The organism is Wenzhouxiangella sediminis (assembly GCF_003410055.1).
GTDB lineage: Bacteria > Pseudomonadota > Gammaproteobacteria > Xanthomonadales > Wenzhouxiangellaceae > Wenzhouxiangella > Wenzhouxiangella sediminis.
The window spans coordinates 1-217,785 of record NZ_QUZK01000014.1 but is presented as its reverse complement, the minus strand read 5'-3'; the positions used below and the strand labels follow the sequence as shown (position 1 = coordinate 217,785).

General features: G+C 65.4%; 170 protein-coding genes and 1 pseudogene. 91 read left to right on the top strand and 80 right to left on the bottom strand.

Annotated elements, in window-relative coordinates; genetic code table 11:
- Positions 1-269 precede the first annotated feature (269 nt).
- Both bfr and DZC52_RS03385 read right to left on the bottom strand, forming a co-directional pair.
- Positions 270-755 (bottom strand): bacterioferritin, encoded by a 486-nt coding sequence (bfr, locus tag DZC52_RS03390; protein WP_116649709.1) that lies wholly within the window; start codon positions 753-755, stop codon positions 270-272.
- A gap of 59 nt (positions 756-814) precedes the next feature.
- Complete coding sequence (locus DZC52_RS03385; protein ID WP_116649708.1) at positions 815-1,045, bottom strand: (2Fe-2S)-binding protein; 231 nt, start codon at positions 1,043-1,045, stop codon at positions 815-817.
- Between the two features lie 127 nt (positions 1,046-1,172).
- On the opposite strand from DZC52_RS03385, the gene DZC52_RS03380 reads away from it, so the two are divergent.
- Positions 1,173-2,297, top strand: coding sequence for an EAL domain-containing protein (locus tag DZC52_RS03380; RefSeq protein WP_116649707.1), 1,125 nt, complete (start codon positions 1,173-1,175; stop codon positions 2,295-2,297).
- Here DZC52_RS03380 and DZC52_RS03375 read toward each other — a convergent pair.
- Genes DZC52_RS03375 through DZC52_RS03325 form a run of 11 tightly spaced genes read right to left on the bottom strand, consistent with a single transcriptional unit; the run spans position 2,264 to position 10,309 of the window.
- A complete protein-coding gene (locus DZC52_RS03375; RefSeq protein WP_116649706.1) occupies positions 2,264-3,280 on the bottom strand; it encodes a lipid A deacylase LpxR family protein in 1,017 nt (338 codons plus the stop codon). The genes DZC52_RS03380 and DZC52_RS03375 overlap by 34 nt on opposite strands.
- Positions 3,264-4,268, bottom strand: coding sequence for a tetratricopeptide repeat protein (locus DZC52_RS03370; protein WP_116649705.1), 1,005 nt, complete (start codon positions 4,266-4,268; stop codon positions 3,264-3,266). Before DZC52_RS03370 ends, DZC52_RS03375 begins: the two co-directional genes overlap by 17 nt.
- Positions 4,265-4,708, bottom strand: a complete 444-nt coding sequence (locus DZC52_RS03365; RefSeq protein WP_116649704.1) for a cytochrome c-type biogenesis protein — start codon at positions 4,706-4,708, stop codon at positions 4,265-4,267. The genes DZC52_RS03370 and DZC52_RS03365 overlap by 4 nt, the downstream gene beginning before the upstream one ends.
- Positions 4,705-5,244 (bottom strand): DsbE family thiol:disulfide interchange protein, encoded by a 540-nt coding sequence (locus DZC52_RS03360; protein WP_116649703.1) that lies wholly within the window; start codon positions 5,242-5,244, stop codon positions 4,705-4,707. Before DZC52_RS03360 ends, DZC52_RS03365 begins: the two co-directional genes overlap by 4 nt.
- The gene (locus DZC52_RS03355; RefSeq protein ID WP_116649702.1) at positions 5,241-7,202 is read right to left on the bottom strand and encodes a heme lyase CcmF/NrfE family subunit; all 1,962 of its coding nucleotides are present in this window, start codon (positions 7,200-7,202) and stop codon (positions 5,241-5,243) included. The genes DZC52_RS03360 and DZC52_RS03355 overlap by 4 nt, the downstream gene beginning before the upstream one ends.
- On the bottom strand, positions 7,199-7,648 hold the full coding sequence (ccmE, locus tag DZC52_RS03350; protein ID WP_116649701.1) for a cytochrome c maturation protein CcmE: 450 nt from the start codon (positions 7,646-7,648) through the stop codon (positions 7,199-7,201). Before ccmE ends, DZC52_RS03355 begins: the two co-directional genes overlap by 4 nt.
- Positions 7,632-7,802 carry a heme exporter protein CcmD gene (gene ccmD, locus DZC52_RS03345; protein WP_116649700.1) on the bottom strand — a complete coding sequence of 57 codons (171 nt, stop codon included), beginning with the start codon at positions 7,800-7,802 and terminating at the stop codon, positions 7,632-7,634. Before ccmD ends, ccmE begins: the two co-directional genes overlap by 17 nt.
- Complete coding sequence (locus DZC52_RS03340; RefSeq protein WP_116649699.1) at positions 7,799-8,569, bottom strand: heme ABC transporter permease; 771 nt, start codon at positions 8,567-8,569, stop codon at positions 7,799-7,801. Before DZC52_RS03340 ends, ccmD begins: the two co-directional genes overlap by 4 nt.
- Complete coding sequence (gene ccmB, locus DZC52_RS03335; protein WP_245960749.1) at positions 8,566-9,222, bottom strand: heme exporter protein CcmB; 657 nt, start codon at positions 9,220-9,222, stop codon at positions 8,566-8,568. The genes DZC52_RS03340 and ccmB overlap by 4 nt, the downstream gene beginning before the upstream one ends.
- Positions 9,223-9,233: 11 nt before the next feature.
- Complete coding sequence (gene ccmA, locus DZC52_RS03330) at positions 9,234-9,836, bottom strand: heme ABC exporter ATP-binding protein CcmA (protein ID WP_116649697.1); 603 nt, start codon at positions 9,834-9,836, stop codon at positions 9,234-9,236.
- On the bottom strand, positions 9,836-10,309 hold the full coding sequence (locus DZC52_RS03325) for a DUF3293 domain-containing protein (protein ID WP_181918747.1): 474 nt from the start codon (positions 10,307-10,309) through the stop codon (positions 9,836-9,838). The genes ccmA and DZC52_RS03325 overlap by 1 nt, the downstream gene beginning before the upstream one ends.
- Before the next feature lie 120 nt (positions 10,310-10,429).
- Between DZC52_RS03325 and gor the strand changes: the two genes are divergently transcribed.
- From gor to DZC52_RS03305, 4 genes are all read left to right on the top strand, one after another.
- Complete coding sequence (gor, locus tag DZC52_RS03320) at positions 10,430-11,785, top strand: glutathione-disulfide reductase (RefSeq protein ID WP_116649695.1); 1,356 nt, start codon at positions 10,430-10,432, stop codon at positions 11,783-11,785.
- A 29-nt stretch (positions 11,786-11,814) separates the two neighbouring features.
- Positions 11,815-15,888, top strand: coding sequence for a S8 family serine peptidase (locus DZC52_RS15830; protein WP_116649694.1), 4,074 nt, complete (start codon positions 11,815-11,817; stop codon positions 15,886-15,888).
- Positions 15,889-15,971: 83 nt separating this feature from the next.
- On the top strand, positions 15,972-16,715 hold the full coding sequence (locus DZC52_RS03310; RefSeq protein ID WP_116649693.1) for a glycosyltransferase family 2 protein: 744 nt from the start codon (positions 15,972-15,974) through the stop codon (positions 16,713-16,715).
- Positions 16,712-18,361: a hypothetical protein gene (locus tag DZC52_RS03305; protein ID WP_116649692.1), complete on the top strand. Its 1,650-nt coding sequence runs from the start codon at positions 16,712-16,714 to the stop codon at positions 18,359-18,361. Before DZC52_RS03310 ends, DZC52_RS03305 begins: the two co-directional genes overlap by 4 nt.
- On the opposite strand, the gene DZC52_RS03300 is transcribed toward DZC52_RS03305, so the two are convergent.
- Positions 18,324-19,031 (bottom strand): TVP38/TMEM64 family protein, encoded by a 708-nt coding sequence (locus tag DZC52_RS03300; protein ID WP_181918746.1) that lies wholly within the window; start codon positions 19,029-19,031, stop codon positions 18,324-18,326. The two genes, DZC52_RS03305 and DZC52_RS03300, sit on opposite strands and share 38 nt — an antisense overlap.
- Positions 19,032-19,036: 5 nt before the next feature.
- Positions 19,037-20,299 (bottom strand): kynureninase, encoded by a 1,263-nt coding sequence (gene kynU / locus DZC52_RS03295; protein WP_116649690.1) that lies wholly within the window; start codon positions 20,297-20,299, stop codon positions 19,037-19,039.
- A gap of 156 nt (positions 20,300-20,455) precedes the next feature.
- On the opposite strand from kynU, the gene queA reads away from it, so the two are divergent.
- The 12 genes from queA to DZC52_RS03235 all read left to right on the top strand — a co-directional run bounded on the left by queA (position 20,456) and on the right by DZC52_RS03235 (position 60,264).
- Entirely contained in the window at positions 20,456-21,475 is a 1,020-nt protein-coding gene (gene queA / locus DZC52_RS03290) for a tRNA preQ1(34) S-adenosylmethionine ribosyltransferase-isomerase QueA (RefSeq protein ID WP_116649718.1), read from the top strand.
- A 70-nt stretch (positions 21,476-21,545) separates the two neighbouring features.
- The gene (tgt, locus tag DZC52_RS03285; RefSeq protein WP_116649689.1) at positions 21,546-22,652 is read left to right on the top strand and encodes a tRNA guanosine(34) transglycosylase Tgt; all 1,107 of its coding nucleotides are present in this window, start codon (positions 21,546-21,548) and stop codon (positions 22,650-22,652) included.
- Positions 22,653-22,795: 143 nt separating this feature from the next.
- Complete coding sequence (locus DZC52_RS03280) at positions 22,796-37,852, top strand: beta-propeller fold lactonase family protein (protein WP_116649688.1); 15,057 nt, start codon at positions 22,796-22,798, stop codon at positions 37,850-37,852.
- A complete protein-coding gene (locus tag DZC52_RS03275) occupies positions 37,852-38,841 on the top strand; it encodes a peptidylprolyl isomerase (protein ID WP_116649687.1) in 990 nt (329 codons plus the stop codon). Before DZC52_RS03280 ends, DZC52_RS03275 begins: the two co-directional genes overlap by 1 nt.
- A 25-nt stretch (positions 38,842-38,866) precedes the next feature.
- A complete protein-coding gene (locus tag DZC52_RS03270) occupies positions 38,867-40,618 on the top strand; it encodes a hypothetical protein (RefSeq protein ID WP_147307591.1) in 1,752 nt (583 codons plus the stop codon).
- Between the two features lie 10 nt (positions 40,619-40,628).
- Complete coding sequence (locus DZC52_RS03265) at positions 40,629-48,971, top strand: SBBP repeat-containing protein (RefSeq protein ID WP_181918745.1); 8,343 nt, start codon at positions 40,629-40,631, stop codon at positions 48,969-48,971.
- Between the two features lie 2 nt (positions 48,972-48,973).
- Entirely contained in the window at positions 48,974-53,881 is a 4,908-nt protein-coding gene (locus tag DZC52_RS03260; RefSeq protein ID WP_116649684.1) for a beta-propeller fold lactonase family protein, read from the top strand.
- Positions 53,882-53,914: 33 nt separating this feature from the next.
- Entirely contained in the window at positions 53,915-54,385 is a 471-nt protein-coding gene (gene yajC, locus DZC52_RS03255) for a preprotein translocase subunit YajC (protein ID WP_425451382.1), read from the top strand.
- A 53-nt stretch (positions 54,386-54,438) separates the two neighbouring features.
- Positions 54,439-56,298: a protein translocase subunit SecD gene (gene secD / locus DZC52_RS03250; RefSeq protein ID WP_116649682.1), complete on the top strand. Its 1,860-nt coding sequence runs from the start codon at positions 54,439-54,441 to the stop codon at positions 56,296-56,298.
- A gap of 16 nt (positions 56,299-56,314) precedes the next feature.
- Positions 56,315-57,286 (top strand): protein translocase subunit SecF, encoded by a 972-nt coding sequence (gene secF, locus DZC52_RS03245; RefSeq protein WP_116649681.1) that lies wholly within the window; start codon positions 56,315-56,317, stop codon positions 57,284-57,286.
- Position 57,287: 1 nt separating this feature from the next.
- Positions 57,288-57,746: a hypothetical protein gene (locus tag DZC52_RS03240; RefSeq protein ID WP_116649680.1), complete on the top strand. Its 459-nt coding sequence runs from the start codon at positions 57,288-57,290 to the stop codon at positions 57,744-57,746.
- Positions 57,747-57,825: 79 nt separating this feature from the next.
- On the top strand, positions 57,826-60,264 hold the full coding sequence (locus tag DZC52_RS03235) for a serine/threonine-protein kinase (protein WP_116649679.1): 2,439 nt from the start codon (positions 57,826-57,828) through the stop codon (positions 60,262-60,264).
- A gap of 9 nt (positions 60,265-60,273) precedes the next feature.
- Here DZC52_RS03235 and DZC52_RS03230 read toward each other — a convergent pair whose 3' ends face one another.
- On the bottom strand, positions 60,274-60,861 hold the full coding sequence (locus DZC52_RS03230; RefSeq protein WP_116649678.1) for an ECF-type sigma factor: 588 nt from the start codon (positions 60,859-60,861) through the stop codon (positions 60,274-60,276).
- Between the two features lie 131 nt (positions 60,862-60,992).
- Between DZC52_RS03230 and DZC52_RS03225 the strand changes: the two genes are divergently transcribed.
- Entirely contained in the window at positions 60,993-61,529 is a 537-nt protein-coding gene (locus DZC52_RS03225) for a hypothetical protein (RefSeq protein ID WP_116649677.1), read from the top strand.
- A gap of 72 nt (positions 61,530-61,601) precedes the next feature.
- Here the strand turns inward: DZC52_RS03225 and hutI are convergent, their stop codons facing one another.
- From hutI to DZC52_RS03205, 4 genes are all read right to left on the bottom strand, one after another.
- A complete protein-coding gene (gene hutI, locus DZC52_RS03220; protein WP_116649676.1) occupies positions 61,602-62,822 on the bottom strand; it encodes an imidazolonepropionase in 1,221 nt (406 codons plus the stop codon).
- A 220-nt stretch (positions 62,823-63,042) separates the two neighbouring features.
- Complete coding sequence (gene hutH / locus DZC52_RS03215; protein ID WP_116649675.1) at positions 63,043-64,548, bottom strand: histidine ammonia-lyase; 1,506 nt, start codon at positions 64,546-64,548, stop codon at positions 63,043-63,045.
- Between the two features lie 43 nt (positions 64,549-64,591).
- Complete coding sequence (hutU, locus tag DZC52_RS03210) at positions 64,592-66,256, bottom strand: urocanate hydratase (protein WP_116649674.1); 1,665 nt, start codon at positions 66,254-66,256, stop codon at positions 64,592-64,594.
- A gap of 76 nt (positions 66,257-66,332) precedes the next feature.
- Positions 66,333-66,635, bottom strand: a complete 303-nt coding sequence (locus DZC52_RS03205; protein WP_116649673.1) for a hypothetical protein — start codon at positions 66,633-66,635, stop codon at positions 66,333-66,335.
- A gap of 213 nt (positions 66,636-66,848) precedes the next feature.
- Here DZC52_RS03205 and DZC52_RS03200 point away from each other — a divergent pair, with 213 nt between their 5' ends.
- Genes DZC52_RS03200 through DZC52_RS03190 form a run of 3 tightly spaced genes read left to right on the top strand, consistent with a single transcriptional unit; the run spans position 66,849 to position 70,045 of the window.
- The gene (locus tag DZC52_RS03200; protein ID WP_181918744.1) at positions 66,849-68,123 is read left to right on the top strand and encodes an alpha/beta hydrolase; all 1,275 of its coding nucleotides are present in this window, start codon (positions 66,849-66,851) and stop codon (positions 68,121-68,123) included.
- Between the two features lie 42 nt (positions 68,124-68,165).
- The gene (locus DZC52_RS03195) at positions 68,166-68,678 is read left to right on the top strand and encodes a disulfide bond formation protein B (RefSeq protein ID WP_425451381.1); all 513 of its coding nucleotides are present in this window, start codon (positions 68,166-68,168) and stop codon (positions 68,676-68,678) included.
- Positions 68,675-70,045 carry a class II 3-deoxy-7-phosphoheptulonate synthase gene (locus tag DZC52_RS03190; protein ID WP_116649670.1) on the top strand — a complete coding sequence of 457 codons (1,371 nt, stop codon included), beginning with the start codon at positions 68,675-68,677 and terminating at the stop codon, positions 70,043-70,045. The genes DZC52_RS03195 and DZC52_RS03190 overlap by 4 nt, the downstream gene beginning before the upstream one ends.
- A gap of 72 nt (positions 70,046-70,117) precedes the next feature.
- On the opposite strand, the gene DZC52_RS03185 is transcribed toward DZC52_RS03190, so the two are convergent.
- On the bottom strand, positions 70,118-70,558 hold the full coding sequence (locus tag DZC52_RS03185) for a DUF4399 domain-containing protein (protein ID WP_116649669.1): 441 nt from the start codon (positions 70,556-70,558) through the stop codon (positions 70,118-70,120).
- A 20-nt stretch (positions 70,559-70,578) separates the two neighbouring features.
- Positions 70,579-71,556 carry a malate dehydrogenase gene (locus DZC52_RS03180; protein WP_116649668.1) on the bottom strand — a complete coding sequence of 326 codons (978 nt, stop codon included), beginning with the start codon at positions 71,554-71,556 and terminating at the stop codon, positions 70,579-70,581.
- A 159-nt stretch (positions 71,557-71,715) separates the two neighbouring features.
- On the opposite strand from DZC52_RS03180, the gene DZC52_RS03175 reads away from it, so the two are divergent.
- Together DZC52_RS03175 and DZC52_RS03170 are read left to right on the top strand one after the other, a co-directional pair.
- Positions 71,716-72,282 (top strand): hypothetical protein, encoded by a 567-nt coding sequence (locus DZC52_RS03175; RefSeq protein ID WP_116649667.1) that lies wholly within the window; start codon positions 71,716-71,718, stop codon positions 72,280-72,282.
- On the top strand, positions 72,279-73,151 hold the full coding sequence (locus tag DZC52_RS03170; protein ID WP_116649666.1) for an acyl-CoA thioesterase: 873 nt from the start codon (positions 72,279-72,281) through the stop codon (positions 73,149-73,151). Before DZC52_RS03175 ends, DZC52_RS03170 begins: the two co-directional genes overlap by 4 nt.
- Here the strand turns inward: DZC52_RS03170 and DZC52_RS03165 are convergent, their stop codons facing one another.
- From DZC52_RS03165 to DZC52_RS03155, 3 genes are all read right to left on the bottom strand, one after another.
- A complete protein-coding gene (locus tag DZC52_RS03165) occupies positions 73,152-73,436 on the bottom strand; it encodes a hypothetical protein (RefSeq protein WP_147307588.1) in 285 nt (94 codons plus the stop codon).
- A gap of 87 nt (positions 73,437-73,523) precedes the next feature.
- Positions 73,524-74,567, bottom strand: coding sequence for a succinylglutamate desuccinylase/aspartoacylase family protein (locus DZC52_RS03160; protein WP_116649664.1), 1,044 nt, complete (start codon positions 74,565-74,567; stop codon positions 73,524-73,526).
- Positions 74,564-75,847 (bottom strand): MgtC/SapB family protein, encoded by a 1,284-nt coding sequence (locus DZC52_RS03155; protein ID WP_116649663.1) that lies wholly within the window; start codon positions 75,845-75,847, stop codon positions 74,564-74,566. The genes DZC52_RS03160 and DZC52_RS03155 overlap by 4 nt, the downstream gene beginning before the upstream one ends.
- Before the next feature lie 186 nt (positions 75,848-76,033).
- Here DZC52_RS03155 and typA point away from each other — a divergent pair, with 186 nt between their 5' ends.
- The 5 genes from typA (at position 76,034) to DZC52_RS03130 (ending at position 84,617) form a co-directional block, all read left to right on the top strand.
- Positions 76,034-77,845, top strand: a complete 1,812-nt coding sequence (typA, locus tag DZC52_RS03150; protein WP_116649662.1) for a translational GTPase TypA — start codon at positions 76,034-76,036, stop codon at positions 77,843-77,845.
- A gap of 95 nt (positions 77,846-77,940) precedes the next feature.
- Positions 77,941-79,884, top strand: coding sequence for a CASTOR/POLLUX-related putative ion channel (locus DZC52_RS03145; protein WP_116649661.1), 1,944 nt, complete (start codon positions 77,941-77,943; stop codon positions 79,882-79,884).
- 66 nt (positions 79,885-79,950) lie between these two features.
- On the top strand, positions 79,951-81,159 hold the full coding sequence (locus DZC52_RS03140) for an acyl-CoA dehydrogenase family protein (protein ID WP_116649660.1): 1,209 nt from the start codon (positions 79,951-79,953) through the stop codon (positions 81,157-81,159).
- 106 nt (positions 81,160-81,265) lie between these two features.
- Positions 81,266-83,941, top strand: a complete 2,676-nt coding sequence (locus DZC52_RS03135; protein ID WP_147307587.1) for a serine/threonine-protein kinase — start codon at positions 81,266-81,268, stop codon at positions 83,939-83,941.
- A 73-nt stretch (positions 83,942-84,014) separates the two neighbouring features.
- Positions 84,015-84,617, top strand: coding sequence for an ECF-type sigma factor (locus tag DZC52_RS03130; protein WP_181918743.1), 603 nt, complete (start codon positions 84,015-84,017; stop codon positions 84,615-84,617).
- Between the two features lie 6 nt (positions 84,618-84,623).
- Here DZC52_RS03130 and DZC52_RS03125 read toward each other — a convergent pair whose 3' ends face one another.
- Both DZC52_RS03125 and DZC52_RS03120 read right to left on the bottom strand, forming a co-directional pair.
- Positions 84,624-85,112 (bottom strand): hypothetical protein, encoded by a 489-nt coding sequence (locus DZC52_RS03125; RefSeq protein WP_147307586.1) that lies wholly within the window; start codon positions 85,110-85,112, stop codon positions 84,624-84,626.
- Positions 85,113-85,250: 138 nt separating this feature from the next.
- Positions 85,251-87,557 (bottom strand): right-handed parallel beta-helix repeat-containing protein, encoded by a 2,307-nt coding sequence (locus DZC52_RS03120; protein WP_116649656.1) that lies wholly within the window; start codon positions 87,555-87,557, stop codon positions 85,251-85,253.
- A 129-nt stretch (positions 87,558-87,686) separates the two neighbouring features.
- Between DZC52_RS03120 and DZC52_RS03115 the strand changes: the two genes are divergently transcribed.
- From DZC52_RS03115 to prpC, 5 genes are all read left to right on the top strand, one after another.
- Positions 87,687-88,757: a phosphotransferase family protein gene (locus tag DZC52_RS03115; RefSeq protein WP_116649655.1), complete on the top strand. Its 1,071-nt coding sequence runs from the start codon at positions 87,687-87,689 to the stop codon at positions 88,755-88,757.
- A gap of 85 nt (positions 88,758-88,842) precedes the next feature.
- Positions 88,843-89,415 carry a PH domain-containing protein gene (locus tag DZC52_RS03110; RefSeq protein WP_116649654.1) on the top strand — a complete coding sequence of 191 codons (573 nt, stop codon included), beginning with the start codon at positions 88,843-88,845 and terminating at the stop codon, positions 89,413-89,415.
- Positions 89,402-90,925 carry a PH domain-containing protein gene (locus DZC52_RS03105; RefSeq protein ID WP_181918742.1) on the top strand — a complete coding sequence of 508 codons (1,524 nt, stop codon included), beginning with the start codon at positions 89,402-89,404 and terminating at the stop codon, positions 90,923-90,925. The genes DZC52_RS03110 and DZC52_RS03105 overlap by 14 nt, the downstream gene beginning before the upstream one ends.
- 93 nt (positions 90,926-91,018) lie before the next feature.
- Complete coding sequence (prpB, locus tag DZC52_RS03100; protein ID WP_116649652.1) at positions 91,019-91,903, top strand: methylisocitrate lyase; 885 nt, start codon at positions 91,019-91,021, stop codon at positions 91,901-91,903.
- The gene (gene prpC / locus DZC52_RS03095; protein ID WP_116649651.1) at positions 91,900-93,024 is read left to right on the top strand and encodes a bifunctional 2-methylcitrate synthase/citrate synthase; all 1,125 of its coding nucleotides are present in this window, start codon (positions 91,900-91,902) and stop codon (positions 93,022-93,024) included. The genes prpB and prpC overlap by 4 nt, the downstream gene beginning before the upstream one ends.
- Positions 93,025-93,139: 115 nt before the next feature.
- On the opposite strand, the gene DZC52_RS03090 is transcribed toward prpC, so the two are convergent.
- The 3 genes from DZC52_RS03090 to DZC52_RS03080 are packed head-to-tail and all read right to left on the bottom strand — an operon-like array spanning position 93,140 to position 95,039.
- Positions 93,140-93,748: a DUF502 domain-containing protein gene (locus DZC52_RS03090; RefSeq protein ID WP_116649650.1), complete on the bottom strand. Its 609-nt coding sequence runs from the start codon at positions 93,746-93,748 to the stop codon at positions 93,140-93,142.
- Complete coding sequence (locus DZC52_RS03085) at positions 93,738-93,947, bottom strand: hypothetical protein (protein ID WP_116649649.1); 210 nt, start codon at positions 93,945-93,947, stop codon at positions 93,738-93,740. The genes DZC52_RS03090 and DZC52_RS03085 overlap by 11 nt, the downstream gene beginning before the upstream one ends.
- A gap of 27 nt (positions 93,948-93,974) precedes the next feature.
- Entirely contained in the window at positions 93,975-95,039 is a 1,065-nt protein-coding gene (locus DZC52_RS03080) for a M14 family metallopeptidase (RefSeq protein ID WP_116649648.1), read from the bottom strand.
- Between the two features lie 160 nt (positions 95,040-95,199).
- On the opposite strand from DZC52_RS03080, the gene DZC52_RS03075 reads away from it, so the two are divergent.
- The 4 genes from DZC52_RS03075 (at position 95,200) to DZC52_RS03060 (ending at position 100,113) form a co-directional block, all read left to right on the top strand.
- On the top strand, positions 95,200-96,120 hold the full coding sequence (locus DZC52_RS03075; RefSeq protein ID WP_116649647.1) for an ABC transporter ATP-binding protein: 921 nt from the start codon (positions 95,200-95,202) through the stop codon (positions 96,118-96,120).
- The gene (locus DZC52_RS03070) at positions 96,117-96,857 is read left to right on the top strand and encodes an ABC transporter permease subunit (RefSeq protein ID WP_181918741.1); all 741 of its coding nucleotides are present in this window, start codon (positions 96,117-96,119) and stop codon (positions 96,855-96,857) included. Before DZC52_RS03075 ends, DZC52_RS03070 begins: the two co-directional genes overlap by 4 nt.
- A gap of 266 nt (positions 96,858-97,123) precedes the next feature.
- Positions 97,124-99,019, top strand: coding sequence for a GldG family protein (locus tag DZC52_RS03065; RefSeq protein WP_116649646.1), 1,896 nt, complete (start codon positions 97,124-97,126; stop codon positions 99,017-99,019).
- Positions 99,016-100,113 carry a DUF4340 domain-containing protein gene (locus DZC52_RS03060; protein WP_116649645.1) on the top strand — a complete coding sequence of 366 codons (1,098 nt, stop codon included), beginning with the start codon at positions 99,016-99,018 and terminating at the stop codon, positions 100,111-100,113. Before DZC52_RS03065 ends, DZC52_RS03060 begins: the two co-directional genes overlap by 4 nt.
- A 23-nt stretch (positions 100,114-100,136) precedes the next feature.
- Here the strand turns inward: DZC52_RS03060 and DZC52_RS03055 are convergent, their stop codons facing one another.
- The gene (locus DZC52_RS03055) at positions 100,137-101,060 is read right to left on the bottom strand and encodes a LysR substrate-binding domain-containing protein (RefSeq protein ID WP_116649644.1); all 924 of its coding nucleotides are present in this window, start codon (positions 101,058-101,060) and stop codon (positions 100,137-100,139) included.
- Between the two features lie 149 nt (positions 101,061-101,209).
- Here DZC52_RS03055 and DZC52_RS03050 point away from each other — a divergent pair, with 149 nt between their 5' ends.
- The 3 genes from DZC52_RS03050 (at position 101,210) to DZC52_RS03040 (ending at position 103,004) form a co-directional block, all read left to right on the top strand.
- The gene (locus tag DZC52_RS03050) at positions 101,210-101,749 is read left to right on the top strand and encodes a peroxiredoxin (RefSeq protein WP_116649643.1); all 540 of its coding nucleotides are present in this window, start codon (positions 101,210-101,212) and stop codon (positions 101,747-101,749) included.
- A 161-nt stretch (positions 101,750-101,910) separates the two neighbouring features.
- Positions 101,911-102,471: an alkylhydroperoxidase, AhpD family gene (gene ahpD / locus DZC52_RS03045; protein WP_116649642.1), complete on the top strand. Its 561-nt coding sequence runs from the start codon at positions 101,911-101,913 to the stop codon at positions 102,469-102,471.
- A gap of 128 nt (positions 102,472-102,599) precedes the next feature.
- Positions 102,600-103,004, top strand: coding sequence for an acyl-CoA thioesterase (locus DZC52_RS03040; RefSeq protein WP_116649641.1), 405 nt, complete (start codon positions 102,600-102,602; stop codon positions 103,002-103,004).
- Between the two features lie 5 nt (positions 103,005-103,009).
- Here the strand turns inward: DZC52_RS03040 and DZC52_RS03035 are convergent, their stop codons facing one another.
- Positions 103,010-104,119 carry a RuBisCO large subunit C-terminal-like domain-containing protein gene (locus tag DZC52_RS03035; protein ID WP_116649640.1) on the bottom strand — a complete coding sequence of 370 codons (1,110 nt, stop codon included), beginning with the start codon at positions 104,117-104,119 and terminating at the stop codon, positions 103,010-103,012.
- 70 nt (positions 104,120-104,189) lie between these two features.
- On the opposite strand from DZC52_RS03035, the gene DZC52_RS03030 reads away from it, so the two are divergent.
- The 7 genes from DZC52_RS03030 (at position 104,190) to DZC52_RS03000 (ending at position 108,210) form a co-directional block, all read left to right on the top strand.
- Entirely contained in the window at positions 104,190-105,200 is a 1,011-nt protein-coding gene (locus DZC52_RS03030; RefSeq protein ID WP_116649639.1) for a tryptophan--tRNA ligase, read from the top strand.
- Positions 105,197-105,883 (top strand): fumarylacetoacetate hydrolase family protein, encoded by a 687-nt coding sequence (locus tag DZC52_RS03025; protein ID WP_116649638.1) that lies wholly within the window; start codon positions 105,197-105,199, stop codon positions 105,881-105,883. Before DZC52_RS03030 ends, DZC52_RS03025 begins: the two co-directional genes overlap by 4 nt.
- A gap of 24 nt (positions 105,884-105,907) precedes the next feature.
- On the top strand, positions 105,908-106,279 hold the full coding sequence (locus DZC52_RS03020; RefSeq protein WP_116649637.1) for a fluoride efflux transporter FluC: 372 nt from the start codon (positions 105,908-105,910) through the stop codon (positions 106,277-106,279).
- A complete protein-coding gene (locus tag DZC52_RS03015; protein WP_116649636.1) occupies positions 106,276-106,716 on the top strand; it encodes a fluoride efflux transporter FluC in 441 nt (146 codons plus the stop codon). The genes DZC52_RS03020 and DZC52_RS03015 overlap by 4 nt, the downstream gene beginning before the upstream one ends.
- Positions 106,710-106,991 carry a hypothetical protein gene (locus tag DZC52_RS03010; protein WP_116649635.1) on the top strand — a complete coding sequence of 94 codons (282 nt, stop codon included), beginning with the start codon at positions 106,710-106,712 and terminating at the stop codon, positions 106,989-106,991. The genes DZC52_RS03015 and DZC52_RS03010 overlap by 7 nt, the downstream gene beginning before the upstream one ends.
- Before the next feature lie 62 nt (positions 106,992-107,053).
- Complete coding sequence (locus tag DZC52_RS03005) at positions 107,054-107,623, top strand: hypothetical protein (protein ID WP_116649634.1); 570 nt, start codon at positions 107,054-107,056, stop codon at positions 107,621-107,623.
- A complete protein-coding gene (locus tag DZC52_RS03000; protein ID WP_116649633.1) occupies positions 107,620-108,210 on the top strand; it encodes a hypothetical protein in 591 nt (196 codons plus the stop codon). Before DZC52_RS03005 ends, DZC52_RS03000 begins: the two co-directional genes overlap by 4 nt.
- 63 nt (positions 108,211-108,273) lie before the next feature.
- On the opposite strand, the gene rimK is transcribed toward DZC52_RS03000, so the two are convergent.
- From rimK to pdhA, 5 genes are all read right to left on the bottom strand, one after another.
- Positions 108,274-109,179 carry a 30S ribosomal protein S6--L-glutamate ligase gene (rimK, locus tag DZC52_RS02995; protein WP_116649632.1) on the bottom strand — a complete coding sequence of 302 codons (906 nt, stop codon included), beginning with the start codon at positions 109,177-109,179 and terminating at the stop codon, positions 108,274-108,276.
- Positions 109,180-109,206: 27 nt separating this feature from the next.
- The gene (locus DZC52_RS02990; RefSeq protein WP_220338252.1) at positions 109,207-109,656 is read right to left on the bottom strand and encodes an ATP-dependent zinc protease family protein; all 450 of its coding nucleotides are present in this window, start codon (positions 109,654-109,656) and stop codon (positions 109,207-109,209) included.
- Positions 109,657-109,779: 123 nt separating this feature from the next.
- Entirely contained in the window at positions 109,780-111,126 is a 1,347-nt protein-coding gene (locus DZC52_RS02985; RefSeq protein WP_116649630.1) for a dihydrolipoamide acetyltransferase family protein, read from the bottom strand.
- On the bottom strand, positions 111,123-112,103 hold the full coding sequence (locus DZC52_RS02980) for an alpha-ketoacid dehydrogenase subunit beta (protein WP_116649629.1): 981 nt from the start codon (positions 112,101-112,103) through the stop codon (positions 111,123-111,125). The genes DZC52_RS02985 and DZC52_RS02980 overlap by 4 nt, the downstream gene beginning before the upstream one ends.
- Positions 112,103-113,203, bottom strand: coding sequence for a pyruvate dehydrogenase (acetyl-transferring) E1 component subunit alpha (gene pdhA, locus DZC52_RS02975; RefSeq protein ID WP_116649628.1), 1,101 nt, complete (start codon positions 113,201-113,203; stop codon positions 112,103-112,105). The genes DZC52_RS02980 and pdhA overlap by 1 nt, the downstream gene beginning before the upstream one ends.
- A 239-nt stretch (positions 113,204-113,442) precedes the next feature.
- Between pdhA and DZC52_RS02970 the strand changes: the two genes are divergently transcribed.
- The 3 genes from DZC52_RS02970 (at position 113,443) to DZC52_RS02960 (ending at position 118,430) form a co-directional block, all read left to right on the top strand.
- Positions 113,443-116,292: a penicillin acylase family protein gene (locus DZC52_RS02970; RefSeq protein WP_181918740.1), complete on the top strand. Its 2,850-nt coding sequence runs from the start codon at positions 113,443-113,445 to the stop codon at positions 116,290-116,292.
- A gap of 129 nt (positions 116,293-116,421) precedes the next feature.
- Positions 116,422-116,877, top strand: coding sequence for a hypothetical protein (locus tag DZC52_RS02965; RefSeq protein WP_116649626.1), 456 nt, complete (start codon positions 116,422-116,424; stop codon positions 116,875-116,877).
- An 83-nt stretch (positions 116,878-116,960) separates the two neighbouring features.
- A complete protein-coding gene (locus tag DZC52_RS02960; RefSeq protein ID WP_220338251.1) occupies positions 116,961-118,430 on the top strand; it encodes a WS/DGAT/MGAT family O-acyltransferase in 1,470 nt (489 codons plus the stop codon).
- Here DZC52_RS02960 and DZC52_RS02955 read toward each other — a convergent pair.
- A complete protein-coding gene (locus DZC52_RS02955; RefSeq protein ID WP_220338250.1) occupies positions 118,427-119,218 on the bottom strand; it encodes a tetratricopeptide repeat protein in 792 nt (263 codons plus the stop codon). The two genes, DZC52_RS02960 and DZC52_RS02955, sit on opposite strands and share 4 nt — an antisense overlap.
- Before the next feature lie 79 nt (positions 119,219-119,297).
- Here DZC52_RS02955 and DZC52_RS02950 point away from each other — a divergent pair, with 79 nt between their 5' ends.
- Positions 119,298-119,906 (top strand): phasin family protein, encoded by a 609-nt coding sequence (locus tag DZC52_RS02950; protein ID WP_116649624.1) that lies wholly within the window; start codon positions 119,298-119,300, stop codon positions 119,904-119,906.
- 135 nt (positions 119,907-120,041) lie between these two features.
- On the opposite strand, the gene DZC52_RS02945 is transcribed toward DZC52_RS02950, so the two are convergent.
- Together DZC52_RS02945 and DZC52_RS02940 are read right to left on the bottom strand one after the other, a co-directional pair.
- On the bottom strand, positions 120,042-120,665 hold the full coding sequence (locus DZC52_RS02945) for a TetR/AcrR family transcriptional regulator (protein ID WP_116649623.1): 624 nt from the start codon (positions 120,663-120,665) through the stop codon (positions 120,042-120,044).
- A gap of 25 nt (positions 120,666-120,690) precedes the next feature.
- A complete protein-coding gene (locus DZC52_RS02940; protein ID WP_116649622.1) occupies positions 120,691-120,948 on the bottom strand; it encodes an acyl-CoA-binding protein in 258 nt (85 codons plus the stop codon).
- Between the two features lie 143 nt (positions 120,949-121,091).
- On the opposite strand from DZC52_RS02940, the gene DZC52_RS02935 reads away from it, so the two are divergent.
- Positions 121,092-123,080, top strand: coding sequence for an SDR family oxidoreductase (locus DZC52_RS02935; protein WP_116649621.1), 1,989 nt, complete (start codon positions 121,092-121,094; stop codon positions 123,078-123,080).
- 777 nt (positions 123,081-123,857) lie between these two features.
- Here the strand turns inward: DZC52_RS02935 and DZC52_RS02930 are convergent.
- Genes DZC52_RS02930 through DZC52_RS02920 form a run of 3 tightly spaced genes read right to left on the bottom strand, consistent with a single transcriptional unit; the run spans position 123,858 to position 126,055 of the window.
- A complete protein-coding gene (locus DZC52_RS02930; protein ID WP_181918739.1) occupies positions 123,858-124,745 on the bottom strand; it encodes a carbon-nitrogen hydrolase in 888 nt (295 codons plus the stop codon).
- Positions 124,742-125,728: an agmatine deiminase family protein gene (locus DZC52_RS02925; RefSeq protein WP_116649619.1), complete on the bottom strand. Its 987-nt coding sequence runs from the start codon at positions 125,726-125,728 to the stop codon at positions 124,742-124,744. The genes DZC52_RS02930 and DZC52_RS02925 overlap by 4 nt, the downstream gene beginning before the upstream one ends.
- 3 nt (positions 125,729-125,731) lie before the next feature.
- On the bottom strand, positions 125,732-126,055 hold the full coding sequence (locus tag DZC52_RS02920) for a hypothetical protein (RefSeq protein ID WP_116649618.1): 324 nt from the start codon (positions 126,053-126,055) through the stop codon (positions 125,732-125,734).
- A gap of 102 nt (positions 126,056-126,157) precedes the next feature.
- On the opposite strand from DZC52_RS02920, the gene DZC52_RS02915 reads away from it, so the two are divergent.
- Positions 126,158-126,826, top strand: a complete 669-nt coding sequence (locus DZC52_RS02915) for an SDR family oxidoreductase (RefSeq protein WP_116649617.1) — start codon at positions 126,158-126,160, stop codon at positions 126,824-126,826.
- 217 nt (positions 126,827-127,043) lie between these two features.
- Here DZC52_RS02915 and rsgA read toward each other — a convergent pair whose 3' ends face one another.
- Positions 127,044-127,916, bottom strand: coding sequence for a ribosome small subunit-dependent GTPase A (gene rsgA, locus DZC52_RS02910; protein WP_116649616.1), 873 nt, complete (start codon positions 127,914-127,916; stop codon positions 127,044-127,046).
- A 56-nt stretch (positions 127,917-127,972) separates the two neighbouring features.
- On the opposite strand from rsgA, the gene orn reads away from it, so the two are divergent.
- The gene (gene orn, locus DZC52_RS02905; RefSeq protein WP_116649615.1) at positions 127,973-128,521 is read left to right on the top strand and encodes an oligoribonuclease; all 549 of its coding nucleotides are present in this window, start codon (positions 127,973-127,975) and stop codon (positions 128,519-128,521) included.
- A gap of 149 nt (positions 128,522-128,670) precedes the next feature.
- Here the strand turns inward: orn and ppsA are convergent, their stop codons facing one another.
- The gene (ppsA, locus tag DZC52_RS02900) at positions 128,671-131,034 is read right to left on the bottom strand and encodes a phosphoenolpyruvate synthase (protein WP_116649614.1); all 2,364 of its coding nucleotides are present in this window, start codon (positions 131,032-131,034) and stop codon (positions 128,671-128,673) included.
- 59 nt (positions 131,035-131,093) lie between these two features.
- Between ppsA and ppsR the strand changes: the two genes are divergently transcribed.
- From ppsR to lysS, 9 genes are all read left to right on the top strand, one after another.
- Complete coding sequence (ppsR, locus tag DZC52_RS02895) at positions 131,094-131,912, top strand: posphoenolpyruvate synthetase regulatory kinase/phosphorylase PpsR (RefSeq protein ID WP_116649613.1); 819 nt, start codon at positions 131,094-131,096, stop codon at positions 131,910-131,912.
- A 123-nt stretch (positions 131,913-132,035) separates the two neighbouring features.
- Complete coding sequence (locus DZC52_RS02890) at positions 132,036-132,530, top strand: DUF1249 domain-containing protein (RefSeq protein WP_116649612.1); 495 nt, start codon at positions 132,036-132,038, stop codon at positions 132,528-132,530.
- Positions 132,531-132,691: 161 nt separating this feature from the next.
- Positions 132,692-133,816, top strand: a complete 1,125-nt coding sequence (carA, locus tag DZC52_RS02885; protein WP_116649611.1) for a glutamine-hydrolyzing carbamoyl-phosphate synthase small subunit — start codon at positions 132,692-132,694, stop codon at positions 133,814-133,816.
- Positions 133,809-137,030 (top strand): carbamoyl-phosphate synthase large subunit, encoded by a 3,222-nt coding sequence (gene carB, locus DZC52_RS02880; protein ID WP_116649610.1) that lies wholly within the window; start codon positions 133,809-133,811, stop codon positions 137,028-137,030. The genes carA and carB overlap by 8 nt, the downstream gene beginning before the upstream one ends.
- Before the next feature lie 9 nt (positions 137,031-137,039).
- Entirely contained in the window at positions 137,040-137,522 is a 483-nt protein-coding gene (gene greA, locus DZC52_RS02875; protein ID WP_116649609.1) for a transcription elongation factor GreA, read from the top strand.
- Positions 137,491-138,414 (top strand): hypothetical protein, encoded by a 924-nt coding sequence (locus DZC52_RS02870; RefSeq protein WP_147307584.1) that lies wholly within the window; start codon positions 137,491-137,493, stop codon positions 138,412-138,414. Before greA ends, DZC52_RS02870 begins: the two co-directional genes overlap by 32 nt.
- Positions 138,411-140,126 (top strand): single-stranded-DNA-specific exonuclease RecJ, encoded by a 1,716-nt coding sequence (gene recJ / locus DZC52_RS02865; protein WP_245960748.1) that lies wholly within the window; start codon positions 138,411-138,413, stop codon positions 140,124-140,126. Before DZC52_RS02870 ends, recJ begins: the two co-directional genes overlap by 4 nt.
- Before the next feature lie 208 nt (positions 140,127-140,334).
- A protein-coding gene (prfB, locus tag DZC52_RS02860; protein WP_116649606.1) for a peptide chain release factor 2 occupies positions 140,335-141,433 on the top strand; the annotation gives its coding sequence in 2 pieces (ribosomal slippage) (positions 140,335-140,406 and positions 140,408-141,433; 1,098 coding nt in all).
- Between the two features lie 163 nt (positions 141,434-141,596).
- Entirely contained in the window at positions 141,597-143,132 is a 1,536-nt protein-coding gene (gene lysS, locus DZC52_RS02855; protein WP_116649605.1) for a lysine--tRNA ligase, read from the top strand.
- Positions 143,133-143,138: 6 nt separating this feature from the next.
- Here the strand turns inward: lysS and DZC52_RS02850 are convergent, their stop codons facing one another.
- Positions 143,139-144,989 carry a hypothetical protein gene (locus DZC52_RS02850; protein WP_116649604.1) on the bottom strand — a complete coding sequence of 617 codons (1,851 nt, stop codon included), beginning with the start codon at positions 144,987-144,989 and terminating at the stop codon, positions 143,139-143,141.
- A 103-nt stretch (positions 144,990-145,092) separates the two neighbouring features.
- Positions 145,093-146,541 (bottom strand): B-box zinc finger protein, encoded by a 1,449-nt coding sequence (locus DZC52_RS02845; RefSeq protein WP_116649603.1) that lies wholly within the window; start codon positions 146,539-146,541, stop codon positions 145,093-145,095.
- Between the two features lie 133 nt (positions 146,542-146,674).
- Between DZC52_RS02845 and DZC52_RS02840 the strand changes: the two genes are divergently transcribed.
- The gene (locus DZC52_RS02840) at positions 146,675-147,268 is read left to right on the top strand and encodes a lipocalin family protein (protein WP_116649602.1); all 594 of its coding nucleotides are present in this window, start codon (positions 146,675-146,677) and stop codon (positions 147,266-147,268) included.
- Positions 147,265-148,242, top strand: a complete 978-nt coding sequence (locus DZC52_RS02835) for an NAD(P)/FAD-dependent oxidoreductase (RefSeq protein ID WP_116649601.1) — start codon at positions 147,265-147,267, stop codon at positions 148,240-148,242. The genes DZC52_RS02840 and DZC52_RS02835 overlap by 4 nt, the downstream gene beginning before the upstream one ends.
- A gap of 13 nt (positions 148,243-148,255) precedes the next feature.
- Here the strand turns inward: DZC52_RS02835 and DZC52_RS02830 are convergent, their stop codons facing one another.
- Positions 148,256-149,083 (bottom strand): UDP-2,3-diacylglucosamine diphosphatase, encoded by an 828-nt coding sequence (locus DZC52_RS02830; protein ID WP_116649600.1) that lies wholly within the window; start codon positions 149,081-149,083, stop codon positions 148,256-148,258.
- Positions 149,034-149,612 carry a peptidylprolyl isomerase gene (locus DZC52_RS02825; protein WP_116649715.1) on the bottom strand — a complete coding sequence of 193 codons (579 nt, stop codon included), beginning with the start codon at positions 149,610-149,612 and terminating at the stop codon, positions 149,034-149,036. The genes DZC52_RS02830 and DZC52_RS02825 overlap by 50 nt, the downstream gene beginning before the upstream one ends.
- An 80-nt stretch (positions 149,613-149,692) precedes the next feature.
- On the opposite strand from DZC52_RS02825, the gene mtnA reads away from it, so the two are divergent.
- Entirely contained in the window at positions 149,693-150,739 is a 1,047-nt protein-coding gene (gene mtnA / locus DZC52_RS02820) for an S-methyl-5-thioribose-1-phosphate isomerase (RefSeq protein ID WP_245960746.1), read from the top strand.
- 149 nt (positions 150,740-150,888) lie between these two features.
- A complete protein-coding gene (gene gyrA / locus DZC52_RS02815; protein ID WP_116649599.1) occupies positions 150,889-153,453 on the top strand; it encodes a DNA gyrase subunit A in 2,565 nt (854 codons plus the stop codon).
- A gap of 36 nt (positions 153,454-153,489) precedes the next feature.
- Here the strand turns inward: gyrA and DZC52_RS02810 are convergent, their stop codons facing one another.
- Together DZC52_RS02810 and DZC52_RS02805 are read right to left on the bottom strand one after the other, a co-directional pair.
- Entirely contained in the window at positions 153,490-155,943 is a 2,454-nt protein-coding gene (locus DZC52_RS02810) for a M14 family zinc carboxypeptidase (RefSeq protein WP_181918738.1), read from the bottom strand.
- Between the two features lie 97 nt (positions 155,944-156,040).
- Entirely contained in the window at positions 156,041-158,947 is a 2,907-nt protein-coding gene (locus DZC52_RS02805) for a S8 family serine peptidase (protein ID WP_116649597.1), read from the bottom strand.
- A 267-nt stretch (positions 158,948-159,214) separates the two neighbouring features.
- Here DZC52_RS02805 and DZC52_RS02800 point away from each other — a divergent pair, with 267 nt between their 5' ends.
- Together DZC52_RS02800 and DZC52_RS02795 are read left to right on the top strand one after the other, a co-directional pair.
- Entirely contained in the window at positions 159,215-162,517 is a 3,303-nt protein-coding gene (locus DZC52_RS02800; RefSeq protein ID WP_116649596.1) for a S41 family peptidase, read from the top strand.
- Positions 162,518-162,674: 157 nt separating this feature from the next.
- Positions 162,675-164,312, top strand: coding sequence for an ArnT family glycosyltransferase (locus tag DZC52_RS02795; protein ID WP_116649595.1), 1,638 nt, complete (start codon positions 162,675-162,677; stop codon positions 164,310-164,312).
- 279 nt (positions 164,313-164,591) lie between these two features.
- On the opposite strand, the gene gcvP is transcribed toward DZC52_RS02795, so the two are convergent.
- Genes gcvP through DZC52_RS02775 form a run of 4 tightly spaced genes read right to left on the bottom strand, consistent with a single transcriptional unit; the run spans position 164,592 to position 169,748 of the window.
- Positions 164,592-167,504, bottom strand: a complete 2,913-nt coding sequence (gene gcvP / locus DZC52_RS02790) for an aminomethyl-transferring glycine dehydrogenase (RefSeq protein ID WP_116649594.1) — start codon at positions 167,502-167,504, stop codon at positions 164,592-164,594.
- Positions 167,501-168,415 carry a heme o synthase gene (gene cyoE, locus DZC52_RS02785; protein WP_116649593.1) on the bottom strand — a complete coding sequence of 305 codons (915 nt, stop codon included), beginning with the start codon at positions 168,413-168,415 and terminating at the stop codon, positions 167,501-167,503. Before cyoE ends, gcvP begins: the two co-directional genes overlap by 4 nt.
- A gap of 41 nt (positions 168,416-168,456) precedes the next feature.
- On the bottom strand, positions 168,457-169,035 hold the full coding sequence (locus tag DZC52_RS02780) for an SCO family protein (RefSeq protein ID WP_116649592.1): 579 nt from the start codon (positions 169,033-169,035) through the stop codon (positions 168,457-168,459).
- The gene (locus DZC52_RS02775) at positions 169,032-169,748 is read right to left on the bottom strand and encodes an SURF1 family protein (RefSeq protein WP_116649591.1); all 717 of its coding nucleotides are present in this window, start codon (positions 169,746-169,748) and stop codon (positions 169,032-169,034) included. Before DZC52_RS02775 ends, DZC52_RS02780 begins: the two co-directional genes overlap by 4 nt.
- 48 nt (positions 169,749-169,796) lie before the next feature.
- Between DZC52_RS02775 and DZC52_RS02770 the strand changes: the two genes are divergently transcribed.
- Positions 169,797-170,027: a twin transmembrane helix small protein gene (locus tag DZC52_RS02770; protein WP_116649590.1), complete on the top strand. Its 231-nt coding sequence runs from the start codon at positions 169,797-169,799 to the stop codon at positions 170,025-170,027.
- A 9-nt stretch (positions 170,028-170,036) separates the two neighbouring features.
- Here DZC52_RS02770 and DZC52_RS02765 read toward each other — a convergent pair whose 3' ends face one another.
- The 10 genes from DZC52_RS02765 to DZC52_RS02720 all read right to left on the bottom strand — a co-directional run bounded on the left by DZC52_RS02765 (position 170,037) and on the right by DZC52_RS02720 (position 182,819).
- Complete coding sequence (locus DZC52_RS02765) at positions 170,037-170,531, bottom strand: peroxiredoxin (protein WP_116649589.1); 495 nt, start codon at positions 170,529-170,531, stop codon at positions 170,037-170,039.
- A gap of 14 nt (positions 170,532-170,545) precedes the next feature.
- Positions 170,546-170,911: a response regulator gene (locus tag DZC52_RS02760; RefSeq protein ID WP_116649588.1), complete on the bottom strand. Its 366-nt coding sequence runs from the start codon at positions 170,909-170,911 to the stop codon at positions 170,546-170,548.
- Between the two features lie 92 nt (positions 170,912-171,003).
- A complete protein-coding gene (locus DZC52_RS02755) occupies positions 171,004-172,011 on the bottom strand; it encodes a YhdH/YhfP family quinone oxidoreductase (RefSeq protein WP_245960745.1) in 1,008 nt (335 codons plus the stop codon).
- A 123-nt stretch (positions 172,012-172,134) separates the two neighbouring features.
- Positions 172,135-173,562 (bottom strand): dihydrolipoyl dehydrogenase, encoded by a 1,428-nt coding sequence (lpdA, locus tag DZC52_RS02750; RefSeq protein ID WP_116649587.1) that lies wholly within the window; start codon positions 173,560-173,562, stop codon positions 172,135-172,137.
- 200 nt (positions 173,563-173,762) lie between these two features.
- Positions 173,763-174,980, bottom strand: coding sequence for a 2-oxoglutarate dehydrogenase complex dihydrolipoyllysine-residue succinyltransferase (odhB, locus tag DZC52_RS02745; RefSeq protein WP_116649586.1), 1,218 nt, complete (start codon positions 174,978-174,980; stop codon positions 173,763-173,765).
- Positions 174,981-174,987: 7 nt separating this feature from the next.
- Positions 174,988-177,798: a 2-oxoglutarate dehydrogenase E1 component gene (locus DZC52_RS02740; RefSeq protein WP_116649585.1), complete on the bottom strand. Its 2,811-nt coding sequence runs from the start codon at positions 177,796-177,798 to the stop codon at positions 174,988-174,990.
- Between the two features lie 127 nt (positions 177,799-177,925).
- Positions 177,926-179,305 carry an adenylosuccinate lyase gene (gene purB, locus DZC52_RS02735; RefSeq protein ID WP_116649584.1) on the bottom strand — a complete coding sequence of 460 codons (1,380 nt, stop codon included), beginning with the start codon at positions 179,303-179,305 and terminating at the stop codon, positions 177,926-177,928.
- A gap of 85 nt (positions 179,306-179,390) precedes the next feature.
- Positions 179,391-180,563, bottom strand: a complete 1,173-nt coding sequence (locus tag DZC52_RS02730; protein ID WP_116649583.1) for an E22 family MetX-like putative esterase — start codon at positions 180,561-180,563, stop codon at positions 179,391-179,393.
- Positions 180,564-180,651: 88 nt separating this feature from the next.
- Positions 180,652-181,779, bottom strand: a complete 1,128-nt coding sequence (locus DZC52_RS02725) for an NAD(P)/FAD-dependent oxidoreductase (protein WP_116649582.1) — start codon at positions 181,777-181,779, stop codon at positions 180,652-180,654.
- 140 nt (positions 181,780-181,919) lie between these two features.
- A complete protein-coding gene (locus tag DZC52_RS02720; RefSeq protein WP_116649581.1) occupies positions 181,920-182,819 on the bottom strand; it encodes an acyltransferase in 900 nt (299 codons plus the stop codon).
- A 102-nt stretch (positions 182,820-182,921) separates the two neighbouring features.
- On the opposite strand from DZC52_RS02720, the gene DZC52_RS02715 reads away from it, so the two are divergent.
- The 7 genes from DZC52_RS02715 (at position 182,922) to DZC52_RS02685 (ending at position 188,672) form a co-directional block, all read left to right on the top strand.
- The gene (locus tag DZC52_RS02715) at positions 182,922-184,298 is read left to right on the top strand and encodes a class II fumarate hydratase (RefSeq protein ID WP_116649580.1); all 1,377 of its coding nucleotides are present in this window, start codon (positions 182,922-182,924) and stop codon (positions 184,296-184,298) included.
- Positions 184,299-184,300: 2 nt separating this feature from the next.
- Entirely contained in the window at positions 184,301-184,771 is a 471-nt protein-coding gene (gene greB, locus DZC52_RS02710) for a transcription elongation factor GreB (RefSeq protein ID WP_116649712.1), read from the top strand.
- Between the two features lie 432 nt (positions 184,772-185,203).
- Positions 185,204-185,683, top strand: coding sequence for an Hsp20 family protein (locus DZC52_RS02705; protein WP_116649579.1), 480 nt, complete (start codon positions 185,204-185,206; stop codon positions 185,681-185,683).
- Between the two features lie 77 nt (positions 185,684-185,760).
- The gene (locus DZC52_RS02700) at positions 185,761-186,525 is read left to right on the top strand and encodes a lysophospholipid acyltransferase family protein (RefSeq protein WP_116649578.1); all 765 of its coding nucleotides are present in this window, start codon (positions 185,761-185,763) and stop codon (positions 186,523-186,525) included.
- Positions 186,525-187,214, top strand: a complete 690-nt coding sequence (locus DZC52_RS02695) for a rhomboid family intramembrane serine protease (protein WP_116649577.1) — start codon at positions 186,525-186,527, stop codon at positions 187,212-187,214. Before DZC52_RS02700 ends, DZC52_RS02695 begins: the two co-directional genes overlap by 1 nt.
- Before the next feature lie 19 nt (positions 187,215-187,233).
- Positions 187,234-187,803 (top strand): SRPBCC family protein, encoded by a 570-nt coding sequence (locus DZC52_RS02690; RefSeq protein WP_116649576.1) that lies wholly within the window; start codon positions 187,234-187,236, stop codon positions 187,801-187,803.
- Entirely contained in the window at positions 187,800-188,672 is an 873-nt protein-coding gene (locus DZC52_RS02685) for a DUF2520 domain-containing protein (protein ID WP_116649575.1), read from the top strand. The genes DZC52_RS02690 and DZC52_RS02685 overlap by 4 nt, the downstream gene beginning before the upstream one ends.
- On the opposite strand, the gene aat is transcribed toward DZC52_RS02685, so the two are convergent.
- From aat to trxB, 3 genes are read right to left on the bottom strand one after another with little or no spacing between them, the layout of a single operon-like run.
- Positions 188,659-189,384, bottom strand: coding sequence for a leucyl/phenylalanyl-tRNA--protein transferase (gene aat, locus DZC52_RS02680; RefSeq protein ID WP_116649574.1), 726 nt, complete (start codon positions 189,382-189,384; stop codon positions 188,659-188,661). The genes DZC52_RS02685 and aat overlap by 14 nt on opposite strands.
- Positions 189,384-190,532: a GNAT family N-acetyltransferase gene (locus DZC52_RS02675; protein ID WP_116649573.1), complete on the bottom strand. Its 1,149-nt coding sequence runs from the start codon at positions 190,530-190,532 to the stop codon at positions 189,384-189,386. Before DZC52_RS02675 ends, aat begins: the two co-directional genes overlap by 1 nt.
- The gene (gene trxB, locus DZC52_RS02670) at positions 190,513-191,469 is read right to left on the bottom strand and encodes a thioredoxin-disulfide reductase (RefSeq protein ID WP_116649572.1); all 957 of its coding nucleotides are present in this window, start codon (positions 191,467-191,469) and stop codon (positions 190,513-190,515) included. The genes DZC52_RS02675 and trxB overlap by 20 nt, the downstream gene beginning before the upstream one ends.
- Before the next feature lie 127 nt (positions 191,470-191,596).
- Here trxB and ald point away from each other — a divergent pair, with 127 nt between their 5' ends.
- The 3 genes from ald (at position 191,597) to lolA (ending at position 195,676) form a co-directional block, all read left to right on the top strand.
- Positions 191,597-192,658 carry an alanine dehydrogenase gene (gene ald / locus DZC52_RS02665; protein ID WP_116649571.1) on the top strand — a complete coding sequence of 354 codons (1,062 nt, stop codon included), beginning with the start codon at positions 191,597-191,599 and terminating at the stop codon, positions 192,656-192,658.
- Positions 192,659-192,747: 89 nt separating this feature from the next.
- A complete protein-coding gene (locus DZC52_RS02660) occupies positions 192,748-195,006 on the top strand; it encodes a DNA translocase FtsK (protein ID WP_116649711.1) in 2,259 nt (752 codons plus the stop codon).
- A 58-nt stretch (positions 195,007-195,064) separates the two neighbouring features.
- A complete protein-coding gene (lolA, locus tag DZC52_RS02655; RefSeq protein ID WP_116649570.1) occupies positions 195,065-195,676 on the top strand; it encodes an outer membrane lipoprotein periplasmic chaperone LolA in 612 nt (203 codons plus the stop codon).
- A gap of 31 nt (positions 195,677-195,707) precedes the next feature.
- Here the strand turns inward: lolA and xseB are convergent, their stop codons facing one another.
- From xseB to gluQRS, 4 genes are read right to left on the bottom strand one after another with little or no spacing between them, the layout of a single operon-like run.
- Positions 195,708-195,983 (bottom strand): exodeoxyribonuclease VII small subunit, encoded by a 276-nt coding sequence (gene xseB / locus DZC52_RS02650; protein ID WP_116649569.1) that lies wholly within the window; start codon positions 195,981-195,983, stop codon positions 195,708-195,710.
- Positions 195,980-197,293 carry a tRNA lysidine(34) synthetase TilS gene (tilS, locus tag DZC52_RS02645; RefSeq protein ID WP_116649568.1) on the bottom strand — a complete coding sequence of 438 codons (1,314 nt, stop codon included), beginning with the start codon at positions 197,291-197,293 and terminating at the stop codon, positions 195,980-195,982. The genes xseB and tilS overlap by 4 nt, the downstream gene beginning before the upstream one ends.
- Before the next feature lie 16 nt (positions 197,294-197,309).
- Positions 197,310-198,269 carry an acetyl-CoA carboxylase carboxyltransferase subunit alpha gene (locus tag DZC52_RS02640; RefSeq protein ID WP_116649567.1) on the bottom strand — a complete coding sequence of 320 codons (960 nt, stop codon included), beginning with the start codon at positions 198,267-198,269 and terminating at the stop codon, positions 197,310-197,312.
- A 47-nt stretch (positions 198,270-198,316) separates the two neighbouring features.
- On the bottom strand, positions 198,317-199,216 hold the full coding sequence (gene gluQRS, locus DZC52_RS02635) for a tRNA glutamyl-Q(34) synthetase GluQRS (protein ID WP_116649566.1): 900 nt from the start codon (positions 199,214-199,216) through the stop codon (positions 198,317-198,319).
- A gap of 73 nt (positions 199,217-199,289) precedes the next feature.
- Between gluQRS and htpX the strand changes: the two genes are divergently transcribed.
- Complete coding sequence (gene htpX, locus DZC52_RS02630; RefSeq protein WP_116649565.1) at positions 199,290-200,171, top strand: protease HtpX; 882 nt, start codon at positions 199,290-199,292, stop codon at positions 200,169-200,171.
- A 17-nt stretch (positions 200,172-200,188) separates the two neighbouring features.
- On the opposite strand, the gene DZC52_RS02625 is transcribed toward htpX, so the two are convergent.
- Together DZC52_RS02625 and epmB are read right to left on the bottom strand one after the other, a co-directional pair.
- A complete protein-coding gene (locus DZC52_RS02625) occupies positions 200,189-202,246 on the bottom strand; it encodes an EAL domain-containing response regulator (RefSeq protein ID WP_116649564.1) in 2,058 nt (685 codons plus the stop codon).
- Positions 202,247-202,300: 54 nt separating this feature from the next.
- Entirely contained in the window at positions 202,301-203,308 is a 1,008-nt protein-coding gene (gene epmB / locus DZC52_RS02620) for an EF-P beta-lysylation protein EpmB (protein ID WP_116649563.1), read from the bottom strand.
- 78 nt (positions 203,309-203,386) lie between these two features.
- Between epmB and efp the strand changes: the two genes are divergently transcribed.
- The 5 genes from efp to DZC52_RS02595 are packed head-to-tail and all read left to right on the top strand — an operon-like array spanning position 203,387 to position 207,544.
- Positions 203,387-203,956 (top strand): elongation factor P, encoded by a 570-nt coding sequence (gene efp / locus DZC52_RS02615; RefSeq protein ID WP_116649562.1) that lies wholly within the window; start codon positions 203,387-203,389, stop codon positions 203,954-203,956.
- A gap of 4 nt (positions 203,957-203,960) precedes the next feature.
- Entirely contained in the window at positions 203,961-205,307 is a 1,347-nt protein-coding gene (locus tag DZC52_RS02610; protein WP_116649561.1) for a TRZ/ATZ family hydrolase, read from the top strand.
- Entirely contained in the window at positions 205,304-206,020 is a 717-nt protein-coding gene (gene ubiG, locus DZC52_RS02605) for a bifunctional 2-polyprenyl-6-hydroxyphenol methylase/3-demethylubiquinol 3-O-methyltransferase UbiG (RefSeq protein ID WP_116649560.1), read from the top strand. The genes DZC52_RS02610 and ubiG overlap by 4 nt, the downstream gene beginning before the upstream one ends.
- A 4-nt stretch (positions 206,021-206,024) precedes the next feature.
- Complete coding sequence (locus DZC52_RS02600) at positions 206,025-206,711, top strand: HAD family hydrolase (protein ID WP_116649559.1); 687 nt, start codon at positions 206,025-206,027, stop codon at positions 206,709-206,711.
- Positions 206,711-207,544 carry a squalene/phytoene synthase family protein gene (locus tag DZC52_RS02595; protein WP_181918737.1) on the top strand — a complete coding sequence of 278 codons (834 nt, stop codon included), beginning with the start codon at positions 206,711-206,713 and terminating at the stop codon, positions 207,542-207,544. The genes DZC52_RS02600 and DZC52_RS02595 overlap by 1 nt, the downstream gene beginning before the upstream one ends.
- Before the next feature lie 21 nt (positions 207,545-207,565).
- Here DZC52_RS02595 and DZC52_RS02590 read toward each other — a convergent pair whose 3' ends face one another.
- A complete protein-coding gene (locus DZC52_RS02590) occupies positions 207,566-207,853 on the bottom strand; it encodes an FmdB family zinc ribbon protein (protein ID WP_116649557.1) in 288 nt (95 codons plus the stop codon).
- Positions 207,854-207,966: 113 nt separating this feature from the next.
- On the opposite strand from DZC52_RS02590, the gene DZC52_RS02585 reads away from it, so the two are divergent.
- Both DZC52_RS02585 and DZC52_RS02580 read left to right on the top strand, forming a co-directional pair.
- Positions 207,967-208,650, top strand: coding sequence for an SDR family NAD(P)-dependent oxidoreductase (locus DZC52_RS02585; protein WP_116649556.1), 684 nt, complete (start codon positions 207,967-207,969; stop codon positions 208,648-208,650).
- 29 nt (positions 208,651-208,679) lie between these two features.
- Entirely contained in the window at positions 208,680-209,024 is a 345-nt protein-coding gene (locus DZC52_RS02580; RefSeq protein ID WP_116649555.1) for a histidine triad nucleotide-binding protein, read from the top strand.
- Positions 209,025-209,057: 33 nt separating this feature from the next.
- Here DZC52_RS02580 and DZC52_RS02575 read toward each other — a convergent pair whose 3' ends face one another.
- Together DZC52_RS02575 and DZC52_RS02570 are read right to left on the bottom strand one after the other, a co-directional pair.
- Complete coding sequence (locus DZC52_RS02575; RefSeq protein ID WP_116649554.1) at positions 209,058-210,386, bottom strand: MFS transporter; 1,329 nt, start codon at positions 210,384-210,386, stop codon at positions 209,058-209,060.
- Positions 210,383-211,285 (bottom strand): CsiV family protein, encoded by a 903-nt coding sequence (locus DZC52_RS02570; RefSeq protein ID WP_116649553.1) that lies wholly within the window; start codon positions 211,283-211,285, stop codon positions 210,383-210,385. The genes DZC52_RS02575 and DZC52_RS02570 overlap by 4 nt, the downstream gene beginning before the upstream one ends.
- Before the next feature lie 90 nt (positions 211,286-211,375).
- Between DZC52_RS02570 and DZC52_RS02565 the strand changes: the two genes are divergently transcribed.
- On the top strand, positions 211,376-213,391 hold the full coding sequence (locus tag DZC52_RS02565; RefSeq protein WP_181918736.1) for a S9 family peptidase: 2,016 nt from the start codon (positions 211,376-211,378) through the stop codon (positions 213,389-213,391).
- A 56-nt stretch (positions 213,392-213,447) separates the two neighbouring features.
- Here DZC52_RS02565 and DZC52_RS02560 read toward each other — a convergent pair whose 3' ends face one another.
- Positions 213,448-213,954 (bottom strand): glycine zipper 2TM domain-containing protein, encoded by a 507-nt coding sequence (locus tag DZC52_RS02560; RefSeq protein WP_116649551.1) that lies wholly within the window; start codon positions 213,952-213,954, stop codon positions 213,448-213,450.
- Between the two features lie 176 nt (positions 213,955-214,130).
- On the opposite strand from DZC52_RS02560, the gene fusA reads away from it, so the two are divergent.
- Positions 214,131-216,173 (top strand): elongation factor G, encoded by a 2,043-nt coding sequence (fusA, locus tag DZC52_RS02555; RefSeq protein WP_116649710.1) that lies wholly within the window; start codon positions 214,131-214,133, stop codon positions 216,171-216,173.
- Here the strand turns inward: fusA and coaE are convergent.
- A complete protein-coding gene (gene coaE, locus DZC52_RS02550; RefSeq protein WP_116649550.1) occupies positions 216,136-216,756 on the bottom strand; it encodes a dephospho-CoA kinase in 621 nt (206 codons plus the stop codon). The genes fusA and coaE overlap by 38 nt on opposite strands.
- A 138-nt stretch (positions 216,757-216,894) precedes the next feature.
- Between coaE and DZC52_RS02545 the strand changes: the two genes are divergently transcribed.
- Positions 216,895-217,533, top strand: coding sequence for a response regulator (locus DZC52_RS02545; RefSeq protein ID WP_116649549.1), 639 nt, complete (start codon positions 216,895-216,897; stop codon positions 217,531-217,533).
- A 47-nt stretch (positions 217,534-217,580) separates the two neighbouring features.
- Here DZC52_RS02545 and DZC52_RS15445 read toward each other — a convergent pair.
- Positions 217,581-217,785, bottom strand: a pseudogene (locus tag DZC52_RS15445) (hypothetical protein); the annotation flags it as partial.

The window sequence follows — 217,785 nt, the reverse complement described above, 5'->3', positions numbered from 1 at the left end:
GCTGGTTAGCTGGTTAGCTGGTTAGCTGGTTAGCTGGTTAGCTGGTTAGCTGGTTAGCTGGTTCGGCATCTGGGGCGATTGGTGGGCGACTGCGCCGCGAAAGCAAAGTTGCGCAGAGCCCAGCCTCTTACGGTTCCTTCGTGACGTAGCCGTCCCGCAAATCCAAGAGAAGTCGAACTAGCCAACCAGCTAACCAGCTAACCAGCCGACGCAACCGTCGAGCCACTCCCATAGCAGGGTTGGCTCGTCCGGTTGACGCCCGCAACGGATCAGTCGCCGGCTTCCGCCTCGCCCATCTGGGTCTGGAGGTAGTTCTTCTCGCCGATGCGGTCGATCAGTTCGAGCTGGGTCTCGAGGAAGTCGGCATGACCTTCCTCGTCGCGGATCAGATCCTCGAACAGGTCGCGCGTGGCGTAGTCGCCGGCGGTTTCGCATTCCTTGACGGCGGCCTTGTACATCTCGAGCGCTTCGTACTCGAGCTTGAGGTCGTTCTGGAGGCACTCGACCGGGTTCTCGCCGATCAGGAGGTGGTCGAGATCCTGGAGGTTGGGCAGGCCGCTCAGAAAGAGGATTCGCTTGATGATTCGATCGGCGTGCTTCATCTCGTCGATCGACTCTTCGTATTCCATCTCGGCCAGCTTGTTGAGCCCCCAGTCCTCGTACATTCGGGAGTGCAGGAAATACTGGTTGATGGCGGTCAATTCCGCCTTCAGCGCCTGGTTGAGAATCTCGATGATCTTCTTGTCGCCTTTCATTTTCTGCCTCACCGGTTGGACTCCCCATAGGATAACGTCCCGGGCCGGTGCTGGCCAGATCAGGCGGTGTTGAGCAGGGGGAAATCGTTGGAGGGGTCGACTACGGGAAGGCTCGGTCTCACGGGCCTCGCGAGCGAAGCCTCGATGACGGCCTCGGCATGGTCGCGGCAGCGTCCGCAGCTGCCCGAGCAGCCGGTCAGGGCCTGGATCTCGTCGAGGGTGTGATAGCCCTCCGCCACCAGGTTCCGGATGGTGCGCTCGGTGACCGCATTGCAGACGCAAACGTACATGGCTTGATGATTTCATGAATGCGAATCATTGTCAATAGCAAAGTGCTCGAGGCCCCTCGATCGGCCATGGTTGCGCTGACCGGGCAATGCGCCGATACTGCATGGCAGAAACCGCGCGGGGGGTTGAATGACTCAGCGCTTCTATCTCGAAAGTTCCGGCAAGGATTCGAACCTGCCGCGGCACGTTCACCTGGATGAATTTCCCGCGACCGTCGGTCGCCATCCCGAATGCGTCATCCAGCTCTCGGTCGAGCGGCTGTCGCGCATGCACGCTCGTTTCGAGCTCGACGGCGACGTGCTCCTGATTCGTGACCTGGGGTCGACCAACGGCACCTTCGTGAACCATGCGCGAGTAAGCGCGCCGACGCGACTGCAGGTTGGCGACGTGCTCCACCTGGCCGATCACGAGTTCCGCCTGATGGCCGATGCCGGTGCCGGGGAGTCGGGAGGCTCCGGGACGGGAGAGGAAACGGTGGTCGGGATGGCCGCACTGCCTCGTGATTTCCCCCTGCACATGCCGGCGTTCTTCGAGTTGCTGGAGAATCGGCAAGTCACCGGCTACGGCCAGCCCATCGTCACCGCTGGCGGGGAACTGCACGCCCTGGAACTACTGGGGCGAAGCGAGAATCCCGACCTTGACGAGGGCCCCGGCCAGCTGTTCGCCCTGGCGGCCGCCCTCGATACCGAAGTGCGGCTCAGCCGGATGTTGCGCCGGCGAGCTTTCGCGCAGGCCAGCGAGGCGGGACTGACCCTGCCGTTGTTCTTCAACAATCATCCGACGGAGTGCGAGGACATGGTTGCGCTGCTCGACGAGCTGCATGAACTGAGATCGCACCACCCGGACCTCAATCTCGTCTTCGAAGTGCACGAAACGGCCGTGACCGACCTGGGGGCCATGGCGGAGGTCAAGGAAGAACTGGCCAGGATGGGCATCGCGCTGGCCTACGATGACTTCGGGGCCGGACAGGCCCGGTTGCTGGAACTGGCGGAAGTGCCGCCCGACTACCTCAAGTTCGACATGGGCCTGATCCGCGACATGAGCACGAGCGACTCACCCCGGTATCGATTGCTGGCGGAGCTCAACCGCATGATCGCAGGCATGGGCATCAAGACCCTGATCGAGGGCGTCGAGGACCCCGTGACCGCCGACCTGTGTCGAGAGATCGGCATCGATTACATGCAGGGATTCCTGTTCGGCCGGCCGCGTCCCCTGGCGGACTACCACCAAAGCGAGAACGAAAGCGCGCCGTAGGTCTGGCCTTCGTTTTGCCCGACGAACTCGCGCGTGCGCCACACGTGGGTGTAGGCGAACCGGAAGGGGCCTCGCGTATAGACGAATCCGCCGAAGACCTCGCCGACGTGTCGCTTGCGGCTGACGCCTTCCACGCCCCCGAAGGTGTTCCCCTCGATGAACATGTCCCTGAACACACGACGACCCTCCACGCCGCCGTAGAGGTACCAGGCCGGACCCCGGGTTGGCATGAAGTACCCCGCTCCGGAAATGGCCGGAGTGATTCGCGGCGGGCCGTAGCCGCGTGGCAGGTTGTGTCCGATGCGGAAGAAACCGCCGGCCGACAAATGCGTATGCGCGTTTCCGATCATCGACCCGGCCGTCCAGGTCGCGTCGAAGCCCGGGGCGTCGTCTTCACCCAGCTCGATGAATCGCCGAAACCGGTCATAGCCCAGCTGCAGGGTCGGTTCGTTGCGAATCTGACTGTCCCATCCGACCGGTTCGGGTGAACCCATGGCCGAGTGCACGGCTTTCTGGATCTCTTCGCCGAAGGCCAGCGGGCCCACGATGCCCAGACCGACATGGACGCGATCGGCGCCGCGTTCGCTTGCGGTGCCCGTGGCGAACTGGACATTCAGCCAGGCCGCGTAGGGCCGATCGTCGGGTGGATATTGCGGTTGCTCGATGCTTCGGGGGGTATAGAGATTGTGGCTGATCGAAAGCCGGTAAGGCAGTACGTCGGCGTCGTCGACTCCCGGGAAGCGACGAGCGACATCAGCCAGCCAGGAAGGCGGTGTGCGTACCTGTCCCACACGCGAGAGCCGGATGCCGTTGGTGTAGTAGCGATCCTCGTTGGCGAAGATGTCGTTTTCGTATTCGACAATCCAGATCGCATGCTGGTCGAGGTTGTCGTTCTCGCCGTCTACGGCATCATCCTGCGCCCCGGCAGCGATCGAAATTCCCAGCGCAAGCAGGGCCGCCAACCGGTTAGAGGACCTGGTCAATGGTCACCTCCGCATTCATGTTCGTGGCATTGACGGGCAGTATGTCGGTCCGACCCTCGAAGTCGCCGCTTTGTGGTGTGGCATCGCCGCTGAAGGAAACACGGGCCACGACCACGATCGAGTCCGCCGAAGACAGGCCGCTGCCCGCCATCATCGCGTCGCCGTCGTCGATGGTCAGTTCCACCGGCAGTTGATTCGCCCGCAGCCTTCGCACGGCCAGCGGGGGGCCGCCCGCCGCTCGGCGGACGGCGACGAACACGGTTTCGCCACCTTCGAGGCGGGTAGCAAGGCTCTCCGCAATGCCAACCGAAAGCGACAGGGTGGGGCCGCTGGTCTCCTGCGGGCCGCTGTTCGTGGTCTGTCGGGATCCGCCGGCGCGCGCCGTGGCCAGATATTGCTCGACGGTGTCGCGGACGTTGCTGTCCGGTGGCAGCACGGCCAGCAGGCGCTCGAATCGCTCGACGGCGGTCGGGAAAGCGTCGCGCTGGAAGGCGTCCAGACCCAGTAGCCACAGAGCCTTCTGGTTTCCCCCGTCGGCCGCCTCCGACAGCAAGCGACGTGCCTCGTCGGGCAACTGCCGCTCACCCGATGCGTATAGCAGGGTCTCCCCGAGTTCCGCCTTCAGGAACCCTGCTTCGGGATCGATGTAGAGCGCACGACGGAAGGCATGTTCGGCCGATCCGAATTCCTCCAGGCTCTTGTAGGCCAGGCCGAGGCGTGCCCAGTGTTCGGCGTTGTCCGGCTCGCGCATCGCCCGCTCGGCCAGGTCGGTCACCGCCGAGCGGATCTGGCCGGTTTCACCCGTGTCCGGGTCGATACCGTTCGGAGTGCCCACGAAAAAGTAGATTGCGAGCGTCGCCGCCGGCACGAACAGGATGGTGGCCAGCAGAACCGCCTGGTTCCGGCCTCGGAGCAGCGGGACGACGACGAAGGCGAGTGCGAGCAGCACCGCGCCGGCGGCGCTGAGAAGAAAGACGGGATTGCTCAAAGTGCGCTTCTCCGTTTTCGGATGACGATGACTGCCGCGACCAGGCCGATGATCAGCAGGACGATCGGCCCGCCCCATAGCAGCAGCGTGTGGGCGGCGACGGGCGGGCGGTAAAGCACGTAGTTACCGTAGCGCTCGACCATGAAGTTGCGGATTTCCTGGTCGCTGCGGTTGCCCTGCAGCATGCGAAAGACTTCGTCGCGCAGGTCCTGCGCCAGCGGCGCATCGGAATCGGCCAGCGACTGGTTCTGGCAGACCGTGCAGCGCAGCTCCTCGGCCAGGGCCTTGAAGCGCTGCCGCTGCAACTCGCTCTCGAACTCGTAAGGTTCGATCGCCGAGGCAACGGCCCCGGCCGCAAGCCACAAAGCCAGCAGTGGCGCCAGCGCAACCCGCAGCCAACCCTGAAACCTGAACCCTGAACCCTGAACCCTTGTTTTCATGATTCCGCCTCCGCCTTCAATTCCATGGCGCGCCGCATCAGGTCCTGGAACACGTTGGCATCGATCGGACCGATGTGCTTGTGGCGGATCACGCCCTCGTGGTCGACCAGGAAGGTTTCCGGAGCCCCGTAGACCCCCAGGTCGATGGCAACCTTGCCCTCGAAGTCGACCAGGTGGCGGTCCCAGGCGTCACCGAACTGGTCAATCCAGGCCAGCGCGTCCTCGCGCTCGTCCTTCCAGTTGAAGCCGACCAGGGCGATCGGCGCCTCGTTGCCGAGACGCTCGACGAAGGGATGCTCGACGCGGCAGGCCCAGCACCAGCTGCCCCAGACATTGAGGATGAACGGTTCGCCCAGCAGGTCGGCCCGGCTGGTGGTGCTTTCAGGATCATAAAGGCCGGGCAGGCTGAAGTCGGGCATCGGTTTGCCGATCAGCGGCGACTGCACGAGCTTGCGGTTCTCGCTGGTCTGCAGGCCGGCGATCAGCAAGGCAAGCAGGGCCAGGAAGACGCCGAGTGGAATCAGCATGCGGATCATGCCGGGGCCTCCGCACCTGAAGCCAAGCTCGCATCGGCTCGCTGCCTGCGCTGCTGGCGATAGCGCCGGTCGGACGCGGCGATCAGGCCGCCGAGACCGATCAGCACGGCGCCGCCCCAGATCCAGCGCACGAAGGGTTTGATGTGCAACCGCACGCTCCAGGCGCCGCTGGCGCCGAGTTCTTCGCCCATCGCGATGTAGAGATCCCGGAACACGCCGGGCTTGAGCGCGACCTGCGTCATGGTCTGACCACCCCGGTGATAGAGCCGCTTTTGCGGATTCATCCGGGCGATTTCGCGCTCGCCCTTGTGGATGCTGAAACGGGCCTCGTCGGCGCGCCAGTTGGGGCCCTTCACCTGGGCCACTTCGTGCAGCGTGAAGCGGTAGCCCGCCGCCTCGACGGTTTCGCCCGGTGCGATGCGGATATCGCGCTCGAAAGTGTGGGCTTCCACCATGGCCGCGCCGATCAGAAAGACGCCGACGCCGGCATGGGCCAGGGTCATGCCCCACTGGTGACGAGCCAGTCCGGATCGGCTCGCGCGAGCCGTGCGAACGGCGTAGGCAAGCGCGCCGCCGATCAGCCAGAAACCGCCGATCCAGCCGCTGACCGCGCGCAGGCTCCAGGTGCCCAGCCAGGCGCAAACGAGCAGTGCGGCCACGATGGAGATCGCCGCCGTGACCGCCAGGGGCTGCAGGATGCGCATGAAACCGTCGCGCTTCCAGCGCGTGAACGGGCCGAGCGGAAGCAGCAGGACGACCGGTGTCATCAGCAGGATGAACATGGCCCCGAAATACGGCGGGCCGACGGAGATCTGGCCCCAGCCCATGAAATCGATGATCAGCGGATAGAGGGTGCCGAGCAGGACCATGGCGGCCGAAACGGTGAAGAACACGTTGTTGAGCAGCAAGGCCGACTCACGACTGATCCAGTCGAAGCCCTCGCCGGTCATGATGCGCGGTGCGCGCAGGGCATAGAGCGTCAGCGCCCCGCCGGTGACCACCGCCATGAAGGCTAGGATGAACAGGCCGCGCTCGGGGTCGTTGGCAAAGGCGTGCACCGAGGTCAACACGCCGGAGCGCACCAGGAAGGTACCGAGCAGCGACATCGAGAACGCGGCGATCGACAGCAGCACAGTCCAGGCCGGGAAAGCCCCGCGTTTCTCGGTGACGGCCTGGGAATGGATCAGCGCGGTGCCGATCAGCCAGGGAATGAAGGAGGCGTTCTCGACCGGATCCCAGAACCACCAGCCGCCCCAGCCGAGTTCGTAGTAGGCCCACCACGAACCCAGCGCGATGCCGAAGGTCAGGAAGGCCCAGGCCGCCAGGGTCCAGGGCCGCGACCAGCGTACCCAGTCGCGCTCGACCCGGCCGCCGATCAGCCCGGCAATGGCGAAGGCGAAGGCCACCGCGAAGCCGACATAGCCCATGTAGAGCAGCGGCGGGTGGAAGATCATGCCCACGTCCTGGAGGAGGGGGTTGAGGTCGCGGCCGTCGATGGGGCCGGGCAGGATGCGTTCGAATGGGTTGGACGTGAACAGGATGAACAGCAGGAAGCCGACGGAGACCATGCCCATCACCGACAGGACGCGCGCGGTGAAGATGCGCGGCACCGAGCGGGAAAAGGCGGCCACGGCCAGCATCCAGCCCCCGAGCAGCAGCATCCACAGCAGCAGCGAGCCCTCGTGGCTGCCCCACACGGCAGTCAGGCGGTAGTACCAGGGCAACAGCAGGTTGGAATGCATGGCCACGTAGGTGACCGTGAAATCATGCTGGAGGAAGGCCCAGGCGAGGGCGGCGAAAGCGCCGGCGAGGAACACGAACTGGCCGATCGCCAGGGACGGCGCAAGCTTCATCAGCGCCTCGTTGTTGCGCTGGGCGCCGATCATCGGCAGTACCGACAACAGGGCGGCCAGCACCAGCGCCAGGATTAGCGAGATCTGTCCGAGTTCGGCACTCATTGCTTCGAAGCCTCCGGGGGATGGCCGGCCGCCTCGAGCGACTTCATCACTTCCGGCGGCATGTAGGTTTCGTCGTGTCGGGCCAGGACCTCGTGAGCGTGAAAATGACCGCCTTCATCGAGGTAGCCGTGCGCGATCACGCCCTGGCCTTCGCGAAACAGGTCGGGCAGGATCCCTTCGAAGCTGACCGGCACATCGTGCCGTCCGTCGGTCACGGTGAACCGCACCTCCAGGCTGTCGGGGTCGCGCTGGACCGAGCCCGCTGCGACCAGGCCGCCGAGGCGAATCTGCTTGTCCTGCGGTGCCGTGGCGGCGTGAACGTCGGTCGGGCTCACGAAGTAGAGCATGTTGTCGTTGAGCGCGGTGATCGCCACGGCGGTGGCGGCGCCCACGCCGAGCACGATCAGCGCGACGACGGCCAGTCTTTTCTTACGCGTCGGGGTCATCGTAGTTTCCGGTTTGCATTGCCAGTTCCTCTCGCAGTTCGGCGATGATTCGCCGTCTGCGAACCCTGGGCTGGATGAATTGCCAGGCCATGATCGCGGCGAACAGCCCGTAGCTGCTCCAGACGTAGAAGGCGTAATCGAGTTGCGGAATCATGCGTTGTCTCCGGTTGCTCCTTCACCGATGAGTTGTCGGATCCAGTTCTTGCGCCTGTCCTGGTCGATCAGGTCGTTGCGGGCGCGGTCGAGCAGCGCGGCGCCGAACATCAGTTTTACGCCGACGGTCATCCAGATCAGCGGCGACATCATGCTCGGGTGCATGCGGGATTCCCCGAGCAGTCGAATCGTCGCGCCCTGGTGCAGGGTCGTCCACCACTCCACCGAGAAGTGGATGAGCGGAATGTTGACCAGGCCCACGAGCACGAGGATACAGGCCACGCGTGCACCTTTTCGTCGATCCTCGAAGGCAGCGTAGAGGCCCATGATGCCGAGATAGATGAACAGCAGGACGAGCATCGAGGTCAGGCGCGCGTCCCAGGCCCACCAGGTGCCCCACATCGGCTTGCCCCACAGCGAGCCGGTGGCCAGGCACAGTGCCGTGAAAGCGGCGCCGACCGGTGCGGCGGCCATCGTCATGATCTCCACGGTCCGGATGCGCCAGACCAGTGCGATGACCGCCAGGATCGACATGATCACGTAGCCGGCCATGGCCTGCCAGGCGGCCGGCACGTGGATGAACAGGATCCGGTAGCTGTCGCCCTGCTGGTAGTCGGGCGGGACGACGTAGAGCGCCTGGTAGAGCCCGATTGCGGCGCAGACCAGGAAGCCGGCCCACAGCCAGGGTGACAGGACCCGGCAGAGCTTGTGAAAGGTCGGCGGCGAGCCGAGCCGGTGGAAGCCGACTTTCAGGCGATGAAAGATCATTCGATATTCAACCTCAATGCAGCGGTGGTGGCCAGCGGGACCAGCGTCACGGCAAGGATCAGCAGCGCGGTGAGCAGGCCCATGTGCGCGCTCGCCGAAAGACCTTCCGCAGCCGCGGCCACACCGCCCGTCGCGAAGATCAGGACCGGGACCACCATCGGGAACACCAGAATGGACAACAGCACGCTGCCGCGGTTCGTTCCCAGGGTCAATGCGCTGGCCAGACCGCCGACCAGGCTGAGAACGGGCGTGCCGATCAGCAGGCTCAGCATCAGCGTGGGCAGGGCGCTGTCCGGCAGGTACAGCATTTCGGCAGCCAGCGGTGCGAAGACGATCACCGGTACACCCGTGATCAGCCAGTGACTGAACAGGCGCGTGACGACCAGCGCGGCCGGCGACCCGGCCCCGACCCACCATTGTTCCAGCGTGCCGTCCTCCAGGTCGGGACGGAAGAGCTGCTCGAGGGCGAGCAGGCTGGCCAGCAGCGCCGCGACCCAGATCATGCCCGGCGCGATGCTCGCCAGCAGGTTGGGGCCGGGACCGACGCCAAGCGGTACGAGGATGATGACCGCGAAAAGGAAGATCAACGGCATCAGCGATTCGCCGCCGTGGCGGACGGCCAGCCGCAGGTCGCGGCGGAGCAGTGCTTTCATCGGCGACAGCATCAGGTCTCCCCCGCGAAGCGTTGTACGACAAGCACTTCCGGCGGGGTCTGGAGTTCGGGCTGCCGCTGGTGGGTGGAGAGGATAACCGAACCGTCGCGCCCGAGCTGGTCATTGAGCAGGGTATCGACGAGGGTGCAGCCATCGTCGTCGAGACTGGCGTAGGGTTCGTCGAGAAGCCACACCGCGGTCGGCGCGACCAGCAGTCCGGCCAGGCCCAGCCGCCGCTTCTGGCCGGCCGATAGGGCTCGGGCCGGGCGCAGGCCCAGCCCTGCGAGACCCACCCGGGCCAGTGCTCGGCTGTTGCTCATGCCGCTGCCGGTGCCCGAGAAGCGGCGCCGGAAGTCCAGATTCTCGCGGCAATTGAGTTCGCCCTTGAAAGCGGCGAGGTGACCGAGAAAGGCGACCGGGGCGTGTCGGCTGACGCGGCCGGAGGAGGGGCGGAGAATGCCGGCCAGCAGGCGCAGAAGGGTGGTCTTGCCGGCGCCGTTGGCGCCGCGTACGACCAGGGCCTGACCGCCGCTGACGGAGAGGTCAACGGGCTCGAAGACCGGCTCGCCGGCGCGCGAAAACGTTGCCTGTCCTGTTTCGATCAGAACACGCATCAGCTGCAGTGTCCCGCCCAGTCCGGCAACGGGGAGGGCCAGCCTTCGCCGTAGAGCCTCAGGATCGCGGCCCGGCCCGGTCGACCGGTGACGACGGCGGCCTGGTCGAAGGTGTCGGCAAGCGCATCCAGCCTGGATCTCGTGATATCGACGAGCAGAAGGGCCACCTCGTCGGGCCAGTCGCCGCCGGGGTCCCGGTTGACGGCGGGATGGAACTCGATGCCCGCTTCGCCGACCGTATCGAGCAGCCGGCGGTGGCGGGCCCGGTTCCTGGCCGCGCTGATCCTCGTGCCCCCGGGGTTGAAGGCTGTGACGATGGCCCAGGAACGATGGCGCAGGGCCTCGTCCAGGTCCGGTTGCCGAAGTCCGGGGCGCACGATCAGTTCGCGTCCGGCAATCCGAACCCGGTAGTCGGTGGCCGCAAAAGCCTGCAGGAGGCTCTCCGGCGAATTGCTGGCGACGTCTATATTCATCAACTCGTGGATCGTGACCGGTGAACGAGGCTGCTGGGGTACCATTTTACCGCGTGGTCGATCGGTGACATGACCTGAATCAAACCACGCCAGGAACTTGCACACGGAAACTGGAGAACAATGCCCCGCTTCGACTATGACCTGTTCGTGATCGGCGCCGGCTCAGGCGGCGTGAGAGCTTCCCGCATCGCCGCCGGTCACGGTGCGCGCGTGGCCATCTGCGAGGAATCGCGCGTGGGCGGCACCTGCGTGATTCGCGGCTGCGTGCCCAAGAAACTGCTGGTGTTCGCTTCGCAGTTTTCCGAAGCGTTCGAAGACGCTCGCGGGTATGGCTGGCAGCCGGGTGAGTCCTCGTTTTCCTGGCCCGACCTGATCACTGCCAAGGACCGCGAAATCGATCGGCTCAACGGGATCTATCACAAGCTCCTCGACAACGCCGGTGTCACGCTCCACGAGGGGCGTGGGCGCCTGATCGACCGCCATACGGTGGAAGTGGACGGCCGTCGCTGGAGTGCGGAGAAGATTCTCATCGCAACAGGCGGGCGCCCCTGGGTGCCGGAGATCCCCGGCGCCGAGCTGGGTATCACTTCCGACGAGGCTTTCCACCTCGATTCCCTGCCGAAACGCGTCCTGATTGCCGGCGCCGGCTACATCGCCGTGGAGTTCGCCGGGATCTTCAACGGCCTGGGCAGCGAAGTCACGCTGGCCTACCGGCGGGACCTGATCCTGCGCGGCTTCGACGACGACGTTCGCCAGGCCGTCGAGTCGGGCATGCGCGGGCGTGGCATCGACATCCAGTATCACACTGCCCCGGCGCGTCTCGAGCGTGGCGGGGACGGCATCGAAGTGACGTTCTCGGACGATCGCAGCCAGGTCTTCGATTGTGTGATGTTTGCCACCGGTCGTTCTCCGTACACCTGGGACCTGGGTCTCGAGGAGGCGGGTGTGCATACCGGAGCGGAGAACAGGATCGAAGTGGATGAATACAGCCGGACCAACGTCGACAGCATCTTCGCGGTGGGCGATGTCACCGACCGGATCAACCTGACGCCGGTGGCGCTGATGGAGGGTCATGCATTCGCCGATACTCAGTTCGGCGGCATGGACCGGCCGGTCGAACATGCCGATACGCCGGCCGCCGTGTTCAGCCAGCCGCCGGTCGGCACGGTGGGCCTGACCGAATCGGAGGCCAGGGAGAAATGCGATGAAATTCGCATTTTCCGGTCGACCTTTACGCCGATGAAATATACTCTGAGCGGAAGACAGGAAAAGGGGGTGATGAAGCTGGTGGTCGATGCCGCCGGCGACCGGGTGCTGGGCTGCCATATGGTGGGGCCCGACGCGCCCGAGATCGTACAGGGCTTCGCCGTGGCGGTCCGGGCAGGGCTGAGCAAGGCCGATTTCGACCGCACCGTCGGGATCCACCCGACCAGCGCCGAAGAAATGGTCACGCTCAGGCAGCCGGTCAGCGACTGACGCAAACAACGCAAGGAAAGACAGTCTCGATGAAAGTAGCTACCCGATTCCTTTTGACGCCGTGCCTCATCGTCCTCGCGTTCGCGACTGCCGTCCAGGCCAAGACCACCTTCGTGGTGCCTGGGAAGTGGATCGTCGAACTCGAGTCCCCGCCGGCGGTGGCCTACGAAGGCGAGCCGGTCGCCACCCTGATGGGCGACGGCAGCCGGCTGGCGCCCAAGCGCCTGGCCGCCACTGCGCCGAGTGCCACCGGGCAGAGCCGCTACGATGCGCACACCCCGGCGGTGGCCGCCTACACGGCGCATCTTGAAAGCGAGCGCGAGCAAGTGCTCGAAATCGCTGGCCGCGAACTGGGCCGTCCCGTCACGGCCGAGCGCGTGTTCGAACACGTGTTCAACGGCTTCGAGGCTCATATGAGCAAGGCCGAAGCCGAGCGCGTCGCGGAGCTGCCCGGCGTCCGCTCGGTTCGCCCCGTGCTCGCCCACAGGATGGAATTGGAAGCCGGCCCGGAGCTGATCGGCGCCACCAATGTCCATGCCGGTATCGGCGGCGTCCCCGCCAACGGCGGCGAGGGGACGGTCATCGGTATCATCGACAGCGGGATCAACTGGGACCACGCCTATTTCTCCGACGATGACCTGGCTTCGGTTCACAGCTTCACCAATCCATACAGCGAGCAACTCGGTGAATGCAGCAAGGCCAACGTGCTCTGCAACGACAAGCTCGTGGGCGTTTATGATTTCACCGTCGAGGAGACCGACGGGAAGGATCCCGAAGGACACGGCACGCACGTGGCCTCGATTGCCGCAGGCGTACCGCTGAGCTTCAGCCTCGGTTTCTCGGGCAGCTATGTCTACAATTCCACCGGCGTCGCGCCTCACGCCAACGTGATCTCCTACAAGGTCTGTTACAACGATCACCCGGACAACGACGAGCTCGACAACAGCTGCGAGGGGAGCGCCATTCTCGACGCCTGGGAGCAGGTCGTCGTCGATGGGGTGGATGTCGTCAACTACTCGATCGGAACCGGTGTGGCCGACCCCTGGACCTACGCGGCGCCCCTGCTCAACCTCTGGTCGGCGGGTATTCCTTTTGTCACTTCGGCCGGCAACGACGGCCCCGCGGCCGGAACCGTGGGTTCCCCGGCCAATGCGCCCTGGGCCTTTGCGGTCGGCAGCTCAACCCACGGCCGCCTGATCGGTTCGCGAGCCACGATCGCCGGTCTGGCCAACCGCCTGCTGGTCTACGGCAGCGGCCCCGGTCTGTCCTCGTCGATCACCGCACCGCTGGTCGCTGCCGACGACATCGTCGACAACGACTTCGGATGCAGCGCTTTCCCCTCCGGCTCTCTGTCGGGTGACATCGTATTGCTGCAGCGGGGCAACTGCCTGTTTTCCGACAAGGTGAACAATGCTGCGGATGCCGGCGCTGTCGCCGTGCTCGTCTACAACAACATCGAAGGCATTCCCATCGTGATGGGCGGCCTCGACGACACGACCATCCCGGCGGCCATGATGGATCGGGAGGACGGCCTGGCCGTTCGCAACGCGATGGCCCAGACCGTCGACCCCGAGGCCACGTTGCTGACCGGCGGTTTTGCCAAGGTCAACGAAAGCTGGCAGGACTACATTTCCGATTTCAGTTCGCGCGGCCCGCTCGTCTATCCGCAGGGCCTGATGAAGCCCAATGTGGTCGCGCCCGGCTCGAACATCGTGGCAGGCTGGTACGACGGTGCCAACTCCTTCGCCATGCTCGGCGGCACCTCCATGGCCAGCCCGCATGTCGCCGGTGCGGTGGCCCTGTTGAAGTCGATTCATCCCGACTGGACGCCGCCGATGCTCCAGTCTTCCCTGGAAACCACCGCCGAGACGGAGCCCTTGCGCTGGGATGACGGGCCGGCCAGCGTCTTCGACCGCGGCAACGGTCGCGTCCGGGTCGATCTGGCGGCGCAGGCGGGGCTCTACCTGCCGGTTTCGCGCAACGATTTTTCCAATGCCAACCCGTCCAACGGCGGTGATCCGAGGCAGCTGAACCTGGCGGGCATATGGGATCACTCCTGCGCGTCGACGTGCAGCTTCACGCGCAGAGTCCGGGCCATTGGCAATGGCAGCTGGGAGGTATCGACTTCCGGTGATGTCGGGATCTCGGTATCGCCCCAGAGTTTCAGCCTCTCTGCCGGGCAGTCCCAGACGCTGGAGATCGAAGTCGATACCGGCGCGCAGTTCGCCGGTTTCGTGGGCGAAGGAGCCATCGAACTGACGCCGACTCAGGGCGATTTCGTGACGCAGCGGCTGCACGTCGGCGTGCAGGTAGCGGCCATCGAGCTTCCGGAGTCGCTCGACCTGACTGTCGACAGCAATCGCGGCAGTCACACCGAGAGCCTCAACTCGGGGCCGCTGCCGGAGCCGGTTTTCAGGACATCGGCACTCGTCAGGCCCGATCGCGAAAGCTTCACGCTGCGTCAGGATCCGACGCCGTCGGACCCGTTCAACGGCAGCTTCGGGCGCGAGACCTTCCTGGTCGACGTGCCCGACGACACGCTCCTGCTGCTTGCCGAGACGATTTCCTCCTCGGCTACCGACATCGACCTCTTCATTGGTCGAGACAGCAACGGTAACGGCCGCGCCGACGAGTCCGAATTGGCGTGCAGCTCGCGCAGCCCCGACGAGACGGAGCTTTGCCGCATCGCCAAGCCCTCGACGGGCAGCTGGTGGGTGCTGGTGCAGAACTGGCAGGCTTCGTCGAGCGGCGCCAACGACGACGTCGAACTCGACATCGCCGTGCTCGAGGCGAGCGATGGTTACAGCTTTGCAGCCACTGGCCCGGGCTTCCATCCGGGCGGCGAGTTCGAGCTGGATCTCCACTGGGACGAGCCGGCCATGCGCCGCAACGTGCGCTATGTGGCTGCCGTCGGCCTGAGCAGCTCGCCCGATACGCCCGAAGATCTCGGCGTGTTGCCGGTGTTCGTCACCCGAACCGGGCAGAACAGTCCGCAGCCGACTGCCCTTTTCGAGGGCGAGACGCGGTCGGTGGTCATTCCCGGAAACACGGTTCATGATCTCTTGTTCGTCGACGTGCCGCCTTCGGCGCGCAACCTGGAGATCGAGGTCTCCGGACAAAGCGGGGTCAACGGAACGCTCAACCGACTGGATCATGACGAAATTGCCGGCTTCGCCCCGGGAACGCCGCCGGCGCCCGAGACCAACGAGCTGGATTCGGGCAGTGGCTCGGACTCCGGCTTCGTGCTGTCACCGGCGAGCGTCGGCACGGCCGAAACGCTTGATGCCGGGCGTTACTACGTCGTCCTGGAGAACACCAGTGCGCAGGAACGACGGGTCAACGTTTCGGTTTCCATCGAGGAGTCGGCTTCGGCTCAGTTGCCTCGTTTCGGCCTCTATAGTCCGCTGGGTCGCAGCATCTACCAGGGCTTCGAGTGGGCGGCCGGCGCCGTCGGCTTCGTGGTCTGGTACAGCTACGACGAAGAGGGCGTGCCCGTGTTCTACAACGCGGCCAATCCCATCGACCCGGACCGTTCCACCTGGTCGGCGGACCTGCTGCGCACGACAAGCATCGGGGTTCGCAACAACATCTCGACCGTCGGTCATCTTGGCATCACCGCGCTGGGGGAAGACGACATGATCGTCTCCTGGCGCCTCAACGGGGCCCATGGCTCGGAACGGCTCAAGCCGGACAGCCCGCCCACATGTCCCTCGATTGGGGGCGAACCGGTCAGCTACACGGGCCACTGGAACGAGCCCGGATCGGCACAGGGCGGCACGACCGTCGTGATCACCGACTCGACCCAGGCGCAGGTTCGATACTACTTCGACGAATTGGGTGTGGGTCGCTGGGTGATCAGCGCCAATCGTTCCGGTAACGGACCGCTGGCGGAAGATCTCGATCTTCTCGAACTGCGCGGCTTCTGCCCGAACTGCAGCGAGGAGGAGGTCAGTATCGAGACGGTCGGGACCTACTCGCGGATTTTCGACAGTGAGACCAGTGCCACCGAGTACGTCGAATTCGATTCGCGGCCTCCGCTGAACGAGTCGTACTCCACCGAAGTGTCGATCGAGAAGCTGACTTCCCGGCGCGAGTGTCAGTAATCTCGGTCGGTTGATCCGGTGGCCGGTCAGTGGCCGGCCACCGGTGTCGACGTTTGTCAGCCCATTCGCGGTAAGCCAGAAATATGATCAGGGATCACAGGGTCGTGGTCGTCATGCCGGCCTACAACGCGGCCAGGACGCTCGAGAAGACGCTTGCGGAGGTGCCGCGGGACATCGTCGACGAGATCGTGCTCGTCGACGATGCGAGCCAGGACGACACGGCAGACCTGGCTCGCTCTCTTGGTATCGAGCACGTTATCCGGCACGACGAGAACCGCGGCTACGGTGGTAACCAGAAGACCTGCTATCGCAAGGCGCAGGAGCTGGGTGCGGACATCGTCATCATGCTGCACCCCGACTACCAGTACAGCCCGCGTCTGATTCCGGCCATGGCCGAGCTGGTTGCCAGTGGGCTGTTCCCGGTCGTGCTGGGTTCCCGCATTCTGGGCGGCGGCGCCATCAGCGGCGGCATGCCTGTCTACAAGTATTTGGCCAACCGGCTGCTCACCGCTTTCCAGAACCTGTGCACGGGCGCCAAGCTTTCGGAATACCACACCGGATATCGCGCGTTCTCGGCACGCATCATCGAGCAGCTCGATCTGGACGCCAATTCGGACGACTTCATTTTCGATAACCAGATGCTCGCCCAGGTGCTTGGAAAGGGATTCCGGATCGGCGAGGTGACCTGTCCCACGCATTATTTCGGTGAGGCGTCCTCGATCAATTTCAGGCGGTCGGTTACCTACGGGCTGGGCGTCATCGGCGTTTCCATCCAGCACCTGCTCGGTCGTACAGGAATACGCCGCTCCCGCTTCTTCGCTTCGTGAACCCCGCTTCGATCCGTTCGGCCCGCCCGCTCTGGCTGCTGACGTGGGCTGTGGTCCTGGTCGTCGGAGCGGGTCTGCGTCTGTGGCAGATCGATATCCAGATCCTGCTTGACGACGAGTGGCATGCGCTGCATCGCCTGATGCAGGCCGACTACTCGCAGATATTCCTGTCATTCGGGCATGCCGATTACAGCATTCCTCTGACGCTGCTCTTCAGGGCGCTGGCGGATACCGTGGGTCTGTACGAGTGGCAGATGCGCCTGCTGCCGATGATCAGCGGATTGGCAGCGCTGCTGGTTGTCCCGGCACTCCTTCGCCCCTGGTTGCGTTCGGACGAGAGACTCGGCCTGACCGCCCTGATGGCGATTTCGCCGTTGCTGATCCACTTCTCGCGCTACGTCCGTCCCTACGCGATGGTCGTCTTGCTCGGGTTCGCGGCGATGATCCTGTTATGGCAGTGGTGGCGATGCGGTGGGCGCGCCCGGGCCGTCGGATTCTTCTGCTGCGCCGTTGCCGCAGCCTGGCTCCATCCCCTGACGACGCTCTATACGGGATTCGCGTTGACCTGGTTCACTTTGGCGGGGATCGGCAAGTGGCGCCGGGGCGAGGGCTCGCAGGCGCTGTGGCGAGTGCTCGCGCTGGGATTGCTGACGACGGCGGCTTGCAGCGCCCTGATCCTTCCGCCGTTGCTGGCTGATACGGCTTCCATTGCGGTCAAGACCGGCAAGCATTCGATCGAACTGCAGACCCTGGCGCGCGGCTGGGAGATGGTGCTTGGCGTAGGCCACTTGTGGCTGGCCGGGTTACTGGCCCTTCCTGTCCTGCTCGGTGGGTTCGTTCTATGGCAGCGCGATCGCATGTTCGTGCTTTTCTGGGTATCGATGACCCTCGTGGCGACGCTGATCATCCAGGTTCTGGGGCCAGAGTGGATCCGCAACGCCCTGGTACTGGTCCGATACACGGTGCTGTCGATGCCGATTGTCCTCGCGCTGCTGGCCGTCGGCCTCGTCAGGATCGGCGCGCTGGCCGCCGGTCGCCCGGGTTCGAATCGGCCATGGGGCTTGCTCGGAGTCCTGTTGGCCGCTGCCGGCTTGTACTCGGTGGGGCCCCTGCCGGCAACCTACAAAGGGATCAACCAGTTCACGAATTCCGCGCGCTACCAGATCGATTACAACTTCGACCGGAGCATATTCTCTTCGATCATGGGGCCGGTCGAGGCGCCTGCCTTCTACGCGGAGATCGCTTCCGAACCCGGGAGCTGGCGATTGGTGGAGGCGGCCTGGCATTTCGAAACCCATTTCACGCCGATCACCGAGTTCCAGCGCGATCATCAGCTGCCGATCCGTATCGGCATGATCAGCGGGCTGTGTACGGACTGGACATGGGGTGAACTCCGGCCCGGTTCCGATCTTGAGATTCATCTCGATCGCTTCGTGTTTCTGCGCGAGATCCTGAGCGATCCTGGCGACGTCAACCGCTTTGTGGTTTTCCCGCTGGATTATCCGTTCGAATACGAGCCTCGCAAGCTGCCCGATCTTCAGCCCTGCATAGCGGCTTTCGAGGAGAGGTTTGGGGCCCCCTGGCACCGCGGTGCAGACTATGTCGTCTTCAGGATTCCGGGTTCAGCCCCGGAAGACGGTGCCTGAGCAGCCAGGATAGGCAGATCAGCAGGACCACGCCCAGCATCGGCAGACCGATGGCCGGCTCCAGCAGCAGGGTCGGCGACATGACGCTTCGCGCCTCCAGCAGGGTGTCCAGCCCGGAACCCACGCCGCCATAGACGATCGCCGAGGGAGTCAGCCCGATAATCGAGGCGACCATGAATCGTGTGACGTCGATCCGCGTGATGGCGGCGCCGGCATTGACGGCGAAGCAGGGGGCGACGGGGACGATGCGCAGCAGCGTCACGTAGAACACCGCATTGCGATCCATCAGCTCGAACAGGGCCTGCGCGCGTCCCTTGCGCAGAAAGGCGCTGTCTTCCCGCACACGGAGCAGGCGCATCAGGGCAAAGGTGAGCAGCGCGCCGAGCGTCATGCCTGCGAGCGCGGCGGCCGAGCCCACGCTCGCCCCGAACAGGAAGCCGCCGGCAATCGTGAACACGGTTGCGGCGGGCAGGGTCAGGGTGATGAGCACGGCGAAGGCGACGATGTAGACGAAAACGCCCGGCCAGTAGTAATTTGCCACCAGCCCCTCGAGTTGGCCGATCAGGCGCAGCACGGAGGCCTGCCCCACGTCGGTCAGCGCCACCGCGAAGGCGAGAATCACCGAAAGTACGAGGGCCGCCAGGGCCAGTGCAATGCGCTTGTGCTGCAAGTCGTTCAGCCCCGATCGGCGGCCAGGAGACGGCCGGTCAGTTCGATGAAGCGCTCCACGTCTTCCCGCGTGTTGTAGAGCGGCGCCGGTGCGGCCCGGATGATATCGGGGCCCCGCCAGTCACATGTAACACCGTGCGCCTGGAGACGTTCGAGCAGGCGTCGCCCGGCCGCTTCACCGGCATGCAGGCGCATCGACAGTTGGCAGCCGCGGCGGTGGGGTTCGAGCGGGGTAATGATCTCGATTTCCTCACCGAGCTCTTCGTGAACGAGGTGGGCCAGGTAGCCGCTCAGAGCGAGCGACGCGTGGCGGAGTGCAGGCATGCCGCCAGCATCCTCGAACATCTGCAACGAGGCGAGCAGCGGTGCCGTGGCCAGGATCGGCAAAGTGGAAAGCTGCCAGCCCGCCGCTCCGGCCTCCGGACGGAAGCGGGGACGCATCTGGAAGCGGGTGTGCACATCCTGTCCCCACCAGCCGGCCAGCCGTGGGCCGTCGAAGCGCGCGTGGCGCTCGTGCACGAACAGGCCGGCGATGGCGCCGGGCCCCGCATTGAGGTATTTGTAGCTGCACCACACGGCGAAGTCCGGGCCTTCCTCGTGCAGGTTGAGCGGCACGTTGCCCACGGCATGCGCCAGGTCGAGTCCGACGGCCGCGCCGGCCTTGCGGGCGGCACGGCAGATACGGGCGGTGTCGAAGACCTGGCCGGTGGCGTACTGAACGCCCGGCCAGAGGACGAGCGCGACCTGGTCCCCGTAATGCTCGAGATAGTCCTCGATGTCTTCTTCGTGCAGCAGGCCGTCGCGACGCGGCGCCAGTTCGACCACATCGTGCTCCGGATCCAGGCCGTGGAGATGGACCTGGGAGGCCACGGCGTAGCGGTCGGACGGAAAGCTGCCTTTCTCGACCAGGATGCGCCGGCGCGTTCCCTTGGGGCGGTAAAAGCTGATCAGCATCTGATGCAGGTTGGCTGTCAGGGTGCCGGTGGCGACGACCTCGATGTCGCGCGCCCCGCACAGACGGGCGAGCGGGGTGGACAACAGCTCGTGATACTCGGTCCAGGCGGTAGGGCCGTCGAAGTGGCCGGCCACTCCCAGCGTGGCCCAGCGTTCGAGCTCGCTGTCGACGGCGTCCACGGCAGCCCTGGGCTGTGCACCCAGGGAGTTGCCGCACAAATAGACGCCGGGCGCGCCGCGCATGCCGCCGGGTATGCGGAACCGCTCGCGGAACTGGCCGGGCGTGAACCCGGATTGGGGATCGTTGTCGTTCATCGATCGCAGAAGGGTTGGGGGACCGCAGGATAGCCGGATTCGAGTTTGGCTGAAAGTGTGGTGCCCAGCTTCCCGTGGCGGCGTGGGCGCGGTGTGAAGCGCACGATCCGGCAGGTGTGCCGCTACAATGACGCTCTGTTCGATGGACCGCCCGTCATGAAGGTTTCCGATTTTCGTTTCGACCTGCCGGAACGGCTGATCGCACAGTATCCCCTGCGCGAGCGCTCAGCCAGCCGGCTTCTGCATCTCGAGCGCGAGAGCGGGCGGTGGCACGACCGTCGCTTCGCCGACCTGCCGGACCTGCTCGAGCCGGGCGACTTGCTGGTATTCAACAACACGCGCGTGATTCCGGCCAGGTTGTGGGCGCGCAAGGAGAGCGGCGGCCGGGTGGAAATCATGATCGAGCGCGTCGTCGACGAGCGCGAAGCGGTCGTGCAGCTGCGGGTCAACCGCAAGCCCCGCAAGGGCGCCCGGCTTGTCGTCGACGATCACGCCGAACTCGAGGTGCTCGGACGCGAGGATGAATTCTGGCGCCTCGGCGTGGTTGCCGGTCCCGGCTGGTCGGCGCTGCTCGATGCCGTGGGGCACATGCCGTTGCCGCCCTACATCGAACGTGAGGACGAGGCGAGCGACGCCGAGCGCTATCAGACCGTCTACGCGCGTGTGCCGGGGGCGGTGGCCGCTCCGACTGCCGGCCTGCACTTCGACGAAGACATCTTCGCGAGATTGGACGAAAAAGGCGTGGAGCAGGCCGAGTGCACCCTTCATGTCGGCGCCGGCACGTTTCAGCCGGTGCGAGTCGAGGAGGTGTCCGAGCACCGCATGCACGCAGAATGGTTGTCGGTTTCAGCCGATCTGGTCGCGGCGGTGAATGCGGCGAAGTCTCGCGGCGGTCGAGTCGTTGCGGTTGGAACGACGGCGGTTCGTTCACTCGAAACGGCCGCCTCGAGCGGAGAGTTGGCGCCCTTCGAGGGCGACAGCCGACTGTTCATCCATCCCGGCTACCGGTTCCGGGCGGTCGATGCGATGGTGACCAATTTCCACCTGCCCGGGTCGACCCTGCTGATGCTTGTCAGCGCGTTCGCCGGCCGTGAGAACGTGCTCGCCGCCTACCGTCACGCTGTCGAAGCGGAGTATCGCTTCTTCAGCTACGGCGATGCGATGTTTATAAGTTGAGGGAAGGTTTCAGGTTTCAGGTTTTCGAGTTTCGGTGAAGATATGGGTCGTGATTGGAGATTGAGTGTCGATGGAGTTTGATTTGCTCGCTACCGACGGCGGGGCGCGACGGGGGCGGTTGACCTTCGGTCGCGGTACTGTGGAGACGCCGGCTTTCATGCCGGTCGGTACCTACGGCACCGTGAAGGCGATGACGCCCGAAGAGCTGCGTGAAATCGGTGCGGAGATCGTCCTCGGCAACACATTTCACCTGATGCTGCGCCCCGGAACCGAGGTTATCGCCGCCCATGGCGACCTGCACGACTTCATGGGCTGGGACGGTCCGATCCTGACCGACTCGGGTGGTTTCCAGGTGTTCAGTCTCGCCGATCTGAGGAAAATGACCGAAGAAGGGGTGACCTTTGCCTCGCCTGTGGACGGTTCGAAGGTCTTTCTCGGGCCGGAAGATTCCATGGCGGTGCAGCGCGCACTGGGCTCCGACATCGTGATGATTTTCGACGAGTGCACGCCTTATCCGGCCAGCGAGCAGGAAGCCCGCGACTCCATGGAGCGTTCCTTGCGCTGGGCGGAGCGCTCCCGGCGCGCCCACGGCGACAACCCCGCCGCCCTTTTCGGCATCGTCCAGGGCGGCATGTATCCGCCTCTGAGACGCCGTTCGGTCGAGGGATTGCTCGACATCGGTTTCGACGGCTACGCCATCGGCGGTCTGAGCGTCGGTGAGTCGGAGTCCGAGCGCGAATCGATCCTGGAAGCCACGTGTCCGTTGCTGCCGGCGGATCGTCCGCGCTACCTCATGGGGGTGGGGCGGCCCGAAGATCTGGTCGCCGCGGTGGCGCGGGGTGTGGATATGTTCGATTGCGTGATGCCCACCCGAAATGCGCGCAACGGCTACCTGTTCACGAGCCGCGGCATCGTCAAGATCCGCAACGCCCGCCACGAACGCGACACCGGGCCGGTCGATCCCGACTGTGATTGCTACACCTGCCGGCGGTTTTCACGCGCCTACCTGAAGCACCTCAACAAGTGCAACGAGATCCTCGGGCATCGATTGGCCACGATCCATAATTTGCATTACTATCAGTCGCTGATGCGTCAGATGCGACAGGCCATCGAAGCTGGGAACTTCGAACAGTTGGCCCGCAGCCTGGCGGACGGCTGGTCGGCGCGCGACCCGTGAGATTGGCGCATAGAAAAAGAAAAGTGTGACGCGCGTCACACTAAACTTGACTTTTGTGACTTACTTCACGATCATGTGTCCTCCAGCGAGGGAGAGGGCGGCTCATCAACGCGAGCTGGCCCGCCAACGACAAAGAGGGATACATGGATCAATCGGCCGCCGGGTCGTGTGGGTTTCCGGGCCTTAGCACCACCACACTGATCTCGAAGTTTCTGGCTGTTGCCCTGGCGATCTTCCTGCCGGCGGTAGCGCAATCCATTGAAGTCGACCTGACCGGCCCGGCCGGCGCCTCCGGAGGAGCGCAGTTCGACTACACGATCACCGTGACCGCATCTTCGGCGGAAGCGCCGGTTGCCGATGTTTCGGTGGTCCACAGCCTGCCTGCCGGCCTGGTTTATGCCGGCGCCGGCGGCGCGGGATGGACCTGCTCGGTCAGCGGGAGTCCGGACGTCGTGACCTGCGATGCCGACGCCGATCTGTCGGCCGGGGATCACGTCATCACGGTTTCTGTCGACGCCGCCGCCCAGGCGTCCGATGCGGTTCTGAGCAACGCGGTGGCGCTTGAAGTCGCTGCGAACGAACAAGCCACCGATACCCTCGATACCACGATTTACGCGTCGGACCTGTCGGTCAGCAAGTTGATCGACGACGGTGCCTCGCTCGTCGATAGCCTGGAAGTTGCCGGAAGCGACAGCGTGACGTTCGAGATCGCCGTCGAGAATCTGGCACCTGCCGAGGTCGCCAATGTTCGCGTGCGCGATGTCATGCCCACCGGCCTGGACGTCGACGACAATCCGCAGGACGGATTCGGTACGGACTGGAGTTGTACGGTGAGTGCCGGTCCACCCGAGACCGTCAACTGCGATTATGATCCGGCCACCCTGGCGGCGGGCGCCACGACCTCGCCGTTGATTCTGACGGCAACGGCGCCCGATCAGGACGTCACCCTGACCAATGTTGCCGAGGCGGAGTCGGATGCGAGCGCGTCGTCGTGGCCGCACCAGAGTGCCGACGCCACTGTCGACGTCTTCCTGGAGTCCGATCTGCGGATCAACAAGTCGGCCGACACTGCCACCGTCTACTCCGGCGAGTCCCTCACCTACACCTACACGATTTCAAACCTCGGGCCGCACGAGGCCACCAACGTGACGGTGGTCGACACGTTCGATCGTGAGAATGCCGTGGCGTCCTACAGCGCCTCGCCGGCTTCCGACTGGACTTGTCAGGAACTCACGCCGGCACCAGTCGGGGAAACGGTCATCGAGTGCCAGCTCGATGCGGGTCTCGCCCTGCCGCCGAACGGCTCGAACCGGGTGCTCGAGCTGACGGTCACGCCGAGCGCGGTGGATGATCCGATTGAGCTGGGCAACCAGGCTGTGGTCGAGGCCGACCAGCGTTTACCCGATTCGCCCCAGAACACCAGTGCCCTGGTCAGCGTCGACCTGGAGCCTTCGGCCGACCTGCTGCTTTCACGCGGATCGGTGCCGGCAAACCCCGTCGACGCGGAATCGACGTTCAGCTGGACGATGCAGGTCGACAACGACGGTCCTTCTCTGGCCCGCGATATCGCGCTCGTCGAGAGCGTGCCCGAGGGCGTCATCGTGACGGGATTCTCCTCGTCCGAAGCCTGGGCCTGCTCGGCCAATCAGCGCCTGGGAAGCTACCGCTGCGAAATCGATGAACTGGCAGTCGGGACCAGTACTCTGACCATTTCGGCCCTGGCGCCGAGAAATCCCTCACTGCCGGGCGAGGCGACTGCACCCAGCGCCTTCGGCGGCGCCCAGGTCGAGGCGGCCACGCATGATCCGCTGACCGGCAACAATGCCGCCGCTTCCGACTCGGTGACCTTCGCCGCGGTCTGGGACCTTTCGATCCTCAAGGACTCCGAGTCCGAGCTGCTCGTTCCCGAGCAGGCATTCACCTACGACATCACGGTGTCCAATGCCGGCCCGAGCGACCTGGTCGGCGGTCTCCGCCCGATGCTCGAAGACGCATTCGATTCGCGTCTGCGCGGCGTCATCGGTGTGTGCGCGACCAGCGCCACCGAGCCCTGCTGGAGCTGCGGCTGGGATCAGCGTCCGGCCTGGGACCAGACCCTCGACACCGGCGCCGCCGCGACCACCGGGCTTGGCGGCGCCTGGTCGGTCTCGCTGTCGCCCGATCGCAATCACATCTATGTCGGCGGCCGCTTCGAAGGCGCGATTGCCGTTCTCGACCGCGACAACGTCCGTGGCCCTGAATACGGGCGACTGAGCCTGAACGGCATCAACGAAGAGTTGACCGCACCCCGGGTGCTGGCTGTGCACCCGAACGGTGAGTGGCTGGTGGCCGCCGGTCACGGCAGCGCCGCGGAACTGACGCTTTTCTCTCGCAACGCTTCCACGGGATCGCTCGCCGCGGTCTTCACGCTTGGTGCAACCCTCGATTCACCCAGCGACCTGGTGTTCTCGCCGGACGGTCGCTTCCTCTACCTGGCCGAAAGCGGCGGCGACCGAATTCGTCAGATCGCGCTCGACGCCGAGGCGCAAAGCCTGTCGGTCGTGGGCGATATCGTTCGCGACGCGACCGGCGGCAATCCCGTGCTGATCGGCGGTGTGGCCGGGCTGGCCCTGTCGCCCGACGGCAGCTGGTTGTATGCCGCAGCGCCCGATGACCAGGCCGTGGTTGCCTTTGCCGTCGACGGCGTCGATGGCGGGCTGACGCCGCTGTCGACGGCTTCCACGGCGCTGGACAACGGTTCGGGTCCGGTTGCCGTGCGGGTCGTCGAGGTGGGCGAGGATGAGCTTTTCGTCGGCGGTCAGGACAGCGTTTTCGCCGTGGCACGCGATTCCGGCAGCGGCCTGCTCGGTGCGGCGACGGCGTTCGTGGCCAGCGCGGTGCCGGACAGGCGGCTCGAGGGCGTCAGTGGCCTGGCGCTGACCGCCGACGGCGACACGCTGTTCGTCTCTGCCGCCGCCGATGCCGCGATCACGCTTTTCGAGCGGGGCAGCGGCGGCGCCATGCAATTCGTCCGGTCCGTCGGACTTCCGGGCGGGCTGCAGGCCAATGATGCCGTTCTCGACGCGACCGATGAAAGGCTCTACGTGAGCGCGACCTCCGGCGACGTTTCGGGCGCCACCGCGCCCGACACCGGAGCCGTGCTGGTGTTTCGAACCGTAGCGGCGGGCGCGTGCAACGACCTGCGTCGTAACGAAGTCTCCGATGATCCGCTCGAGGACGTGGCCCTGACCCTGCCCGCGGGGCAATCGGTCGTGGTCACCATTCACGCTGCGGTCAAGGCCGGCACGGCCACCGGAACGCTTTCCAACACCGCGGAGCTGACCGCCGCACCCGCATGGGACGAGGCCAGCGGCCAGCAGCTGTCGAGCACCAAGGAGCTCGATATTCGCAACGCCACCGAAGTGGTGGTGACGACGAATGCGCCGGGGCAGCGCCCGGTGCCGGGAACGGATTTCTCCTTCACCGTCGAGATCGTCAACAACGGCCCCTCCGGCGTGACCGGCTTGAGTGTCACCGATCTGCTGCCGGCCTATCCCGGCGATCCGGCGGGTTTCGTGTCCAGTACGCGCGAATGGCAGTGTTCGGCCAGCGAGAACGCCTGCTGCAATCCGGGCGCCGGTCAGTGCGGTGTCCTGCAGCCCACGCCATTCCAGTCCGGCGGGCTCGACGGGCACGAGGTCAACCTCGGCGCTCAGTCCTCGCTGACCCTGACCTTGCGCGGCCGGCTTCATCCGGCAGCCACACCGAATGCGACGCTGACCAATGAAGTTCAACTGTCCATGCCGGCCGGTATCGAGGCCTTTTCGCCAGACGACCTCACCGACACCCACAGTGTGGACCTGACGGCCGAGGCCGATGTGTGGCTCAAGAAGGAAAGCCTGGGCACCAGCGCCGACGAGAACGGGATGTATGCCGATTTCAGGCTCACCGTCGGCAACTTCGGGCCGTCGGCGGTTCGCGGCGTCAACCTCCAGGACCCGCTCGACGATCCCAGCCTCACTGCCGCCGGCGCCAGCTGGTCGTGTTCGATCGTCGACGGTGGCGAGTCCTCGCTGGCCGAAAGCTGTTGCGGGTACCAATCGGGGGCGTGTCAGAGCACCGACCTGGTCGGGCAGTCCGGGCCGCTCGACCAGGATCTGGCGCTGGCGCCGCAGGCGCGCGCGGAGCTACTGGTCAGCGTTCCGATCTTCGACGAGGAGGCCGCCGAGGTGGAGAACACGGCCTCGGCCACAACGCCGGCCGATGTGGACGAGACCGATCCCGTCAACAATGTTCAGAGCGCCACAACGCGCCTGCTTGCTACCGCTGATCTCGATATCACCAAGGAAATCCTGGCCGGATCGAGCGTGGTGCCCGGCGAGCAAGTCCAGTTCCAGATCACGCTGACCAACGACGGACCCGACGGGGTGCCGGTGACGGTCAGCGACCTGTTCGGTCCGGAGCTGACGGAGGTGGCCTGGACCTGCGATGCCACCACGCCCATTCCGGGCGACCTGATCTACGACTTCGACCTGGGCCTGGGCGAGTCCCTGGCCGATGCCAGCGCAGTGGTCAGCAGCGCGGACGGTCGGCATGTATACGCGCTGGGCGGCGGTGCGCCGGGCGAAGGCGAGGAGGCGATTCCCGCCACGGTCGCCGTCTTCGAACGCAATGTTGTTCCCGGACCCGGCTTCGGCGCCCTGACGCAGCTCGAGATCGAAATCGAGGGCGTCGACGACGGCGATGACAGCGGTTTGACGGTCGCGGGTCTCAGCGGCGGGCGGGCAATGACGCTCAGCCCGGACCAGCGGCATCTCTACATCGCTTCGGCCGATGCGAACGCCGTCACGGTCTTCCGCCGCGAACATGTCGCCGGCAGCGAGGATTACGGTCGCCTGGTCTTCGTCGAGACCCGGGCCCTCGGCAGCGAAGAACCGGCCGATTCGTTCGCCCCTGTGACCGGTCTGCGCGGTGCCTCCGACGTGGCGGTCAGCGAAGATGGGGAACATGTCTACGTCGTCGGACGCGAGGATCATGCGGTGGCGATTTTCAGGCGCAATCCGGCAACCGGAACGCTCGCCTTCGAAGGCGAAGTCAGAGCCTCGTCTCTCGGGCTGCCGAACGACGGCATGTGGGGGGCGAACAGCATCGAAATCGCCCCCAATGACCGCGACATCTATGTGACCGGCTCCGGCCGGGAAGCCGGCTTCTCCGGTCCCGACTGGGTGCGGGCCGATTACGGCGGCACCTACGGGCAGACCTATTTCGTCAACAACACCTCGGGCGTGGATCTCAAGTGGCTCACGCAGGAACAGTCGATTCCCCTGCCGAGCTTCGACGAACTCTACCTGGAGTTCGAACATCGCTTCGACCTGGACACCCCGTTCAGCTGCTTCGACGTGGGCGTTCTTCAGTATTCGCTCGACGGCGGTGACAGCTGGCAAGCCGTCGCCGATCCCGGCAGCGCATTCGAAACCGGTGGATACAACGGCACGCAAAACGGTTACGAGAACAACCCGCTCAGCGGCAGCCCGGGCTGGTGCAATCGGTCGCCGGGCTATGCCTCGGGCTTCGATGCGGTGCGTTTGAATCTGACCGACCTGGCGGCGCCCGGCGACGAACTCATGGTTCGCTTCGGACTGGGCGAAGGACAGGTCATTGGCGCCACCGGCTGGTGGGTGGACAACCTGCGGTTGTATTCGGTGACCGGCGGCGTCGACACGACCCTCCTCGAAGACGAGGTCTCGCCGATTTCCTCGCAGGGCAACGTCGTTCACTTCCAGCGACAGGTCGACGATACGGCAGTCGGGTTCGGCGACCTCACGCCGGTGAGTGCCCTTGCTGTCGACCCGGCGGGGTCCATCAATCCGCGCGCCGACCTGGCCGGCATGGATGGGCAGGGGGAGAACCTCTACGTGGGCGGCAACGAGGGAACGATCGTCGTCTACGGGCGCGACAGCGCATCCGGCGCTCTGAGTCGTGAGCAGACCGTTTCCCTGTCGGCGCTCGATGCCAGTGGTGATCTGCCGGACGGGATCGAGGCTGGCGCGCTTGCCGGGCTCGACGCGCTGTCCGTCAGTCTCGACGGCGAACACCTGGTCGCCAGCGGCCGAAGCGCCGACCGGCTCATGGTGTTTCGTCGGCAGCCTTTCGTGGGCACGCTCCAGCCCATGCAGATGGTCCAGCCGGGACTGGCCGATGTCGGCCGTGCGCCGGGCGGTGCGGCCGATGTGCGCGATGCCGTATTCAGCGCTGACGGCAGGCACGTCTTCACGGTGACGGGAACCGGGCAGCTCGGCGTGTTCGAACGCCTCGCCCCCGATCCAACCTACGGATTCCTCGAGGCCGTGTTCGACGGCGCCGACGATGGATTCGGCAATGAGGCAAGCGGTCTGCTCGGTGCCCGCGGTGCGTCCCTGAGCAGCGATGGGCAGTGGCTCTACGTGGCGGGTTTCGGCCAGGTGGGCTCCGGCGATCGGGGATCGCTGGCCATCTTCGAGCGCGATTCAGGTGCCACCGAGCCGGGTCGTCATCTCCGTTTTCGCGAGGCCTTCCGTGACCTGCAAGGCGGCGTCGAAGGCCTCGACGGTGCACTCGACGTGGTCGCCCTGCGTTCCGACGACGGAACGTCCGAGGACATCTACGTGGCCTCGGAGCGCGACAGCGCCGTGGCCCATTTCCGGCAGCAGCTCGCGAGCGGTGCAGCCGCGTTCATCGGTGTCTACCGCAACGGCGAGGCCGGAGTCACAGGGCTTGCCGGCACGGCTGCGATTACCGCGTCACCGGGTGGTCAGTACGTTTTCGCGGCCGGTCGTTTCGACCACGCGGTGGCGGTTTTTGCCCGTGACCCGGTCGACGGCAGCCTTACTCATCTCGGAGAAGCCCGCGACGGCGTCGACGGCGTTGCGGGCATGCTCGGCGCCAATGCGCTCGCCATGTCCAGGGACGGTGCGCATCTCTACGTTGCCTCGCGCCAGTCCGACAGCGTGGTCGTGCTCGAGCACGATGCCGGCATGCTGACCTATCGACAGACTTTCTACGACGGCAATGAAGGAGCGGTGATTACGTCTCCGACCGGCATCGATGTGACTCACGACGCCGGCGGTGGTGAGCACGTCATCGTGACCTCGCTCGACGGTGATGCCGTGACGGTTCTGCGTCGCGAGTCGGATCCCGGCCTGGAAACCCTCTACGGGCGAGTGCGCTTCCAGCAGACCCTGCTCGGTGGCGCCGAGGGCCTGGAGGCGCTGATCAGTCCACGCGACGTGGTGGTCGATCCGTCCAACGATCGGGTCTACGTGGCTGCCGACGGTGGCGATGCCCTGATCGTACTCGACAGAAATACGAGCGTCGGCGGCAGTCAGTTCGGTCAGCTCTATCCGCTTGAAACCCGACAGAACAACACCCGCGGCATTATCGGTGTCGGTCGGCCATACGGCCTGGCCGTCTCGCGCGGTTCCCGACGCAATATCTATACCGCGTCCCTGGGTAGCCAGTCCGTTGCAGCCTTCGTGCGGAGAGCCGGTTCCAGTTGTGCCGCGTCGGGCGGCGGCAACCTGTCCGAGGAAGTGTTCATTGCCGCCGACGGTACGATTCGCTTCACCGTCACGGCCATCGTCGATCCGGCAGCGACCGGTGAGCTTGTCAACGAAGCCACCATCAGCGTCGGTGACGACGTGACCAATACGGGAACGAACACCGCCGACCAGTCCGACCCCAGGGACCTGGCGCCGAGCAGCGAACTGACGATCAGCAAGGACAACGGTCGTCTCAGCGTCGTTGCCGGGGAGACCGACGACTATCGCATCGTGATCGGCAATGAAGGTCCGAGCCATGCTCGCGACGTGACCGTGCAGGACTTGCTCTCGGCCAACGACCAGTTCGACGAATCCACGGCTGCCTGGTCGTGCCGCGCGATCGGCGCGGGGCAGCTTCGGCGACAGGCGTCGCTGAAGGCCGGCACGGGTGTGACGGCCGGTCTCGACGGGCTGTCGGCGCTGGCCTGGACGGCGGCGCCGGCGGGTGCCGCGGAGCTCGGCGAGCGCGTCTATGTCACAGGACTGCTGGGCAATTCCCTGACGGCGCTTTCCATCGATGGCGTCAGCGGCGAGTTTATCGTCGACGATCGAATCGTCGAAGGCGGTGTCGATGTCGACGGTGCGCCGGTTGCCGGCTTGCGTGGCGCCCGCGACGTCATCGTCGGTGGCAACGGCAGCCACATCTATGTCAGCAGCCAGGTCGACGACAGTCTGCTGGTTTTCGAGCCCGAACTGGGCGATCCCCTGAATGCAGACTATGGCCGGCTGCGATTGATCGAGGTGCATTCGCCGGACGATCCCGGCCTGGAGTCGCTCGATCAGCCCCAGGGTATGGCGCTCAGCCAGGACGGCACCTCGCTCTATCTGGCCGCGGCCAACAGCGGCGGAGTCTTTGTCTTCTCCCGCGATACGGGCGCGGGCACGCTGACCCTTCAGCAGACCATCGACACGGGTGCGCTGCCGGAACTCAACGGCGCCAGCCGGGTCCTGGTGGCGCCGGAGGACGGGCACGTCTACGTCGCCGGTACGGGTGCGGGCGCCGTGACGATTTTCGAGCGGGCCTCGGACGGCACGCTAACCCATCTCCAGACCCGCCAGGCACCGGCCATCCCGGGCCTCGAGGGTGTTGCGGACCTGGCGTTTTCTCCGCTGGGCGAGCATCTCTACGCCGCCGGCCGGGACGCCGACAGCATCGTGGTGTTCCCGCGCGACAACGATTCCGACAGCGACCAGTTCGGTCGCCTGGCCAGTCCAATCCAGCAGCTGGACGACGCACCGGGGCTGCTCGGCCCGCGGGCGCTGCGCGTCAGTGCCGACGGGGGCAGCCTTTACGTGGCCGCCTTCGAGAGCAGCAGCATTCTCGTATTCCGCAGGGACCGCGAAACCGGCCAGCTATCGACGGTTTCCAGGCAGATCGACGGCAGTGGGGAGAGCGGCCTGTCCGGCGTCTCGAGCCTGGCTTTCAGCGGTGACGGCGAAACCCTTTTCAGCGGAGCGGTTCTCGACGGCGCGGTGGTCCAGTTCGATCGTGCCGGTTTCTCGCGCTGCTCGGTTGATTCAGGCGCGGGCGACCTGGACCTGGTTGTCGACGTCGCTGCCGGCGGGGAGATCGTCATCGACCTGTCGGTCGACGTCCACGCAGACGCCGAGGGCGTGATTTGTCCCGAGCCGCTCGATTCCGGCCGCCAGTGCGTCGTCAACGCTGTCGAGGCAAGTTGGTCCGAACCCGGCGGAGCCCGCTCGGTTTCGGCTGAAGATGCCAGTTTCCTGGATGCCGCGGCGCGCCTGACCATCGACAAGACGGACAATCTCGCCGAGTTCCGAGGCCTGGCTGGTGCCCGGGCGCTGGCGGGTACGGAGACACTGGGCAGTCACCTCTACGTTGCCGCACCCGGTGAACCCGGTCTGGGCGTCTACGATCTGTCGCCGAGCACTGGTCCGACCGGCTCGGCACCGTTGACCTTCGAACAGCTGGTGCTCAACGGTGACGGACCGGTATCCGAACTCAACGGCATCTCCGACCTCCTGGTCAGTCCCGACGGCCGGCACGTCTACGCCGCCTCCTCGCTGGACAGTGCGGTCGTCGCCTTCGAGCGCGACCCGACCAACGGCCACCTGAGCTGGCTGGCGACTTACAGCAACAACGCCAGCGGCGTGATCGGGCTGGCCGGCGCGCGGTCCATGGCGATGGACAGCCAGGGCCGTCACCTCTACGTGGCCGGAACCAACGGCAACGCCGTGGTGGTGTTCGATCGCCAGCATGACGCCGACGAGGACGGCTACGGCACGCTGAGCTACAACGGCCTGTCCCAGAACGGCACCGACGGTGTCATCGACATGGCGCGGCCGGTGCATCTGACCCTGTCGTCGGATGACCGGCATCTCTACGTGGCCGCCACTCAATCCGACTCGGTGGTGGTGTTCTCGCGAAACGCCGATGCAATGAGCGCTACGTTCGGCGCCCTGGAGTGGCGCCAGTCGCGCCGCAACCTTGTCGGCAGCGTCAGCGGTCTGCTCGACGTCTCGAAGCTGCTCGTCAGTCCGGACGGTGCTTTCCTCTACGCCGCCGGTACGGGCAACAACGCTGTCGTCCGGTTCGCCAGAAATACCGTCTCGGGCAATGCCGACTTCGGACGCCTGAGTTTCGAGGAAGTCCTGATTGATGGGGAAGGGGACGCCGCCGGGCTCGTCGGGGTCGACAGCCTGGACTTCATGGGCGGGTCGGCCGAGTGGCTGGTCGCCGGTTCCAGGCTCGCGGGCACCCTGGCCCTGTTCCAGCGCGACACGGTCAGCGGCGAGTTGCAGTTCAGCCAATCGCTGGCCGAACGCGACGACCTGGCCGGTGCGAGCGATCTGTGGCCCACGCCTGACGGTAGCCGTCTGCATGTGGCGGCCGCGGACGCCGATTCCGTGAGCGTGTTCGAGCTTTCCGCGGGCAACCTCGCGCCGGCCGGCGCCGTGGTGCAGGGGGGCGGGGGTGCCGTTCCCGGGGGGGCGGTGGAGTATCTGATCACCGTCCACAACGAGGGCCCGAGCCGCGTCGAAGGGGCGCGCGTGACAGACTTCTTCCCGGATCAGTTCGACTCGGTGAGCTGGAGCTGCCAGATCGTCGGTCCGACCGGTAGCGGCAGCAGTTGCCCCAACGGCCAGTTCAGCGGCAATGTGGATGCCACGATTTCGCTGGCGGCAGGCGATTCCGCCATCATCGAAGCCATTGGCACGCTGCGTCCCGACGCCAGCGGTGGCATCGTCAACGAGGCGCGGGTCGAGTTGCCGGCCGGAATCGTCGATCTGGGCGGCGGCGACAACCTCGCGGTCGATGATGACACCACCATCAACAACCGCTCCGACCTGCGCGTCGAATTCCAGGATCTGCCCGCCGAGGCAGTGGCCGGTTCGACCTTCGACATGCGCGTCGTGGTTCACAACGACGGCCCGGGCGCGCTCGCCGGAAGCCGCGTCGGGCTCCAACTGCCCGAGGCGCTGCTGCTCGAAGACTGGATCTGCCAGCCGGACGTCGAGCCCGGCCTGCTCGAGCTCGCCGACCAGACCGGAAACGGCCTCGATCTGGCCCGCGCCGCCACCCTCAGCCGCGATGGACGTCACGTCTATGCCGTCGGCGAGGAATCCGGAGACGATGTCCTGGCCGTATTCGAGCGTGACCCGCTGACCGGCAACATCACGCTTCGCCAGCAGTTGTTCAATCTCGAACCCGACGGCAGTGGTTCGTCCGCGCCCGTGGTCGACGGTCTGGCCGGCGGTTTCGACATCCTCGTCAGCCCGGACGACGCCCATGTCTATGTCGCCGGTCGTGCAGACGATGCGATTGCCGCCTTCGAGCGCGATGACGTCACCGGACAACTGGCATTCGTTGGTGTGATCCGTGACGGAGTCGGCGCCGTCGACGGCCTTGCCGGCGCGCGTTCGCTGACGATCAGCGAGGACGGCGAGAACGTCTACGTGGCCGGGGAACTCGATGACGCCATCGCAGTGCTTTCTCGCGATGCGACCAGCGGCGCACTCGGCTTCCAGCAGGTCAGGCGAAACCTGCAGGGCGGGGTCCAGAATCTCGACGGGCCCGTCGACCTGCTGCTGGTCGACGATGGAAACGCGCTGTGGGCTGCTGCGCCCGCCGCGAATGCGATCGTGCGCTTTGACCGAAGCGCGGACGGCTCCCTGACGCCCGATGGCTTCTTCGTGCAGGGCGGGCCCGACGGAGACGGCGGCACGCTCGACGGTCTTGCCGGCGTGCGTTCGCTTGCGATGCGGGCCGATGGCGTCGTTGTCACGCTCGCCCGCAACGGCGCGGACCATTCCCTGAGCTTGTTCGACCGACCCGGGCTCGAGTCGTTGTTGCTGCGGCATCGTCTGGCCGACGGCGACGAAGTGGGCACGCCTTCGGCCATCGTCTCCGGACTGGCCGGCGCCGACGAGGTGATCGTGGATCCGGTTCGTGACGTGATCTACACGGCAGCCCGCGACACGGTGTCGGGACTGAGGACGGTCAGTGCCTTCGTCGAAGACGACTCGACCGGAGACATGCAGTTCCTTGGCAACTTCGCCGGCGGTAGCGAAGCGGGCTCTCCCGCGTCTGTCCTGCTCGGTGGGGACGGCCGTCAGCTCTACCTGGCCGGTGGCCCGACGATCGATCGTTTCCGCGTTCTTGCCGGTTCGCGCTGCGAACGCCTGGGCAAGCGGCAGCTGGTCGATACCGTCGACCTGGTTTCCGGCGGACGCGTCGTCTACGACCTGCAGGCCAGCGTCATGGCAAATGCCCGTGGGGCGTTCGATCTGAACGCCGGCGTGACGCCGCAAACCGCCGGAACGGATCCGGATCCGGCCAACAACACGGCTGTCGTGACTGTGCCCATCCGGGCCGAATCGGCACTGAGCGTGGCCAAGTCGGTGCAGGACGGCCCGCTGGTTGCCGGCGAGGACGGCAACTGGTTGGTCACCGTGACCAACAACGGGCCGAGCAGCATCCGCGATATCGTGGTCAGCGATTTCCTGCCGACCCTGCCCGGCTCGATACCGGATCCGGGCGGTGCCGGCGTGGTCGCCGGCTCCGGTCAGTGGCAGTGCACGAGTTCCGATCCGCTGGTCTTCGGCAGTGCCGACGGCGACGCGGATACGGCGGGCCTTCGCGCAGTGGCCATTTCCGAGGACGGTCTGTGGGCGGCAGCGGCCAGCCCGGCTTCCGCACAGCTGCGCCTGTACAGCCGGCAGGCGGGCACCGGAAGCCTGACCCTCGCCGACTCCCTGTCGGACGGGGACGAGATGCTCGATGAAAATGACGCCGTAGTGGCGATCGTGGCGGGCCTGGCCGGCGCTGCCGATCTCGCTTTCTCGCGTGACGGTCGCCATCTCTACGTGGTGTCGCAAAGCGGCGACAGCGTCGCCCGGTTTGCCGTCGATACAGAAGGCGGCGGCCTGGTTTACGAGGGGCTGCGCAGCAATGGCGAGAGCGCGGTGATCGGGCTCGACGGTCCGGTCCGCGTCATCGCGGGGCCGGCCGACGATCGCATCTACATCGGTGCACGCGACTCCAGCGCGGTGACCGTCTTCGGACGTGATCCTGTCGACGGCAGTCTGCAATGGCGCCAGAGTATGCGCAGCGGCATCGGCCTGCCGCTCGACGTTCTCGACGGTGTGCGCGACCTGGTGATCAGTCCGGATGGGGCGCATCTGTATGCCGCCGCGGCCGATCATGACGCGATCGTCATCTTCGAACTGGATGGGGAAGGGGACCTGGCCTACCTCGACAACTTGGCCAATGGTGACGCGCAAGGCGGCCTGAACGTCGTTGGATTGGGTCTGGTCCAGTCGTTGGTCATCAGTCCGCAGGGACAGCATGTCTATGCCGCCAGTCTGGCCGACGATTCGGTCAGCCGCTTCACCCGCGATCCGCTTACGGGCCTGCTCCAGTTCGAAGAGCAGATTCGCAACGGCCAGGAGGTGTCGACGGGGCTCGACGGCGCCAGCGCCCTCGTCATGGCCGATGACGGTCAGTACCTGTATGCGGGCTCGCGCAACGATGGCGGGGTCCTCGTCTTCGAACGCGAGTGGACGGACGGTAGCCTGGTGGCGATCGATCGCCTCGAAGACCGCGGGCTGGTGGATGTCCGCAGGCTCATCGGCGATGCGGACGGCCTGATGGCGGCGATCGAAGCCGCCGGTGCCGAACTCGTCACGATCGGCCATCAGCCGGCCGGTTTCTGCGGCGACGGCGCCGAGAGCGCCAGCGACAGCCTGGTCGACTCGATCAGCCTCGCGCCGGGCGCGACGGCGAGCTACACCATCACTGCCCGCGTTCACCCGGGCGCCCGGGGCGACCTGGTCAACACCGCCGAAGCGATGCTGCCGGGCGACGTGGTGGCGCTCACGCCGGACGAGCACAGCGCCACTGACGAGGCGCCGATCAGCGTGGTTACCGAACTCGGTGTGGTCAAGGCCATCAGCGGCGAGACGACAGCGCTGGTCGCCGGCGGCCCGGTGGGCTTCCTGATCGAGCTTTCCAATGCCGGACCGAGCCACGGTTTCGGCGCGCGGGTGGCCGACTTCTTGCCGGGCGTCATCAACGACGCGACCTGGACCTGCGAGTCGATTCCTGCCGACACGCTCGGCAGCTTCTGCCCGGCCGGCGGCAATGGTGACATCGACGAATCCGTCGACGTGCTGGTGGGCGAACGCCTGCTCATCCGGGTTCAGGGCGCGATCGACCCGTCCTTCCGCGGACAGCTCAGCAATACCGCCCTGGTCGAGGCCCCTCTGGATGCCTCCGACCCGGATCCCGACAACAACGAATCGAGCGTCAGCGGCACCGTGAACGCCGTGTCGGATATCCGCATCGCCAAGTCGGTGGCGGTCGAGCAGAGTTTCCCGGGCGAACTGGTGATCTTCGACATCCTGGTGACCAACGACGGCCCCAGCGATGCCCCGCTGGTTAGCGTGGAAGACACGCCGCCCCCGGGCATGAGTTTCGAGAGCTGGCAGTGCGTGGCCACCAACGGCGCCTGCACGAGCTCGGGCAGCGGCGCCATTGCCGAGACCATTTCGCTCGATGCGGGCGGCACTGCGGAATTCACCGTGTCGGCGCGCATCGATGGCGGACTGGCCGTTCCGGCGACGCTCGACAACCAGGCCAGTGCGGTTCTCGGTGGCGAGGGTAGCGACCCCGTACCCGGAAACGACACCGACAGTGCCAGCGTCGAGATCGTGGCGGCGGAAGCGGACCTGTGGCTGACCAAGACGGTCGACGCCGGCGCCGCGCTGCCCGGCGACCCCCTCGAGTACCAGATCACCGTGACCAATGCCGGTCCCGGTCTCGCCGATGCAGTCAGGGTTGTCGACACAATGCCCGCCGGGCTGGTTTCGGTTTCCTGGAGTTGCCAGGGTTCGGCCGGTGCCAGTTGCGCCGTGGCCAGCGGCAGCGGAGACATCGACACGACGACGTCGATGCCGGCCGGCGGCCAGTTGCTCTTCGTCGTGACCGGCCAGATCGATCCGGGGCTGCCGAGCGGTCCGGATGAGCGGGTGGTCAACACGGCCACCGTTTCGCTCACCGGTGATACGAGCGACCCGGAGCCCGGAAACAACGAAGACACGGCGGCGACCGTTCTGGACCTGGACGTGATCTTCCGGGATCGATTCGAGGCCGCTGAAACGACACAGGAGTTTGATTGATGCAGCGTTTCCCCACCTGGCTCGTGCTCCTCCCGATCCTGGCGCTGGCCGCGTGCCGGCAGCCGGCCGACGAGGGCGAGCGCGTTCTGGCGAGAATCGGCGAGGAGACCATCACCGTTTCCGAGTTCGAGCACGAGATGGCCCGCCGCAGCCAGGGCCGGCCGATGTACTTCAAGAGCGCCGACAACCGCCGCGCCCTTCTCGAGGAACTGCTGCGACATCGCATGCTGGTTCAGGAGGCTCGCGACGTCGGCATCGACCAGGAGCCCGAGTTCCGCGCCCTGGTCGAGCGCATGCTTATCCAGCGTCTGCGCGAAAAGCGCCTGGAAGCGCGTCTTGAAGCCGATGCCCCGACTGACGAGGCGGTCGCGGCCTACTACGAGGAAAACCGCGAGACCTTTTCGCGCCCCGCCCGTCGACAGGTGGCCATGATCCGTATCGACGTGCCGCCCTCAGCCGGGGACGAAGCGCGCGCCGCGGCTCGTGACAGGGCCGAAGCCGCGCTGCAGGGCGTGTCGGAGTTGCCGGCCGGGACCATGCACTTCGGTCCCCTCGCCGTGGAGCATTCCGACGATCGATCGTCGCGCTACCAGGGAGGCGTCGTCGGCTGGCTTGTGGACGGCCAGTCCGAGCGTTACCGCTGGCCGCAGCCCGTGCTGGAAGCCGCCTATTCACTCGAGGAGGACGGCGAGACCTCGCCGGTAATAGAGACAGCGGAAGCGTTCTACATCGTGCGCCTGGCGGCCCTTCAGCCCGGGCGCACCCAGCCCCTGGAGCAGGTTGCCGACGGCATTCGGCATCGCCTGCAGCGTGAGCGTTCGCGGGCGCTGGAACGCGACCTTTTCGTCGATATCGCCGAAGGACATACCACCGAAATCGACGAGGCGGTGCTCGAAAGCGTCGAGCCGCCGCACGCTGCGCCAGTCGAGTCCGACTCGCCCGAGGAGCCGCCGGCCCTGCCGTCCGACCCGACCGGAACGGCGCAGTGAACGAGACATGGAGACAGTCGACGCAATGAAACGCCTGACAGCCTTTTCCCTATTGATGTTCCTCACCGCGGCCGGGACGGTTTCCGCCGGTACGGTCACCCAGACCATCGAGCTGCGCCCCGGCTGGAATGCGATCCACGTCGAGGTCGAGCCGGAGGTCAACGCCATCGAGCAGGTCTTCGCCGGCCTTCCTGTGGCGAGCGTGTGGCGCTGGATCCCCGATGACCGACCGGTGAGCTTCATTCAGGACCCGGACGAGGAATTGATGACCATCGACGGCTGGTACGGCTACTTCCCGCCGGAACGGCCCGAGAGCATCCTGACCAATCTCTACACCATCGACGCCAATCAGCCCTACCTGGTGCGCCTCCAGGGCAGCAGCCCGCGCACGCTCGAGATTACCGGGCGCCCGGCCCTGCGGCCGATGCGCTGGCGCAGCGACGGCTTTCAGTTGACCGGTTTTCCGGTCGAGCCCGGCAACGAACCGACCTTCGGTAGCTGGTTCGCTGGCTCCGATGCGCACGAGGGGCAAGTGATCTTCCGGCTCGACGACAACGGACAGTGGGTGGCGGTTACCCGGCCGCAGGTCGAGCGAATTCGCAGTGGTGAGGCCTACTGGGTCTATACCAAGGGCCGCTCCGAGTTCCAGGGTCCCCTGTCGGTTGAACTCGACTTCGGCGAGCGACTCGATTTCGGCGCCAGTGTCGCGCGCGACAGCCTGGTCGTGCGGAACCGGAGCGGGGTGAGCAACGAGATTCGTATTCGCCGTCTTGATGCCGACGTTCCCGTACCCCTGGCCCTGGGTACCCGGGATGAAGAGACCGGCGAGACCGAGTGGCCGGTCATTCCCGACGAGACCAGTTTCAGCCTGCCGGTGGACGAATCCCGGACGCTTCGCTTCGGGGTTCGCCGCTCCGAGTTATTTGCCAACAATGCCTCGCAAATCATTGAAATATCGAATGGATTTGGCAGCAGGAAGCTGATTGAAGTCTCTGCGGCGGTCTTTCAACCTCCGTCGGCGGCGACGCAGTCCCGTAAGGGAGCCAGCGGCATGATGGCCGCCGGGCGGGCAACCGATCCGAGATTCGCCGGGCTGTGGCTGGGTGTCGCCACGATCGAGGAGGTGAGCATGGCGCAGACCGGCGGCGTGGTGCCCGTGCCCACCGGCAGCGAGTTTCCGTTGCGCATGATCGTCCATGTCGATGCCGGCGGGAATGTGGTTCTGCTCAAGGAAGTCATCCAGATGTGGCAGGAGGGCACTTACAAGCCCGACCCCGACAATCCCGAGTTCAATGTCGTCGACGAGCCGGGCCGCTACGTCCTGATTACCGACGAATCGCTGTTGCCGCAATACGAAGGCGCGATCCTCCGGGACGGGGAACCCGTCGGTATTCGCATGAGCACGGCCGCCTACGACTACGAGGGTGACGAGCTCGAGCTCGAAGGCGTGTTCGGACCCGGAGGGCTTCTGACCGGCTCGATCGTCCTCGATCCCGAACATTCGACCAACCCCTTCCTCCACCGTTTCCATCCAGACCACGACAACCTGGACGCGCAGTTCATCAACTATCGCCAGGAAGCCTTCGAGGTGACGCGCGAGATGGAGTTCGTGTTCGCCAGTTCCGACCCGGAGGGCAACGAGTCGCCGGAATGGGGCAACGGGGAAGTGGCGGGAACTTTCAACGAGGCGATCTCGGGGCTCCACCGCTCCACGATCTTCGTCAGCGGCTCGTTCCGGTTCCGGCGCGTGCTCAACATCGACCAGCTAAACCAGTAGTGCCATGACAATGTCCGCAGCCAAAACCAGCATGACTCGCATCGCGCTTCTCCTGATCCTGGCCGTTGGCCTGAGCGGCCCGGCCTGGGGCGTCTGGCCGACCAGCGCCGGCGGGAGCGGCGACGATCTCGTCACCGCCTCGGCCGTGGGTCCCAGCGGCGACGTGTTCGTGACCGGCACGTTCACCGGGCAGGCCGTCTTCGGCGGTGACACCCAGATCAGCGCCCGCGGGACCCGGGATATCTTCGTGGCGCGCTACAGCCAGTCGGGCAACCTGCGGTGGGTGCAGCGCGCCGGCGGCAACCGCGCCGACAGCGCGGACGGCATCGTTGTCGACAGCTCGGGCAACGTCTACATCACCGGCAGCTTCGTCAACAGCGCCGATTTCGGTTCCTTTGAAATGGCATCGGCAACGCTTGAGCCCGACATATTCGTGGCCAAGCTCAATGGTGCGGGCAGCTGGACCTGGGTGCGTACGGCCACCGGCGAGGGGGTTGACGCTTCGGTCGACATCGGCCTGATTCCCGGCAATCCGGCGGCCATTCCCCCGTCCCCGGACATCCTTGTCATCGCCGGCCACTACCAGTGCGGCACGCGTTTCACATCGCCGGAAGTCGGCGCCAGCGACGAACAGAACATTCTGCTGGGGCAGGGCAGCTGTTCGGGCGGGCCGCCGGACGATCAGCACTATCTGGCCGCCCTGGATTCCGACGGCGTGTGGCAGTGGGCCAGCAATTCTGGGGTGGCCGGCGGCGTTTCATCCGCCATTTCATCCCTGGATGTCGATCAGGGCCGGGTCATGGTCGTGGGCCGGCACAACGGGCCGCTCGACCTGGGCGGTGCCAGCTTGCCAACACCCCCGGGAAGCCCGGCTGAGTTCATTGCCGAAAGCCCATGGCAGGAATCGACCGACACGCCTTCGAGCCCGCCCAACAGCTTTTTCATTCCCAACCAGCCAGGTGTTCGGGCGAGCGATCTTGAACTCGACCGGAACTTCGATCTGACCGCGATCCAGCAGCCGAAGCTTCGATTCAATCATCGATTCCGGCTGGACAGCTGCTATGACCTGGCCGTCCTGTCCTACTCGACCGATGGTGGAAACAACTGGAATCGGGTGCCGCCGGAATGGTTCGAGTCGGGAGGCTACAACGGAGCCTGGAACGGCTGGGAAAACAACCCCATTAGCGGTCCGGGCTGGTGCCATCAGAGCCCGGACTGGCCGGAGTACAACTCCGTGACGGTGTCGCTCGACAGTATTGCCAACGAGAGCAGTGTGCGATTCCGCTGGCGACTGGGCGAGGGCCAGCAAGTTGGCATAGAAGGATGGTGGGTCGATGACTTTGCCCTCACCGATGGCGCTGAACCGCTGTTCAGCAACGATCTGGAGCCCGAGGATCGCCAGTTCATCGCTCGTCTGAGCAATCCCACGAGCGCCAACCCCACGTGGTCATGGGCGCGACCGGTAGAACCGGAGTTCCCCGTGGCCGCGATTCACGTCAGCGATCTCGGCCTGCCCTATATCGCCGGGCGCGTCCTGGGCGCCTTCACGCCGTGGGGCTATAGCCAGCAGGTTACCGATGTCGGTGCCGCTGTGGCCAAGCTGGATCCCAACTCGGGCGACACCGACTGGATCGAGGTGGCCGACGGCGGGCAGGGCACCGCGCTGGCCAGCGTCGGCACCGACATCTTCCTCGCCGGTCACTTCTCCGGTACGGCGGTCTTCAAGAGCGGCCCCGACGGCACCCTGCAATCGGCCGGTGAACGCGACCTGTTCGTTTCGCTGGTCGACGACAGCGGCAGCACGCAGTGGGTGACCGGCGGCGATCGTTACAACGCCGAGACGGCCGTCCCCGGACAGGCCGGCGGCAGCGGCGATTCGGTCATGACCAGCCTCGCGACCGACGGCCTGGCGAATCTCTACGTCACGGGTGCTTTTTCCGATTCCATCGTTTTCGGCCAGGAAGCCGAACTGGTCTCGGCGGCCGGACAGAACGGTTTCGTCGCCAACCTCGATCTGCTCGGGGTGTGGTTCGAGGTCAAGACCTGGCTCGTCGGCGAGGCGGTCACGCCGCCGACCAATGCCGAAAACGACGAGCAGGCGGCGGCGCCCGAAATCTACATCGACGGCCAGCTTGTGACCGACGCCATCGGCACGCGCTTCTTCTGGGCCAAGCCCGCAGGCGCCGACGAGGCGGTGCTCACCGTGCTGGACGCCATCGACGGCGTGGAGATCCACTGGCGCGTCGACGATGAACCGCTCAGCAGCAGCAACCGGATCGTGTCCGTCGGCCGTACCAGCTGGCCGGGTGAAGCCTGCACGCCGGCCAACGACAGCGAGTGCTACCAGGTGCATATCGCCGGTGCACCGGTCGAGCTGGATGAGCCGGGAAGCGGCTTCCGTTTCGTCAACCAGTTCGTGCCGCAGTCCCAGCCCAGCGACGCCAGCGTCAATGCCGGCGTGATGAAGGCCTCGCGGCCGGGCTTCACTGTGCTCTTGTACGTCGAAGGAGCGACCACCGATCCTTTCGAGCACCCGGCTTCGGTAGAAGTCGTGCGAACCTTCCGGCCGAACCAGTCGCCGGACTACGTCGACAACATTCGCTGGGACATCGGCGAGCCGATCGTCGAGCCGTACCACAACCAGATCGGCCGTACGGGCTACGTGCTCAACGAAGACGCTTTCTACGACGGTGTGGGGGCCGACGCCGCCTACGACCGCCAGTCGCGCACCGGCCACATCATCCCCGTCAACAAGGTGCGGCCGAATCGGCTCCAGGACGCCGACAAGGAAATGGTCGTCGCCTGGTACCGGCGTAACGCCATGGGGATCTACTGGCCGCAGCGGGCAATGCACTATGCCCCCGACTGGCCGCTGGATCCCGACCGCATCATCATTGCCAGCGAGCAGGGTGGCGAAGTGCTGGGCCAGGAACCCCTCGGCCCACAGCAGTATCCGGACCTGCGCATCTACCAGCAGCCGCTGGTTTCCGAACCGGGCTACAACCCCAACGCGACGCATGCCTTCTTTGCGCCCTCCAACACCGGTACGGGCATTCTCGCCCTGTTCGCGCTGCGCGCCGATTTCGGTATCAATCTGCGCGACGACTTCACCGCGCCGACGGATCCCTACGTGCTGGTCAAGTACTGGAGCGAGGATCTGGGCCGCTGGGCCTTCCGGACCTACTATGTGACCGCTACCGGGGCCGGCTTCGACGGCTTCCAGTACGGCGGCGAGGCGGGTACCGCCGTGGCGCCCCCGTATCCGCTTTCCACGCTGCCGGGCTGCGACGAGACCCTTGCCGTCGGCCAGGCCGCCAATGACCCGCAGCCCCCGCCGCCGTTCTTCAAGGATTACAAGAACGGTTTGTGGAGCAAGTCGGCCGGCAACGGCGCACTCCTGTTCTGGTATCCGCTGCAGCCGGGCTTCTCCTACGACATCACCAACAACGACTTCCCCGACGCCACGGAGGGACAGTGCATTCCCTGGATGGCGCGCCTGCCCGAAGAGCGGGGCGGTACGGTCTCTCCCAACGAGCCGCTGGCGGTCAACTACACCTTCACCTGGCCGTCGAATCCGCCCCAGCTGATTCCCGGCGAGACCCTGCTCAAGCAAAAGCGCGGTCTTCCCAACATCTACCAGCAGGATGCCGTCGAGGTGGTGTTCGACGAGCACCGCGAGGCCATGGAGGCTTCAGGCGGCGCTGCTCCGGAAGACACCCTGGTTCAGCTGATCGACCCGCTCAATCCGCGCTATGTCTACCTCGACAACCTCTCCGGGCTGGGTAGCCAACTCGATCCTGAAACCGGCTGGCGCATCATCACCGGCGACGCCGACGGCCTTCTCAAGCTGCCGGTTTCAATCCGCGAACGGCTGCGCTACGACCCACTCAACAAGCGGCTGATCTTCAGCGGCGTTTTCGACGACACGATCGCCGGCGAGCCGTTGTTGATGCTCAACATCATGAGCTTCCGCGAGGCGCGCCAGCTCAAGGTCCTCGACGGCAGCGCCGACGACGAGGCCGAAGATTCCACCAACGCCTGCCAGGACGCGGGCGAGCCCTGCGGATGGGCGGAGGCGGTCGAGGCCCTGTTGCGTTTGACGCGCAATCCGCAGGGCATCGAAACGGTATGCGTGGACAGTCAGATCAACCCGCAGACCGGTGAGCGCCAGTGCACGCTGTCGCGCGATGTCGACCGCGGCGAACTGCTCGCCGCCTTCGACGATCCGCAGGGTGACGGATTCCTGCAGCCCTACAAGGCCACCGGAGTGCAGCCGGCCCTGACCGCCGGCGCCACGCAGAGCGTCGGCTGGGTCACGCTGGCCTTCAACAACGACCCCACGCTCAACCCGGCGCCGGTCAGCGTGCAGATCATCCGCGTCGACTGCCTGCGCCAGCCGCCGCCGCCCGATCCGGCCGACATCCTGTCGAGCTACCAGGGGCAGCTCAACGTCATCATGCCCGACAATATCTTCGACGAGCAGTTGACGCTGCGTCATTCCGGTGACTTCGGCGGCGATCCGGATGCACTCGAATTCGAGTGGTACTTCCAGCCCGACCAGGACGGTACGCCGCCGTTCCCGCTGCCGGAACCCGAAACCGGACAGCTCAACGGCTGGCAGCGCTTCCCCGTCGACGACCCGCAAGGCGCGGTGGAGATCACCGTCGAGGGTGCGAATATCCAGACCCTCTCGGACAACTGGTACGTGGCGCGCTACCGCGGTCTGCCGGTCTGCAACAACCAGTCGGAATGGAGTCTCTGGGCGGGCAGCCCGGGCGCGACGCCGCTCGATCAGCGTGCCCAGCTCGGCCTCGGCTGGGTCAAGCGCGTCATCGAGCGGCTCAATCCCTTCGAGGCGCGCGTTCAGGACTTCCACTCCTCGCCGACCAACACCTACTCGAGCATGCTCACGCAACTGGGTGAACGCTACGAGGGCGACATCCCGTTGACGTCGAATCCGGAGGTGCTCAACGACATCGGCCTGATCGAGGCGTATACGACCGTGATGCGCCGGGCCATGGACCTGTCGGTCAATGCCGTGCCGCCGGTCGACTACGGCCCGGTCAACAAGGCGATTCTCAACGTCGCCACCCGGATCGTCGACTTCTACGCGCTGCTCGGCAACGAAGCCTACGCCGACGCACAGGATCCCACCGTGGGCCTGCTGACCAGCGGCGAATTCGCCAGCCTGGCGCCGACTGTCCATCCTTTCCAGAACCAGCTGGCTTCGGTGCTCGAAGAAGAACTGGTGCTGCTGCGCGGTCGCGACGACTCGCAGGCCACGACTTCTGCGCCGCCGGTCTACAACCGCCTGTTCTGGAACTTCACGACCGGTGACGGCGAGGCGGCTTACGCGCTCAACTACGACATCGGCGACAAGAACACCGATGGCGTCATCGACGAGTTCGATGCGCGCATCCAGTACCCGCAGGGGCACGGCGATGCCTGGGGGCAGTACCTCACGGCCATGAAGACGCATTACTCGCTGCTCAAGCACCCCTTCTTTACCTGGGAGCCGACGCAGGAGGCCGTACCCGTTGCCGGGGTTCCGATACAGGTCGATTTCTTCGACGAGCGCAAGTTCGCCAAGGTGGCCGCGGCCAAGGCGCGAACCGGTGCCGAGATCGTCAACCTGACCTACCGCCAGTTCTACGTGGAGGATCCGGCTGCACAGTGGCAGGGCTACAAGGACGACGATCCCGAACGCGCCTGGGGTCTGTCCGAGTGGGCTCGCCGGGCGGGGCAGGGTGCCTATTTCGACTGGGTGGTCGGTAACGCGATCCTGCCCGACGAAGATCCTGATCCGGGCAACTTCGGTATCCAGAAGGTGGACCGCACCACGGTCGAGGAACTGGAGGAAATCGTCTCGAACTTCGATTCCATCCAGCAGCAACTCGACCAGGCCGACCGCGGGCTCAATCCCCTGGGTCTGGCCAAGGGCGTCGTGCCGTTCGATATCGACCCGATCCAGGTCGATCGCTACGGCAAGACGCACTTCGAGCAGGTCTACGATCGTGCCGTGGGCGCCCTGGAGAATGCCGTCAAGGTCTGGGATTTCGCCAACCAGCTCAATCGCATGCTGCGTTTCAACCAGGACAGCGTCGACGACCTGGCGGCCAATTCCCGCGCCAACGAACGCAACTACAAGAACCGCCTGATCGAGATCTTCGGCTATCCCTACGCCGACGATGTCGGACCCGGCGGTCTCTACCCGGCCGGTTATGACGGGCCCGACGTCTACCACTACCAGTACATCGATGTCCTGGAGATGGCCGGAAAGGACACCGGGTTGCTGGAGGGCTTCGATATCGAGGGCGACGTCGAGATCAATCGCTTCGACGCCAGCTACGACCCACTGCCGGGCGGCGTGAACTACTTCGGCTTCGACGAGGACGCCCCGTTCTGGGAGGACAACTGCGACTCCTCGCCGCTGGGCAGCGGTTGCGCTCTGGGTCCGCCTCCGGAAGGCGACGACCTGACCGTGGAGATGGTCACCTACGATTCGCCCGCGTTCGGTTTCACCTTCGGCAAGCCGCCGGAGTGGACCGGCCAGCGTAGGGCCACCGGCTCGATCCAGAACGTGCTCCACGACATGTTCATGGCGCGAATCGATCTGCAGCGCTCGATCGTCCAGTACGAGAACCTGCGTTCGGACATCTCCGACCTGGTGGATACGATCGAGGCGACCTACAACCTGCGCAACGAGCAACTTCAGATCGCCAACAACGAGCGGCGAACGCTCAACCAGATCAACATCGCCGTTCAGACGCTCAACCAGAGCGCCAAGGCGGTCAAGGCCGCCGGCAACCTGGCCGCCGCCATCATGGATCGCTCCTCGGAGTGCATTCCCAAGTCGATCATCGTCGGCGTTGCCGCCGGCGGCGACACGCTTTCGGTGGCGCGATGCACGATGAAGACGGCCAGCGTGAGCGTCAACTCGGTGACCGACGCGATCGGTGAGGGACTTGAGATCGCGGCCAACGTGACCGGGGCCACCGCCCAGGACGTTTCGCAACTGGCGGCGCTGGAAACGCAGGTGCTGGACTCGCGCCTGGAACTTTTCAACATGCGCGGTCAGTTCGACGAGATGCTCCGGCGAGAACCGGTGTTGCGCATGGAGATGTTCTCGCGCGCCGAGGCCATCCAGCAGCTCTACCGCAAGTATCTCGAGGAGCTGGCAAAGGGGCAGCGGATCATGGCGGAGCTCGTGCAGTTCCGCAAGAACGGCGCTGCGGCGGTGCAGGAACACCGCTACAAGGACATGGCGTTCCGGGTGTTCCGCAACGATGCCTTGCAGAAGTACCGCGCCGCTTTCGATCTTGCGGCTCGCTATGCCTACCTGGCGGCAACTGCCTACGATTACGACACCAATCTGCTCGGCAGCGACAGCCGGGCCGGTCGTCGCTTCCTCACCGATATCGTGCGCGAACGTTCGCTCGGCCAGATTCTCGGTGGCGACCCGGTGCCGGGTTCGCGTGGCCTGGCCGACCCGCTCGGCCGCATGGCGGCCAACTTCGAAGTGCTCAAGGGCCAGATGGGCTTCAACAACCCGCAGATCGAGACCAACCGTTTCTCGCTCAGGCGCGAGTTGTTCCGCATCGAGGACACCCCGGAGGGCGACGAACAATGGCAGAGGATTCTCGAGAACGCCCGAGTCGACGACCTGTGGCAGCTCGAGGAATTCCGCCGCTTCGCGCGGCCGCCGCAGCCGGAATCGGCCGGACCCCTGCCGGCCCTGGTGTTCCGATTCCCGACGACGGTCAGCTTCGGCCTCAACTTCTTCCACTGGCCCCTGGGCCCGGGCGACAGCGCCTACGATGCCTCGCGCTTCTCGACTCGCGTGCGTTCGGTCGGAACCTGGTTCAGGGACTACGCCGGACTGCCGCTGAGCGAGACGCCGCGCATTTACCTGTTCCCCACGGGCGCCGATGTGCTGCGTTCCCCGTCCTACGACGACTTCCGCACGCGGGACTGGCAGGTGATCGACCAAGTGTTGCCGGTGCCGTTCCCGATCGGCTCGCAAGAGCTGCAGAACGCCAACTGGCTGCCGCTGGCCGACACGCTGTCGAACGCTTTCAACGAGGTTCGTCGCTACTCGCAGTTCCGGGCACACCATTTCACCGAGCCCTTCGACGACACGCAGGTGATCGCCGACAGCCGCCTGATCGGCCGCTCGGTGTGGAACCGCGAGTGGATGCTCATCATTCCGGGAGGCAGCCTGCTGGCCGATCCGGATGAGGGGCTCGACACTTTCATCGAGGGCGCGCCGATTCCGGACACGGAAGAGCGCGACGGCGAAGGTGTCAGCGACATCCGCATTTTCTTCACGACCTATTCTTATTCGGGTAACTGATCATGACCGGGACATCACGCGGCCGAACTGGCCGGCTGAACATCGCGCCAGCACTGCTCATCCTCGCCGGCTGTCTTGCCGGTGGCTTGCAGGCTTCGATCTCCGAACCGGATCACGTGCTCTACGGGCAGGTGAGCTGGTTCGGTGAACCGGTGGCCGAGGGCGAACTGACCCTGCACATACCCGACTGGGACGATCCCATCGCTCGCTACGAGCTCAACTCGGATCCGTCGCTGGGCAGCCAGTACGCGCTGCGGGTGCCGATGCACTCCACCGGGGCGCGGATTCCCGGTACGGCACGCACGGGCGACGAAGCGATGGTGTACCTCGATGCACAGGCCGTGGCGATGATCGAGATCGGCGAGCAGGGCATGGCGCGCCGGATGGACCTGGATCCGGAGAGCCTCCAGGGCCTGGTGGCGCTCAGCATCGACGACATCGACATTGCCGAAGGCGATGCCGGTACCACCACGATCGGTGCATTTACCGTCTCCATACCGCAGGCGCTCGAGGAACCGGTCACTTTCGACTGGGCGACACGCGACGGCGACGGTGCCGACGCCGCCACCGGCGCTGCCGATTGCAGCGGCGGTGCCGACTATCTGGATGATTTCGGGTCCGGGACCATTCAGCCCGGCAATCTCTCGACCACCGTCGAGGTCGAGGTCTGCGGCAACGACGACCCGGACGGCAATCGCCGTTTCTACGCGGAGATCAGTAATCCTTCCGACGGTGTGGCGCTGTTCAAGTGGCAGGGCGAGGCCGTGATCATGGATGACAACACGCTGCCCGAACTCTTCATCGAGGACGTCACCGTCGTCGAGCCGCCGGTGGGGTCCACCCGCCAGGCGGTGTTCCGTGTCAGCCTGTCGGCGACCTGGGATCAGGCGGTATCGGTGGACTGGGCGACCGCCAACGGCAGCGCCTCGGCCGGCACCGACTACGTCGCCGACAGCGGTACGCTCAATTTCGCGCCCGGCCAGCAAAGCGGCCAGATCCCGGTCACCGTGCTGGGCAACGGAAGCAACGACCAGGCGCGCGACTTCTTCGTCGACCTCAGCGCGCCGGTCCAGGCCAGCCTGGGTGATGCGCGCGGTCGCGCCCTGATCGTCGATTCGGTCCAGACCCTGGTGCATGTGGAAACCCAGGAGAACGGCGTGACGGTCGACGGCATGAGCGATCCTTCCGACATCACCGTGGCCAGCCCGGACGGCGGCCAGGTCTACGTAGCCTCACGCACCGCCGACGAGATCGTCGTTTTCTCCCGCAATGCCGACAGCGGTCGCCTGCAGGCCGTCCAGACCCTTGCCGTGACCGATTTTCTGGTCAATACCGCCAGCGACCGCGCCATCGACGGCGTCAACGGCTTCGCGGGACTGGTCGTCTCCGACGACGGCGCGCACCTCTACGCCGTCGCCCAGGCCGACGACGCGATCGTGGCCTTCGAGCGCGACGCCGACGACGGCTCGCCGACCTACGGCGAGCTCACCGTCAGCCAGGTGCTCTTCGAAGGGGATGATCCCGAACCCTCGCAGACCGACCCCATCGCAGGTCTCGACGGACCCAGGGACCTGGCGGTCTCGCACGACGGCGCCAACGTTTACGTGGCCGCTGCCGGAGGGCCGGGTCGGGTGCTGGTTTTCTCGCGCGATGCCGTAACGGGTGAACTGCTCTACCGGCAAACGCTTGCGAGCGGCGATACCGACCCGCTCGGCAATGTCGTCGACGGCATTGCCAATGCGTCCTCGCTGGCGCTCCCGAGCGACGATGCGCAGGTTTACGTCGCCGGTCAGGCGGACAACGCGGTGGCGATCTTCAACCGCAATGCCGACCCCGATGCCCATGGTCAGCTTACCTTTGTCACCCGCCACGTCAGCGGGGCCGGGGCGTTCAACGGCTTCAGCGCGCCGTCGAGTCTCGCCCTTGCGCCCGACGATGCCCATCTCTACGTCACCGGGCGCGACAGCAACAGTGTCGCCGTCCTGGCCCGCTCCGGCGCCGGCGCGCTGACCATGCAGCAGGTGCTCGAATCGGGCAGCGGCGACGTTTCAGGCCTCGATGCGCCGCTGAGCCTTGTCTTGAGCAACGACGGCGCACTGGTCTACGTGGCCTCGAGCGCGGACGGCACCGAACCCGAGCCGGGAACCCTCACGACGCTGCGGCGCGAGACCGATTCGGGCAGCGCCGAGTACGGCAACCTGACCTTCGAGGAGGTCAAGCGCAACGATATCGGCGGCGTGACCGGACTGTGGGGCGCCACCGGGGTGGCCGTCAGCCCGGACGATGCGCACATCTACGTCGCCGCCCGGTTCGACCAGGCCGTCAGCGTTTTCGCGCGCGACTTGCTTGCACCCGAGAATCCACTGCTCGAAAGCCCGACGCACGATGTGGAAACCTGGAGCCCGCTGGCCGAGGTCACCGTCAACTGGAGCGGGGCGCAGGATCTCGATCCGACGGGCCTCAACCCGGGCTCCGGCCTGGCCGGTTACTCGGTCAGCTTCTCGCGCGGCCCTCAGACCGAGCCCGACGAGCAGATCGACGTGCCCCAGACCAGCGATCCCCACCAGGCCGTCTCCGTGCCGCTGGCGGATGGAACGGACCACTGGTTCCACTTGCGCAGCTGTGACAACGCGGGCAACTGTTCAGCCAAGGTTTCGCTGGGGCCGTTGTGGATCGACGCCACCGCGCCGACCGGCCCGACCGGGCTCGACAGCACCAGCCACGAAGCCGGTGAGCCGGCCATTCCCGATAACATCATCGATGTGATCTGGACGGCGGCGATCGACCAGGGTGACGCGCCCAGCGGCCTGGCCGGGTACAGCTACGCATTCAACCAGGTGCCCGACAGTGAGCCGAACACCGACCTGGATCTCGGTCCCGGGGCCACGGCCGTGAGCAGCGATGTACTCGACGACGGCCTGTGGTGGTTCCACATCCGCGCGATCGACACCGCAGGCAATGCCGGCGCCGTGCAGACCATCGGGCCTTTCGGTGTGGGTGACGATGTCACCTCGCCGACGGTTCGTGATGTCACGGCGGTGGCCGGGCCCAACGGCGCGGCCCTGACACCAGGCGCTGCGATCGACAGTGCTGTCACCCAGCTGATCGTTCGCTTCGACAAGCCCATGGAAGCCGGCTCGGCCGGCGACCTGGGCAACTTCAGGCTGCTGGCCGGCTTCGTCGACCCGGCGATGGTCTCCTGCGCCTCACCGGACAGCGGCGAGCTCGCGCAGGCCGACTACGTGGGTTCGGACCGGCATACCGTGTTGCGCGTCGCCGATCCCACCGGACTGCCCGCGGGCGACTACACGATCGTGGCTTGCGAGGCCCTCGAAGACTTCAACGGCAATGGCCTGGACGGTGACGCCGACGGGGTGGTCGGGGGGCACTTCGGTCTGCCGTTCACCGTCTCCTGGGACAACCAGTTGCCCAACCCCAATTTCGATGAAGCGCTGTCCGCGGCGAATTGGGGCGTCAATGTCGGACAGATCGTCCACGCGCCGGATGTCGACATCGACGAAATCGCGACCTCCGGTTCAGTGGTGATCGAGGTGGCCGACGGCGATCCCACCGAATACGCGGTCTCGCGTTGCGTCAATCTCGATTCGGGCGTCCAGGCCGGTTATGCGCTGCAGGCGCGAGTGCGGCTCGACGACATCGGCACCGATCCGAATCCGGTGGCGGCCACTGCTTCGATGACCTTCCACAGCGGCGCCGGCTGCGGAGACACCCTGCAGGGCTTCGTCTCCAATGCCGTCGAGGGCGATACCGGCGGTGCCTGGATACCGCTGAGCACCTCGATCTCGCCCGGTGCGGTCGCCGGAGCCGGTTCGGTCCTGATCTCGCTCGATCTCTCCTTCCCCTCGGGAGAGGCTTTCCCGCTGACGGCCTGGTTCGACAATGCCAGCTTCTTCGCCTTCGGGCAGGGTGAGCTTCCGACCGAGCCCCCGCAGGTTGTTCGCGTGCTGTCCACGCACGCGACGGAGTATGGCGACGTCGGTCAGCCGTTGCCTACCGAGGCGGCGATTACCCAGCTGCTGCCGGAGTTTTCCCGCGGCGTGTTCACCTCCGCCGGCGGCACCGATCCGGGCGCGGCGAACAATGCAGACAACTACCGGCTGTTCGATCTCGACGGCGGCGGGGATCCGGATTGCGACCAGCCCGGCGATTTTGCCCTGGATGCGCTGGTCTCCTACCAGGCGGCGCGCAAGCGCTCGGTGGTGCGGCTCGACGGCGATCAGGCCTTGCCAGCCGGCCGCTACCGTCTGGTGGCTTGTGGGGAGATCCGCGACTTCGACAACAATCAGCTCGACGGCGCCGGTGACGGCACACAGGGCGTGGACTTCAAGCAGGACTTCGAAGTCGCCGCCACCAACGTGCTGCGCAACCCCAACCTGGATGGAACCGCAGGGCAGTGGCTGCTCGACGCCACACCGGGTGGCGGCGAAATCCGCTGGTCGGCGGCCGACGCCGACGCCCTGGTGAGTTCGGGCGCCCTTCGCGTGCAGCATCCCGGCGGCAGTGCCTCGACTTACGGCGCGAGCCAGTGCGTGAGTGTGTCGGGGCGCTCCGGGCTGGTCTCGCTCGGCGCGCACGTGCTGGTCAACCAGGCGTTCGGGACCGCACCCCAAGTCACCGCCCGCGCCACCTTCTATCCCCAGGCGGGTTGTGCCGGCACATCGACGGGGCAGATCGAATCCATCGAGTCCGTGCCCCACGGTGCGGGACAGTGGCGCGCCATGTTCCGGCGACTGCCCGAAATGCCGGCCGGTTCGGTGTCGGCGCGGGTCGAGTACACGGTTGTGGCCGACGATAGCGCACCGGTTGACGTGTGGATCGATCGACTGCTGCTGCGCTTCGGCGCCGCCGACGTCATCTATCGGAATCGTTTCACGCCCGAAATCTACTGATGGGAGCGGCCGGCACGGAATCATCGCGATTCCGTGCCGGCCGCTCCGCCGCTTGTCGGCCGCATCGATCTGGCCGCGCCGGGTTACCTGTGCAATAATTGCGCGTTTGTATCCGTCCGCAATGGACCCCAGATAACTGCAGACGCCAACAGCTTCTTTGAGGAAACACCTATGGATTTTCTGATCTCCAGCGCGATGGCGCAGGACGCCGCACAGCAGGCGCCCTCGATGCTCAGCAGCCTCCTGCCGCTGATCCTGATCGTCGTCATTTTCTGGTTCCTGCTGATTCGCCCCCAGATGAAGCGCAACAAGCAGCACCGTGAATTGGTTGCGGGCCTTTCGGCCGGCGACGAAGTGGTGACCGCCGGCGGCATGCTCGGCAAGATCACCGAGGTGGGCGAAAGCTTCGTATCGCTTGAGCTGACCGACGGCGTCGTCATCAAGCTGCAGCGTCACTCCGTCGCCCAGGTCGTGCCGAAGGGAACGATCGACTCGTCCAACTGACGCCCTTCGCGCCAGCCTGGCCACAAGAAACAGAAACAACGACTGACTAGCCCATGAATCGATTCCCACCCTGGAAGTACGCCCTGCTGATCATCGTGCTCGGCCTGGGCCTCGTTTACGCCCTGCCCAACATCTACGGCGATGACCCCGCCGTGCAGGTTTCCTCTTCGCGCGGTTTCGACCTGCAGCCGGAAATCGTCGGCGAAGTCGAGCGGTCCCTGGAATCGGCCGGTGTCGAACACGGCCCGGTGGATTTCTCGTCCCAGCGCGTGCTGGTACGGCTCGACAGCAGCGACCGGCAACTGCGAGCGGCCGATGCGCTCAGGGAATCCTTCGGCGATGACTACGTGGTGGCGCTCAATCTCGCGCCCGCCACACCGTCCTGGCTGTCGACTCTGGGTGCCGAACCCATGGTGCTCGGTCTCGACCTGCAGGGCGGGGTGCACTTCCTGATGCAGGTCGACATGGAAGCGGCCAAGACGCAGCGCCTCAACAACTACGTCGAGTCGGTCCGGAATCTGTTGCGCGATGCCGGGATCCGCTACCGCTCGGTTCGCGTTTCGGGCGAAAACCTGGTCGTCGAGCTGCGCACTGCCGAGCATCGAAGCGAGGCGCGGGAGCTTATCGAGAGCGAAACCGAGGGCCTGGCCATCGAATCGGTCGATGCCGGCCAGACCTTCAATCTGCGCGCTTCGGTCACCGAGACCTACCTGCAGGAGATCCAGCAGAACGCGCTCGAGCAGAACATGACGACCCTGCGCAACCGCGTCAACGAGCTCGGTGTGGCCGAGCCGGTGATCCAGCAGCAGGGCGCCAACCGCATCGTCGTCCAGTTGCCGGGCGTGCAGGACACCGCACAGGCCAAGCGGGTGCTGGGTGCGACGGCGACCGTCGAGTATCGTGCCGTCGACGAGCAGAACGATCCCTACGAGGCCGAACGCACCGGGCGGGTACCGCCGGGCTCCAAGCTTTACTACGATCGCAACGACCAGCCGATCCTGCTCTCGCGTGAGGTCATCGCTTCCGGCGAAAACCTGATCGGCGCAGCCGCTGGTTTCGACCAGCAGTCGGGCCAGCCCAACGTCGTGGTCACGCTCGACGGCGAGGGGGCGCGCCGCATGCTGGAGCACACCACCGAGAACGTCGGCAACCGCATGGCGGTGGTATTCATCGAATACCGTCCGGAAACGCGCATGGTCGACGGCGAGGAAGTCCACTCGACTCGCCGCGTCGAGGAAGTGATCTCCGCCGCGGTGACTCGCGAACCCTTCGGCAAGCGTTTCCAGACGACCGGCCTGGGTTCGGCCACCGAGGCGGCCCAGCTGGCCATGCTGCTGCGCGCAGGCGCGCTGGCCGCCCCGATGCAGATCATCGAAGAGCGCACCGTCGGCCCGAGCCTCGGTCAGGACAACATCGACCAGGGTTTCCAGTCGGTCATCATCGGCTTCGCGCTGGTGCTGGTCGTCATGGCGCTCTATTACAAGGTTTTCGGGCTGATCGCCAACCTGGCGCTGACCGCCAACCTCGTGCTCATCGTGGCGCTGCTGTCGTTGCTGGGTGCCACCCTGACGCTGCCGGGTATCGCCGGTATCGTGCTGACGGTGGGTATGGCGGTTGACGCCAACGTGCTGATCTTCGAGCGCATACGTGAGGAGTTGCGCAACGGCAATACCCCTCAGGCATCGATCCGGGCCGGCTACGAGAAAGCCTTCTCGACCATTGCCGATGCCAACGTCACGACCCTGATCGCGGCCATCGTGCTGTTCATGTTCGGCACCGGTCCGATCAAGGGCTTCGCGGTCACGCTGAGCCTGGGTATCGTCACCTCCATGTTCACGGCCATTCTCGGCACGCGCGGCGTGGTCACACTCATTTACGGCGGCCGCAAGCGCGTCAAGTCACTGGCCATCTGAGGAGCGCTCAAAAGTCATGGATATCATCAAGAGCGACACCAATATCAACTTCCTGCGATTCAGCAACATAGCGCTGGTCATTTCGGCGCTGGTGTTGATCGCCGGCATCGTCTCGCTTTCGACCAAGGGCCTCAACTTCGGCCTGGACTTCACCGGCGGCACGCTCATCGAGCTGCACTATCCGGAGCCTCCGGAGATGAACGACGTCCGGCAGACCCTTCAGGAGGAAGGGTTCGAAGAGTTCGTCGTGCAGACCTTCGGTACGGCCAGCGACATCGTCGTGCGCATTCCGGCGGCCGACGACGGCGAGTCGAGTGCCGATATCAGCACGCGCGTGCTCGAAGCCCTTTCGGCACAGGCGCCGGAGCTGGAGATGCGTCGCGTCGAGTTCGTCGGTCCGCAGATCGGTCAGGAACTGGCCGAGCAGGGCGGCCTGGCGCTGCTCTATGTGCTCATCGGCGTGCTCCTCTACATTTCCTTCCGTTTCCAGTGGCGGTTCGCCGTGGGGGCGGTTGGAGCGCTGGTCCACGACGTCCTTCTGGTGGTCGGCGTGCTTTCGGTCTTCCAGGTCAGCTTTGACCTGACGGTGGTGGCCGCGATTCTGGCCGTGATCGGTTATTCGCTCAACGACACCATCGTCGTCTATGACCGCCTGCGTGAGAACTTCCAGACCAAGCGCAAGGGGACGCCGGAAGAGCTGACCAACCTGTCGATCAATCAGATGCTTGGCCGGACCCTGATGACTTCGCTGACCACGCTGCTGGTGCTGATCGCCCTGTTCTACTTCGGCGGCGAGATCATTCACGCTTTCGCCTTCACGCTGATCGTGGGTGTCATCATCGGTACGTATTCCTCGGTCTACGTGGCCGGCAGCCTGGCGGTCAAGCTCGGCGTGTCCAAGATGGACCTCATGCCCGTGCAGAAAGAAGGCGCGGACCAGCCCGATCAGGAGATCCTGCCCGAGCGTTTCCGCAACCGCGAGGCCTGACTTGCGCCTGATAGCGATGATCCCGGCCCTGCTGCTGCCGGCTCTTGCAGCCGGCAGTGGTGAGGCTGCCCTGGGCGATCAGTACATGGTCGAGATGGCACTCTGGATCGAGGGTGAGCAGCGCGGCACACCCATCGTGGTCATCGAGCCCGATGCCCCCGCCAGCGTGGCCGTCGCTGACGAGTCCGGCTCAGAGCGCTGGAAGATCGAGTTGCTGGTCGAAGCGCCTTCAGTCAGCGAAGGTGCGCCGATTGGAGCCACCTGGCTCAATTTGACCGTTTACGAGCGCAGGGACGGTGAATGGGAGACGCTAGCCGACTCCCTGCTGGGTGTCCGCGAGGGCCGGACCGCGACAATGTCGGTCGTCAAATCGGGCCAGGAGCCGGCAACGAGGGACAACAGCCTGGTTTATCTCGAGGCCCAGGCATCCCGGCTTCGCCCCGGTCAATCACGCCAATGAAGAGCTTTTGCCGCGCTGGCTAATTTGCGGTGTCCTGCCTTAATCTGGGGCCTCCCTAGATGGCAAGGCTCCGGCCCCGATGACCGAGGAATCCGACAAGAAACGCTATCGCGAAGCCAAGGCCATCGCCAGCGATGCGCTGGATCTCGATCAGTCGAGCCGGCCGGCATTGATCGATCGACGTTGCGCCGGCGATGAGCGTCTCAGGGCAGAAGTCGAATGGCTGATCGAGGCAGCCGAGGACGACGCTGAGGACGATGTGCCCGAAAGCTTCCAGGCGGCTGCACGCAGCGCGCTGCAGAACGTATCGCTGGAAGTCCCGCTGCCCAGGAATTACCGGCTTCTCAAGCGAATCAGCCAGGGCGGCATGGGGATCGTCTACCTGGCCGAGCGAGTCGACGGGAACCTGCGGCAACCGGTCGCCTTCAAGCTCCTCCATTTGAGTGAGTCGGACAATGACGCCGTTGCCAGCCGTTTTTCGTCCGAGCGCGGAATACTCTCGCGTCTGAGCCATCCCTGGATCGCGCATCTGGTCGACGGCGGACTCACTGCAGAGGGCCGCCCCTTCCTGGCAACGGAGTTCGTCGACGGCGTGCGCGTCGACCGGTGGGCTGCCGGGGGCGTGTCGAGGAGCGAGATCCTGGCGCTTTTCGCAAAGGTTTGCGAGGCCGTCGAGTACGCTCATCGTCACATGGTCATTCACCGGGACCTGAAGCCGGCGAACATTCTGGTGACTCCGTCCGGGGATCCGAAACTGCTGGACTTCGGCGTCGCGCGCCTGCTGGATGTCGAGGAAGATTCCGGCGAGCCTGCCGCGCAGGCTCTCACCCTGGCGTACGCCAGCCCGGAGCAGATCCGCGGAGCGGGGCTCGGCGCCGCGACGGACGTGTATTCGCTGGGCGTGCTGCTCTACGAGTTGCTATGCGGCGCGCCGCCCTTTGACGGCACGAAAGAACCCGCCGAACTGCGCGAACAGATTCTTCAGGGGCACTGCCCCGTGCCCACTGGTCGGGACGGCGGGCGACTCCCCCGGGACCTTGCGGCAATCATCGGCAAGGCCATGGCGATCGACGAGAGCCAACGCTACGAATCGGTCCGGGCGCTGGCCGACGACATTCTCCGGTTTCGCTCGCAACGACCCGTCAGGGCACGAGGCGGCGGCTTCCTCTATCGGGCCGGTCGCTTTTCTCTGCGGCACCGGGCGGGCCTGGCGGTCGCCGTCTTTGCCGTGGCGTTTCTGGCCGCTTTCCTGATTGATCGTGAGATGCAGCTGGAGCGAATCGCGTGGGAGCGCGACCGCGCCGAAGCCGTAACCGAGTTCATGTCGGAATTGCTGGCCGGGGCCGACTCCTTGCCCACGCGCGGCAACGACGTGACCGTGCGAGAAATGCTGGATCTCGGCAAGCGACAACTGGCCGAATCGGAACAGGCGAATCCCGCAGCTGTCGGGCAGATGTACGTCGTGCTGGGCGAAGCCTATAACGCCCTGGGCCTGGGTGAACAGGCCGTGCCGCTGCTGGAGACCGCGAGGCGCTCCCTGCAGGGCCTGCTGGAGCCTGAAGAGCTGGCAATGATCCAGTCTCAGCTAGGAGCCGCCTACGATTCCGCCGGTCGGGCAGCCGAAGCCATCGCGGCCGATGAACGCGCCATCGACTTGCTGATGCGCTCGCCGGGAGAGCATGACAGCGAACTCACTCGACTCCGGATCCGCCGGCTGCGCAACCAGGCGAATGTGCTCGATGAGCCTGCGCAGGCAGTGATTGCCCAACTGGAGGACATCGTCGATGAGCTGCGTGGATCGAGCTCCGCGGATCCTGAGGTGTTGTTCGAAGCGCGCGCGGCGCTGGTCGGTGTTCGTGTTGCCGCCGGGCAGGAAGACGCGGCGCTGGCCGATGCAGAGCGCGCGCGAGAGCTTGCCGAATCGGTCTATGGGGAGGGTGATCCGCGACGCTTGCGCGGCCGCTACGTCTACGCAACCGCATTGATGCTGAGCGACCCCGGGGGCGCCGTCGACATGTTCCGGGCCCTGATCGCCGATCACGAAAGGCTGGTCGGGCCCAGCCAGAGGCTGGCGAATACGATCGGCAACCTGGGGGTGGCCCTTTCGAGACTGGGACGAAACCGGGAGAGCATGGACGCGTTCGCTCGCGCGGCAGGAATGATCGAGGCTTCCGTGGGCCGGGACCACTATCTCTATCGCCTGTCGATGACCAACCTGGCGGCCCTCCACCTGCGCGTGGGCGAAGCGGAGCAGACCGAGCGGATCGTGCGCGAGATCCTGCCCGACCTGGAAAGCCGGCATCGGCAGTTCGGCGGTGTCGAGACGTTCTATCTTGTGTCCGCGCTGGAGGTTCTTGGCGGTGCCCAGGTCATGCAGGGGAGGCTGGCCGAAGCGGCGGGAAGTTATCGCAATGCACTGGCGTTGCTCGATGCTGCATCAGAGGACGGCTCTGCCGGACTGCGGACGCGAATTGCGGAAAAGCTCGCAGAGATCGAAAGCGAACTCGACCCGTCCTGAATCCAGGCGTTATTCGGTGGCATCGGTGTGTTCCGAAAGGCGTCGCCTCAGCCACGCCCGGGCCATTCGCCACTCCCTGGCCACCGTCGAACGCGAGACGTCGAGCGTCTCGGCGGTTTCTTCCATGCTCAAGCCCGCGAAGTAGCGCAACTCGACGATGCGGGCCTGGCGCTCGTCGATCTCGGAGAGCTGTTCGAGTACCTCGTCGATAGCGATCAGTTCAGAGCCGAACGCTTCCCCGGGCTCAGAGTGGTCGATGTCCACGCGCAGATGGCTCTGGGGCCGCTTGTCGGCCTGTCGCTTGCGGGCATAGTCGACCAGCACGCGACGCATGACCGTCGCTGCCACCAGCACGAATTCCCGGCGATCCTCCCAACTTTCGTAGGCCTGGCCGGCGAGGCGGAGATAGGCTTCGTTGATCAGGGCGGTGGGCTGAAGCGTATGGTCGCCGCGCTGGGCCGAGAGCTGTCGGGCGGCGAGGGCGCGCAACTCGTCGTAGACCAGGGGAAGCATGCTGGCGAGGGAGGGGTCGCCGCGCTTCGTTGCGCGCTTGACCAGGTCTTCCAGTTCTTCGGTTTTGCGGGGGACTTTTGCCATGCCGGGAGACAGCCGCATCTTGAGATTTCCATGCTACATCATCCCCGCCGCAGCGCCGATTTCACTTTTTAGGGCGCGGTGAACTACAATGATCCGGCACCGAAAATCCGAGGGTCCGGAACGACCGCTTCATGAAGTTCGTCAACGCTCTTGCACTGTTGCTGGCCATGGCCTGGGCGCCAGGAGGCGTGGCACAGGACGGGGGGCGCGACTGTCTCGTCGCGTCCGAGTCCGGCCGTCTGCCCGAGGGCGTTCGGGCGATCGAGCCGCTGGTGGACAGCCGGCTCGAGGTCATCCGGGTTGCCTGCGCCGACAATCGCGTCTCCGGGCTCACCATCAAGCTGGTTGCGGGTCGGAGCACGGTGGCCCGTATCCTTCTGGTTGGCGGTTCCCGGCACGCCGCTTCACTGACCGGTGCCGGGCTGCCGAATGCGTGGGTCGATCTCTCCGCGCGCCGCATCGGAGCCGGAACCACGCTTCTGACCCTCTCGGTCGAGGCTCCGGATTCGGCCGAGGCGGGCAGTACCTTCAGTGACATCTTGAGCGTCAAGCGATCGGGCCGTGAGTTCGATATCGACGTGAGCCTGGAAGTTCTGGACGAGGGCCCGCTGTTCCGCGACGAATTCGACGTGGACCCAATGATGGGGCAATTCAGCCTGGTGATGTAGCGCTCGGCGAGGGCCGACGCCCCGCCGGTGCACGCCGCCCGGCATCCTCCCGCCGGTCCAGGCAACTCTCTCTCAGCGGCGCTCCAGCCAATCGCCCGACTTGAGCGTCATCCTGCAGGCGTTGGGACGGAAATGGTAGAGCCAGTGATTGATGTCGGGGGCATCGATCACGGCCAGGTCGGCGCGGAAACCCGGCGTCAGGCTGCCGTGAGTGGATTGCAGCCCGATGGCTCGGGCCGCATGGGATGTAACGCCGCGCAGGACTTCCGCCGGGCTCATGCGTTGGTGCACGGCGGCCAGGGTCATCGCGAGGTGCAAGTGATAGCTGGGCGCCGATCCCGGATTGAAATCGGTCGCCACGGCGACACGGGCGCCATGGTCGATCCATTTTCTGGCGGGGAGAAAGGGTTCGCGCAGGTAGAGCGAAGCGATCGGCAGGCTGACCGCCACCGTGCCGGCATCGGCCATGGCACGGATGTCTTCTTCGGCGGCGTACTCCAGGTGTTCCGCCGAGACGGCGCCGAGCTCGGCGGCCAGTCCGGCGCCGCCGCCGCTGGACAGCTGGTCGGCGTGGATCTTCAGCCCGAGTCCGTGCGACTTGGCGGTTTCCAGGATCCGTCGGCCTTCTTCGAGCGTGAAAGCGTTTTCCTCGATGAATGCGTCGCAGAAACGAGCCAGCCCCCGCTGAGCCACTTCGGGGATGACTTCCTCGCAAAGCAGGGCGAGGTAGTCGGCACGCCGGTCGCGGTATTCAGTCGGCACCAGGTGGGCCCCGAGGAAGGTCGGTACGATTTCCAGCGGCTGTGAGGATTGCAGGCGGCGATAGACTTCCAGCTGCTTGAGTTCGTTGTCGCGATCGAGCCCGTAGCCCGACTTGGCCTCGACGGTGGTCACGCCCAGCGCGGCCATGTCGGAAAGCGCCGATGCGGCCTTTTCCTCGAGCGATTCGATGTCGGCATTCCGGGTGGCGCGAACGGTCGAGTTGATGCCGCCGCCGGCGGCCTGGATGTCCTGGTAACTGGCGCCTTCCAGCCGGGCGGCGAACTCATCGCCACGCCAGCCGCCGAAACACAGGTGCGTGTGACAGTCGATCAGTCCCGGCACCACGCAGCCGCCCCCGGCGTCGAAGCGTTGGGCATCGGCGTATTCCGACGGCAATTCGGCCAATGGTCCGGCGTAACGAATCGTGTCGCCTTCCCAGGCCACCGCGGCATCGCTGACGGCGTCGACGTCATCGTGCTTGCCGTCAACAGGCACCCGGTACAGGGTCGATATGTTGGTGAGTAGTTTCATGAAAGAACCTTCTTGTCCACAGATGAACACAGATGAACACAGATGAACACAGATTAGGAAAATAAAAAATGGTACTTCGTGGGTGCGCTGGGGGAGCTGGAAAACTGGTCGGCAACTGTTCCTGCACGGCCATCAAAAAAAGAAAGGCCGCGGCTTTTTCTCTTTAATGTTTTATCGGTGTTTATCTGTGTTCATCGGTGGGCATTATTCAAGGCAGACATTATCGAAGCCCCGAGACCACCGACTGCACCGAGCCGACGAGATCGCCCGAGCGCAGCAGGCGGGTGCAGGTGTCGATGTCGTGGCCGACTTCGTAGTCCTCCTCGGCATGGCTGACGTGCTTGCGGATGTGCTCGTGGGCGGCGAGAACGCCGGTGCCGGGCTTCAGCGGAGCCCGGAAGTCGAGGGCCTGGGCTGCTGTGAGTGCCTCCACGGCGAGAACACGTTCCACGTTGCCGAGCACGCTGAGCAGTTTCAGTGCGCTGATCGAGCCCATCGAGACATGATCTTCCTGGCCGAGGCTGGTCGGGATCGAGTCGACGCTGGCCGGATGGCAAAGCACCTTGTTCTCGCTGACCAGTGCGGCCGCCGTGTACTGGGGAATCATGAATCCGGAGTTGATGCCGGTGTCGCTCATCAGCAGCTTGGGCAGGCCGTCGTGTCCCTCGAGGAGGAGGTAGGTCCGTCGTTCGGAAATGCTGGCGAGCTCCGACAGCGCCATGGCGGCATAGTCCAGCGATAGCGCCAGGGGTTGGCCGTGGAAATTGCCGGCTGAGATGATGTCGCCATCTTCGAAGACCAGCGGGTTGTCGGTGACCGAGTTGATCTCGCGCTCGACGACTTCGACGGCGTGTCCCAGGGCGTCGCGGCTTGCGCCGTGCACCTGCGGAATGCAGCGCAGGCAGTAGGGGTCCTGTACCTTGCCGCAGTGGCGGTGCGACTCGAGAATCTCGGAATCGGCGAGCAGCTCGCGCACGTTGGCGGCGACGGCCAGCTGGCCGGGGTGCGGGCGCACCTTGTGGACGCGTTCGTCGAAGGGTCGCGCCGAGCCCTGCAGGGCCTCGAGACTCATCGTGCCGAGGATGTCGGCGGCGGTCGTCAGGTGCAGGGCGCGATTGAGGATGAACGCGCCGTAGGCCGACATCAGTTGCGTGCCGTTGATCAGGCCGATGCCGTCCTTGGCGCCGGGCTCGACCGGCTCGATGCCATGGCGCGCGAGGGTTTCGCGCGCCGGCTCGGGTCCGCTGCGTTCCTCGTTCCAGCACTGGCCCAGGCCGATCAGCGGCAGACTCATGTGCGCCAGCGGCGCCAGGTCGCCCGAGGCGCCCACGCTGCCCCGGCTCGGTATCCAGGGCAGGATGTCGAGTTCGCACAACTTCAGCAGTTGACGAAAGATCGGCAGGGAAACGCCGGAGTTGCCCAGTCCCAGTGCGTGGACCTTCAGGCGCATCATCAGGCGCGTGATTTCCACCGGCACGGGCGAGCCGGTGCCGCAGGCGTGCGAGAGCAGCAGGTTGCGCTGGAGTTGTCCAAGCTGGTGATCGTCGATGCGCTTGCTGGCCAGGGCGCCGAATCCGGTGTTGACGCCGTAGATGGCCCGATCGCTCTCGAGCGCGTTCTCGACCACCTCGCGCGAGCGAGCGACGACATCGTCGTTTTCCCGCAGGGCGTCCATTCGGCGCTCGAGGTCCGCATGAAGATTCTCGATGGTGACGGAGTGGTTCATGGTTTGATTGCTTTTGGGATCGCTCATTCGGTCGCCTGGGTCATCATCGGTCGAGCATGGGGATATCGACACCGCGTTCGCGTGCGGTTTCGATCGCTTCATCGTAGCCGGCATCGGCGTGGCGCATCACGCCCAGGCCCGGATCCGCGGTGAGCACGCGCTGCAGGCGCTCGTAGCCCGACTTCGTGCCGTCGGCCAGGGAAACCATGCCCGCGTGCAGCGAATAGCCGATGCCCACGCCGCCGCCGTGGTGGAAGGAAACCCAGCTGGCGCCGCAGGCGGTGTTGGCCAGGGCGTTGAGGATCGGCCAGTCGGCGATGGCGTCGGAGCCGTCCTTCATGGCCTCGGTCTCGCGGTTGGGCGAGGCGACCGATCCGCAGTCGAGGTGATCGCGGCCGATGACGATGGGGGCGTCGACCTTGCCTCTTTCGACCAGCCAGTTGAACTTCTCGCCGGCTTCGGCGCGCTCGCCGTACTCCAGCCAGCAGATGCGTGCCGGCAGGCCCTGGAAGTGGATCTTGTCCTGGGCCTTGCGGATCCAGCGCGCGAGGTGCTCCTTCTCGGGGAACAGCTCGAGGATGGCCTTGTCGGTGGCGGCGATGTCGGCAGGGTTGCCCGACAGGGCCGCCCAGCGGAACGGGCCGGCGCCGCGACAGAAGAGCGGGCGGATGAAGGCCGGAACGAAACCCGGAAAATCGAAGGCGTTGGCCATGCCGCGCAGGTCGGCCACCTGGCCGCGGAGGTTGTTGCCGTAGTCGAAGGTGACCGCACCGCGTTCCTGCATCTTCAGCATCGTCTCGACGTGGACGACCATCGAGTCGAGCACCTTCTCGTCGTAGCCCTTTGGATCCTCGCCGCGCATGGTCTCGGCCTCGTCGAGCGAGAGACCGGCGGGAATGTAGCCGTGGCGAAGGTCGTGGGCAGAGGTCTGGTCGGTCAGGGCATCGGGCACGATGTCTCGTTCGAGCATCTCGGGCAGCACTTCGGCGATGTTGCCGAGCAGCCCGACCGAAACGGGTTCCTTCGCGCCCTGGATGATGTCCATCGCCTCGTCCAGGCTGCGCGCCTTGCGGTCGCAGTAGCCCGTCTCCACCCGGCGGTCGATGCGGGTTTCGTCGACCTCGACGGCGAGGCAGTGCCCCTCGTTCATGGTCACGGCGAGCGGTTGGGCGCCGCCCATGCCGCCGAGGCCGGCGGTGACCGTCAGCCGGCCCTTCAGTGATCCGCCGAAGTGCTGGCGCGCAAGCTCGGCAAAGGTCTCGTAGGTACCCTGGACGATGCCCTGCGAGCCGATGTAGATCCAGGAGCCGGCCGTCATCTGGCCGTACATGGTCAGGCCGCGGTCCTCGAGGTCGCGGAAGACGTCCCAGTTGGCCCAGCGACCCACCAGGTTGGAGTTGGCGATCAGCACGCGCGGGGCCTGGTCGTGGGTCCGGATCACGCCGACCGGCTTGCCGGATTGAACGAGCAGGGTTTCCTCGTCGCCGAGCCGCTCGAGCGTGGCGACAATGGCGCGGTAGCAGTCCCAGTTGCGCGCTGCGCGTCCCGTGCCGCCGTAGACGATGAGCTTTTCGGGATGTTCAGCGACATCCGGGTCGAGGTTGTTCATGAGCATGCGCATGGCCGCTTCCTGATGCCATCCGCGGCAGCGGAGGGCGGAGCCTCTGGGAGCGCGCACGACCGGCGCCGACGGGTCCTTCTGGGTCATCGTCTTCCTGCGTGTCTGGGGATCGGGGCAGTATATCAACCTGCAGGCCCGCGGCGCCGACTCCCCGGTGGCAGGGTCAGCGGTTGCGTATGTGCCGCCAGACCACGTCGGCCAGCAAGTAGGGGATCAGCCCCAGGACGAGGCCCATCGCGATGGTCAACCAGCCGGTTGCTTCCGGCATCAGCTTCTGGGGCCAGGAAGCGGTGAGGTGGAAGCCGAAGCCCAGGACGGTCCACATGGTCTGCAGGATGCTTGCTGATCCGACGTTGGATTCGAGCGCGGCCAGGGCAATGCCGGCCAGGAAGGCGGCGCACAGAAAAGGATTGTCCCGGATCATCTCGGTGAGGCTTCGTGAACTGCTGGCGCGCGATCGCATCATGGCGAGATCTCCGAGGGATCGGTTCGGGGCCCCTTGTATGCCCTGTATACTACCTTTGCCCCCATCGGGACAAGCTGCATCCGGGGTAAAGCCTTGCAAGTCGGGTCAAGAGGTCATGTCGTGAAGAAGTTCCAGCCCAAGGCAGGCAGCGGCCCGGCAAGGGCTCGTTTGGCTGCACTCCTGTTCCTGAGCGCGCTGATGTCCGGGGGATGCATGTTGCAGGATTTGCGGCGGCAGGTCGACATGATCGACCAGGCTTGCCTAATCGAGGGAGCCGTGGGCCCGCTGGACCACAACGGGCAACTGGTCATGGTGGCCATGGTGCCGGGCGTTGTGGCGGAGGGTCAGGTGCCCCGACCCGTCGACTACACGCTGACGGACCGCTCCGGTGATTTCAGCTTTGCCCTGGCGCCCGGTGACTACCGGTTTCTCGCGTTTCTCGATCGCGACGGCGATCTGGAGCTCGACGATGACGAGCCGGCTCGCCATGCCTATGGAGGGCAAGCGGTCGACTGCGGCGCGGGGCAGCAATTGCAGCAGGATCGGATCGAGCTGGGCCGAGAAGATCGGCTCGAGTCCCGGGCGGGGTTTTCGGTCAAGGAAAGCCGCAGCCTCGTTTCCGGAGCCATGGAGTCCGCGGTCAGTCTCGGGCAGCTGACTTCCTTTGGCCAGGTGGTGCCCTTGAGCGATCCGCGTTTCGACCCCGAGACGGCTCGCAACAGCCTGTGGCGGCCGGTGGATTTCCTTCGGGCGGGGCATTCGGGTATCTATCTGCGTGAACCCCTGGACGCGAAGCGCACGCCCGTGCTCTTCATCCACGGCATCAACGGATCACCGCGTGTACTTGAGCCGCTGATCGAGCTTCTGGACGGCACGCGTTTTCAGCCGATGTATTTCTACTATGCTTCCGGATTGCGTATCGGGCAGGTTGCCTGGCATCTCGACCGCATCATGCGCGAGCTTGAACACCGGCACAGCCTGGAGCGCTATCACGTCGTGGCGCACAGCATGGGCGGACTGGTCGCCCGAGCCTGGTTCCTGGATCGGGCAGGCGGTGAGGAGCGTGCCGACGTCACCTCCTTCATCAGCCTGTCGACGCCGTGGAACGGCTATCCCTCGGCGCGGCAGGGCGTCGATCACTCACCGGTCGTGGTGCCCGTATGGCGGGACATGGCCAGCGGGAGCGCCTTTCTGGAGCGCCTGTCAGCCACCCCGCGCTCCGGTCGCATGCCGCCCCATCACCTGCTGTTCAGTTTCGGCGAATCCGGATGGCTGTCGTCGGAATCGAGTGACGGCGTGGCCGCTCTGGCCAGCATGCTCCCGACGTCGATCCAGCGGCAGGCCGTGTCGGTCTTCGGTGTGGACTCGGGACACGTCGGCATCGTCTCCGACAAGACGGCCCAGGAGCGCATCGAGCAGCTGCTTTTGCGGGAAGAGAGCGCTGCCGGCCGATCGACCGCGTCGCGAACGGCCGGCGCGAGCCACTAGGTGCCGTCCACGATAATTGAATACAATAGCCGGATGATGAACGTGACCCGGGGTCGAACCCCTTTTCTGCTGGTATTCCTGGCCTGTACAGGGCTTCTGGCCTACGCCTACTACGCGCAGTTTCAGCTCGGCCTCGAGCCCTGTCCGCTGTGCATACTTCAGCGACTGGGCTTCATGCTGATGGGGCTGTTCGCCCTGCTGGGCGCGATTCACGGGCCAAAAGCCTGGGGTCGCTGGGTATACGGCGTGCCTATTCTGCTGGGTGCCGGCTGGGGTATGACGACGGGTGCCCGCCATGTCTGGCTCCAGAACCTGCCGGCCGACCAGGTGCCCGACTGCGGGCCGGGAATGTATTTCATGCTGGAGTACGATTTTCCGCTGATGGACATCCTTCGTGAAGCCTTCACGGGTGCAGGCGAGTGCGCCGAGGTCGACTGGTCCTTCCTCGGTCTGTCGATGCCCATGTGGACGCTGATCTGGTATGTTGGACTCGCAGTGTTCATCCTGTGGGCACTGGTCGTCAACAGTCGGGGCTCGAGGCCCCTGGAGCAATGAGCGAGAAGTTCAGGACAATCACCCCCGCGAAGGGATGGCGCCCGGATTCCTGGCAGCAGCACGAAGCCGGCCAGCAGGCGACCTATCCTGATGAGATCGCCTTTCGGCATGCCCTGGGTCGCCTGGCGGCCATGCCGCCGCTGGTCACCTCCTGGGAAATCCTCTCGCTGAAGGAGCAGATTGCCGAGGCGCAGGCCGGCAAGCGATTCGTCCTGCAGGGCGGCGATTGTGCCGAGTTGTTCGACGACTGCGAGCCGACCATCATCGCCAACCGGCTGAAAGTCCTTTTGCAGATGTCGCTGGTGCTGCTGCACGGCATGGAAAAGCCGGTCGTACGCGTCGGGCGATTCGCCGGACAGTATGCCAAGCCGCGTTCGGCCGATATGGAGACGCGCGACGGCGTGACGTTGCCGAGCTATCGCGGCGACCTGGTCAATGCCCCTGAGTTTACCGAGGAGGCGCGCAGGCCGGATCCCGAGCGACTTCTACGAGGTCATGCCAGTTCGGCGATGACCATGAATTTCGTCCGTGCGTTGGTCGACGGCGGCTTCGCCGACCTGCATCATCCCGAATACTGGAATCTCGGCTGGCTGGAGCATTCTCCCCTGGCCGACGAGTTCGAGCGGATTGCCGACAGCATCGGTCATTCCGTTCGTTTCATGGAAACAATCACGGGCCAGCAACCCGGCAGCCTGCGTCGAGTCGACTTTTTTACGTCCCACGAGGCTTTGCACCTGCACTACGAGCAGGCGCTGACTCGCCGAGTTCCCCGTCAGTGGGGCTGGTTCAACCTTTCCACGCACTTTCCCTGGATCGGCATGCGCACCGCCGAGCTGGAAGGGGCTCATGTGGAGATGTTCCGCGGAGTCCGCAATCCGATGGGTATCAAGGTCGGGCCGGGTATGTCTGCGAGTTGGCTCAAGGGCCTCATCCATACCCTGAATCCCGACAACGAGCCCGGCCGGCTGGTGCTGATTCACCGTATGGGCGCAAGCCAGATTTCGGACAAGCTGCCTCCGTTGATCGAGGCGGTTCGGTCGACGGGTTCGCCGGTGCTTTGGATCTGCGATCCTATGCACGGCAATACGGAGAAGACGGAAAACGGATACAAGACACGCCGCTTTGCCAATATCGTTTCCGAGGTCGAACAGGCCTTCGATATCCACGCCGAATGCGGCTCGCGCCTGGGCGGGGTTCACCTGGAGCTGACCGGCGAGAACGTCACCGAGTGCATTGGCGGCGCCCGCGACCTGGGCGAGCACGACCTTTCGAGAGCCTACAAGAGCACCGTTGATCCCCGGCTCAACTACGAACAGGCGCTGGAGCTTTCCATGCGGATCGTCGGCAAGCACCGCAGCCTCGCCTGAGCTCGCCGCGGGTCGATTCAAGAAAAAGCCCGGCGTCGCCGGGCTTTTTATTTGTGCAGTGGAGGTTCCGGTTCACTCGACGGTGATCGTGATCTTCTCCGACAGCACAGCGGGTTCGTGAGGAACGTGGCGATGATCGCCTAGCAGGAGTTGCAGGCTGTGCTGGCCTGGCTCCAGCTCGATACTGACTTCGGTCTGGCCGCCGCCGAAATGGACCACGTGGTCGCTCGTCGGCAGAGGCATGTCCAGCGCCGGCATGTTCGACTCATCGACATCGATCAGCAGGTGATGATGACCGGTCATGTCCTTGTCGATGCCCGCCGGCGCGACACCCATTCCTTCCAGTCCGAAGCGAACCGTGACCGGGCTGGTCACGGTCTCGCCGTCGTGGGGTGTAATGAAGTACACCCGAGCGTCTTCGGGAGCGTTGCTGCGCTCCATGCCTTGCGCTGCGGCCAGGGTCGGCAGCAGAAGGGTCAGCAGCGTCAGTGTAAGAAGCTTGCCTGCGTTCATTGAGACCTCCTCGAATCGTTTCAGAGCAGCGATTCCACGGCCTGGCGCTCTTCGCGCAGTTCCTTGTCGGTCGCGTCGAGTCGCGCCTGCGAGAACTCGTTGATGTCCAGGCCCTGGACGATCTTCCACTGACCATCCTCGCACGTGCAGGGGAAAGAAAAGATCACGCCCGGTTCGATGCCGTAGCTGCCGTCGGCGGGTACGGCCATGGAAACCCAGTCGTCGCCGTCGGTCCCCAGCACCCAGTCGCGGATGTGGTCGATGGCGCTCGAGGCGGCAGAGGCCGCGCTGGAGGCCCCACGCGCCTTGATGATGGCCGCGCCGCGCTGCTGCACGGTCGGAATGAAGTCGTTTTCGTACCAGTCCCGATCGACCAGGTCGGTCGCCGTCTTGCCGTCGCAATTGACGTGATGCAGGTCGGGGTATTGCGTGGACGAGTGATTGCCCCAGATCGTCATCTGCTTGATGCGCGTGTGGTGCGTGCCCGTCTTGTTGGCCAGTTGCGCCAGGGCGCGGTTGTGATCGAGACGCGTCATGGCAGTGAAGTTCTCCGCCGGCAGGTCGGGCGCGTTGGCCTGGGCGATCAGGGCGTTGGTATTGGCCGGGTTGCCGACCACCAGCACCTTGACGTCGCGGCTGGCGACGGCATTGAGGCTCTTGCCCTGCGGGCCGAAGATCTTGCCGTTTTCGGCCAGCAGGTCGGCCCGCTCCATGCCCTTGCCGCGCGGCTTGGCGCCGACCAGCAGGGCGACATCGGCGTCCTTGAAGCCCTCGTCGAGCTCGGTGGTCGTGACGATGCCGTGCAGCAGGGGCAGGGCGGCGTCCTCGAGCTCCATGGCCACGCCCTCGAGCGCGTCTTTCGCGGGCGGAATCTCGATCAGCTGGAGAATGACGGGCTGGTTGGGGCCCAGCATGTCGCCGGCGGCGATGCGAAAGCAAAGCTGATAGCCGATCTGGCCGGCGGCGCCGGTGATGGCCACGCGAACGGGGTTGTTCATGGATCGCTCCTGGATGGTCCGGTTGGGAAAACGGCCATTTTAACGCAAGCCCGGGGCGTTCCTCGCGCGGAGGCGCGATCTCCGGGCGGCCGGAACGGCCCGCGGGCATATTGCCGGCGTTATAGTGGCGGCATCGATGATCCGAAGGGAGAACCCGAGATGCGAGTGATCGCCTGCGCCAGCGCCATGCTGGCGATGATGTCGGTTCGTGCCGAGCCGGTGGAAGACTACTGGGCCAATCTGCAGGCGCTCTGCGGCGAGGCCTTCGAGGGCGAATTGATCGAGGCGCCGGAAGGAGAGAACGGATTCGCCGGCAAGCGGCTTCTGATGCACGTGCGCGAGTGCAGCGAGCAACGCATCCGAATCCCCTTCGTGGTGGGGGAGGATCGTTCGCGAACCTGGGTGCTCACCAGGCATGATGATCGCATCGAACTCCGGCATGACCACCGTCACGAGGACGGAACGCCCGACGAGGTCACGATGTATGGTGGGGTGAGCACCAATGCAGGCCGGCCGGATGTTCAGTACTTCCCGGCTGACGAACGGACGCGGCGGACGATCGAGGCGGCATTCTCCAATGTCTGGATGATGCGGATCGAGCCGGGCGAGACCTTTTCCTATGGCCTGCGTCGACTCGGCACGTCTCGCGTTTTCCGCATCGACTTCGATTTGAGCGCCCCCGTCGACCCGCCGCCGGCGCCCTGGGGCTGGGAGGCCGGACAATGAACGATGCCCTGGCTTCGGTCATCGAACTGCTCGACCTGGAGCAACTCGAAGACAACTTCTTCCGCGGCGAAAGCCGCGATATCGGCGCGCCCCAGGTCTTCGGCGGGCAGATCCTGGGGCAGGCGCTTTCGGCGGCGCATCGCACCGTCGACAGCCGCGCGCCGCATTCGCTGCACGCCTATTTCCTGCGGCCGGGTGACTTCAACCAGCCCGTCGTCTATCAGGTCGAGCGCTCGCGCGACGGCGGCAGTTACTCCAATCGCCGGGTGGTGGCCATCCAGCACGGTCGGCCGATTCTCAACCTGGCCGCTTCGTTCCACGCCGGCGACGAGGGTTTCGATCACCAGTTCGACATGCCCCGCGTCGAAGGGCCCGAGGGCCTGTCGAAAAGCATCGACATTCACGACTCGATACTCGACCAGGTGCCGGAGAAGATGCGTCGCCTGCTCGCGCACCGGCCGCCGCTGGAGTTCCGGCCCGTCGAGGCGCCGAAGTTCATCGACCCCGAGGCGAGGGCACCGCGCAAGCACGTCTGGATGCGGGCCTGGAACCGGCTGCCCGACGATCCCGAGCTGCATCGCAATCTACTGACCTACGTGTCCGACTACGAACTGCTGGGCACCGCGACCCTGCCGCACGATCTCGATTTCAGCACCCGACCCGTACAGATGGCGAGCATCGACCACGCGCTGTGGTTTCATCGGCCGTTCCGGGTCGATGACTGGCTCCTGTATGCTTGCGACAGCCCCAGCAGCCACGGCGGGCGGGGCTTCACTCGCGGCCAATTCTTCAACCAGTCCGGAGAACTGGTGGCGTCAACGGCGCAGGAGGGGGTGATTCGACCCTGGGATCCGGAAAAGGCCGGATGATCAGGGCGTTTCTTCCTCGAAACGATCGGAGAAGATCGCGTCGCCCAGCGCGTCGAGCAGGTCGGCCCAGAAACCACCGGTCAGTCGCCAGCCGCCGCCGGACAGTTCGCGCGCTTCGGTGGCCTCCCACTGGCCGATGGTTCCAGACAGCTGCCACTGGCCATCCGCGCTCTGGCTTTCCATCGTGCCCCCGGAGGCAATGGTCCAGCGCGTGATTTCGTAGTCCTGGGCCACTGCGGGCGTGGCCAGCAGTGCGAGCAGCATCAGGGTTGCAATCGTCTTCATGACCATGGCTCCGGTGTTCGTCCGTTTTCCGTCTCTACTATCTACAACGTATTTCCGACGTGCAAGAGGTCATCACCCGCGGCAGGTTCAGGTCTGCTCGTCGTAGGGAAAGTCCTCGGACTCCAGCGATTCGGTGTAGTCGCCGACTCGCTCGTGCGCCAGGTCGGTGCGGTAAAAGCGCGCGACATGATAGGTGGCATCCCCTTCGTTGACCAGCGGCAGGTTGAGCCGGCCGATGACGATTCCGCTGAACGGCGCGACGATTTCCTTTTCCGCTTCGCCGAATGGGTCGGAGACCACACCGAGCACGGTTTCATCCTTCGCGACCCGGTCGCCCAGTTTGACCCAGGCGCGGAAGAGCCCGCTTTGCGGCGCGCGCACCCAGCTGCTAGAACGGGCAATGATGGGCGTGGGCTTCGCCTTGCTGCGCGTCTTCGGCAGCATGGCCAGCTCCCGCATCACGCGCAGGATGCCGTCGACGCCGCCGCGAATGGCGACTTCGTCGAAGCGAAGCGCTTCGCCGGCCTCGTAGAGAAGGATGGGGATGTCGTGATCGCCGGCGGCCATGCGCAGCGAGCCGTCGCGCAGGGCGGAGTTGAGGATGACCGGCGTTCCGAAGGCCCGGGCCAGGCGCAGCGTTTCCTCGTCGTCCAGGTTGGCGCGGATCTGCGGCAGGTTGCCGCGATTGATCGCGCCGGTGTGCAGGTCGATGCCGTGCGTGGCCTGGCTGACAATCTCGGTCATGAACAGGTGCGCAACACGTGCGGCCAGGGATCCGCCTTCCGAGCCTGGAAAGCTTCGGTTGAGGTCGCGCCGGTCCGGGAAATACCTGGAAAGGTTGATGAATCCGTGCAGGTTGACGATGGGCACGGCGACCAGCGTGCCCCTCAGGCGCTTGAGTTGGGGCACCTTGAGGAGGCGCCGGATGATCTCCACGCCGTTGAGCTCATCGCCGTGAATGGCGGCGGAAACGAACAGCACCGGACCGGGCCGGCGGCCGGACAGCACCTGGACCGGCATCGTCGTAGGCGAATGGGTATAGAGACGCCCGACTTCGAGGTCGATGCTCCGGCGCTCCCCGGCCTCGACGGTCACGCCTCCGATCGTCAGGGCGGCATTGCGTTTACTCATGAAGGACTTCCGGAAAGGTAGAGGACGACGGCTGCCGACAGGGCCAGGAGGGACCCCGCCGCCAGCGGCAGCATGACGCGAAGTCCGAGCGACCGTCCGCCGATACTCAACGCCATCCCGCCCTTGACCAGGGAATTGGCTCCGGCGGCGATGACGATGCCCACCGAGGCGACCCGCAGAGCGACATCCTGTGCGCTCATGCGGGCCAGCGAGAGCGTGATGGCATCGACGTCGGCGAGTCCCGAGGCAGCGGCGAGCGCCCACAGCCCGGCATCGCCGGCCCACTCGGAAAGCGCCTTGCCGAGCAGCATCACCGCGGCCAGCAGGGCGCCGAACAGCAGGGCGGACTTCAGCTCCATGGGGTTGCGGAGCAGGGATTCCCCGGCGTCGGCCGGTTTGCGCGACAGGCCGCTCATCAGGTAAAACCCGACCGGCGCCAGCGTGGCTCCGAGCAGCAGGAGGGCGGGCAGCCACAGCAGCTCGAACAGGGGGGCGTGGATGAGCGTGGCGACCACCATCATGCGCGCGATCATTGCGGCGCAGGCCAGCAGAATCCCGGCGGCGAGAACCGGCGAGAGAACGGGTTCGCGCGCGCCGATCCGCGCGAACGCCAGAGTCGTCGCCGTGGACGAGGCCATGCCCCCGAACAGTCCCCCGAAAATGATGCCCCGGCTGGCACCGAACACGCGGATGGCTATGTAACCGAGGAAGGAAATGCCCGCGATCAGGACAACCATCAGCCAGATCACGTAGGGATTGAGCGCGTCCCATGGCCCGTAGCCGCGATCGGGCAGGATCGGGAGCAGCACCACCGAAATCAGCAGGAACTTGAGTCCGGCGGTCAGTTCCTGGCGGCGCACGGCGTCGAGCAGGCCGTGGAGGCGCTCCTTGTAGCCCAGCAACAGCGCCATGACGATGGCCGCTGCCGAAGCCAGGGCCATCTGGCCCACGCCGGCGAGGGCGGCAAAAAGGTAGGTGGCCATTGCGGCCGTTTCGCTCGTGATGCCGTAGTCGTGACCGGCGCGGGTCGTTACCACGTAGGCGGTGGCGCTGGCCATGGCCAGTCCGATGAACACCAGTCCGATCAGCCAGTAGCCGCCGTCCTGGCTCATGAAGCCGACGACGCCGCCGACCAGGCCGATCAGGGCAAAGGTGCGCAGGCCGGCCACGCGCTGGCCTTCCTGGCTTTCGCGACGCTGCCAGCCGCGTTCGATGCCGACCAGAAGACCGATGGCCAGGGCCACGGCCAGCCGGGCGAAGGGTTCGATTTCGGCGCTCATTGCCCCATATTAGCCTCGCATTCCCGTCTGCGCAGCGTAACGCGAATCCTCGCCGGAGGGCGCGGCCGAGGGCGGTTGGCGGGTGCCGCGTGGCCGGCGACTGGCGAGAGCGTCGCCCGTGTGCTTTGTGGGGCGCCACAAGGTTATAATGGCCGGCTGACTTTCTTCAACGAGCGGTCCCACTTAATGAAGCTGCGCAATATCGCCATCATCGCCCACGTCGACCACGGCAAGACCACCCTGGTCGACCAACTGCTGCGCCAGTCCGGCTCCTTCGCCGAGCACGAGCGCCTGACCGAACGGGTGATGGATTCCGAGGACCAGGAACGCGAGCGCGGCATCACGATCCTGTCGAAGAACACCGCGATCGACTGGCAGGGCTGGCGCATCAATATCGTCGACACGCCGGGCCACGCCGACTTCGGCGGCGAGGTCGAGCGCGTGCTGTCGATGGTCGATTCGGTGCTGCTGCTGGTCGACGCCGTCGACGGGCCCATGCCGCAGACGCGCTTCGTCACGCAGAAGGCCTTCGACATGGGCTTCCGGCCGATCGTCGTGATCAACAAGATCGACCGTCCGGGCGCCCGCCCGGACTGGGTGCTCAACCAGACCTTCGATTTGTTCGACAAGCTGGGTGCCACCGATGAGCAGCTCGATTTCCCGGTGGTTTTCGCTTCGGCGCTCAACGGCTATGCGTCGCTTGATCCGGATGTCACCGGCGGCGACCTGACGCCGCTGTATGAAACGCTCGTCGAGCACGTGCCCGAGCCCAATGTGGACCCGGACGGTCCGTTCCAGATGCAGGTTTCGAGCCTGTCTTATTCCTCCTATGTCGGCCTGATCGGCGTGGGCCGAATCAAGCGCGGTCGTGTTCGGCCGAACCAGGCGGTCACGGTCGTCGACCGCGAGGGAAAGACCCGCTCCGGAAAGGTGCTCCAGGTCCTGGGCTTCAAGGGCCTCAAGAAGGAAGAAGTCGAAGAGGCATCGGCCGGCGACATCATCGCGATATCCGGAATCGACGGGATCGGGATCTCCGAGACCCTCTGCGATCCGTCCATGGTCGAAGCCCTCCCGGCGCTGACCGTCGACGAGCCGACCATTCACATGACCTTCCAGGTCAACAACTCGCCGTTCGCCGGGCGCGAGGGCAAGTACCTGACCAGCCGGCAGCTTCGTTCGCGGCTTTACCAGGAAGCGACCCACAACGTCGCGCTGCAGGTGCACGACACGGCCGATCCCGAGCAGTTCGACGTGGCCGGCCGCGGCGAGCTGCACCTGGCCGTGCTGATCGAGACCATGCGGCGCGAGGGCTATGAGCTGGCCGTCTCCCGCCCGCGGGTGCGCAAGCGCGAGGGTGAGGACGGCGAGATCCAGGAACCCTGGGAACAGGTCGTTCTGGACATGGACGAGCAATACCAGGGCGCGGTCATGCAGGCCATGGGCGAGCGCAAGGGCCAGCTCGAGAACATGCAGCCCGACGGCAAGGGCCGGGTGCGGCTCGACTACATCGCGCCGGCCCGGGGCCTGATCGGCTTCCAGAACGCCTACCGCACGATGACCTCGGGCACCGGCCTGTTCTTCCGTGTATTCGACCACTGGGGACCGGCGACCGAGCGCGTGGCCGAGCGCCAGAACGGCACCATGATCAGCATGGAAAATGGCACGACCGTGGCGTTTGCCCTGTTCAACCTGCAGGATCGCGGCAAGCTGTTCGTCGGCCCGGGTGAAGACGTCTACGAGGGCCAGATCATCGGCTTGCACGCGCGCGAAAACGACCTCGTCGTCAATCCGATGAAGGGCAAGAAGCTCACCAACATCCGCGCCGCCGGCAAGGACGACGCCGTCCAGCTCACGCCGCCGACGCGCATGACGCTCGAGCAGGCCATGGAGTTCATCAACGACGACGAGCTGGTCGAGGTCACCCCCGAGCACATCCGCCTGCGCAAGCGCCACCTCAAGGAACACGAGCGCAAGCGGGCCGGACGTTCCGCCGGCTGAGTCGGTCGCTCAGGGCGGGGAGGGGCATCGATGACGGATGACCCCGTGCCCGCTATCATGTCTCCGGGACGCATTCGTTCCCGGGGAGGAACTCTGTGATCAAGCTGCCGCTGGTCGATCGGCTGAAGTTCATCGTCGAGCGCCAGTTCGTCAAGGGCGCCGGTTTCCAGCTACTGATCGTCGCGGCGGTCATCGGCTTGATGGCGCTGGTCGGCGGTATCGCGCTTCGCCTGGGCGGCGCCGGCGAGAGTTTCTTCGACGCTGTCTGGTGGGCCTTCCTGCGCATGACCGATCCGGGCTACCTCGGCGACGATGAGGGCGCCTGGCGGCGGATCGTCTCGACCGTTCTGACGGTCAGCGGCTACGTCGTCTTCCTCGGTGCCCTGGTGGCGATCATGACCCAGTGGCTGATTGCGCGGATGCGCGAGTTCGAGCGTGGACTCACACCGGTCGCGATGAGACAGCACGTGGTTATCGTTGGCTGGACGAACCGGACGCTGCCTCTGCTGCGCGAGCTGGTTGGTTCCGAGCGCGCCCGGGAACAGTTCCAGAGCGGCTTCGGCATCCGCCGGCTCAGAGCCGTGGTGCTTTCCGAAAACGTATCCCCTGCTCAGGCACAGGCCCTGCGCGTCGATTCCGGATTGGGCCGGCTGGCCAGGCGCGTGGTCCTGCGCTTCGGCTCGCCACTGGAAGAAGAGGCCATTCACCGTGCCGGCTGCCTGAATGCGGCGGTGGTGATCATGCCGACCGACTTTGCCGGCGCCGACAGCCTGGTCAGCGCCGATGTGGCGACCATCCGCTCGCTGCTGTCGATCGATGCGCGTGCCGGACGGCACGGGCAGGAGCCGCCCCTGGTGGTCGCCGAATTGCAGGATATCCGCCGCATCGACATGGCGCGCAGCGCCTACCGGGGGCCGCTCGAAATCGTCCCCTCCGACGATGCCATCAGCCGCCTGCTGACCCAGAACGTCCTGCACCCCGGTCTTTCGGCGTTCTATCGCGAGGTGCTTACGGCGCGCGAGGGCAATGAGATACTGCTTCGGCGGGCCGGCAACCTGGCGGGTGCAACGCTCAAGGAAGCGACGGGGCAGTTTCCCGGCGCCATCGTCATGGGTCTCGTCAGGAAGGAAGACGGTGAGGCGCGTGCCCGCCTGAATCCACCCTCGAGTACGCGCATCGACGCCGGTGACAAGCTCGTCATGCTGGCGCGCAGCCTCGCCGATACTTTGCCGGCCGCGGCAGCCGGCGGCCGTTTGCCACCGATCGAGCGGGGTGTTCCCCGGCGTTTTGGGGCGCAGGTTGGCTCGAAGCACCGTCTCCTGATTCTGGGCTGGAACCAGCGCGTGCCGAACCTGCTCGATGAGCTGGCCAGCTATGGTGACCGGTACTTCGAAGTGCGCCTGGTTTCGTCGTCGGACATCGCCATGCGTCGCGAGGAAATCGATCGATATTCCGAACGTGCTGCACGCGTTCCAGTCGAGCATGTCCGGGCGGACTTCCTCCTCGCGGGCGGCCTGCGCGCTGCGGATCTCGAGGGATTCACGAGTGTTCTGCTGCTGGCCAGCGACCGCGTGGCCAGCGAGGAAGCCGCCGATGCGCGCACCATCGTGGGGCATCGGGTGGTCGAAGGCCTTCTGGCCGGTCGCGACAAGCGCCCGCAGATCCTGTTGGAGCTGGCCGACGCCGCAAACGAGGAGCTTGCCCGCTCCGCAGGCGTGGAAGCGGTCACCAGTCCGCTGGTGATCAGCCACCTGTTGGCGCGCATCGCGTTGCAGCCGGCCATTCGAATGATCTTCGACGAGTTGTTCACGGTCGGCGGCCCGGAGATCGAGTTCCGGTCGCCCGGATACTTTGGCCTGAGTGGGGATGAGCGATTCCGCGACATGGAGGCGGCCGTGGCGGCTCGCGGCGAGACGCTGCTGGGCGTTCGTTCGGGGTCAGACCGGAAGCTGGCACTCAATCCGTCGCGCGAGACACACTTTCTGGATGGCGTCCAGCAGTTGTGCGTGCTAACCACGGTTCAGGCTTCGGCTCATTGAGCCTTTGTCCTGACGCGCGTTTTCATGCGGTAGGATTGAGTCCTCTCAGCGAAGCCGGGGACTGACATGGATTTCTCGCCGTCGGACAAAGCCGTCGACATCGCCCGCCGACTGGATCGCTTCATGCGCAAGGAGGTCGAGCCGGTCGAGCCTGAATATCATCGCGAGTTGGCCGCCATGGACGATCCCTGGCAGGTCCTCCCCGTAATCGGCGAGCTCAAGGCCAAGGCACGCGAAGCGGGTTTGTGGAATCTCTTCCTGCCCGACGAAGAGCTCGGCGAGGGGCTGTCGAATCTCGACTACGCGCCCATGGCCGAACGCATGGGGCGCTCGCTGATCGCGCCCGAGATCTTCAACTGCAATGCACCGGACACCGGCAACATGGAGGTGCTCTACCACTACGGTTCCGATGAACAGAAGGCGCAGTGGTTGAAGCCGCTGCTGGCCGGCGAGATTCGCTCGGCCTTCTGCATGACCGAACCGGAAGTCGCCTCGGCCGACGCCACCAACATGCAGGCCACGGCGATCGTCGAGGGAGACGAGGTCGTGCTCAACGGGCGCAAGTGGTGGTCGACCGGTATCGGGCATCCTGACTGCAAGGTAGTCATTTTCATGGGCCTGACCGATGCGGAGGCCGACCGGCACTATCGTCATTCCATGGTGCTGGTGCCCGTCGACACGCCGGGTGTGAAGATCGAGCGGATGCTCAATGCAATGGGATTTCACGACGCCCCCTACGGCCACGGCGAGGTCAGTTTCACCGATGTGCGACTGCCGAAGTCCGCCATCATCGCCGGTCCCGGAAAGGGTTTCGAGATCGCCCAGGGGCGACTCGGTCCGGGGCGCATCCACCACTGCATGCGACTGATCGGCCTCGCCGAGCATGCCCTCGAACTGGCCTGCCGTCGCTCGCTCGAGCGCGAGGCCTTCGGCCGGCCGTTGGCCAAGCTGGGCGGCAATTCGGAGAAAATCGGTCAGGCCCGTATCGCCATCGAGCAGGCGCGGCTCCTGGTGCTGAAGGCCGCCTGGAGCCTGGATCATCGAGGCATCGCCCGGTCGATGAGCGAGGTCAGCCAGATCAAGGCGGCCGTGCCGTCGATGGCGCAGGACGTGATCGACATGGCCATGCAGCTGCACGGCGGGGCGGGCATGAGCGACGATTTCCCCCTGGCCGCCGCCTGGACGGGCGCGCGAGCGCTGCGCATCGCAGACGGCCCCGACGAGGTTCACAAGGCGCTCGTTGCCCGTATGGAACTGGCTCGATACAGACCGTGATCCCGCATCGGGACAATCCCTCCTTCGCCCGTTCGCCGGACAAAGCAGGTGCAGCGGCCTGCCTGCGAATGCCTGACGCCCGCCGCGGAATCCGTCTGCGTTCATTGTGACGACGCCATTCCCGAGAATAACTCCGCGACGCCGTCGGCTGCTGGATCGGCTGCTCGATGGCTTGCTCGACCTCGATGACAACGCCCGCGAACGCGAATTGGCTGCCATCGCGGGGCGGACCGCCCGCATTCACCGCTGGCTGGTCGCGTTGTTGGCGGCGAGTGCAGAACAACCCGGGGAAGATCTTTCCACCCTCTTCGAGCGGGTGGGGCAGGCGGCGCAAAAGGACGCCGTATCCCGTCATGAGGTGACCCTGGCCCCTGACACTCGGGTTGGCGCGTGGCGGATCGAGCATGCGGTGGGCCATGGCGGGATGGGGACCGTCTACAAAGCCCGGCGTGCCGATGGTGCATTCGAGATGGAAGCCGCGGTCAAGGTCATCCGCGTTCGCCGTGCGGCTCTGGAAGAACGCCTTACCATGGAGCGCCAACTGCTGGCCCGGCTCAGCCACCGCGGCATCGCCCGCCTGATCGACGGCGGGTCGACCGGGGACGGCCATGCCTTTCTCGTCATGGAGTGGGTGCCCGGACGCGATCTCGATGCATACGTACACGACGAGGCGCCGGCGCTGGGCAGGCGGCTTGATCTGTTCGAGCAGATGGCGTCTGCCGCCTCCCACGCGCATCAGCGCCGCGTGGTTCACGGAGACCTCAAGCCCAGCAATGTTCGCGTCAACGACGAAGGGGCAGTGCGCCTGGTCGACTTCGGCATCGCCAGGCTCCTGGAGGAGGGTGAAGCCAGCGGGGAATCCCCGCTGCGGGCCTTGACGCCGGAATTCGCCGCGCCCGAACTGCGGGCCGGCGAGTCCCCGTCGACCCAGTCGGATGTCTGGTCGTTGGGGGCCATGCTCTATTGGCTGTTGACCGATTCGCTGCTGCAGTCGCGCGCGGGCCCGATCCACGGAGAAAGCCTGCAGCGGAGCATCCCGCGGCGAGACGACCTGGCGGCGATCGTCGCTCGCGCCACGGCCGAGGATCCCCGGGATCGTTACCCGACGGTCTTCGGCCTGATCGAGGACATCCGTCGTTACCGGACGCGAATGCCCGTCGAGGCGCGTGCGCCGACGCGTCTGTATCTGGTCAAGCGGTTCGTGGATCGGCACCGATTCGCTGTCGGCATGGCCGGTGCCGTATCCGCCGCGCTCTGCCTGGCGCTGGCCGGCGCGCTCTGGCAGGCCCATCGGGCCACGGTCGAGCGCGATCGCGCTGCGGCCCAGACCGAGCGCGCCCTGATGGCCGAAGCCGAGAGTACGCAGCTGGCCGGGGAGCTCGAGCAGGTCGTCGCCTTCCAGGCCGCGCAGCTTTCGGCGATCGACGTCCGGCGGATGGGCGTTGGATTGAGGACGGGAATAGCCGCCCGTCATCGTGAATCCATGGCGCGTAACGGAATGACCGGTCCGGCGTTGCAGGAAAGGGATCTTGAGGCTCAGCGCATGCTTGCCCGGGTCAACTTCTCCGACCTGGCCCGCGATGCCCTGCAGGACAACATCTTCGAGAATGCGCTCGAGTCCATCGACGATCAGTTCGCTGACCAGCCCCTGTTGCGTGCGCGCTTGCTGCAGACCGTCGCGACGACCCAGCGCGCCGTGGGCCTGGAGCGGCAGGCCGGTGCGCCCCAGCGGGAAGCGCTTGCCGTTCGGCGCGAGATGCTCGGCGACCAGCATCCCGATACGCTGGAATCGGTCAATCGAATGGGCCAGCAGCTTATGGCTGAAGGCAGTCACGATGAGGCGCTCGCCCAATATCGCAAAGCGCTGGCGGGCCTGGAGGCGTTGCACGGGCCCAAGCATCCGGAGACGTTGACCGCGCTGAGCAACGCCGGCATCGCGCTGGAAGCGATGGGGCGCTATGTCGACGCTGAACCGAATTTCCGCGAGGCGCTGCAGGGCCGGCGGGAGGTGCTCGGCCCCGAACATCCCGACACGCTGGTGTCGATGTCCAACATGGCGGCCTTGTTCGATGGCCTCGAACGCCCCGCGGAAGCCCTGCCGCTCTATCGCGAGGCGCTCGGCACGCGGCGTGCCGTGCTGGGCGACGATCATCCGGATACGCTGCGTTCGATCAGCAATCTGGGCGTCTTCCTGGCCGGCGAGGATCGCTTCGACGAGGCCGAGCCCTACTACCGCGAAGCACTGGCGGGCCGCACCGAGGTGCTCGGCCGCGAGCATCCGGAAACGCTGGTCTCGACCAACAACATGGGCTACTTGCTGGTCAATACCGATCGGCTCGTCGAGGCCGAGCACCACTTCCAGCAGGCGCTTTCGATGTCTCGCCGCGTGCGGGGCGATCAACATCCCCTGACGCTCGTTGCCATGAACAACCTGGCCGACTTGCTGCACAAACTGGGCCGGTACGAGGATGCCGAAGCGCTGGCGGCCGAGGCCGTGTCGGGCGGTCGCCAGTCGCTGGAGGACGGACACTGGTACCTCGGTGTTTTCCTCAATCGTCAGGGACGCGAACTCGCCGCGCTCGGTCGCTTCGACGAGGCCGAGGCCGTCATGCTCGAGTCACACGGCATCTTTGTGGAGGCCTTCGGGGCGGAACACGGCCACACACAAGTCGTGGTCAAGTCACTGGCGGATGTCTACGCGAGCTGGCACGAGGTAGCGCCCGGGGCGGGCCATGACGAGCATGCCTCCGCCTGGCGGGCCCGGTTGATCAACGAGGAATGAGACCCATGGGATGCATTGGATGGGTTCAGCCGCCGCCCGGTGGCAGGAGCAACGCACAGGAAGGGGCGCTGTCATGAGCGGGGATTCAATCGGCGCCGTGCCCGAACACGAAGTAACGCGGCTGCTCGAAGAGATTCGGGGAGAGCCCGACCTGTTCGAGCGACTCATGCCGCTGGTCTACGACGATATGCGGCGCATCGGCCGCGCTCAGCGCCGGCGCCTGGGCGGTAGCGCGACCCTTCAGACCACGGCGCTGGTTCACGAGGCCTTCCTGAAGATGCGGCGAAGCGCGGGCGGGGAGATCGAGAACCGCCTGCATTTCCAGCGCCTGGCGGCCTGCGTCATGCGCCAGCTGATTCTCGACTACGCGCGCAAGCGACTGGCTTCCAAGCGCGGCGGCGACCAGGTCCGCGATACCTTCGACGAGTCGGAGTACGGCGGGGAAGACGACGACCTGGTTCGGGTCATCGCGGTGGACGAGGCGCTCGAGCGCATGGCCGACAGCGATCGGCGGATGACCGAAGCGCTGACCGCACAGCTTTACGCCGGCGCCACCGTCGAAGAGATCGGGGAGATGTTCGGCATCTCGAGTCGCACCGTGATCCGGGACCTTCGCCGTGCGAGGGCCTGGCTCAGGATCGAACTGTCCGACTTCGACCCGGCAGCGGGTTCGTGAACACCGCTATCGGCTGCGACGTTCGGTCAATTGCAGCGAGAGCATGACCGGCAGATGGGTCGAGTCGGTCGAACCGCGATCGAGGTAGCCCTGGTTGTCGTTGAGGTACAGAATCGCGTACTCGAATCCCCGACCGCGAAACCGCCAGCGCAGGCCGCTGATGTTCTCGTCGAACTCGACGGCCTCGAAACCCTCGCGCAGCGCCGCGTCGTAGGTTCGTTTCCATTCCTCGATGGTGCCCGGCAGCGCGACATTGAGTGCGATCTCGCGCCCCGACAGCTCGCTTGTGCCCGTACTGTTGCGTACGATCAGGTAGGTCTCGGGCAGGGGGATCTGTTCCGGAAAGTCGTCGGGCAGGGTGAAACCCGCTGCAGTCCCGGAGGGGGCCGGTGAATCCGGAGCGGCTAGTGATGAAGCCGTGTCAGGTGCGTCGGCCGAACAGGCGGCCAGCGCCAAGGGCAAGGCGAGTGTGAGGAGTGTGATTGGCCTGCGCATGGTCATTTCCCGTTCGTGGAGTGATGAAGGTCTCGAGATCGGCTACGCGATCGGGCTGCATGGGAGGACAGGGTTGTCGAATGCCGCCACCCGATCGGCCGTCGCGATCGGGTGGCGGTCTGGCTGTCCTCGTTGAGTTCACGGTCCCTCGAAGCGGTCCGAGAAGAGTGCGTCGGAGACGATCAGCGGGAAGGGCTGGTGCGTGAACTGGCTGGTGTTGCCGGAGGCGTCCGTCGCGGTGGCGACCAGGTAAGTCGATGCGTTGACCGGTTGCGTGAGCGACAGCGAGCCGGTGCGGAATTCGAATGAGGCCGACTCGGGATAGGTCTCGGAGCCTATGTAGGTCCGACCCTGTGGACTGTTCCCGTCGGTCAGGTAGAAGTCGATTGTCATCGGGTAATCGGCGTTGGCCGGTACCGTCTGGACCCGATAGCGATAGTCGAGTTGCCCCGTTCCCGCGTCCCAGCTGGTGGCATTGGCGTCGAAGTCGGGATAGTTGAGCAGGGTGTTCGGGCCCGTACCGCTCCCGCCCACGTCGAGCGCGGTCATGCCCAGGTCGATTCCCGGCGTCGTCGCCGTTCCGTTGCTGTGGATCCGGTTGCCACGTATCACGTTGCCGATGGCGCCGCCGTTGGATCCCAACTCGAAGGAGATACCGGCGCCGTTATGGGCGATGACGTTGCCGCTATCGGTCCCCGGGCTCCAGGTTCCCGAATCGATGATGTCGTTGGGAGCGTAGCCGATCTGGTTGTCGACCGACCCGACTTGCAGCCGCACGGCCATCGCGTTGCCCATCGGCGTGCCGTCGGGGTGGACGCCGATGTGATTGCCCAGCACGAGCGTTTCCTCCGCGCCGTCGAGCAGGATGCCCGTGATGGTGCTGTTGACGATTGTGTTGCCGGTATTGTCGGATTGCCCGATCCACACGCGATTCAAATTCGATCCGACCGCGATGCCGATGTCGTTGCCCATTGATGTCCCGCTGGCATCGGTGCCGATGTAGTTGTTGCGGATCGCGACCAGCGCGGTCGGATTGGCCGAAGTGTACGCATCGACCAGGACGCCGACCGCGTTGTTTCCGATGATGTTGGCGTCGTTCTCGTCGAGCGAGCCGAGCTGTCCCGGGCCGACGAAGATCACGCCGTTGCCCGTATTCTGCGTCACCGTATTGCCCCGAATGAAGACCCCGCCCTCGCTTTGCGTGCCCATTCCTTCGAAGTTGTGGGAGACCACGTTGTTGGCCAGCACATTGCCTGCGCCGCTGTACACGACGATGCCGATTTGCATGCCGAGGTCGTCTCCTTCGGCATTGGTGCCGACGTAGTTCCAGGCAATCTCGTTGTTGTCGGCCGCGATGCCAGCGTTGTTGCCGATGACGATACCGGAAGCCTGGGAATGGCCAATCGTGTTGCGGCCCGCCCCGGACGTGCCGATCTGATTGTCCGAGCCCGTAACATCGATGCCGTGCTCCCCGTTGCCGTAGTCCTGGGGCGGATAATCGATGTCGGCCTGACCATCGTGCGGTATGCCGATCGCGTTGCCCAATACAACTTGCCCGTCGGCCTCGATCAGGAGGCCCGAGCCGTCGTTGTTCGAGATTGTGTTGCCATCGAGGAACCCGATGGCGTTTCCGGCCCCGGCGCTGGCGGTGATATGTACGCCGTGCCCCGCGTTGCCCGAGATCGGCGCGAAGGGTTCGAGAATGATATCGGGTCTTCGTAATCCGATGACGTTGCCCTGCAGCAGGTTGTTGGCGGATCCGTTGCGGATCCGCACGCCGTTGGCGTCATTGGCGTGGATCACGTTGTCCCGGATCTGGCTGCCGCTGGCATTGCTGATATCGAGCCCCTGGCCGCCGTTGCCGGAGGAGTTCCAGGCCGTTCCGCCCCAGAATCCCCCGAGGATATTGTTCTCGATGACGTAGTTTTCGCCTCCCGATATCAGGATGCCGCTGTTGCCGAATCTCGAGATGCCGACGTTTCTCACCACCGATCCGCTGGCACCCGAGCCGAACCGCAGTCCGCTGAAGCTGCCCGAGTCGGGGCCGCGTAGCGCGAGATGGGTCCGGCTGTCGTCGTCGTGTTCCGGGTGCGTATCGCCGGCGATGGTGACCTGATTGGTGATGTAGGGGAGCGCGGAATTGATCTCGATCCAGGAGACGTCGCCGATCGTCAGTTCGATTGCACTGGAGACCTCGATGACGACAGGCCCGTCGATTTCATTGGCGGTTTCGATCGCGGCGCGCAGCGTGCATTCGAAAATGAACGGTGGTGGGTCGACGATGACGTCGCCGGTGGAACAGGTGCCGGTTTCGGGGTCGAGGGCGGGATCGTCGCCCACGCTGTTGATGAACAGCGTAGTCTGCGCCGTTGCCGCGCCGGCAGCACAGATCAGGCCGAGCAGCATGGCGGCCCGGAACATGGGAAGCTTGATCGTTGGATTCATTCTGTGGTCTCTTCGGATGCCTGTGGGGGGTTACGCAGTCGGGAGAATTCACAGGACACGGACGGCGCTACCGGGAACGGTGGCTGCGATTCGACCGTGTATCATGAAGTTTTCGTTTCGGGGAGCACCATGCCGGACAGGGATTTGATCGACCGGCCGAAAGCCTTGCGCGACGAGGACCGCTTCGACGTCGACGCCGTCGACGCCTGGCTCAAGGCGCGGGTCGAGGGGCTGGAAGGGCGGCCGGAAGTCAGCCAGTTCTCGAAGGGGGCATCGAACCTGACCTACCTGCTGCGCTACCCGGATCGCGATCTGATCCTGCGCCGGCCGCCGCCGGGCACCAAGGCGAAATCGGCGCACAACATGGTGCGCGAGCACGATATCCAGGCTGCGCTCGAGTCGGTGTTTCCCTACGTCCCGGACATGGTGGCGCTGTGCACCGATCAAGACGTGATGGGCTGCGACTTCTACGTCATGCAGCGCATCGAAGGAATCATCCTGCGGCGCAACCTGCCGAGTGGTCTGGCGCTTTCCGAAGAGCAGGTGCGCAGCCTGTGCCGCAGCGCGATCGATCGACTGATCGAGCTGCATTCGGTCGACATCGAGGCCGCCGGGTTGAAGGACCTGGCCAAGGGAGCTGGCTACAATCGCCGCCAGATCGAGGGCTGGTCGGGGCGGTTCCGGAAGGCGAAGACATGGAACGTCGGCTCCGGGCGTTACGTGATGGACTGGCTGGCCAACAACATCCCCGACGAAGTGGCCATTCGCGTGATCCACGGTGACTACCGCTTCGACAACCTCGTGCTGGATGCCGACGATCCGATGCGCATCATCGGCGTGCTCGACTGGGAGCTGGCCACGCTGGGCGATCCGCTGATGGATCTGGGCAACTCACTGGCCTACTGGGTCCAGGCCGATGACGATTTCTACTTTCGTGGTTTCCGCCGCCAGCCCACGCACCTGCCGGGCATGATGACGCGGCGTGAAGTGGTCGACTATTACTGCGAGCGCACCGGCTTACAGCCCGAGAACTGGGCCTTCTACGAAGTCTATGGTCTGTTCCGCCTGGCCGTGATCGCGCAGCAGATCTACTACCGTTACCACTACCGCCAGACCAGCAACAGGGCTTTCAAGCATTTCTGGCTGGCGGTGAACTACCTGCTCTGGCGCTGCCGGCGCACGATCGCTCGCGCTCGCTGAGCGCGACACATGACAAAAGACACTATTGCCGGCGTCGGGTTTGCGCGACACTGATCGACTTTCGCATACAGGGACCGTCAAGGAGATGGAGCAGGGAGAGATCTTCAGCAACGATCAGGTCGAGGCTTCGAGCCTGCCGGATTTTCAGCGCGTGCAGCTCACGTCCGTGGCCGATGCCTACCTGCCCTGGGCGCTGATCACGCAGACCGCCTTCTGGCTGATTCTCGCAGTTGCTGCGCTGGTTGTTCCCATGCTGCCGTTCGTGCCGCTGGACGGCCTGTGGTGGCTGCCGCTGCCACCGCTTGCCGTGGCCGTTGCCGGCGCCGTCTACGCAAGGCTGGATGCCCGCACCCGCGCCTGGGCCCTGCGCGAGCATGATCTGATCTATCGCTACGGCGTGGTCTGGCGCAAGACGGTGATCGTGCCGTTTGCGCGCATTCAGCACGTCGAAGCGCTTCACGGACCGCTGGAGCGCTATCTGGGGCTGATGCGGGTCAAGTGCTTTACCGCCGGGGGCATGACCGCCGACCTGACCGTAAAGGGTCTCGATCGAGGCGATGCGCGGCGGGTGCGCCAGTACCTGCTCGAACAGATTGCCGAGTCTGCCGATCACGAGGAAGACGGCGACGTCGAAGGGCCGGTTCGTGACGCCGATTGATCTCAATACCTGGCAGCGCCTGGCGCCGATGGCGCTATTGTTCCTGGTCATCAACGGTGGCGCGAAGTTCGTTCGCGAGAATCTCTACGCGTTTGCCGGTGCGGGCGCCGGGTTTGCCTTTCTCGATCGCCTGGGGCTGCGCGAGTTCGTGCTCGGCGGCCTGCTCGCACTGCTCGTCGGGATCCTGGTTGCGGCGATCTATCACCGCCGTTTCCGTTTCCGCATCGAAGGCGATGCCATTCGCCTGCGTCGGGGAATCATCGAAAACAAGGACCTGCGCATCCGCTTCGCACGGGTCCAGAACGTGGGTCTGAGCCAGCCGTTCTACTTCAGGCCCTTCGGGCTGGTGCGGTTCACGCTGGAGACGCCCGGGGCGGAATCGACGGAGGTGTCGTTGCCGGGCGTCAGCCAGGAGCTGGCGCTGGCCCTGCGCGACCATATCGCCCGCGCCGGCGGCGCAGCGGGTCGTGAGGCCGAGTACGACGTCGATCCGGAAGCAGCGCCGGCCGAAGTCCAAACCGAGGCGTCGGACGCGACCCTGATTCACGCCCCCGGCAACCTGCGGCTGTTCGCCCACGGCCTGGTCAGCAACCAGGTCTGGCTGATCGCCGGCGTCGCTGCCTGGCTCTTCGGCACAATGTGGGAGCGCATCGAGCAGTGGATCGGCTCGATCGGCGTGAGCGCCCTGGTGCAGCGAATTCTCGAATTCGGCTGGACCGGCGCGGCGGGGCTGATTCTCTTGCTCGTCATTTCGTTGTTCGTCCTGTCGGGCGTGCTGTCTTTCGTGCGCTTCCACGATTTCATCCTTCGCGATCTGGGTGATCGATTCCTGTCCATCGGCGGCTTGCTCGACCGGCGCGAGCAGAATATCCGCCGCCGAAAACTCACCGGCCTGACGCTCTACCAGACGGCGCTGGGCCGGCTGATCGGCCAGTGGTACCTGATCGGCAAGCAGGCGAGCAGCAAGGAGTTCGAGGTCGATCCATCGGGGAAGCACTTCCTGATCCCCGGCATGCGACGCGGGGACCTGCATCTGATCGGCCGCCTCATGCCGGGGTTCTCCGTGCCGGAGTCAATGCGCCCGATCAGTCGCCGTTTCCGGACGCTGTTGTGGTCGCGGATCAGCGCGCCGGTACTGCTCTTGACGGCGCTGGCCTGGTGGTACCTGTCCGAAACGCGTTTGCTCATGGGCGGCGTGCTGGTGATCCTGCTGGTCGTTCTCTGGCTCGTTCATCGCAGCTGGCGCTGCTGGGGCTGGCAGGTGGTCGATGGCGTGTGCTGGATCCAGCAGGGCTTGTTCGGCTTGCGGCGTGACGCTTTCGAGCTGGCCATGGTGCAGCAGGCCGCCGTGGTCAGCACGCCTTACTTCAGGCGGCACGACCTGGCCTCGGTCCGGCTGGTGCTGCCGCAGGGGCAGGTCACCGTGCCGTTCATCGCCAGGAGCGACGCCGTCGAGCTGGTCAACCGGGCCGTCCTGGCGGCCGAAACATCGCGCGCGCACCGCGTTTGACCGCCCCGGGCGATTGCCGTCGGAGCGTTCGGGAGCGGCGAGCCCCCCGTGATAAAATGCCGGGCTGTCCCCAATCCCGGAGCCCGAGTTCGCATGAGCGATCAAACGCCAGGCGCCCGCTTTCGCAGGCTGGTCGCCGACAATCCGCCGCTGCAGGTCGTCGGCACGATCAACGCCTATTCCGCGCTGCTGGCCGAGCAGGCCGGTCACCAGGCCATTTATCTGTCGGGCGGCGGCGTGGCCAATGCTTCCTACGGTCTGCCGGATCTCGGTATCACGCAGCTGGCCGACGTCCTCGAAGATGCGCGTCGCATCACCGCGATCAGCGACCTGCCGCTTCTGGTCGACGTCGATACGGGCTGGGGCAGCGCGTTCAACATCGCGCGCACCGTCCGTGAAATGGAACGCGCCGGCGTCGCCGCGATCCATCTCGAGGACCAGGTGGCGGCCAAGCGCTGCGGGCACCGCCCCAACAAGGCACTGGTCAGCCCCGAGGAAATGGCCGACCGCGTTCGGGCCGGTGTGGACGCGCGCTGCGACGACTCGTTCGTGTTCATGGCCCGGACCGACGCTTATGCCGGAGAGGGCATGGCGGCGGCCGTGGATCGCGCCAATCTCTATGTCGAGAGCGGCGCCGACATGATCTTCGCCGAGGCGTTGCACACGCTCGAGGAGTTCGGCGAGTTCGCCCGCCAGGTGAACGTACCGGTATTGGCCAACATCACCGAGTTCGGCAAGACACCGCTGTTTTCCGTCGAGGAGCTGCGCGAGGCCGGGGCCGGGCTTGTGCTGTACCCGCTATCGGCATTCCGCGCCATGAGCAAGGCGGCACTGATGGTCTACGAGGCGATCGGTCGCGACGGCCACCAGAAGAACGTGGTCGATGCCATGCAGACGCGCGATGAACTATACGAAGTGCTCGGCTACCACGAGTTCGAGCAGAAACTGGATCAGTTGTTCAGCAAGGAGTCGTCATGACCGAGAAGAAACCCGGAGCCGGCCTGCGCGGCCAGTCGGCCGGCCAGACCGAGATCTGCACTGTCGGCGCGTCCGGCAACAGCCTGCGCTATCGCGGATACGCCGTCGACGAGCTGGCCGAGAAGGCCTCGTTCAACGAAGTCGCCCACCTGATTCTCAAGGGCCATCTTCCCAATCAGGACGAGCTCGACGCCTACACCAGCCGACTGAAGGCGCTGCGCGGGCTGCCCGATGCCCTAAAGGAAGTGCTCGAGCGGATTCCGGCCAACGCTCATCCGATGGACGTGCTGCGAACCGGTTGCTCCTTCCTGGGCAACCTCGAGACGGAAGAGAGCTTCGACGATCAGCAGGACATGGCCGATCGCCTGCTGGCGACCTTCCCGTCGATGATCACCTACTGGTATCGCTACAGCCACGACGGCAAGCGTATCGATGTTGAAACCGACGATGACAGCATCGGCGGTCATTTCCTGCACCTGCTGCACGGCAAGGCGCCGAGTGAACTGCATGCACGGGTGATGGACGTGTCGCTGATTCTCTACGCCGAGCACGAGTTCAACGCCTCGACCTTCACGGCGCGCGTGTGCGCCTCGACCCTGTCGGACATGCACAGCTGCGTGACCGGCGCGATCGGTTCGCTCCGGGGGCCGCTGCACGGCGGCGCCAACGAGATGGCGATGGCCATGCTCGAGAAATACCACTCGCCCGAACAGGCGCGCGAGGACGTCCTGCGCAAGCTCGAGGAAAAAGAGAAGATCATGGGCTTCGGTCACGCCGTCTACCGCGAGAAGGACCCGCGTAACGCCATCATCCGCGAGTGGTCGCGCAAGCTGGCCGAAGACGTCGGCGACGACACCTTGTTCCCGGTCTCGGAAATCGTCGAGAAGACCATGTGGGACGAGAAGAAGCTGTTCGCCAACGCCGACTTCTACCACGCTTCCGCCTACCATTTCATGGGCATTCCGACGAGTTTGTTCACACCCATCTTCGTGATGTCGCGCGTGACCGGCTGGTGCGCCCATATCATGGAGCAGCGCGCCAACAACCGCATCATCCGACCGGGTGCCGATTACATCGGTCCGGAGGATCGGTCGGTGCCGTCGATCGACCAGCGCCAGTAGGGTAACGGGGCCGGGCACAGCCCGGCTCTTTGCCCGGTCAAATTCGAAATTCGAAGCACCAGTTTTCGCAGCTGCTTTCGGATTTGGTGCTTCTTGTTTCGGATTTGCCCTATCTCTATCCTCCTCGCCGCGACATCGCCGCCGTCAGGATCAGGCGCAGCGCGTCCTCGAAGGGCAGGTCCACCGGCTCGCACCATTCCTTCGGCACAAAGATCGTGTAGCCCGCCACCTGGTAGCTCAGCGGCAGGTAGACGGCGACCTCGCCTTCCTCGCCGAAGGGCAGGTTGGAAAAGTCCTCGCGGGTGATGAAACCCATCATGCCGATCTTGAAGTCCGGGTGGCGCACCATTACCGCCTGGCTGAAGCGTTCAGCGTCGTCGCTCGAAAAATACTCGACGAAGTCCTTGGTGGCGCGGAAGACGGACTTGATGACCGGCATGCGGTCGAGGATGGCCTCGCCGAGATCGATCAGCTTGCGGAACAGCCAGACCTGGCTGAGCAAGCCGATCGCCATCACCACCAGTATGCCGCCGACCAGGCCCATGCCGGTGATGTACCAGTCTTCCGGCAGGACGAGCTTGATCAGCGAACCGATTCCGCGTTCGGCGATGCCGGCCAACCAGAGGACGATCAGCAGCGTGAGCGCGATCGGAATGATCGTGCCCAGGCCCTTGAGGAACAGGCGAACCAGACGCGCAACCGTGCCGTCGTGCTCAGAGCTCATCGATCTGCTTCCTGAGTTTTTCGCGCTGGTCGGTGACGATGCGCTCCAGTGTTTCGATGCGCTCGCGCAGTTCGATCTCGACGCGCTCGAAATGCTCACGGTCGACACCCTGGCCGCGGCGGGATTCGAACCAGTGGCGGGCGACCGCGACGATTCCGATAATGGCAGCGATGGCGACCATGGCGGAAAACAGGTTCATTCTCGGTTCTCCTTCGGCTTCAGGAATTCAGGGGCGGCTTTCGGGGAGTTGGTGCCAGTCTTCCGGTTCCGCCGACGGCCGTCCTGCCGGTATGCGTTCCATCAGGTGACAGAGACAGTCCTGCCGTATGACGCGCTCGTCGGTGGTGAGCATGGCCGGCATCATGGGCCTGCTGGTGAGGATATCGCCTTTGATCACGCTGAACCAGAGGGCGGATGCGTCGACTTCCTCGTGCCCGCGCACCAGGAGTGCAGGGTCCACCGGTGCGTTGACGTGGCCCAAACGGGTGCCGGGCGGCAGCTCGCGAAAGTTGAGCTGGTCGAGGTCTTCGCGCAACACGATGTCCGAGCCGTCCGGGCTGAAACTGAAGGAGTGTGCCGGCGGCAGGTTGACGGTTGCCACCATCTGGAAGAGCTCGATATCTTCCGGCGCCGGCGGTCGGGGGTCCAGCTCCTCGGCGTTGATGATCGACGAGAGGTAGGAAAGGGCGTGGTCGGCGCCGTCGAGCCGGGAGGGCGGCCCGCACTCGAGCGTCACCGCCGGGCAGAACTCGCCGAAGGCCATGGACTGGACGCCGCGGGGTTGGGTGAAGTAGAGGACGGTTCGCGAAAACAGCGAAGCGAGGCGCAGGTGTGCCGGGTCGGTTCGATTGATCGCGGCGTAGTGCGGGTTTTCTCCGGTGTTGTTGTGGATGTCGATGCTGGCCAGGGGCTTCTGGGCGCGAACGTGTCCGGTGATCCGCTCGAAGAGCCGGTGGACGTCTCCGGCTTCGGTGTCCGATCCGGGCCAGCAGCGGTTGTAGTCGGGCTGGTCGGAGAGGTAGCGGCGGTTGCGTGAGGCGGCGCGAACGTTGGCGATCAGCAGGATCAGGCTGCGCGGCAGCGGGTCCCGGGCGTAGCGGCCCTTGAGCAGGCGCCTGACGGCCTCCCAGCCGGAGATCTCGTTGCCGTGCTGGAGCACGGACACGAACAGGGGTCGCGGGCGTCGCCCCGGGAGGTGAAGCAGGGTGGGCCCGTCAAGGACTTCATGCAGTCGACTGGCGGGCCGGTCGAGCAGGCCGTCGGGAAGGTGGTCGAGGATTGTCGGTTCCATACCGGGAGATAACGTAACCGCTTCCCGTCCCGGTGGAAAGACCTGTTATCGTCGGGAATGGGAACTCGCCGCGATTCTGGGCGGTCTTGAAAAATCGCGGGCCTGGCCCTATTGCGCGGAGGCGGCTCGTGTTCAACAACCAACACAAGAGAACGGACGGATGCTTGCAGCCAGGAATCTGACCCGTCGATTCGGCACCTTACTGGCCGTCGACGATATTTCCTTCGAGGTGGAACCCGGAACCGTGCTCGGCTTCCTTGGCCCCAACGGGGCCGGCAAATCCACCACCATGAAGATGCTCACCGGCTTCCTTTCCCCGACATCCGGAACGGCCGAGGTCTTCGGTCACGACATTCGCCGGGATTCGGTGGCGGCGCGAACGATGATCGGCTACCTCCCCGAGGGGGCACCGCTGTACGGTGAGCTGACGGTCTCGCAGTTGCTGCAGTTCATCGCCGACGCCCGCGGGTTTTCCGGACCGGAGCGCGACCGGCGCGTTGCCGACGCGGCCGCCCGGCTGGAACTGGGTGGCGTGATGGAGCAGACCATCGAAACCCTGTCGAAAGGGTTCAAGCGCCGGGTCGGCCTGGCGCAGGCCATCCTGCACGATCCGCCGGTGCTCATCCTCGACGAGCCGACCGACGGGCTCGATCCCAACCAGAAGCAGCAGGTGCGCCACCTCATCCGCGAAATGGCGCCCGACAAGATCATCGTCATCTCCACGCATATCCTCGAAGAGGTCGATGCCCTGTGCAGCAGAGCGATGATCATCGCCCGGGGACGGCTTCTTGCCGACGACACGCCGGCCGGCTTGCTGACTCGTTCGCGCTACCACAACGCCGTGACCCTGCATGTCGATGATCCCGAGCGTTCCGCCTCCCGCCTGGGCCGTCTCGACGAGGCGCGCGAAGTCGAGGTGCGCAACGCGCGCGTCACCGTCTTTCCCTCCGGCCGGGGCAATCTCTTCCAGGCCGTCAGCCGCCTGATCGAGGCGGAGGGCTGGGAGGTTCAGCAGCTCCAGTACGAACCCGGCAGGCTCGACGAGGTATTCCGCACGATCACGCGCGAGGAGGCGGCATGAACCTGAAGAACGTCCGGACCATCATGCGCCGGGAGCTCGTGGGCTATTTCGCCACGCCGGTCGCCTACGTCTTCATCGTGATATTTCTGGTGATGTCATCGGCCTTCACCTTCTACCTCGGCGGCTTCTATGAGCGCGAGATTGCCGACCTGGAGCCGTTCTTCCGTTTCCACCCCTGGCTCTACCTGTTCCTGGTTCCGGCCGTGGGCATGCGCTTGTGGGCCGAGGAGCGCAAATACGGCACGGTGGAGCTGCTGCTCACTCTGCCGCTGACAATCGGGGAGGCCGTGCTCGGGAAGTTTCTCGCCGCCTGGTTGTTCGTCGGCCTGTCCCTGGCCCTGACCTTTCCGATCTGGATCACGGTCAATATCCTCGGCAATCCGGACAACGGGGTGATCGTGGCTGCCTATGTCGGCAGCTGGTTGATGGCCGGCGGCATGCTGGCGATCAGCGAGGCCCTCTCGGCCGTGACGCGCAACCAGGTCGTGGCCTTCATTCTGTCGGTCGTGGTCTGCTTCGGTTTCCTGCTTTCGGGCTTGCCGATGGTGCTCGACCTGTTCCGGGCCTGGATGCCCCAGGTGCTGCTCGACGGCGTGGCCAATCTGAGCTTCCTGGTTCACTTCAACTCGATCTCTCGCGGCGTGATTGACCTGCGCGATCTCGTCTACTTCGCCCTGGTCATCGGCTTCTGGCTGCTGGCCAACCGCATCGTGCTCGAACTGAAGAAGGCGGACTAGTGTACCCCGTCACTCATTGTGTAACTTATAGAGCGCGCCTGAGCCGGCAGTGCAAGGCGCGACCCGCAGTGAATGGCGGGCCCCTTTACAAGGGTCGCAATGCCGCAATGTCGGTTCAGGCGCGCTCCCGAAGGGCGAGCCGGAAAGCGTTCATCTGCGGCGTTCTGTCTCTTGAAAATGGCACCACCATTCCCTGCGAGATAGGCCTTGCAGCTAAACGCTTTCCGACTCGCTATAAGCTACAGAATGAGTGACGGGGTACACCAATGAAGAATGTCTACAGTGCAACCGGGCTGGTGCTGCTCGCGATCCTGTTCCTGGCGCTGACCATCCTCGGAGGCGCCGCCCTGCAGGGCATGCGGATCGACCTGACCGAGCAGGGGCTGTACACGCTCAGCCCGGGAACCGAGAACATCCTCGAGGATCTCGAAGAGCCGGTGACGCTGGAGTTCTACTTCAGCGAGGAGGCCAGTTCCGACTTGCCCATGGTGCGCAACTTCGCCCGCCGCGTGCAGGAACTGCTCGACGAAATGGCAGAGCAGGCCGACGGCAATCTTCGCGTGCGCCGCATCGATCCGGAGCCCTTCAGTGAGGCCGAGGATCAGGCCGCAAGCTACGGGCTGGAGGCCGTGCCGGTGGGCAGCGGCGGCGACAGCCTGTACCTGGGAATCGTCGGCACCAACATGATCGACGGCCTGGAGGTCCTGCCCTTCATCTCGCCGGCACGCGAGCAGTTTCTCGAGTACGAACTGGCCCGCATGGTCTACCTGCTGAGCCGCCCCGACAAGCCGCGTGCCGCACTCTTGAGCGGGATCGACATGGATGGGGGCATGGACATGGCAACCGGCCAGAGGCGCGAACCCTGGGCGATCCACGATCAGATCAACGAAATGTTCGAGGTCGAAACGGTCAACGCCGACGACGAGGCGCTTCCCGACGAGCTCGACGTGCTGGTGCTGGTGCACCCGCAGGGTCTTTCGGATTCCCTGCTGGCCGATATCGAGCGCTTCCTGGCAGAAGGCGGGCGGCTGCTGGCTTTCGTCGATCCCTATGCCGAATCGGCCACACCAGACAATCCCAACGATCCCATGGCGGCCATGAACATGGAGCGCTCCTCCAACCTCGAGGCGCTGTTCGACGCCTGGGGTATCGATTTTTCGGCGGACCGTTTCGTCGCCGACGCGGGACTGGCGCTGCAGGTCAACACCGCACAGAGCCAGCGCCCGGTCCGCCATGCCGGCATCCTCGGAGCAACTGCCGACAATATGAACGCCGACGACGTGATCACCGGCGAACTGGACGCGGTCAATCTCGCCAGCGTCGGGCGGCTCGAACTGACCGAGGAAAGCCCGCTCGAGATGGACTTTCTGATGCAATCCAGCCAGCAGGCCGGACTGATGGAAACCCGGCGCCTTCAGTTTCTCTCCGATCCCGCGCAACTGATGGACCAGATGGGCGCCACCGGTGAGCGCTACACGCTGGCGGCAAGGTTCAGTGGGGACGTGCCTCGGGTCATGACCGACGAAGGCCAGGGCGACGAAGGCGCGGACAAGGAGCGAGCCTCTGCGGACGCGTCGTCGCGCTATCCGCTCAACGCGATCGTGGTCGCCGATGTCGACATGCTCGCCGACCGTTACTGGGTTTCGCGCCAGCGCTTCTTCGGCACGACCATGCTCGAGCCCTTCGCCGACAACGGCGATTTCGTCATCAACGCCATCGATAACCTCATCGGCAATGCCGACCTCATCAGCGTTCGTTCGAGGGCGACATCGAACCGACCCTTCACGCTGGTCGAATCCCTGCGCCGAGAGGCCGAGCAGAATCTGCGCGCCACCGAACAGCGCCTGGAAGCGGAGCTGGCCGAAGCCGAGCAGCGGTTGACCGAACTGCAGCAGGCGCGGGGGGATACCGACCTGGACATCCTGACCGAAGAGCAGGAAGCCGAGATCGACCGATTCATGGACAAGCGGCTGGAAATCCGTCGGCAGCTGCGCCAGGTGCGCCGGGAACTCGACGAGGAGATCGAGGCCCTGGGTACCCGCATCAAGATCGTCAACATCGCCCTTATGCCGGTGCTCGTGACGCTGTTCGCCCTGGCCATGGCCTGGCGCCGAAGACGCCTGCGACGGGTGCGCGCTTCCCGGGAAGGAGGTCATGCATGAACGTCCGCAACCTGCTCATACTGGCAACGGCCACGCTGCTTGCCGTGGTGCTGGCACTGTTGCTTGTCGACCGGGCGGACGAACCTGGTTCCGCTGAGCGTGACGGTGAACTGCTGCCCGGACTGGCCGCGCGTGTCAACGATATCGATGCCATGGAGATCGTCGCCCCCGACGGCCGGACGGTGGCCACCCTTCATCGGGCGCGAGAGCGATGGCGCATGCGCGAGAAGCACGATTACGAAGCGGATTTCGCCCGAATTCACGGCCTGCTTCGGGAACTGTCCGAGGCTCGAAGGCTGGAAGCGCGCACCGCCAATCCGGAATGGTACTCGCGCCTCGGCGTGGCGGCCCCGGGCGAGGAAACCGGCGGCGGAACCTTGCTGCGCTTTCCCGACAGCGACTTGCCCTCGCTGATCCTCGGCAAGCGGGATCCGGCGGAAATCGGTCGTTACGTGCGACTGGAAGGACGGGAGCAGGCCTGGCTGGCCGGCCGGACCCTGGACGTTCCGCTAGAGCGGATGGCGTGGCTCGAGCGCGCCATCATGGACATCCCGGCCCCCGAAATCCGTGAAGTGTCGGTGCGGCATCCAGGTGATGAGAACGTCGAGCTGCGGCCCGGTGATGCGGAGGGCAGTGTCTGGGTCATGCTCGACCCGCCCGCCGATCGTGAAGTCAAGCAGGCCTGGCAGTTGCGGCAGACGGCCAACGCCTTGGCCAAGCTCAATATGGCCGACGTGCGGCCCCACGAGCCGACATCGGTGCCCGCGGACGCGGTGGAGACCTTGTTCACGACACGCGACGGCATGGTCTTCTCGGCGACCACGTTTTCCGACGAGGCAGGTGACTGGGTGCACTTCCGGGTAGCCGGGGAGGAGGCCGCTACCGGATCCGGGTCGTCTCAGGACCCTGCGACCGCAGAAGGCGAGGGCGGGTCGGTGACCGCCGAGGAGGCTGCCGGAGTCGAGATCGACATCGTCGCCGTCGACGGGCGACTGTCGCCCTGGCAGTTCGCGCTGGAGGCCGATCGCTTCGATCGTTTGAGGCCGTCGGTGGAGGATCTGCTCGTGGCCCCGGAAGGCGCCAGCGAAGAATAGCCGGACTGCGCCTCCCGGTGCGCTCAATCCCTTTCGCCGGCCCGTGGCGGGGCGAGCAATTCGGGCTCGATGGCGGCGAAGATCCCGGCCAGCTCCTCGAGAAAGTCGGCGAGCGCCGAGGACTTGCGCCAGACCATGGCGATGGTGCGTTTCGGCCCCGGCTCGGCAAACGGTCGGGTGACGAGATTGTCGGTATTGGCCAGGGGCGGCTTGACCGACAGGGTCGGCATCAGGGTGATGCCGGTATTTGCCGCGACCATATGCCGCAGGGTCTCCATGCTGGTGGCGTGGAAATCGAGTTGTTCGTGCGCGCCGGTGAGCTGGCAGACTTCCAGGGCCTGCTCGCGCAGGCAGTGTCCGTCCTCGAGCAGGAGCAACTCCTGGTCCGCGAGGTCTTCCATCCGGACCTGCGGCTTGGCCGCGAGCGGGTGGTTTTCCGGCAGGGCGAGCACGAACGGTTCCTCGAAGAGCGTCCGGCTTTCCAGCCAGTCCTCCGACACCGGCAGGGCCAGCAGCCCGGCATCCAGCTTGCCATCGCCCAGCATGCGAATGACATCCTCGGTTTTTTCCTCGTACAGCCGAAGGGTCAGACGGGGGAAGGTCTGTCGCACATTCGGAATGACGTGCGGCAGGAAGTAGGGTGCCAGGGTGGGGAAGATCCCGATGCGAACCGTGCCGCTGTGGGGGTCCCGCGATCGCCGCGCGATGGCGCGGATGGCTTCCATCTCCCCGAGGAGCGTGCGCGCGCGGCCCACGATTTCTTCGCCGACCGGCGTCAGCATCACCTGCCTCGGGTGACGTTCGACCAACTGGACTTCCAGCTCGTCTTCCAGTTTCCGGATCTGCGTACTCAGCGTCGGCTGGCTGACGTGGCAGCGCTCTGCCGCGCGCGAAAAGTGGCGAACGTCGGCCAACGCGATGAGGTATTGAAGGGCGCGAAGGTTCATGGCCCGAATCATATCAAGTAACTATGGAGGGCATTGGGACAATCAATTTGAAAAGGCTTGCCTCCGCCCCGATCCTAGTGACCGGCGAGGCAAAGTTGCCTGCCGGATGGATCAATTCAAGTGTTTGAAATAAAAGGAGTTCCAATAAAATGCTGACGATTGGTGACAAGTTCCCCAACTATAAGCTGAAGGCCACCGTGACCACGGACATGGAGTCCGCCTTCACCGATATCGACAACAGTAGCTACGAAGGCAAGTGGCAGCTGGTGTTCTTCTATCCGAAGGACTTCACCTTCGTTTGCCCGACGGAAATCAAGGCCTTCAGCGACCTGGCCGACGAGTTCGCCGATCGCGACTGCCAGGTGCTTGCCGCGAGCACGGATACCGAATTCGTGCACCTGGCCTGGCGCCAGCATCACGAAGATCTCAAGGATCTCCAGATCCCGATGCTCGCCGACGTCAAGCGCGAGCTGAGCTCCGCGCTGGGCATCCTGCATCCGGAAGAGGGTGTGGCCACGCGCGCCACCTTCCTGGTGGATCCGCAGGGCATCATCCGCCACGTGTCCGTCACCGACATGAGCGTCGGCCGCAACCCCAAGGAAGTGCTGCGCATTCTCGACGCGCTGCAGACCGACGAACTCTGTCCCTGCAACTGGCAGCCGGGCGACGACGTTCTCCAGGCGGCCTGAGTCGGCTTGAAGCGACGCGACGCGTCGCATCGAGTCGCCCAGGGAAGCCGCGTCCGCCGGGCGCGGCTTCCCGGCCCTTCCGGCAATTGCCCAAGCGCGAGGGGCGCAGGGCGACCCGGGACGGTCTGAAATCCACGCATTCCAGAGAAGCGAGTGATTCCATGAGTATCGACAGCATCAAGCGACAGATTCCCGACTACGCCAAGGATCTGCGCATCAATATCGGCAATGTCCTCGATCCCGAACGCGCACCAGACGGCATGTCGGCCGAGCAGGTGTTCGGCACCGCCCTGGCGACCGCCATCGCCAGCCGCAACCAGGAGCTGCTCGCGTCAATCGAGGGGGAAGTCACGCCGAAGCTCGGTGAGGAATGGCTCAACGCCGCGAAAGCCGCTGCCGCGATCATGGGCATGAACAATGTCTACTACCGTTTCGTCCACCTGGCATCCAACGAAGAGTACGGCAGCATGCCGGCCGGACTTCGGATGAGCGTCATCGGTCGACCCGGCATCGACAAGGCCGACTTCGAGTTGATGTCGCTGGCCGTCTCCGCGGTCAACGGCTGCGGGCTGTGCATCGACAGCCACGAAAAGGTCCTCAAGCAGGCCGGGGTGGGCAGCGATGTCGTCCAGCACGCCGTACGCATTGCCTCGGTGATGCACGCCGTGGCCACGGTCTTCGACGCCGAGGGCCTGTCGGGCGGTGTGAAGGCGGCTGCATGAGCCCGGTGTATTCTTCCGATTGATGGTTGTGCCATGGGTTCGTGCCCCGAACCCTTGTTCGAGCCTCGCGACTTCGCGGGGCTCTTTTTTGTCCCGTCGCCGGCCCGTCGCTCCGATATACTGCCTGGATGGACGCTCAGCCTGACCGCATCGCGCAGTCGATAACGCGCATCACCAAGCTGGTGTTCCCCCAGGACACCAATCCAATCGGCACGCTCTACGGCGGCACCGCCCTGCAGTGGATGGATGAGGTGGCCTTCCTGACGGCCACGCGGTTCGCGCGCTGCCAGGTAGTCACCGTCTCGATGGATCGCGTGGACTTCAAGGTGCCGATTCCCCAGGGCGCAATCGTGGAATTGATCGGCGAGGTCACCCGCGTGGGGCGGACCTCGGCGACCGTTCGAGTCCAGATCATGCTCGAGAATGCTCGCAGCGGCGAGCAGAAGCTGGCCATCGAGGGGCACCTGGCCATGGTGGCCGTCGACGACGACATGGAGCCGATTCCCGTCGATCCGGGCGCGCGCCTCGCCTGACGCTTTCAGGGGCTCGCCAGCTCCGAAACCGCTCGGCGTGTTGCCTCCTCCAGCTTGTCGCGCTGCCTGAGCAGGTCCCCGCCGACGAGGACGGCGTAATCCGGTCCATGGCGTCTGCCGGCTTCGCCCACCGATTCGAGCCGCTTGCCCCCGCCCGTGCACGGCAGGGTGGGGCGCAGAGGCTCCATGGATTTCGTCAGGGCCCGGCAGGTCGCTCGTTCATCGTCGTGGCCCGAGCTGATCCGTCCCCCGCTGCCGGGGAAAATGCTGATGTCCGCGCCGGCCGCGCGCACAAGGGTGCCGAGCAGCACCTCGGTGCTCACGCCGCGGTCGTCCGGTTCGGTCATGCTGCCGGCCATGGCCGGATGAGCCAGCCACATCAGGTCGAATTCCCGTGCTGCCGCGGCGGCCGATTCCAGGCCCATCACCCAGGGGCAGAGCACGACACCGTGGAGGCCGGCTTCCGAGACGGCTTCGAGTTGCCGTTTCAGGTGATCGCCGCTGCCGGCGGCATGCGGCAAATAGAGGCACCTTCTCCCGGTCATTTCCTGCGCCTTTTCAATCGACTGGCTGCATAACCTTATTCTTTTTCTGAATGCCTGAACGTCGCTTTCGACCAGGTTCTGATCGTCCTTGAGCAGGTCGCCGCCGCCGCGCGCGAAGCGCAGGGCGAGATCCGCCAGTTGCTCCGGGCGACTGCCCCGGGGCTTGAGCACGGTCATCAGCATGGCTCGGTTGCCGGCGCCGTTGAGTTCGCGGATTCGATCGATGCCGCCCGACGGCCCGGGCAGTGCCTGAAGCAACGCTTCGGGCAGGGCCAGCTCCGTCAGTCGAATGCGGGGATAGAAGGAGACATTACCGTAGAGGAGTTGCAGGAGCTGGCCGATCTGATCGCTCGCCAGTTCCGCGGGGTAGCCGATGCGCATCGCCCAGCGACCCTCCTCGATGTGTTGTACCTCGAGCACACGTCCCAGAAGCCGCTCGCGGATCGATTCGGGAATCAGCTCCGGCACGATCTCGAGACTCTGTTCTCGCGCCACGGCCTCGGCGAGTTCGGGTACGGCTCGATCGGGCCGCGTGGCGACGTAGGTCGCTTCGATCAACGGACTTGCCATGATTGCGCTCCGGTGGGCGTCTCCGACCGCTTACAATAACGCCTTTCGACCATACCCCAGCTGCCAGCCCATGACTGCCAACAAGCGTGTTCTCACCGGCATCACCACGACCGGCACCCCGCATCTCGGCAACTACGTCGGTGCGATCAAGCCGGCGGTCGTGGCCAGCCGCGACGCCGCAACGGATTCGTTCTACTTCCTGGCCGACTACCACGCCCTGGTCAAGTGCGAGGATCCGGCCCGCGTGCAGCAGTCGACGCTGGAGATCGCCGCGACCTGGCTCGCCCTGGGACTGGATACCTCGCGCTCGGTTTTCTACCGCCAGTCGGACATCACCGAGATTCCGGAACTGACCTGGCTTCTGACCTGCGTGACGGCCAAGGGGCTGATGAACCGCGCCCACGCCTACAAGGCGGCCGTCGACGACAACGTCGGCGCGTCCGATGACCCCGATTACGGCATCACCATGGGCCTGTTCTGCTATCCGGTCCTGATGGCGGCCGACATCCTGATGTTCAACGCCAACATCGTGCCGGTGGGCAAGGATCAGATCCAGCACCTGGAAATGGCGCGCGACATCGCCCAGCGCTTCAATCATCGCTACGGCGAGCATTTCGTGCTGCCCGAGGCCCAGGTCGACGAGCACGTGGCCACGTTGCCCGGCACGGACGGGCGCAAGATGTCGAAGAGCTACGACAACACGATCCCCCTGTGGCTGCCGGAGAAGAAGCTCAGGAAGGCGATCATGAAGATCAAGACCAACTCACAGGAGCCCGGCGAGCCCAAGGATCCCGACAAGGCCGCCGTTTACTCGGTCTACGCCGCCTTCGCCAGCGAGCGCCAGCGAGGCGAGATGCGCCAGGCCTTTGCCGACGGTATCGCCTGGGGAGAGGTCAAGCAGCAGTTGTTCCAGCTGATCAATGCCGAACTCGAGGGGCCGCGCGAACGCTATGAGGCACTGATCAACAACCCGCACAAGGTCGAGCAGGAGCTCGAGCGGGGCGCAGAGAAGGCGCGCGAGCTCAGCCGGCCGTTCATCGCCGAGTTGCGCGAAGCCGTCGGCATTCGTTCGCTGGGATGAGCGAGGCGGCCGTATCCTGGCAGCCGCCGGAGCTGCCGGTCAGCGACGGACGGTCTTTCCCTGTCCGCCACGCCTGGTGCGTGGGGCGGAACTACGCCGATCATGCGCGTGAAATGGGTGTCGATCCCGAGCGCTCGGCACCGGTGTTCTTTTCAAAGCCCGCCCAGGCGCTGGTCCACGCCGAGACCGTGATGTATCCGCCGGATACCGCCGAGCTTCACCACGAGGTGGAGCTGGTGGTGCTTCTGGCCTCCGGTGGTCGGAATCTGACGCCGGAGCAGGCGGCCGCGGCGGTCTTCGGCTATGCCGCGGGGGTGGACTTGACCCGGCGCGACGTGCAGACCCGCGCCAAGCAGGCCGGCCAGCCATGGGAAATGAGCAAGGGCTTCGACCAGGCAGGGCCGGTCGGGCTGATTGTTCCCGCGCGTGACTGGCAGCCCGAAGCGGAAACCGCCATCGCTCTTTCGGTGGACGGCCAGAGACGCCAGGCCGGTTGGCTCGGACAGATGATCTGGCCCGTTGCGGAGCTGCTGGCGCAGCTCTCGCGCACAGTCACGCTGGCCGCCGGCGATGCGGTGTTTACCGGTACGCCCGCGGGGGTTTCGGCGCTGGCGCCGGGCGAGCGCGTATGCGCCCGTGTGGAGGGGCTGCCGGAACTCGATTTCGAGATCGTCGCTTCCTGAAGCGTAGTGGCTGCGCTGCCCGGGATGGTCGAGCTGGCATGGGTGGGGTTGGGCAGTGCGCTGGGCGCGGTCGCCCGCTTCGGCCTGGGCGAGTGGTTGCTGCGCAGCGGATTCACGTACCCCTTGGCCACCACGCTGGCGGTCAATCTCAGCGGCTGCCTTGCGGCGGGTGCGCTCGCGGGCTCCCTCGAAACGTCCGGCACGCTCGTGTCCGGGTTTCTGCTTGGCGGCTTCCTGGGCAGTTACACGACGGTTTCTACGTTCAGCATGGAGACCGTGGGTCTGTGGCAGTCCCGACGCCGGGTGGCGGCAGCGGGCTATGTGCTGGTTTCGATCGCCGGCGGGCTGCTCTTTGCCCTGGCGGGTCGCATGGTCGCGGCGGGAATCGGCTCGTGAACGCGGGCGTATCTCCCGGTGTTTATGCGGCGGTGGCGGCCGGGGGCGCCTTCGGCGGAATGCTGCGCGTGCTGGTGCTCGCGGCATGGGCGCCGGCGCCGGGCGGACTGCCGCTGGCCCTTCTGGGCGTCAATGCAGCCGGCTCATGCCTGATCGGCCTGGTTCTGGCCTTCAGTGAGCCGGGCCGAATCCGCAGGCTGCCGCCGGGCCTTTCAGTGGGCCTGATGGCCGGGTTCTGCGGGGCGTTGACGACCTTTTCGACCTTCAGCGTCGAGCTGCTTTCCCTGGAGGCGACCGGCGGCGTCCTGTACCTGGCCGTGTCGCTGGTTTGCTGGTTGGGCGCGGCGGCGATCGGCCTGGTCGTCGGAAGAAGAATCAACCGGCCGCCCGAGGGCGGCTGCAAAGGCAATTGCATGAACCGGAGAACCCGATGCTGATCGATGCGCTGATCCTGCTTCCCGTCACGCTTTTCCTGCTGTGGCTCTACGCCTACTCTGGGCCACGCGGTCTCCGCGGCGGCGCCTGGCTGGCCGACCGGCTTCCCGCGGCCCTGGCGGTCATCCTGGCGGCCGCCGTGCTGGTCTGGCTTCACCTGACATTGGAGTTCGAGGATCTCAACCGCAACATCATCGCGGTGGTGTCAGCCTACCTGGTGCTGCTCACCGGGCTGGGCCTGGCCTGGCTGCTGCGCTGGCTGCGCTCGAGAGGTTGATATACTCCCGGCGAGGGTTTCCGTTTGGAGGAGCCGCGCCGGATGCATGGGAGACGGCCGCAATGATGCCCAACGGGTCGTATTCAGTCGACAGCTTGCTCAAGTTCCTCAAGTACGCGGGTATGGAGGGCTTGGTGAATCCGGCCTCGGCGCGCAGCCGCCGCAATGCCGTCGAGCAGCTCGCTTCCGAACTGACAGAGGAGGAGCGAGCTGATCTGCGCCGGGTCAATGTCGACGACCTGGCTTCGCGTTTTCACAAGCTCGAGGAGTCGAGCCTGCGCATGGAAGCACTCGAGTTGTATGCCGAGCGCTTCCGTCTGGCGCTGGCCGATTTCCTGTCCTGGAACGAGAATCCCGCTTCATTCGATACCGTGGGCGCAGAAAGACTGCGTGCTATCCCGAGAGGGGCGGGTGGCCGCAGCGGCATCGGCCCGGAGCAGGAAGTGGCCGAGCGAATTGCGCTGGAGTCCACGGAGAACCCTCTGAACGTGGTGCCGGTCGCCCTCGGGGAGAACCGGACGGTCCATATCGCCGGGCTGCCGCTCGATCTCAGCCGGGCCGAGGCCGACAAGGTCTGCCGGATCGTCCGGGCCTTCGCGACCGAACCGGGCAGAGGGGAGGACGGGGAATGAACCGGCTTGTCTGGGTTGCGCCGATGGTGCTGTTCGGCGTCATCGGTGTCGGATTGTGGCTTTATTTCATCAATCCGGCGCCCAGCAACCCCTTCCACGATGAACTGGTGCCCGAGCTCGTCGTGTTCTGCATCGAGGGCTTCATCCTGCTCGGCCTGTTGAGCCTGATTCAGCGCTCGCGCGAGCATGCGCGCCGCCAGGAGTTGTGGCTGAGTCTGAGGGGGTCATTCCGCGACCTGCTCTCGCTGCTCGATATCGCTTTTCTGGATCCGGAGGGTGAGCCCAGCCCATCGAAGGAACTCGAAACCGAACCGGGCGTGATCGATCGTCTCCTGTCCGACCTGGACGAGCGTCATCCCGATCTCGACAGCCTGGTGGCCATCAAGAAGGAGGCCGAGGAGACCTTGTCGCTCACGCGCGACCTGGTCGCCGTGGCGGCCCAGCTTTCGGCCACGCACATGAACTGGTGGATCGCCATTGTCGACAGCATCCGCCGACTCTCCGAAGCGACCGACCGGCGGGGCATGGAGAAGGGGATCCACGAGATGCTGATCAATATCCGGGAATTCGATCGCCTGGAATTCTAAGCCGTCGCCCCTGGGCGAACGGCCGCCGCCTGGATACCGCCTTGCCGAGCTCCCCGGAAAGGCTCAGCCCTTCCCGCGCGTCTGGGTCTTGTTGTGGCGGGCGTTCTTTTCCATGAAGCCGATGATCATGCCGGCAACGTCCTTGCCGGTGGCCGTTTCGATGCCTTCCAGGCCGGGGGAGGAGTTGACCTCCATGACCAGCGGGCCGTGGTTGGAGCGCAGCAGGTCCACGCCGGCGACGTTCAGGCCCATGATCTTTGCCGCGCGCACCGCCGTGGAGCGTTCCTCCGGCGTGATCTTGATCAGGCTGGCCGAGCCGCCACGGTGCAGGTTCGAGCGGAATTCACCGGGCTGGGCCTGGCGCTTGATGGCGGCGACGACCTTGCCGCCGACGACGAAGCAGCGGATGTCGGCGCCGCCGGCTTCCTTTATGTATTCCTGCACCATGATCGAGACGTTCAGCCCCATGAAGGCCTCCAGCACCGACTCGGCGGCCTTCTTGGTCTCGCACAGCACCACGCCGATGCCCTGGGTGCCCTCGAGCATCTTGACCACCAACGGTGCGCCGCCGACCATCTGGATGAGGTCGCCGATGTCCTTGGTGGCGTAAGCGAATCCGGTCACGGGCAGGCCGAGTCCCTTGCGCGAGAGCAGCTGCAGGGAACGCAGCTTGTCCCGCGAACGGGTTACGGCCACGGACTCGTTGAGGGGAAAGGTGCCCATCATTTCGAACTGCCGCAGCACGGCCGTGCCGTAGAAGGTGATCGACGAGCCGATGCGCGGAATGACCGCGTCGAAGGGTTCGATCTGGTCGCCGCGGTAATGGATGGTCGGGCGATGCGAGGCGATGTTCATGTAGCAACGCAGGGTGTCGACCACCTTGACGTCGTGACCGCGTTCTTCGGCGGCCTCGACCAGTCGACGAGTGGAGTAGATCCGGCGGCTGCGAGAGAGAATGGCGATGCGCATCGTTGACGACCCTCAGGCGGTATTCGACTACAGGCGGGGTTTGCCCTGGAGAAAGGTGCGTGCGGGATAGACCAGCGCATGATTTTCCATGGCGGTCCGGCCCAGGAGCATCCGATAGCGCATTCTCTCACGATTGGTCAGGGTGATGTCCACATCCCAGCGCGAGTGCCCCACGATCAGGGGCGTTCGGATGGTGATGCGTTCCTCCGGCTCGCCTGAAGTGTTACGGACGCGACGCATACGACGAACGTGCGCCTCGCAGCGCTGCCAGCGCATGTTCTCGTGCCGGCCGATCGGCACCCGAAACCTGGCATAGGGGACGCCGTCGCGGTCGAACTGCTCGATATCCATCGCGTGCAGGGCGCAGCTCTTTGCGCCGGTATCGACGCGAGCCCGAAGCTGGTTGATGCCCAGCTCGGGCAGGGCGACCCACTCGCAGGCCCCGATGATCATGTTTGGCGCGATGTGGCCTTTCATCATCTCTTGCCCCTTCGCAAGAACATTGAACCACGGAAGACACGGAATTCACGGACGTTGAAAGTTAACGAGTCAAGATATTCCGCGTTTTCAGTGACTTCCGTGGTTGCATGGTTTCGGCTTCTATTCTGCCTTCGACAGGTCGGCGATCATCGCCTTCAGGAAGCGGGCCGCTTCGCCGCCTGTGACGGTTCGGTGATCGAAGGTCAGCGACAGGGGGATCATGCGGTGCACTTCCACGCCGCCGAGCACCGGCACGACCTCGTGGCGCAGCACGCCGGCCGCGACGATCGACACGCAGGGCGGATTGATGATCGGCGTGGCATAGCGTCCGGCGAAGACCCCGAAATTGGACAGCATGATCGTGTAGTCCTTGAGGTCCTCGGGCGGGATGCTGCGATTCTTGACGTTTTCCTTCAGGCGGTTGATCTCGCCGCGGATGTCCTCGCGCGAACCCTTGTGCACGCCCTTGAGACGGGCCACGAACAGGCCGTCGGCGGTGTCGACCGCCATGCCCACGTCCATGCCCTTGTGCACCATGCGCATGTTCTGCTCGTCGTCGTACCAGGCGTTGAGGCCCGGCTCGGCCTTCGCGCCGGCGGCCAGCGCGCGCAGCAGGCGGAAGGTGACGTCCTCGCCGGCGCGCCAGGCGTGGATGTCGGCGTCGTCCATCAGCGTGGTCGGCACCACGCGCTTTTGCGACTCGCTCATCGTGCGGGCCATGGTGCGGCGGGTGCCCCGCAGCGGTTCCCATTCGCCACTGGCCGACGCGGCCGGCTGGCTGGACGGGGCCGGAGAAGCCGGCTTCGACTCGTGCTCGGGCTCGGCCGGAAACTCGGGCTCGGGCTTGCTCGCGGCCGGCTGTTCACGGCGCGCCTGCGCCGGGGCGGTGCCTTCCTCGGCCGCCTTGCGCACGTCCGCGGCGGTGACCACGCCGTCGGCCCCGCTGGGGCTGACCTGAGAGAGATCGACCTTGAGCTTGCGCGCCAGCGCGCGCACGGCGGGGGTGACTTTCACCCCGCCCACGGTCGAGGTGCGCTCCTTGAGCACTTCGCCGCCGGCCTGCATCTTGCCGACGACGGTTCCCGAGTCTTCGCGCTCCTCGCTCTTGCCGGCTTCTTCCTGCTGCTCACCGGCCGACGCTTCGGCTGAAGCCTCGGCGGGCTTTTCGTCCTCGGCGGCCGCTTCGGTCGCCGGCGGCTCGTCCTGGGTCGACGCTTCCTTGCCGGCTTCGCCCGCGACTTCGAACTCGGCCAGCGGCGCGCCGGTCTTGATCACGTCGCCGGGGCCGCCGTGGAACTTGGTCACCTTGCCGTCGAAGGGGCTGGGCACCTCGACCACGGCCTTGGCCGTTTCCATCGACACCAGCGGCTGGTCGACCTCGACCTCGTCACCCTCGGAAACCAGCCATTCGACGATTTCGGCGTCCGGCAGGCCTTCGCCGAGATCGGGCAGATTGAAAACGCTCATGAAACCTCCAGAATCTCTTTGGCCGCGTCGACGATTCGCCGGACGCTCGGCATGTATTTCATTTCATTTCGGTAAAGTGGCATCACCACATCGTAGCCGCAAACGCGCTTGACCGGCGCATGCAGGTGCCAGATGCCGGCGTCGGCCAGGCCCGCGGCGATCTCGCTGGCCACGCCGCAATGCTTCGGCGCTTCCTGGATGATCACGCAGCGGCCGGTGCGCTCGACCGACTCGATGATGGTGTCCATGTCGAGCGGGCTGACGGTGGCCACGTCGATGACCTCCACGCTCAGCCCCTGTTCCTCGAGCTGGTCGGCGGCCTGCATGGTCTCCTTGACCATCGAGCCCCAGGTGACCAGAGTGATGTCGTTGCCGTCGCGCAGGGTGTAGCAGACGTCCATCGGCAGTTCCTCGCCGTCGTCGGCCACTTCTTCCTTCTGCCAGCGGTAGATGCGCTTGGGCTCCATGAAGATGACCGGATCGGGGTCGCGGATGGCGGCCAGCATCAGGCCGTAGGCGCGCGACGGCGACGACGGGATGACCACGCGAACGCCCGGCATGTGCGCGAACAGTGCCTCGGGGCTCTCGGAGTGGTGTTCCGGTGCATGGATGCCGCCGCCGGAGGGGAAGCGCAGCACCATCGGGCAGCTCATGCGTCCTCGGGTGCGGTTTCGCAGGCGGCCGGCGTGGCACATGATGTGATCGATCATCGGCATGGTGAAGCCGCAGAACTGGGCCTCGGCGACGGGCCTGATGCCCTGGGAGGCCATGCCGACGCTCATGCCGGCGATCATCACCTCGGCCAGCGGCGTGTCGATGACGCGATCGTCGCCGAACTTGTCGTGCAGGCCCGCGGTGGCGCGAAAGACACCGCCGTTGACGCCGACGTCCTCGCCGAACATCACCACGCTGGGGTCTTCTTCCATCGCGCGGGCGAGCGCCATGGTGACGCCTTCGATCAGGGTAATCTCTGCCATCAGTGGTGCCCTCCGTCTTCGGCGTAGTCCTGGGCGTAGGTACGTTGCTCGATCAGGTCGGCCGGCAGTTCGGCGAACATGTAGTCGAACATGGCGGTGACCGGCTGCGGGTCGTTCTCGATCATGTCGAGGTACTCGTCCGCGGCCTGTTGCACCCACTGCTTGCACTCGCCGAGCAGCTCTTCTTCCTTGTCGTCGCTCCAGGCGCCCTGGTCGATCAGGTAGGCCTTGAGGCGCTTGAGCGGCTCGTTGTCCCAGGCCTCGTCGACCTCGTCGCTCGGGCGGTAGCGGCGAGCGTCGTCCGCCGTCGTGTGGTCGCTGAGGCGGTAGGTCAGCATCTCCAGGACGAACGCGCCCTTGCCCGCGCGCGCGGCGTTGACGGCCTTGTCCATGGCCCACAGGCAGGCGATCAGGTCGTTGCCGTCGACCTGGATGCTTGGCAGTCCGCCGGCGATGCCCTTCTGGGCGAGGGTGGCCGCGGTGTTCTGCTTCTTGCGCGGAACGGAGATGGCCCACTGGTTGTTGACGATGACCAGCACCAGCGGCAGTTTCCAGGCGCTGCCGGCGTTGATGGCCTCGAGGAAGTCACCCTTCGAGGAACCGCCGTCGCCGACGACCGTCACGGCCACGCGGTCTTCCTTCTTGAGTTTGTAAGCCAGGGCCGCGCCGGCCGCATGCAGGCACTGGGTGGCGATCGGCACGCACCAGGCGAAGTCGTGCTTCGGCCCGCTGAAATTACTGCCTCGCTCGTCGCCGCCCCAATAGAGCAGCACTTCGGACATCTTCACGCCGCGGTAGAACTGCGCGCCGTATTCGCGGTACATCGGGGCGAAACAGTCTTCTTCCTTCATCGCCGCGCCGATGGCCACGTGGGCGGCCTCGTGCCCCAGGCAGGAGGCGTATGTGCCCAGCTTGCCGGTTCGCTGCAGCGCCACGGCCTTCTTGTCGAAGGTGCGCGTGAGCACCATCAGCTTGTACAGTTCGGTCAGGCGATCGAAATCCCTCGCCAGCGCCGGCACCTGCTGGTCCTCGACCAGCTTGCCGTCTGGCTTGAGGAACTGGAAATAGTCCACCTTGAAGGCGGCGGCAGTGTGCGCCATGTCGACTCCTCTCTTTGTGATACTCCGGGGTTCGGAAGGCCGGCCGGCCGCTCCGAAGCGGGGGCGTATTATAAGCGCTCGGCGTGGTCCGGAGGAAACGGGCGGGCAGGGTGCCAGAAGGTCCGTTTCATCCTGCTTCCGGCGCCTAAATGCCGCCAAATCCCCGCTTTTGGTGTGCCTCGGGTCGTTTGTGCCATAATCGATCCGGCAATATCACAACAAGCAGGGGTATACAGAGGATGAAAAAGCTGATCACACTGGTCGGCGGCCTTGCGCTGGCCGCCGGTCTCCAAGCGCAATCCGTGCCGATGCCGGCACTGTCCGCGCCGGTTACCGTCCACACCGACGCCAACGGCATTCCGACGATCGTCGGCGACACCGAACACGACGTCAACTACGTGCGTGGCTTCTTGCACGCCCGCGACCGCCTGTTCCAGATGGACTACCTTCGCCGAGTAGCCTCCGGGACCCTGGCCGAATTGCTCGGCCCCGGCGCCCTGAGCAGCGATGTCGAGCTGCGCACGCTGGGCCTTCGCCGCGGCGCACTGGAAACCTGGCAGCACATGACCGCCGATGAGAAAGCCTGGGTCAAGGCCTATGCCGACGGCGTCAACGCCTTCCTGGCGTCCGCCGACCAGCTACCGCCCGAGTACGGCGCGCTGGAGCTCTCGCAAGTCGAGCGCTGGACGCCGGTCGACTCGCTGATCATCGGCAAGCTGCTCGCCTTCCAGCTCAGCTTCGATTCCGGGGTGGTCGACCGCACCGTGCGCCTGGCGACCTACCAGGCCGTCGGCGAAGCCGTCGGCTTCGACGGCGCGACGCTCTTCTCCGAGGATCTCTCTCGCGCCGCCCCGATGGACGATCGAGTCAGCATCCCGAACTTCTTCGAGACCGCGGGCATCATCCCCGTTCCCGGCTCGTCGGGCTCGAGCCTGGAGTCGGCCGAAGGGGGCGCAGGTGCGTCCGGCGGGTGGCGGAACCTGCCCGGTATCAGTGACGCGGTGGTCGACAGCCTGAACGGGTATATGGAGCGTGTCCGGAACATCCCCCTGCTGGGAACGACCATCGGCCGCGCAGACAACCGCGCCGGCTCCAACTGGTGGGTGGTTTCCGGGGAGCATACCGACAGCGGATACCCGATCATGGCCAACGACCCGCATTTGGGCCTGGACATGCCCGCGCTCATGATCAACGAGAACATCGTCATCCGCGACGAGCAGCGCGTGGTCAGCGGCGTGACGCCGCCCGGCACACCGCTGACGCTGCTGGGCTGCAACCTCAACATCTGCTGGGGGCTGACCAACCACAACATCGACGTCACGGATTACTTCCGCGAAGAAATCCGGACCAACAGCTACGGCCTGCCCACCCACACCGTGCACGCGGACGGCGAAGAGCAGGTGCTCTACGCCTTCCAGAGTTATTTCGTCAACGGTGTGGGCGACGGCGAGATGGACAACGTCAATCGCGCCAATGTCGGCTACGACTCCGGCGGTGTGACCTTCCTGGTGCCGCGCCGCAACAACGGCCCGATCGTGGCCCAGCCTGACGCCTCGTCGGCGATTTCCATCCAGTACGCGGGGTGGGGCGCCACCTACGAGCTGTCCTCGATCCGCGGCTTTGAACGCGCGAGCAACATGGAAGAGTTCCGCGCGGTCATCGACAACTGGACCTTCGGTTCCCAGAACGTGGTGTATGCCGACGTGGAGGGCAACATCGCCTATTTCACGACCGGCGCCGTGCCGCTGCGCGAGGACCTGCAGAACAATAACGTCGGCGGCGGTGTTCCACCCTTCCTGCTGCGCGACGGTTCGGGCGCGCTCGGCCACGACTGGCTGCCGGCCAACGAGAATTCCACCCGGGCGGCGCCTTTCGCCTCCCTGCCCAAGTCCGAGATGCCGCATGTCGTCAACCCGCCCTGGGGCTACATCGCCAACGCCAACAACGACCCGGTGGGCACGACCCTCGACAACAACCCGCTCAACCAGCTGCGGCCGGGCGGCAACGGGATCTACTACCTCAATCCCTCCTACTCGGAGTTGCGCATGGCGCGCATCGACCGCGAACTGCAGGACATGATCGCGTCGGGTTCGGTCAGCGTGGAGGACATGAAGGCGTTGCAGGCCGACAACCAGCTATTCGACGCCGAGCTGATCGTGCCCTACATCCTGCAGGCCTTCGAGAATGCCACGGAAGAGGGCGCCTGGCCGGGACTGGCGCAGTTCGCGCTGGATCCGGGAATCCAGGAAGCCGTCGGCCGCCTGGCCGAATGGGATTTCTCCACGCCCACGGGCCTGGCCGAAGGATTCGATCCGGGCAGCCCGGCCGGTGCCGGTGCACCGTCGCAGGATGAAGTCGCCAACAGCGTGGCGGCCACCATCTACTCGGTGTGGCGCGGCCAGGTCATCGGCAACACGATCGATGCCACCCTCGAGGCACTGCAGCTCGGCAATGCGCTGCCCGGCTCGAGCGACGCGCTGCGCGCTTTCCACCACCAGCTCGCGAGTTTCGAGCAGAGCGGCGGATTCGGCGCCTCGGGCATCCCCTTCTTCAATGTCGAAGGCGCCCCGGACATGGCCAGCGCGCGTGACACCGTTCTGCTCGCCAGCCTGGCGCAGACGCTCGAGCTGCTGGCCAGCGATGAGTTCGCGCCGGCCTTCGGCAACTCCACCGATCAGAGCGACTACCGCTGGGGCAAGCTGCATCGCATCGTCTTCAGCCATCCGCTGGGCAGCGATCCCTTCAACGTGCCCAACGGCGGCGGCCTGAGCGATCTCGGCCCGAACCTGCCGGGTGTGGCCCGGGCGGGCGGCTACCAGACGGTCGATGCGTCCTCGCACAGCGTGCGCGCCGACGGGCTCAACGACTTCATGTTCGGTTCCGGTCCGGCCCGTCGCACCGTGGCGGAAATGACGCCGGGTACGCCCAATGTCGCCGAAATTCTGCCGGGCGGCCGCAGTGGTGTGTTCGTCAGTCCGTTCTATACCAACCAGCTGCGACTGTGGCTGATGAACGACTACCTGCCGCTGAGCTTCGGCGAAAGCGACGCACAGTCCGTCGCTGCGGACACGACGACTTTCACGCCCTGATTCATCAGAGGCACTGACGCCGTCGAGAGCGCCCGCTATCGTGCGGGCGCTCTCTTTTTCGGGGCGAGCTTGAAAGCCGGGGCGACGACTGCCATCTGTTGAGACTCTGCCGCCCTTTCTGGACGATTCATGATTAATCTGCTCGAAAACTTCTCGCTGGCCCACACCCAGGTCACACGGCTCAATGCAGAGCTCAGCGAGATCGTGCCGCCCAACCAGGCTTTCAGCGCAAAGGTGGAGCTCAAGCTCACACCGTTGGAAATGCACTTCGAGGGAGAGCTTCCCCAGTACCAGGTGACGGCGCGACTGGTCTGCCGCGGCAGCCGGGAAGACAGCCCGGATCAGCCGCTGTTTACCGTCGAACTCGTCTTGCAGGCGGTCTACAGCCAGTTCCGCGGTGAGCCGGTCGATTTCGAGACCTTCAAGGCCAACCACGGCACCCTTACGCGCCAGCTCTATCCCCTGATCCACCACCAGCTCCAGCCGGTGTTCAAGCAGTTCGGTCTCGACCAGGTGAAGCTGCCCTACGACCTCGCCGGCAACGGCCAGGAGCAGGGGCCGCCGGCACAGCGCCAGGTTCACTGAAGCGCTGCCCCCTCGGGTTCAAATTGACGCTCGTCACGGGGCGTGAAAGAATCCCGTGAGTCCCATCACACGGAGCGGCGAGCGTGACGAGCGCCAAGCGGGAAGCGATTTCCAAGGTCGATATTGCCTGGCTGCGGATGGAGCAGCCGACCAACCTGATGATGATCACCGGCGTGATCGTTCTCGAGGATGCCGTCGACTTCGAGGCCTTTCGCGATGTCCTGGTCAACCGTTTCCTGTCGTTCCGCCGCTTTCGCCAGAAGGCCGTCGAGTCCGCTCGCGGCTGCTGGTGGGAACAGGACGAATTGTTCGAGCCCAGCGCGCACATCATTCGCACTGCGCTTCCCGGGGATGCCGGCAAGGCCGAGCTGGAGGAGTTGGTGTCCCAGCTGGCCTCGACGCCGCTCGACAAGACCAAGCCCCTGTGGCAATTCCACCTGGTCGAGAATTATTCCGAAGGTCCGGCGATCATCACCCGGATCCACCACTGCTACGCCGACGGCATTGCGCTTGTCCAGGTCCTGCTGTCGCTCACCGATGCAGACCGTGACCAGTCCCTGAAGTTGATCAGCCCGCATCACTGGAAAAAGCGGCGTGCGGCCGAGTCCAACATCTTCCGCCGCTTGATGGCGCCTGCCCGGGAAGGCATCGACGCGGTCGGCCACTTCAGCTACAAGATGCTCGAGGAAGCGGCTCAGATGATCCGCGAGCCGCACCTGGCCGCCGACTATGCCGGCACCGCCGCGGACCTGATGGCCGAGCTTGCCAACGCCCTGTTGCTGACCGACGATCCGCCGTCGCGATTCAAGGGCGAGCTGGGCGTGCGCAAGAACGTGGCCTGGGCCGAGCCTGTCGACCTGGAAGAAGTGAAGGCGGTTGGCAAGGCGCTCGGCTGCACGGTCAACGATGTCCTGATCGCGGCGATGACCGGCGCATTGCATCGCTATATGCTCGACTGCGGTGACGATCCATCGAACGTCACGATGCGCGCAACGGTACCCGTCAATCTGCGGCCGCTCGAGCATGCGCGGGAGCTCGGCAATCACTTCGGGCTGGTGTTCCTGGAACTGCCGGTTGCCGAGGACAACCCGCTGGCGCGCGTCTACCGGGTCGCTGATTTCATGCACGAACTCAAGAACTCCAGGCAGGCGATGATGTCATTGGGCCTGCTGGCCGCTCTCGGCATGGGCCCGGCCTCGCTACAGAAGCCGGCGCTGGAGCTGTTCAGCCGCAAGGCCTCGACGGTGCTGACCAACGTTCCTGGGCCGCAGGCGCCGCTCTATATGGCCGGAGCGAAGATCCGCGAGATGATGTTCTGGGTGCCACAGAGCGGATCGGTCGGCATGGGTATCAGCATCATCAGCTACAACGGCAAGGTGTTCTCGGGCCTGATTACCGACAACAGGCTGGTTCCTGACCCCAGCAGCGTGGTCGCCAATTTCCGACGCGAATTCGAGAACCTGCTGCACCTTACGATGCTGCTGGGGCCGGAAGCCGGGACGATTTCCCCGGAGGATGCCGAGCTCGTGCACGAATGGGTGGACGAGGACTAGAGGGACGCCTTTGCGTACTCCACGTCGAGCTTCTGCATGGCGTCGATCGGCTTGATCTTCGCGGCTTTCTCGTAGGCTGCGTTCGATTCCTCCAGGCGCTTGTCGCCGAAGAGCAGGTACAGGCCGTTGCCGTACTCGATATGCGCAATCGGTGCCTCCGGGGTCAGTTCCAGGGCCCGCTCGAAGTGTTCAAGCGCCTTGTCGGCGCTGGCGCCGTAGGTCAACTTGCCGACCATCTTGCCGACCTTGTTGATGATCTCTGCGTGGTAGAGCCCCAGGGCCGTGTGCGCCTCGGCATGCTCCGGAGACAGCGAAAGGGCGTTCTCCAGCGATTCGCGAACCTTGCCCCCGATGCCCTGCGCCAGCGCCTGCGCAATCGAGATACTCTGGCTGTAGCGCCCCAGCAGGAACGCGTGGAAGTAATGCGCGTTGGCGTCGTCCTCCCACTCGGCGATGGCCGCCTCGGCCCTCTGGATTCCGGCCTGGTAGATGGCGATCTTGGATTCTTCGCTTTCCTCGAGGTAGTCGGCGTAGATGCCGCTCGCCTTGTTGGCCACGGCATGACCCGCCAGGCCCGCTTCCTCGGCCAGGTCCACGGCGGCGGCAAAATCGCCGGCATGGAAGTGGCGCCACGCCTCGAGAATGCCCGCCTCATCGGGAAGCGGCTCGGTGTCGCCGCGGTGCAGCTTTTTCCAGGCCGTCGCCAGCTTGTCGCCGGGATAGCGGAAGGCCTTGTTCTCGTGGGGAAAGGCGGCCCATTTCGCCGTGTCCATGATTAGTGTGTCCACTCTAGAAACTCGGTTTATCTTACAACTCATAGACACCCCGCACACCCCGCCTGAGCGGCGGAAAAGGAGTTGAGCAGACATGGCCAAGAAGACTGCCAAGAAGAAGGTCGCCAAGAAGAAGGTGGCCAAGAAGACCGCAACCCGCAAGACTGCGTCCCGCAAGACTTCGGCGCGCAAGACCGCGACTTCGCAGGTTCAGGACTACGCGCACGAAATCTGGCTCGCCGGCCTGGGCGCTTTCTCGATGGCCCAGCAGGAGGGCAACAAGCTCTTCGAACAGGGCCGCAAGAGCGTCGAGGAAACCAGCAGCAAGGTCATCGGCGAGAGCAACAAGCTGTTTGACCGCCTGGTCAAGGAAGGCGGCAAGCTCGAAGGCCGCGGCCGCAAGATGGCCAGCGATACGGTCAGCGGTGTGCGCGGCGACGTCGAAAGCCGCGTCGGCAAGGTGCGCGACTCCGCCCAGAGCAACTGGGACAAGCTCGAGAAGGTGTTCGAGCAGCGCGTCGCCCGTGCCCTGTCGCGCCTCGGCGTGCCGACCTCCGATGAGATCAAGCAGCTGAGCGACCGCGTCGCCGAGCTGAACAAGCAGGTGCGTGCGCTCTCCGAGCAGCAGAAGAAGTCGGGCGGCGCCGCGAAGAAGACTGCCAGCAAGCCGGCCGACACCAAGAGCGGGTCGACCAGCGCCTGACCGATGTTGTAGTCGACTTCTCCAGACTACCCCGAAGCAGCCCGGGCTTCCTCCCTCGGCCCGGTACTAGCTGCGACTCTTGACCCGGACCCTGTCCGGGTCTTTTTTTGTCTTTCTGGCGGTCAGTCGGCCGAGCTAGTGACGATACGCTTCCGCCAGTTCGGAGAGCTCCTTTCTCGCCTCTCCGACCAGGTAAGGGCTGATCAGGCTCATGACCTGCCACGCGGCTCGATCGGGCCGGGGGCGGCTGTCGCGCTCCACGACCTGGTCGAAAGAAAGCCAGAAAGTCGATACCAGCACGATGTTTCGAACCAGAGCGTCAAGCTCCTCCCGGCTGGCCTCCAGTTGTCCTTGCTCGGCGAGACCCTCGCTGAGGTGCCGGGCGGTTTGCATCGATAGTCGGACGATCGCCTGGAATCGTCGATGCAGGTTCCGGAACCGCCCGCACAGATCGGTGAGATCGCGATAGACGAAGCGAAACTCGCCGATGGTTTCGAAGACCAGGTGGAGGAACAGCCAGATATCCTCGATGTGAACTTCACGGGAGTCCGGGGTGGCCAGCAACTCGAGCATGCGATGCTCGAATGCTTCGAACAAGGCCTGAATGAGATCGCCCTTGGTGCGGAAGTGGTAGTGAAGGTTGCCGGGGCTGATGCCCAGTTCGTCGGCGATCCGGTTGGTGGGCACGTGCGGTTCGCCCTGCTCGTTGAACAACAGCAAGGCCGCCGAGAGAATGCGTTCGCGAGTGTTCCGGCTCATGGGGCCAGGGGCCGGGGGAGCGCGTTCAGCTGCGCAGGGACTCGACGAGATCGACGTACTTCTGTTTGGCTTCGTCGGCTTCCATGCCCTGGAGCTTCTCCCAGGCCTCGTACTTGGCAACGCCCACGAAATCGAAGAAGCCGGGCTTTTCCCCGGAGACATCGCCTTCCGATCCCTGCTTGTACAGTGCGTAGAGTTTTAGCAGGGTGTCGTTGTCCGGACGCTGGTCCAGGCTCTGCACGTCGTCTGCCGCCTGTTTGAAGCGCTTCTCCAGCTCGCTCATCGCTCGCTTTCCCTTTTTTCGTTGTCGGCAGTCTTTCTAGCATGCCGTCCGGACGGGGTCAACGGCGCGCTACCGGTGGCGGAATCGGGAACGAATCGGTATCTTTGCAGTACAGCACAATAAATGCCGGAGGGAGTGCCGCAATGAGTTATTTCGTGACCGGGGGTACCGGATTCATCGGCCGCAACCTGATCGACCAGCTGGTCCAGCGCAAGGGGACGATCTACGTTCTGGTTCGGCGAGGGTCGAAGAAGAAATTCAACGACCTCGTCGCGGAACGCTGGTCGGATCACAAACGACGCCTGGTGGCGGTGACCGGAGACCTCACCAAGCCGGCGCTGGGCGTCGGAAAGGCCGACGTCGAGAAGCTCGACGGCAAGATCAGGCATTTCTTCCACCTGGCTGCCGTTTATGACCTGGCGGCTGACGCCGAATCCAACGAGGCGGCTAACATCGGGGGAACCCGGCACGCAATCCAGCTGGCCGAGAAGGTGAAGGCCAAGTGCTTTCACCACACCTCGTCGATCGCGGCCGCGGGCCTCTACCAGGGCACCTTCCGGGAGGACATGTTCGAAGAGGCGACCGGGCTCCAGCATCCGTATTTCCGCAGCAAGCATGAATCCGAAGGCCTGGTGCGCCGGACCTGCTCCGTTCCGTGGCGCATCTATCGGCCCGGAATCGTGGTGGGCCACTCGAAGACCGGCGAGATCGACAAGATCGACGGGCCGTACTACTTCTTCAAGCTGATCCAGAAGATGCGCCGCATGCTGCCGCCCTGGGTGCCGACCCTGGGGCTGGAAGGAAGCCGGATCAACATCGTTCCGGTGGACTACGTGGCACGGGCGATGGATCACATCGCCCACAAGCCCAAGCTCGACGGCCAGTGTTTCCACCTGACCGATCCCAACCCGAAACGGATCGGCGAGGTCATGAATCTCTTCGCGCAGGCCGCCCATGCGCCGCTGATGTCGATGCGCATCGACGCGCGGCTTTTCGGCTTCATCCCGGCGCCGGTCAAGCAGGGTCTGACGATGCTGCCGCCGGTGCGTCGCATCATCAACCAGGTTCTCGAGGATCTCGGAATTCCGAAGGACATGCTCGGCTTCTTCAGCTACCCGACGCGATTCGACAATCGCGATGCCGAGAAAGCGCTGAAGGGGTCGGGTATCTCCATGCCGCCGCTGGAAGACTACGCCTGGGTCATCTGGGACTACTGGGAGCGCCACCTCGATCCCGAGCTGTTCATCGATCGGTCCCTGTCCGGTCAGGTGCGCGACAAGGTGGTATTGATCACGGGCGCCTCCTCGGGTATCGGCAAGGCCACGGCCCTGATGATGGGCCAGGCCGGCGCCAGGGTCGTGATCGTCGCCCGCGGCGAGGAAGGGCTGCAGGAAACCAAGGCGGAGATCGAGGCCGACGGGGGGAAGGCTTTCTACTACACCGCCGACCTGTCGGACATGAAGAAGTCCGAGAAACTGGTCGAGCAGGTGCTGGCCGATCACGGTGCCGTCGATATTCTCATCAACAACGCGGGGCGCTCGATCCGTCGCTCGATCCAGCTGTCATATGATCGCTTCCATGACTACGAGCGGCTGATGCAGCTCAACTACTTCGGCTCGCTGAAGCTCATCATGGGCTTCCTGCCGACGATGGTCGAGCAGGGCCGGGGGCAGGTCATCAACATTTCCTCGATCGGCGTGCTGTCCAACGCACCCCGTTTTTCCGCCTACGTGGCTTCGAAGGCGGCGCTGGACGCGTTCTCGCGCTGCGCCGCGTCGGAATTCGCCGACACCGGCGTGTCGTTTACCACCATCAACATGCCGCTGGTGCGCACGCCCATGATCGCGCCCACCAAGATCTACGAGCATGTGCCCACGATCACGCCCGAGGACGCCGCCGACATGATCAAGCAGGCGGTGATCTACCGGCCCCAGCGGATCGCCACGCGCCTGGGGATCTTCGCCCAGATCCTGCACGCCACCGCGCCCAAGGTCTCGGAGATCGTCATGAACTCGGCTTTCCGGATGTTCCCGGATTCGGCTGCGGCGCAGGGCCGCGGCGAAGAAGGCGAGGTCAAACCGACCCAGGAGCAGGTGGCGTTCGCGAGCCTGATGCGAGGCATCCACTGGTAAGTGCTGTGGCCGCGTCTTTTCGCCCCTGCCGGCGCTTCTCCGGCGATTGAAGTGCTCACGTACCAATCAGTACGCTGCGCTTTCAATCGCCGGAGAATCACCGGCAGGCACGAAAATCCATCGGCCTTCGAGGGGCACTGTGAATTTGAGCGAGTGATGGCCTTCGGGCTGGCCTCGTCGGTGCTGGGGCTGCGTCTTGCGGCCCCTGCCGGCGCTTTCGCGTCGCTCGAAATGCTCACGTACCCTCGAGTACGCTCCGCTTTCGAACGCCGCGAAATCACCGGCAGGAACCACAATCCATCAGCCTTCGAGGGGTAATGCGAATTTGAGCGAGGGAAGGCCTTCGGGCTGGCCTCGTCGGTGCTGTGGCCGCGTCTTGCGGCCCCTGCCGGCGCTGATTGCGCGGATGAAATGCTCACGTACATCCAAGTACGCTGCGCTTTCATCCACCCAATCATCACCGGCAGGAACCACAATCCATCGCCCTTCGGGATTGGTGTTAGCGTGCCGGGGAGCGGCTTTCAGGCTGGCCTCGTCGGTGCTGTGGCCGCGTCTTGCGACCCCTGCCGGCGCTTCTCCGGCGATTGGAATGCTCACGTACCGTCAAGAGCAGCACCACACCGCCCCCGGCAAAGCCGGCCCCCAGAGCCAAACTCGCCGCCCGAACCCCGAACCCCGAACTCGGAACCCCAAGCGTTTGGCTTTTCCTGAAACCTGAAACCTGAAACCTGAAACCTGAAACCCAGCCCCCGCCGACTCCTGACTTCCGACGTCCGTCTAATCCCGCCAGCGCTTGAGGAGGTCGTCGTAGGCGTCGATGCGGCGGTCGCGCAGGAAGGGCCATAGGCGCCGGACCTGCTCGGAGCGGCCCAGATCCAGGCTGGCGAAAAGCACCTCGGCCTCGCTGCCGGCTTCGGCCAGGACTTCGCCCTGGGGGCCGGCGACGAAGCTGTGGCCCCAGAATTCCGCTTCGCGCTCTCCGCCGGAGCGGTCGGGTTCGAAGCCCACCCGATTGCAGGTGGCCATTGGAATACCATTGGCGACGGCGTGCGAGCGCTGAATCGTGCGCCATGCGTCGAGCTGGCGCCGTTGTTCGGGCTCTTCGTCGTCCAGGTCGAGACCGATCGCGGTGGGGTAGAGCAAAAGTTCCGCGCCCGCCAGCGTCATCAGGCGGGCGGCTTCGGGATACCACTGATCCCAGCAGACCAGCACGCCCAGACGACCGACCGAGGTGTCGATGGGCTCGAAGCCGAGATCGCCGGGCGTGAAATAGAATTTCTCGTTGTAGCCGGGATCGTCGGGGATGTGCATCTTGCGATACACGCCGGCCAGCTCGCCGTCTCGCTCGTAGACCACCGACGTGTTGTGCGCCAGGCCCGGGGCACGGTGTTCGAAGATCGAGCCCACGATGACGATTCCGTGGTCGGCCGCGGCACCCGAGAGCATCCGGGCCGTGGGGCCGTCGAGCGGCTCGGCCAGGTCGAACAGATCCGGGTCCTGATACTTGCAGAAATACTCGCTGGCGTGGAGTTCCGGCAACAGCACCAGTTGGGCGCCGAGTTCGGCTGCCCGGGCGATTCCATCGGCCGTGGCCGCACGATTTTCGTCGGCTTCCGGGCCCATGGCGTGCTGGACCAGGGCGATGTCGAGGCGACGCATACTCATCCGAGCGCGGCCGGAATGTGCATGCTGGCACAGTGCGGTCCGCCGGACTGGGTGATCATGGTGGCGGCCGGTACCTGGACGATCCGGCGGTCGGGAAGCAGCTCGGCGAGTATGTCGCAGGCCGCCTCGTCATGACGACTGCCGTAGGCGGGTACCAGGCAGCCGTCGTTGACGAACAGGAAATTCGCGTAGCTGGCGGGCAGGCCCGGATCGATGTCGTCGGGGCAGGGCAGGGCCACGAGTCGGTATTCGTTCTCGTCGCGGTTGCGAAGGGTTTCCAGCTGGCCGCGGAGGCGGGCGGTTCGCTCGTCCTCGCCCTGGGTCTGGAACACGATCGTGTCGTGATCGGTGAAGCGGGCCAGCGTGTCGATGTGTCCGTCCGTGTCGTCACCCGTCATCGGCTCGATGTCGATACCGAGCACCTTGTCGACGTTGAGCAGGTTGTGCAGTTCAAAGTCGATCTCGCGCTCGGTCAGGTGGGGGTGTCGAGCCCGCAGGCAGTGCCAGTTGACCAGCAGGCGCCCCCTGCCGTCGCTTTCGATCGCCCCGCCTTCGAGTTCGAACAGGTACTGGCGGAACTGCATCCGGTCGAACAGTTCGTGGCGCGCCAGGTGGGTGTTGACCCGGTTGTCGAGTGAGGCCGGGTATTTTCCGCCCCATCCGTCGAAATGGAAATCCAGGGCCAGGCGGTAGCCCGAGAACACCATGATGACCGGACCGTAGTCCCGGCACCAGGTGTCGTTGTAGCGAAGCGCAACGGGGTGGAGATCGGCGGCTTCGGCGAGGACTTCGGGCAGGGGTTCGTCCTGCGGAACCAGAAGAACGACGGGCTGGAAGCTACGTACGGCGTCTATCAATTGACGGTATTCGTCCCTGATGGCGTCGAGCACGCCTCGCCAGTCGGATTCGGCGGCCGGCCAGGCGAGCAGGGTGGCGCTCTGTGCCTCCCATTCGGCCGGGAGGCGGTAATCGGTATGCGACATGGATCAGGGTTCGCTCCGGGCCTCTACCTCGCGCATGATGGCGTCGTGGTGGAGGACGCTTTCGATGACCAGGTCGTACTCGAAATAGACGTTGAAGTCGTCGTAGATCCAGCGAGTGATCGGGGGATCGCCGACGGGCGCGTGTTTGCTGTTCGGTTCGCCGTATCTTTCTTCGACCTGTTGCTGGGTGAGACCGTTCCGGGGCAAGTCGCGCATCATGCGCTCCTCGACCTTTTCGATCAGCAATACGTCGCCGGCCACGGCGACCCCCATCATTGTGCTCAAAGCCGCCCCCCAAACCAGCTTGCCCACTGTGTTGCGCATCATGGCAGTTCCTCTGGTTGTACCCTCGGCTTGTCGTGATTGGCACGGCAAGTCAGTGCAAAAATAGTAGCATAAGCCGGGAACTCAAAGCGGATTCTCCCAATCATGAAAACAGCAGTGATTACTGGCGCCAATCGAGGTATCGGGCTCGAGCTCGCCCGTCAGCTCGTGGACCGCGGCTACCGCGTCATCGCGGTGTGCCGCAAGGCCTCACCGGCCCTCAAGGCCCTGGAGGTCCAGGTCGAGGAAGGTATCGACATTACCGACCGCGACAGCCTGCGTGAGCTGGCCGACCGGCTGTCGGGCCGCCGCATCGACCTGCTGGTCAACAATGCCGGCGTGCTGATTCCGTCCACCCTCGAGAACATCGAGGACGAGCTCGACAACTGGCGCGCACAGTACGAGGTCAACGCGCTCGCCCCCCTGCGGGTGACGCATGCCCTGATCAACCACCTGATCAACGGCGGCAAGGTCGTGATCATCTCCTCGCGGGTGGGCTCGATCGCCGACAACGGATCCGGCGGTGCCTGGGGTTATCGCCTATCCAAGGCGGCCGCGAACATGGCCGGCATGAACCTGGCCCACGAACTCAAGGACCGTGAGATCGCCGTGGGCCTCCTGCATCCCGGATTCGTGCGAACCGACATGACCGGCGGCCGCGGCGATGTCGAGCCCGCCGAGGCCGCCGCCGGCCTGGTCGAGCGCATCGACGAGCTGAGCATGGAGACGACCGGCAGCTTCCGCCACGCCAACGGCGAGACCCTGCCCTGGTAGGTATTCGGGCCTGGTTTTTTCTCGCAAAGGCGCAAGGGCGCCAAGGACGCAAAGGCAAAGGAACAAGAATGATTCCTTTGAGATGCTCTTTGGAGTCAGCTGACTCTAGAGCGTTACTCAAAGAACATCCAATCTTCATTCTTTGCTTTCTTTCCTGGCGAACTTTGCGCCGTTGCGCCTTCGCGAGAGACCTGACGAGCCGTCTGAACCCCCACCGCTAGCGAAAGCGCTCCTGCTCGGCCAGCAGTCGCAGCCAGGCCTGGTGGCGGAAGGCGGGCAGGTTGCCGGCTTCGACCGCGGCGACGACGGCGCAGCCCGGCTCCGAGTCGTGCCGGCAGTCGCGAAACTTGCAGCGAGCCGCGTGCTCGGAGAACTCGGGAAAGCCGCGCTGCAGCGATACCGCGTCCATCTTCCACAGGCCGTACTCCCAAACGCCGGGTGTGTCGATCAGCCAGGCTTCATCGCCGTAGCGGTGTGCTGTCGCCGTGGTGGTCGTGTGCGTGCCCTTGCCGGTGACGTGGGAGAGCTTGCCGGTCTGGGCCTCCAGGTCGGGCACAAGGGCGTTGAGCAGCGAGGATTTTCCGACGCCGGACTGACCGGCGAAAAGCGTGACGCCGACGGCCACAAGCCCCTGGAGTTCTTCGGTGTCGGGCTCCGGCCGGCAGCGGGTTCCGATGACGGCGAAACCCATCCCCGCCAGCTCTCCGAGCTCGGTGAAGGGCGGCTGCGACGGTTGCGGCAGGTCCGACTTGTTCACAACGATCAAGGGTTCGATATTGCGAATCAGGCAGGCGGCGAGGTAGCGATGGAGGAGGTCGCGGCTGGGTGCCGGTTCCGGGGCGATCACGATCACGGCCCGATCGAGATTGGCCGCGATTGGGCGAAAACGCCCGCGACCGTCGCCGCGTCCGAAGAGGTTCTTTCGCTCGAGTACTTCCGTGAGGGTGCCGGCCGAGTCGAGCCGAACGAGATCGCCGGGTAGCGGCCGCTCGATTCGACGCGGAAAGTGGACTTTCAGCAGTTCGCCGTCGACGGCAGCCGCGCCATGATTGCCGTGCGCCTGGACCATGCGGACGGGGGCCGTGGTCATCGGGTCCACGCTTGCTGGTATAGTGCTGCCCCTGCCAAACAACAGCTGGCCCGGGCATGAACGAGAACAACCTGATCTGGATCGACCTGGAGATGACCGGACTCGATCCGGCCGCCGACACGATCATCGAAATCGCCACCCTGGTGACCGATGCCGACCTGACCGAGGTCGCCATCGGACCCGAGCTGGCCATTGCAACGCCGCGCTCCGTTCTCGAGGGAATGGACGAGTGGAACACCCGCACCCATACCGAGTCGGGGCTCGTCCGGCGCTGCCTGGAATCCGACATCGATCTGGCCGAGGCCGAGCGCCGCACGATCGCTTTCCTCGAGCAGCACGTTCCCGCCGGCGCCTCGCCGATGTGCGGCAACTCCATTTGCCAGGACCGCCGATTCATGGCGCGACTGATGCCCGATCTCGAAGCCTTCTTTCACTACCGTAATCTCGATGTCAGCACCCTCAAGGAACTCTCACGGCGCTGGGCGCCCGAGGTGGCCAAGGGATTCAGCAAGGACTCCAGCCACCAGGCGTTGGAGGATATCAGGGATTCGGTCGACGAGCTCCGCTACTACCGCCGCTTCATGGGCGAGCTCGGTGGCCCTTGAAGTTGGCTGGTTAGCTCGTTCGCTCGTTTGCTGGTTCGGAAACTGCCAACAACGCGGGACGACTTCGTCGTGACAGAATCGTCGCCAGCCGTGACGATTGCTTAACCAGCCAACCAGCCAACCAGCCAACCAGCTAACCAGCTAACCAGCTAACGCCGGTGTGCGGCCAGCTTGCGCCAGGTGTCGACCACCGTGTCGGGGTTGAGCGACATGCTCTCGATACCCTGGTCCATCAGCCACTCGGCCAGGTCCGGATAGTCCGAAGGCCCCTGGCCGCAGATCCCGATGTACTTGCCCTGCTTGCGGCAGGCCTCGATGGCCATCGCCAGCATCGCCTTGACCGCGGGGTCGCGTTCGTCGAATCGGTGGGCGACCAGGCCGGAGTCGCGGTCCAGGCCCAGGGTGAGCTGGGTCATGTCGTTGGAGCCGATCGAGAAGCCGTCGAAATAGTCCAGGAAGGCTTCGGCGTTGAGGGCGTTGGACGGCAATTCGCACATCATGATGATCTTCAGGCCGTTCTCGCCGCGCTTTAGGCCGAACTTGTCCATTACGGCTACGACATCCGACGCTTCGCCAACAGTGCGCACGAAGGGCACCATGGCCCAAACGTGATCCAGGCCCATCTCCTCGCGCACTTTCTTCATGGCGCGACATTCGAGCTCGAACGCCGGCTGGAAATTCTCGTCGACGTAGCGTGAAGCGCCGCGCCAGCCGATCATCGGGTTCTCCTCGTCGGGCTCGTAACGATCGCCGCCGATCAGGTTGGCGTATTCGTTGGACTTGAAGTCCGACAGGCGCACGATGACGGGGTTGGGTCCGAAAGGTGCGGCAATCGTGGCGATGCCCTCGGCAAGTTTGTCGACGTAGAAGCTGACCGGATCGTCGTATCCGGCGGTGCGCCGGTCGATTTCGGCCCGGACCTCGTCGCTCTGGCCGTCGTAGTCGAGCAGGGCCAGTGGATGAATGCCGATCATCCGATTGATGATGAACTCCAGGCGCGCCAGGCCGATGCCGTGGTTCGGGATCAGGGCGAAGTCGAAGGCCCGGTCCGGATTGGCGACGTTCATCATGATCTTGAGCGGGGCCTCGGGCATGTCGTCGAGCGAGTCCTCGCTGACGCTGAACTCGAGCTGCCCCTCGTAGATGCGGCCGGTGTCGCCTTCGCTGCAGGAGACCGTGACCTCGGAGGCGTGCGGAACACGCTCGGTGGCGTCGCCGCAGCCGACCACGGCCGGGATGCCGAGTTCTCGCGCGATGATGGCGGCATGGCAGGTCCTTCCGCCCCGGTTGGTGACGATGGCCGCGGCGCGCTTCATCACGGGCTCCCAGTCGGGATCGGTCATGTCGGTGATCAGGACGTCACCTTCCTCGACTTCGTGAATCTGTTCGAGCGATTCGATCACCCGGGCCTTGCCCTGGCCGATGCGCTGGCCGATCGCACGGCCTTCGGCCAGCACCTGCCCGGTGGATTCGAGCTTGAACCGCTCCATGGTCTGCCCCGCGCGGCTCTTGACCGTCTCCGGGCGGGCCTGGAGGATGAAAAGTTCCCCGGTTTCCCCGTCCTTGCCCCATTCGACGTCCATCGGGCGTCCGTAGTGGTCCTCGATGGTCAGCGCCATTTTCGCCAGCTCGGTCGCCTCGGCATCGCTGATCGAGAACCGCTGGCGCTCCGCCTCCGGCGTGTCCTCGGTGTGCACGCCGCCGGATTCGCCGTCGCCGTAGATCATGCGCGTGGCCTTGGTGCCGATCGTGCGGCGCAACACGGCGGGCTTGTCGGCGCGCAGGTTGGGCTTGAACAGGTAGAACTCGTCGGGGTTGACGGCACCCTGGACAACCGACTCACCCAGGCCGTAGCTGGAGGTGATGAAGACCACATCGCGGTAGCCGGATTCGGTATCGAGCGTGAACAGGACGCCGGCGGCGCCGGAGCCGGCGCGCACCATCAGCTGGATCCCGGCCGACAGGGCCACGTCGGCGTGAGCGAAGCCCTGGTGGACGCGGTAGGCGATGGCGCGGTCGTTGTAGAGGCTGGCGAACACGGCGTGAATCTTCTCGAGCACCGCCTCGATGCCGCAGACGTTGAGGAAGGTCTCCTGCTGGCCGGCGAAGGAGGCATCCGGCAGGTCCTCGGCGGTCGCCGAGGAGCGAACGGCCACCGCCAGGTCCTTGCCGTAGCGTTCCTGTATCTTGGCGTAGGCCTCGCGGATGGCCTGTTCGAGGTCATCGGGCAGGGGCGTGTCCATGATCCACTGCCGGATCTCGCCGCCGGTCTTCGCCAGCGCGCGGGTATCGTCGGCATCGAGTTCGTCGAGGGCCTTGCCGATGCGCTCGGCCAGCCCGGACTGTTCGAGGAAATTGCGGAACGCCTCGGCCGTGGTCGCGAATCCGCCGGGTACGTTGACCCCGAGATCCTTCAGGTGGGTGATCATTTCACCCAGCGACGCATTCTTGCCACCGACCTTTTCCAGGTCGCCCATACCAAGCTCATCGAGCCAAAGGATATACTCGGACACTCGAACTCCCCAAAGCGGCAGTGTTGAATCAGCTGCTTATTGTAACCGCCTGGAAACTTATGCGAAGAACGGTATTTTTCATTTCCGACGGCACCGCGATCACGGCCGAGACTTTCGGCCACAGCCTGATGACCCAGTTTTCCAACGTGGAATTCCGCCAGGTTCGCCTGCCGTTCGTCGACACCCCGAGCAAGGCGCGCGACGCCGTCTCCCTGATCGACCGGGCCTCCGAAGCCGACGAGGGCGAGGGGCCGCTCATTTTCAGCACCATCGTCGATCCGGAGGTCAGCGGGATTCTCGAGCAATCCAACGGGCATCTCTTCGACATGTTCGGGACCTTCATGGAGCGCCTCGAAGAAGCCCTCGGCGTGCCGCGGTCGCCGCGCGTCGGCCAGGCGCACGGCATGGGCGACAGCAAGGGCTACGAAGACCGGATGGAGGCAACCAACTACGCCCTGACCCACGACGACGGTATTTCCAAGCGCCTGGATGCGGCCGAAGTCGTCCTGGTCGGTGTCTCTCGCTCGGGCAAGACGCCCACCTGCCTCTACATGGCCCTGCATTTCGGGGTGAAAGCGGCCAACTATCCGCTGACCGAGGAAGACCTGGAGCAGCCGCGCCTGCCCGCGTTCCTTCGCGAGCACAAGCACAAGCTGTTCGGTCTGAGCATCGACCCCGAGCGGCTGGCGCAGATCCGTGAGGCTCGCCGGCCCGGCAGCCGCTACGCCTCGCTCAAGCAGTGCCGCTACGAAGTCGAGGCCGCCGAGGCCATGCTTCGCGCCGAAGGTATTTCCATGCTGTCGTCGACCGAGACCTCGGTGGAGGAGCTGGCCAGCCGCATTCTCCTGGAACTGGGCCTCAATCGCGAAATGCGCTGAATCGTTTGGATCATTCGAAATTCCGTTCTTACGAACCTGTTTCGTATTTGAAATTTCGAATTTCGTGCTTGGGTTTTCCGGAGGGGGTGGCAGTTTTCTGCCGGTGTGATATTCTCGCCGGCCATGCTCACAACGACCCGTCAACTTCAGCCTTCGAGCCGGATTCTGGCGCGGCGGCTTCCGGAACTGCACAGTGCGCTGTACCGCGCGCTCAACGTCCTGTTGCCGGATGCGCTGGCCGAGACCGACCATCTCGTCTCGCAGCTGGGTTCCGGGCCCGAGCTCTACCTGGAAGTCATCGAGCGTCACCCCTACACGACCTTCGTGCGCCTGTCCTACATCATCGGCGCGGAGCGCTCGCACAACCCCAACGCCCACGTGCGCATCTACCATGATGCCGCCATGGCCGAGGCCACGGCGTTCAGTCCCCAGCAAGGGATCCAGCGCTTTGCCGGACCGGATCTGGCGATCAACAGCCTGGTCGCGCGCAGTTGGCGGCTCAACCGGGCGCTGCTGAAATGGGTGGACTATCTCATCGCCCAGGGGCACGGCGCGGAAACCATGCGCCCGGCCGGCGATTTTCCCGCGCCGATCGCGGCTGCAGCGCCCGAAGCCTGATTCGGAGCCATCCCGCGCGCGTCGGCGGCGGGTTTTTCTGGCCTGCCCGGGCCGCTTCGTTTAGAATATTCGTCCGGACGCCGAGCGGTTGGTTCGGCAAGCGACAAGCGGGCGTGGCCCACCAGCGGCTAGGCCCGCTTTGTGTACCCGGAGGTTTCTCAATGCAGGCAATTCTGGCGCTGGAAGACGGCACGACGTTTTCCGGGCGGGGTATCGGCGCGCCGGGCGCGCGGGTCGGCGAGGTGGTGTTCAACACCGCCATGACCGGCTACCAGGAGATACTCACCGATCCCAGCTACGCGGGGCAGCTCGTCACGCTGACCGCATCCCACGTCGGCAATACCGGCGTCAACCCGCAGGACGTGGAAGCCGACCGGATCCACGCCGCCGGGCTCATCGTCCGCAATTATCCCAGGCGCCACAGCAACTGGCGCGCGACGCAGTCCCTGTCGGACTGGATGCACGACAACGATGCCTCGGGCATCGCCGGGATCGATACGCGCGCCCTGACCATCCGCCTGCGCGACAAGGGTGCCCAGAACGGTTGCCTGCTGGTCGGCGAAACCGTCGATGCCGAGGAGGCCGTCCGTCGCGCGAAGGAATGCGCCCCGATGAGCGGGCAGGACCTGGCCAGCACGGTGACGGTCGATCGCGCCTACGAGTGGAACGAGGGCAGCTGGGACCTGGAGGCGGGCGAGTTCCGCCGCGGGGAAGGTCGCTTTCACGTCGTCTGTTACGACTACGGCGTCAAGCGCAATATCCTGCGCCTGCTGGTCGACGCCGGTTGTCGCCTGACCGTCGTGCCGGCCCGGACGGCGCTCGACGAGGTGCTGGCGATGAACCCGGACGGCGTGATGCTCTCGAACGGCCCCGGTGACCCCGAGCCCTGCGATTACGCCATCGAAGCCATTCGCGGCCTGCTCGACAAGGGGCTGCCGACCTTCGGTATCTGCCTTGGGCACCAGCTGCTGGCGCTCGGTGGCGGCGCCAGGACGGTCAAGATGAAGTTCGGCCACCACGGCGCGAACCACCCGGTCAAGGATCTCGCCACCGGCCAGGTTCTCATCACCAGCCAGAATCACGGCTTCGCGGTGGATGAGTCGAGCCTGCCGGAGACGGTCATCCCGACCCATCGCTCGCTGTTCGACGGCACCCTGCAAGGCATCCGCATTGCCGGCAAGCCCGCGATTAGCTTTCAGGGCCACCCCGAGGCCAGCCCGGGGCCGCACGACCTGCGGCCGCTTTTCGCCCAATTCGTGACCATGATGGAAAGCGCCGATGCCTAAGAGAACCGATATCCAATCCATCCTCATCATCGGCGCGGGGCCGATCGTCATCGGGCAGGCCTGCGAGTTCGACTATTCGGGCGTACAGGCGGTCAAGGCGCTTCGCGAGCTGGGCTACCGCGTGATCCTGGTCAATTCCAATCCGGCGACCATCATGACCGACCCGGAAATGGCGGACGCCGTCTATATCGAACCCATTCGCTGGGACGTGGTCCAGGACATCATCGAAAAGGAGCGACCGGATGCGTTGCTGCCCACGATGGGTGGCCAGACGGCGCTCAACTGCGCGCTCGACCTGGCGCGCGAGGGCGTGCTCGAGAAATTCGGCGTGGAGATGATCGGTGCCTCTCGCGAGGCGATCGACATGGCCGAAGACCGCGACGCCTTCAAGGAAGCGATGCGCGAGATCGGGCTGGGCGTACCCGAAGCCTGGGTGGCGCACAGCCTCGACGAGGCCGTGGAAGTGCAAAAGCGCATCGGTTTCCCCACCATCATCCGACCCTCGTTCACGCTGGGCGGATCGGGCGGCGGCATCGCCTACAATCGCGAGGAATTCGTCCGGATCGTCGAACACGGCCTGGACCTGTCGCCGACCAACGAGGTGCTGCTCGAGGAGTCGGTGCTGGGCTGGAAGGAATTCGAACTGGAGGTCGTTCGCGACAAGGCGGACAACTGCATCATCATCTGCTCGATCGAGAACATCGATCCGATGGGCGTGCACACCGGCGACTCGGTCACCGTCGCGCCCGCGCTGACGCTGACCGACAAGGAGTACCAGGAGCTGCGTGACGCCGCCATCGCGGTCCTCCGGAAGATCGGTGTCGACACCGGCGGCTCGAACGTGCAGTTCGCCGTCCATCCCGATACCGGGCGCATTCACGTCATCGAGATGAACCCGCGCGTGTCGCGATCATCGGCCCTGGCTTCCAAGGCGACCGGCTTCCCGATCGCCAAGGTCGCGGCCAAGCTGGCCGTCGGCTACACCCTCGACGAGCTCGACAACGAGATCACCGGCGGCGCCACGCCGGCTTCATTCGAGCCCACGATCGATTACGTGGTCACGAAGATGCCGCGTTTCGCCTTCGAGAAATTCCCGGCCGCCGACGACCGCTTGACGACGCAGATGAAGTCGGTCGGCGAGGCGATGGCGATCGGCCGGACTTTTCAGGAGTCCTTCCAGAAGGCGCTGCGCAGTCTCGAGGTGGGTCTTTCGGGCCTCGATCCGGTCGAAATCGACAGCGAGGAGGCCGACGAGCTCACGCTGATCCGCCGCGAACTCCAGGAAGCCGGCCCGCAGCGGCTGCTGTATGTGGCCGAAGCTTTCCGCCGCGGCCTCGAATTCGAGGAAATCCACCGCCTGACCCGCATCGATCCCTGGTTCCTCGACCAGATCGCCGAGCTCATCGAGATCGAGCACAAGCTGCTCGAAGAGGGCGTGGCAGCACTCGACGCCGAGACCCTGCTCGAAATCAAGCGCTACGGGTTTTCCGATGCCCGCATCGCCGACCTGGCGGGGCTGAGCGAGACCGCCGTGCGCAAGCTGCGGACCAAGGCGGGCATCCGGCCCAGCTACCACCGCGTCGACACCTGCGCTGCCGAGTTCGCGACGTCCACGGCCTACATGTATTCGACCTGGGGCGAGGAAACCGAGGCCGCGCCGACCGACAAGCGCAAGATCATGGTGCTCGGCGGCGGTCCCAATCGGATCGGGCAGGGCATCGAGTTCGACTACTGCTGCGTGCACGCGGCGCTGGCCATGCGCGATCTCGGCTACGAGACGATCATGGTCAACTGCAATCCCGAAACGGTCTCGACCGACTACGACACCTCCGACCGGCTTTACTTCGAGCCGCTCACGCTCGAGGACGTCCTGTCGATCGTCGAGCTCGAGCAACCCGAGGGCATCATCATCCAGTTCGGCGGCCAGACGCCGCTGAAACTCGCGCGCGACCTCGAGGCCGCCGGCGCGCCGATCATCGGCACGACACCCGACTGCATCGACCTCGCCGAGGATCGCCAGCGCTTCCAGGACCTGCTCAACCGCCTCGGCCTCAAGCAGCCGCCGAACCGGACAGCCCGCGATCCCGAAGAAGCCCTGATCCTGGCCCGCGAGGTCGGCTATCCGCTGGTCGTTCGGCCCTCCTACGTGCTCGGCGGCCGCGCCATGGACATCGTCCACGGCGAGGACGAGCTCAAGCGCTACATGAACGAGGCGGTCAAGGTCTCAAACGATTCGCCGGTCCTGCTGGATCACTTCCTCGACCACGCCATCGAGGTCGACGTCGACGCTGTCTGCGACGGTGAGCGCGTGGTGATCGGCGGCGTGATGGAGCACATCGAGGAGGCCGGGGTTCATTCGGGCGACTCTTCGTGCAGTCTGCCGCCGTTCTCCCTGTCCGACGAGGTCGTCGAGGAAATTCGTCGCCAGACCCGCCAGATGGCGCTTGCCCTGCAGGTCGTCGGCCTGATGAACGTGCAGTTCGCGGTCCAGGGCGACGATATTTTCGTGCTGGAAGTCAACCCGCGGGCTTCGCGGACCGTGCCTTTCGTCTCGAAAGCGACGGGCGTGCCAATCGCTCGCGTGGCCGCCCGATGCATGGTTGGTCAAACACTTGAGGATCAAGGGCTTACCGGTGACCTTTCAAGTCCTTTCTACTCCATCAAAGAGCCGATTTTCCCTTTCATCAAGTTCCAGGGCGTGGACCCCATTCTGACGCCGGAAATGCGCTCGACCGGCGAGGCCATGGGCGTGGGCCGTTCGTTCGGCTCGGCCGTGGCGCGAGCACAGCAGGGCGTGGGTATCGTGGTCAAGATGAGCGGTCGCGTCTTCCTCAGCGTGCGCGACGCCGACAAGGAACGCCTGCTTCCCGTTGCCAGGGAGCTGGTGGAGCGCGGCTTCGAGCTGGTGGCCACCGAAGGCACCTGGAAGCACCTGGTTGAAAACGGCATCGAATGCGACTATGTCAACAAGGTCATCCAGGGGCGTCCGCACATCGTCGACCTGATCAAGAACGACGAGATCGATTACATCGTCAACACGACCGAAGGCCGCCAGGCCATCGCCGATTCCTTCTCGATTCGTCGCGAGGCGCTGCAACGCAAGGTCAATTATTCGACCACCATTGCCGGTGCCCGTGCCACGTTGCGGGCCATGGACCACTGGAACGAACGAGGCGTGCGCAGCCTGGCCGAGCTGCACGCCGAGCAAGCCTGAGGAGCGAAGATGAGCCAGACGCCATTGACCAAGGCGGGCGCCGAGCGCCTGCGTGCCGAACTCGATCGGCTCAAGAAAAAGGAACGCCCGGCCGTGATCGAGGCCATTGCCGAAGCGCGCGCCCACGGCGACCTGAAGGAAAACGCCGAGTACCATGCCGCACGCGAACAGCAGGGTTTCATCGAGGCCCGGATCCGGGATCTCGAAGCCGCCCTGGGAAACGCCCGCATCATCGACGTGGCTGCGCTCAATCCAGGCGGCAAGGTCGTGTTCGGCGCCACCGTGGTCCTGATGGAGGACAAGAACGATGCCGAGGAAGTGACCTGGCAGATCGTGGGCGACCTCGAGTCGGATTCCTCCCAGGGTCGGCTGGCCATTTCCGCCCCCCTGGCGCGGGCCCTGATCGGGCACCAGGAAGGCGATGTGGTGGAATTCGAGGCGCCCAACGGCAAGCGAACCTATGAGATCGTCGAGGTCCGCTACGAGTCCTGACAGACGGCTGATCCTGCATGTCCCGCAACTGGAGTCCCTCCTGCGGGAGGCGGAGCGGCTGCCCCCGCTGATCGGGGCGCTGTTGCGCGCCTGCGAGCCGCGAAACCTCGATGTCCGATCTCCGCAGGCCGAGCTGGTCACTGGCCGTCCCTTGCCGGCGGCCCCGCTGACAAGGCGCCTCGATCGACCCGACGACGCGGCCGGAGTCTGGCTCCGGGCCGATCCCGTCGGCCTGGTTCCTGACCTGGCGGCCGTGTGGCTGCAGCCCGAAAGGCGCTTCGGCGCCGGGGCCTGGAGTGAAGCGATATCGGACTTGCTCGAAGAAGAGGGGCTGGCGCTGGAGTTGACCGCGAGCGGGCGCGGCTACATCGCACTGGAAAGGTCTCCCGAGAGCCTGTTCGTCCCGCCATGGGCGCTGGCGGGATCCAGCCTGGATCATGCGATGCCCGAGGGTGACGATGCCCGCCGCTGGCGTCGTCTGCTCAATGAAACGCAGGTGCTCCTCCAGCAGCATCGCAGGAGTGCGGACGATCCCGCTGCCATCCCCGGTAGCCTGTGGTTCTGGGGCGGCGGAAGCTTGCCCGAGCCGGAGAAGGCTGTTGCCAGGGTTCAGCGCATCGTCGCCGGGGATCCCGTTCTCGTCGGGCTGGCCGACTGGCTCGGCCTGCCTTGCAGGGCCTTCGAAGAGGGCGTCGAGCCGAGGCCGGGCGATCTTGTCGAATGGCCTTCGCGCTTTGAAGCCTCGGCCGAAGCCAACCTTGAGCGACTGCAGGAGTTTCTGCGCGTCGCCTGGCGGCGTCTTCGCCTGGGACGAATCGGCGAGCTGGAGCTGAGTGGTATGGAGACGGTCCGCCGCTTTGCCCCCCGGCACGCCTGGCGGATTTGGCGTTGATCCGGCGCGTCCATGTCAAGCGCCGCGAAGGGCTGGGTTCCTCGGTTTCCGGTGTGCATCCGGTCGTCGGCCGGGTCCTCTCGGCCCGGGGTGCGGCGACCGTGCCCGACTACTCCCTGGCGAAACTGCTGCCACCGACGCTCGGTGGCCTGGAAGCGGCCTGCGAAATCCTGGAAGAGGCCATAAGGGGGGACCAGCGCATTGTCGTTGTGGGGGACTTCGATGCCGACGGTGCGACGGGTACCGCCCTGGCCGTCCGCGGCCTCAAAGCGCTGGGCGCGGCTGACGTTCACTGGCGGGTCCCCGATCGCTTTCGCCATGGCTATGGTCTGGGTCCCACCCTGGTCGGCGAGCTCACCGACCTCCGGCCCGACCTGGTGCTTACCGTCGACCAGGGCGTGAGTTCCCACGAAGGCGTTGCCATGGCCCGGGAGGCGGGGATGCGCGTGATCGTCACCGATCACCACCTGCCCGGGGACTGCCTTCCGCCGGCCGATGCCATCGTCAATCCCAACCTGTCCGGCGAGCGCTTCGGATCGACGGCGCTGGCGGGCGTGGGCGTCGTGTTCTACCTGCTCATGGCGCTACGCTCCCACCTGCGCGAGCGGGGCCGGTTCGGCGCGGGTCGCGAACCGCGCCTGGACCAGTGGCTGGACCTGGTGGCGTTGGGTACGGTGGCCGACCTGGTGCCCCTGGACGAAAACAACCGGCGACTGGTCCAGCAGGGGCTGCTGCGCATACGGGCAGGGCGCTGCCTGGCGGGCATTCGGGCGCTGCTCGAAGTGGCCGGGCGGAACCTGCGCCATGTCGACGCCTCGGACATGGGCTTCGCCGCCGGGCCGAGGCTCAATGCCGCCGGACGCCTCGAGGACATGGGCGTGGGCATCCGCTGCCTCCTCGCCGACAGCGAATCCGAGGCGGTGGAACTGGCTGCTCGCCTGGATGCGCTCAACCGCGAACGACAGAGTCTTCAGGCAGACATGCAGGAGGCCGCGGAAGCGCAGGCGCAGGAGTTGGCCGAGCGTATCGAGGGCGACCTCCAGGGCCTGTGCGTCTTCGATTCGGAGTGGCACCAGGGCGTTGTCGGGCTGGTGGCGGGGCGGCTCGTCGAGCGCCTGCAACGCCCGGTCATCGCCTTCGCGCCCGCCGAGTCGGGCGGCAGCGAGCTCAAGGGCTCGGGCCGGAGCCCCTCGGGCGTGCACATGCGCGACCTGCTGGTCGAGATCGACGCGCGGCATCCCGGCCTGATCGAACGCTTCGGGGGGCACGCCAGGGCGGCCGGCCTGAGCTTGCCCGAAGCGCGCCTGGATGCCTTCCGGCAAGCTTTCGACGAGGCCCTGTCCGAAAGGGTCTTCGAACCGGACATCGTCCATTCGGACGGCGCATTGTCGGCCGAGGAACTCTCCCTGGAAACGGCGACCGCACTGGCCGAGGCGGGACCCTGGGGTCAGGCCTGGCCCGAACCCCTGTTCGACGGACGATTTCGGATTTGCGAGCGGCGCGTCGTGGGTTCGCACCACCTCAAGCTGCGCCTGGAGCCGGAAGGCGGCGGGCCCGTGCTCGACGCAATCGCGTTCGGCGCGGGCAGCCTCTGCCACCGCGAACTGCCCGATCCGATGGGCGTGGTCTACGAGCTCGACATCAACCGCTGGCAGGGCCGGGTGATTCCGCAGATGCGGATTCGCTACCTGATCGATTCACTCGAGGGCTGAATCCGCGGCCAGGGTAATTTGCTCGATTTCTCCGCGAACCGTCCCTTCCTTCGCAGCGCTTTTTGCCCGGCGTTCTCGATGGCCGGGGGTCGGTTCGGGGGGTGATCAAATCACGGCGGCGGCATCGGCGCGCTGGCCGTCGGCCGCGGCCCGGCGTTACAATAATGCGTTTTGCCATCACGACTCTGAACAAAGGATACGAGCCCTCATGGAACTGACTGCAATCAAGAATCTCCTGGACGACCTGGAGCGCCGTGTCGGGGCGCTAAGGGGGTATCTTTGACTACGATGGCAAGGTAGAAAAACTCGAGGAAGTCACGCGCGAACTCGAAGTTCCCTCCGTCTGGGACGATCCGGAGCACGCGCAGAAGCTGGGCAAGGAGCGTTCCGATCTCGATCGCTCTGTGACGGCGCAGCGCGAGGTGATCGAGGGCGTGCGCGACGCCGCCGATCTTCTCGAACTGGCCCAGGAGGAGGACGACGAGGAGACGCTAGAGAGCGTGGCCGGCGACCTCCAGCGGCTGGAAAAGCAGGTTGCCGACCTCGAATTCCGGCGTATGTTTTCCGGGGAGATGGATGACAAGCCCTGCTTTATCGACATCCAGGCCGGTTCCGGCGGCACGGAGGCCCAGGACTGGGCCGAGATGCTGCTGCGGATGTACCTGCGCTGGGCCGAGCACCGCGGCTGGAAGACCGAGCTGATCGAAGTCTCCGAAGGCGATGTGGCCGGCATCAAGAGCGCCACCGTCCGGGTGGAAGGCGATCACGCCTTCGGCTGGTGTCGCACCGAGACCGGCGTGCACCGCCTGGTGCGAAAGTCGCCTTTCGATTCGGGCAATCGCCGGCACACGTCTTTCGCCAGCGTTTTCGTCTCGCCCGAGATCGACGACTCGATCGAGGTCGATATCGATCCCTCGGACCTGCGGGTCGACGTCTACCGGGCGTCCGGCGCGGGCGGCCAGCACGTCAACCGGACCGAATCGGCGGTGCGCATCACCCACGAGCCCAGCGGCATCGTGGTGCAGTGCCAGACCGACCGGTCGCAGCACAAGAACAAGGACCAGGCGATGAAGCAGCTCCGCGCCAAGCTCTACGAGCTGGAACTGCAGAAGCAGCGCGAAAAGGCGCAGGCCGCCGAGGAAGAAAAGGCCGACATCGGCTGGGGCAGCCAGATCCGCAACTACGTGCTCGACCAGTCGCGAATCAAGGACCTGCGAACCGGCGTGGAGCGGAGCGACACGCAGAAGGTGCTCGATGGCGACCTCGACGAATTCGCCGCCGCCCAGCTCCAGGCCGGGCTGGAATAAAAGGTCCACAGATGAACACAGATGAACACAGATGAAGAAGGGCTCATAGGATTAAGAATATTGCTCTAGCAAGTATTCGCGGCGCCATGATTCGGATAACTTGTGTTTTAAATTTTTATCTGTGCTTATCTGTGGACAATTGATTTTTTTTAAGTGAGAGCAGATGACTGACAAGGAACATGGCGTAACGCCCGAGGTCGACGAGAATCGCCTGATCGTCGAGCGCCGCGAGAAGCTGCGCGCCCTGCGCGAGCAGGGCGAGGCCTTTCCCAACCACTTCCGGGTGACCGCCGATGCGGCATCCCTGCTCGAGCGTTTCGGTGACGCAGACGAGTGGGACCAGTCCGCCCTGGAGGAACGCGACGAGGAGTACAACCTGGCCGGCCGCATCGTCTCGCGCCGCGTGATGGGCAAAGCGAGCTTCGTCCACATCCAGGACGGATCGGGTGCGCGGTTCCAGCTTTACCTGCGCCGCGACGACCTGCCCGAGGGGGTCTACAAGGCCTTCAAGCAGTGGGATATCGGCGATATCGTGGGCGTCACCGGCAAGCTCATGCGCACCCGCACCGGCGAGTTGAGCCTGCACGCCTCGGGTCTCGAGCTGCTGACCAAGTCCCTGCGCCCCCTGCCCGAGAAGTGGCACGGCCTGACCGACCAGGAAACGCGCTATCGGCAGCGCTATGTGGATCTCATCGTCAACCCCGAGGTGCGGGAAACGTTCGTTCGGCGCTCGCTGATCATCCGGGGCATCCGGCACTACTTCGATGCGCAGGGGTTTCTCGAAGTGGAAACGCCCATGATGCATCACATTCCCGGCGGCGCGACCGCGCGGCCCTTCGTCACGCACCACAACGCGCTGGATCTGGATCTTTACCTGCGCGTTGCGCCGGAGCTGCATCTCAAGCGCCTGCTGGTCGGCGGGCTCGAGAAGGTCTACGAGATCAATCGCAATTTCCGTAACGAGGGCGTCTCGACCCGGCACAATCCCGAGTTCACCATGCTCGAGTTCTATTGGGCGCACGCCGACTACAACGACCTCATCCGACTCACGCAGGATCTGCTGCATCGCCTGGTTACCCAGCTGCCCGGCATGGCCGACGGACGCGTCGATTACCAGGGCGAGCGTATCGATTTCACCGGCGACTACGAGCGCGTGACCGTGGCCGATGCCGTGGTCGCCCACTACGACGAGCTGTCGGTCGACGACGTCAAGAACGCCGATCGCCTGCGCGAGGTGTGTCGGGCGCACGACATCACGGTCGATGATTCCTGGGAATGGGGCCGTCTTCTCATGGAGTTGTTCGAGGAAGGCGTGGAGCATCGTCTCCTGCAACCCACCTTCGTGACCCAGTATCCGATCGAGGTCTCGCCGCTGTCGCGCCGCAATGAGGACGATCCGGATTTCGCCGACCGGTTCGAGCTGATCGTCGCTGGCCGCGAAATCGCCAACGGTTTTTCGGAGCTCAACGATCCGGAAGACCAGGCGGAGCGCTTCCGGGCCCAGGTCGAAGCGCGCGACGCCGGCGACGCCGAGGCCATGCATTTCGACCAGGATTACATCCGTGCGCTGGAATACGGCATGCCGCCGGCGGCCGGGGAGGGCATCGGCATCGATCGCCTGGTGATGCTGCTGACCGACTCGGCCTCGATCCGCGACGTGCTGCTGTTCCCGTATCTGCGCCCGGAAAGCTCGGAATGAAGCCCGTCAATAAACGTCGATAAAACGGTCTTCGAAAAGCAGTTCGCTGCCCGAGGCCGGGCCGAGCGTTTCCACCGAGAGTTCCGGCTGTACGGCGTCCTGGCCCAGGTCGAGCCGAACCTGGCTGTCCACCGGCGCGGCATCGATCTCGATTTCGAAATTGAACAAGGTGAACCAGCCGAGACGATTGCCTTCCACCGCGCGGAACGACACGAAGCCGTTTCCGACGGTCGTCACCCAGTCGTTGTTCGGATTGTCGTCGACATCCCCGAAGTGGATATCCGTGATTGCCGCGTCCGTGGGCACCGCGATCTTGAACCCGTCCAGCGCTCGATCGAAATCGTAGTTCTGCAAGGCATAGTTGTAGCGATAGCGGCCCGGCTGTGTCTCGGTGACCTTGACCAGCAGGCGCAGGTGCCCTTGCGGCATGTTGTCGGGATAGTCGGCTGCTGGCGTTTCGGAGGGGATGATGATCACGTCGTGATCCGCCATGGGGTCGGTGTTGTTTTCGGCTACCCACTGCGAAATGACCGGTCCCTGGCTGAAGGTGCCCGGGTTCATGAACCAGCCGCTGCCCGATGGTGTCGGGTCGATCGGCCTGAAGCCCATGCCGTTCCAGATGTTCGTGTCGTACTGGATGACGTACCAGGCGTCCATGAAGTACTGCGTATCAGGCTGCTGGAACTCGTCGGGGTCGATCAAGAGGCGATTGAGCCATTGGCCGGAGAAATCGGTCTGGCCGCCGGTGCATTCCGGGTCGAAGAAAGAGCCGCAGTTCTCCCATCGCCCGACACTGGCTTCGATCTCGTCGCGAGGGCCCTGGTAGGTGGAGGTGTCGTTGTTGCCGGATGAGTAGGTGTCCTCGCAGCCCGGCCAGAGGACATGGTTGTTATTGCAATTGAGGTCGCACTGCTGGTTGACGGTGAAGAAAGCATGTTTTGCTCCGGAGGCGGCGAGCATCTCCATGCGTCCGTCGGCGATCTTGTAGATATTCCAGACCAGGAATGGATGCTGGTCCTCGGGCATATAGGGGTAGCTTGCAAGCTGCGTGAAGTGCCCGATCCAGGGGATGTCGGCCTGGCTTTCGTTCTTCAGGGTGGCTGACGGCGCTGTCTTGATCCGGCCAGTGCGCGGCTGGATGCCCTGGTAGGCCACATTGCCCATGCCGATCAGCGTGACGTCGGCTTCGAACTGCCCGTCCTGGGGCCATATGGGTCGTTCGGTGCATCCCGGCGGTGTGCCCGCCAGCTCGGCCCCTTCGGGGATCGACAGGTCCAGGTCGAGCCACCCCAGCGCGATCGGCATGCCGGCCATCTGCGGCAAGTCCAGTTGCTCCGCCAGGTAGGCCGAGGCTTCGACCTCGGCGTTGGCCGCCGAAAACCCGCTCGTTTCGGTTTCCAGTTCGACGTGAAGATGGGACATGGTGAACAGGTGATTGCCCTCGGCGTCCATGGCCAGGAACAGGGCATGACCGTCGCGCTCGCCGGGGATGATCTGGATGCGATCGAGGCGCAGCTCACGCTCGCCCCGTCGAAGCACGAGATCCGTGTTCGCCGTTAGGCGACCGCTGTCCTGGAAGATCGAGTGAAAGATGCCCCACGGCGCGTGAATCCTGATGGCCTCGATCTGCTCGACGGTGAAATGCAGTCTCTTGCGTGAGGCGACGGGCTCGCCCCGGTGAACCACCTCGATACCGAAGTCGGGCAGGAAGTCACCGCGAATCTCCAGCGTCATCCGGCCGCCGTCCGTCCGCCAGACCTGTTTGGGGTCGGGAGGTTCGGCCTGGCCGGACTGTGCGGCGGCAACAAGGCAGAGTGCCAGAATCCAGCGTAAGACGGGGGAGCGGGGATGCGTCATCGGTTTTCGTCCGGGTGGCGGCAAGTGGCTGATCAGACGCAAGATTACCCCAAGCGCCCCGCACTTGCGAACGGCGACGAGACGATCCGACGGTCGCCGCCGCTCACGCGCTTGCTGCTCGTGCCTGTCGAGTTCCGGTCGGGGACGAGACGGCTCGGGAGTCGTGCAGCCAGTGCCTGTCCCACTTCCGCGCCTTCTCCGGGTAGCGTTCTCGCACGATCCTTCTCAGTTCTGCGGCGCGAGCCGGGTCGTCGAGGCGCTGCTCGAGTATTCTTGCCGCTTCCATCCAGGCCTCGGCGACATGGCGAAATCGGCTGTCGTTCGGTGACAGGCCGATCAGGAGACGGAATGCCGTCTGATGGTCGCCTGCTTCGTCCAGTTCCAGCGCCAGCCGGTAGCGGGTCTCGCTGACGCGGGGCACCCAGTTTTCCAGCTGCGGGCTGTAGCGTTGCCACAGCGCAGTGGCCGCCGCCGTCGATCCGCTCCTGAACAGGCGTTGCATTCTTCGCTCGAGGTGGCTTCGAAACTCGCGGGGGCGCGCCGTTTCAGCGACGAGTCGGTCGAACTGCTCGTTCAGGCGTGCGTCGTCCGGAAATCTCGTCAGTGCCCGGCCGAGAAGGAGGCGGGCGTCGTGAGTCCGCTTCTCGCGCAGGAGCGATTCCGAATCAGCAGCCATCATGGCCGGCTCGTAGACAGCGGCATCGGGCCGGCGCGGGCGGTCGATGGGCGCCACGCCGGCAGGATAGTCCAGCATGCGGCGGTGCGTTCTCAGGATCGCGCCCAGGCGGAAGCTCGCCGCCAGCGCGAACCAGGTGGTGATGAAGGCGACGGTTGCGGACACAAGAGGCGGGGCCGCCGAGAAATGCAGAGTCGAAGCGGCAAGGATCGTCAGGCCTGCGGCGCCCAGGGCGACCGGAACATAGTGTTCCCGTGTGATGCGTGCGACGCGGGTGAGCTCTCGCGGATCGATGCTCGCGCGGGGCGTCTCCTGGCTGACCGCCGCCATCAGCGAAAGTGGAAGCAGAATGGCCACGAGCAGCGCGGCCGTGAACAGGAGCGCCGCCGATCCGCTGGCGGCGCCGAGCAAGAGGATCCCGGCGTGAGGCAGACCGAGCGGCAGCAGGTGAAGGCTGTACTCGAGCTGGTCGATATCGATCAGCTCGGCCAGGGTGGGCGCGTTCGATCGACCCTCGCCTGCACGCTGTGCCAGCGTGATCATCATGGCGAGCAGCAGGGTGGCCAGGGGCAGCGCAAGCAGGAGTCCGGCAATGGAAGTAAACCCGGCCGCCCCCACCAACGCTGTACATGCGGCCACGAGCAGGCCGGGCACGGCAGCGCCCGCCTTGAGCGAATCACGGAAGCTCGTGGCGTTCTCGGCATCGGGCTGAAGTTCGACCATGGCCTGGCCGCAGAGGGGGCAGTCGACTTGCAGCGGGAGCTGCTCTGCGTAGGGCTTGCAGGATGTGCACAATGGCAGACTGCAATCGTTGCAGAACCACCGTGTGGGGGATTGCGCGTGAAAGCGGCAGGAGGAAGGTTTCGGGTGCTTCATAGAGTTCTACTCCATCGTCACCCCCTTTTGTTCAAGGATTTCAATCGGCTGGTACGGCTAGCTTACCAGTATTCCGGGCGATCGCCCAGCCGCGTCGACACGAGCGCGCGGGGCGGGGAAATACAATCGGACCATGGATGCACAGGCAGGACTCTCGAAAGCGGATCGGCTACGAAGCCTCAAGCGCGGTGTGACTGTGGTCGTGCTGGCCGTCGGTGGGTTGGCCGGGAGCGTGGTCGTGGCTGACGAGCGGCTCGAACTGGTCGGCCACCTGGATCTGTCGCGTTACGAAGGCCTTTGGTACGAGATCGCGCGCCTTCCCAATCGCTTTCAGGACCAGTGCGCCGGCGACGTGACGGCACGCTACGAATTGCTCGGGGACGGCAAAGTCCGTGTGACCAATCGATGCCGGACGCCCGGCGGAAACTGGAGCGAAGCGGTTGGGGTGGCGCGACGCAATGCCTCGGACGGGCGTGAGGCAGCGCTGGAAGTGCGTTTTGCGCCGCGGTGGTTGTCTCTGTTTCCTTTCGTCTGGGGCGACTACCGGGTCATGGCGCTCGACGGAGAATACACCCATGCGCTGGTCGGCAGCCGGGATCGGAAGTTCCTCTGGATTCTAGCGCGTCAACCCGTTCTTTCCGAAGCGGCATTCGAGACAATGGTTTCCGAGGCGCAGGGGCAGGGTTTCGACATCAGCCGCCTCGAGAAAACGGTGCACACGCAATGATCGACACGATCGTGATCGGAGCCGGATGGAGCGGGCTGACGGCAGCAACCCGCCTCGCTGCGGCCGGCCGTTCGGTGGTGGTTGTCGAGAAATCGCGCGGTCCGGGCGGTCGCAGCGCGGCGCGCCGGCAGGGCGAGTTCGTCTTCGACCACGGCGCCCAGTACCTGACCGCCCGTAGTGAGGCCTTCGCGCGCCAGGTCGAGGCATGGTCGAGCGCCGGTCTGCTTGCTCCCTGGCGCCCCGAACTGGCGGTGTTCGGGAGTCGGCCGGCGGGTGCCGGCGAGACGCCGGCCGAGCGCTGGGTCGGCGTTGGCGGGATGAACGCGGTGCTGCGACGGCTTGCCGCGGGCGTGGCGTGCCGCTGGCGCTGGCATGCCGAGAGCGTCGGCTTCGAAGCGGGCAGCTGGCATGTTCGCTCCCGCGATGGCGAGGTGCTTCACGGCCGGACCCTGCTGGTGACCGCACCTCCGTCCCAGTCGGCGGCGTTGCTGGGAAGCGACCATGCGCTGTCGGGGCTCCTGCATTCGGTCGACATGATGCCTTGCTGGGCGATCATGGTCGGCTTCCGTGATGCGCCCGAGGTGCCGTTCGACGCCGCCTTCGTCAACCAGGGGCCCCTGTCCTGGATCGCGCGCTGCGACGTCAAGGCGGGCAGGGGAGGTGCGCCGGCCTGGGTCGGCCACGCCGGTCCGGAATGGTCGCAGGCGCATCTCGAGTCGGACTCCGAGGAGGTCGCTTCGGTCTTGTACGCGGAGATGGGCAGGCTCGCTCCCGGCCTTGCATCGAAGCCCGCGCTCTGCGTTGCGCATCGTTGGCGCTATGCAATGGCCAGCCGGGCACTGGATGGTCCGATCCTGGCGGATGACGCGCAGAAACTGGTCCTGGCCGGGGATTGGTGTGCGGGCGAGCGAATCGAGGGTGCCTGGATCAGCGGCGTTGCTGCCGCCAGACGCATTGAAGCACTTCTGCCCTGAACCGGACCGTGGCTCAGCTCAGCGGAGCGGCCGTTTCCTGAAGCCTGAGCTCCACCTTTCCATGGTCATCGCGGGCGACGGTCAGCATTGTCAGGCCCGAGTTCAGGCGCAGGGCACTGCCGGTGTCGTGCCAGTCGCCCAGCACAATGCGCTGGCAGTGTTGCTGATCGATGGAGAGGTCGTGAATGGCCCGACGATGAGTGTGGCCGTGGATCAGCCGGCGCACGCCATGATGCCGGAAGGCCGCCGTGACCGCGCCGGCGTTGACATCCATGATGCTGACCTCCGTGCTGCCGGTATGCCGTCGACTCATCCAGCGGGCCAGGCGCGCGAGCAGGCGCCGGAACCAGGCCGGCTTGGCCAACACCTTGTGCTGCCAGGCGGGGTCGCGAACCTTGCGCCGAAACCGCTGGTAGGATTCGTCGTCGGTGCACAGCGTGTCGCCGTGCAGCAGCAGGATGCGATCGCCCTCGAGCTCGAGGAAATGGGGTTCCTCCAGCCGCTCCATCCGGGCCTCGCGGCAGAAGTCGTCGCCGACGAGAAAGTCCCGGTTGCCGCAGATGAAGTAAAGCTCGGTGCCGTTGCCGGAAAGCTCCGCGAGGTGGCGCGCAACCCGGCGGCCGAGCTCACCGGGCGCGTCGTCGCCGATCCAGGCCTCGAACAGGTCGCCCATGATGTAAAGGGCCGAGGCTTCACGGGCCGGCCCGTCGACGAAGTCGAGGAACAGCTGCGTGGTTTCCGGTCGCTCCTCCTGCAGATGCAGGTCGGCGACCAGGTAGGTTGGTGCGCCGTTACTCAGAAAGCTCGACCCTTTCGATGATGACCGGTTCGACGGGGACATCACGATGCATCCCCTTGCTGGTCGTCTCGACCGATCGGATCTCGTCGACCACGTCCATTCCGTCAACCACCCGGCCGAACACCGCATAGCCCCAGGTCTGACCGGACATCTTGCCGCGATGATTGAGGAAGTCGTTGTCGGTCACGTTGATGAAGAACTGGGCCGTGGCGGAATGGGGGTCGTTGGTGCGCGCCATCGCCAGCGTGCCGCGCTTGTTCTCCAGGCCGTTATCGGCTTCGTTCTCGATCGGCTCGCGCGTCGACTTCTGGTTGAAGTCCGAGTCGAACCCGCCGCCCTGGATCATGAAATTGTCGATCACGCGGTGGAAGATCGTGCCGTCGTAATGTCCGTCGCGTGCGTAGCGCAGGAAATTCGCGGTGGACTCGGGCGCTTCTTTCTCGAACAGTTCGACGGTAATGGCGCCGAGGTTGGTATGCAGGATCACTGTCGGATTCTCCGTCGCTTCCGGGGTGGGGGACTGGTCGGTCTGCTCGGCTTCCTGCGCGGCCAGCGGCAGGGTCGCGAGCATCAGCAAGGCAATCAGGCTTCGCATTTGAGTCGTTGTTCCATGAGTTGCACAATCCCTCATAATACGTTTTCGAAGCGGGAATGTCAGCGAAAGAAAGCATGCGCGGAGAAATGGAAGACAGTGGATTCCGGGCCATCGAGTTCGACGGGCACCGCCTGCGGCTGATCGATCAGCGGCTGCTGCCGGCAACCGAGTACTGGCTGGAGATCCCGGATGCCGAAGCGGCGGCTCGCGCCATTCGAGATCTGGTCGTGCGCGGTGCGCCGGCTATCGGCATCACGGCAGCCTATGCCGCCGTTCTCGCCGCCCGCGAGTGTCGCGGCGATTCTGGCGCCTGGAACGATGCGCTCGATCGGTTGGAGCGAGCGCGCCCGACCGCGGTCAACCTGAGTTGGGCGATCGCGAGGATGAGGCGCTGCGCCGAAGGTCCGGGGGGCGTCGATCCCGACGCCTTGCTCGAAGAAGCGCGGCGCATCCATGCCGAGGACATCGAAGCCAACCGCGCCATGGCCCAGGCCGGAGCCGGCATGCTGGGCGATTCCGTCGGCGTCCTCACGCACTGCAATACCGGTTCTCTCGCCACCGGCGGCATCGGAACCGCCCTCGGGGTCATCGCGGAAGGCTGGCGCCGAGGCCGGATCTCCCGCGTATATGCCGACGAGACCCGGCCCTGGCTGCAGGGATCGCGCTTGACGGCCTGGGAGCTGGCTCGGCTGGAAATTCCGTTTCGCGTGATCGTCGAGGGCGCGGCCGCCTCGCTCATGGCGGCCGGGGCCGTCGACTGGGTGATCACCGGTGCTGACCGCATCACGGCCAACGGGGACGTTGCCAACAAGATCGGTACCTGCATGCTTGCCGTACTGGCTCGGCACTTCGGCGTACGCATGATGGTCGTGGCGCCCTCTTCGACGGTGGACCCGAATCTTCCGAGTGGCGCCTCGATCGACATCGAGGAACGAGATCCCGCCGAAATCTGGCGGGCGGCGGGTATCGAGAAGGTGCCGGCCGGCTTCGATTCCTACAACCCCGTATTCGACGTGACGCCGGGCCACCTCGTCGACTGCATCGTCACCGAGCAGGGTGTCCATTCTCCGCCGTACCGCTTCACTGTCCCCGGTGCCGCCTGAAATCCCTGGAAACAGCCGTCTGTGGTAATATTTCGGGTTTGTTGCGTCTTTCCGGGTCGCCACTTTGGGGGCTTGGAGAGTCCGCCCTGAAAATCTTTATTTTCAGAAACTTATCAGAATAACTTAAAGCAGATACGGGGTTACCGTAGATGGCGGAAATGGCACGCGAAGTGCTCCAGGTGAACCTGGAAGACGAAATGCGCCAGTCCTACCTCGATTACGCCATGAGCGTGATCGTGGGCCGGGCGCTTCCGGACGTTCGAGACGGCCTCAAGCCGGTGCACCGGCGCGTGCTCTACGCGATGCACGAGCTGGGCAACGACTTCAACAAGCCCTACAAGAAATCGGCCCGCGTGGTCGGTGACGTCATCGGTAAGTACCACCCCCACGGCGACTCGGCCGTCTACGACACCATCGTGCGCCTGGCCCAGCCGTTCTCCATGCGCTACATGATGGTCGACGGCCAGGGCAACTTCGGCTCGATCGACGGCGATTCGGCCGCGGCCATGCGTTACACCGAGGTGCGCATGGCCAAGATCGCGCACCAGATGCTGGCCGACATCGACAAGGAAACGGTCAACTTCATCCCCAACTACGACGAGTCGGAGCACGAGCCGACCGTCCTTCCGGCGCGCGTTCCCAACCTGCTGGTCAACGGCGCTTCGGGCATCGCCGTGGGCATGGCCACCAACATTCCGCCGCACAATCTCGGCGAGGTCATCAGCGCGCTTCTGGCCATGATCCGCAAGCCGGATATCGAGATCGACGAGATCATGGAGCACCTGCCGGGGCCGGACTTCCCGACGGCGGCGATCATCAACGGGGCGGCGGGCATCGACGAGGCCTACCGCACCGGGCGCGGCCGGATCTACATGCGCGCGCGTACCGAGATCGAGACCGACGAGGACACGGGGCGGACGCGTATCGTCGTCAACGAACTCCCCTACATGGTCAACAAGGCGCGTCTGCTCGAGAAGATCGCCGAGCTGGTCAAGGCCAAGCGGCTCGAGGGCATCTCCGAGCTTCGCGACGAGTCCGACAAGGACGGTATGCGCATGGTCATCGAGCTCAAGCGCGGCGAAGTGGCCGAGGTGGTGCTCAACAACCTGTTCCAGTTGACTCAGCTGCAGACGGTGTTCGGCATCAACATGGTGGCGCTGGTCGACGGACAGCCGAAACTGCTCGACATCCGGCAGATTCTGGCCGCCTTCCTGGCGCACCGCCGCGAAGTCGTCACCCGCCGCAGCCTCTACGAGCTCAGGAAGTCGCGCGAACGCGCCCACATCCTGGAAGGCCTGACCGTCGCGATCGCCAACCTCGACGAAGTGATCGCGTTGATCAAGAGTTCCAAGACCCCGGCCGATGCCCGCGAAGCCCTGCAGGGCAAGCGCTGGGATGCCGGGTTGGTCGAGTCCCTGCTGGGCCAGGCGGGAGCGGAGTTGTCGCGCCCCGAAGACCTGCTGCCCGAGTACGGGCTGGGCGAGGGCGGCTATCAGCTGTCGCCGCAGCAGGCCCAGGCGATTCTCGACCTGCGGCTGCAGAAGCTCACCGGCCTGGAGCAGGACAAGCTCTCCGAAGAGTACGAAAGCATCCTCGATACCATCCGCGAGTTGATGCGGATCCTGTCCGAGCCCGACGCTCTGATGGGGGTCATCCACGACGAGTTGGTGGCACTTCGCGATCAGTTCGACGATGCGCGCCGCTCCGAGATCGTGCGCGATCATCTCGACCTGACCATGGAGGACCTGATCACGCCGGAAGATGTCGTGGTCACGCTCTCGCACGCCGGTTACGCGAAGTACCAGCCGCTCGATCGCTACCGGGCCCAGAAGCGCGGCGGGCGAGGACGTTCGGCGGCCAAGACCAAGGACGAAGATTTCGTCGAGCGATTCTGGGTGACCAATACCCACGACACGCTGCTGGTCTTCACCAGCGCCGGCAAGGTCTACAAGACCAAGGTCTATGAACTGCCGCAGGCCGGGCACAACAGTCGCGGCCGCCCGATGGTCAACCTGCTGCCGCTCGACGAGGGCGAGCGCATCAACGCCGTTCTGCCCACGCGGGAATTCCCCGACGACTGGTTCGTGTTCTTCGCCACCCGGGCCGGTCGCGTGAAGAAGACGCCCCTGTCGGACTTCGCCAACATCCGCTCCAACGGCATCTGGGCGGTGTTGCTCGAGGAAGGCGACGAGCTGGTCGACGTGGCGTTTACCGACGGCAGCTGCGACATCCTGCTGTTTTCCTCGGCCGGCAAGGCCGTGCGTTTCCACGAATCGGATGCACGCGCGATGGGCCGGCAGACCCGGGGTGTGCTGGGCATTCGCCTCAAGGATGACCAGGAGGTCGTTTCCATGCTGGTTGCCGACGAAGGCGACGTGCTGCTGGGTACGGCCAATGGCTACGGCAAACGTACCCCCCTGGAAGAGTTCCCGGTGCACAAGCGCGGTGGGCAGGGCGTGATCGGCATCCAGACCGAGGGTCGCAACGGCCCGCTGGTGGCCGCGCTCGCGGTATCCGATGACGACGACGTCATGCTGACTTCCAACGCCGGTACGTTGGTGCGCACATCGGCCGAGGAGATCTCGCAGATGAGCCGCAACACCCAGGGCGTCACGCTGATTCGTCTCGGCAAGGACGAGCAGCTCATCGGAATGGCCCGGGTGGCCGCTTCCGACGAGGAAGAGGAAGCGGCGGGCGAAGACGAAGGCGAATAGTTCCTTTGCAGCGCCCTGGCTGCCGGCCGGCTGCCTTCAGCCGGCGGGCTCTTCGAAGCGATCGTCGAAAATCTGCGGTTCACCGCTGATGACTTGAAGCGTCACGGGCACCTCGATCAACCCGGCCGCGGGATCGTCGGTGCTCACGCACAGCAGTGCGTCGTGCTGGCCCGGGCTCAAGTCGGAGGCATCCATCGAGATTGCGAGTGGCGCGTTGGCTCCCGGAGCAAGCGTGCCGGCGGTCTGGTTCACGCCGAGCCAGGCGACGCCGGCTGGATCGATGCAGGACGGAGGCACCTGTTTGTGCAGCGTGACCGTCACGCTGGACCAGTCCATGCCACCCGTCCAGGTATCCTCGAATCCGAAGGACCATTGCCCTTCATCGGCGACCCCCTGATCGCCGAATACGTCCGGTCCGATGTGGCTGCTCTGGTACGTGCCGCCGCTGCCGGAGCCGCCGCCCTGGAAATCCCAGTCGGGATTGGTCGTTTCGTATCCGCCGACCACATAGGATTCGCCATCGGGCGCGGTCACCGTCATGGCCATGTCCGAAGCCCAGCTGCCGCTGCCCAGGTTCGATACCGTGCCTTCGAAGCTGAAGCCCACGACCTGGCCCCTGGTCTGAATGCCGCCGACCCTGTTTTCACTGCTGCTTCCGCCTCCGGGAAGCGAGAAATCCTGCAGGTCGAGTGGTTCGTCCAGCTCCGGGTCGTGGCCATCCCTGGAGAAGCTGGCCGGCAGATCGGTCGCCACGGACCAGGTCACGGCCTCGCTGCCTATGTTGTCGATGGTCAGGGTTCGTTGAGCCGTGCTGCCGACCGGTAGCGTTGCGCTGATCGCGTCGGGGGATACCGCGGCGCGTTGTTCGTCGACCCAGACGGCTTCGGGCACGCCTAGGTTTCCCTGGCTGTCGCGGGCCTGGAAAAAGAGCAGTCGCGGAAGTTCGATGGACTGGCCGATGTGCACCCGGGCGCCGAACGCCGAAACGGCATCCGCACTTTCGGGGCTTATCGTGAAGCTCGATGCGGCCTGGGCTGGCGGCAGGTCGAAGCTGGCCCGGATGTCCACGATATCCTGGATCGGATTGTCGACGGGTGCTTCGTCGACACCGTTCCGATCAAAGCGCGTGTCGTCGGCGATGCCACTCAGCTGCAGGGTCTGCGCCTGGGCATTCCACACGGCTGCGGCATCGACCACATCGGGCCCGGAAGGGGCCTGGTAGGGCCTTGCGGCTGCCTTGGCTGCGTAAACCAGGCTGTCCATAAGATCCTGCAGCATCTGCTGTTCGAAGGAACTGCAGCTTTGGTGAAACTGGCTGCCGATCTCGAATGTGTAGGCGGCAACCCCGAACTCGCCGTAGGCGTAGTCGGGTGTGGTGCCGCCGGCGGAATAGAGGATGTCGCGACCCACCTCGTAGCCGGTGTGGAAGCCGAACTTGCGTCCGAGCCAGGCCATCTGGTTGTGGTTGGGGGCGTGGTTGGAGGCGCCTCCACCCGAGCCTTCCCAGGCGAACATCACCATGTCGCCGTAGGAGTGCAGCGAAATGAACAGACCCTGCGCGTCTTCCGGCACCGGGTCATTGCCGCTTCCGTTCGGCCACTGCGGATCGAAAACCTGGTGCATGTAGTTCTGGATGGCCTGCGTTTCAGGTTCGGACGACGGGCTGGTGCCACGATAGGTCTCATTACAAGCGGAGCCACTGGAATGGGTTCCCCAGAAGTAGTCGCTGTTGCGGTTGAGGTCCACGCCGGTCGTTCCTCCACGACAGGCGTTTAGGTTCGAGTTCTTGCGCCACATGCCGGGACCGTTTTCTGCCTCGCGTCGACCGTCGGGATTCTGCTGGGCGACGATGTGTATCTCGCGGTGATCGAGGAGCCAGCGCGCCGTGGGGTCGCTGTCGTAATTGTCGACAAGCCACTCCCCGAAGCGCGCGGCCGTTTCCGCTGTGGCCAGTTCCCTGGCGTGCTGGGCGGCCATCAGCACGAAAGGCGGCTGCTCATAAGGGCTGTCCTGGTTACCGAGTACCAGCACGTAGATGTCGTCGCCGCCGGGCTCGCCGTTGGCCTTGAGCCAGGTCTCGCCGATCGATTGCCAACGGGCGAGATCCGGGCGTTCGATGGCGAGCGCCGAGAGCTCGGATTTGGTTTCATCCACCGTTCGGTAGCACGGATAGCCCGGAATGCCGTTCAGTCCTGCGCGGCGCCACGCCTCGGCGTCGATGGATTGCGCATACTCGAGTGAGCGCATTCGTTTTTCGTCGAGCCGGACCTTGTATCCAAGCGACTCGATCGACGCGCGCTGCTGTGCATCGACGTACATGATGACCTCGCCGGTTTTCGAGTCCACGCTCCAGAAGTCGCCCATGGCGTGCAGTTCTTCGTAGCTCTCGCGAGGGACATCGGCAATGCGAACGACTTCATCCGCGAAGGAAGGCATGCTGGTGCCCGCCAGAATGGCGATTGCGGCGACCTTGAGCAGATTTTGCAACACCGGGCCATCGTGTCCGCCGGATCCGGGACCTGTCGCCGGTGAGCGGCACACTGTCGGTAGAACAGCGCGCGAGTATTCGCCGGGACGTCCTCTCATCTCAGTTCGAGCCTGCATTCTGGAAACGGTCCGTGAACATGATGGTCTGGAAGCCGCGAGGCTCGCTCCACACGCCGCCCCCGCAGAGGTTGTTGCCCTGGACGCGCCAGAAGTAGGCGGTGCTCGTGTCCAGGCTGACGGACGGCGTGTAGCTGGTGCCGTTGATGATGCCGTCGGATACGACGCTGTTGAAGCCCGGGTCTGTCGCGATCTGTACCCGGTATCGCGACACGCCGGGCAAGCCCTCCCAGGTGAACTCCGGAGTCAGGCTGCGTGCCTCGCGGCCTTCCTCGGGCGTTAGCGGCGTCGGCGCCGTGTCCAGATAGGCGTCGATGTCCAGGTACAAGTCCACGCCCTGTTGGCTCTCTCCGTCGTCGCCGCCGAGTGTGGCGATGTAGAAGCCGTCCGGCGTGGCTGAACCGACCTCCAGGGTCCAGGTGGCCGAGCCGGGTACGGTGACGCTTTCCGGACTGAAGTTCGCCGTCGTGCCTGACGGCAGGCCGCTCGTAGTGAGTGCCACCTGCCCGTTGTAGGGTCCGACGGGATCGATATCGAGAACGGCCTGATACTGATTGGAGCCGCTTTCCGGAGCGCAGATCTGCAGTGTTTCCGGGGATGCCGTCGAGAGCGCGAAGGTGGCGTCGGTCTGCACGCAGTTGTAACAGGCCAGGGCGAAGTCCTGGCTGGGATCGTCCGGATTGAAGGGGTCGAGCGCGTCGCCGAGAAGTTCGGCGGCGGAAACGGTGATCGAGAAGGAATCCGGCGTCTGGGCGGGCGAAAGGAAAACGCCTTCCAGGTTGTTCATGGCATCGGCCGCGCCGCCCGGTTCAGTCCAGCCGTCCGTGCCGATGACGTTGCCGAAAAAGGTCTGTCCGTCTGAGTTGACTGAAAGATCCAGGTTGTTGACCCAAGCTTCGCTGTTCCCGCCCAGACCCGCTCCGGGCGCATCGGTCCAGGCAAGCATGATGCGCACCGGCTGGTTCGGATCGGCGGCTTCGAAAACGGCCGTCCACTCCTGCCCGGTGGCGTCGAAAACGTGCGACTGGTCGTGCAGGAAGACCTCGGCGACCGGGTTCATGACGGCGTCCAGATCCAGGCGGCCGTAGCCCTGGAATCGGTCGGGACGATGGCCCATGGTGCCGCCGTCGGCATTGGGGTTGCCTTCGAGATCCCGGGCTGCGGCCGTGAAGACGGCCTTGATGAGCGCCGGCGACGGGTTGAAGCCGTTTTCATCGATGTACTTCTCGGCCCAGACCGACACGGCACCCGAGACGATCGGTGAGGCCATCGACGTGCCGCAGAAAGTGGACGAGTGGGACGTGTTGCTGCTGTTCGTCGTGCTGTCGGTGCTGCAGCCGGGCGCGACGATGTGCGGAACCCGGCGTCCGTCGCAGGCCGGGCCGTGCGCAGAATTGGTGGAAACGCGAAAGATGTTCGCCACCTGGTCTCCGCCGTTGGTCTGAAGGGCCGTGGAGCCGACCGCAAAGAGATTTTTGGCCTCGTCGGGGGCGCCCAGGGAGCTCGGCGCACAGCTGCCGCCGCTGTCGCCGTTGCCGTTCATGATCGACCAGACGGCCAGTATGGGCTGGTCGCCGGCCGTGTCCGGGTCGGCGTCGCGGCTGATGTAGTCGATCTGCATGGTCGGAATGTCGTACCCCTGCGGTGAGCCGGACGGGCCCCAGGAGTTGTTGGTGAGCAGCGCGCCACTCCTTGCCGAATCCTGGTAGATCTTGAGCATGCCGTCGGCCACCATTCCGTCCGAGGAGGAGTCGGTGAAGGGACCGTAGACCTGGCTGACGATGCTGGCGCCCGGCGCCACGCCCTGGCCGCGAAGGAAGCCGTTGAGCCGGGTGCCCGTCGCGCCCGTGCCCGCGATCGCACCGGCAACATGGGTGCCGTGGGCGTTGCTGCCGGAACCGCCGCAACTGCCGTTGGTTCCGTCGCAGGGCGCCATGCGGTCGGCGAGGTCGACATGTGTGGAGAGTACGCGGCCGTCGACCACGCCGACGGTAATGCCGCTGCCGTCATAGCCGGTGTCGTTCAGCCAGGTGGCATAGCCGGGCAGCACATCGCCGGCCCCGTCGATCGCGCCGACGATGGACTGCTGGCTCATCTCACCGCGTGGGCCGGTTTCGGGACGGATGTACTGGATGGTGTAGATGCCGGGCAGCGCCGCGATCTTCCGATAGTCTCGCCGATCGACCTCGAGATGAAGAACCTGCAGGTGCTCGTTCAATTTTGTGAATCGCTCGACCCGTCCGAACTCCGCGAGCTGTTCGGACAACCGGACCCGGTCGGCGTGAGCGCTGGCCAGTGCCATGGTTGGAACGACGCCGGCCTCATCGAAGCGCTGGTTCGGGGGTACTTTCCAGTCGACCTGCATCAAGCCGGTCCAGCGTACCGAGGGCAGGGTGCCGGCTGTCGTCATGCGTCCGGATTCGGCCCAGACGATGTAGCTGAACGGATGAAGTGGCTGCACGACCTGAATGCCTTGGCGCCGGATTTGCTGAAGCCACTCGTTGCGAACCGGGCCCTGGAACTGAAGCAGGTAGAAGTCGCCTGCCGGGTCGGCGGATCGCGCATTCAATGGAGCGGGCGCCTCCAGGGGATCGAATCGGTGGCCGCCGAGCGTCAGCTCGAAGGGACTGTCCTCGATCGTCACCGACAGGCCGCCGGCCCGTAGCCGTTCGATCTGTTCGCGAGTCAGACGGCCCCACTGGAAGCTGCCGTAGTCAGTCAGGCGTTCGCCCAGCACCCCGGACTGCAGGGTTGGCAAGTTCGAGCCGTGATGAACGCGCACCCACTGGCCGGAATCATCGGCGGCGAATGCGGAGCCGCTCGCCAGGCAGGCCAGCAGGAAAAAGGGAATCCGGAGTCGTCTTGAGAGCTGCGTTGCGGTCGGGGGCATGTCGAGAAGTCGTCCCTGAGCTGGTTGTCAATGTGGTGCATTGCCCGCCACCGGCTTTATTCGGACCCGGAGCCCCCGATTCCACTCTCCGTCCCGTGTTCCGGGCGCGATGACGATTGGCACACGAAACGGAGGAGCATACCGGAAGGGCAGCACAATTTCAGCCGGCGTCGGTGCCGGGCTTTACCGGGCCATGACTTTTGCCACGGTTCGGCTTGACCTGTCCTGTAGTAGTATCGCGATCGTTCGATCATCCGGAGATGACACTTGAATCAGATTCGCAACCCCATTCTTTCGAAGTGCCTGATCGGCATTTCGCTGCTGCTTCTTGCCGGCGCATCGCTGGCCGACACCCGACTCCTGCGCTTCCCGGACGTTCATGGCGAGCGCGTCGTGTTCAGCTACGGCGGCGATCTCTGGTCGGCGCCGATCGACGGCGGTGCCGCCTGGCGCCTGACTGCCCACCCCGGCCTGGAACTGTTTCCGAAGTTCTCTCCCGACGGGCGCTGGATCGCCTTCACAGGCCAGTACGCGGGTGATGAGCAGGTCTATGTGATGGCCTCATCCGGCGGCCAGCCCGAGCAGCTGACCTGGTACCCGGCGGTCGGCCCCCTGCCGGCGCGCTGGGGCTACGACAACCAGGTCTACGGCTGGACGCCCGACGGCGATTCGGTGGTCTTTCGCTCGCAGCGCGATGCCTGGGGCTCGTCCACGGCACGCCTATATACCGTACCCCGTCGCGGCGGCCTGCCCGAGGCGCTGCCGATGCCGGTTTCCGGCGCAGGCACGTTCACCGACGACGGCGAGCAGGTCTTCTATTCGCCGCTGTTCCGCGACTTCCGCACCTGGAAGCGCTACGAGGGCGGCTGGGCCCAGGATCTCTGGCTGTTCGACCTCGATGCCGGCGAAGCCCGCCAGATCACCGAACACGAGCGGACCGACCGCGATCCGATGTGGATCGACGGGCAGGGCTACTTCGTGTCCGATCGCGACGGCACCCTCAACCTCTACCGCGTCGATCCCGACAGCGGGGCAGTCGAGCAACTCACCCGCCACGACGAGTTCGACGTGCGCTGGGCCAGCGCCGACGCCACGGGTCGGATCGTCTATGAACTGGGCGGTCGGCTGCGCGTTTTCGACACTCGCGACGGCAGCGACAACGGTCTCGAGATCACCGTGCCCGACGACGGCATCAACCGTCGCGAACGCGTGGTCGACGTCTCCGGCCAGATCCACTCGGCCCGGTTGAGTCCCACGGGGCAGCGCGTCTTGTTCGAAGCCCGCGGCAACCTCTTCAACGTCCCGGTGGGCGAGGGCATCGCCCGCAACCTGACCGACCGCTCCAGCGCCCACGATCGCGAAGCGGACTGGTCGCCCGACGGCGAGCACATTGTTTTCGTGTCCGATGTCGAGGGGGAGGAAGAACTCTACCTGGTCCCTTCCGACGGCAGCCAGGCGCCCCGCGCCCTGACTTCCGGCAATGAAACGCGCTTCTACGATCCGCGCTTCTCGCCCGACGGCGAACATATCGCCGTTTCGGACAAGGACGGCGTCATCTACGTGCTGCCCGCCGACGGCGACGGCGACCTGGAGCGCGTGGCCCGCGACGACGGATGGCGCAACCGCGACTACGCCTGGTCGCCCGACGGCAAGTGGCTGGCCTTCAGCCTGACCGAGGAGACCGGCCTGCGCGCGCTGCACGTCTATTCCGTGGCCGACGGCGAGACCCGGCGCCTGAGCGAGGGGCTGTTCTCCGAGTACGGGCCGGCATTCTCGCCCGACGGCGACTACCTGTACTTCCTGGCCGACCGTGAATTCGCGCCTCAGATTTCCGGCCGCGAGTGGAACTACGCCACCAATCGCACCACGGGGATTTTCGCGTTCATCCTGGACGAGGCGGCGGCCAACCCGTTCTCGCCCGAAGACGCCGAGGAGCCGGGCGTCGACGCCGACGGCGAAAACGGCAACGGCAAGGGCGACGGCAACGGCAACGGCAACGGCAAGGACGACGACAAGGGCAAGGAAACGAGCATCGATTTCGACGGGCTGTCCGCGCGCGTGATCCGCGTGCCGGTGGAAGCCGGGAACTACTCATCGCTGAGCGTGGCCGAGAACGGTATCCTCTTCGGCGAGTACGACGCCTTCTACTACGGCCGTGCCCCGGCCGTCGGTCCGCGCCTGAAGCTCTTCAAGTTCGAGGACGAGAAGGTCGTCGATTTCGCCACCGATGTCGCCATGGCCGACCCGAGCCTGGACGGCAAGCAGGTTCTCGTTCGCAGCGGCAACAGCTGGAAGGTCTATCCGATCGCCAAGGAAGGGGGTGAAAGCGAGGATGTGAATACTTCGGGCATGCAGGCCCGGATCGATCCAATGGCGGAGTGGGCGACGATCTTCGACGAGGTCTGGCGTCGTTTCCGCGACTACTTCTACGTGGCCAACATGCACGGCTACGACTGGGAGGCCCTGCGCGATCGCTATCGTCCGCTGCTCGAGCACGTCGCTCACCGCAGCGACCTGAACTACGTCATGGGCGAGATGATCGCCGAGCTCAACATTTCGCACGCCTATGTCTCCGGCGGCGACGAAGGCCTGCCCGAACGGCCTTCGGTGGCCCTGCTGGGCGCGCGGTTCGAGACGGACAACGGGCGCTATCGCGTCGCGCGGATCCTGGAAGGCCAGAACGATGAACCGCGCTACCGCTCGCCGCTGACCGAGGCGGGCGTGGACGTGTCCGAAGGCGACTACATCCTGGCGATCAACGGGCGGCCGCTGTCGGCCGAAGACAACATCTTCCGCAGGCTGACGGTGCCGTCCGGCCAGGCGCTGGCCCTGACCGTTTCGTCGCGGGCGTCCGGCGGCGAGACGCGTGAAGTGCTGGTCGAGCCGGTCAGCGGCGAGAGCAACCTGTTCTACCTGGCCTGGGTACTCGACAACCATCGCCGGGTGACCGAGGCGACCGACGGTCGCGTAGGCTACCTGCACGTGCCCGACATGGGGCCGGACGGAATCCGCGAGTTCATCAAGTGGTTCTACGGCCAGATCCGCAAGGATGGTCTGGTGATCGACGTGCGTTCCAACGGCGGCGGCAACGTTTCGCAGATGCTCATCGAGCGCCTGTCGCGCAAGCCGCTTTCGCTTGGCTATTCGCGCACCATGGAGAACGTCTCGACCTATCCCAGCGAGGCCTTCAACGGCCACATGGCTGCGATCCTCGACGAGAACTCCGCTTCCGACGGCGACATCTTCCCCTGGCAGTTCCGAAATGCCGGGTTGGGGCCGCTCATCGGCAAGAAGTCCTGGGGCGGCGTCACCGGCATAACAAGCCACGGCCCGGTGATCGACGGCGGCTCGGTCAACGTGCCCGAGTTCGGCTTCCTCAACACCGAAGGCGAATGGGTCATCGAGGGAGAGGGCGTCGAGCCGGACATCGAGGTGGAGAACGACCCGGCCAGCGTGATCGCCGGCGAGGATCCCCAGCTCGAGCGCGCCATCGAGGAAGTGATGAAGCAGATCGAGGCCGATCCGCCGACCTTCCCCGAGCGTCCCCAACCGCCGGTGAAGATCGACTGAATCCCGGCTTTCGCGGGTCGGCCCACCTGGCCGGCCCGCATTGACGCCCGGCATCGCCACTCTGTCCATTCGAACGGCATAGGGCATTTGCCATAGTCCGCCGATGCATGCTCTCCAACTAACGTCCGGTTAATGATTTCGGGCGGACAATGGCGGCATGAATGATCTCGCCTATTCGAACATGAGCCTTACCGGCCGCGAGGCGCAACTCTCCAGGAACGCGCTGCCTTGGCTGGATACCGCGGCCGTCTGGATCCTCTGGCTGATTCCTGTCGTGCTGTCGATCTTCGTCCGGCCGGTCTTCCCAGTGGACGAAACGCGTTACCTGTCGGTCGCATGGAACATGTGGCAGGAGGGGCAGTTCCTCGTGCCCATGCTCAACGACGCGTTCTACACACACAAGCCGCCGCTGCTGTTCTGGCTCATTCACGCGGGCTGGTCGGTCTTCGGCGTCAACGACTGGTGGCCCCGGTTAATCCAGCCCATTGCGGTGATCGGCTCTCTGCTGCTCATTCGCGGTATCGCCGCCCGCCTGTGGCCCGAGCGGCTCAGTCTTCGCAGCCTGGCGCCCGCGATCTTCGCCGCGGGCTGGTTCGCGACCCTCTACGCTCCGGCCGTCATGTTCGACTACCTGGTCGTGTTCTCGGCGCTGCTGGCGATCTATGGTCTCGCCGGCCGGCCGGTCCGTTGGCCGCTGGTGGCGCTGGGTCTGGCGCTCGGTCTTCTTTCCAAGGGGCCGGTGATCCTGGTCTACACCTTGCCCGCGATGCTGACCGCGCCCTGGTGGACGAGCAAGCCGGAAGGCGGATGGAGTTCATGGTACCTGCGCGTGACGGCGGTCCTCGCCCTGGCGGCCGTCCCCATTCTGGCCTGGTTGCTGATGGCCTGGTCGACCGCCGGAGACGCTTTCCTGTCGGAGATACTGTGGCGGCAGACGGCCGATCGCATCAGCGGCGACATGGGGCACGGCCGCCCAATCTGGTGGTACCTGCCCCTGCTGCCGCTATTGGGATTGCCCTGGATCTTCTGGCCGCCGCTGTGGCGGGCCGTCCGGGGCATCCGCATCGATCGGGGGGTGAAGCTGTCCTTCGGCAGCGCTTTGTTCGGTTTCATCATTCTCAGCCTGGTCGGGGGAAAGCAGGCGCACTACCTGCTGCCCCTGCTCGCGCTGGCGAGTCCCGGACTCGCCGGGATTCTCGATACAGGTGTGCGAATCAGTCGGCCGGACGGTCTGCCCCTGGCGCTGGTCCTCACCGTCTTCGGCGTGGCGATGATGATTGCCGGGCTCGGTGTCGGACCCTCTAGCTGGCCGGAGTGGGTCGCGACGATCTCTCCCGGATGGGGCGCATTGCTGCTGATGGTGGCGGTGGCGATAGCCTGGCGCAAGCCGAAGTCTGTGGCCGAGGCGGGTTTGTTCCATCTGGCGGCCACGAGCCTGCTGGCCCTCGCGGTAATCTGCGGCCCGGTGGCCGCGGCGCGGAAGAGTCATGACCTCGGCGAGATCGCTTCGATGGTGAACAGCTACCAGTCGCGCGGGATGCCTGTGGCATGGCTGGGCCATTACCAGGGCCAGTTCAATTACACGGGCCGCTTGCACCAGCCGGTCGTGGAGCTCGGCTTCGAGGAGGCGCGCACCTGGTTGGCGGACCACCCGGATGCCATTCTTGCCACCCGCACCAAGCACCTCGCGGGGGCGATGCCCGAGCCGGTCTTCATCCAGCCTTATCGGTCCGGATCGCTGGCGCTGTACCGTGCGTCCGATCTGGTATCCGACCGGACTTCCTTCGAACCGTAAGTTTGTCGGCTGGGCGTCAATGCGCCGCGCTCTTAGAGTCTCGGGTTGCTTTCGTTCGAGACCGCTTATTGCCCCGGCCGGGGGACATCCACTTCAGTTCGACGCGGTGGCGAGGCCTTCAGCGGATGTCCCCCGGCCGGGGCAAACGCTCTGTGTCGAGTGCCCACCTATTTTTAACCGCCCCGCCAGCTCACGGCGGCGGTGGGCCTGCTGAGGGCCTCGCCACCGCGTCGAACTGAAGCAGGCCCACCGCCGCCGTGAGCTGGCCCGACTACACCCTCAACCAGCCTCGAGCCAGTCTTCCATGGGCGGGCAGGAGCAGACCAGGTTGCGGTCGCCGAAGACATTGTCGACGCGACCCACCGGTGCGAAGTACTTGCCCAGGCGCAGTTCCTTGACCGGCCAGCCGGCTTCCTGGCGCGAATAGGCGTGCGGCCACTCGTCCGCGCCGAGCTCTTCGATGGTGTGCGGGGCGTTCTTGAGCGGGTTGTCCTCGGCGTCCCACTCGCCGCTGGCCACACGCTCGATCTCGCGGCGGATGGCGATCATGGTCTGGATGAAGCGATCCAGTTCGGCCTTCGACTCGCTTTCGGTCGGCTCGATCATCAGGGTGCCGGGCACTGGCCAGGACATGGTCGGCGCGTGGAAGCCGTAGTCGATCATTCGCTTGGCCACGTCTTCCTCGGTGATGCCGGCGCTGTCCTTGAACGGGCGCAGGTCGATGATGCATTCGTGCGCGATGCGGCCGTTGCGTCCCGTGTAGAGGATGTCGTAGTGACCTTCCAGGCGCCTGGCGATGTAGTTGGCGTTGAGTATGGCCACTTCGGTCGCCCGGCGCAGACCGTCGGCGCCCATGAGACGAATGTAGACCCAGGGAATGGGAAGGATGCCTGCGCTGCCCCAGGGAGCGGCGGCAATCGGCGGGTTGGCGCCGAACTCCGGGCCGAGCAGGCCGCTGCCGTGGCCGGGCAGGAAGGGGATCAGGTGTTCGCGCACGCCGATCGGGCCGATGCCCGGTCCGCCGCCGCCGTGTGGAATGCAGAAGGTCTTGTGCAGGTTGAGGTGGCAGACGTCGGCGTACTGCGCCACGCGCGACCAGCCGACCAGGGCATTGAGGTTGGCACCGTCGAGATAGACCAGGCCGCCGGCCTGACGAACCTGCTCGCAGATGCTGACCACGTCTTCCTCGAACACGCCGTGGGTGGACGGGTAGGTAATCATCAGGGCGGCGAGCCGTTCGCGATGCTTGTCGATCTTGGCGGCCAGGTCGTCGAGGTCGATATTCCCCTGCTTGTCGCAATTGACCACCACGATGTCCATGCCCGTCATCTGCGCGCTGGCCGGGTTGGTGCCGTGCGCGGAAGACGGGATCAGGCAGACGTTGCGCCCCTCATCGCCGTTGTGCTCGTGCCAGCCCTTGATCGCCAGCAAGCCGGCGTATTCACCCTGGGAGCCGGCATTGGGCTGCAGCGAGACGGCGTCGAAGCCGGTAATCTCGCGCAGCATTCCTTCCAACTCGTCGATCAGCTGGTGATAACCGCGAGCCTGGTCCCAGGGGCAGAAGGGATGGAGCTCGGCGAACTCCGGCCATGTTATGGGAATCATCTCGGCGGTGGCGTTGAGCTTCATGGTGCACGAGCCCAGCGGGATCATCGCATGGGCCAGGCTGAGATCGCGATTCTCCAGGCGCTTGAGATAGCGCAGCATCTCGGTCTCGGACTGGTAGCGTTCGAAAACCTCGTGCTCGAGGTAGGGCGTTTGACGTTGCAGGGCTTCCGGGATCGCCTGGAAATCGGCGTCGAGGCCTTCGTCGAGTGTGGCGATCTCGTCGGCCTTGTTGCCGCGGAAGATGCCGAGCAGCGACGAGAGGTGGTGGCGCCGGGTCTGCTCGTTGAGGCTGATGCCGATGAAGCCGTCGCGGTCGGCGCGCAGGTTGATCCCGGCTTGATGGGCGCGGTGCAGCAGGGCTTGACGCTCGGGCTCGTCGACGCGAACCGACACGGTATCGAAGAAGTGCTCGCTTTCGAGCTCGAAGCCGGCGTCGACGATGCCCCGGGCCAGGATGCAGGTCTGGCGGTGGATGCGGCGGGCGATCTTCTTCAGCCCCTCCGGGCCGTGCCAGACGGCATAGAATCCGGCCATTACCGCCAGCAGGGCCTGGGCGGTGCAGATGTTGCTCATCGCCTTCTCGCGGCGGATGTGCTGCTCACGAGTCTGCAGCGCCATGCGCAGGGCGGCGTTGCCGTGGCGGTCCTTGGAGACGCCGATGATCCGCCCCGGGACGCTGCGCCGGTAGTCCTCGCGCGTGGCGAAGAAGGCCGCATGCGGCCCGCCGTAGCCCATCGGCACGCCGAAGCGCTGGGCGCTGCCGACCACCACGTCGGCCCCGGCCTGGCCGGGCGATTCGAGCAGCAGCAGGGCCATGGGATCGGTTGCCACCGCAACCTGGGCACCTCGTTCGTGGGCCTCGTCGACCAGCTCGCCGATGGGCTCTATGGCACCGTTGGCACCGGGGTACTGAACCAGGATGCCGAAGCAGTCGGTGTCTGCGACAGCGGAGCGCAGGTTCTCGCGCACCTGGACGTCGATGCCCATGTGCCGCCCGCGGTTGATGACCACGTCGATGGTTTGCGGCAGGCAATTGGCGTCGACCAGGAAGACATCGCTCTTGTTCTTCCGGTTGACGCGCTTGAGCATGGCCATGGCTTCCGCCGCCGCGGTCGCTTCGTCGAGTAGCGACGCATTGGCCAGTTCCATGCCCGTGAGATCCATGATCATCTGCTGGAAATTGAGCATGCCTTCCAGGCGCCCCTGGGAAATCTCCGCCTGGTAGGGCGTGTAGGCGGTGTACCAGCCGGGGTTCTCCAGCACGTTGCGCAGAATGACCGGCGGCGTCAGGGTCGGGTGATAGCCCAGCCCGATCATCGAGTGAGCCACGCTGTTGTGCGAGGCCATCTCGCGAATGCGCTCGAGCACCCGTTCCTCGTTGTCGCTGTCGGGGAGGGAAAGCGGTCGCTCGCTGCGGATGCTGCCCGGCATGGTCTCGAGAACAAGGGAGTCGAGCGAATCGCAGCCGACCGTGTCGAGCATCCGGCGCTGGTCCGCGGAATCGGGGCCGATGTGGCGGCCGACGAAATCGTCATGCGATTCGAGGCGATGCAGCGGCGTGTTGGTGTTCCGGTTGTCGGTCATTGCAGAAGCAGTCCTTGCGCGGAAGTCTTGAACAGGTAGTGGTCAATCAGCAGGAAGGCGAACAGGGCCATCAGGTAGACCACCGAGTAGTTGAACATGTTCATGGCGAGTTGCTCGTTCTTCGAACGCATGATGGCGATCGCGTAGCCGAGGAACCCGATATTGAGAATCGTGGCGCCGACCAGGTAGGCCAGACCGCTCATTCCCGTCAGCCAGGGCAGCACTGTGACGAGAACAAGGATGATGGTATAGAACAGGATCTGCCAGCGCGTGAACTTCACGCCGTGGGTCACCGGCAACATGGGCACATCGGCCGAGGCGTAGTCCTCGCGCCGGTGGATGGCAAGCGCCCAGAAGTGGGGCGGCGTCCACACGAAGATGATCAGGAAAAGGATCAGGGCGTGGGCGTGGATGTCGCCGGTCACGGCCACCCAACCCAGGACCGGCGGCGCGGCACCCGCGGCCCCGCCGATGACGATGTTCTGCGGCGTGGCACGCTTCAGCCAGGCGGTATAGATCACCGCGTAGCCGATCAGGCTGGCGAAGGTGAGCACAGCGGTCAGCGGGTTGACCAGCACGGTGAGCATCACCATCGACACCGCCGCCAGCAACAGGGCGAAGGTCAGCGCCTGCTTGCGGTTGACCTGGCCGGTGGGCAGCGGGCGATTGCGGGTGCGGGCCATGATGCGATCGGCCCGCTCGTCGAGCAGGTGGTTGATGGCCGCCGCGGAGGCCGCCGCCATACCGATGCCGAGGGTGCCCCAGATGAGGGCGTCGAGCGGGATCATGCCGGGCGTCGCCAGGGCCATGCCGACGATGGCCGTGAAGACGATCAGCGCGACCACGCGCAGCTTGCACAGGCCGAGAAAGAAGCGCGTTCGCTGCCAGATTGATGCAGTCGCTGCGGTCATTTGCGCTCGTCGGGGGTGGTCGGTAAGCCAGGGATGCGGGCCTATTCCGGCCCGGTCTGCGTCCAGGTGAGCAGGCGCGACAGATCACGGCGCATGCCGTTGAGATCCGCATCCTGCGGGTAACGCAATATTATATGGCCCTTGGGGTCGACGATGTAGCTGATTGCCTCGAGTCCGGCGTCCGGCAGGGCCGGGGACAGGGCGCTGCCGGCGTCGCTTTCGAACACGCGGTAATCCTCGGCCAGCTCGTGGATTGCTGCCAGGGTTTCGTCGTCGATTTCGCCGGGCGTGACGAACATCAGCGCCACTTTCGGCTGGTGGCGGTCCTGGCCAAGACGGATCTGGCGCAGCCAGTAGAGGTCTTCCAGGCAGGCGTCGTCGCAGCCGGCCGCACGATAGTGCAGCAGCTGCCACTGGCCGGCCAGCGTTTCCCGGGTCACGGTCTCGCCGGAGGCCGTCTGCAGCTCGAACTCGGGCAGTCGAATGGCCGGCTGGAGCAGCTCGCCGTAGTTCCGGGTGCTGCCGGGGCGCCAGTCGAGCCACTGGCTGTTGAGCAGGATGGCGATCACGACGGGGGCGAGAAACAGCGCCAGGACGGCGAAAATGGTGGTTTTTTTCATGATTTGCGAATCTTGCGCCAGGTCAGTGCGACCCAGATGAGAAACACCGCGACCGCCATCGTGATCCACTGCCAGGCGTAGGCGAGATGGCGGTCGGGTCCGAAATTGACCGGACGCCAGTCGTCTCCGGTCAGGTGCGCGGGGTGCGCCGGGTCGAGCAGGATCACGCGGTCGGCGAGTTGCGAACCGAGCGCCTGCTCGACGCGGTCGAGATCCAGGTAGGTCACCAGGTTGGGCCAGTTGTCGGCATCGAGCGGACGCGCTTCGCCCAGCTGGCGCCCGACCCGCGGCGGGCTCCTCAGCCGGCCGCTGATCGAGGTGGCCGTTTCGGGGACGCCGACCCGGGGCAGGGGGGCTTGCCTGGAAGCGAGCGGATGCCAGCCGCGGTTGACCAGCCAGCTGCGCTCCATGCCGTCCGGCCGGAAGGGCGTGAATACGTGCACACCGGCCTGGCCGGCGCGAATCTGATTGTCGAGCAGGACGTTTCGGGACGGCTCGAAGGTGCCCGTGGCGCGCACTTCGGCATAGGTCGCGTCAGCGGGCAGTGGCTCGCCGAGGGCGATTTCGCCGGCCTGTTCCCAGGCCTGCATCAGGCCGCGCTTTTCGTCCGCCCGGTCGAACTGCCAGACGGCCAGCCGCGAACACATCAGGATCACGAGGACCGCCGCGAGGTGCGGTATCGAGCGGATGATGAAGGAGGAGGGCCTGCTCATGACGGGTCGGCATTATAATCGACGCAATACCCAGCCCGGAGTTCTACATTGCTCAGCAAAGTCCTGATCATCGCTGCTTTTCTCGTCATCCTGTATACCCTGGCGTCCAGCTTCTATTTTCTGGTCAAGGATTCAGGAGAGGGTGAACGCACCGTGCGGCGCCTGAGCTGGCGCGTGGGGCTCTCGCTGGGTCTGGTGATCCTGCTGTGGGTCGCGTTCCAGCTGGGCTGGATCGAGCCCCAGGGCGTCAATCCGGTCCGCTACCCGGGCGGCGGCTGAGGCCAGGCCTCACTCGCCGGAACCGAGCCGCTCCAGGACGCTGTCGGCGGTGGAGACCCGGAATTCACCGGGTCCCTCGACCATCAGGTGCTTGATGACGCCGTCCTGGACAATCATGGCGAAGCGCTGGGCGCGCTCGCCCATGCCGAAGCCGCTGGCGTCCATTTCCAGGCCGAGAGCGCGCGTGAACTCGCCGTTGCCGTCGGCCGCCATCACGATCGCTTCACCCACGCCCACGGACTTGCCCCAGGCGTCCATGACGAACACGTCGTTGACCGCCATGCACACGACGCGGTCGGCGCCGGCGGCCCGGATCTCTTCGGCCCGTTCGACGAAACCCGGCAGGTGCCTCGCCGAACAGGTCGGGGTGAACGCGCCGGGCACGGCGAACAGGACCGTCGTGCCGGCGCCGAGGAGGGTCGTGGTCGACTGACCGGAGGGACCTTCCGGCGTCATCACGGTCAGGGTCGCTTCGGGGACTCGGTCCCCAACGGTTACCGTCATGGCTGGTGTCTCGTTCAGCCGCCGAGCGCGCTGTTGATGGCCTTGAGCAGCTCTTTCTTGTCGACCGGCTTGGTGATGTAGGCGGCCGCGCCCTGGCGCATGCCCCAGATGCGGTCGGTTTCCTGGTCCTTCGTGGTCACGAAGATGATCGGAATGTTCGCGGTCGACTCTTCCTTGGCGATGCGGCGCGTGGCCTGGAAGCCGTTGAGCCCGGGCATGACGATGTCCATCAGGATCACGTCGGGCACGTGTGCCTTGGCCTGCTCGACACCTTCCTCGCCGCTGGAGGCAGTAATGACCTCGTGGCCACCGCCTTCGACGATCTTCTGGAGCGAGTACAGGTGGGTCTCGGAGTCGTCTACGATCAGAATCTTGGCCATGGGAATCCCTTCTTGAAAGTTGTGTTGCTCAAGCTCGAATCGGAACCATCATACCCGAAACCCGGGCGGCAGGTCCCCCCTTGGATGCGTCTTCAGGACGCGGCGACGCGCACCACGATCCGGCCCTTGCCGCCGCCGGAAAGAAGCTGATCGAAGGCGCCGGACAGGTGGTCCAGGTCGATGGTTTCGGCGGCGATCCGGTCGAGATGGCGCGGACGCCAGTCGCCGGCGAGGCGCTCCCACAGTTCCTTCCGGATCCGATAGGGACAGCCGGCGGAATTGATGCCCAGCAGCGTGATGCCGCGGATGATGAAGGGCATCACGGTGGTGTTCAGGCCGATGCCCCCGGCCATGCCGCACGAAGCGATGTTGCCCCAGGGCCGGATCACCCGGGTGAGACCCGAGAGCATGTCGCCGCCCACGTTGTCGAGCGCGCCGGCGAACTGCGCCGATGCCAGGGGCGACTCGGGCCAGTAGAGCTCGTGCCGCGAGATGCACTGGGAAGCACCGAGCTCGTGCAGCCACTCGAATTCGTCTTCCTTGCCGGAGATGGCCGTGACGTCGTAGCCGGCGGACGAATAGATGTCGCAGGCCAGTGAGCCGACGCCGCCGCTGGCGCCCGTGACCGCAATCGAACCCATGTCGGGGCTCTGCCCGTTGGCTTCCATGCGCCACAGTCCCAGTGCGGCGGTGAACCCGGCGGTGCCGAGGATCATCGCCTCGTGCAGCTTCAGCCCCTGGGGCAGGGGCACCAGCCAGTCGGAAGGTACCCGCAGGTACTCGCTGTAGCCGCCGTCGCGGGTTTCCGACAGGCCGCTGCCGGTGATCAGGACTTCGTCGCCTTCGGAAAAGTCGGCGTGATCGGATTGCACGACGGTGCCGGCGGCGTCGATGCCGCCGTTGAGCGGGAACTTGCGCAGGATCTTGCCCTTGCCGGTGCCGGCAAGCGCGTCCTTGTAGTTGACGCTCGAGTAGGCGACCTTGATGACGACGTCACCCTCCGACTGCGCGTCGATGGATTGCTCGACCAGCTCGCCGCGGTAGCCGTCCTCGTCGTCGCTGATCCGGAAGGCGCGGAAGGTGTCGGGAATATTACTCACTGTGCTTCCTCGCGGAGTTCGTTAAAACCGCAGATTACGCAGATTCGCGCAGATTGATATCGAAAGCCTCTGTTCAAATCTGCGTCAATCTGAGAAATCTGCGGTTACAGGAACTCAAGCCTCTTAGTTGGCTTTGTGAATGGCGCGCTTGTCCACGGCCAGGGCGGCCTCGTGGACGGCCTCCGACAGGGTCGGGTGGGCATGGATGATCCGGGCCAGGTCCTCGGATGCGCCCGCGAATTCCATCGTCACCACGCACTCGGCGATCAGCTCGGAGGCGTTGGGCCCGACGATCTGCACGCCCAGGACACGGTCGGTTTCGGCGTCCGCGATGACCTTCACCGAGCCGGGCGCATGGCCCATGGCCAGGCCGCGGCCGGTGGCGGCGAAGGGGAAGTTGCCGGCGCGGTATTCGACGCCATCGTCCTTGAGCTGCTTTTCGGTCTTGCCCACCCAGGCGATTTCCGGGTCCGTGTAGATCACCCAGGGCACGGTGTCGTGACCGAAATGCCCGTGGCCGCCGGCGATCGTCTCGACCACCGCGATGCCTTCTTCGGAAGCCTTGTGCGCCAGCATCGGGCCGCGCACCAGGTCGCCCACGGCCCAGACGTTCTCTGCCGAGGTGCGGCAGTGGTCGTCGACTTCGATCTGGCCGCGGTCGGTCAGCTTGACGCCGGCATCGTCGTCCAGCAGGCCTTCGGTGGCAGCCTTGCGGCCGACGGCGACGAGCAATTTGTCGAAAGTCTCGCTGTGCTCTCCATCGGAGTCTTCGAAGGTGACTGTGACCTTGCCGTCCTTCACATCGGCCCCCGAGACCTTGGTGCCCAGGCGGATGTCGAGACCCTGCTTCTTGAACTCTCTGGCGGCGACGCGGGAGATGTCCTTGTCGACGGCCGGCAGGAATTCGTCGAGGGCTTCGAAGAGCATGACCTCACTGCCCAGTCGCGACCAGACGCTGCCCATCTCCAGACCGATGACGCCGGCGCCGATCACGCCAAGGCGTTCCGGCACCTCCTGGAATTCGAGCGCGCCGATGTTGTCGACGATCGCTTCGTTGTCGATCTCCACGTTCGGGATGGAGAAGGACACCGATCCGGCGGCCAGGATCACATGCTTGCCCTTGACCGCGTAGGCGTCGCCGTCGTGCGGGGTCAGTTCCACTTCGCGGTCGGCCTTGAGCTTGCCGCGGCCGTTGACGAACTCGACCTTGTTGGCCTTCAGGAGTTGGGTCACGCCGCCGGTGAGCTGCTTGACCACCTGGTCCTTGCGCTTGAGCATTTGGCCGACGTCGATGCTGACGTCGTTGACCTGGATGCCGTGATCGGCGTAGTCGTCGCGCACGTGGGCGAAGTGCTTGGAGGAATCCAGCAGCGCCTTGGAAGGGATGCAGCCGATGTTCAGGCAGGTGCCGCCCGGCGCGGGCTTGTCGTCCTTGCCCTTGCGATCGTCGACCATCAGGACCTTGAGGTCGAGTTGCGCGGCGCGGATGGCGGCCACATACCCGCCGGGGCCGCCGCCGATCACGATTACGTCGAATTCCTTGTCAGCCATTTTAATTCCTTGATTTAAAACCTTAATGGTCCACAGATGAACACAATTGAACACGGATAAAAAAATCGGTTTCCGAATTCATTCAGTTGCGAGCAATCCTCTGATTGGAATACTGAACATCAAAATCTCAATAACTGTCTAATCAAGAATTTCTTATTTTCATCTGTGTTTATCTGTGTTCATCTGTGGACAATTTTTCTTTAGAGCCCCAGCAGCATGCGCGCCGGGTCTTCCAGGGCTTCCTTGATCGCCACCAGGAACTGGACGGCGTCCTTGCCGTCGATGATGCGGTGGTCGTAGGACAGGGCGATGTACATCATCGGGCGGATGACGATTTCGCCGTCGATGGCGACCGGGCGCTCCTTGATGGTGTGCATGCCCAGGATCGCGCTCTGCGGCATGTTGAGCAGCGGCGTGGAAAGCAGGGAGCCGAACACGCCGCCGTTGGTGATGGTGAAGGTGCCGCCCTGCAGGTCGTCGAGCTGGATCGTGCCCTTGCGCGCCTTTTCGGCGTAGTCGGCGATGCCCTGTTCGATTTCGGCCAGACCCATGCGGTGGGCGTCTCTGAGCACCGGCACGACCAGGCCGCGGTCGGTGGACACCGCGATGCCGACATCCTGGTAGCCGTGGTAGATGATTTCGTCGCCGTCGACCGAGGCGTTGACCACCGGATGCTTCTGCAGCGCTTCGCAGGCGGCTTTCACGAAGAAGGACATGAAGCCGAGCTTGATGCCGTGCTTCTTCTGGAAGTCTTCCTTGTAGCGGCTGCGGATGTCCATGACCGCCTTGAGATCGACCTCGTTGAAGGAGGTCAGGATGGCGGCGGTGTTCTGGGCTTCCTTCATGCGCTCGGCGATGCGTGAGCGAAGCCGCGACATCTTGACGCGTTCTTCCGGGCGCGGCCCGGTAGCGCCGCCGGCCATGTGGCTCATCACGTCGCCCTTGGTCACGCGTCCGCCGCGACCGCTGCCTTCGATCTGGCTGGCGTCGAGGTCGTTCTCGGCGACCATGCGGCGGGCCGAGGGAGGCAGGTCCTTTTCGGCGTCCTTCGAGCGGCCGGATTTCTTCTCGCCGCCGCTGTCGGCTTTCCTGTCTTCGCCGGAATCCTTTTTGGTCTTGTCCCCGGAGGCTTCCTCGCCTTCGTCGGCGGATTCGTCTTGCTCCGACTTGCTCGGCGCTTCGCCTTCTTCCATCAGGCCCAGCACCTGGCCTTCAGTGACGGTCTCGCCTTCCTCGGCGCTGATGTCCTTTAGCACGCCGTCGGCCGGGGCGGGGACTTCCAGCACGACCTTGTCGGTTTCCAGGTCGACCAGGTTCTCGTCGCGCTCGATCGCGTCGCCGGGCTTCTTGTGCCACTTCGCGACGGTCGCGTCCGAAACGGACTCGGGCAGGTTGGGGACTTTGACTTCAACGCTCATGGGTTACTTACTCCGTGAATTTGCCTGGGGTCAGCGCCTCGCCGACCAGGCGCTTTTGTTGTTCGAGGTGGACCTGATAGTAGCCAACGGCCGGGGACGACGAGCCGTGGCGTCCGACGTAGCCGAGCGCCTGCCCGTCGCGGATGCAGGCCTGGAGGTGGTGGCGGATCTGGAACCAGGCGCCCTGGTTCATGGGCTCTTCCTGGCACCACGCCACCTCATCGGCCTTGTCGTAGCGCGCGATGATTGCCTGGACTTCCTCGCGCGGGAAGGGGTAGAGCTGCTCGACGCGGACCAGGGCGACGTTGTCGACCCCGTCCTCTTCGAGCTGCTTGGCCAGGTCGAAGTAGACCTTGCCGGCGCAGAAGACGACGCGTTCGACCTTCTTCGGATCCGGCCCGGCCGGGTCGTCGATGACCAGCTGGAACTGACCGTTCTCGAGATCGTCGAGCGACGAGGTCGAAGCCTTGTGCCGCAGCAGCGACTTGGGCGTCATCACGATCAGCGGCTTGCGGAACCGGCGCAGCATCTGCCGGCGCAGCATGTGGAACATCTGCGAGGGCAGGGTGGGCACGCAGACCTGGATGTTGGCGCCCGAGCACAGCTGCATGAAGCGCTCCAGCCGGGCCGAGGAATGCTCCGGTCCCTGGCCCTCGTAGCCGTGCGGCAGGAACATGACCAGGCCGCACAGACGACCCCACTTGGCCTCGCCGGAGGCGATGAACTGGTCGATGACCACCTGCGCGCCGTTGACGAAGTCGCCGAACTGGGCCTCCCAGATCGTCAGCGTGGACGGCTCGGCCGTGGCGTAGCCGTACTCGAAGCCGAGTACCGCCTCCTCCGACAGCAGTGAATCGATCACGGTCACGCGACGCGGATCGTCGGTGAACTGCTGCAGCGGCAGCATGGAAGACCCGTCGGCCTGGTTGTGCAGAACGGCGTGGCGGTGGAAGAAGGTGCCGCGGCCTGAATCCTGCCCGACCAGGCGCAGGCCGTGGCCGCCCTCGATCAGGGTGGCGTAGGCCATAGTTTCGGCGAAGCCCCAGTCCATGGGCGATTCGCCGGAGGCCATCTTCCTGCGCGAGTCGATGATGCGCTGCACCTGCTTGTGCGGCTCGAAGCCCTCGGGCAGGGTGGTCAGGCGCTCGGACAGTTCGCGGATGCTGCCGGCATCGACGCCGGTCGTCACTTCCTCGCGCCAGTCGCCGTCGAGATACGGGTCCCAGTCGACCGTCTCGACCGCTTCGTCCTCGCCGAGCAGGTCGACAACGGGCTCGCCGGCGTCGAGCTTGTCGCGGTAGCCCTCGTTGGCCTTGTCGATGGTCTTCTTGTCGACCAGGCCTTCCTTGATGAGCGTATCGGCGTACTGCTTGCGCACCGGATCGAGCTTGCGAATGGTCTCGTACATGCGCGGCTGCGTGGCGGCCGGCTCATCGGCTTCGTTGTGGCCGAGGCGACGATAGCAGACCAGGTCGAGCACCACGTCCTTCTTGAACTCGCGGCGGAAGTCGGCGAGCACGCGCGTGGCGAACAGCACGGCCTCGGGGTCGTCGCCGTTGACGTGCAGGATCGGCGCCTGGACCATCTTGGCGACTTCGGTGCAGTACAGGGTCGAACGCGCGTCGAGCGGGTTGGAGGTGGTGAAGCCGATCTGGTTGTTGACCACGACGTGGAACGTGCCGCCGACGGCGAAACCGCGCGCCTGCGACATGTTGAGCAATTCCATGTTGACGCCCTGGCCGGCGATGGCCGCGTCGCCGTGCACCAGAACGGGCAGGACCTGCTCGCGGCGGTCGTCGCGGAGGCGGGTCTGGCGCGCACGCGCCGAGCCGGCCACCACGGGGTTGACGATTTCCAGGTGCGAGGGATTGAAGGCCAGGGCCAGGTGCATCGGGCCGCCCGGGGTCGGTACGTCGGAACTGAAACCCATGTGGTATTTCACGTCGCCGGAACGATTGGGATCGTCGGCGGCGATCTTTCCCTCGAATTCGGCGAACAGGTCGCGCGGGCTCTTTCCCAGGATGTTGACGAGCACGTTGAGTCGGCCTCGATGGGCCATGCCGATGACCATCTCGCGCACGCCCTGGCTGCCGGTGTGGCGAATCAGGGTGTCGAGCAGCGGGATCATGCTCTCCCCGCCTTCCAGCGAAAAGCGCTTCTGGCCGACGTACTTCGAGTGCAGGTATTTCTCGAGGCCTTCGGCGGAGGACAGCTTGTCGAGCAGGCGACGACGCTCTTCGGCCTCCGGCGTGTAGTTGCCGCGCGCACCCTCCAGGCGCTGCTGCAGCCAGCGGCGCTGGTTGGTGTCGGTGATGTGCATGTACTCGACACCGATGCTGCCGCAATAGGTCTCGCGGCAGGTCTCGACGATGTCTCTCAGCGGCAGGTGGTCCGGGCCGGCCAGGGAGCCGCTGTGGAACTTGGTGTCGAGATCGGACTCGTCGAGGCTGTGGAAGCCGAGCTCCAGGTCGGGTACCTGCGGTCGCTCGCTGATGCCGAGCGGGTCGAGCTTGGCTCGCTGGTGGCCGCGCACGCGATAGGCGTTGATCAGGCGAAGGACGCCGGCCTGCTTGAAGTCCTCGGCGGCCGTTCCGGCGCTGTAGTGACCGTTGGCGGCCAGGGCCTGGAAGTGCGCCTCGATCCGGCGGTGGCGGGTTTCGGTATCGACCGAATCCGACAGCTGGGAGAACAGTTTCTGCCAGTTCTCGGGGACGGATTCGGGATCATCCAGCCAGGCTTCGTAGAAGGCCTCCACATAGTCGGCGTTGCCGCCGGAAAGATGGGAGTTCCGGTATTGCTCCTGAAGGAAATCGGTCATGACAAGCGTGGCTCTGCTCGGGGGCCCGGTCAAAGACCGTTGATTATAACGGGGGCCGGCATTTGATTGGGCTGAATGTGCCGATATTGCTCCGGTTTCCGGCGATTGACTGACGCCATCGGCCCGGTCACACGTAGCGATCGATGTCGCGTGCCATCTGAATCGCGTTTCCAATGTAGGTCGAAGGCGTGAGTTCGAGTAGGCGGTCGCGGTCGGCCTCCGAGATGTCGAGCTCGGCGATGAATTGCCGGATGCTTTCCCGGTCGATGCCGCGGCCGCGGGTCAGGGCCTTGAGCTTTTCATAGGGTTCCGGCACCCCGTGCAGGCGCATGACCGTCTGCACCGCCTCGGCCAGCACTTCCCAGGCGCGCTCGAGGTCCTCGGCCAGGCGCTGCTCGTTGGGCGCGATGCGGTCGAGACCCTTGAGAATCGACTGCCAGGCCAGGGAACAGTAGCCGAAGGCCGAGCCCAGGGAACGCTGCACGGTCGAGTCGGTCAGGTCGCGCTGGAAGCGCGAGACCGGCAGCTTGCCGGCGAGGTGATCGAGCAGGGCGTTGGCCAGGCCGAGATTGCCTTCGCCGTTCTCGAAATCGATCGGGTTGACCTTGTGCGGCATGGTCGAGGAGCCGACTTCGCCTTCGACCAGCTTCTGGCGGAAGTAGCCCCAGGAAACATAGCCCCAGGCGTCGCGGGCGAAGTCCAGCAGCACGGTGTTGATGCGCATCAGCGCATGCGCGGCCTCGGCGATCATGTCGTGCGGTTCGATCTGCGTGGTGTAGGGATTCCACACCAGGCCGAGGTCCTCGACGAAATCGCGGGCCAGGGCCGGCCAGTCGACGTCGGGGCAGGCGGCCATGTGGGCGTTGAAGTTGCCGACTGCGCCGTTGATCTTGCCGGTGACCTCGACCTGGTCGAGGGCGCGGCGCTGGCGGCGCAGGCGGAAGACCACGTTGGCCATCTCCTTGCCCAGCGTCGTCGGCGAGGCGGTCTGGCCGTGCGTGCGCGAGAGCATCGGCATCTGCGCGGTGTCCTTCGCCATCGCCGCCAGGCGCTTGTCGATCTGCGCCAGCAGCGGGTCGAGTTCCTCGATCACCGAGTGCTTGATGATCAGCGCCCAGGCGAGGTTGTTGATGTCTTCGGAGGTGCAGGCGAAGTGAACGAACTCGGTGTAGGGCTTGAGCGATTCACGCTCGGTCAGGCGTTCCTTGAGCCAGTATTCGACCGCCTTGACGTCATGATTGGTGGTCTTTTCGATCGCCTTGACGGCGGCCGCGTCGACCTCGCCGAACTCTTCGACCAGCCGGTCGAGGAATTGCCCGTCCTCGCGGGAGAGTTCCGGCAGGGCGGTGAAGGCCGCTTCGTCCGCCAGTGCCTTGAACCAGGCCACCTCCACACGGACGCGGTGTCGGATCAGCCCCGCTTCGGAGGCGAGCCAGCGCAGGCCCGCGAGCTTCTGGGCATAGCGTCCGTCCAGGGGCGAAAGGGCGGTCAGGGCGTGGGTATCCATTGAGTCTTGCGCGTCGATTCGGGCAATCCGTAATGATACCGCAGCGGGCCACCGGATTGACTCCCCGGACGGTCCCGTCGACCGGTCATTCCTCGAGGAATGCACGCAGCCTATCTTCCGCCTGGTCGATCGAAGTCACGCCGTTGAGATGTCCCATCGGGCCGGCCAGGTAATCCAGCGTGGAGTCCTTGCCGGCGCGGACCAGGAGGTCGTGGGTCTCCTGCGCCAGCCCCGGGCGCAGCAGCAGGTCGCCGGAGGCCGGCAGGAAGAGGGTCCTGGCGCGCACGCGACTCATGGCGTCCGCCAGGTCCGGGCCATGGCCGGCAATGAACAACTGGCTGGCGCGCGTCAGGTAGAGAATATGATTGGCGTCGGAAACCGTCGCGCGCTGCCGGGCACGTTCTCGCAGCCAGTCGGTGACGGCGAAGTCGCCGTCGAGGTTTGCCAGTGCTTCGGCGGGCAGGTTGCTGTGGCCGGGAAACTGCATTTCGAAGAAATCCGGATGCAGGGCGTTCTGGGTAATCAGCATCAGGCTCGCGGTCAGGCCCTCTATCGGACGGTCGTGGCCGTAGTAGTCGCCGCCGCGCCAGTTGGCATCCAGGCGGATCGGACTCGCCCAGTGTTCGAGTAGTGCGATCTCCCAGGCGCCCATCCGGCCGGCGCCGATGACGGAGACCATGCGTTCGACGCGATCGGGATGGGCCACGGCCCACTCGAGCGCCTGGAAGGAGCCCATCGAGGCGCCGATCACGGCGTGCAGCCGCTCGATCCCGAGCGAATCGAGCAGGCGCTTCTGAACTTCGACGAAATCGCGGATGGTCACCACCGGAAAGTCCAGGCCCCATGGCTCGCCGGTGGCCGGATTGACGGTCGCCGGGCCGGTCGTGATGACGTGCTCGTCGTGGACATTGGCGTTGACCAGGGTATCGACGCTGATCACGTAGAAGCGGTCGGTGTCGATGGCCTTGCCCGGCCCGATGATGGCGTCCCAGTAGCCCGCCTCGGGGTCGTCCGGGTGATAGCGCCCCGCAGCGTGCGAAGTGCCCGAGAAGAAGTGCGTGACCAGGACGACGTTGTCGCGCTCGGCATTCAGGTCACCGTAGGCTTCCCAGCCGACGCGCAGCTCGGGAATGGTCTCGCCGCCGAAGGTGGTGAAGTCCTCGGTCACGAACTCTCTCTTCTGGACGATGCCTTCGTCGGCCGACACCGGGGTGCCGGCGAGCAGGGCCAGGGTCGCGATCAGGAGGGTTCTCAGCATGGGTGTGGACGATGGTCGGGTTCGAGTTGCAGCCTGCCATGCTCGCGCCCGGCCGCCCATTGACCTTTGGTTCAGGTTCGCCGGTTTCTCAACGATACTGCCGCAGGTATTTCCACTCGAACAGGCGCTTGGCCCAGTGCATGGCCCGCAGGGGCGGGAGGACGCGGTTGCCCCGCTCGTTCCGCGTCACCAGGATGCCCCGGTCGTAGAGATCGACGATGCACATCAGCTCGCTCTTGAAGGTGGCATCGGCCGGTCTTCCGGACAGCTCGGCGAGCAGGTTCTTCGCCGCGGCCTCGGCCTGCAGGTCGGCCATGTGCGCCTGCTTGGGCATCCAGCCGGGTCCGGGGAAGGAACCGGCGTCGCCGGCGACGTAGACGCGTTCGAAGCCCCCGACCCGGCAGTGTTCATCGGCGCGGATCATGCCGCCGTCCGAGCGGGGCAGCGTGGTGTCGTCGAACCAGTCGTTGCCGGTCATGCCGGGCATGAACAGGATCAGGTCGGCCGCGAAGGACTCGGTTTCCGTTTCGACGCCGTCGGCGCTGAAGCGCTTCGGCTTGCGGCCCAGGTGCGTGCGGATGCCGCGCTTTTTCATCTCTTCGAGGAGGCGGTCGACCGCCTTGCCGCCGAGGCGCTGGCCGGGCTTTTCGGCCGGGCTGAAGAAGTGCAGGGTGAATCGGTCCCGCCGTCCCTGCTTGCGAAGCCAGGTGTCGATGCCGAACAGGAATTCGAACACCGGTCCGCCGCGCATGGCCGAAGGTTCTTTCGGGTTGCCGGCAAAGCCGAAGGCGATCGACCCCGATTCCAGGGTTTGCAGGCGATCGCGCAGGCGGGCGATCTCCTGGGGGCCGCCGCAGGGCAGGATGCTGTGCTCGATACCGGGCAGCCTGCGCAGGAACTGGCCGCCGCAGGCGATGACCAGGCCGTCGTTGGCGATGTCCCCCGTTTCGGTCCGCAGCGTTCGTCCGTCGTCCGACAGGCCGATCGCCCGCGTGGCGTGGTGATCGACGCGCATGCGCTCGAAGAAGCGATCGAGCGGCACGACCAGGTCCTCGGGCCGGCGCTTGCCGGTGGGAATCCAGATGGTGCCCGGGTAGTAGACCAGCTCGGCGCGGGGAGAGACCAGGTCGATGCCCAGGTCGGGGTCGGCCCGGCGAAGTTCGCGAACGGCGGTCAGGGCGGCGAACCCGGATCCGATAAGGGTCACGCGGGACATTTTGGCGCCTCGGGGTTTGATTCGGATTTTATATTAACAAACTCTAATCAATTGGCGCGACCGAGCATGGGCATCGGGCGTTCCCGGAGTGAGAGCCTGGCGCCATTCTTGCCGCCCGGGCCCCGGGGCGCAAGCGTCGCTCAGGCCGCGTCGGCGCTGAGCGTCTCGAGGGTCGCGTCCTTTTCCTTCCACAGCTGGTTGACCCACTCCTGGATGCCGCGGCGGTATTCCGGGTCCTTCTGGTAGTCGCCGCCGCGCAGCCGTTCGGGAATCGGCAGGCGCCTGATCCGGACACGAATCTCGCGCACGCGATTGGCGAACAGGTCGGCCAGGCTGGGGCGCCGGTCGGGGTAGGCGATGGAGACGTCGACGAGGGTGTCGAGCGCGTCGCCCATGGCGTCGAGCGTGAAGGCGACGCCGCCGGCGCGGGGCTTGAGCAGGTGACGGTAGGGCGAGCGCTGCGCCGCGTGCTTGGCCGGCGTGAAGCGGGTGCCCTCCACGAAATTGACGATGGCCACGGGGATGTGCTTGAACTTCCGGCAGGCACGGCGCGTGGCGGTGATGTCGCGTCCGGCCAGCTGTGGCTTGCGCTCGATCTGTGCCCGCGTGTAGCGCTTCATGAACGGGAAATCCAGCGCCCACCAGGCCAGACCCAGCAGCGGCACCCAGATCAGCTGGCTCTTGAGAAAGAAGCGCAGCAGGGGCAGGCGCCGGTTGAACAGTTTCTGCAGGACGGGAATATCGACCCAGCTCTGGTGATTGCAGACCACCAGCATCTGGCCGTTCATGTCCGCTTCGGGCAGGCCTTCGACCTCGATGCGCGTCGAGGTCAGGTGGTCGAAAAGCCAGGAGTTGAAGTCGATCCAGCTTGCCGCGATGGCCGCAAGCGCGCGATCGCAGCCGCCGGTCACGGCCGGAACCCGCAGCACCAGCTTGACCAGGGCGACCACGAGCAGGGGCAGGATGTGAGCGACGGAATTGGCGGCCAGCAGCAGGCCGGCCGCGAAGATGCGCAGGGAGGCAATCAGCTTGTCGATCATGGCGGCATTATCTCACGCGGCAGCGTCCGATCGGGAGAGAAAGAGCAGGGTGCGGCGTTATAATCGCCGGTTTCCACACCGCCTCACACTGGACACGAAGACATGAGCGATTTCCGTATCGAGAAGGACAGCATGGGTGAGCTGCAGGTGCCCGCCGACGCCCTGTGGGGTGCGCAGACCCAGCGCGCCGTGAACAACTTTCCCGTCAGCGGACAGCGCATGCCCGCGCCATTCATCCGGGCCCTGGGCCTGATCAAGGCCGCCTGCGCCGAGGCCAACGAGGAGCTGGAGCTGCTCGACGCCGACCGTGCCCGTGCCATCGTTCGGGCCGCCGGCCGGGTCGCGGCCAACGAAGTCGACGAGCATTTTCCGGTCGACGTCTACCAGACCGGTTCGGGCACGAGCTCGAACATGAACGCCAATGAGGTGATCGCGCACCTGGCCGATCCCGACGGCGAGCTGGGCATCCACCCCAACGATCACGTCAACATGGGCCAGAGCTCCAACGACGTGATCCCCACCGCCATCCAGGTCAGCGCCTGCCTGACGGCGGCCGAACACGTCCTGCCGGCCCTGCATCACCTGCAGGATACGCTTCGCAAGCGCTCCGAAGCGCTGGCCGAGGTGGCCAAGACGGGCCGGACGCACCTGATGGACGCCATGCCCGTGACGCTGGGACAGGAGTTGGCGACCTGGGCGGCGCAGATCGCCAGCGCCGAGCAGCGCATTCGCGACGCGCTCTCGCGCATGCGTTACCTGCCGCAGGGCGGTACCGCCGTGGGCACGGGCATCAACGCGCACGAGGCCTTCGGCCGCCGTTTCGCCGCCCGCCTGGCCAAGTCGACCGGTTTCGAGTTTGCCTCGGCCGACAACAAGTTCGAGGGCATCGCCAGCCAGGATGCTGCGGTTGAACTGTCCGGCCAGCTCAAGTCCCTGGCAGTGGCTCTGATGAAGATCGCCAACGACCTGCGCTGGATGAATTCCGGTCCCCTGGCCGGCCTCGGCGAGATCGAGCTCGAGGCCCTGCAGCCGGGCAGCTCGATCATGCCGGGCAAGGTCAACCCGGTCATTCCCGAGGCCGTGTGCATGGTCGCCGCGCGCGTGATCGGGAACGACGGCACGATCACTGTGGCCGGGCAATCGGGCAACTTCCAGCTCAACGTGATGCTGCCGGTGGTTGCCGCCAGCCTGCTCGACAGCCTGACCATCCTGGGCAACGCCGCGCGCTTGCTCGCCGACCGCGCCATCGCCAGCTTCAAGGTGCGCGAGGATCGGCTGGGCGAGGCACTGGCGCGCAATCCCATCCTGGTGACCGCGCTCAACCCGGTCATCGGCTACGAGAAGGGCGCGGCGGCCGCCAAGAAGGCCTACGCCGAAGGCCGCCCGATCCTCGATGTCGCCGCCGAGATGACCGACCTCACCCGCGAGGAGCTCGAGGAACTGCTCGATCCGGTCAAGCTCACGCGCGGGGGGCTTTAGTCCTGCCCCGGAGTCCGCACATCACGCAGGCCGGTCACCGGCAGCTGCAGGACGAACTCAAGCACCTGTGGGAGAAGAAGCGCCCGGAAGTCACCCGGGCGCTTTCGGCAGCCGCGGCCGAAGGCGACCGCTCGGAGAACGCCGAGTACATCTACCGCAAGAAGCAGCTCAGGGAGATCGACCGGCGCGTGCGCTACCTCCGCAAGCGTCTCGACGAGGTTCGTCCCGTTCCGTCGCGCCGCGACAATCCCGGCAAGGTCTTCTTCGCCGCCACGGTCACCCTGGCCGAGATGGACGGCAGCGAGGTGCGCTACCGCATCGTCGGCGCCGACGAGACCGATGCGGAAAAGGGCTGGATCTCCGTCGATTCACCGGTCGCGCGCGCCTTGCTGGGCAAGGCGGTAGGCGAAGAAGTCTCCGTGCGCACGCCGACCGGGGAACGTGTGCTCGAGGTCGTGGAAGTCGAGTATTGAGGTTTCAGGGTTCAGGTTGCAGGGTTCAGGAAAAGACGGGTTCCGGGTTCCGGAAGAAGGGGTTCCGGGTTCCGGGTTCGGGGTTCCGGATTTCTGGGGTAGCGTCGAAGGATTGCGGGGCGGCTGCGCCGCGGAAGGTTCGTGCCACCGGATGACCGGGATGGATTGGGCCCCGGCTTCCATATGGAGGTCTGATTCTTCGCGCCACAGACATCCGAACCCAGTTGTTTTCCGGAACCCCGAACCCCGAACCCCTTCTTCCTGAAACCTGAAACCTGAAACCTGAAACCTAGCAACACCCAACCTTGAAAAACTGGGCGGCGACGCCTATTTCTGAAACCGAGATCGCCGCAAGGGATCTCGCAGAGCCCGGCCTGAGACAGGCGGGCATCAACCGACAACACCGATTGCTTCTCAAAGGAGGATACGGTTATGAACACCTTCGATCTTTCACCCCTGTACCGCACGGCCATCGGCTTCGATCGCCTGGCCGACATGCTGTCCAACGCCCAGCGCGTCGACAGCAACGGTTATCCGCCCTACAACATCGAGTCCCTGGGCGAGGATCGCTACCGCATCACCATGGCGGTGGCGGGCTTCAGCCAGGACGAGCTCGACATCGTCTCCGAGCAGAACACGCTGACCGTCTCCGGCAGCAAGCAGGAAGCGGCAGAGGAGGATAACGGCGAGCGCCAGTTCCTCTACCGCGGCATCGCCAATCGTTCTTTCGAGCGCCGCTTCCAGCTCGCCGACCACGTGAAGGTGGCCGGCGCGGACCTGGAGAACGGGCTGCTTCACATCGAACTGCAGCGTGAACTGCCCGAGCGGATGAAGCCGCGCAAGATCGAGATCGGCAGCGGCGAGAGCCGCGTGCTCGAGAGCGGAAAGGGCAAGGCCGCGGAAGCGGCCTGAGCCGGCTCTCGAAAGCCGTGAGCGACACGGACAGGGGGCGTCTTCGGACGCCCCTTTTTTGTGTAGCATAATCGGGTATGACCACCTCCCGATCGTCGAGCCGGCCCGCCTGGCTGAATCTCTATCCGCTCTACCAGTGGCTCGTCTACGTGCCCCTGATCGTGTTGGCGACCCTGGTCGGCGCCTTGCTGGCTGTGCCGCTGGCGCTGCTGGTCTCGCCGCGCCTGGCCAATCTCTGGGTCGCCGTGCCCTGGGGTCGCGTGCTGACCTGGCTGGTGCCCGTGCGCGTGGAGGTCGAAGGTCTCGAGCATATCGATGCGGAGCAGAGCTACGTGGTCGTCGCCAATCACCAGAGCCAGTTCGATATCCCGGTCATCTACGGGTGGATCGGCCTCGACCTGCGCTGGGTGGCCAAGGCCGAGTTGAGCCGGATTCCCTTCGTGGCGGCCGGGTGCCGTGCCATCGGGCACATCTTCATCGACCGCGCCGACCCCGACCAGGCGCGCAAGGCGATCAATCGCGCGGTCGGTCGCCTCAAGGCCGGTACCGGGCTGATGTTTTTCGCCGAGGGGACGCGCAGCCGTACGGGAGAACTGCTGCCCTTCAAGAAAGGCGCTTTCCGGGTGGCCATTGACCAGCAGTTGCCGATCCTGCCCGTGACCGTGGTCGACACGCGTGAGATCCTGCCCGCCAGGAGCCTGCGGATCCGGCCAGGACGCGTGCGCATGATCGTGCATGCGCCGATGGAAACCGCCGGATTGTCCCATAAGAGTTCGGGCGAGCTCCGCCGCCGCTGCCACTCGATCGTCGCCGGTGCCTTGCCGCAGGGCAGCGCAGCCTGATGCATCTTCGGCGACCCGATCCCGACTATGCTGGATCGAAGCGGGCGCAGCGCAATTTCTGGCTCGCCGTCCGCCTGACCGCGGGCTTCATCGCGGTGATGTGGTCGGTCTTTCTATTCGACTGGATCGCCGGGCTGGATCTTGCCCGATTCGGCTTGCGCCCACGCGAGGGCGTGGGGCTGCTGGGCCTGGCCACCACGCCCTTGCTGCATGCGCACCTGGCGCATATCGCATCCAACACCGTGCCGCTGTTCATCGGCGGGGTGGCGATGTTGTTCCTTTACCCGAATTCCGCACTCAAGGCGCTGCCGGTGATGTATTTGGGCAGCGCGGCCCTGGCCTGGGTGATCGGGCGTTCCAGTCTGCACATCGGGGCCAGCGGTCTGGTATACGCCATCCTGGCTTTCGTTTTCGTTTCGGGAATACTCAAGCGCGATCTGCGTTCGGTGGGCGTGTCCCTGATGATCTGGTTCCTGTACGGATCGATGCTCTGGGGCGCGTTGCCCGTCAATGCCTCGAGCAGCTGGGAACTGCACGCCAGCGGCATGATGATCGGCGTGATCCTGGCCTTCGTGTTTCGCGACGACGACCGCCCGCCGGTCAAGCGCTACGATTGGGAGTGGGACGAAGAGTTCGGCGAGGAACTGGAAGATCGGCACGAACGTCGGCCCGGTGATCCCTGGCCGTGAGGAGCGAGAGGTAGCAATCATGATCAGAAAACTGTTCGGCATCCTGCTGGCGCTGGTGGTGGCCCTGATCGTCATCGGCTTCCTGCTGCCGACGAGCGTGGAAGTCGAGCGCTCCCGCGTGGTGGAACATCGGCAGGACGTCGTCTACGAGGTCCTGGCCGACCTGCGACACTTCACCCACTGGGCTCCCTGGCTGGCACGCCGGCAGGACATGGAATGGCGCCTCGAGGGCCCCGTTCAGGGCGTCGGCGCCACGCTGGTCTGGCACGAAACGCCGGAGTCCGAGGCGAGTCGGCTGTGGATCGTCTCGGCGGAAGCGCCACGTCGTATCGACATGACGCTGGAACTCGGCGGAACCGAGGCGGACAGCTGGTTCGAGATCGTGGAAGGTGAAGGCGGTCGGGAAGTCCGCTGGGGGATGCGCATGGAATTCGGTGCGCTCGATCTCGTCGGCCGTTATGTCGGCCTGCTGCTGCCCGGTCTGGTGGGCCGCGACTACCGCGACGGGCTGGAGCGGCTCGACGAGTATCTCGCCCGCAGCCCGGGCCGGGTCCCCGAATTGCCTGAGCGATTCGACTCCGCCCGATGAACGAAAGGCCGGCCCTGCACGTGCTCGGCTGCGGTCGGGCGGCCCGGGCGGTCGCCCGCCGGCTTCTCGAAACCGGACTCGTCCGGCCCGGACTGATCGTCAATCGCAGCCTTTCGAGCGCGCGCCGCGCCGCTGAATTCCTGGGAGCCGGAGAGCCCGCCGAGCGACTGGACGAGCGGGTTGCCGACGGCTGGTTGATGCTCGGACTGCCCGACGGTGTGCTGGCGGACAGTGGGGGCGGAATCGGGCGCGTCTGCCCGTGGGCTCCGGCCCTGGTCTTCCACCTCTCCGGTTCGGTCGAAGCCGCGGCGCTGGAAGCAATCGGCGCGCTTCGCGCCGCCGTTCACCCGGTTCGGGCCTTTGCCGATCCGGAGTCCGCCGCCGCGCGTTTCGAGGGCACCTGGTGCGTGGCCGAAGGCGAGGATGCCGCACTGGATCTTCTCCGGCCCGTATTCGAGGCCGCCGGCGGGCGCTGGCTGCCGTTTTCAGCGGGTGACAAGTCGGCCTGGCATGCCGCGACGGTGGCGGCGAGCAATTTCCTGGTCACGATCCAGGACCTGGCCCGCGAGCTGGCCGATCGGGCCGGATTGCCCCGGGCGCAGGCTGCCGAAATCCTGTGCGACCTGCAACAGGGTGCGCTCGAAACCCTGCGCGAGAGGCCGCCCCGCGATGCCCTGACCGGGCCCATCGAGCGCGGGGACGCGGGAGCCTGCAGACGATTGGCCGCCGCGGCGTCCGGGCTGGATCCGCAACGCGCCCGGCTGTTTCACCAACTGGCTCGCGCGACCCTGGAACTTGCCCGGGACAAGCGGGGCGAGCGCGACGAAGACCGCGCGATCGAAGCCTTGTTTCCTCTCACCAGCGACTGAAGTCGACGCGCTCGATGGCAGAGCGCCAGTCGTCGACGGCGGCCGGCTCCGCGATGCCGCGGGCGATCGCGGCGCGAAAGAGTTCGCCGGAGAGCATGCGTACCCCCAGCCGCTCGAGGTGCGGGTTCCAGAGCTGGCAGTCGCAGAGCAGGAAGTCCCATTCGGCGAGGGCCCGCATTAGCGCGGCGAGCGCGATCTTGGAGGCGTCGCGCTGCCTGTGGAACTTGGACTCGGCGAAGAAGATGCGTCCCAGCGCCACGCCGTAGAGGCCCCCGACCAGTTCCCCTTCCTCGTTGAAGATCTCGATGCTGTGCGCATGGCCCAGCTCGTGAAGCCTGCCGTAGGCGCGCCGCATGGCCGCGGTGATCCAGGTGCCGTCCTGGTCATGCCGGGGTGCGGCGCAGGCGGCCACGACGGTGTCGAAGACCGTATCGGCGCGCACATCGAAGCGGCCTTGCCGGAGCGTGCGCCGGAATCGCCGGGACAGGTGCATGGCCTCGGGCAGCATCACCGCGCGCGGCTCGGGTGACCACCAGAGGATGGGGCCCGGTGCTTCGTACCAGGGAAAGATCCCGAGCGAATAGGCATGCAGCAGGCGCGCGGGGTGGAGGTCGCCGCCCCAGGCCAGCAGCCCGTCCTCGCGCGGGTTGTGCGCCGGATCGGGGAAGGGGCTGTCGGGCGCTTCGCCCAGTCGCGGGACCTGCTCTGGCATCATCCGGTCCTGAAGGGATCGAGTTCCGCGAGCCGCTTGCTGCGCTCTTCCAGGAACTCGCCCTCGGCGGCCAGCCAGCGGCTCACGCCTTCGCGCAGGCCCGGGTGGCGGATGTAATGAAAGGAGCGCGTCGGGCGCGGCAGGAAGCCCCGCCGGATCTTGTGCTCGCCCTGGGCGCCGGGCTCGAACCACTCGATTCCTTCGCGGATACAGTAGTCGATGCCCTGGTAGTAGCAGGTTTCGAAGTGCACGTCCCGGGTTTCCACGAGGCTCCCCCAGTAGCGCCCGTAAAGGCGTTTCGCGTCGCGCCAGAATACCGCGCAGGCGAGGTCTTCGCCGTCGCGTTCAGCGATGCACACGAGGAACTCCCGGCCGAATCGGGCCGCGGCTTTCTCGAAGAAGTCACGGTTGAGCGAGGGCAGGTTGCCGTAGACGGCGAAGGTGGTCTGGTAGCAGCGATCGACCAGGTCCAGCTCGCATTCGTCGAGGGAAGCGCCGTGTCTCCAGCGAAAGCGCCAGCCTTGTTCATGCACGCGCCGGCGCTCGGCGCGGATGTTCTTGCGCGGCTTGCGCCGCAGCCGGGAGAGAAATTCGTCGAAATCACGGTAGCCGTCGTTGCGCCAGTGGTATTGCCAGTCGAAGCGCTCGAGCCAGCCGGCCTCGCGCAGTATGTCGGCGTCGTCGGCGTCGCAGAAATTCACCCCGGCCGACCACAGCCCCAGCTCGCCGACGAGCGTTTCCATGCGCCGGACCAGGTCCAGCGCGGCGGACGGGTGGTCGGCCGACCCGAGCAGGCGAGGCCCGGTCACGGGGGAGAAGGGCGCGGCGACCAGCAGCTTGGGGTACCAGGGCATGCCGGCCCGGCCGGAGGCCTGCGCCCAGGCGAAGTCGAAGACGAATTCGCCATGGGAGTGATCCTTGAACCAGGCGGGTGCGGCGCAGATCAGCGAACCGTCGTCCCGTGCCTCGGTGAGGGGGCAGGGCCGCCAGCCCGTGTCCGCGCCGGTGCAGCCGGCCTCCTCGGCGCTGGCCAGGAAACGCCAGTCCACGAACGGGCCGGTCGAGTCGCACAACCCGTTCCAGGCCACCTCGCCGATGCTCGAGAACGGCCTTTGGAGATCCGGCGATTCAGTCCTGCTGTTCGTCAAGGTAGCGTTCGGCGTCCAGTGCGGCCATGCAACCGAAGCCGGCCGATGTCACGGCCTGGCGGTAGACATGGTCGGCCACGTCGCCGGCGGCGAATACCCCGGGCACGGAGGTGGCCGTGGCCATGCCGTTCTGGCCGGTGCGGATATGGATGTAGCCGTCGCTCATCTCCAGCTGGCCCTCGAAGATCTTGGTGTTCGGATCGTGGCCGATGGCGATGAATACGCCGTCGAGATCGACATCGCCGGTCTCGCCGCTGGTCACGTGCTTGATGCGCATGCCCGTGACGCCGTCGTCGTCGCCGAGGACTTCGTCGAGCACGTGGTTCCAGCGGATTTCCACCTTGCCCTCGGCTTCCTTCTGGAACAGGCGTTCCTGGAGGATCTTCTCGGCACGCAGCTCGTCTCGGCGGTGCACCAGGGTGACCTTGCTGGCGATGTTGGCCAGGTAGAGGGCCTCTTCGACCGCCGTGTTGCCCCCGCCGATGACCGCCACCGGCTTGCCGCGATAGAAGAAGCCGTCGCAGGTCGCGCAGGCCGAGACGCCGCGGCCCTTGAAGGCCTCCTCGGAGGGCAGGCCCAGGTAGCGGGCCGAGGCGCCGGTGGCGATGATCAGGCTGTCGCAGGTGTAGACGCCGCTGTCGCCCTCGAGGCGGTAGGGTTTCTGCGACAGGTCGGCAGTGTGGATGTGATCGAAGACGATCTCGGTGTCGAAGGCCTCGGCGTGGGCGCCCATCTGCTGCATCAGTTCCGGACCCTGAAGATCGGGATAGCTGCCCGGCCAGTTTTCCACGTCGGTGGTGGTGGTCAGCTGGCCGCCCTGCTCGATGCCGGTGATCACGGCGGGGGCGAGGTTGGCGCGGGCGGCGTAGATCGCTGCGGTGTAGCCTGCGGGGCCGGATCCGAGGATCAGCAGCCGGAAATGACGGGGGTCGGACATGTATAATTTCTCCGTTTCGGGCCGGGCGATTCAAAGGCAATGACTTGTGGTCGGCCGCCTCCCAATCCAAGTCGGGCCGGTCGTTGATCGGTCCTTTTATTTTGGCAGTTTTGAAGGAGCCTGAAAGATGCGAATCGGAATTCCCCGCGAGATCAAGACCCTGGAAGGCCGTGTGGCCCTGGTGCCGGCGGCCTGCGGTGACCTGGTCCAGGCAGGGCACGAGGTCTTCATCGAGGCCGGGGCGGGCAGCAAGAGCGGTTTCTCCGACGAGGACTTCAAACAGGTCGGCGTCGAGGTGCTGCCGGATGCCGAAGCGCTCTACGGCAAGGCCGAACTGGTGGTCAAGGTCAAGGAGCCCATCGAGGGCGACCTGCAGCACCTCCGTTCCGACCATCTTCTGTTCTGCTACCTGCACCTGGCCGCAGAGCCGAAGCTGACCGAACGCCTGCTCGACATCGGCCTGACCGGCGTGGCGTTCGAGACCGTCGAAGAGGCCGACGGCTCCCTGCCGCTACTGGCGCCCATGAGCAATATCGCCGGGCGTATCGGCGTGCAGGTCGGCACGCACCTGCTGCACCAGCCCGAGGGCGGCCGCGGTGTGCTGCTGGGCGGCCTGCCCGCCGCCGATCGCGGCCACGTGGTGGTGCTCGGCGCCGGTGCGGCCGGTGGCAATTCCGCTCGCCTGGCGGCATCCTCCGGCGCGCGGGTCACGGTGTTCGACAAGCGCCAGGATCGCCTGGCCGAGATGATGGACATCGGTCCCAACGTGACGGCTCTGTATCCCTACGGCGAGACCGTCGCCGATTTCGTTTCCAAGGCCGACCTGGTCATCGGCGCGGTGCTGGTCACCGGCGCGCGTGCCCCGCACGTCATTTCGCGCGAGATGATCTCTTCGATGAACGAGGGGGCGGTCGTGGTCGATATCTCGGTGGACCAGGGCGGCTGCGTGGAAACCACGCGTCCGACGACCTATGCCGACCCGACCTACCAGGTCGACGGCGTGACCCATTTCGCCGTGACCAACATGCCCGGCGCGGTGCCGCGTACCTCCAGCCAGGCGCTGTCGGCCGCCATCCTGCCTTACGTGCAGCACATGGCCCGGCCGGAATGGGCGGGCGTCGAGGCGCTTTCGCGCGGCGTGAACGTGCGCGGCGGCGAGCTTGTGCATCCGGCCCTGAAGCAAGCATAATCAGTCAATTGCGAATCGAACTTGAAGCAGGGTAGCAGGTGAGCCAGCGCGCGAAGAAGAGCGAAAAGGTCGACGAATCCGCGCTGGCCATGAAACGGCGTCTCTCCGAGGCGCTGTTCCTGCTGATCCTCGTCGCGGCCGTCTACCTGCTGCTGTGCCTGGTCAGTCACGACGCGTCCGACCCGGGCTGGTCGCGGGCCGCGGCCGATTCCGACATCGACAACCTCGGCGGCGCTTTCGGCGCCTGGCTGGCCGACCTGTTCCTCGTCCTGTTCGGTTACATGGCGTATACGGCGCCCCTGCTGATCGGTTTCGCCGGTTTTCGGGTATTGAGCGAACGCGGTGAACCCGCAGGCCTGCCGGAGTGGAGCGTTCGGACGGCGGGCCTGCTGCTGGCAGTGCTGACCGGCTGCATGCTGCTTTCGATGCAGGCGCCCGATGGCGGGTCCCACCCCGGCGGCGGCGTCATCGGGGATGTGCTGTCCGGGCCCATGGTCGGCACCATGGGGCTGACCGGCGGCGTGCTCATCAGTCTGAGCATCTTTTTGGGGGGTATCACGCTGTTTACCGGCCTGTCGTGGATCGACGTGGTCGACCGCACCGGCCGTTTCGCCCTGAGCGCTTTCGCCTGGTCGGCAGAGAAGCTGGTCCAGGGCCGCGACTGGTTCGCGGGGCGGCGTGCCCGTGCCGAGCGCGAAGAGGTTCGCAAGCGCGATTCGATCAAGCGCAAATCGCGCAAGGAAGTGCGGATCGAGCCGCGCGTCGAACCCGAGATCAGCAAGCCCGAGGAAAAGAAGGCGCGGCAGCAGCCGCTGTTCAAGAACCTCTCGCCCGGGGAACTGCCGCCGCTGGAGCTTCTCGACGAGGCACCGGCCAAGCGGGCGGGCTATTCCGAGGAAGCGCTCAAGGCCATGAGCCGCCAGGTCGAGCTCAAGCTGGCCGACTTCGGTGTCGAAGTCGAGGTCGTTGCCGTGCACCCCGGCCCGGTCATCACCCGCTTCGAACTGCAGCCGGCACCGGGGGTCAAGGGTGCGCAGGTTTCGAATCTCTCCAAGGACCTGGCGCGGGGGCTGAGCGTGATCTCGGTCCGCGTCGTCGACGTCATCCCCGGCAAGAGCGTCATCGGCCTGGAGATCCCCAACCAGAACCGGGAGATCGTCTACCTGCGCGAGATCCTGGCCTCCGAGGCCTATGCGCGTTCGAGCTCGCCGCTGACCCTGGGCCTGGGCAAGAGCATCGCCGGCAAGCCGATGGTCGCCGACCTGGCCCGCATGCCGCACCTGCTGGTCGCCGGCACGACCGGATCGGGCAAGTCGGTGGCGATCAACGCCATGATCCTGAGCCTGCTCTACAAGGCCACGCCGGACCAGGTTCGCCTGATCATGATCGATCCCAAGATGCTGGAGCTGTCGGTCTACGAAGGCATCCAGCACCTGCTCACGCCGGTGGTCACCGACATGAAAGACGCTTCCAACGCGCTGCGCTGGTGCGTGGCCGAAATGGAGCGTCGCTACAAGCTGATGGCCTCGATGGGGGTGCGAAACCTGGCCGGTTACAACCGCAAGATCAAGGAAGCGGCCGACAAGGGGCAGCCGATCCCCGATCCCTTCGTGGACCCGTCTGAACTGGCTGAAGGTGAAGACAAGCCGGTGCTGGAGCAGCTCCCCTACATCGTGGTCGTGGTCGACGAATTCGCCGACCTGATGATGATCGTGGGCAAGAAGATCGAGCAGCTGATCGCTCGCCTGGCCCAGAAAGCGCGCGCCTCGGGCATCCATCTCATCCTGGCGACGCAGCGGCCGTCGGTGGACGTGATTACCGGCCTGATCAAGGCCAACATCCCTACGCGCATGGCCTTCCAGGTGTCGTCCCGCGTCGATTCCCGGACCATCCTGGACCAGCAGGGGGCCGAGCAGTTGCTGGGTCACGGCGACATGCTCTACCTGCCACCGGGTTCCGGCCTGCCCGAGCGTATCCACGGCGCCTTCGTCGACGACCACGAAGTGCACGCGGTGGTGGAGTCGCTCAAGCAGCAGGGCGAACCCGACTACCTCGACGAGGTGCTGTCCGAGACCCAGACCATGGCCGACGGCCAGCAGATCGGGGCCACGGGCTTGCCGGAAGGCGGTGGCAGCGGCGATTCCGAGGACGAACTCTACGACAAGGCGGTCGCCTACGTGCTCGAGAGCCGGCGCGCCTCGATTTCGAGCGTACAGCGCCAGTTGCGCATCGGCTACAACCGCGCCGCGCGCCTGATCGAGGACATGGAGGCCCAGGGCGTGGTCAGTCCGCCAGAGCACAACGGCCAGCGGGAAGTGCTCGCACCCAAGCCGCCGCCGCGCGACTGAGTCAGTCGCCGTTCAGCGTGGTCGGAGCACACTCTCAAGCGCAACGCTTCGAAGGAGAATGTCCGAGATGATCATCGATTGGCTGGCCGCGTTCCTGCTGACGGTTTCCGCTTCCGGGACGCCGCAGGACGGCAGGGCGCAACTGGACGCTTTCGCCGACGGCCTCGACACCCTGTCGGGGCGCTTCGAACAGGTGACGATCGACGCCGAAGGCCGCATCACCGAAGAGTCGTCGGGCGAGCTCTACTACTCGCGTCCGGACCGCTTTCGCTGGAGCTACGGCGAGCCCTTCCCGCAGGAGATCGTCGCCGACGGCGAAAAGCTCTGGCACTATGACGTTTCCCTGGAGCAGGTCACTGTGCGTGATCAGCCGGGCGCGGACCAGTCGCCCCTGCTGGTCCTGATGCGGCCGGAGCTGCTCGACCGCTTCTACCGGGTGACGGCTTCGGGGCGGGAACTGATCGAGTTCGAACCGCTCGAGGAGGGCACCGACATCGTCGAGGGCCGGCTGGTCTTTCGCGACGGACTGCCCTGGCAGCTCGAGCTGCAGGACAGCTTCGGCCAGCTGACGCGTCTGCGCCTGCTGGAGCTGACGCGCAATCCGCAGCTCGATGCCGAGCTGTTCGAATTCACCGTGCCCGAAGGCGTGGACGTACTCGAAGGCTATTGAGCGAACCGGGCCTTGGGTCGCTTTTGCCTGTTCAGCCCGCCGGTTTGTCGAAAGCCTGTGCGGAGGCTTCGTCTTCCGGGCGCGTGAGGATCTCGACGGACTGACGGGCCTGATCCAGCATCTCGTGGCAATGCTTGGACAACTCGACGCCGCGCTTGAAGCGCTCGAGCGACTCGGCCAGGCTGAGATCGCCGGACTCGAGCGCTTCGACCAGTCCTTCCAGTTCGGCCAGCGAGGTCTCGAAATCCGGCGCTTCCCCGGACTTTTCCGCGCCTGAACCCTTGGTGCTTGCAGCTTGCTTGCTCATGCGCCCGATTCTAACCCAGCTTTCGCCAAACGGCGTGGCCCGGTCTCCCAGACGAGCGTCTGTCCGCGCCGCTCGAGCAGCCGCCGGAAGTCGGGAGAGAGCCAGCGTGCCCCCAGCGCCACCAGGCGGCCCTCCAGCCACAGGCGCGGCCACAGGTCTCTCTGCCAGGGCGGAACGCCGGCGTCGGTGAGCAGACGCTTGCAGTCGCGTCGTTCCTCGGCTTCGTGGATCCTAAAAGCGTCGTCTTCTCCCGGGCTGCCGACGGCCAGGCCCAGTGCCGGTCCAGCGGCGCCGGCGAGCTTCATGACGCCCAGCTGCCCGGGTAGGGACAGGGGTTCGATGCCGTTCCAGTCCAGGCGCCAGTCGCCGGTTTCAGGAACATCGACATCGAGCCAGAGGCGATCGCGCCACCGGCGCAGCACGGCCCGGTCCCAGCGCAGCTCCGGGCAGCGGTCGTCGGCAGCGGCGGAAAGCTGTTCAAGGAAAGTGTCCAGCCGTCGACCGGGTGGCGGTTCGAACCCCTCGCGAATGCACCAGGCGCGAATCGCCGCTCCGCGGTAGTAGTCGCTGTCGGCGGCCAGTCGCTCCAGTCGCAGTGCAGCGCTTTCGTCGGGTGCGTTTTCGAGATCTCGCGCCACCTGCTCGGCGACAAAATCGGCCGCTCCCCGGCACAGGCGGCCGCTGCGCAGGAGGGCCCGGTCGGCGCCGGCCCACCGTTCGCGCAGCGCGGGCAAAATCTCCTGGCGAAGGAAGTTGCGGTCGAAGTCGGGGCAGTCGTTCGCCGGGTCGCGAATGCAGTCGAGTCGGTGGCGCTCGAGCCAGCGTTCGATGTCGGATCGCGTCCATCCCAGCAAGGGGCGGACCAGCCACCCCGGGCCGAATCGGCGAACGGCCGGAATACCCGCCAGGCCGTCGGGTCCCGCGCCTCGCAGCAGTCTCAGAAGGACCGTTTCAGCCTGGTCGTCTGCATGGTGGGCGGTGAGCAACGCGTCGTCGGTCGCCATGCTCCGCTCGAGGGCCATGTAGCGGGCGCGGCGGGCGCTGGCCTCGGGACCCTGTTCGGCTTCGACCTCGACGCGGAGAATTTCGCAGGCCACGCCCAATCGAGCGGCGATGGCGGCGGCGCGCCGGGCGCGCTCGCCGCTTTCGGGATCGAGGCCGTGGTCGACGTGGATGCAGGCGAGCTCCCGTCCGGGCTCGGCCCGCGCGAGCAGGTGAAGCAGGCAGACCGAGTCGGGTCCGCCGCTGAAGGCCACGACGATGCGACCGCGGCCGGGCAGGGTGGTCGGATCGGGGAAGTCGGCCGGCATGGCCGCGGCAGGCGCCTCAGGCCTGCTCGAAGGCCCCGTGCGCCATCAGCCGCTGGTAGCGTTCGGACAGCAGGGTCTCGACCGGCTGGCTGGCGAGGTAATCGATCTGGGCAACGATGGTCTCCCGGATCCGAACGGCAACCTCGTGCGGAGAGCGGTGCGCGCCCCCGGCGGGCTCCTTGATGACCTTGTCGATGAGCTTGAGCTTCTTGAGCTTGTTGGCCGTCAGGCTCATGGCTTCGGCGGCCACCGGCGCCTTGTCGGCGCTCTTCCACAGAATCGAGGCGCAACCTTCCGGTGAGATGACCGAGTAGATGCTGTACTGGAGCATGGTGGTGCGGTCGCCGACGCCGATGGCCAGGGCGCCACCGGATCCGCCTTCGCCGATGACGAAGCAGATGACGGGAACGGGCAGGCGCGCCATCACGGCCAGGTTACGGGCGATGGCCTCGGACTGACCCCGTTCTTCTGCGCCGACCCCGGGATAGGCGCCGGGCGTGTCGATGAAGGTCACGATGGGCATTCTGAAGCGCGCGGCCATTTCCATCAGGCGCTGGGCCTTGCGGTAGCCTTCCGGGCGCGGCATGCCGAAGTTGCGGTAGACCTTCTCGCGCGTGTCGCGGCCCTTCTGGTGGCCGATGAGCATGACGCTGAGCCCGTCGAGCATCGCCGGGCCGCCGACGATGGCGTGGTCGTCGGCGAAATGGCGGTCGCCGTGCAGCTCCTCGAAGCGATCGAACACCATGGGCACGTAGTCGAGCGTGTAGGGGCGCTGGGGATGCCGCGCCAGCTGCGAGATTTGCCAGTCGCTCAGCTCCGAGAAGATCGTCTCGGTGCGCTCCCGGCACTTCTGTTCGAGGCGCTGGATTTCTTCCTCCAGGTTCATGGAGACGCCGGAGCCGACGTTTCGCAGCTCGCGGATCTTGGCCTCGAGCTCGGCGATGGGCTGTTCGAAATCGAGATAGTTCGGGTTCATTCGGTCTTGGGGCTGCCGCTGGTCAATCGACGAGTATAACGTTGTCGTTACAGGGGATGAACCCCGACGGCGACGGGGCCGCGCGGGATTCGCGCGATGTCGAAGTTGGCCAGGGCCCAGTTCATCTGGGTATCGAGCCATCGTGCGCCCGCCGGTGGCTCGTGGCCGAGAGCGCGCAAGGCAAGGCGCAGGGCTTCCGCGCGCGGACGGGCGATAACCGGGTCGTCGTCGTCGGACTTGCTCAGCTTGCGTCCGTTGTCGTCGGTGACGATCGGCAGGTGCATCCAGTCCGGCGGCTTCAGGCCGAGACGGCGGTAGACCAGCAGCTGGCGCGGCGTGGAATCGATCAGGTCCGCGCCGCGGACCACTTCCGTGATTGCCGAGGCCGCGTCGTCCACCACGACGGCCAGCTGGTAGGCAATCAGTCCGTCGCCGCGCAGGATGATGAAATCGCCCCCCATGCGACCGGGGTGGTCGCAATACTCGCCCTGAACCGCGTCGACGAAGCATTCGATTTCCGCGTTGTCGGTGCGCATGCGGACGCTGCGGGGTTCGCGTCCGGGCGGCAAACCGTGCCGGCAGGTGCCCGGGTAGATGCCGTCATCCGGCAGGTCGCGACGGCTACATCCGCACCAGTAAGCCGCGCCGCTGTCGAGCAACTGCTGCAATGCCTTCTGGTGCAGCGCGGCGGAGCGACTCTGGTAGGCGACCGGGGCATCCGGAACGAGGCCGAATGCGGCCAGTGTCTCGACCTGCTCCTCGGCAGCTCCCGGCACTTCGCGGGGCGGGTCGAGGTCCTCGATGCGCACGAGCCAGCGGCCGCGGAGGCTGCGCGCGCGCAGGTAGCTGCCCACGGCCGCCACCAGGGAGCCGAAGTGCAGGGCGCCCGTGGGCGACGGGGCGAAGCGGCCGATGTAGGCGGGCGGGGCGCCGTCGGGGGCCGTCATGAAAGGACTTGGAAAGGCACGCGCATGCCGCCATTTTAGCCATCGAATCGTCCTGTTCGGAGACAAAGTCGTCATGCGCAGAATCGTCCTCTTCCTGGCCACCAACCTGGCGGTCCTGGTCGTTCTCGGCACGGTGATGAACCTGCTCGAGCCCTGGCTCGTGCGGCAGGGCATCGACGTCAACAACGCCGCGATCCTGATCATCGCCGTGGTCTTCGGCATGGGTGGCGCCATCGTGTCGCTGCTGATGTCGAAGAAGATCGCGCTGATGAGCACGCGCGCCCACGTCATCGAGAAGCCGCGCAACGGCACCGAGCAATGGCTGGTCGACACCGTCGCCAGACAGGCGAAGGAGGCGGGCATCGGGATGCCCGACGTCGCAATCTACGATGCGCCCGAGCCCAACGCCTTCGCGACCGGCGCATCGCGCAACAACGCCTTGGTCGCCGTCAGCAGCGGCCTGCTTCAACACATGCGCCCCAACGAGGTCGAGGCCGTGCTCGCCCACGAGGTGTCCCACGTCGCCAACGGCGACATGGTCACGATGACGCTGCTCCAGGGCGTACTCAATACCCTGGTGCTGCTGCTTTCGCGCGTGCTCGGCCAGATCATCGACCGCGCCGTGTTCCGCAGCGAGCGCGGCTACGGTCCGGGCTACTTCCTCGTCGTCATCGTGCTGCAGATCGTGCTCGGCATCCTCGCAAGCATGATCACCATGGCCTTTTCGCGCTGGCGCGAGTTCCGGGCCGATGCCGGTGGCGCAAAGCTCGCCGGCCGCCAGAACATGATCGCGGCGCTGAAACGCCTCGGACAGGTTCACGGTCCGGCGCAGCTGCCGGAATCGGTCGAAGCCTTCGGAATTCGCGGACGAGTCGGCGGGGGCATCAGGCGCCTGCTGATGAGCCATCCGCCGCTGGAGGAGCGCATTCGGGCCCTGTCGGAAGGGGCGCGGTAGGCGGCGCAGCCGCCGCTTTAGGCCGACGCCTCTTCGCGCACGAACTCGCCCTGCACGAGGATAATCCCGAACTGCCATAGCGTGGCCAGGTCGCCGGTGTTCTCGACCTTGGGCGCGATGATGCGGGTGTCGTGTTCGCGAGCGTGGGCGACGAGGGTGGAGAGCTTCTGTCGCAGCGCGTCGTTGCCGCTCAAGTCCTGGATCATTTCCGGTGCCAGGCGGAGGAAATCGACGCTCAGGTGGCGCAGCAGGCTCTCGGCGGGTGCCTCGGGTCCGACGTCGCACAGCGCGAAACGGCAGCCGCTTTCGCGGAAGCGTTCGATGAAGCTCTGCACGGGCCGAAGCTTCTCGCGAATCTCGGGTTCACGGAAGCCGAAGATCATCCGCTTGGGATCCAGGCTGGGATCGCCCAGGCGCTTGAACAGGTCGAGCGCGGACTGTTCGTCGGTGATGGTCTCCAGGCTCAGCGGCACAAGCCACTGGCCGTTCTCGTCGTTGCGTTCGTTGGCCAGGGCCTGCAGGCGATCCATCATGTCGGCATCGACCTTGGGGGCCAGGCCCACGCGCGACGCGATATGCATGTAGACCGAGGGCAGGACGACCTCGTCGCTGTCTTCGGGCCGCAGCCGGGTTTCCACTTCGCTGATCAGGAATTCGTCGTCTTCCATGCTGGTGATCGGCGAGGTCACCAGCCCGAACTCGTCGTGGTCGAGCGCGTGCCGCAGGCGCTCCGCCCAGGCGGCATCGTCCTCGTCGCCTTCGGCCGATACGCGGGGGCGGTAGCGCACGAAGCCGTTTCCGCCGGCGCGCAAGGCTTCGGCCAGGGCCGATTCGGCCTGCTCGATCAGGGCCTCGGGGTGGGGCAGCTCGCTGCCGGCGATGGCCAGGCCGACGCCCACGGAGACCGTCAGGCTGTTGTCGCGCACGTCGATGATGCGTCCCGAGCAGTTCTCCACGATATCGCTGGCGAGTTTCTCGGCCTGCGCCCTGTCGTCGCAGTCGGCGATCAGCGCGAAGGTGTGATCTCGCAACCGCGCCATCGTGTAATCCTTGCCGACCACATCTCGGAACAGATCGCCGGTGCCGCTGACGAGGTCGTCGGTGGCCCCCACGCCGACCTTGTCGAGCAATTCGTCGTGGTTGTCGAGTGAAAGCGCCAGGACCGACAGGCCGGCGGTATCGGCGCGGCCGTCAACCGTCTGGTTGAGCAGGTCGATGAAGGCCGGCGCGTTGAGCATGCCCGTCAGCAGGTCGGAGGTCTTGAGCTTGCGAAGTTCTTCCTCGAGCTCCGGATCGGACCCGGCGACCTTTTCGCGAACCAGCATCTGGGCGCAGTATTCGCCGCCGTAGCGTGCCGGCGAGAAGTCCACCGAAGCGGTGAAGGCGGAGCCGTCCTGGCGGTGCGCGTTGAGCTGCAGGGGTTCGTCCGGAAGTTCGTCACGGGCGATGGCCTTGAGCACCTGCTTGAGATCCGGCACTTCGTCGCTGGCCGAGAGCAGGTCGAGCATCGAAAGGCCCTCGAGATCCTCGAAGGATTCGAAGTCGAACAGTTCCAGGTACGCCCGGTTGGCGTAGATGTGCAGTCCTTCGTGGATGTAGGCGATGGCCTCGCTGGAACTGTCCAGAAGCAGAGTGTAGCGGTCCTCGATGTCGGCCAGGCTTTTGAGCGCCTGGTCCGCGTCCTTGCGCGCCCGCAGTGATTCGACCTGGCTGAGCGCCAGGCGCTTGAGCTGCCGCAGTCCGGCCTGGTTGACGAAACCCTCCACACCGACGGCGGCCACAGCCATCGCCGAACTCGTGTCCTCTTCCTCGATCATCGCGAGCACCGGCACGAAGCGGTCCTGTTCACGGGCTGCCCGCACGCTGGATTCGAACAGCGGCAGGTCGGCGGAATCGACCTTGACGACCACCATGTCGACGCGCTCGGACTCGAACGTGCGCGACACGGCGTTGCCGGTGTCGGCGAACAGGGTTCGCACGCCGGCATCGTCTCCGAGCATCTGCTGGAGCTGGCGCGGCGCGGACGGATCGTCGGTGACGGTGAGAATGCGGATTTCGGTCGGCTGGTTGGCCATCAGGGCTGCCTGTGTCTCGTATCGTGTTGAATCTTATCGCTGCTGAGCGGCCGATTAAAGTACCGGCAGCTTGTAGGGTTCGCCGGCGACCTCGCGAACCAGTCGGGGAACAAGATAACCCGACAGCTCCCGCCGCAGGGCGTCCATCATCTCGAGGGCCCGGAACGAATCGGTATCGAAACGATGGGCGCCGGACACCGGGTCGAGCAGATGGAGATAGTAGGGCAGGGCGCCGGCCTCGAAAGAGCGCCGCATCAGGTCGGCAAGTCTCGGCGATGAATCGTTAATCCCGGCCAGCAGGACCGCCTGGTTGAGCAGGTGCACGCCCCGCATCCGCAATCCTTGCAGGGCCTCGCAGACCGCTGCGTCGAATTCGTTGGCGTGATTGGCGTGAATCACCATGACCACCGGCCAGGGCAGTTCGCCGAGCCAGTCGAGCAGGTCGGTGGTGACGCGGTCGGGAAGAATGACCGGCAGACGGGTGTGAATGCGAAGCCGCCGGATGTGGGGAATGCCGGCCAGCCGCGCGGTCAATTCCCGGAGCCGCCGGGTGGGCAGCATCAGCGGATCCCCGCCGGAGAGGATGATTTCCTCGATGCTGTCGTCGGAGGCGATGTAGTCGATCGCCGCGCGCCACTGACCGGATCCGGCATGCTGGTTGGCGTAGGGAAAGGCCTGGCGAAAGCAGTAACGGCAATGAACGGCACAGGCGCCGGTTGTGATCAACAGCACGCGGCCGCGGTACTTGTGAAGCACGCCGCGTTCGGCCGAGCTCGCGCCGTCGCCCACGGGGTCGTCGCTGAAGCCTGCCGCGACTTCCGATTCCTGGCGTTCGGGGAGAACCTGGAGCAGCAGCGGGTCCTGCCGGTGTCCCGGGCGCATCCGGTCGATGAAGGCCTGGGGTACCAGCATCGGAAAGCGGCTCACGGCAGGCTCGTCGCCCGGCGCCAGGCCCAGCTTCTCGAGCAACACGGCAGGGTCGCGGACCGCCCGTTTGATCTGGTCGCGCCAGTCTGCTTGCTTGGGTGCAAACGTCGTTCGCGCTAAACTATCCGTTTTCATTGGTCAGCTTTGCTGGCATCCAGAAGAATCATCGCCCCGAGCCCCGCGGCCGGGGCGTCATTGTAATCCGGAGTGATCATGGCAACCTACAGTACCAACGAGTTCAAATCGGGCCTGAAGATCATTCTCGACGGTGATCCCTACAACATCGTCGAGAACGAGTTCGTCAAGCCGGGCAAGGGCCAGGCTTTCAGCCGGGTCAAGGTCCGCAACCTGCTGACCGGGCGAGTGATCGAGCGGACCTTCAAATCCGGAGACACGGTCGAGGCCGCCGATGTGTTCGAAAAGGAAGTCCAGTATCTCTACAGCGACGGAGAGTTCTGGCATTTCATGGATCCCGAGACCTTCGAGCAGCTTCCCGCCGACGAGAAGGCCATCGGCGACTCGGCCAAGTGGCTCAAGGAAGAGGACATGTGCCAGGTGACGCTCTGGAACGGTGCGCCGATCCAGATCCTGCCGCCCAATTTCGTCGAGCTGAAGGTCGTCGAGACCGATCCCGGGTTGAAAGGCGACACTTCCGGCAGCGGCGGCAAGCCCGCGCACCTCGAAACCGGCGCGACGGTTCGTGTCCCGTTGTTCGTGCAGGAGGGCGAGGTCATCAAGGTGGACACGCGCACCGGCGAGTACATGTCGCGGGTCAAGGACTGATCAAGTGAGTGCCGTTCGCGAAATCCTCCTTCCGCGCTGGGTCGTTCCGGTCCGGCCGGAAGGCGTCGTGCTCGAGAACCACGGCGTGCTGATCGAGGCCGGACGGATCGCCGCGGTGGGGCATGGCGATGAACTGCGCCGGGAATATCCCGATGCGACGGTCACCGAGCTGCCCGAGCGTGCGCTGATCCCCGGCCTGGTCAACATCCACACCCACAGCGCCATGGCGCTGATGCGCGGGCTGGCCGACGACCTGCCGCTGATGCGCTGGCTGGAAGATCACATCTGGCCGACCGAACAGCGCTGGGTCGGAGCGGAGTTCGTTCGCGTCGGTACCGACCTGGCCATGGCCGAGATGCTCAGGGGCGGCACGACCTGCTTCAACGACAACTATTTCTTCCCCGACGTGACGGCCGCCGCGGCCGACCGGGTCGGCATGCGGTCGGTCATCGGCATCCCGATCATTTCGGTGCCGACGGCCTGGGCCCAGACGGAGGACGAGTATTTCCGCCGCGGCCTGGACATGCACCAGCAGTTGCTCGACATGCCCCTGGTCTCTTCGGCCTTCGCGCCGCATGCGCCGTACACGGTCACCGACAAGGCCTTTCACCGGATCCGATCCCTGGCCGAGGAAATGGACATTCCGGTCCATCTGCACCTGCTGGAGACCGCCGGCGAAATCCAGGGCAGCATCGACCAGTACGGTCTCTCGCCCCTCGACCGCATGGACGTCCTGGGCCTGCTGACCGACCGGCTCCTGGCCGTGCACATGACCCAGCTCGACGATGCCGACATCGCCCGGCTGGCCCGCGCCGGCGTGCACGTGCTGCATTGTCCCGCCTCCAATCTCAAGCTCGCCAGCGGCATCTGTCGGGTCGCCGACCTCGACGCCGCCGGCGTCAACGTAGCCATCGGCACCGACGGGGCCGCCAGCAACAACACCCTGGACATGTTCGCCGAGACCCGCCTGGCCGCGCTGCTGGCCAAGGGCGCCAGCGGCGATCCCGAAGCCGTTCCGGCCGAACGTGCGCTTTCCATGGCCACGATCAACGGGGCGAAGGCGCTCGGTCAGGAAGATCGGATCGGCTCGATCGAAGTGGGCAAGTGCGCCGATCTGGCTGCCGTCGACCTGTCGGCGATGGAAACGTCACCGGTCCACCACGTCATCTCGCATTTGGTTTATGCGGCCTCGCGCAGCCAGGTGAGCGATGTCTGGATCGAGGGCCGCCGGGTGGTCGACGGCGGAGCCCTGACCACGCTGGATGCCGACCGGACCGCCCGGGAAGCGGAACAGTGGGGCAGGCGCCTGCTGGCCAGCGACCAGGGCGGCGCCGGGGAGATCCGGTCATGAATGCCGGCGTCTCCGGCGACAACGTCGATCCGCGCGAGTCGGGCAAGTTCGACGCCCTGGCGGCGCGCTGGTGGGATCCGGAGGGCGACTTCAGGACCCTGCACGACATTAACGGTCCCCGGGTCGAGTTCCTGTCCGAGCGCGTGCCCCTGGCGGGCCGCCGCGTTCTGGACGTGGGCTGCGGCGGCGGCGTGCTGAGCGAGGCCCTGGCCGAGCGCGGGGCTCAGGTGATCGGCATCGACGCGGCCTCGAGAGCCCTGGAAGTGGCGCGGCTGCACACGGCCGAGAGCGGTTTCGAGATCGACTACCGTCACGTGACCGCTGAGTCGCTGGCACAGGAGGCCCCCGCGGCTTTCGACGTCGTCTGTTGCCTGGAGATGCTCGAGCACGTACCCGATCCGGCGCAGACGGTCGAAGCCTGCGCCGAACTGTGCCGGCCCGGCGGTCACCTCCTGTTCAGCACGATCAACCGATCACCGCTGGCCTGGGCGACGGCCATCGTGGGCGCCGAGTACGTACTTGGCTTGCTGCCGCGGGGTACGCATCGCTACGATCGGTTGATCCGGCCGGAAGAACTCGCCTCGGCCTGCCGGCGCAGCGGACTGAGAGTGGAGGAGATCACGGGCATGAGCTACAACCCCGTCTCCCGCACCGTGCACATCGGCGGCGTTCCCCGGGTGAACTACTTCCTTCTCGCCACGCGGCCGGAGTAAGCCCATGCCGACGGCGGCAATGCCCGAGGCCGTCCTGTTCGACCTGGACGGCACCCTCATCGACTCGGCCCCGGATCTGCTCGCGGCGCTCGACCATGTGCGCGCGGGTCTCGATCTTCCGCCCGGCGATCATCAACGACTGCGCGAGCACGTCTCACGCGGCGCCGCCGGCATCCTGGGCGCGGGCCTCGAGGGCTGGGCCGATCGTCCCGAGGCCGAGCGCGATCGCCTGCGCGAACAATTGCTGGATTTCTATGCCACGCATTGCTGGACACATTCTTCGCCGTTCCACGGCATCGAAGAGCTGCTCGAGAAGCTGAGCGGGCAGGGTGTTCGCCTGGGGATCGTCACCAACAAGATCAGCCGTTTCGCCGAACCCGTGGTCGCACACGCCGGCTGGGCGGACCGGTTCGGCTGCCTGGTCACCGGCGATCGGGTGGTCCGGCCCAAGCCCGACCCGGAGCCCGTGCTCGCGGCCTGCCAGGCCCTGGGCGCAAGGCCGGACCGGGTCGTGTTCGTCGGCGACGACCGACGCGATGTCGAGGCCGGTGCCGCCGCCGGAACGCGGACCGTGGTGGCGGCCTGGGGTTATCTTCCCGCCGGCGAGCGGCCGGAAGCATGGCGGGCCGACGCGGTGATCGATCACCCCGCCGAGCTGCTCGGGCTGTTCGGGACGCGACGGGCCGGCTGATGGAGGCGCCCCTGGACTGGAGTCGTGCGCGGATGCTGGGTCGCGGCAGTCCGCTGGCGGCGTCGCTGCATTTCGCGCCCGAACGGTGGCAGGACGGGATCGTGGCCCTGCGCGCGGTCATTTCCGAGATCGCTGCCGTCCCCGATACGGTCAGCGAGGCCGACGTTGGCCGCAAGAAGCTTGCCTGGTGGGGCGATGCCCTGCGTGATCGCGCCGCTCACCCGGCCGTCGAAGCATTGGTGGCCAGCGGGGCGGCCGATCGCATCGCGCCGGCGCGTTTCGATTCCCTGATCGGCAGCGTTGCCGAAGTCCTGGAAAGCCCCCGCTTCGAGCGACAGGAAGACGCCTGGCGACACTGCCTTGCCCTCGGCGGACCGGCGGCCCGGCTGGAGGCCGAACTGGTCGATGCCGACGATGTGGACCGCGCCGACTGGTCGGCCCTGGGCGCATTCGCCTACCTGGTCAGGCTGGTTCGGGACATCGGCGTGGACGCGCGCGCCAATCGCTGGCTCGTACCCCTCGATCTCCAGGCCGAGTACCAGGTGGCGCGGCAGGACGTGCTCGATGGTTCCGCCGGGCGAGGCTGGGACGGCATGATCCGCGCCTGGCTGGAAGAGGGCTCGAGACAGGCTGTCGCGGCAAGGGACGGCATTCCGGCCGACGTCGCGTGGCGTCAGCGCCATCTGCTCGTGGCGCACGAACTCGATCTGCGGATGGCGCGGCTGCTTGCGCGACATCCCCGACGCATCCTGGAGCGCCGGGTTCGGACGGGGCATGCAGGCAACGTGTGGACAGCCTGGCGGGCGGCCAGACGTTTGCGGCGGGCGGTTTGAGCCGGATCGTCGCGCCCGGCTTCAGTCCGAGCTGATGATGTCGGGACCCTTGCCGGCCGATTTCTCGTAGACGCCCTTGCCGATCTTGCGGTACTGGGTGAAACCGGCTTTTTCCACCTCGCCGGTCGACGGCGCGCGCGAGTTCTGGCCGGCCAGGCTGGGCGGCGAGATGAGCCGGCGTACTTCCTGCCCGCAATAGGGGCACTTCTTCATCGGCGGATCGCCGATCTTCTGCAGGATGGTGACCGGCTTGCCGCAGTAGTCGCAGCCGGCGTGCGGATCGGTGCTGACGTATTCGTAGAACGGCATGGCCCGATTGTACCGCCCCGGGCGCGGCCGCAACAGCGGCCCGGCGCCCTCTCGAGGGGGGAATCTGAGACAATGCTCGGCCTGCAAGGATCCGAAACGGGGAAGAGCGAGTAATGACCGAATCGAGCAAGCCCGTCTGGCTGGTGACCGGCGCCGCCGGAGCGCTGGGCAGCGCGCTGGTGCGCCGGGTGATGAACGACGGCGCCGACTGCATAGCCGTCGACCGACAGGCGCAGGCCCTGGATGCCCTTCACGACGAAATCCAGGAGACGCTGGGCCGGGCGCCGGCCCTGATGCCCATGGATCTCGCAGGGGCCGGGCCGGACGACTACCAGCGCCTGGCCGAAGTGCTGGAAGGCGAGTTCGGGCGCATCGACGTGCTGGTGCACAACGCCGCCAGCTTTCATGCCCTGCGACCGATGCTGCAGCAACAACCCGGCGAGTGGCTGGAGATCATCCAGACCTCGCTGACGGCGCCCTACATGCTCACCGCAGTGCTGGCACCGCTGATGTCGGCGGACGCCACGATCGTCTTTATCGGGGACGAGCACTGCCTGGACAAGCCGGGCGGCTGGGGAGCCTATGGCGTGGCCCAGGCCGGCAGAAGGCAGATGGCCCGCGTGCTCGAGGCCGAACGCGCGCGCAGCGGCGCCAGGGTTGTCGAGGTCGATCCCGGTCCCTTCTACAGCCGTCTGCGGGTGGCGGCCTGGCCTTCGGATTCGCCCGAGCACCTTCCGAGCCCGGCTTCCGCGGCCGACAGGGTTGTCGCGGCGGTTCGCGAGGGCGATCATTCCTGACGACGCATTCCACGAGTAGAGGAGCGATCATGTCCGACGACCTGTTCTTGAAGATCATCGACCGCGAGATCCCCGCCGACATCGTTCACGAAGACGACGAACTGCTGGCGTTTCGTGACATCGACCCGAAGGCGCCCGTGCACATCCTCGTGGTTCCCAAGCGACGGATTCCGACCATCAACGACCTCGCAGGCGATGACGCCGGCCTGGTCGGGCGGATGGTGCTCGCCGCCAGGCAGATCGCCAACGATGAAGGCCTTGCCGACGACGGCTACCGGCTGGTTTTCAACTGCAATGACAATGGCGGACAATCGGTATTCCACATCCATCTGCACCTGCTCGGGGGACGGCAGATGCAATGGCCGCCGGGCTGAGGCTTCGCCACCGCGCCGCTCGGATGCCCGTGGTCAGCCCTGCTGCGTTTCGGGAAGGCGGCTGCTGAGGAATGCGCCCGCCAGGCCCATTCCGGCGAGGATCAGGATGATGCCCGACGTCGGCATGACGGTGGTGAGGGCGCCCACGCTGCCCGTCAGAAGCAGCACTACGCCGATGACCGTATTGCTCACCGCGACATAGTCCGTACGCTTGTTGCCGCCGGCCAGGTCGACAATGTAGGTCTTGCGGCCCAGCCGGACCCCGGAGTGGGCGATCGCCAGCAGAAAGAAGAACAGGGGATAGAGCCACGCGCTGTCGGCCACCACGGGCAGGCCGTGAACCACGCCGACCAGAAGGATTCCGACGAGAGCGGCAGCGGCACCGGCCAGGATCATCACGCGTCGGCTCGACGCGTCGGCGAATCGTCCCCAGAACGGCGCGGACACCAGGCTGGCGATGCCGTCGGCGATCACGAACAGGCCCAGCACCAGCAGCGCGCCTTCCGTGCGCTCGTGAGCCAGCATGATGAAAAAGGGCGCGCTCAACGAGGAGCAAAGCAGCAGCGAGCGGGCGATCACGAAGCGCCGGAAATCGGGATCGGTCCGGAGCAGGTCGAGGCGCTTGATCGCCTCGGCCAGGGCGTTGCCGCCGCCTTCGGTGGCGCCCGGGAACTCGCGGATCATGGCATAGCTCGCCGAGGCGACCAGCCACAGTCCGGCGGCGATGGCGAGCAGCACCAGGTAGACGCCGCGGTCGCCGCCTCCGTTGCCGTCGAAGAGCAGCACCACGCCGACGCCGATGGTGATCGACCCGGCAAGGAACTCCGACCAGCCGCTGACGCGACCCCTGCGGGTCTTGGGCACGGTCTTTCCGAGTACGTCCTTGGACGCCACCGAGCAGAGGCCCCGCGAGAGGCTGAACAGCACCAGCGCGGACAACAGACCCACGCCCGCGGCGGTGCCGGTCAGGGTGACGGCCACCAGAGCCATGCCCACGACCGCCAGGGCCTGGAGCACGCTGCCGAGGACGAAGGTCCACTTCCTGACCGCCTGGCGCCTGACGAAACTGGCGATGAGCAGCTGGGGAATCAGCGAACCGGATTCGCGCACGGGTACCAGGAACGCGGTAAAGACGCCGGGCGCCGAGAGCGCGGCGAGCAGCCACGCCAGGATCGTCTTGGGATTGGCGATGGAATCGCCCAGCTTGGTGAAGAACTGCGTGATCACCTGCAGGAAGAAATTGCCCGGGACGACCCGGCAGGCGTCGTCGTCGATGTCCTTGCAGACGCGTGCGTCTTCCTCGTTGACCAGCTTCTGGTAGATGCCCTCCAGGCGGGTGCTGGCAAACAGCCGTTCCCTCATGGCGTTCCGGCCGGTGCGCCGGCCTCATCGAGGCGCTCCTGGGTCGGCGCGGGCTGGTAGGGCGTGACGCGCAGGATCACGCCCAGCCATTCGGAATCGAAGTATTCGAAGCGCCCGGGTCGGATCGTCCGGCTCTGATCCAGCCTGTGGACATCCAGTTCCGGTTCCCTGGGACGGGTGGGCCAGGGCGGCCAGGACGATGGACCGATTTGCTGGGGCACGCGCCAGTCCAGGGTCACGTCGGCGTGCATGAACTGGCGTTGCCGCAGACGGATGATGCCGTCGAGCCGGTAGTGGAAAGCCGGAGCCAGATCTTCGGCGGCGCGCACCGGCTCGCCCCGGCGCAGCATGCGCCCGGAAGGCGTCACGGTCACCCAGTCCGCGGCAACGGGGACATCGTCGTGGATTCGGACCGCCTTTGCTGCGGTCGACTCATCGAGCGGCTGGTGCCAGCCGAGCCAGGCGCGAACCCGGAATGCGCCGGACTGCTCGAGACGGGTCCTGGCCTGGGCCATCGGGTCGGACAGCGACTCCAGCGACAGCCAGGGTTCGGGATACAGCAGCGCCTCGGTCAGCGACTCCTCGCCGCTCTCGAGGCTGGCGATCGTCTCGACCATGCTCAGGGCCGCTTCAAGCTCCGTTTCCGAAGACGGTTCCTCGCGTTCCAAGCGCTTGAGTTCCTGCTCGCGGGCAAACGCCTTCCAGGCCGGATCGAGCGCGCCGGCATGGTCGGCGGGTCCCGGCGCCGGCCAGGCGTCGGCCTGGCCGCCGGCATGGGTGAAGACAATCGCCTCGACCCGGTAGAAGGCCCGCTCCGGGCCCTCGTCCTGGGCGTGCGCGGGGACGGCCGCGGCCGCGCAGGCCAGGGCGATGAGCAGTATCGACAGCGTCGGTTTCATGGCGCAAGAGTGTAACCGAGACTTGCGCACATCGGCATGTCGGCTGTCTGTTATCTTTTTCCATCCTCCAAGTCAATTCCGGATAGCGTCATGATTCGAACCCGCACCATCCTCCCGTCGCTCCTGCTGCTCTGCGCGTGGCTCGCGCAGCCGGTCTTCGCCGACGGCATGAGCCTGGAACAGATCGCCCGTCTCAGCGAAGTGCAGGAAGTGGCGCTGAGCCCCGACGGTCGCCGGATCGCTTTTACCCGCGCGGTGCCGCGAGACCTGGCCGACCAGGAGGACGGTCCCGCCTGGCGGGAACTGCACCTGATCGACTCCGGGGGCGAAGTGCGCGGCTTCATCACCGGGGAAGTGGATATCGGCAATATCGGCTGGACGCCCGACGGCGCCGCCATCACCTTCGTCGACAAGCGCGAGGGCGACGAGCATGCCGCCTTGTATGGCATTCCGGTAGACGGCGGCGAGGCCCGGCGCATTGCCGGCGCCGGCGATGGCGTGATCGACTACAGCTTTGCGCCGGACGGCAGCGCGGTCGCCCTGGTGGCGGGCGAGCCCGAAGGGTCGGATAGGGAAGCGCTCCGCGACAAGGGCTTCGACGCAATCGTCTTCGAGGAGGAGATGAGGCCGCGTCATCTCTGGGTCCACGATCTGGCCGGCGACAGCGAGCCTCGCCGCATCGAGATGGACGGATCGGTTCAGGCGGTGGACTGGTCGCCGGCCGGGGACCGGCTGGCCCTGCGGGTAACGCCCCGCCAGCTCGTCGACGATACGCTCATGTTCCAGCGCGTCCGGATCGTGACGCCGCAGGGCGAGGAGTTGGGCCGGGTGGAAAACCCAGGCAAGCTCGCCGACGTCGCCTGGAGCGACGACGGTCGTCATCTGGCGCTGATCGGCACCGAGACCATCAAGGACACCCGGGCCGGCAGGCTGCTGGTCACCGACGACGGCGGCGGCGAATGGACGCATCTCATGCAAGGTCTGGAAGGTCACGTCATCGATGTCGACTGGGAAGGCGAGCGGATCGTTTTCCTCAGCCACGAGGGCGTGTCTTCTCGCATCGGGCGCATTGCCGCCGACGGCAGCGGCGAGGAAACCCTGCTGTCGGGCGACGACCTGATCGCGACGTCGATCGACGCAAGCGGTGATCGCATCGCGTTCGCGGCGTCGTCCCCGGAGTATCCCCGCGAGGTGCATGCTCTCGCCGGTGACGATGCCGATCGGCTGACGAACGGCAACTCCTGGCTCGAGCAGGTGGAGCTGGCGCGCCAGCAGGTCGTCGAGTACGAGGCGCGCGACGGACTGATGATCCAGGGCCTGCTGGTCTGGCCGCTGGATTACGAAGAGGGCGAACGCTACCCGCTGATACTCGCCGTCCACGGCGGACCGGAAAGCCACTACTCCAATGGCTGGCTGACCAGCTACAACCTGCCGGCGCAGCACGCAGCCGCGGAAGGCTATTTCATGTTCTATCCCAACTACCGGGGCAGCACCGGGCGCGGCGTGGAGTTCGCGCTGCGCTCACAGGGCCGTCCGGCCAGGGAGGAGTTCGACGACCTGGTCGACGGCGTCGACCATCTCATCGAGCGCGGCTGGGTCGACGGCGAGCGCGTGGGCATCACCGGCGGTTCCTACGGTGGTTACGCCACGGCCTGGGGAGCGACCTACTACTCGGAGCGTTTTGCCGCAGCGGTCATGAACGTGGGCCTGTCGGACAAGATCGCCATGCTGGGCACCTCCGACATCCCACAGGAACTCTACGAGGTTCACTACCGCACCTGGCCCTGGGAGGACTGGGACCTGTACCGGGAAGCAAGCCCCATCTACTACGTGGAGCGGGCGCAGACGCCCATCCTGATCCTGCACGGCGCGGCGGACCCCCGCGTCGATCCCACGCAGTCGCGCATCCTGTATCGCTACCTGAAACTGCAGGACGATCCGCCGCCGGTTCGGCTGGTGCTTTACCCCGGAGAGGGGCACGGCAATCGAAGGGCCGCCAGTCGCTGGGACTACAGCCTGCGACTGATGCGGTGGATGAACCACTACCTCAAGGGCGAAGGCGGTGATCCGCCGCCGAGGGACCTGGATTACGCCCCGTTCGAGTAGCGGGCCGCAAGGCGAGGCGGGCACCGGCCCGCCTTGCCGCTGGATGCGGGAGGCGATCAGTCGAGGGGATCGACCGATACGCGCACCCGGATGGCGTCTCCCGGGCGGTAGTCCATCGTGGTTCGATGCAGCCGTCCGCCGTATTCGTAGGTGACGCGGTAGCCGCGGTTCACGGGGCGCTCGCGCCAGTCTCGCTCGATTCTGCAGCGTTCGCGTACCACCGGGTGCCGCCGCCCGTCACGGGCCTTCGAAGCGTCGTGTCCGATGGCGCCGCCGAGCAGGGCGCCGGCCGCCGTGGCGGCATCCCGGCCGCTGCCGCTGCCGAACTGGTTGCCGATGACGCCACCGATGATCGCACCGACCACCGTGGGTGCATGCGAGTGCCGGCGCTCCCTGACGTAAGCGGTTTCGGGCCTGCAGACTTCGCGATCGACCGGCGTGCGATGAACTTCCCGGATCGGCTCCACGTCCACGACCCGTGCCCACTCGTAGTCGTCGCTGCCGGCCAGGGCCAGGCTGCTCGCCGCCAGGGCGGCGCTCATGATCAGGAATCTTGTCTTCATCTTGCGTTCTCCATCGACTGGAATGAGGCTGTCGCTCAGCGTTGGGAGAAAGCCTAGTCGCCCATGGCTGAATCGCTTCTGAATCCCTGCCGGGCCGACTGTCGACAGCGGCCATTTGCCGATTCCCTTGCCGCTGGATTACGATGCATCCATGGCTGCCGCTCGAGGAGGCAAGCATGGCGGAGCACGAAACCGGCGCGATACGCAACGTGGCCCTGCTGGGTCACGGGGGTTCCGGCAAGACATCCCTGATGGAGATGCTGCTGGTCAAGGCGGGTGTTCTCGGTGAGCCGGGATCACTCGAACGGGGTACGACAGTCAGTGATTTCGATCCCCTCGAGAGGGAACACCAGCACTCCCTGAATTCATCGATCGCTTCCCTGTCGTTCGAGAATGTCCACGTCAATTTGTTGGACACGCCGGGCGATCCCGACTTCCGGGGACAGGCCCTGGCCGCCATGGGAGCGGCGGAAACCGCGGCCATCGTCGTCAACGCGTCGGCCGGCATCGAGATGTCGACCCGACGGCTTATGCGGCGGGCGAAGCAGCGCAAGCTCTGCCGCATCATCGTCATCAACCGGATGGATGCCGAGGGAGCGGATCTCGAGCAACTGGTGCGCGACATACGGGAGGAATTCGGCGCCGAGTGCCTGCCGATCAACCTGCCGACGGATAACGGCGCCACGGTCCGCGACTGCTTCTTCAAGACCGATGGCGAGACGGACATCTTTTCGGTGGCCGACGCACACACCGAGATCGTCGATCAGGTCGTGGAGGTCGACGAAGCGCTCATGTCACGCTACCTCGACGGGGCAGAGATCGACCCGCAATCTCTGCACGACGCCTTCGAGAAGGCGTTGCGCGAGGGGCACCTGGTGCCGATCTGCTTCACCTCGGCGTTGACGGGCGCGGGTTGCGGCGAGTTCCTGCGCTTCTGCCGGCATCTCCTGCCGAGCCCGCTGGAAGGCAATCCGCCGCCGTTCCGGAAAGGGCCCGACGGCGAACGGGTCGAGGCCAGTCTCGAGACCGACAGTCATGTGCTGGCGCACGTGTTCAAGGTCAGCAACGATCCCTATGCCGGCAAGCTGAGCATCTTTCGCGTCTACCAGGGAACGGTCCGGCCCGATACGCAGTTGTATGTCGGCGAGGGCCGGAAGCCGGTCAAGGCGGCCCACCTCTATCGGATCCAGGGCAAGGAGCACATCGAGGTCGATGAAGCCGTGCCGGGTGACATCTGCGCCCTGGCCAAGGTGGAGGATATCCACTACGACGACATCCTCCACGACAGCCACGACGAAGACCACTACTACCTCAAGCCGATCGACTTTCCCCAGCCGATGTTCGGTCTCGCCGTGGAGGCGACCACCCGCGGCAATGAGCAGAAACTCGCCGCCTCGCTGGGTCGCCTGGCCGAGGAGGATCCCTGCTTCCTCGTCGAACACAATCAGGAGTTGAACGAGACGGTTGTTCGCGGGCTCGGGGAGATGCACCTGCGCGTCATGCTCGAGCGCATGAAGCAGCGCTATAACGTCGAAGTCGAGACCCGGAACCCCCGGATCGCCTATCGCGAGACCATCACGCGACCGGCCGAAGGGCACTACCGCCACAAGAAACAGACCGGCGGCGCCGGCCAGTTCGGCGAGGTGTTCATGCGGGTCCGGCCGCTGGGTCGTGGCGAGGGCTTCGTTTTTCGCTCCGAGGTTGTCGGTGGCGCCATCCCCACCAGCTTGATCCCCGCGGTGGAAAAGGGCGTGAGGCAGTTGCTCGAGGGAGGCGCGATTGCGGGTTTTCCGCTCCAGGACGTCGAGGCCGTGGTCTACGACGGCAAGCACCATCCGGTCGACTCGAAGGAAGTGGCCTTCGTCATCGCCGGTCGCAAAGCATTCCTCGACGCGGTTCGCAACGCCGGGCCCCAGGTCCTCGAACCCGTGGTGGAACTCGAAGTCACCGTGCCCGACTCATCGATGGGCGACGTAACCGGTTCGCTGGCATCCAAGCGGGCCCGCATCCAGGGAACCGACAGCCTGCGCGGCGGACTGACGACGGTTTCGGCCGCCGTCCCCTTGTCCGCCCTGGCGGAATTCCCAACCGAACTCAAGAGCATGACCGGCGGGGAAGGGCGTTACACCATGTCCTTCTCCCACTACGACGCGGTTCCGGCCAACGATCAGTCCGAGTTGATCAAGGCATTCGAGGCGCGCGTGGGGGACGACGACTGAGCCGGGTCAGCTTCTCGTAAAGCTCGTCGGTGGCCTCCATGAGCTCCTCGATTGAGCCGCTGTTATCCAGGACATCGGTGGCCGCCGCCAAGCGGTTGGGTCGCGTAGCCTGGGCGGCAAGCATCGACTCCGCCTGGCTGCGGTCGACATTGTCCCGCTCGACAAGGCGTTCGATCTGCACTGACTCGGGCACGTCGACGACGACGACCCGGTCGGCATCTTTGAACAGCCCGGACTCGACGAGCAGAGGGACGACGAGCACCACGTAGTCGGCTTCCCGGTGCAGTGCGACCTGCCGGCGGGCTTCCTTCTCGATCAGCGGATGCAGGATGGCCTCGAGCCGCTCTCGCGCTTCGGGGCGAGCGAAGACGCGTTCGCGCAATGCCCGCCGGTCGAGCGCGCCCGATGAATCCAGTATTTCCGGCCCGAATGCTTCCACGACCCGATTCAGTCCGGGGCTGCCCGGGGCCACGACCTGACGCGCGATGAGGTCGGTATCCACCACCGGAACACCCCGTGCCGACAGGCGGTCCGAAACGCTGGTCTTGCCGCTGGCCACGCCACCGGTCAGGGCGACCAGCATGGGGCCTTCCTGCGTTCTTTGATTCGCGTTGCCAGTCATTTTGCCGAGCGGGCTCCGTTGAAACGTTCTTCACTCGTCCATCAAACTGCGGTAGTGTAATTCCCGCGGGAGGGTAGTTCGCAACACGGGGACAAGCAATTGACCGATATCCTGATTGTCGATGATCACGATCTGGTCCGCACGGGGCTGAAGAACATACTGGCTGGAGCGAGCGACCTTGAGGTCGCCGGCGAGGCTTCCACCGGCGAGGACGCCATCCGCCTGTCACGCAAACTCGAACCCGACCTGGTCCTCATGGACGTCGGGTTGCCCGGCCTGTCGGGGCTGGAAACCACCGAGAGAATCCTCAAGGCGCAACCCGATGTGCGAGTGATCGTGCTCACTGCGCACAGCGAACCGCCGCTGCCGGCCCGGCTACTCGATTCCGGTGCCTCGGGCTATCTCACCAAGGCCTGCGATGCAGGCGAACTCTTGCGCGCCGTTCGCAAGGTGGCACAGGGCGAACGCTACATCGGCGCCGACATCTCCCAGCAACTGGCCATCTCACTGCTGCCGGGCACGCCGCAATCGCCGTTCCAGGAGCTGACCGGGCGCGAACTGGAAATCGCCCTGATGCTGACCCAGGGCATGCGCATGCAATCGATCGGGGAAGTGCTCAACGTCAGTCCGAAGACGGTTGCCACGTACAAGTACCGGATTTACGACAAGGTCGGTGTGGGCAGCGAAGTCGAGCTGCTGCGCATGGCCCTGCGTCACGGGCTTGTTTCCGAAGTCTGACGTCTCAGGAACGCCCCGGGCCAGCCGGCCCGGGGCATCTACCTTGATCAGTCCCCGTCCTTGAGGCGGTAGATCCCGCCGCCTTCGGGAATGGCACCCGAGCTGTCCCGGCGACGGTCTTCGCCGCTCTTGCCCGAACTCTCACCGGATGAGTCCTTCTGCTGCTTTTGCTGGCCGGAGTCCGGTTTTTGCTCCGGCTTCTGCTCCGGCTTCTGCTCCGGCTTCTGCTCCGGCTTCTGCTCCGGCTTCTGC

What these genes read in the sequence shown, in the direction of transcription:
- hutI (WP_116649676.1), bottom strand. Translation starts at nt 62,822, where the DNA reads ATGAAACTACTCACCAACATATCGACCCTGTACCGGGTGCCTGTTGAC.
- DZC52_RS03385 (WP_116649708.1), bottom strand. Translation starts at nt 1,045, where the DNA reads ATGTACGTTTGCGTCTGCAATGCGGTCACCGAGCGCACCATCCGGAAC.
- DZC52_RS02585 (WP_116649556.1), top strand. Translation starts at nt 207,967, where the DNA reads ATGACCGAATCGAGCAAGCCCGTCTGGCTGGTGACCGGCGCCGCCGGA.
- DZC52_RS03020 (WP_116649637.1), top strand. Translation starts at nt 105,908, where the DNA reads ATGGTCGAGCTGGCATGGGTGGGGTTGGGCAGTGCGCTGGGCGCGGTC.
- gor (WP_116649695.1), top strand. Translation starts at nt 10,430, where the DNA reads ATGCCCCGCTTCGACTATGACCTGTTCGTGATCGGCGCCGGCTCAGGC.
- DZC52_RS02765 (WP_116649589.1), bottom strand. Translation starts at nt 170,531, where the DNA reads ATGACGGTAACCGTTGGGGACCGAGTCCCCGAAGCGACCCTGACCGTG.
- DZC52_RS03310 (WP_116649693.1), top strand. Translation starts at nt 15,972, where the DNA reads ATGATCAGGGATCACAGGGTCGTGGTCGTCATGCCGGCCTACAACGCG.
- DZC52_RS02560 (WP_116649551.1), bottom strand. Translation starts at nt 213,954, where the DNA reads ATGAAGACAAGATTCCTGATCATGAGCGCCGCCCTGGCGGCGAGCAGC.
- typA (WP_116649662.1), top strand. Translation starts at nt 76,034, where the DNA reads ATGAAGCTGCGCAATATCGCCATCATCGCCCACGTCGACCACGGCAAG.
- aat (WP_116649574.1), bottom strand. Translation starts at nt 189,384, where the DNA reads ATGCCAGAGCAGGTCCCGCGACTGGGCGAAGCGCCCGACAGCCCCTTC.
- DZC52_RS03190 (WP_116649670.1), top strand. Translation starts at nt 68,675, where the DNA reads ATGAGCGAGAAGTTCAGGACAATCACCCCCGCGAAGGGATGGCGCCCG.
- purB (WP_116649584.1), bottom strand. Translation starts at nt 179,305, where the DNA reads ATGGATACCCACGCCCTGACCGCCCTTTCGCCCCTGGACGGACGCTAT.
- bfr (WP_116649709.1), bottom strand. Translation starts at nt 755, where the DNA reads ATGAAAGGCGACAAGAAGATCATCGAGATTCTCAACCAGGCGCTGAAG.
- DZC52_RS03275 (WP_116649687.1), top strand. Translation starts at nt 37,852, where the DNA reads ATGCAGCGTTTCCCCACCTGGCTCGTGCTCCTCCCGATCCTGGCGCTG.
- tilS (WP_116649568.1), bottom strand. Translation starts at nt 197,293, where the DNA reads ATGCCGGCCGACTTCCCCGATCCGACCACCCTGCCCGGCCGCGGTCGC.
- DZC52_RS03060 (WP_116649645.1), top strand. Translation starts at nt 99,016, where the DNA reads ATGAACGTCCGCAACCTGCTCATACTGGCAACGGCCACGCTGCTTGCC.
- greA (WP_116649609.1), top strand. Translation starts at nt 137,040, where the DNA reads ATGAGCCAGACGCCATTGACCAAGGCGGGCGCCGAGCGCCTGCGTGCC.
- efp (WP_116649562.1), top strand. Translation starts at nt 203,387, where the DNA reads ATGGCAACCTACAGTACCAACGAGTTCAAATCGGGCCTGAAGATCATT.
- gluQRS (WP_116649566.1), bottom strand. Translation starts at nt 199,216, where the DNA reads ATGACGGCCCCCGACGGCGCCCCGCCCGCCTACATCGGCCGCTTCGCC.
- DZC52_RS03355 (WP_116649702.1), bottom strand. Translation starts at nt 7,202, where the DNA reads ATGAGTGCCGAACTCGGACAGATCTCGCTAATCCTGGCGCTGGTGCTG.
- ppsR (WP_116649613.1), top strand. Translation starts at nt 131,094, where the DNA reads ATGCGAAGAACGGTATTTTTCATTTCCGACGGCACCGCGATCACGGCC.
- DZC52_RS02835 (WP_116649601.1), top strand. Translation starts at nt 147,265, where the DNA reads ATGATCGACACGATCGTGATCGGAGCCGGATGGAGCGGGCTGACGGCA.
- DZC52_RS02840 (WP_116649602.1), top strand. Translation starts at nt 146,675, where the DNA reads ATGGATGCACAGGCAGGACTCTCGAAAGCGGATCGGCTACGAAGCCTC.
- DZC52_RS02920 (WP_116649618.1), bottom strand. Translation starts at nt 126,055, where the DNA reads ATGATGCGCAACACAGTGGGCAAGCTGGTTTGGGGGGCGGCTTTGAGC.
- secF (WP_116649681.1), top strand. Translation starts at nt 56,315, where the DNA reads ATGGATATCATCAAGAGCGACACCAATATCAACTTCCTGCGATTCAGC.
- DZC52_RS02760 (WP_116649588.1), bottom strand. Translation starts at nt 170,911, where the DNA reads ATGGCCAAGATTCTGATCGTAGACGACTCCGAGACCCACCTGTACTCG.
- DZC52_RS03180 (WP_116649668.1), bottom strand. Translation starts at nt 71,556, where the DNA reads ATGAACAACCCCGTTCGCGTGGCCATCACCGGCGCCGCCGGCCAGATC.
- DZC52_RS02845 (WP_116649603.1), bottom strand. Translation starts at nt 146,541, where the DNA reads ATGAAGCACCCGAAACCTTCCTCCTGCCGCTTTCACGCGCAATCCCCC.
- epmB (WP_116649563.1), bottom strand. Translation starts at nt 203,308, where the DNA reads ATGAAAACGGATAGTTTAGCGCGAACGACGTTTGCACCCAAGCAAGCA.
- DZC52_RS03090 (WP_116649650.1), bottom strand. Translation starts at nt 93,748, where the DNA reads ATGAGCTCTGAGCACGACGGCACGGTTGCGCGTCTGGTTCGCCTGTTC.
- lpdA (WP_116649587.1), bottom strand. Translation starts at nt 173,562, where the DNA reads ATGGCTGACAAGGAATTCGACGTAATCGTGATCGGCGGCGGCCCCGGC.
- DZC52_RS02705 (WP_116649579.1), top strand. Translation starts at nt 185,204, where the DNA reads ATGAACACCTTCGATCTTTCACCCCTGTACCGCACGGCCATCGGCTTC.
- DZC52_RS03165 (WP_147307588.1), bottom strand. Translation starts at nt 73,436, where the DNA reads ATGAAGACGATTGCAACCCTGATGCTGCTCGCACTGCTGGCCACGCCC.
- DZC52_RS03065 (WP_116649646.1), top strand. Translation starts at nt 97,124, where the DNA reads ATGAAGAATGTCTACAGTGCAACCGGGCTGGTGCTGCTCGCGATCCTG.
- queA (WP_116649718.1), top strand. Translation starts at nt 20,456, where the DNA reads ATGAAGGTTTCCGATTTTCGTTTCGACCTGCCGGAACGGCTGATCGCA.
- rsgA (WP_116649616.1), bottom strand. Translation starts at nt 127,916, where the DNA reads ATGACCACGGCCCCCGTCCGCATGGTCCAGGCGCACGGCAATCATGGC.
- DZC52_RS03170 (WP_116649666.1), top strand. Translation starts at nt 72,279, where the DNA reads ATGAACGATGCCCTGGCTTCGGTCATCGAACTGCTCGACCTGGAGCAA.
- DZC52_RS02595 (WP_181918737.1), top strand. Translation starts at nt 206,711, where the DNA reads ATGGAGGCGCCCCTGGACTGGAGTCGTGCGCGGATGCTGGGTCGCGGC.
- DZC52_RS02700 (WP_116649578.1), top strand. Translation starts at nt 185,761, where the DNA reads ATGACCACCTCCCGATCGTCGAGCCGGCCCGCCTGGCTGAATCTCTAT.
- kynU (WP_116649690.1), bottom strand. Translation starts at nt 20,299, where the DNA reads ATGAACGACAACGATCCCCAATCCGGGTTCACGCCCGGCCAGTTCCGC.
- hutU (WP_116649674.1), bottom strand. Translation starts at nt 66,256, where the DNA reads ATGACCCAGAAGGACCCGTCGGCGCCGGTCGTGCGCGCTCCCAGAGGC.
- DZC52_RS03380 (WP_116649707.1), top strand. Translation starts at nt 1,173, where the DNA reads ATGACTCAGCGCTTCTATCTCGAAAGTTCCGGCAAGGATTCGAACCTG.
- lolA (WP_116649570.1), top strand. Translation starts at nt 195,065, where the DNA reads ATGTCCGAGATGATCATCGATTGGCTGGCCGCGTTCCTGCTGACGGTT.
- DZC52_RS02575 (WP_116649554.1), bottom strand. Translation starts at nt 210,386, where the DNA reads ATGAGGGAACGGCTGTTTGCCAGCACCCGCCTGGAGGGCATCTACCAG.
- DZC52_RS03010 (WP_116649635.1), top strand. Translation starts at nt 106,710, where the DNA reads ATGCTGATCGATGCGCTGATCCTGCTTCCCGTCACGCTTTTCCTGCTG.
- DZC52_RS03140 (WP_116649660.1), top strand. Translation starts at nt 79,951, where the DNA reads ATGGATTTCTCGCCGTCGGACAAAGCCGTCGACATCGCCCGCCGACTG.
- DZC52_RS03270 (WP_147307591.1), top strand. Translation starts at nt 38,867, where the DNA reads ATGAAACGCCTGACAGCCTTTTCCCTATTGATGTTCCTCACCGCGGCC.
- ccmB (WP_245960749.1), bottom strand. Translation starts at nt 9,222, where the DNA reads ATGAAAGCACTGCTCCGCCGCGACCTGCGGCTGGCCGTCCGCCACGGC.
- DZC52_RS03155 (WP_116649663.1), bottom strand. Translation starts at nt 75,847, where the DNA reads ATGAGCGCCGAAATCGAACCCTTCGCCCGGCTGGCCGTGGCCCTGGCC.
- xseB (WP_116649569.1), bottom strand. Translation starts at nt 195,983, where the DNA reads ATGAGCAAGCAAGCTGCAAGCACCAAGGGTTCAGGCGCGGAAAAGTCC.
- DZC52_RS03125 (WP_147307586.1), bottom strand. Translation starts at nt 85,112, where the DNA reads ATGCGCAGGCCAATCACACTCCTCACACTCGCCTTGCCCTTGGCGCTG.
- ccmD (WP_116649700.1), bottom strand. Translation starts at nt 7,802, where the DNA reads ATGATTCCGCAACTCGATTACGCCTTCTACGTCTGGAGCAGCTACGGG.
- DZC52_RS02625 (WP_116649564.1), bottom strand. Translation starts at nt 202,246, where the DNA reads ATGGCCAACCAGCCGACCGAAATCCGCATTCTCACCGTCACCGACGAT.
- DZC52_RS02915 (WP_116649617.1), top strand. Translation starts at nt 126,158, where the DNA reads ATGAAAACAGCAGTGATTACTGGCGCCAATCGAGGTATCGGGCTCGAG.
- DZC52_RS02780 (WP_116649592.1), bottom strand. Translation starts at nt 169,035, where the DNA reads ATGAAAAAAACCACCATTTTCGCCGTCCTGGCGCTGTTTCTCGCCCCC.
- lysS (WP_116649605.1), top strand. Translation starts at nt 141,597, where the DNA reads ATGACTGACAAGGAACATGGCGTAACGCCCGAGGTCGACGAGAATCGC.
- gyrA (WP_116649599.1), top strand. Translation starts at nt 150,889, where the DNA reads ATGGCGGAAATGGCACGCGAAGTGCTCCAGGTGAACCTGGAAGACGAA.
- DZC52_RS03325 (WP_181918747.1), bottom strand. Translation starts at nt 10,309, where the DNA reads ATGAATATAGACGTCGCCAGCAATTCGCCGGAGAGCCTCCTGCAGGCT.
- ald (WP_116649571.1), top strand. Translation starts at nt 191,597, where the DNA reads ATGCGAATCGGAATTCCCCGCGAGATCAAGACCCTGGAAGGCCGTGTG.
- DZC52_RS02580 (WP_116649555.1), top strand. Translation starts at nt 208,680, where the DNA reads ATGTCCGACGACCTGTTCTTGAAGATCATCGACCGCGAGATCCCCGCC.
- DZC52_RS03225 (WP_116649677.1), top strand. Translation starts at nt 60,993, where the DNA reads ATGAAGTTCGTCAACGCTCTTGCACTGTTGCTGGCCATGGCCTGGGCG.
- DZC52_RS03115 (WP_116649655.1), top strand. Translation starts at nt 87,687, where the DNA reads ATGCCGGACAGGGATTTGATCGACCGGCCGAAAGCCTTGCGCGACGAG.
- DZC52_RS02825 (WP_116649715.1), bottom strand. Translation starts at nt 149,612, where the DNA reads ATGCTCGCGACCCTGCCGCTGGCCGCGCAGGAAGCCGAGCAGACCGAC.
- DZC52_RS02720 (WP_116649581.1), bottom strand. Translation starts at nt 182,819, where the DNA reads ATGATCGACAAGCTGATTGCCTCCCTGCGCATCTTCGCGGCCGGCCTG.
- DZC52_RS02970 (WP_181918740.1), top strand. Translation starts at nt 113,443, where the DNA reads ATGAAAAAGCTGATCACACTGGTCGGCGGCCTTGCGCTGGCCGCCGGT.
- DZC52_RS03075 (WP_116649647.1), top strand. Translation starts at nt 95,200, where the DNA reads ATGCTTGCAGCCAGGAATCTGACCCGTCGATTCGGCACCTTACTGGCC.
- DZC52_RS03200 (WP_181918744.1), top strand. Translation starts at nt 66,849, where the DNA reads ATGTTGCAGGATTTGCGGCGGCAGGTCGACATGATCGACCAGGCTTGC.
- DZC52_RS02940 (WP_116649622.1), bottom strand. Translation starts at nt 120,948, where the DNA reads ATGAGCGAGCTGGAGAAGCGCTTCAAACAGGCGGCAGACGACGTGCAG.
- gcvP (WP_116649594.1), bottom strand. Translation starts at nt 167,504, where the DNA reads ATGACCGACAACCGGAACACCAACACGCCGCTGCATCGCCTCGAATCG.
- DZC52_RS03365 (WP_116649704.1), bottom strand. Translation starts at nt 4,708, where the DNA reads ATGAAAACAAGGGTTCAGGGTTCAGGGTTCAGGTTTCAGGGTTGGCTG.
- mtnA (WP_245960746.1), top strand. Translation starts at nt 149,693, where the DNA reads ATGTCAGCGAAAGAAAGCATGCGCGGAGAAATGGAAGACAGTGGATTC.
- DZC52_RS02950 (WP_116649624.1), top strand. Translation starts at nt 119,298, where the DNA reads ATGGCCAAGAAGACTGCCAAGAAGAAGGTCGCCAAGAAGAAGGTGGCC.
- DZC52_RS02805 (WP_116649597.1), bottom strand. Translation starts at nt 158,947, where the DNA reads ATGCCCCCGACCGCAACGCAGCTCTCAAGACGACTCCGGATTCCCTTT.
- prpB (WP_116649652.1), top strand. Translation starts at nt 91,019, where the DNA reads ATGAGCGATCAAACGCCAGGCGCCCGCTTTCGCAGGCTGGTCGCCGAC.
- DZC52_RS03050 (WP_116649643.1), top strand. Translation starts at nt 101,210, where the DNA reads ATGCTGACGATTGGTGACAAGTTCCCCAACTATAAGCTGAAGGCCACC.
- DZC52_RS03025 (WP_116649638.1), top strand. Translation starts at nt 105,197, where the DNA reads ATGAGCGAGGCGGCCGTATCCTGGCAGCCGCCGGAGCTGCCGGTCAGC.
- coaE (WP_116649550.1), bottom strand. Translation starts at nt 216,756, where the DNA reads ATGCTGGTCGCCCTGACCGGTGGCGTGGCCAGCGGCAAGACCAGCGTT.
- DZC52_RS03235 (WP_116649679.1), top strand. Translation starts at nt 57,826, where the DNA reads ATGACCGAGGAATCCGACAAGAAACGCTATCGCGAAGCCAAGGCCATC.
- DZC52_RS02640 (WP_116649567.1), bottom strand. Translation starts at nt 198,269, where the DNA reads ATGAACCCGAACTATCTCGATTTCGAACAGCCCATCGCCGAGCTCGAG.
- DZC52_RS02715 (WP_116649580.1), top strand. Translation starts at nt 182,922, where the DNA reads ATGAGCGATTTCCGTATCGAGAAGGACAGCATGGGTGAGCTGCAGGTG.
- secD (WP_116649682.1), top strand. Translation starts at nt 54,439, where the DNA reads ATGAATCGATTCCCACCCTGGAAGTACGCCCTGCTGATCATCGTGCTC.
- DZC52_RS02695 (WP_116649577.1), top strand. Translation starts at nt 186,525, where the DNA reads ATGCATCTTCGGCGACCCGATCCCGACTATGCTGGATCGAAGCGGGCG.
- DZC52_RS02730 (WP_116649583.1), bottom strand. Translation starts at nt 180,563, where the DNA reads ATGCTGAGAACCCTCCTGATCGCGACCCTGGCCCTGCTCGCCGGCACC.
- DZC52_RS03030 (WP_116649639.1), top strand. Translation starts at nt 104,190, where the DNA reads ATGACTGCCAACAAGCGTGTTCTCACCGGCATCACCACGACCGGCACC.
- carB (WP_116649610.1), top strand. Translation starts at nt 133,809, where the DNA reads ATGCCTAAGAGAACCGATATCCAATCCATCCTCATCATCGGCGCGGGG.
- DZC52_RS02935 (WP_116649621.1), top strand. Translation starts at nt 121,092, where the DNA reads ATGAGTTATTTCGTGACCGGGGGTACCGGATTCATCGGCCGCAACCTG.
- DZC52_RS03130 (WP_181918743.1), top strand. Translation starts at nt 84,015, where the DNA reads ATGAGCGGGGATTCAATCGGCGCCGTGCCCGAACACGAAGTAACGCGG.
- DZC52_RS02965 (WP_116649626.1), top strand. Translation starts at nt 116,422, where the DNA reads ATGATTAATCTGCTCGAAAACTTCTCGCTGGCCCACACCCAGGTCACA.
- DZC52_RS03205 (WP_116649673.1), bottom strand. Translation starts at nt 66,635, where the DNA reads ATGATGCGATCGCGCGCCAGCAGTTCACGAAGCCTCACCGAGATGATC.
- DZC52_RS03055 (WP_116649644.1), bottom strand. Translation starts at nt 101,060, where the DNA reads ATGAACCTTCGCGCCCTTCAATACCTCATCGCGTTGGCCGACGTTCGC.
- DZC52_RS02565 (WP_181918736.1), top strand. Translation starts at nt 211,376, where the DNA reads ATGATTCGAACCCGCACCATCCTCCCGTCGCTCCTGCTGCTCTGCGCG.
- DZC52_RS02795 (WP_116649595.1), top strand. Translation starts at nt 162,675, where the DNA reads ATGAATGATCTCGCCTATTCGAACATGAGCCTTACCGGCCGCGAGGCG.
- DZC52_RS03040 (WP_116649641.1), top strand. Translation starts at nt 102,600, where the DNA reads ATGGACGCTCAGCCTGACCGCATCGCGCAGTCGATAACGCGCATCACC.
- DZC52_RS02690 (WP_116649576.1), top strand. Translation starts at nt 187,234, where the DNA reads ATGATCAGAAAACTGTTCGGCATCCTGCTGGCGCTGGTGGTGGCCCTG.
- tgt (WP_116649689.1), top strand. Translation starts at nt 21,546, where the DNA reads ATGGAGTTTGATTTGCTCGCTACCGACGGCGGGGCGCGACGGGGGCGG.
- carA (WP_116649611.1), top strand. Translation starts at nt 132,692, where the DNA reads ATGCAGGCAATTCTGGCGCTGGAAGACGGCACGACGTTTTCCGGGCGG.
- DZC52_RS02980 (WP_116649629.1), bottom strand. Translation starts at nt 112,103, where the DNA reads ATGGCAGAGATTACCCTGATCGAAGGCGTCACCATGGCGCTCGCCCGC.
- fusA (WP_116649710.1), top strand. Translation starts at nt 214,131, where the DNA reads ATGGCGGAGCACGAAACCGGCGCGATACGCAACGTGGCCCTGCTGGGT.
- DZC52_RS03185 (WP_116649669.1), bottom strand. Translation starts at nt 70,558, where the DNA reads ATGAACGCAGGCAAGCTTCTTACACTGACGCTGCTGACCCTTCTGCTG.
- DZC52_RS02990 (WP_220338252.1), bottom strand. Translation starts at nt 109,656, where the DNA reads ATGAAAGGCCACATCGCGCCAAACATGATCATCGGGGCCTGCGAGTGG.
- prpC (WP_116649651.1), top strand. Translation starts at nt 91,900, where the DNA reads ATGACCGAGAAGAAACCCGGAGCCGGCCTGCGCGGCCAGTCGGCCGGC.
- DZC52_RS03260 (WP_116649684.1), top strand. Translation starts at nt 48,974, where the DNA reads ATGACCGGGACATCACGCGGCCGAACTGGCCGGCTGAACATCGCGCCA.
- DZC52_RS02725 (WP_116649582.1), bottom strand. Translation starts at nt 181,779, where the DNA reads ATGTCCCGCGTGACCCTTATCGGATCCGGGTTCGCCGCCCTGACCGCC.
- DZC52_RS03000 (WP_116649633.1), top strand. Translation starts at nt 107,620, where the DNA reads ATGAACCGGCTTGTCTGGGTTGCGCCGATGGTGCTGTTCGGCGTCATC.
- DZC52_RS03085 (WP_116649649.1), bottom strand. Translation starts at nt 93,947, where the DNA reads ATGAACCTGTTTTCCGCCATGGTCGCCATCGCTGCCATTATCGGAATC.
- DZC52_RS03340 (WP_116649699.1), bottom strand. Translation starts at nt 8,569, where the DNA reads ATGATCTTTCATCGCCTGAAAGTCGGCTTCCACCGGCTCGGCTCGCCG.
- DZC52_RS03080 (WP_116649648.1), bottom strand. Translation starts at nt 95,039, where the DNA reads ATGGAACCGACAATCCTCGACCACCTTCCCGACGGCCTGCTCGACCGG.
- DZC52_RS03110 (WP_116649654.1), top strand. Translation starts at nt 88,843, where the DNA reads ATGGAGCAGGGAGAGATCTTCAGCAACGATCAGGTCGAGGCTTCGAGC.
- DZC52_RS02850 (WP_116649604.1), bottom strand. Translation starts at nt 144,989, where the DNA reads ATGACGCATCCCCGCTCCCCCGTCTTACGCTGGATTCTGGCACTCTGC.
- ccmA (WP_116649697.1), bottom strand. Translation starts at nt 9,836, where the DNA reads ATGCGTGTTCTGATCGAAACAGGACAGGCAACGTTTTCGCGCGCCGGC.
- hutH (WP_116649675.1), bottom strand. Translation starts at nt 64,548, where the DNA reads ATGAACCACTCCGTCACCATCGAGAATCTTCATGCGGACCTCGAGCGC.
- DZC52_RS02660 (WP_116649711.1), top strand. Translation starts at nt 192,748, where the DNA reads ATGAAACGGCGTCTCTCCGAGGCGCTGTTCCTGCTGATCCTCGTCGCG.
- DZC52_RS02775 (WP_116649591.1), bottom strand. Translation starts at nt 169,748, where the DNA reads ATGAGCAGGCCCTCCTCCTTCATCATCCGCTCGATACCGCACCTCGCG.
- trxB (WP_116649572.1), bottom strand. Translation starts at nt 191,469, where the DNA reads ATGTCCGACCCCCGTCATTTCCGGCTGCTGATCCTCGGATCCGGCCCC.
- odhB (WP_116649586.1), bottom strand. Translation starts at nt 174,980, where the DNA reads ATGAGCGTTGAAGTCAAAGTCCCCAACCTGCCCGAGTCCGTTTCGGAC.
- DZC52_RS02570 (WP_116649553.1), bottom strand. Translation starts at nt 211,285, where the DNA reads ATGAAACCGACGCTGTCGATACTGCTCATCGCCCTGGCCTGCGCGGCC.
- DZC52_RS03360 (WP_116649703.1), bottom strand. Translation starts at nt 5,244, where the DNA reads ATGATCCGCATGCTGATTCCACTCGGCGTCTTCCTGGCCCTGCTTGCC.
- DZC52_RS15830 (WP_116649694.1), top strand. Translation starts at nt 11,815, where the DNA reads ATGAAAGTAGCTACCCGATTCCTTTTGACGCCGTGCCTCATCGTCCTC.
- DZC52_RS03175 (WP_116649667.1), top strand. Translation starts at nt 71,716, where the DNA reads ATGCGAGTGATCGCCTGCGCCAGCGCCATGCTGGCGATGATGTCGGTT.
- DZC52_RS02600 (WP_116649559.1), top strand. Translation starts at nt 206,025, where the DNA reads ATGCCGACGGCGGCAATGCCCGAGGCCGTCCTGTTCGACCTGGACGGC.
- DZC52_RS03280 (WP_116649688.1), top strand. Translation starts at nt 22,796, where the DNA reads ATGGATCAATCGGCCGCCGGGTCGTGTGGGTTTCCGGGCCTTAGCACC.
- cyoE (WP_116649593.1), bottom strand. Translation starts at nt 168,415, where the DNA reads ATGACCGCAGCGACTGCATCAATCTGGCAGCGAACGCGCTTCTTTCTC.
- DZC52_RS02740 (WP_116649585.1), bottom strand. Translation starts at nt 177,798, where the DNA reads ATGACCGATTTCCTTCAGGAGCAATACCGGAACTCCCATCTTTCCGGC.
- DZC52_RS02945 (WP_116649623.1), bottom strand. Translation starts at nt 120,665, where the DNA reads ATGAGCCGGAACACTCGCGAACGCATTCTCTCGGCGGCCTTGCTGTTG.
- pdhA (WP_116649628.1), bottom strand. Translation starts at nt 113,203, where the DNA reads ATGGCGCACACTGCCGCCGCCTTCAAGGTGGACTATTTCCAGTTCCTC.
- DZC52_RS02985 (WP_116649630.1), bottom strand. Translation starts at nt 111,126, where the DNA reads ATGAGCGTTTTCAATCTGCCCGATCTCGGCGAAGGCCTGCCGGACGCC.
- DZC52_RS03005 (WP_116649634.1), top strand. Translation starts at nt 107,054, where the DNA reads ATGATGCCCAACGGGTCGTATTCAGTCGACAGCTTGCTCAAGTTCCTC.
- DZC52_RS02685 (WP_116649575.1), top strand. Translation starts at nt 187,800, where the DNA reads ATGAACGAAAGGCCGGCCCTGCACGTGCTCGGCTGCGGTCGGGCGGCC.
- DZC52_RS03070 (WP_181918741.1), top strand. Translation starts at nt 96,117, where the DNA reads ATGAACCTGAAGAACGTCCGGACCATCATGCGCCGGGAGCTCGTGGGC.
- ccmE (WP_116649701.1), bottom strand. Translation starts at nt 7,648, where the DNA reads ATGACCCCGACGCGTAAGAAAAGACTGGCCGTCGTCGCGCTGATCGTG.
- htpX (WP_116649565.1), top strand. Translation starts at nt 199,290, where the DNA reads ATGCGCAGAATCGTCCTCTTCCTGGCCACCAACCTGGCGGTCCTGGTC.
- ubiG (WP_116649560.1), top strand. Translation starts at nt 205,304, where the DNA reads ATGAATGCCGGCGTCTCCGGCGACAACGTCGATCCGCGCGAGTCGGGC.
- DZC52_RS03035 (WP_116649640.1), bottom strand. Translation starts at nt 104,119, where the DNA reads ATGGCAAGTCCGTTGATCGAAGCGACCTACGTCGCCACGCGGCCCGAT.
- orn (WP_116649615.1), top strand. Translation starts at nt 127,973, where the DNA reads ATGAACGAGAACAACCTGATCTGGATCGACCTGGAGATGACCGGACTC.
- DZC52_RS03120 (WP_116649656.1), bottom strand. Translation starts at nt 87,557, where the DNA reads ATGAATCCAACGATCAAGCTTCCCATGTTCCGGGCCGCCATGCTGCTC.
- DZC52_RS02830 (WP_116649600.1), bottom strand. Translation starts at nt 149,083, where the DNA reads ATGTCCCCGTCGAACCGGTCATCATCGAAAGGGTCGAGCTTTCTGAGT.
- DZC52_RS02590 (WP_116649557.1), bottom strand. Translation starts at nt 207,853, where the DNA reads ATGCCGTTCTACGAATACGTCAGCACCGATCCGCACGCCGGCTGCGAC.
- DZC52_RS02870 (WP_147307584.1), top strand. Translation starts at nt 137,491, where the DNA reads ATGAGATCGTCGAGGTCCGCTACGAGTCCTGACAGACGGCTGATCCTG.
- DZC52_RS02890 (WP_116649612.1), top strand. Translation starts at nt 132,036, where the DNA reads ATGCTCACAACGACCCGTCAACTTCAGCCTTCGAGCCGGATTCTGGCG.
- DZC52_RS03265 (WP_181918745.1), top strand. Translation starts at nt 40,629, where the DNA reads ATGTCCGCAGCCAAAACCAGCATGACTCGCATCGCGCTTCTCCTGATC.
- DZC52_RS02925 (WP_116649619.1), bottom strand. Translation starts at nt 125,728, where the DNA reads ATGTCGCATACCGATTACCGCCTCCCGGCCGAATGGGAGGCACAGAGC.
- DZC52_RS03230 (WP_116649678.1), bottom strand. Translation starts at nt 60,861, where the DNA reads ATGGCAAAAGTCCCCCGCAAAACCGAAGAACTGGAAGACCTGGTCAAG.
- DZC52_RS03160 (WP_116649664.1), bottom strand. Translation starts at nt 74,567, where the DNA reads ATGAGTAAACGCAATGCCGCCCTGACGATCGGAGGCGTGACCGTCGAG.
- DZC52_RS02930 (WP_181918739.1), bottom strand. Translation starts at nt 124,745, where the DNA reads ATGAGTATGCGTCGCCTCGACATCGCCCTGGTCCAGCACGCCATGGGC.
- rimK (WP_116649632.1), bottom strand. Translation starts at nt 109,179, where the DNA reads ATGCGCATCGCCATTCTCTCTCGCAGCCGCCGGATCTACTCCACTCGT.
- ahpD (WP_116649642.1), top strand. Translation starts at nt 101,911, where the DNA reads ATGAGTATCGACAGCATCAAGCGACAGATTCCCGACTACGCCAAGGAT.